The organism is Rhizobium sp. T1470 (assembly GCF_042140505.1).
Classification (GTDB): Bacteria; Pseudomonadota; Alphaproteobacteria; order Rhizobiales; family Rhizobiaceae; genus Rhizobium; species Rhizobium favelukesii.
Map to the genome: position 1 here is coordinate 3,714,500 of NZ_CP148091.1, position 230,686 is coordinate 3,945,185.

The window sequence follows — 230,686 nt, forward strand, 5'->3', positions numbered from 1 at the left end:
CGCAGCAAGCGGCTCAGGTCGCCGCGATCGATATCGAAGGTTTCCTCGAATTTCGCCAACGCCGCGTCGACATCCTCCTCGCGAAAACCGTTGCGTGTCGCGGACGGCGGATCGATCGTCTGATGCGTATTGACCGGCGCCGGAGCGGCGATATGCGGATAGTTTCGCCGCCCGAGCCTGTGAAAGACAATGCCGAGCGCCACCAGAATGCAGGAGTTCAGTGCCACCGGCACGAAGGGGAAGAGCAGCCCCCAGCTTGCCACTGCCGGGCCGCCCAGCACAGCGGTCAGCGCCGCAGCACCGCCGGGCGGGTGCAGGCAGCGGGTGAACGACATGGCACCGATCGCCAGCGAGACACCCACGCCAATTGCGATGATCGGCTCATGGATGAAGTGCGCGGCGATGATACCCATCATCGCGGAAATCGTGTTGCCGCCAATGATCGACCATGGCTGCGCCAGCGGGCTTGCCGGCACGGCGAAAAGGAGAACGGCCGAAGCGCCCATCGGCGCGACAATCAACGGCAGATGAGAGCCCTGGCCAAAGAAGTAACCGCAGACCATACCGGTCAGCGCGATCGCAATCAGTGCGCCAAGGCAGGCAAGCATGCGCTCCCGCAGCGTGGCGCCGGCCAGGATCGGCGAAAACAGGCGGAGGCGGAAGCGGTGACGAGGATCGACCTTTGGACTGCTGGGATTTGACATGACGAACCGAAGAGTGTGTGAAACGAACGCCTGATTGAGAGAAGGATGCTGGCTGACGTCAGCCGCCGGGAATTGAGGGACCGTCCCTGCCCCGCGAGGCAATGAGGACGTCGTGAAAGGCCTCGAACGAATCCGATCGCTCGCCCTTTCGGTGGACGAGAAATGTCTCCACCGCACCGATCTTACCGGTGACGATGTCGACGGGCCAGCGCAAGAGATCGAACACCGAGCGCGGCATTACGCCAAAGGCATTGCCGGCGACAATGCTCGCGAGTATCGCATGGTAGGAGGCGAGTTCCAGCGTGCGCAGCGGGGTGACGCCCTGAGCCCACTCCTCGGCCATCCGCCGATAGGTGCACCCTGGCTCCATCACGGCAAGTGTCCCAACACGCAGGTCGGCCGCGGCTTTGACGTCGGGGTGTTTCGGAGGAAGGACGAGAATGAGGTCCTCGACATAGATGCGCCGCGCATCGAACCTGCCCAGGTCGAGATCCCCGTAGCGTGTCTGGTCGAGCGACGTCTCTGGCGGCCGGGCGACCAATGCGCAGTCCAGCTCTTCGGCCAGCACGCTCTGCATGAGGTCTCGCGTTGCTCCCATTGTGAGCTGCAGGGAGACGTGGGGCCAAAGCGATCCAAACCGCCTGATCACATCCGGAAGCCGGCTTGCGGCCGTGCTCTCCATCGTTCCGACGCGAAGTGTGCCCGATACCGCCAGCGGACGCACGGCCTGCCTTGCTTCCTCCGCCAGATCGGCAAGCCGCGTCGCATAGGATAGGAAGATCAAGCCTTCGCGCGTCAGCGACATCTTCTTGCCGTCGCGGCTGAACAGCGCCACCGCGAGATCCTCTTCGAGCTGCTGGATGCGCGTCGTGACGTTCGACGGTGCGCGGCCGACTGCCGCCGCCGCCTTCGTGACGCTGCAATGAGATGCGACCGCCTTGAAAATTTCGATTGACGACAGATCCATAGCTTCACTTTGAGAGAATATCGGAGGAGCTTTATTCTCGACATGGAAATGAAAATCAACCCCGCTCTTCAGGAAGCGACGTCTCACTGCGCGACTTTCCGCCACAGTCCGCAAAACAAAAGAGCCGCCGGATCGCTCCGACGGCCCTTCCAAACTCTTCCTTGTCGCCCTTAGTTCGAGTCGAACTTCCGCACTTCCATGAAGTTGACGGCGCTGCCGCTGAAGCGGCCCGGATCGATGGAGGCCGTCTTGGTGAAGCCTTCGGCATAGACTGCAGTCGGCTGGGCACGCAGCGTCTGGCTGACGAAGCGCGGCGCCTTGACCGGCCTGGTGACCATTTCCATGCGGGCATTGGTGAGCGCCCACTGCGAGATGATCTTCTGCGTCAGCTTCGGCTCGGTGCGAACCGTCGCACGGCTGGCGTCGGCTTCTGCGGCCTCATGCTTCGTCGGGCGGCCACCCTTGGTCGGCAGGCCCTGCGACAGCCCATTGGCATCCGCCGACTTCGGTGCATCGAAGGCATCGCCGAAGCTTGCGGACTTCGTGGCAGGCGCGAGAGCGGCAAGCTGCAGTGGCGACTTTTCGCTTGGAACCTTTTGTGGCGTTGCCGCGTTGATAACCTGCTCGACGCTCGTGACCGGCGGCTGGCTGGACGCGACCTGACGGTCGTCGTCACCATTCTGCTGGTCAAGGGCATCGGCAACGGCCGGAGAAAGCGTATCCTCCTGGTCTGCCACGTCGTCTTCGGCTTCAGCATCGGCCTTCGCCGCTGCCAGAAGCTTTTCGGCAAGCGCCGGTCGTTCAGCCGGCCTCGGAACTGCTGTGAGGCTCCCCGTCCCCGCAGCCGGATCGGCCGAAGCGACTTCCGCGTCACCCGCAGAGCGGCGCGGTCCAAGCAGAGAAGGCACCGGTACGCTGTAGGCGCTGAGATCCGCGAACTGCTGCTGACCTTGCTCAGTCACAGCAGAAAGGGCCTGTTGCGCTGCGTTTCCGGATTGCGGAGCGACAAGGGCGCTAGCCACCTCGCTACCGCCTTGCTGATTGGCGAACGCCGGACGCACCTGCGGAACCGGCGCGGTTACGTTTGCGACTTCGGTAGCCTGCGCGGGCACTTGCTCGCCGGGATTGGCGGCGTTTGGCATGTCAGCCGTCGGCGGCGACGCCTTGGCGACCGCCACGGCTGCGCTGCTATCATCATCGGAACTGTCTTCAGCCTCGTCGGCGCCACCCCCAAACAGGGCGGCAAACAGCGTCTTGTGTTTGGGCTGGTCGCTCGATGACGAGCCCGAATAAGCGCCGGAGCTTGCCATCTGCACCTGCGAAGAGCTCACGCGGCGCTTGTAATCGGCCACGGCCTGCTCGTAACCCGGCAGCGGACGGCCATCCGATGGGATGTGCATCGTGTTGCCGTTCGGGAAAAGCCGGACCAGTTCTTCGCGGCTCATGCGCGGCCAGGCGCGGACGCCGCCGACATCCATGTGAACGAAGGGAGAGCCGGATTTCGGATAGAATCCAACGCCGCCGACCTGCATTTTCATGCCAATGCCGCGCAAAGTGGCGAGTTTGACATCAGGAATGAAGAAATCCATCGCCTTGCCGAGCATGTGCTGGCTCTTCTCGGCGACGCCGGAATTGCGCGAGCGGCCCTTCAGCATGGCGTTGGTGGCCGGCGAACGGAAGCCGCAGACGACGTTGATATAGTCGCGCGAGCCGCTCTGGCGGTAGACTTCCCAGATGAGGTCGAAAAGGCGGGGGTCCATTCTCGTCGGCTGGTTCTTGCGCCAGTCGCGAAGGAATCGGTTCAGCTGCTGCAGACCCTTCGGATCGTACCGGCCGTTTCGCTTGTAGGTGATGACGGCCTTTTCGCCGGTGTGAATGAAATAGAGTTTGAGACTGCGTGTTTCGCCGGCCGCCTCGGAAGGCGAGCTGACCAGAACTGGTGACGAAACGACGAGTGCGAGAAGGGCGGCCATAACCGTCCTAAACACCTTTCCGCAAAGGTCCGTGTACCTTGGGCGCCAGCTCAAGCGCGAAGGTCTCGTATTCCCATTCAGATCCGGCAAACTCAATCCCCGTCAGACAGCCGATGGTCCTCTTTGACACCGTTGGCTGTTAAATGCGGTCACACGATGGCAAAAATGCCACACGTGATCAACCTTTTCTTTACATAGTGAACAGGCCACTAACAAGTGGTTTATGATTGGTAACAAAAGATGATTGCCGGAATGTTAATTTAGAAGACCTATGCGGCGTCCTTCTGCGGATTGTCCGGATCGATGCCGTAATCCTTGAGTTTTCGGTACAATGTGGATCGCCCGATGCCCAGTTTTCGGGCCACTTGACTCATCTGCCCGCGATAGAATTTAAGGGCGAATCGGATCAGTTCCTCCTCCACATCCGCAAGCTTTCGCACGTCTCCGGCAGGATTTGTGCTTGCAATCGCGTTGTCCGGCGCCTCCGTGATTCGTGCGACCGCCTCTTCGACGCTGGCCTGATGGGCCGGATAGTCTTCGGTCGAGAAGTCGTTTTGCCGGTCGTGGCGTGTGTTGTCTGCGACCAGCGCCAAGTGATCGACGACCTCGTATTCGGGCAGCTGCGCGGCGATCTGCGGGAAGTCTGCTTCGGTCAGTTCGCCCCCCTCGGCAAGGACGACCGCGCGGAAGATGGCGTTCTCGAGCTGGCGGATGTTACCCGGCCAGTCATAGGCAGTGAGCAAGGCCAAAGCACCGGAGCTCACCGACATGCGGTGGCTGCCCTTCTGCTCGCTGGAGAAGCGCTCGGCGAAGACCCGCACGAGGTGCGGAATATCCTCCTTGCGCTTGCGCAGCGCCGGGATGGTGATCGGGAAGACGTTCAGGCGATAGTACAGGTCCTCGCGGAAGTGGCCGTTCTTGACCTCTTCGATCAGGTCCTTGTTGGTTGCCGAAATCAGGCGGACATTGACCTTGTGCGCCGTGCGCGCGCCAACGGTCTCGATTTCCCCCTGTTGCACAGCGCGCAGCAGCTTGACCTGGACCTCGAGCGGCAAGTCGCCGATCTCGTCGAGGAAGATCGTGCCGCCATCGGCCTCCATGAACTTGCCGATATGCCGATCGGTGGCGCCGGTAAAGGCACCCTTCTCGTGACCGAAGAGGATGCTTTCGACCAGATTGTGTGGAATGGCGCCGCAATTGACCGTGACGAACGGCTTGCCGGACCGGTCGCTGCCGGACTGGATGGCGCGGGCCACCAGTTCCTTGCCGACGCCGGACTCGCCTTCGAGCACGACAGGAATGTTCGACTGCGCGGCGCGTTGCGCCAGATCGATGACGCGCAGCATCGCCGGGCTGGCCGAAACGATGTCGTCGAAACCGACGGCACCGGAGCGCGACCGACGGCCGGCGCGCGCCTTGACCTCGCGCTGGTCGAGCTTCAGGGCGTTTGAGATCGAATTGGCGATCCGCTCGGGAGAAACCGGCTTGACGACGAAATCGAAGGCGCCGGCACGCATGGCCTGCACCACGGTCTCGATACCGCCTTGCCCCGTCTGGACAATCACCGGAACATGAGTGCCGAACTCGTGCAGTGCCTCGAGGAATTCGAGACCCGTCATCTCGGGCATCATCAAGTCAAGAACGATGATGTTGTAGAGGCCGCTGCCTCTCTTCACCATCTCCAGACCGATCCGGCCGTTTTCGGCCTGATGGACGACGTGGCCGTGACGCTCGATCGCATTCTTGAGCAGCCGACGCTGGATTGGGTCGTCCTCGACGACAAGAATCTGCGCTGCACCCTTGAGCTCATTGTAACCGGTCATTGCTGCCTCACTTCATGCGAAACCTGAGACGCACTCTGGCAGAAAGGCTTGAACATCCAGTTTTGAGAAACAATTGCATTTTAACGTTTGTGACGGCACTGAATCCGACCCGAAACGGAGCTTGCGAGCAACCGAAAACCCCTTGATGCCAAGCCTTTGGGCGCATAGACAGTCAAGCCTGTCGCAAAAGAGGAAGAGGACCCCGATGATGAAAAACACGCTCTCCGGCACCGCCATTAAATTTTCGGCGAGTTCGGCTGCCTCCGCGACGGATGCCGCCCTCGGCGAGTTGCCGACGTGGAAACTGCAGGACCTCTACCCTTCCGCAACCTCGACGGCCTTCACCGGCGACATGGACAAGGCCGGCAAACAGGCAATCGCCTTCGAAGAGAAGTGGAAGGGCAAGCTTGCCGACGCCGCGACCAGGACGGGCACCGAGGGCATCGGCCAGGCGCTGAAGGAATACGAGGCGCTGGACGACATCATCGGCCGCCTCGGCTCCTTTGCCGGCCTCACCTATTTCTCCGACACGTCAAACCCGGTCAACGGCAAGCTATATGGCGACGCGCAAGCGAAGATCACCGAGTTTTCCAGCCACCTTCTTTTCTTCGCACTCGAACTCAACCGCATCGACGATGCGGTCATCGATGCCTGCATGGCGAACGATCCGGATGCCGGCCACTATCGCCCTTGGCTCGTCGACCTGCGCAAGGACAAGCCCTTCCAGCTGGACGACAAGCTGGAACAGCTCTTCCTCGAAAAATCGATGACGTCGGCGGCCGCCTTCAATCGCCTGTTTGACGAGACGATGACGGAACTGCGCTTCGACATCGACGGCGAAAAGCTCCCGCTGGAAGTCACCCTGAACATGCTGCAGGAAAAGGACCCCGAGGTTCGCCACAAGGCCGCGATGGCATTGGCCAAGACCTTCAAGGAAAACCTCCGCACCTTCACGCTGATCACCAACACGCTCGCCAAGGACAAGGACATTTCCGACCGCTGGCGCGGCTTCGAGGACATTGCCGATAGCAGGCACCTTGCCAACCGCGTCGAGCGCGACGTGGTCGATGCGCTCGCTGCCGCCGTCAAGCAAGCTTACCCGCGCCTCTCGCACCGCTATTATAAGATGAAGGCAAAGTGGCTCGGCATGGACCAGATGAACTTCTGGGACCGCAACGCGCCGCTGCCGGAGACCTCCAACGCCGTCATCTCCTGGAGCGAGGCGAAGGACACCGTGCTTTCTGCCTACGGCGACTTCGCGCCGGAGATGGCTGCGATCGCCAAACGCTTCTTCGACGAACAATGGATCGACGCGCCGGTCCGCCCCGGCAAGGCGCCTGGCGCCTTCGCGCATCCGACGGTCCCATCGGCCCACCCCTATGTGCTCGTCAACTATCTCGGCAAGCCGCGCGACGTGATGACGCTTGCACATGAGCTCGGCCACGGCGTGCATCAGGTCCTCGCCAGCGCCCAGGGCGCCTTGATGTGCCAGACGCCGCTCACTCTCGCCGAAACGGCCTCGGTCTTCGGCGAAATGCTGACCTTCCGGGCACTCCTCGACAAGACGAAGGACAAGCGCGAACGCAAAGCGATGCTCGCTCAGAAGGTCGAGGACATGATCAACACGGTCGTGCGCCAGATTGCTTTCTACGAGTTCGAGCGTAAGGTCCACACGGCCCGCAAGGCGGGCGAACTGACGCCGGAGGACATCGGCGAACTCTGGCTGTCCGTGCAGTCGGAGAGCCTCGGACCGGCAATCAAGATATCAGAGGGCTACGAGACCTACTGGGCCTACATCCCGCACTTCATTCACTCGCCCTTCTACGTCTACGCCTATGCCTTCGGCGATTGCCTGGTGAACTCGCTCTATGCCGTCTATCAGAAGCCCGACAAGGGCTTCCAGGAGAAGTATTTCGAACTTCTGAAGGCCGGCGGCACCAAGCACCATTCGCAGCTGCTGAAGCCTTTCGGCCTCGATGCGACTGATCCGTCGTTCTGGAGCAAGGGCCTGTCGATGATCGAAGGGCTGATCGACGAATTGGAAGCGCTTGATAGAGGCTGAGACGCCACAGCGAGGCCGACCACAAGCTGCATCTGCTGCTCGTTGCGGCGGGCGGAGCGACCGACGGGCATTGTCTGCAACGCTCACGAGGAAGGATGAAGGTAGCCCCCTTCTCCCGCATTCCTGTGCTTGTCACAGGAATGCGGAAGTCCAGAGCAATCGATGTCAGCAGACGGGAGCGCGGATGACAATTTCAGAGCCACACATCCTCTTCCGGGACGATACGACCGGGGAAGTGATGCTCTTTTCCGATCCGTCGGAGATCATCATCGCCCGGACGCGCGCCGAGGTCTTTGCGGGACTTTCTCGCATGGAAGAGGCAAAAGCCGCAGGCAAGTGGCTGGCGGGCTACATGGCCTATGAGGCTGGTTACCTCTTCGAGGAAAAGATGGCAGCCTTCACGAGTGAAGGTCGGGAAACGCCGCTTCTCGCCTTCGGTGTCTTCGATGCCCCGCGGGCCGATACCCATCCGCTTGCCCAGCCCAAGCAGCGCAGCGAGAACGAGGAATTCCTGAGCGAACCCAAGGCCGGCTGGGATTTCACTACCTATAAGCGACGCTTTGACCGCCTGCATTGGCATCTGCGCCAGGGCGATTGCTACCAGGCGAACCTGACCATGCCGATCACCGCCCACTGGAGTGGCGATCCGCGCGCGGCATTCTGGTCACTGATCGAACGGCAGCCGGTGAAATACGGCGCGCTTGTCGATCTCGGCGGCCCGGTCCTCCTTTCACGCTCGCCCGAACTCTTCTTCCGCACGGACGAGGAAGGCTGGATCGAAACCCACCCAATGAAGGGGACGGCAAAACGCGGAGCGAGCGACGTCGAGGACGCCGCGATCATTGCCGCGATGCGCGAGGATATCAAAACCCAGGCCGAAAACCGCATGATCGTCGACCTGCTGCGCAACGACATCTCGCGCATCACAGAAGTCGGCACGCTCGACGTTCCCAAGCTGTTCGACATCGAGACCTACCCAACCGTGCACCAGATGGTCAGCCACGTGCAGGCGAGACTTCTTCCTGATCTTGAAATCCGCGATATCTTCGCCGCGCTCTTTCCCTGCGGATCGATCACCGGTGCCCCGAAACTCCGCGCCATGCAGATCCTGCACCAGTTGGAAGACGTGCCGCGCGACGCCTATTGCGGCGCGATCGGCATGATTTCGCCAAGCGGCGCCATGCGCTTCTCCGTCGCGATCCGCACCATCAGCTTGTTTGCCGGCGGCAAGGCCGTCTTCAATGTTGGCGGCGGCATCGTCTTCGATTCGACTGCCGAGGCTGAGTACGAGGAGTGCCTGCTGAAGGCGCGCTTCGCCATCGGTGATCAGGAGATCGCGTGATGAGCGACTTCTCGCTGATCGAAACGCTGCGCTGGGAACCGGAAGCCGGCTTCGTTCGGCTGCACCTGCATCTTGCCCGCCTTTCCCGCTCCGCCCGTCGCATCGGCTTTCCCGACCCCACGAATGCTGCTGCGAAATTGGAGGAGGCCGTTGCCGGCGCCACGACGGCTCTGCGCATGCGGCTGACGCTTGATCGCATGGGGCGCATCGACGTGACCTCGGGTCCCTTCGTGCCGGCGCCGGCAGGCACCGAATGGACGATTAGGATCGCCGACACCCGCGTCGATTCCACTGACAGATTGCTGCGGCTGAAGACCACGCGCCGTGGGGTCTACGAGGCCGCGCGCGCCGAATGCGCGACCGTCGAAGCCGACGAGATGTTGCTTCTCAACGAACGTGACGAAGTCTGCGAAGGCACGATCACCTCCGTCTTCCTCGACGACGGATCCGGCACGCTTGGCACGCCTCCAATTTCTTGCGGCCTGCTGGCCGGCGTGCTGCGCACAGAACTGATCTGCCAGCGCAAGGCACGCGTTGGACGCCTCTCTGTGAAAGATCTGACGGCAGGAAAACTCTATGTGGGCAATTCGCTGCGTGGACTGATCCCGGCCCGGCTTATCGGCTAGGCCACGATCTTCAGCCGATCGCGGCCGCTCTGCTTGGCGTTATACAAGGCCTCGTCGGCGCGGGCATAGACTTCGCGCGCCGTCTCGCCGGGCCGCAACTCCGCCAGGCCCGCCGAGCATGTGTAACCGAAGGAAGGTACCGTCGGTATGGGGCGGGCGCCGCGCACCATCCTGACTATGCGGTCGATGATCAGCTCAGCCTGCGCCAGAGTTGTATCCGGCAGGATCAGCATGAATTCCTCGCCACCGATCCGCCCGAAGCTGTCACGTCGGCGGATGACCGGCTGCAGGCGGCGCGAGAAATCGATCAGCACATCATCACCGAACTGGTGGCCATAGATGTCATTGATGCGCTTGAAGAAGTCGAGATCGATGATGCAGATGCAGCCGATGACGCCTGCATTGGCAAAGTCTTGACGTGCTATCAGGCTTTCCAACGCCGCCATCATGAAACGACGGTTGGAAACGCTCGTCAGTTCATCCGTCTGCGAGGCCCGCAACGCAAAATCACGGTCCTGCCGCACCTCGCGCCCGCTTTGCTTCAGATGCGTAATGTCGCTGGCGATGCAGAGCATCCAGCCGTCCTTCTGCACCGTCTCGGTCATCCAGAACCAGCGGCCGCCGACGACGTCGGTTTCGAACGCCCGGAACGGCAGCTTGCCGCGGCGCGATTGTGCGGAAACGAGCCATGTCTCGAAATCGGCTGTGCGAATGATCGTGCCCCTGCCCGCTCGCGTGTTGCGGCGCATGAGTTCCGACCACAACGGCGTCTCATCAGGTTCTAAGGCGTAAGTCGAACGAAAGGCCGCGTTTGCATAGCGCAACCGGTCTTCCTGATCGTACATGGCGATCAGGACGGCGCTGTCTTCCTGCAATTCGGCAAGCCGCTCAGATATCTGGTTCATCCAATTGTTCCGGGCGTGCTGAAATCAACGGTTCGCAGTTTGGCGCAGAACTCTAAAAAGAATATGGATGGTTGCACGCCAATTGAATATTCACATGCGTCAGAACGCAACACTGAAAGGAAATTCTGCGATGCTCATCCTCGCCCTGACCTATGTGAAGCCGAACGAGGAAGCCGACAAATACATGGAGCCGCATATGGCCTGGGTGAAGCACGGATACGCAAAGGGGTGGTTTCTTGGCTCTGGCCGCAAGGTGCCGCGCACCGGCGGTGTTATCCTTTCGGTCGGTCAGCGCGCCGAAATCGAGGCCTATGTTGCACAAGACCCCTTCACCATCCATGGCGTAGCCGAATACGATATCACCGAGGTCGCCATCACCACGACGGCGGCGGGATTGGATATTTTGAAAGGCTGAACGCACCAACGTGGCAGTGGCATGAGCGACCTCAGCGAGCATCTTCAATCTCTGGAACAACGGCTGTTCGAGCCGGAGGTGCGCAATTCGCGCCCTGCGCTCGAATCTCTTCTCTCGCCCGACTTTCGGGAGATCGGCGCTTCCGGCGGCCTGTATCTTTATGAGGAGATCATCGTCGCCCTGCTCGCCGAGCCGCCGGATGGAACAACGCGCACGTTGACCGATTTCGAGATGCAATTGCTCTCACCCGACCTGGCGCTCGTCACCTACAGGGCGGCGCGGTCCACCACGAGCGGCCCACCCATCAGATCGCTGCGCAGCTCCATCTGGCACCATGATGCCCGCGGTCAGTGGCGGATGGTCTTCCATCAGGGGACGTTGACGGCATAGAGTGCGGTCATGACGCTTCCGGCCTACACGCCCTATGACGGCTCCGCCCGCCCGTTCACCATCGGCTTGATGCCACTCGATCTTGCCCGATGGATCGAACCGGATGGCGATTGGGGCCGCTATACCGGTGAAAAGCGACGACTGATCGAGAGCCATCGCGACGAGATCTTCGTCGCCAAGAAGGAGACCGCGGAGGCGCAACAGGAGGTTTTCGATCTCCTGCAGGTTCACCTTTCAGAATGCCATCCGGAGCTCGCCCACAACATTGCCGATGCCGCCGACCGGGACGCGCCTGCCTTGCTGCGCGCCGGACTGCTGGTGCAGGACGATCTCGTCATCATGCGTCGCGAGGAGGACGGCTGGCATCTCGTCGCCGGCTTCGTTGCCTTCCCGTCTTCCTGGTCGCTTAAGGAAAAGTTCGGCCGCCCGATGCAGGCAATCCACGCCGATGTGCCGGGTTTCGGCGAAGGGACGCGCAATGCGGCGCTCATCACCCGCATCTTCGACAATCTGCAGGTCTCGCAGCCGGTCGAGCGGCTGAACTGGTCCGTCAACGTCACCGACGATCTCTTCCTGCCGCTTTCCAAGCACCGTCGCCCGCCGTCTTCCGAACCGTTCACGCTTGCCGAGCGCTTTGCGCGCGTCGAGCGTCAGACACTGCGCAGGCTGCCGGCGTCGGGCGATATCCTCTTCACCATCCGCGTCTATGTCGATCCCATCGCGGCCATCGCCCATCATCCGAATGCCGGCAAACTCGCCGCAAGTTTCGCCGCGCAACTGGATGGCCTCTATGAGCAGCAGGCGGCCTACAAGGGCCTGACCTTGCAGAAGGCAGAGCTTACCGCCAAGCTTCGGGCGCTCTTAGACGCCCTCTTTCCTGACTGATATTTGTCTTCCCGGCCCGAACGCTCTTTATTGTGACGTGGTTTTATGGTTAGAGCCGGTCACTTCGCATAATCTGCGCCATTTCAGATGAATTCTTAGGGCTCATCGCCTTCGTCGCCTTCCACAGGAGAAAAGAATGACGGAAAAGACCCACCCGGTATATGCCGAAATTACCGGCCCGATCGTGATGATCGGCTTTGGCTCCATCGGCCGCGGCACGCTGCCGCTGATCGAGCGCCACTTCAAGTTCGACAAGAGCCGGATGGTAGTCATCGACCCGCGCGACGATGCAGATCACACCGAAATCATGGCAAAGCACGGCGTCAGGCACATCAAGTCGCATGTCACCAAGGACAACTACAAGGAGCTGCTGAAGCCGCTTCTGACCGAAGGCGGCGGCCAAGGCTTCTGCGTCAATCTTTCCGTCGATACCGGGTCGGTCGACCTGATGAAGCTCTGCCGCAAGCTCGGCGCTCTCTACATCGACACCGTCGTCGAACCCTGGCTCGGCTTCTATTTCGACAAGAGCATGAAAAATGCCGACCGCACCAACTACGCGCTGCGCGAAACCCTGCGCAAGGAAAAGGCGAAGAACCCGGGCGGCGCGACCGCCGTTTCGACCTGCGGCGCCAACCCGGGCATGGTCTCGTGGTTCGTCAAGAAGGCCCTCGTCAATCTTGCAAACGATATCGGCCTGAAGTTCGAGGAGCCGGATCAGCACGACCGCGAAGGCTGGGCAAAGCTGATGAAGAAGGTCGGCGTCAAGGGCGTCCACATCGCCGAACGTGACACGCAGCGCACCAAGCACCCGAAGCCGCTCAACGTCTTCTGGAACACCTGGTCGGTCGAAGGCTTCATCTCCGAAGGCCTGCAGCCGGCCGAACTCGGCTGGGGCACTCACGAAAACTGGATGCCGAAGAACGGCAAGAAGCATAAGAAGGGTTGCAAGGCGGCAATCTACCTCGAGCAGCCGGGTGCCAATACCCGCGTTCGCACCTGGTGCCCGACGCCCGGCCCGCAGTACGGCTTCCTCGTCACCCACAACGAGTCGATCTCGATCGCGGATTACTTCACGGTTCGCGACAAGGATGGCGAAGCGACATTCCGCCCGACTTGCCACTACGCCTATCATCCGGCCAACGACGCCGTGCTGTCGCTGCACGAAATGTTCGGCAATGGCGGCACGTCGCAGCCCGTTCACCACGTTCTCGATGAGGACGAACTGGAGGACGGCATCGACGAACTCGGCGTCCTGCTCTACGGCCACGAAAAGAACGCCTACTGGTACGGCTCGCGTCTGTCGCTGGAAGAAACCCGCCGTATCGCTCCTTACCAGAACGCCACCGGCCTGCAGGTGACCTCCGCTGTTCTCGCCGGCATGGTCTGGGCGCTCGAAAACCCGGACGCCGGCATCGTTGAAGCCGACGAGATCGACTACAAGCGCTGCCTCGAGGTGCAGACGCAATACCTCGGACCCGTCGAAGGCCACTACACCGACTGGACGCCGCTGGACGGTCGCCCGGGACTCTTCCCGGAAGAGATCGACACCAAGGATCCGTGGCAGTTCAAGAACATCCTCGTTCGTTGATCTTAGCCCGCACCACATCCGAAGTTGCCCGCCGCAAGGCGGGCATTTTTGTAACGCTTGCTGTATAAATGCCGCCGCCTCTAGCTGGAGACTTGCCTTCCCGCCGAGCCCGCGCCATGTCTTTCCACAACCACACGGATAGTTTTCGTTCCGATCGCCGGGAGAAGCTCATGAAAATCAGAACCCTCGTTGCCCTCGTCGGCGCTGCCGCAGCCTTGGCTGCTTGCACCATGTCGTCGCCACGCCCGACGCCGGTCGCCGCAAATCCGGCACCAACGGGCGTTGAAGGCTCATGGGCGGATCCGAACGGCATCATCTCGACCTTCCAGTCGGGAACGTTCACCACCCGCACGACCGACAGCAACCAGCTTCTCGCTTCTGGCACCTATGTGAACACCTCTCCGTCGCTCGTCGAGATCAACATGACGTCGCTGGTGCGCAAGACGCAGTCCAAGGTCAACTGCGCGCTGGTGGCCCAGAGCCAGTTGAACTGCACCTCGGATGCCGGGGCGCAGTTCACCTTGACGCGCCGCATGTAAAGGTCCACCGACACCGAACGACGAAAGCTCCCCTTTGTGGGTAATGCAGTTCACTTAGGTTTGCTTACGGCTCTTATCGGGTATCTGGCAGGCAGTTTTTTGACGACACGGGGGCATGATCGCCCCCGTTTTTCTGTCAGCAGCAAGTCTGCCAATCTGTTTCTCAATCTGGTGAGGTGGGCGGGGATTTTGCCGGGTGCTTCGATCGCCATCCATCCCCATTCGTGACGCAGGTAATGCAGGGCTGTGATAAAGCTTAGTCGGGTTGGCTCGACTTGGGCTTCGGTCGCGACCTCTGCCATTTCGAGCCGCACCAGATTGTAGGCCAGCAACGCGCCCCAGACCTCCTGATAGACAGTCTCCGGCGTGCCGCTTCGCAGGGTCAGTTCGCTACCGAGAAGCTCCTGCTTGAGTTCGCGATAACTTGTCTCGATGCGCCATCGCTCTTCATACTGATGGACGATTTCGCTTGCCGGATAAGTTTGTCTGTCCATCAGCGATGTCAACAATATGCGCTTTTTGCCATGGCTGGTGGTCGTCTCGATGGCCCTGACCTCCCAGAAGGCCGGCAAGTCCGGTTCTGCCTGCCGCGCCTGGGGCGAGACCTTCATGCGCACCCGATAATCGGTGGGGTGCGGATCCAGTCGTTCCCATGTGCTGTTGGCTTTGGCCGGAATCAGCCAGTGACGCTCATGTCCCTTCGTCTGCAATTGCAAGAGAAGGCTGGCACTGAAGAAGCCCTTGTCGAAGACCGTCAGCGAATGGTCCGGAACCCGGTCGAGCAGGCTTTTGGCATAGAGCATCTCGTTTGTGCCATAGGCTCCGAACACCGCATCACGCACCAGATGCGTCGCCAGCGCCGTCAGCGTCAGCAGCCGCAATTGCGGATAGCTTGCGACAACACCAGACGCGTAGGCCTGCGCTCCAAAATGCGCCCGGTTCTCCGGGCTGTCGGACGTCCGCAGCGTGCTGCCGTCCACGGCATAACGACAAAGACCCCGCCAGGCACGCCCGGATTGGTGGCGTTCATCCCAGCATGATGCACTCATTGCAAACAACTGCGCCAACGGTGCCTGACCCAAGCGCTGCCGTGCCTGTGTCAACGCGCTCTTGGCAATATCCGCGTTGACCTCATCGGGCAAAACCAGATCAAGATGGGCCACCACCTCCGGGATCGACTGATGACGATAAAGGGCCAACGCAATCACCAGCCAGACGACCTGCTCGGCTGGCAGCTTGCGCTTGCGGATGCTCGCCTTGCCTGTCGTGGCGAGAGCCTGAGCGATCCAGTCCGGGTCGATCGCCTGCGAAAGAGCCGATAATTCGGCCGAATGTCCAAGGGTGCGTGACATCACAAACAAAAACAGGATGGGAAAACGAATCCCCATCCTGAACCATCAAACTTGCCCGCAGCTCACTAAGTGAACTGCATTAGGCCTTTGTGGGAGCTTTTTTGTTTGCCGCTCTTGGAAAGCGTCGAGGCTGTCACAGCTTTTTCTCTTGCCGCCGCTAGTGCTAGGTGGAAACATCGATCACGCAGGGACGGCGCAGCCGCAGGGGTCAAAGGCTTCGCCCAAAAAATCAGGAGAGCAGGATGACGAAATCATTTCAATTCGGTCTGCTGACCGCGTCGATGCTGGCGCTGTCGAGCGGCGCCGCTTTTGCCGATTACGAACTCAATATTCTTCATATCAACGATTTCCATTCGCGCATCGAGTCAATCAACAAGTTTGATTCCACCTGCTCGGCCGATGAAGAGGCCAAGAAGGAATGCTTCGGGGGGGCGGCGCGCTTGAAGACCGCGATCGACCAGCGCCGACAGGCTCTCGATGGCAAGAACGTGCTGCTGCTCAATGCCGGCGACAATTTCCAGGGCTCGCTTTTCTACACGACATACAAGGGTGCGGCCGAAGCCGAAGTGCTGAACGACATGAAGTTCGACGTGATGACCGTCGGCAACCACGAGTTCGACGACAGCGAGGATGGCCTGGCAACTTTCCTCGACAAGGTGCAATTCCCTGTCATTTCAGCCAATGTGTTGGCCGGCGACGGCTCGAAGCTCGGCGACCGCATCAAGCCTTCGCTGGTGCTCGACGTCGGCGGCCAGAAGATCGGCATCGTTGGCGCCGTGACCAACGACACGGAGGAACTCTCCTCGCCCGGTCCCAAGGTGATGATCGCCGACGACGTGCAGACCATCACGGCAGCCGTCGAAGACCTGAAGAAGCAGGGCGTCAACAAGATCATCGCTTTGACCCATGTCGGCTATCCCCGCGACCTCGCAGCCATCGCCAAGATTCCTGACGTGGATGTCGTCGTCGGCGGCCATTCGCACAGCCTGCTGTCCAACACCGACCCGAAGGCCGAGGGGCCCTACCCGACGATGGTCGACAATCCCGGCGGCTACAAGGTGCCGGTGGTCCAGGCCGCGTCCTACAGCAAGTATCTCGGCGACATCGTCGTCACCTTCGATGACAACGGCGTCGTCAAGGGAGCCAAGGGCGACCCGATCCTGATCGATTCCTCCTTCATGCCCGATCCGACGCTGACCGCCCGGATCGCCGAACTTGCCAAGCCGATCGAGGAGCTGCGCGAGAAGGTCATCGGCTCCAGCCAGGCCCCGATCCAAGGCGACCGCACCGTGTGTCGCGTCGAGGAATGCTCGATGGGCAACCTCGTGGCCGACGCCATGCTCGACCGCGGCAAAAGCCAGGGCATGAGCATCGCCATCCAGAACGGCGGTGGGCTGCGTGCCTCGATTGATGCCGGCGACGTCACGCAGGGCGAAGTCATCACCGTGCTGCCGTTCCAGAACACGCTTGCGACCTTCCAGCTGACGGGCGCCGATATCCGCAAGGCGCTCGAAAACGGCCTCGGCAAGATCGAGGAGGGCGCCGGCCGCTTCCCGCAGGTGTCGGGCCTGAAATACACGTTCGACAAAGCCAAGCCCGCTGGCAGCCGTGTCGTATCGGTCAAGGTCAAGGAAGGCGATGCCTTCGTGCCGCTCGACGACGCGAAGAGCTATGGCGTGGTCACCAACAACTTCATGCGCGCAGGTGGCGACGGCTATTCGATCTTCGAGACGGCCGGTAAGAACGCCTACGACTTCGGGCCGGACCTTGCCGACGTGACCGCCGAATACCTGGCCGCGCACTCGCCCTACAAGCCCTATACGGACGGCCGCGTGACACAAGTTGCGGCCTCCGGAACCGAAGCGCCGGCAACCACCGAGGCCGCGCCTGCTGCGCCTGCCTCCCCGGCGGCATCGCAACCCGCCACGGCTCCGGCAGCACCCACGGCCGAAGCTCCCGCTGCGCTTGCCCCGAACACGCCGACCAACCACGTCATCGCGGCTGGCGATACGCTCTGGGATCTTGCCGAGCAGTTCTACGGTGACGGTGCGCTCTGGACGAGGATTTCCGAGGCCAACGGCACGCCGGCGCCACGCCATCTGACGATCGGCAAGGAACTGCAGATTCCGTCGAAGTAAGACGATTTGTCTCGATCCTGAAAGCCGGTCCGGGGTTTCCCGGGCCGGCTTTTGTTCCTATAGGGTGACCATCGAAGCCCGGCCGCATACGAGCCGGCAGACCAGACGAGCACCGGGGTTCAAATGACTGTTGATACTGCGCACCGCCCGGCGGACCATCCGCCCGTGAAATCAGGCAAGGTGGGCGTTTTGCTCGTCAATCTGGGCACGCCCGATGGCACCGACTACGCCTCCATGCGCCGCTACCTGAAGGAGTTCCTGACCGACAAACGCGTCATCGAATGGTCGCCCTGGAAGTGGTATCCGATCCTATTCGGCATCGTTCTCAACACGCGTCCGCAGAAAGTAGGCAAAGCCTATGAGACGATCTGGAACAAGGACAAGAACGAAAGCTATCTGCGCACCTACACCCGCAACCAGTCCAATCTGATGGCCGAGCGCCTGAAGGATCTGCCCAACGTGAGAGTCGACTGGGCGATGCGCTATGGCACGCCTTCTATCGCGTCCCGCATCCAGGCGCTGAAAGACGAAGGCTGCGACCGCATTGTTCTCTTCCCGCTCTACCCGCAATATGCGGCCGCAACGACAGCGACGGTCAACGACAAGGCCTTCCAGAAGCTGCTCAAGATGCGCTGGCAGCCGGCGCTTCGCACCGTCCCCGACTACCATGACGACGAGACCTATATCGAGGCTCTGGCCAATTCGGTCATGAACCATCTGGCGGCGCTGGATTGGCAACCGGACATGGTGCTTGCCTCCTTCCACGGCATCCCGCTCTCCTATTCAGAGCAGGGCGATCCCTATTACTGGCAATGCCAGAAGACCGGCCGGCTGCTGCGCGAACGGCTGGGGCTGCCGGAAGACAAATTCATGGTGACCTTCCAGTCCCGCTTCGGGCCTGAAGAGTGGCTGCAGCCCTACACCGACAAGACGGTGGAGAAACTTGCACAGGACGGCGTCAAGAAGATCGCCGTGCTGAACCCCGGCTTCGTCTCCGACTGTCTGGAGACGTTGGAAGAAATCGCCGAACAGGCCGCCCACTCCTTCCATGCGCACGGCGGCAAGCAGTTCACCCACATTCCTTGCCTCAACGACAGCGAGGACGGCATGCGGGTGCTGGAGAAAGTCGTCCGCCGCGAACTGCTCGGCTGGGCTTGATCGTCAGACGCCGCGCTTGTTGCCCCAGAGCAGAACGTGCAGCTGGGGCAGCACCCGTGCCTCGAACCACCGGTCCTCGGTGACCTTGTCGACGAGCCACAGCATCCTGTCCATGATGCCATCGATGTCGACGCGCGCATCGTCGTCATCAGGCGGCGGTGGCGTGTGGTTCCCCGGCTGCAGATAGACGGGCAAATCGGGATAGCGGGTGGCCGCCTCGCGGGCATAGGCGTAGTCGCGATCGTCGAAAACGACGATCTTCAGGGCGATCTCAGGTCCATCGGCGGCCATCCCGAGACAGTTCTCGAAGGCATCGAAGTCAGTTGCCATGCCGCTCGAGGGCGGCTTGGGGCTCAGCACCAAGACATCGAGATCGGCAAACCATTCCTTGGCGACGCTGCCCTGCGTCTCCAGCGCGAACCTATAGCCTCGCTCATGCCCGTGCGCGATCAGACCGCCAAGCGGCTGGATCGCCGGATTGCCGCCGGAGAGCGACACCATCAGCGGCTTGCCCCCGGAGAGCCGCGTCACCTCTGCCCATATGCCATCGACCGTCATGGGCAGCCACTGTTCGCGATACGCGCTGTCGACCGCATGCAGGCTGTCGCACCACGAACAGCGATAATCGCAGCCGCCGGTGCGAACGAAGACGGTCGGCAGGCCGATCAGAATGCCTTCCCCCTGGATCGTCGGCCCGAAGATCTCGCTGACGCGGATCTGCGTCTCGCGAGCCCCGCTCATGGCCGGTATTCCGCCCAGGTCTTCGGCGTTTCACTGACGCGCACGGCCGAGGTTTCCGGTAGCCACTCTTTGCACCAGTCGTAGAAGTGCTTGGCGAGATATTCCGACGTCACGCGGTCATGGCCGAACACCTCATTCAGGTGCCGATGGTCGAAGCGCTCGTCGATGTAGCGCTTCAGCGGCGAAAGCTCGTGATAGTCGCGCACGAAGCCGTTCTCGTCGAGCTCGGCAGCCGCAAGCTCCACGACCACGATGTAGTTGTGTCCGTGCAGCCGCGCGCACTGGTGATCGGCGGGCAAATGGGTCAGCTGATGCGATGCGGAGAAGTGGAACTCCTTGGTGATGCGAAACATCACTTCACCTCCCTGGCCGAATAGCCTGATGTTGCCGCCACCCAGAAATCCGGATCCTCGTATTCCGTGGGATCGGCAACGCCAGCAAGATGAAAGGCCTCACGCCGCTCCACGCAGGTACCGCAACGCCCGCAATGGCGTGTACCGCCCTTGTAGCAGGACCACGTCTCGGCAAAGGGCGTTCCGTATTTCGCGCCATCGGCAACGATATCGGCCTTCGAGATGTTGACGTAAGGTGCATGCAGCGAGACGCTGGCGTAGCCGTCAAGCGCCTGGTTCTGCATTTCCTGGAAGGCGTCGATGAAGCCCGGACGGCAATCGGGATAGATGAAATGATCCCCGCCATGCACGGCAACGGCCACGGCATCTGCCTTTTGAGCCGCGGCAAGACCAAAGGCGATTGCCAGCATGATTGCGTTCCGGTTCGGCACCACGGTCGCCTTCATCGTCTCTTCGGCATAGTGGCCATCTGGCACGTCGACGTCGTCGGTCAGCGCCGATCCCGTCAGGTGCCGCCCGATGGTGCGGATATCGATGATCTGGTGTGGCACGCCGAGCCGCTTGGCGCAGGCTGTGGCAAAGTCCAGTTCCTTGCGGTGTCGCTGTCCGTAATCGAAGGAAAGCAGGCCGATAAGCTGATGCTCCGCCGCCACGCGATGGGCGAGCGAAATGGAGTCCAATCCGCCGGAGCAGATGACGATAGTCTTCATGATGAGGATCCCTTGTTTTGACCGGGTGGGCTGCGACCGGTATTTCCTGCTCGCCTTCTAGGCCAAAGCGACCCCGTTGTGAATAGCCAACCGACATCCCATATCGAATCCATGACCAAGCGGTCTCGCCTGTTGAAGATACTGGCGTTTCAGGTCGGCTGGTCTAAGGTTGTGTCCGTCGATTCTATCGCGGGGGAGTTTTATGGTTCTGGGCGGCTTTGATATCGTCGTTATTGCGCTGGTGGTGTTCGTCATCCTGGTCCTGTTTGCCGGGATCAAGACGGTGCCGCAGGGCTACCGCTACACGATCGAGCGCTTTGGCCGCTACACCCGCACGCTGGAACCCGGCCTCAACCTGATTACCCCCTTCATCGAGCGTGTCGGCGCCCGCATGAACGTCATGGAGCAGGTTCTCATCGTGCCGACGCAGGAGGTAATCACCAAGGATAACGCTTCCATTTCGGCCGACGCCGTCGCCTTCTTCCAGGTCCTCAATGCCGCCGAGGCCGCCTATCAGGTCGCGCAGCTCGAGAATGCCATTCTGAACCTGACGATGACGAACATCCGCACCGTGATGGGCTCCCTGGATCTCGACGAGTTGCTGTCGAACCGCGACGTGATCAACGACCGCCTTCTGCGCGTCGTCGACGATGCTGTGCAGCCCTGGGGCATCAAGGTGACGCGCGTCGAGATCAAGGACATTCAACCGCCGCGCGACCTCGTCGACGCCATGGCACGGCAGATGAAGGCCGAGCGCGAGAAGCGCGCGCAGGTGCTTGAGGCCGAGGGCGCCCGAAATGCTCAGATCCTTCGCGCCGAAGGCGCCAAGCAATCCGCCATCCTCCAGGCCGAGGGCCAACGCGAAGCGGCCTTCCGCAACGCGGAAGCTCGCGAGCGCCTCGCCGAAGCAGAAGCCAAGGCGACGAAGATGGTGTCCGAAGCGATCGCATCAGGCAATGTCCAGGCCATCAACTATTTCGTTGCGCAGAAATATACCGAAGCGCTTGCCTCGATCGGCACCGCCACCAATTCCAAGGTCGTGTTGATGCCCGTCGAGGCGTCCTCCCTCATCGGATCGCTCGGCGGCATTGGCGCGATTGCCAAGGAGGTCTTTGGCGACAATCCGACTCCGCCGGCGCCGCGCCCAACGCAGCGCACCACACCGCCCGTCAACCCTTTCAACCCGACCACGGAGCGCTGAGCCATGATTGCCAGCCTTGTCGCGGAACTCGGACCCTGGAGCTGGTGGATCGCCGGCCTGGTGCTGCTGGCGGCAGAGTTGATCGCACCGGGCTTCTTCCTCGTCTGGATCGGCCTTGCTGCCTTGGTCGTCGGCGTGCTGTCGCTGCTGTTCTGGGACAGCAGTTTCTGGTTCTGGCAGGTCCAGGCCATCCTGTTTGCGCTGCTTGCCGTCGTGGCAACGTTCATCGGCCGCAAACTGACCCTGCGGCACGGCGAAACGGATCAGCCTTTTTTGAATCAGCGGGCCGAAAGCCTCGTCGGGCGCACCGCAACGCTGGCGGAGCCCATTCGCGAAGGGCGCGGCCGCATTCGCCTCGACGATACGGTCTGGCGCGTCAGCGGCCCGGACCTGCCAATCGGCACCAAGGTAAAAGTGGTAGCAAGCAGCGGCCGCGATCTAACCGTGGAAGCGGCCTGATCAGGCCACTCCGATCCGCAGCAGATCATGGAAGTGCACGAGCCCGATCGGGCGGTTTTCGTCGTCGACGACGATCAATGCGCCGATGCTGTGCTGGTTGAGCATCGCAAGCGCGGCCGTTGCAAGCACCGTCGGCTTCACCGTCTTTGGCGTGCGCGTCATGATGTCGTCAACCAGCAGCTCGGAGAGATTGCGCGTGAGGTTGCGCGCCACGTCGCCTTCGGTAACGATACCACAGAGACGGCCGTCCCCTTCCACGATCCCGACGCAGCCGAAGTGTTTGCGCGAGAGTGTCGAGATGGCTTCCGGCACCGACGTCCCCTTCGCCACCAATGGCACGCGATCACCCGTATGCATGATGTCGGCGACGTGGCTGAGACTCGCACCGAGCTTGCCGCCTGGGTGGAAGACATGAAAATCGCGGGCAGAAAAGCCGCGCGCGTCGAGCAGGGCGATTGCCAGCGCATCGCCCATCGCCAGCTGCATCAAGGTCGACGTTGTCGGAGCAAGGCCATGCGGGCAAGCCTCCTCCTCGTTCGGCATCAGCAGGATGATGTCGGCGGCAGTCGCGAGTGACGATTTCTCGGAACAAGTGACGGCAATCAGCGGAATCGAAAAACGACGCGTATAGGCGACGATGCTGCGAAGCTCAGCGCTTTCTCCGCCCTTGGATAGGGCAAGAACGACATCCGTCGTGCCGATCATCCCGAGATCGCCATGGTTGGCCTCGGCAGCGTGGACGAAGAACGCCGGCGTTCCCGTTGAAGCCAGTGTCGCCGCGATTTTCACGCCGATATGGCCGCTCTTGCCGACACCGGTAACGATGACGCGACCGGTGATCCCGGTGATCGTCTCGACGGCGCGCATGAAAGACTCGGTAAGGCCGTCGTCAAAAGCTCGCTCCAGGGCTTCAAGCGCCCGCCTCTCGGTGCCGATCGTCCGCTTTGCAGACTCAAGAACACCGTTTTCGATGACATTTACCGCTCTTTTGATCATGGCACTGCGTTAGCGGTTTTCACCGGCCGAGTCCATCGGCTGATCCTCAAGGCATGCCGTCGCAACGAATGGTTAACCACAAGCCTTTACGTTCGGGTAACGCTTCGAAGCATGCCAGGATCGACATGGGCCATAGGAAGGATACGAGCAGTCTAACGCCGCTCCGTGCGGCGGGCTTTGCCGTATCCATGGCTCTGACGGTAGGCGTTCTCCTTGCTCCCCAAGCCGCATTTGCGCAGTCGACGCCGGCCCCAAACAGCTCGATACGCTCGTCCACTACGCTGCCTGCTGCGGCGACCGAGGATGAAGGCGATATCCCAAAACCGTCTGACGGCACCACGTCAGCGGCTGATAATGCAGCGCAAGGAACCACCGCCGCCGCCATTGCAGCGCCCGATCAGAAGCCGAGCGATGAAACCACCGGGGCGATCCTTGATGAGGACATGATACGCCTCAACACGCGCGAGGCGCCGCTCGACGAGCGGCTGCCGCCCCGCAAGCCGGAGCCGAACCCGGCAACCGAGGAAACGCCCGGCATCCGCATCGGAACCTTCGTGCTGCGCCCCACCGTCACCCAGAGCATCAACACCGAGACGCAGAAGGATGGCGGCGTCAAGCAGACGCGCGCGTTCCTCGAAACCGACATGCACACGACGCTGACGTCGGACTGGGCCTTGCACCAGCTCTTGGTGACCACCGAAGGCGCCTGGCAGAAGAACGTCAGCGGCGAAGGCGAAGAACAGCCTGATTTCAGGATCTTCGGCGATCTGCGCCTTGATCTTGCGCAGGACACGACGGCGCACATGAGCGGCGGCTACCATTTCTACCGCGAAGACACCGATGATCCCAATGCCGTGCAGAACGCGGACAAGCAATCGGACGTCCAGGAATTCAGTGCCGGCGCCTCGATCGAGCGCGACTTCGGCATCCTGCGCGGCAGTACCGGCATCGGTCTGAGCCGCGCGATCTATTCCGACGCCACGTTGTCGGACGGCACCACTATTTCACTAGGCGACCGCAACCAGACCAGCGGCACGATCCGCGGCCGTATCGGCTACGAGCTTTCTCCCGCGCTCATCCCCTTCATCGAGGCCAATGTCGGCACGACGGTCTATGACGAGAGAGTTGATTCCGCTGGCTACCGGCGGTCGGGGGATAGCTATGGCGCCAAGGTCGGCGTCGAGCTAGATATGGGCGAAAAGCTTCGCGGCGAGGTTGGCGTCGGCTACGAGACGGCCACCTTCGACGATCCGCGCCTTTCGAATATCGACACGGCCGTGGTGGACGCTCAACTCCTTTGGTCGCCGCTCAGAGGCACCGACGTTAACATCGGCCTGTTGACAAGCATCAACCCATCGACGACCGCCGGTGAATCCGGCTACGTTTCCCATGCCTTGGCGACGGGCCTCACGCATCAGCTGCGTGATAACCTGACAGGCACGGTGCTTGGCGGTATTACATTCCGCGATTACCCCGCGGATAGCTCGACCAGCGACGAAACGGTCTACACCACCAGCGCCGGTCTGATCTGGAATATCAACCGCTACCTCGATCTGACCAGCACGATCGGCTACGAACTGACGGCTCGCAAGACGAGCAGCGACTCCGAGCAGTGGCGAGCCGGTGTCGGCCTCAAACTGAAGCGCTGAAACGAAATCCGCCTCCAAGTGGGAGACTTGAAGGCGGACGCAATTCGCTTAAGCAGCGGGCCTGCTTCAGAGGCCCTTCAGCAGTTCCTTGAAACCGCCCTCGACGGTTGGGCGGATGTCGGCACGCTCCAGTGCGAACGCTACGTTCGCCAGGATGAAGCCGTCCTTGGCGCCGCAGTCATAGGTCGTCCCGCGGAAGTGATAGCCTGCAAAGGCCTGGTCCTTCAGCAGCTTCAGCATGCCGTCGGTAAGCTGGATCTCGTTGCCGGCACCGCGTTCCTGCGTCTCGAGGATCTTGAAGACCTCAGGCTGCAGGATGTAGCGGCCGTTGATGAAGTAATTCGACGGCGCTGTACCCTTGGCCGGCTTCTCGACCATGCCGGTGATGCGGAAGCCATCCCCGATCGCCTCGCCGACGCCGACGATGCCGTATTTGTGGGCCTGATCGGGCGCGCACTCTTCGACAGCGACGATGTTGCCGCCGCTCTGGGCATAAAGATCGATCATGCCCTTCATGCAGCCCTTGCCTTCGCTTTTCATGATCATGTCGGGCAGCAGCAGCGCGAAAGGCTCATTGCCAACGATCTCGCGGGCACACCAGACGGCATGGCCGAGACCGAGCGGCTCCTGCTGGCGGGTGAAGCTGACCGTACCAGCCTTGGGAAGTTGGCCGGCAAGCAGGGTCATTTCCGCCTGCTTGCTGCGCTCGCGCAGCGTCTGCTCGAGCTCGAAGTGGATATCGAAGTAGTCTTCGATAATGTGTTTGTTACGACCGGTGACGAAAACGAAATGCTCGATGCCCGCTTCCAAAGCCTCGTCGACCACATACTGAATGATCGGTTTGTCGACGACAGTCAGCATTTCCTTCGGCACGGCTTTCGTGGCCGGGAGAAAGCGAGTCCCGAGACCCGCAACCGGAAATACAGCTTTGCGAACTTTTTTATGCTCTGCCACACAATCCTCCTGCGATGATTACACCGCTTGAAATAAAAGGCATTTTTGATTGGACTAGATGAGATTTGCTACCGTTTTGCAAATGGTGACTGCGTTCCTGCGTCATGGTAAAGAATTTGTTGACTTCGTTCAGGTAGTCTCAGGCCTGAGCGGAACTTCGCGCTCTGCTGTGCCTGAAACGAAAGGACGGATGACCGCCGATGACTCAAAATCACAGAAACTCCCTTCGTGGTCTTGCTATCGTACTCATCGTGACCGCGTCCGCCGGTCTGGCTCCCCTCAACGCGAAAGCCGATCAGCGGTTCCAGAAGTGGATCGCGGACTTCTACCAAACTGCCGCTCAAAATGGCATCAGCAAGGCAACATATCGCAAAGCCTTCTCAGGCGTCAGCGATCCGGACCCGACCGTGCTCGAGAAGGCAACCTATCAGCCTGAATTTACAACGAAAATCTGGGACTACGTGGATTCCCGTGTAAATCCGTACACGGTTCAGATCGGCCGTCAGATGGCTGCCAAGCATGCCTCGACACTGAATGCGATCCAACGCCAATTCGGTGTGGACAAGACGATTCTCCTCGCCATCTGGTCGATGGAGTCCAACTATGGCGCAGTTCTCGACAAGGATGACCGCCTGCATTATGTGCCGCGCGCTTTGGCGACGCTCGCCTACGCCGACGAACGCCGCGCGAAATTCGCCAAGAAGCAGCTGATCGCCGCACTGAAGATCCTGCAGAACGGCGATATCTCCCCGGATGGCATGACCGGCTCCTGGGCGGGCGCCATGGGCCATACCCAGTTCATTCCGACAAGCTACCTGCTCTACGCGGTCGACGCCGACGGCAACGGTCATCGCGACATCTGGAACTCCGTGCCCGATGCCCTGGCGACATCGGCCAACCTGCTGATGAAGAACGGCTGGGACGCGGGCAAGACCTGGGGGTACGAGGTCGTCGTACCGCCGAACGCGCGAAAGCAGGTCGGTAAGACTCACTCGCTGGCGCAGTGGGCCTCCCTCGGCCTGACACGGCCCAACGGCAAGGGCTTCCGCGAAGGCGGCAGCAACGCCGTCCTCAAGATGCCGGCTGGCGCCGATGGCCCGGGCTTCCTGATGACCAGCAATTTCTTCACCATCAAGAACTACAACGCCTCGGACAGCTATGCGATCGCCGTCGGGCTGCTGGCGGACGAGATCGCCGGCTATGGCGGCATGAAGCAGCGCTGGCCGCGCCCGGGTGGCACGCTCGACGTCAAGGAGAAGTTCGAACTGCAGACGCGCCTGAAGACGCTCGGCTATTATGACGGCGAGGTCGACGGCAACTTCGGCAGCGGATCGAAGGCAGCCATTGCGGCGGTCCAGGCCCGTATTGGAATGCAGCAGGACGGCGAGCCATCGCTGCCGCTCTTGAACGCGCTTCGCAAATAAGAAGAATAAATCGACGACATGTATCTTGGGGTGTGGACGCGCCTTCCTGCTCCATGCGAGAATGCCGGCAGATGCGAGGCTGCTGACTATGCGTAAACGAGTAAACCGGGCAACGCGCTGCTGGGGTGCGATCGGCGCCGCGACACTGGTGCTTGTCTTCAGCGCGCTGCCGGTACACGTGGCTAATGCGCAGGAGCGCTATTACTATCGCCGCTCCATTCTCGACTTCTTCCTTGGTCGTCGCTACATCCAGGAATATCCGCGACAGGCACCGTCTCAGAACGCGCCGCAGCGACAACCTGCGCCGAAGAGGAAGGCGGCGCCGAAGGCGGCCGCAGCGCCACGCCCAGCCGCTCCCGTGGTCGTTGAAGAGAAGGTAGTCGAGAAACTTGTCAACGCTCAGAAGATCCTTGTCGTCGGCGATTTTCTCGCCGGCGGTCTTGGCGTCGGCATGGATGCGGCGTTCAAGGATTCTCCCGGCATCCTCATCGAGACGCACAGCAACGTCGCCTCCGGTCTGGTGCGAGACGACTACTATGATTGGCCGCAACAGCTGACAAAGTTCATGGACGAGGCGAAGCCCGCCATGGTCATCGTTATGCTTGGCGCGAATGACCGCCAGCAGATGGTGACGGATGTAGGCAAGGAAAAATTCAGGACCGACGGCTGGTATGTCGAATATCAGCGCCGTGTCGTAGACTTCGGCAAGCAGGTCACCAGCCGCAAGATCCCGCTCCTGTGGGTCGGCCTGCCGGCCTTCGATTCGCCTGCGATGACGGCCGATGCAGTGCAGCTCAACCAGCTGTTCCGCAAGCAGATGGAGAGCGTCGGCGGCGAGTTCGTTGACATCTGGGATGGCTTCGTCAGCGAAGGCGGTGAATTCATTGTCACTGGCTCGGATATCAACGGCCAGCAGGTGCGCCTGCGCACGTCAGACGGAATCAACTTGACCGAGGCCGGCCGGCGCAAGCTCGCCTTTTATGTCGAGAAGCCCGTGCGCCGCATCCTCGGCATTCAGGCAAGCCCCGACCTCGTCCGGCTTGACACGGGCAATGCGCCCACGCTCGACGCTCTCGCAACACCGGGCCGGACCGAACCGATCAGCCTGTCCGACCCGAACCTCGATGGCGGCGCGGAGCTTCTCGGCGGCAGAGCCCTGCCGGTCAGCGTGACCAAGTCACCGCGCGACATGCTGGTTCAGGACGGCGAGATGGCGCCTCCCCCCGCCGGCCGCGTCGATGACTACCGCATGACGCCGATGAAGCCCGCGGCGCAGGTTTCCATCAAATAGGCAACGTCAGGCGAAAGCCCGTCCTTGATCTCAGCGGCGGACTTGGCTGCTGCTCGTTTTGTGAAACTGACCACCCGTGCGGAAACCTCCGCCCTAGCGAGCACCCGACAGCGCAGACGGAGACAAACGTCATGCAATCACAAATGCCGATTGATCACGGCGCGTGGCCCGCTTGGCATCCCGCGGAACTGGCAGCCCGGCTGAGCGCTGTCTCAAGGCGGTGGTGCATTGTTGGCGGATGGGCGCTCGACCTTTGGCACGGGCATCAGACCCGCGAGCACGAGGACCTGGAATTTACCATCCTGCGGCAAGATTTCGGCATCTTTCGCGATGCTCTGAAAGGCATGGAATTCGATACCGCTGGAGATGGCGTTGTCGAGTACCTGCCAGCAGACGAGGAGCCACCGGCAGCAATCTCGCAGATATGGTGTCTGGACATGGAGGAGCGGCGCTGGCGCGTCGACATGATGATCGAGCCGGGAACGCTCGACACCTGGATCTACAAACGACAACCTGCCATTTCCCGCCCGCGCGACGAGATGGTCGATACGACGGCTGAAGGTATTCCCTATTTGAAGCCGGCTGCCGTCCTTCTGTTCAAGGCGAAATACGGACGCCCCAAGGATGAAATCGACTTCGAGAGGGCCTTGCCGAGGCTGCCGGTTTCGGAACGTCGGTGGCTGAAAACCTCGCTTGCGGCATGCCACCCCGGCCACGAATGGTTGAAGGGCCTGCAAGAGCCGCCGATGACGCTCGCGCAGTAGTGATCCGGAGTCCATGGAATGAAAAGGGCCGCACAAAGCGGCCCTAACTCCATTCATCAAACGGCATTGCTTACCGCGGTAGAACCGTCGAGCCCATCAGGGCTTCATCGATGGCGCGGGCGGCCTGGCGGCCTTCGCGGATCGCCCAGACGACCAGCGACTGGCCGCGGCGAACGTCGCCTGCCGTCCAGAACTTGTCGACCGAGGTCTTGTAGTCGCGGTCATTGGCAACGACGTTGGTCGAGCCGCGGCGGTCGGTATTGAGCGTCAGCTTACCGTCGAGCTCCTTCAGCACACTGTCCTTGAACGGACCACTGAAGCCGATCGCGATAAAGGCGAGGTCGGCCTTGATGATGAATTCCGTGCCCGCGATCGGCTTGCGACGCTCGTCGACTTCGCAGCACTTCACGCCGGTCAGCACGCCATCTTCGCCGACGAACTCGAGCGTTGCAACCTGGAACTCGCGAATGGCGCCTTCCGCCTGTGAAGACGAGGTGCGCATCTTCGTCGCCCAGAACGGCCAGACGGCGAGCTTGTCTTCCTTCTCCGGCGGCTGCGGGCGAATGTCGAGCTGGGTAACCTTCACGGCACCCTGACGGAACGCCGTGCCGACGCAGTCGGACGCGGTATCGCCACCGCCGACGACGACGACATGCTTGGCGCCTGCAAGGATCGGGTCAGACGCCCAGCCGACGCTGTCGATGTTTTCGCGGCCGACGCGCTTGTTCTGCTGCACAAGGTACGGCATCGCATCGTGGACACCGGCAAGCTCGATGCCCGGAATGCCTGCTTCGCGGGGCGTTTCCGAACCGCCGCAATAGAGCACGGCATCACAATCCGAAAGCAGCTGCTCGACCTTCACGTCGACGCCGACATTGACGCCACAATGGAAGGTGACGCCCTCGCCTTTCATCTGCTCGACGCGGCGATCGATGAAGTTCTTCTCCATCTTGAAATCAGGGATGCCGTAGCGCAGCAGGCCGCCGGGCTTCGACTCGCGCTCGTAGAGGTGAACGTCGTGGCCGGCGCGGCCGAGCTGTTGCGCAGCCGCCATGCCGGCAGGGCCGGAACCGACGATCGCCACCTTCTTGCCCGTGTGCACCGTGGCCGGCTGCGGGCGGATGAAACCGAGCTCGTAGGCCTTGTCGGCGATCGCCTGCTCGACCGTCTTGATCGCAACCGGCGTGTCTTCAAGGTTTAGCGTGCACGCTTCCTCGCAGGGGGCGGGGCAGACGCGGCCGGTGAATTCCGGGAAGTTGTTGGTCGAATGCAGGTTCTGGATCGCCGCTTCCCAGTTGTTGTTATAGACGAGGTCGTTCCAGTCAGGAATCTGGTTGTGCACCGGACAACCGGTCGGCCCATGGCAATAGGGGATGCCACAGTCCATGCAGCGCGCTGCCTGTTTCTGTACTTCCTGGTCCGACATCGGGATCGTGAATTCGCGGAAATGCCGGATGCGATCCGAGGCAGGCTGATACTTCGCCACCTGCCGGTCGATTTCCAGAAACCCTGTGACCTTACCCATATTTTCGTCCCTTACACTCATGACCGCCTCGCCTGCGGCCAGTTGTCCATCGTCAGCCTCGACAGCGGAGGCAGGTTGCTTCTTTCGACCGTCATCAAGCATATCCCTTGAGTGCCATCCACGCGTCTGCGCTGCCTTAGGCTGCTGCCGATCTGTGGGTCATTGAGATACTTCGGTCATCCGCCGCGCCGGCGTTCACCAGCGCAACGGAAGTAAGCGTAATTACTCGGCCGCAATTCCCATGCGGGCGCGTTCCATTTCTTCCAGGGCACGGCGGTACTCGACCGGCATGACCTTGCGGAACTTCGGACGGTAGTCGACCCAGTTGTCCAGGATCTGCTTGGCGCGGGTCGAACCCGTGTAGTGCAGATGGTTGGAGATCAACTGGTAGAGACGCTCTTCGTCGTGGCGCGTCATGTCACCCGAAACGTCGACGCGTCCCTTGTGCATGAGGTCGCCGCCGTGGTGATGCAGCTTCTCCAGCATGTCGTCCTCTTCCGGAACCGGCTCGAGTTCGACCATCGCCATGTTGCATCTTTTGGCAAAATCGCCGGCTTCGTCGAGCACATAAGCCACGCCGCCGGACATGCCGGCCGCAAAGTTGCGGCCCGTTGAGCCGAGTACGACGACGACACCGCCCGTCATGTATTCGCAGCCGTGGTCGCCCACGCCTTCGACGATGGCGATCGCACCGGAGTTGCGGACCGCGAAGCGCTCGCCCGCGACACCGCGGAAGTAGCACTCGCCTTCGGTCGCACCGTAGAGCACGGTGTTGCCGACGATGATGGAGTCTTCCGCGACGATCTTCGAATTCTCCGGCGGCCGGACGATGATCTTGCCGCCCGACAGGCCCTTACCGACATAGTCGTTGCCGTCACCGATCAGGTTGAAGGTGATGCCGCGCGCTAGGAAGGCGCCGAACGACTGCCCGGCAGTGCCCCTGAGCGTCACGTTGATCGTGTCGTCCTTGAGGCCGCGGTGGTTGTAGCGCTTGGCGACTTCCCCGGAGAGCATCGCACCGGCCGAACGGTCGACGTTCTTGATGTCCACTTCGAAGGCAACCGGCGTCTTCGAGGTCAGCGCCGGCTGCGCCTCCTCGATCAGCTTGCGGTCAAGAATGTCGTCGATCGGGTGCTTCTGGCGGGTCGTCCAGTAGGTTGCATCCTTCGGCGCCTCGACCTTGTGGAAGATGCGGCTGAAGTCGAGACCCTTGGACTTCCAGTGCGCCAGCATTTCGTCCTTCTCGAGCAGCTCCGAAGCGCCGATGATGTCATCGAGCTTGGTGAAGCCGAGCGAGGCGAGGATTTCGCGCACTTCGTTGGCGACGAAGAAGAAGTAGTTGACGACGTGCTCGGGCGTGCCCTTGAAGCGCTTGCGCAGAACCGGGTCCTGCGTGGCAACGCCGACAGGACAGGTGTTCAAATGGCACTTGCGCATCATGATGCAGCCGGCAGCGATCAAAGGTGCCGTCGCGAAGCCGAATTCGTCGGCGCCGAGAAGCGCTCCGATGATGACATCGCGGCCGGTCTTCAGGCCGCCGTCGACCTGCAGGGCAATGCGCGAGCGCAATCCGTTCAGCACCAGGGTCTGCTGGGTTTCGGCAAGGCCGATTTCCCACGGGCTGCCGGCATGCTTCAGCGAGGTCAGCGGCGATGCGCCGGTGCCGCCATCGAAGCCGGAGACCGTGATGTGGTCGGCGCGCGCCTTGGCAACGCCGGCCGCAACCGTGCCGACGCCGACTTCCGAGACGAGCTTGACCGACACATCCGACGTCGGGTTGACGTTCTTCAGGTCATAGATCAGCTGCGCCAGATCTTCGATCGAATAGATGTCGTGATGCGGCGGCGGCGAGATCAGGCCGACACCCGGAGTCGAGTGGCGGGTCTTGGCAACCGTCGCGTCAACCTTGTGGCCAGGAAGCTGGCCGCCTTCGCCGGGCTTGGCACCCTGCGCCACCTTGATCTGCAGCATATCGGCATTGACCAGATACTCGGTCGTGACACCGAAGCGTCCCGATGCGATCTGCTTGATCGCCGAGCGTTCCGGGTTCGACGAACCATCCGGCAGCGGCATGTAACGGTCGGATTCTTCACCGCCCTCGCCGGTGTTGGACTTGCCGCCGATCCGGTTCATGGCGATCGCCAGCGTCGTGTGTGCCTCGCGGCTGATCGAGCCGAAGGACATGGCACCCGTCGAGAAGCGCTTGACGATATCGACCGCTGGCTCGACCGCGTCGACCGAGACCGGCTTGCGACCGATCTCTTCGGCGCTCTTGATGTTGAAGAGGCCACGGATCGTGTTCATGCGCAGCGCCGAGGTGTTCACCATCTCGGCGAACTCGCGGTAGCGGTCTTCGGCATTGCCGCGAACGGCATGCTGAAGCGTGGCGACCGCATCCGGCGTCCAGGCATGGCTTTCGCCGCGCATGCGGTAGGCATACTCGCCCCCGATGTCGAGCGTCGTCGCCAGCAGCGGATCCTTGCCGAAGGCGGAGGTGTGACGCGCAACAGTCTCTTCGGCGATCGCGGCGAGATCGACGCCTTCGATCATCGTTGCCGTGCCGAAGAAGTACTTGTCGACCAGCTCCTGCTGCAGGCCGATCGCATCGAAGATCTGGCCGCCGCAATAGGACTGATAGGTCGAGATGCCCATCTTCGACATGACCTTGAGGATGCCTTTGCCGACCGCCTTGATGTAGCGGTAGACGACTTCGCTGGCGTCGACTTCCTTCGGGAACTCGCCCTTGGCATGCATGTCGAGCAACGTGTCGAAGGCAAGGTAAGGGTTGATCGCTTCGGCGCCATAGCCTGCGAGCAGGCAGAAGTGGTGCACTTCGCGCGGCTCGCCGGTTTCGACGACGAGACCGACCGAGGTGCGCAGCCCTTTACGGATCAGGTGATGGTGCACGGCAGCCGTCGCCAGCAGCGCGGGAATGGCGATGCGGTCCGGGCCGATCTGGCGGTCGGAGAGCACGATGATGTTGTAGCCGCCCTTGACCGCGGCTTCGGCGCGCTCGCAGAGACGGTCGAGCATTTCGGGCATGCCTTCGGCGCCGCGTTCGACATCATAGGTGAAGTCGAGCGTCTTGGTGTCGAAGCGGTCTTCCGTATGACCGATCGAGCGGATCTTTTCCAGATCGCCATTGGTCAGGATCGGCTGGCGCACTTCCAGGCGCTTGGCGTTCGCCATACCCGTATGGTCGAGAATGTTCGGACGCGGTCCGATGAACGAGACGAGGCTCATGACGAGCTCTTCGCGGATCGGGTCGATCGGCGGGTTCGTGACCTGCGCGAAGTTCTGCTTGAAGTAGGTATAGAGCAGCTTCGACTTTTCCGACATCGCCGAAATCGGCGTATCCGTGCCCATCGAACCCACGGCCTCCTGACCCGTGGTCGCCATCGGCGACATCAGGATCTTGGTGTCCTCGGTCGTGTAGCCGAAGGCCTGCTGGCGGTTGAGCAGTGAAACGTCGCGGCGCAGCGCACGCGGCTCGACCGGCTTCAGGTCTTCGAGGATCAGCTGCGTGCGATCCAGCCAGCTGCGATAGGGATGTTTGGTGGCAAGCTCGGACTTCACTTCCTCGTCGGAAACGATCCGGCCCTTTTCCATGTCGATCAGCAGCATCTTGCCCGGCTGCAGGCGCCACTTCTGGACAATGTCCTCCTCCGGCACCGGCAGCGTGCCGGCTTCAGATGCAAGGATGACGCGGTCGTCATTCGTGACAAGATAGCGAGCCGGACGCAGGCCGTTGCGGTCGAGCGTCGCGCCGATCTGCTTGCCGTCGGTGAAGGCGACAGCCGCCGGTCCGTCCCACGGCTCCATTAGCGCAGCGTGATATTCGTAGAATGCCTTGCGCTCGGCCGCCATCGACTGGTTGCCCGCCCAGGCTTCCGGGATCAGCATCATCACGGCATGCGCCATGGAGTAGCCGCCGCGCACGAGGAACTCGAGGGCGTTGTCAAAACAGGCCGTATCGGACTGGCCTTCATAGGAGATTGGCCAGAGCTTGGAGATGTCGTCACCGAAGAGCGGCGAAGAAACCGAGGCCTGACGTGCCGCCATCCAATTGACGTTGGAGCGCAGCGTGTTGATTTCACCGTTGTGGGCAACCATGCGGTAGGGGTGCGCCAGCTTCCACGACGGGAAAGTGTTGGTGGAGAAGCGCTGGTGCACGAGGGCAACCGCGGACTCGAAACGCGGATCCGACAGGTCCTTATAGTAAGCCCCCACCTGGTAGGCCAGGAACATGCCCTTGTAGACAACGGTCGCCGACGACAGCGACACCGGATAGAAGTTGCTCTCCTCGCCATCAAACTCGTCGTAGATGCGGTTGGAGATCACCTTGCGCAGCGTGAACAGGCGACGCTCGAACTCGTCGTTGGTCGCAGCATCCTTGCCCGCACCAATGAAGACCTGCACATGATGCGGCTCGGTCGCGGCAATCTCGGGCGCCTTGGAAAGCGAGGAGTTGTCGACGGGCACATCGCGGAAGCCGAGGAAGACCTGACCTTCCTCGACGATGACGTCCTGGATCACCTTCTTGAAGTGCGCGATCTGCTTTTCGTCGCGCGGCATGAAGATGTGACCCATGCCGTATTCGCCGACCTTCGGCAGCGTGATACCCTGCCTGGCCATTTCCTCGCGGAAGAAGCGGTCCGGGATCTGCACGAGGATGCCAGCACCGTCGCCCATCAGCGGATCGGCGCCGACGGCACCGCGGTGCGTCAGGTTCTCGAGAATAAAAAGACCGTCCTTGACGATCTGGTGCGATTTCTGACCCTTCATATGGGCGACGAAGCCGACACCGCAGGCATCATGCTCGTTGCGCGGGTCGTAAAGTCCCTGTTTTCGCGGCAGGCCGGAGGCGAATTTACGCGTATTGGCCGTCGCACGCGTCGTTGCCGCTGCGAACTGGTCAAAACCCGTGGATGGCGTCTTCGTCATCATTCCCTCCTGTCAGAGCCCGCGAGCTGCGGGCGGCTTCTTGTCCCGCGTCGCCCCTGATCCTAGGTTCGGCGCGTGACAGCTCTGTTGCATTATCGAAGATCCGGTCGCCGGCGGCAGGCTCTCCAGGGAAAGCAACCGTTGCGCTCCCGCGCCTGCCATCCGCCTCCGCACGCGGGCTTCTGCCCGCATTTGAAGAACTATAGCGTGAAACCCCACGAGTGTAAGGTTTTTTGGCGCCTCTTCGGCCATCGCGGCCAAAATAGGACAGCAACCCTGTCCTAATTCACTCGATCTATGCCAGAAACATCCCGCCCGCGCAAGAGCGTTGAATCAAAAAATCGTCGATTGGCGACAGAATATTACCACATAGGTAGACATCGAGACATAAAATTACGCAACTCCGCATTATTTTGTTTATTGATTGCTTAGGTAAATTTTTGTGATGGATTCCACGCCGCCCCTTTGACCCGCCCAGGCGATAGCGTAATGTCGCCGCCCGAACCTGATCCCCACCACGTCCCAAGCGGTCTCCTTTCATGTATTTTGCATCCGACAACTGGGCAGGCGCCCATCGATCCATCGCCGAACGTCTGCTCCGGGAATCCGACGGCTTTGCCGCGGCCTATGGCGCAAGCGATCTCGATCGGCGCGTCGAGCGACGCTTTGCCGAAGTCTTCGAGCGCGAGGTCGCGGTGCTGTTCGTCGGCACAGGCACGGCGGCGAACTCGTTGTCGCTTGCCAGCGTCCAGCGCCCCGGCGGAATCACGTTTTGCCATTCCGAAGCGCATGTGATCGCCGACGAATGCGGCGCACCCGACTTCTTCAGCGGCGCCCGCCTGCTCGGCGTTCCCGGTGCAGAAGGAAAGATCGATCCGGCAAAACTCAAGGAGAAGATTGCAGCCTTCCCGCAGACCGCCGTACAACACGGGCGGGCAACGGCTGTGACGATCACCCAGGCAACGGAGGCCGGTACGGTCTACACGCTGTCGGAAATCGACGAAATCGCCGCAATCGCCCGGAGAGATAAGCTACCCCTCCACATGGACGGTGCACGCTTTGCCAACGCCCTCGTCTCCCTCGGTGCAAGCCCCGCTGAGATGACCTGGAAGCGCGGCGTAGACATGCTGTCCTTCGGCGGCACGAAGAACGGTTGCTGGTGCGCGGAGGCAATCGTCTTGTTCAATCCGGAACAGGCCAAGGAGATGCCGTTCATCCGCAAGCGTGCGGCCCAGCTTTTCTCCAAGTCACGCTTCATCGCCGCCCAGTTCGATGCCTATTTCGAGAACGATCTCTGGCTCGACCTTGCTCGCCATGCAAACGGCATGTCCGACCGCCTGCGCGCCGGCATTGACGCAAGCAACTCGGCTCGCCTCGCGTGGCCGACCTCGGCCAACGAAGTCTTTGCAGTCATCCCGAAGAGCGCGGCCAAAACCGCCGAGGAGAAGGGTGCGAAATTCTACGAGTGGCCAGTGCCGCCGGCAACGCCCGAGCTCGTCGGCCCAGGTGAGACGCTGGTCCGACTGGTTACCAGCTTTGCGACGACAAAGGCAGACGTCGATGGCTTCCTGGGCTGCCTCGCGGACTGAGTTGTCGGGCTCAATTCTGATGCCCCGTGACGGCGGATTGCGGCTTGCCGCTGTCCGTCGTTTTCGCGTCGTGTCCGGCCACGACAATCAGCATCACACAGGCAACCAGCCCGGATACGAAGAGTATGCCATACGTCATCGGTCCGTTCTCCTTGCCCCGAAGATCGACCATCAAGCCGGGGAGCCTAGACGCCGAACCTAACCAGATGCCTAAGCTACAGGGTTGAGAGCGTCTTAAGATGGTAGGCGGCCCGTTAACTTTTGCGGCAAAAGCCGAACGAAAATTGCGCCCGCGTGAAGCGTTGTTGCGGGATGGGCGTGGTTGAGATCCGATGCCCTCGCCACCCCGCCGCAGCCGCGCTATCACGGGGGCACCGGTCTGAAATCGGAAAACAGCGAAGGAAACCCGAATGGAAATCCGTCCTGAACAGCCAAGCGACATCGCGGCGATCCGTCAGATAACAAAGGCGGCATTCGCGTCGATGGAATATAGCAGTCAAACAGAAGCAGAGATTGTTGACGCTCTCCGCGAAGCGGGCGCATTGACGGTCTCGCTCGTCGCGGTCCAGGATGGTGCCGTTCTAGGGCATATCGCGTTTTCGCCGTTGCGATCGATGGCCAAGACAAGGGCTGGTTTGGACTTGGACCGGTCTCGGTCAGGCCGGACCGTCAAAAAGAGGGCATTGGCGGCAAGCTCATTCGCGACGGCTTATCGCGGCTTACCAATGTCGGAGCCAGAGGCTGCGTCGTTCTCGGCGATCCTGGCTACTATAGGCGCTTCGGCTTCCAGAATGACACCAATCTGATCTTTGAGGCGGCGCCTGCGGAATATTTCATGCACTTGGCGTTCGACGGCCACACGCCTGCGGGCAAAGTCAGCTATCACGACGGCTTCAGTGCCACTTGATAGGGAAGCCGAGGTCTTGAAGACAAGATCGCCCTCTCCATAGCGCATGTTGGGAAACTGGCTTCGCGACTGTTCGTCCGGCGGCTGACAGCCGTGTCATGTGTTGGCGCGAAGGCTACGCACCTTACCAAGAATATCATCCGATAGGGCTGAAACCAGTGCTTGGTCCGCCCCTTTTCGCGGCACCAGCACAAACTCGACATCCTCGAGCACCGGCAGCTTGCCTTTGCCAATCTCCTTCAACCCTGATGGCGCCATGCTGCGTGGCTGCACCAGAACACCCATCCCCGCCCGCGCTGCCGCCGTCAGTCCGCTGAGGCTGCCGCAGGTGCAGACGATCCGCCAGGCGACCTGGCTGCGCCCCAACGCTTCGAGTGCAATGCTGCGCGTCACGCTCGGCGGCGGGAAGGCGATCAATGACAGGGGCCCACCGCTCAACACCTGCTCGGGATCGCGCGCCAGCCAGACGAGTGGCTCGCGATAGACCAGCCGCCCGCGGGCATCGCCGAGCCGGCGCTTCGCCAGCACGAGGTCGATCTCGCCATTGTCCTGCATCTCGTAGAGCGTCCCGGAGAGCGCAACCGTCAATTCGAGATCGACCGATGGGTGCGAGCGGACGAAATCCTCGAGCACTGCCGGTAGCTGGCTGGTCACGAAGTCTTCCGACACGCCGAGCCGGAGATTGCCGCGCAGCTTCTGTCCCCTGAATTGCGATTGAACCTGTGCCTCGATCGTCAGCATCGCCCGCGCATGGCTGAGCAGCGCCTCGCCGTCGGTCGTCAGCAGCACCTTGTGGGTGTCGCGCGCCAGCAACCGCCGTCCGACAGCGCTTTCGAGCCGCTGGATGTGCTGGCTGACGGTCGATTGGCCGAGCCCGAGCCTTTCGGCGGCAAGCGTGAAGCTTCCCATCTGTTCGACGGCAACAAAACTGCGCAGTTGCGTAAGATCAAGCATGGCAATCCAGAAATGCGATAACTGTTATTCCTTGCATCCTGTATCATAATGGAAGAAACACAAATGATCTACTGATCTCCATGAGTGTCCGCCATGCGCCGTTTTCTACCCGATAACTTTACGATGCTACTCGTCTGCACCGTCATCCTCGCCGCGCTGCTGCCGGCCAAAGGCGCTTTTGCCGGCTATTTCGGGATCGCGACGAACCTGGCGGTGGCCCTTCTCTTCTTTCTGCACGGCGCACGCCTGTCGCGCGACGTCGTGATCGCCGGCCTGCTGCACTGGCGGCTTCATCTCGTCATCCTGCTGACGACGTTCGGACTTTTCCCGATCCTCGGCCTCGGCCTCGGCTTCGTGCCTGAATGGATACTGCCGAAGCCGCTCTATCTCGGGATCCTCTATCTGAGCGTTCTGCCATCGACGGTGCAGTCGTCAATCGCCTTCACCTCGATGGCGGGTGGCAACGTCCCGGCAGCCATCTGCTCGGCATCGGCGTCGAACATCTTGGGCATGTTCCTGACACCGCTGCTGGTCGGGCTGCTGTTTTCCGTCGGCGGTCATGGCGGCTTTTCGTGGAACGCGCTGCAGCAGATCCTTCTCCAGCTGCTGCTGCCCTTCGTCGTCGGCCAGTTGCTTGAGCCGTGGATCGGCGGCTGGATCCGCGCGAAGAAGAGGCTTCTGATGCCTGTCGACCGCGGCTCGATCCTGATGGTGGTCTATCTCGCCTTCAGCACGGCGGTCGTCGAGGGTCTGTGGCACACCTTCTCGATCGGCGACATCGCCGCAGTCATTGTCGCCGACACAGCACTGCTCGCCTTCGTGCTGTGCTTCACCATGTTTGGCAGCCGCCTCCTCGGCTTCAGCAAGGCCGACGAGATCACCATCACCTTCTGCGGCTCGAAGAAGAGCCTCGCCAGCGGCGCGCCGATGGCGAGCGTCATCTTTGCCGGGCAATCGGTCGGGGCGATCGTGCTTCCATTGATGCTGTTCCACCAGATCCAGCTAATGGTCTGTGCCGTGATCGCGCAGAAATATGCGGCCAGAGCAGCGCACCACATTACCGAAGAGGAAGCCGAGGAAGCGGCAAGCCCGGCCTGACATTGGACGACAAAAAGGCGGCGCTCACACGAGCGCCGCCTGCATGATTGGCCTGGGAGGACCGATTTAGTTGGCGACCTGCGCCTCGATGGCCTTCGGCGCGCTGACCGGCTCAGCCGCAATCGCGATCTTGCGCGGCTTCATGGCTTCCGGAATGCTGCGAAGCAGGTCGATGTGGAGCAGACCGTTCTTCAACGAAGCGGCGGTGACCTCGACGTGATCGGCAAGCTGGAAGCGGCGCTCGAAGGCGCGCTTGGCAATGCCGCGATAGAGGAACTCGCTGCCTTCCACATTGTCTTCGCTCTTTTCACCCTTGACGGTCAGAGCGTGGGCCTGTGCCTCGATGAAGATTTCGGTCTCATCAAAACCAGCAACGGCCATGGTGATGCGATAGGTGCTCTCGCCGGTACGCTCGATATTGTAGGGCGGATAGGTCTGGCCCTGGTCAGGCTGACCGAGACTGTCGAGCATGGTAAAAAGACGGTCGAAACCGACGGTCGAACGATAAAGGGGAGAGAAGTCTACGTGACGCATGATGTCCTCCTGAGGAAGCGACGTGTTGCGATAGTTGCCCCTGAAACCCCTTGATCGGCAGCTTCGGGACGGGTGGACAGGCCCGTTTGGCGCCTGCAGGAATGAGATGGGGATGGCTTTTGCGCAGTTCAAGACCCCGGCGCAGGACCGCCCTCACGTTGCGTGAACCGCATATGAATAGCCGGTTCGGAAGCCATTCATGAGTGGAGGATTAGGAATCATGCCCATCGGGTGACACTGGCCCGACGGCTGGAGTGTATCGTCCCTTCGTCTTCAGCCCGATCTCCAGCCGGCATCGCGGAACCTCACGTTCCGCATGCCGGTCTTTTTTTGAACGGTTGAGTTCGAAGACGACGACAGCCCGTCGCGTGTCAGACCGACAGCTCCTTGGCACGCGCGTTGATCTTTTCGCAGGCATCCTCGAATGGGTGGCGCGTCGGCACCCAATGCGAAGCGCCAAGCAGGAGAAGCGCCTTCAAATGCGTCCAGCCGCCTTCCTCGCCGACAACCGGCGCATAAGACGTCATCGGACCGCGCTCCTCACCGGCATAAAGGCGTTCGTACTCCGCGAAATTGGAGAAGTTTTCGTGACTGTTGTCCGAGGGATGGAAAGTCTCGGCCGCAGCGCCTTCAGCAAGGATGACTTCATGCGTATCGAGCAGGACGGCATAGTACTCGATCGACCTGTCGTTGGCAGGAACGACTGGCGCGATCGTCGTGCCGTTCACGAGGTCCTTGACGCGGATCAGAACACCGTTCAGGAGCAGCGCATGGCCAGGCGACAGGTAGAGATCGGAATGTGGCGTATGCTCATCCAGCGCATGGCGCGAGACTCGGACCGGCACGACGCCGTCATGCCAGCGCGCGCCACTCCTCTTGAAGACTTGGCGACCGACCCACTTGATCCGCCGTATATCCCCATCCGGAAGCGCAACGCGATCGCCGATCCGAAGATCCTCGACACGTTTTTCACCGCAATCCGTGAGGATCGATGTCCCACGCAAGAAGCAATGCGCACCACCGCCGCCACCAGAGTTGCCATTCCCGCTGCCACCAGAATTGCCATGCCCGCGTCCACCAGAACCACCGCGCCCCCAACGCCTGCCCATCGCGTGCGCAGGGGAAGAGGAAACTGCCATGGCGATGGCCGCAACGCTTGCGAAACGAGCACCGGCGGCGGCGGCCACACCCAGAAAATGCCTGCGCGCGGTATTGCCTGGCAGCTTTGGATCTTCCGTCGACAACATGCTGGCTTCCTTTGAAAAGAGTAATACTGCTCCATGGTACAATAAGTTGCATTGCATTGAACTTCGCAGAATAGCGCTAATGCCTACTCAAAAGGGAGTATACGAAGGCTGCCACGAGCCACACCAGCTCAAGACGTTTGCACAGTGGTGACAGGATTCAACGTTTTGCTCTACCGCAGGTTGGCACCGCATCTTTCTTTCATTTGACATGGCGATCGCCTATCCGCTTTACTCGACAGGCGAATCCGGAAGGACACGATCGATCAGCCATGGAACCAGTCCTTTTCTCGACCCCCAACAATCCGATACCGGAGAACCGCACGGAAGGCTTCTTCGAGACCCATGATGGCCATCGGCTGCGCTATGCCGTCTTCCGCTCTGATGCGCCGGTAGCGAAGGGCACCGTCGTCCTCCTCCAGGGCCGCAACGAATATATCGAGAAGTATTTCGAGACGATCCGCGACCTGACGGCCAGTGGCCTCTGGGTTGCAACATTCGATCTGCGCGCCCAGGGTGGCTCCGACCGGCTTCTGAAGAATCGCCACTACGGTCATGTCCGCCGCTTCATCGATTACGAGCACGACCTCGACACGTTTCTCGAGAAGATCGTGCTGCCGGATACCCGCCTGCCCTTCTTCATCCTCGCGCATTCGACCGGAGCGTTGATCGCGATGTCCGCCGCCCCCTACCTCTCGACGCGCATCGAGCGCATGGTGCTGACAGCCCCGTTTATCGGCCTCTCGGGCCAGGCAGCGTCGGAAGGTACGATCCGCGCGCTCGCTGGGGTCGCCTGTTCGCTCGGTCTCGGCTCGTTTCCGCTGACGCGCAAGCTCAAGGAACAGCCGTTCCGCGATAACCCTCTGACATCGGACCAGACGCGGTTCGAGCGCAACGCTGGTGTTGCCGCGGCCCATCCGGAATTGACGCTCGGGCCCCCGACGGCACGCTGGCTGCACGATTCGTTCCTAACGATCGACCGCGTGACGTCACCGAACCATCTGTTCTCGATCACCATTCCGACGGTCGTCATCGCGCCGACGCGCGACGAGATCGTGCCCTATATCGCGCAGGAGCGTATCTCGCGCTATTTCCGCGCCGCCCAGTTCGTCCCGATCAACGGCGCGCGGCATGAGGTGCTGCAGGAACGCGATGTCTACCGCAAGGCAGCGCTTGCAGCCTTTCACGCCTTCGTTCCCGGTAGCGATGCCGAGGCCGTCGAGGAAGTCGAAGGTTTTGGCACCTAGCCCGGCCGCTATCTGACGACCTCGGCAAGTGCCGATGGCTGCTATCGATTGAGGACAGCCATCGCCTGCTCGTAGACGGCGCGGCTTCCAGCGGCAATGATCGAGCCGCCGTTTTCCGGGCGCCCGCCATCCCAGGTCGTGATGATCCCGCCGGCGTTCTCGATGATGGGAATGATGCCGCCGACATCGTAGGGCTTCAGACTGTTTTCGATAACCAGGTCGACGTGGCCGGCAGCGAGCAACGCGTAGGCGTAGCAATCCGTGCCGTAACGGAAGAGCCGCACCTGGCTCTCGATCTCTCTGTACTTGTCCATCTCCGCGCCCGTGAAGAGATGCGGTGAGGTGGTGAAGAGAATGGCGTGCGCCAGTGCACCGCAATCGCGAACCTGCAGCCGGCGCTCTCCCTCCGGACCGTTGTAGATAGAACCATTTTCATCCGCGAAGTAGCGTTCGCCGGTAAAGGGCTGCTCGATCATCCCCATAATGGCCCGGCCATATTGCTGCAGGCCGATCAGCGTTCCCCAGACGGGCACGCCGGAAATAAAGGCACGCGTGCCGTCGATCGGGTCGATAACCCACACGTATTCGCGGTCCAGGCCGATGCTGCCGTGCTCTTCACCAAGGATGCCGTGATCCGGGAAATGCTCCTCGATCAGCGCGCGAATGGCGACCTCAGCCGCCCTGTCGCCCTCGGTGACAGGGTCAAAGCCGCCCGACAGCTTGTTGGTCACGTCGAGCCCGGAACGGAAACGCGGCAGTGTCTCGGCCTTGGCGGCCTCCGCCAGGCGGTTGAAGAACGAGCGATCAGGCAACATGGTGAAATCCATCGGTGGCGCGCGAGTGGCGCTTTTCATAGCGGAATTGCGGCCGGTTGCAAACGAGAGCGGCAGCTTTTAGCCGGCTGCACATTTTTTTTGCACCGCAAAATTCTGATTGACAATTGTGCATCGCAATAGTAGCGTTTGCTCACAGTCTTCTGACTGTAAATACCCTCCTTGGGTGTTTCCTCCCTAGACTTGGACCGCCGCAAGGCGGTCTTTTTTTGGCAGCCTAGAAGGCTTACTCGGCAGCCAGGGCAGAATCTGTCGCGAACTGCGCCACATAGACCGCCAACTGGCGCATGAAGGCGGTGATCGCTCCGACAACCAAGGCGAAGTCGGCACGCTTCTCCAGCGTAATTTCGTCGACATAGATCGACCGGTTCACTTCGATTTGCAGCGCATGCAGCCCGCGTGACGGGCGGCCGTAATGCTCGGTGATGAACCCGCCGGCATAGGGCTTGTTGCGGATCGCGGTGAAGCCCATTTCCTCGAAAATGGCGACGGCGGCGCGCGACAGCTCTGCCGAGGCACTGGTGCCATATCGGTCGCCGATGATGAAATCGGGCCGCGCATTGCTGCCGGCCACCCGAACATTGCCCGGCATGGAGTGGCAGTCGATCAGCACGCCGAAGCCGAACTGCACATGCGTGCGGGCAATCAGCCGCCGCAGCGCCGCATGATACGGCTTGTAGACGCTCTCGATACGATCCAGCCCCTCCTGCACCGACAGCCGCCGGGTGTAGATCTCCATGTTCTCCGCAACGATGCGCGGAATAGTGCCAAGCCCGCCCGCCACGCGCAGCGAATTGATGTTCGCGTAAGGCGGCAGCAGACCGTCGAACATGCGCGGATCGAGCTCGTAAGGTTCGCGGTTCACATCCAGATAGGCGCGCGGAAAGTTTGCAAGCAGGAGCGGCGCCCCAAGCGCGCTCGCATCGGCGAACAGCTCATCGACATAGTGGTCTTCGGAGCGGCGTATGGAAACGCCTTCGAGACGCGACTGGGCGATGAACTCAGGAGGATAGATGCGCCCGCTGTGCGGCGAGTTGTAGACGAATGGAATGGTGTGCGACAAAGGCTCCCGGACCTCGAAAAGTGCGTATTCGGGGATTTCGTGCACCCTTGTTCCCTCTTTACCATGCCAGGAGGCTACTGCTTCGCCCATGTTGCCAGTTGCCGCACGGCAAGTCCATACTATCTCATGGGGATGACGGCCCGGACGGCCTCTTCACCGGTTGTTTACTGGGCGAACTCTAGTGTAAATGGCTGGAGCCCCACGCATAAATTACGGATCAGCGGTCTGGATAATGACTCAGAAGATACTTCTTGCAGAAGACGACAACGACATGCGCCGCTTCCTTGTGAAGGCGCTTGAAAAGGCAGGCTACAAAGTCCTCTCTTACGACAACGGCGCCAGCGCCTATGACAGGCTTCGCGAAGAACCCTTCTCGCTGCTCCTGACCGATATTGTCATGCCCGAAATGGATGGCATCGAACTGGCGCGCCGCGCGACCGAACTCGATCCGGACCTCAAAGTGATGTTCATCACCGGATTCGCGGCGGTCGCGCTGAACCCCGATTCGAAGGCACCGAAGGACGCCAAGGTTCTTTCCAAGCCTTTCCACCTGCGCGACCTCGTCGAGGAAGTGAACAAAATGCTTGCCGCATAAGGCTTCCGGCAGCGCATGTCACAAAACCGAAAAAAGCCTATTGACGGCAAAAAAGGTTTGTGGTCTATGCGCCGCCATCGGATGGGCGTGTAGCTCAGCGGGAGAGCACTACGTTGACATCGTAGGGGTCACAGGTTCAATCCCTGTCACGCCCACCATTCGAATTCAAGGGCTTAGCGGAAAACCGCTAAGCCCTTTTCCGTTTCGGGATGCTGGATGAAGCACCGCTTGCGCGCAGTTCCACGAGCGCCGCTGCCACGGCAAGAAACGGGTGGGCGGCTTTCGGTCTTTGCGCATTTAATGCTCCGACCCCAAGAGCATCGCAGGCACGCCATGTCGCCATTTCTAGCGCTGCACGCTGTTGTCGCTTAACGCGGCGAAGGTCTTCTGCCGGAGCTGCCGGCAATTCTGCGCCATCACGAAGAAAATCGGGTGGAAAAGACGCCGCGGGTAGCAAACTCTGACGGCCGGGCCTTCCGACATCATTCGCGGCCTCTCGTTGAGGCGTCGCCTCGATATCAGCTGGGAGAGGCGCGCCTCCCATTGAGACGCTACGGATTATTGTAAAAGGATCCGCTGTCGTAAACGCAGGCGTAGTCGAGCACGCACTGCTTGCCCCTCGCATCTCGGACATTGGCGGTGGAGCGCCCATAGCCCAACCCACACTTGGCGGGTGGATAGCGAAAGCTGCTGCCGCCGAAGCCGGAGCGGACGAACACCTTCTTGTTTTGGCGGATAATCTGCGAGATTTGGCTGCAGGTGTGAGCGCGAGCATCGACGTTCAGTGCCCCAGCAGAAAAAGCTGTCGATGGCGCCACGAGCGTGGCGGCCAGGATCGCAGCATTGAAGGCAGCACCAGATGCAGCGCCCATTTCGCCCTCCCCCTGGATGAGCATGGCCGGAATCCGACTATACTCGTTTTTGGCGAACCGACAAATCGGCTGCCACCGCACCCCAGGCTCCCCGCTTGCGCGATAGACAGCCAACCCGTAGACGATGCGCGCTGGTCTTGGCAGAACGCCCGCCAATCAGCGGGCGCTTCGTCCGATTTTCGTGCGCAAACAGCAGCCCATGCTACATGCACGCAGCCGCCGATTTCATTGCCGCCTCGGCGAGCGCCTTCGTTTTGTGCGAGCTTCCGACGGCCATAGCGGCCTTGCCGTCAGGGCGCTTCGGCACGACGCTGCATTTGTTGCTGTTCGGAGCATGTTCCACATAATAGTGGCTACTTGCGGCGAGCGCCGGAGCGACGCCGAAGGCCAGGATAGCAACACTCAGAGCGATTTTCCTGATCATCGCATTTCCTCCATCTTAGCTTAACCGGCAGTCTCGCTGCCAGGCCAAGAGGTAGCTATCGCGCCCGATGGGTTTCGACCAAGCGTCATTTCACCGCACGTCCCCGTCTGCTCGGCCCGAATGACCGCACGGCAAACGCGGTCGATTGCCAAGATTGAAAGTCGAGCCTATCGACCAATTTCGAACACAGAAGAATGGCAAGTCGCTGCCCATACAACAGCACTGCCGAGATACGACGAGGTAAAGACATGAAACTGGCAACTTTGGCCGCTGCTTCACTGCTCGCCGCAACACTGACGACAGCAGCCGACGCAGCCCCGCAAAACTTCCCCGGCGCCCCCGGAGCGCTAACGCTTTCCGGCAAATGCGCCAATCTCGTCGTTGGCAAGGTCGACGCGACGAAGGGTTGCGAAGGCGAACTCGCAAGCGTGACGCTTGTGAATGGCCAGGTCACCTTCATCTTCACCTCAGGCGGCAAGATGCTGGGCTTTCAAGGCGATGGCACGGCCATCAAGCCCGCCTCCAACGGCAATGCTCGCATGCCACTCAACCTAGTCGTGACGGGCGTCGGCCAGAAGATGACCGGTCAAGTGAAAGTTGCCGGCACCTGCACGATGGGCAACCCGTATGGCGGCAAGCCGGTTGCCATCGAATGCACCGCCGAAAGCAAGGACACGGCGTTTGCGGGCAGCTTCCGCACCAATGGCAAGGCGCCGAAGCAGAAGTAGCCCACCGTTTTGCAGGTACAGGCCAGGCTCAGGCACACCAGGCGCCATTCGCGCCGGGTTTGCGTGCCAAGCCCTCGTTGATCATCTGCATGCCGATCGACAGGCCATCGCGCGACACGACGTTCGGCACGCCGGCCTTGCCAGGCTGCCCGGCCGGGTTCATTGAGAAGGATCCGGAGTTCAGGATGTTCAGGAGCCGCAGCTTGGCAGCAAAGCCAAGCCGCTTCTCGTTGTCGCAACGAGCCGTCTCGATGCCGGGGCTCACGACGTCGGCAATGGCGATCTTCTCGCCCTTGTACCAGAACGTGCCTCCATCGGCGACGCAGTTGATGTGCTCTCCCTGCCCGCAATAACCGAACGCGGCCTTGCCGGTCTGCGCTTGCGCGGGTGAGATGGAGACCGGGATCGCTTTTTCGGGGACGACAGGCGCCTTGGCCGGAATCGGCACGGCGGCAGGCGGTACCACGCGCGGCGGCGCGGTGATCGAGGCGGTCTGCCTCGGGCTGGAATCGCGTGCAGGTTCGCTTCGCACGACCGAGGCCGGCCGGGAAACGATGGACGCCGGCGCGTGCGCGGCCAGCATCGGCTTCACGCTCTTCCAGTTGTCGTAAATCGCAATGCCACCAACGGCGATGACGCCGATGATTGTCCAGGGAAGAGCGCTTCCACCTCCCCTTCCCTTCGATCGTGCCGATGATTTGCGGCGGCGGGTCGCAGTCTTTGCCATCTATCCGATTCCCGTGAACGGACGGATTATCGCCGGGCAATCCTTTCCGAAAGGTTGGCAGCTGCTTGATTTTCGCATGGAAGACGAGGGGCGCAGCGGATGTTGCTGATATTTTCCCTGAGCTGGGATTGCGCCGTCCGGGCCAGCAGGTGGTTTTCCGGCGCAAGCGACGCTCCGCCATTGACCGGTTGCGTTCTTGGCCACGTTGCTACGACTTACGAGCAGTTCATCTTGCAGGAGGTGGAAGCGCGGTTCGAGCGATCCTGATCATCAGAGTGACGATCCATGATGCTGCGAAGCGCCTGACGAAGCGGCGACTACAATCGCCGCACCGCCGGGGACGCCATGTCCAGCCTCAAGCGCGTCGGCGGGTCCCAACGAGAGCCCAGCGAATTCGTGATCTCGATGTTTTCCAGATCGATCTGAATATCAGCGGCCGCGCGAAGCGCTTGCCATTCGATCTCGTGCTTCATGTAAATGTCGTGCGGCACCAAAGTTGCTTTCATCTTTCTCACCGGTTGTCGCGAGTAAAAACTCAGGGCTGCAAACACCGATGCATCAACGGGTCGGCTTTGCGATCGTGGAATCGTGCTCCACGGCCGGTTTCGGCCCACTCTTCGAAAGATCACGGCCGGTGACGTGGGCGGGAACGTGGACGTCATCGAAAACGCCGTGCGGCAGGGTCAGATCGACCTGATGTGGTGGCAGCACTTGCGCCTTCTGCATTCGGTTGGGGCGCGCTCGCTTCATTCGGTCGGATTTTTCAGTGCGTTTGTCGGGAGTGTGGGTCGAGGGGTGCATCGTCGGCCTCCTTTTTATTGCGCATAACACTGGTGAACTAGGGGCTAACGACGGCGAGGCCGGATGGTTCCAAAGAAAAGACAAAGCGTATCGCGCCGATCTTGACTGGCGCGGGAAGTTCACTACCTTCGCCTTATCCCGCGGCCTCGGACATCGGCCGACGGGTGAACCTGGTGCCGGGCCCCTCTGGCGAGAGTTATTACGGCGCTCTCGTGATGTCGGTACCGCCTGCAGCTTAAGCCGGCGGATTTTCATTGATGAAAAAGCTCACCATGCCTCACGCGCATGCCCTTTGTGGTATGTCGCGTTTTTCACGCACATATTCCCTGTTCGACAAGGCTCGTGGCTGCGAGGTGCGGCCATGACCAACAATTCCTCGCAGAAATCGACGCTCGGCTATTTCCGCTGGGCCTTCATCGTCACCTTCCTCGGCCTCATCTTGGGCGCAGCCCTTGGCTGGCAGACCACCGGCACCATCGGCGGCATGGCGACCGTCTTCTTCGTCTGCACGGTGCTCGCCGTGCTGGAGATCTCGCTCTCCTTCGACAACGCCATCGTCAATGCCAACAAGCTGAAGGAGATGACGCCGGCCTGGCAGCATCGCTTCCTCACCTGGGGTATCGTCATCGCCGTCTTCGGCATGCGGATCGTTTTCCCGCTCGCGATCGTCGCGATCGCCGCCAACATCGGCCCCTGGGAAGCCTTGGTGCTCGCAGCGCGCGAGCCGGCCGAGTATGCGCGCATCATGAACGACGCGCACCTGCCGATCGCCGCCTTCGGTGGCACCTTCCTGATGATGGTCGGCCTCAACTACTTCTTCAACCATGAGAAAGACGTCCACTGGATCGCCGGGCTTGAAAAGCTCATGGCCCGTTCCGCCACGATCAAAGGCATCGAGATCGCCTTCGTTCTGGCGCTGGTCCTGATCTTCTCGTCCTTCCTTGGCGAGGAAGAAGCCAGCACCTTCGTCCATTGCGCCATCTACGGCCTGCTGACCTTTCTCGCGGTCGAGGTCATCGGCGGCCTGCTCGATGCCTCGCAGCAGACGATGAGCGCCGCCGCCAAAGGCGGTCTCGGCGCCTTCATCTATCTCGAAGTGCTGGATGCCAGCTTCTCCTTCGACGGCGTCATCGGCGCCTTCGCGCTGACGCAGAACCTCTTCGTCATCGCCATCGGCCTCGGCATCGGCGCCATGTACGTGCGGTCAATGACGATCATGCTTGTCGAAAAGGGAACGCTTGCCGAATACCGCTATCTCGAGCACGGCGCCTTCTACGCGATCCTGATCCTCTCCGTGATCATGTACGTGCAGACCATGTTCCATATCCCCGAGGTCATCACCGGCCTTGGCGGCGCGGCCCTGATCGGCATCTCGCTGTGGTCTTCCATCCGCTACAACAAGAAGGAGCAGGCGGCAGAGAGCGCGCAGGCGCACAAGGAACTGCACGCCTGAACCTGATGAGCCACACCCGACGGTGCGGCTTCAGCAGGACAAAAATAAAGCCCGCGACCATCCGGTTGCGGGCTGTTTCGTATCTGGCGATCGGCCGACCGCCAAATCCGCGCCGAAGGGCGCAGATGAGTTTAGTGGTTGATTCTGCCAAACATGCTCGGGTCGATGCCGAGCTCGCGCAGATCGCGGGCCTTCGGGCGACGGCCAGCTTCGATGGTGGCGCTCACAGCATTTGCAGCACCGATCACCGCAAAGGCGCGGCCAAGGAAACCATCGCGAATGGACTTACGGAAGGACATTTTCTTTCTCGCTTTGCTTTATGATTGACCGCTCACATATGTGGCCGCGCGCGTCTCGCCACAAGCAACGGAAATTCAGCCCTGCTATGCAAGAACATACGGTCAGCGGCTTCGCTGGCCCGAAGAAGGAGCTGCTCCTCAAACCAGGCAGGAGCTGTCTTCCCTGTAACACGAAAAGGCCGGCGGATGTTTCCATCGCCGGCCGCAAGGGAGGGGTTCGGGCAGTCTTTTTCTTTAGTCCTCGTTCGCAGCAAGCTGCGACAGAACCTCGCCGCGTCCGCGCAACCGCAGAATCAGCGGAATGATGAAGGCCGCTGCGGCAACGATCAGCAGGCCCGCGGCGATCGGCGACATCACCAGCGTCGTCACGTCGCCCTGGCTGATCGCCAACGCGCGGCGCAATTGCTGCTCGGCCAGCGGACCAAGGATGAGGCCGACGACCGCCGGCGCGATCGGGTAGCCGAAGAGCCGCATGATGTAGCCGAGCACGCCGAAGGCGAGCAGCATGCCGAGCTCGAACACCGAGGGGTTGGCGCCGATCGTGCCGAGCGTCGCAAACAGCAGGATACCGGCATAAAGCCATGGCTTCGGGATCGTCAGCAGACGCACCCACAAGCCGATCAGCGGCAGGTTGAGCACCAGCAGCATCGCATTGGCGATCAGCAGGCTGGCGATCAGGCCCCAGACGATCTGCGGGTTGTTCGCAAACAACAGCGGACCGGGCTGCAGACCATATTGCTGGAAGCCGGCGAGCATAATCGCTGCCGTCGCCGTCGTCGGCAGGCCAAGCGTCAAGAGCGGCACCAGCGTGCCGGCCGCAGACGCATTGTTCGCAGCCTCCGGACCGGCAACGCCTTCGATCGCACCGTGGCCGAATTCCTCCGGGTTCTTCGCAAGACGCTTTTCGGTGGCGTAGGAGAGGAACGTGCCGATCTCGGCACCGCCGGCCGGCATAGCTCCGATCGGGAAGCCGATCAGCGTGCCGCGCAGCCAAGCCTTCCACGAGCGTGACCAATCCTGCGCCGTCATCCACAGCGAGCCCCTGACGGCCTCGACCTTCTCTTCGCCACGATTGCCCTGAGCGGCGATATAGAGCGTTTCGCCGATCGCAAACATCGCGACCGCAAGCGTCGTTACCTCGACGCCATCGAGCAGATCCGGAACGCCGAAGGAAAGGCGTGCCTGTCCTGTCTGCTGGTCGATGCCGACCATGGCAAGGGCAAAGCCGATGAAGAGCGAGGTCAAGCCGCGCAAGGCGGAGTCTCCGAAGGCCGAGGAGACGGTCACGAAGGCGAGGACCATGAGGGCGAAATATTCGCGCGGTCCAAAAATCAGCGCAAGCTTGACGACATAGGGCGCGATGAAAGCAAGGCCGAGCGTTGCGATCAGTCCCGCGACGAACGAACCGATCGCCGCCGTCGCCAGCGCTGGCCCGCCGCGGCCGGCCCGCGCCATCTTGTTGCCTTCCAGTGCGGTGACGATCGAGGCGCTTTCACCGGGCGTGTTGAGAAGAATAGAGGTCGTGGAGCCGCCATACATGCCGCCGTAATAGATGCCCGCGAACATGATCAGCGAACCGGCAGGGTCCAGCTTGTAGGTGACGGGAAGCAGAAGCGCCACGGTCAGCGCCGGGCCGATGCCCGGCAGCACACCGACCGCAGTGCCGAGCGTAACGCCGACGAACGCATAGAGCAGGTTCATCGGCTGCATGGCGACCAGGATACCCTGGAAGAGGAATTCGAAGGTGCTCATCGCATCCAATCCTAGAAGAAGATTCGTTCGAACGGCCCGGCAGGCAGGGTCAGCTGCAAAAGCTTCGCGAAGATCACCCAGACGACGAAGCTGAAGGCGATGCCCGCGGGGATCGAGATCCAGAGTTTGCGACGTCCGAAGCCGGCCGCCGTGAACGCAAAGAGAATGCCGGTTGCGATCGAAAAGCCTGCCGTTTTGAGAAGCAGCATCTGCGCGGCAAGGCCGGCGACAATCCAGATGACGGGAGCAACTTCCTGATGTTCCCGCTCCGGAAACTCGTTGCGCCAGGCTTCGAAGATCGTCCAGATGCCGAGACCGATCAGCCCGAAGGCCACGACCTTGGGTGCGGTTGCCGGGCCGATGCGGTCATACTGGGCGATAGCGCGCATGTGCGACGCGTCCCAGAGCATGACGGCGGCGACGGCGAAAAGACAGATGGCGATGACCAGCGCCGCCCAGTCGGGGCGACGCTTCGTTGCCAAGGGTTCGTTGCCCCTGCTCATTGAACAAGTCCGATCTCTTTGAGGATGGTTTCGGTTGCCGAAACGTCCTTGTCGAGCTGCGCCTTGAAGGCGTCGCCGGCGAGGTAGGTGTTGGCCCAGCCCTTGGTCTTCAGGATTTCCTGCCAGCCGGCGGATTTCGAAAGCTTGTCGAAATCGGCGGTGATTGCGGCCGTCTGCTCGGCCGAAAGACCGGGCGCTGCGGCAACCATGCGCCAGTTCTCGACAGCCACATCGAGACCCGATTCCTTGAGCGTCGGCGCGTCGACGCCCTCGATGCGCTTGTCGCTGGAAACGGCCAGAAGCCGGAGCTGCCCAGCCTTCACCTGCGATTCAAATTCGCCGTAGCCGGAAATGCCTGCGGTCACCTGCCCGCCGAGAATAGCGGCCAGCGCTTCGCCGCCGCCGGAGAAGGCGACATAGTTGATCTTCGTCGGGTCGACGCCGGCAGCCTTGGCGATCAGGCCGACAGCGATATGGTCGGTGCCGCCTGCCGAACCGCCGCCCCAGGAAACGGAGCCCGGATCCTGCTTCAGCTTGGCAACGAGATCGGCCATCGTCTTAATGTCGGATGCGGTCGGAACGACGATCGCCTCATATTCGCCGGTGAGGCGGGCAATCGGCGTGACGTCCTTGAGGGTGACCGGCGACTTGTTGGTCAGGATCGCGCCGACCATGACGTAGCCGCCGACGATCAGTGCGTTCGGGTTGCCGCTGTTCTGGCCGGTGAACTGGGCGAGACCGATGGTGCCGCCAGCGCCCGGAACGTTTTGAACCTGCACGTTGCCAGAAATGCCTTCCTTCTGCATAACGGTCTGCAGCGAACGAGCCGTCTGGTCCCAACCGCCGCCGGGAGCGGCCGGCGCCATGATGGTGTAGTCGGCGGCATAGGCCGGCAGCGCGACCGCGGCTGCGAAAATGGTTGCAAGAAGAGTATGCTTCACGAGTGTGCCCTCCGTGGGCGCGGCTGAGAAACCGCGCATTGTTCTCGATGGAATCGGGAAGGACACTGCAGACGGACGTAGGGTCCGTTATGGCTGGCAAGCTCCTCCCGAAACTTCATCTCTCCGCCTCCACGGAGCTGAAGTTCTGCAAAGCGGACCACAACAAGCTGTCATTTAGCTGACATCGGCTAAGTATCCACCCCATAGTGACACTTTTTTGCCGTAATTGGCACTGGCCGGGGGACATCGCAGAATTTCGACCTCGATGGAACTTGTCCGCCGCCCGGGCGTTAAGGACGGCTAGGAGGATTGGGCCATGAGTTCTCACATCGATACCAAGCAAATCGAACATGAGGGCTTACGACAGGTGTGGAGCGTGCGCGACTTCGCGCGCCGTCACCGGTTGGACAAGGAAGAGGAGAAGCGTCTCCTCGCGCTTTTCGGATCCTTCGCGACCAAGCAGGAATTGCTGGCTAACGCCCAGCGGCCCTGCCTGTTCCGGTAGCTTCCGCGACGAACTCCCTATTGCGTGCGCAGCACTTCGTTCCAGTGCGCGATCAGTCTCGCGCGCTTGACCTGATCCAGATAGACCATCAATCCCGGGCTGACAGGCACGGGCCGCAACTGCGCACCCAGAAGCTCCTGCATCGTGTTGGCCGTATTTTCGCCGGCAACTTCGGGGCTGACGGCGGGAATCTGCAGCTCGCGCGCCATGATCGTCTGCCCCTCCTTGGACATGAAGAAGGTGAGGTAACGTCGCCCGAGTTCCGGGTCGGCCGCCGCCTGCGGCACGAGGCCGATGCGCGACATGACCACCGTATAGTCCTTCGGCAGCACGATCCCGACATCGGGATGGCGCCTCGCCCAATCGGCGGCGTAGGAGCCGAGGATGTTGTAGCCGAGCACAAAGCGTCCGTCGGAAACACGCTCCAGAATGGCAGAGCTCGTGGAATAGAGCTTGACGCCGGCCGCCCCCATGGCGCCGACGACCGACCAGATATCGCCGAACTGCTCCTGGTCGCGCGCCATGAACAGGAAACCGACGCCGGAGCGCTCGATGTCATAGGTTCCGATCCGGCCGTGGATAATATCGCCTTTGCGCTTGAGGTAATCGACGAATTCGGCCCGCGAACTCGGGGGCGGCTCACTGGTGAAGCTCGGCTTGTGGTAAACGAAGACCGCCGGCTCGAAAGTCAGCGCGTAGGCGGTATTGCGCCAGTTGGCCCATTTCGGCCAGCGAGCGCTCATCGGCAGGTTGCTCACCTGCGCGTAGCCGTCGTTGGAAAGCTTCACCTGCAGGTCCATTGCCGACGAGAAGGCGAAATCGGCCGTCTGCTTGCCGGCATCCGTCTCGCGCACGATGCGATCGTAGATTTCGCCGGTCAGCATGTCCTCATACTTGACCGCCACATCGGGGTTGGCCGCCTGAAACCCGTGGATCATCGGCTGCGCCAAGGGCTCGTCAAGCGAGGAATAAACGACCAGCGTCGGAGCCTGCGCATTGCCGGAACGCGCGGGATAGAACACCTCGTCCGCAGTCGCCAGACCGGGACAGAGCAGCAGGCATGCAAGTAAATATAGTCTCCTCATCCCCCTAAGATGCATGAGGGTGGAGGGCGACACAAGGCACCGAAGCGATCTAGGGCAGCGGGCGGATCCACGCGCCGCTGAACCGTCCATCCTCGGCGAGAGTGAAGCGCCATTCCATCAGTTCGTTTTCGAAGACCACCTCGTAGACGTCCCATCCTTCCGGCGATACACCCTTGAAAACATGGCCTTTCACGGGACCCGCCTTTTCGAGATCGGCCTTGATCTTCTGCGCCTGCTCGCGCGTCGCGGCGGCGAGCGGCTCGGTCATCCGGCCGAGATCGTATTCGCCGCGTGCAGCCTCGTCGATGAGGCTAAGCAACCGGGCCTCGCTGCCGGCGACCGGTCGCTTGTCCCTGATCCTACTTTCAAGTTCAGCGGCGATCTCCTGCGCCAGACCCTCGTCGATGCGCCGTGCTATCTGCTCGTAGCCGTTCTGGTGGAGTATGAGGCCTTCCGCTGGAGCCCCATTCTCGTGGGCGAAGCTTAGCTGCGCCGGCACGACTCGATAGAAAAAGACATCCTCCTTTTCAGGATAGATATCCAACCGGTCCTGACCGGTGAGCTGAGCCGCCAGCCCTCCCTCACACATTGAGATCGTCATGACGCCGCCGTTCGGAAAGCGGTAGGCGCCGACGCAGCGGCTGTAAAGGGCCGGATCGATCGACACTTCGGTGCGCGGGCGGGCCTGCTCGTAGCGCCGCCATGCCACGGCATCAGCGGTATCGTCGCTCATGTCTGTTTCCCTTGCTATCTTGATGAGGTCGTGAATGGCGATCGGCTCGCCGCCTGCAATGCGCTGCCGCGATGCCCGAATGAGGGCGAGCCCCTCCTCGGCCCTCTCGCGCAAAGCGACGAGGGCGGCCTGCTGCATGGCGAGCGTCCGGTCGAGATCGATCGCACGTCCCGCCAGCAATTGGGTGATGTGGGCGAGACTTAGCCCCATGCGCTTCAGCGCCAAGATTTCATGCAACCGCGCTATGTCAGAAAGACCGTATAACCGCCAGTTCTTGCCGGTCCGGCGCGGGTTGATCAAACCGCGCGCCTCATAGAGCCGCAGCGCCCGCACCGTAAGACCCATCCGCTCGGCGCATTGGGCAGCCGTCAGCCAGAGATTTTCGTTGATTCGTCCGGTCATCGCACCTCCATTGCCCCCTTATAGGCTATGACCCAAGGGGCGGCTCAAGCACGTTTTTCCTCCATCACTAGACGCGCCCGTCCTCGTGACATCGGCCGCACCAGCCTGTATCCTCTTCAAAAACCAAGGGAACATCCGTGCGCATTCTACTGGTGGAGGACAATATCGCGCTGGCCGACGGGCTTTCGGCCATCCTGCGCGGCACCGGTCATGCCGTCGATGTCGTGCATGACGGCGCCTCTGCCAATGCCGTGACGGCAGCCGAGAACTTCGATCTCGTCGTGCTCGACCTGAACCTGCCGGAGATGGACGGCCTCGATGTTCTGCGCGCCATGCGCGCCCGGCAGAACAAGTCGGCGGTCCTCATCCTGACGGCGCGCGGCGCGCCAGAAGAGCGCGTCAAGGGTCTCGATCTCGGCGCCGACGACTACCTCATCAAGCCCTTCGATGTTTCGGAATTCGAAGCGCGCGTGCGGGTTCTGCTACGCCGGCAGGCCGGTCTGCATTCGGCGACGGTCAGCTTCGGCGGCGTGTCGCTTGATCTCAACTCCCGCGCCTTCTCCGCCGGCTCGACGCCATTGGACATTCCCGCCCGCGAGCTCGGCCTTCTCGAGATCCTCTTCATGCGCGCCGGCAAGGTCGTCGCCAAGGAAGCGATCATTCAGTCGCTGACCGCTTTCGACGACGACATTTCCGCCAATGCCATCGAGCAGTATGTCAGCCGTCTGAGGAAGCGCCTGTCGCCCTACGGCCTCACGGTGAAGACCGCGCGTGGCATCGGCTACTATCTCGACAAGCTGCCCGAGGCCTCATGACAACGGTCTATTCGCTCCGACGAAGGCTCTTGTTCTGGCTGCTGATCTCGACCGCCATCATCGGCATGGTCGCGCTGGTCGACACCTACCGCGAAGCCGTGCAGACCTCCAACATCGTATCGGATCGCGTGCTGGCCGGTTCCGCGCTTGCCATTGCAGAACGCGTCGTCGTTGCGGAAGACGGCACGCTCGAGGTCGATATCCCCTATGTGGCGCTGGAGATGTTGACCTCGGCCGCGCAGGACCGCGTCTTCTACCGCGTCGACGGCCCGCCCGGGAAATTCATCACCGGCTATCAGGCGCTTCCCGTCCTTGCCGAAACCGTGGGCGACAATGCTGCCTTCGCTGACGACACATTCCGCGGCGAGCCGATCCGCGTCGCAACGCTCAAGCGTTCGGCCTCGACAGGCATCCGCTCGGTGCCCTTCGCCGTTACCGTTGCCGAAACCACGATTGCCCGCCGCCAGCTTGCCCGCGCCATCCTCTTCCGCTCCGCGCTCCGCCTCTCGTTGATGATCGCAGGAGCCGCCGTCATCGTCTGGATCTCCGTCACCGTCGCGCTGCGCCCGCTCTACAAGCTGCGCGACGCGATCGGTGAGCGCAGTCCCGACGACCTCCACCCGATCGAACAGTCGGTACCGAGTGAGGTGCAGCCGCTGGTCGACACGGTAAACGGTTTCATGGTGCGTCTGGAGTCGGCGCTCGATGCGCTTCGCAACTTCACCGGCAACGCCAGCCACCAGCTGCGCACCCCGCTTGCGATCATCCGCACGCAGCTCGCGCTATCGGCCCGTGCCGGCACCTTGGCCGAAGCGCAAGGCTCCGCCCTGAAAGGCGACCAGGCCGTCGCCCACGCCGAGCGCATCCTCGCCCAATTGTTGCTGATGGCAAAGATCGATGCGGCGACGGCCAAGGAGGCGCTGACGGTCTCCTCCATCGACCTGACGGCCATCGCGCAGGAGATCACCGGCGAGCTCATCCCGGCCGCCGCTGAGGCAGGCATCGATCTCGGATTCGACGGTGACCGCCCTGCGTTCGTCCGCGCCGAGCCGCTTCTGATCGGCGAACTGCTGCGCAACCTCGCCGGAAACGCCATCGCCTATGCCGGCAAGGGCGCAGAGGTGACGGTTCGGATATCGGAGACGGATGATACTGTCCGCCTCGACGTCGAAGACAACGGACCAGGCATCCCGTCCGACAAGCTGGCCGCCGTCCGCCAGCGCTTTTCGCGTGGCAGCGATTCGGGTACGCCGGGCGCCGGGCTCGGCCTGCCGATCGTCGAGGAGATTGCCGGCCTCTTCAATGCGGCGCTGGCGCTGGAGCCTGGCGCGAACCGCAAGGGCCTCAAAGTCTCCGTGACCTTTGCGAAGGCTGCCTAAAGGCTTAGCCGGCTCGGCCTTACCTTCTTGCATTCTTTCGCTGCATTGCACACACTGACGTCCGGGAACAGGAAATGCCGCACGAAGATGTGGCGCCAGATAAGGCAAGATATGTCGATCAAAGCCAGCATCTATCACCTACGCACTACAAATACGACAAGCCGGTCCGCCTCGGACCCCAGATCATCCGCCTGAAACCGGCCTCGCATTCGAAGACGCGGGTGATCAGCCACGCGCTGAAGGTCTCGCCGTCCAACCATTTCGTGAACCTGCAGCAGGATCCCTACGGCAATTATCTCGCCCGCTACGTCTTTCCGGACCCGGTCACCGAATTCAAGATCGAGGTCGATCTCGTCGCCGACATGACGGTCTACAATCCCTTCGATTTCTTCATCGAAGAGAGCGCCGAGACGTGGCCCTTCTCCTATCCCGAAGACATCAGGGACGATCTGAAGATTTACATGCAGCCGCAGCCGATGGAACCGGCGCTGGCAGCTTACGTCTCCGGCATCGACCGCACGCCGGTGCGCACCATCGATTTCATCGTCGGCCTCAACGCCCGCCTGAAGGAAGACATCGAATACGTCATCCGCATGGAGCCCGGCGTCCAGACGCCGGAGGAAACGCTGAAGCTCGCCCTCGGCTCCTGTCGCGATTCGAGCTGGCTGCTGGTCGAGATCCTGCGCAATCTTGGGCTCGCCGCCCGCTTCGTCTCCGGCTATCTCATCCAGCTGACACCCGACCTGAAGGCGCTCGACGGCCCCTCGGGGACTGAGGTCGATTTCACCGACCTGCACGCCTGGTGCGAAGTCTATCTTCCCGGCGCCGGCTGGGTCGGCCTCGACCCGACCTCCGGGCTGCTGACCGGGGAGAGCCACATCCCGCTCGCCGCCACCCCGCACTATCGCAACGCCGCCCCGATCTCCGGTGCGCTCTTTGGCGAGGCCAACACCGAGTTCGCCTTCGACATGAAGGTGTCGCGCGTTGCCGAGCATCCGCGTATCACCAAGCCTTTCTCCGACGACAGCTGGGACGAACTCAACGCACTTGGCGCAAAGGTCGATAGCATTCTTCAAGCCGAGGACGTTCGCCTGACCATGGGCGGCGAACCGACCTTCGTCTCGATCGACGACTTCGAATCCGAGGAATGGAACACCGCCGCCGTCGGCCCGACCAAGCGCGAGAAGGCAGACGAGCTGATCCGCAAGCTGCGCGAACGCTTCGCCCCCGGCGGCTTTCTGCATTACGGCCAGGGCAAGTGGTATCCGGGCGAAAGCCTGCCACGCTGGACCTTCTCGCTCTACTGGCGCAAGGACGGCAAGCCGATCTGGCGAAACCCGGAGCTGATCGCCGGCGAAGGCAAGGACACCGGCGTCAAAGCCGAGGACGCCTCCAACCTGCTGAATGCGATCGCCCGCGAGTTGGCGATCGAGCCCGACATGGTACTTCCCGCCTACGAGGATCCGGCCGAATGGATCATCAAGGAAGGCAGCCTGCCGGAAAATGTCGATCCGTCCAATTCCAAGCTGAAGGACCCGGAAGAGCGCAGCCGCATCGCCCGTGTCTTCGAGCGCGGCCTGACGACGCCGACCGGCTACATTCTGCCGGTTCAGGCCTGGAACGCCAGGGCATCGGGCCAGCGCTGGGTCAGCGAAAAATGGAAGACCCGCCGCGGCAAGATCTTCCTCGTGCCCGGCGACAGCCCCGTCGGCTATCGCCTGCCGCTCGGCACGCTGCCCTATGTGCCTCCGGCTCGCTTTCCCTATATCCACCCAGCCGATCCCTCGATCCCTCGCCAGCCGCTGCCAGAGGTCTTCGTTCCCGCCGGCCGCGCCATGCCCGAAGCGTCCCGCCACAGCGACGACAGCAGCCAGAGCCGCGTCGAGCAAACGATCGGCGAAATCGGCGGCGCGGTGCGTACCGCCATTTCGGTCGAGCCGCGCGACGGAAGGCTCTGCGTCTTCATGCCGCCGGTCGAGCGCATTGAGGATTATCTCGAACTGATCGCCGCCGCCGAAAATGCCGCGGCCGAGCTCGGCCTGCCCGTCCATATCGAAGGCTATTTGCCGCCGCAGGACGAGCGCATCAACGTCATCCGCGTCGCCCCCGACCCCGGTGTCATCGAGGTCAACGTCCATCCCGCGTCCAACTGGCAGGACTGCGTCGACATCACCACGACGGTCTATGAGGAGGCGCGCCAGACCCGGCTTGGCGCCGACAAATTCATGATCGACGGTCGCCACACCGGCACCGGCGGCGGCAACCACGTGGTCGTCGGCGGCGCCAATCCAGGCGACAGCCCGTTCCTGCGCCGTCCCGACCTGTTGAAGAGCCTGGTGCTGCACTGGCAGCGCCATCCCTCGCTCTCCTACCTGTTCTCAGGCATGTTCATCGGCCCGACCAGCCAGGCGCCGCGCATCGACGAGGCCCGCCACGACAGCCTCTACGAGCTGGAGACGGCGCTTGCCCAGATCCCGGCGCCCGGCCACGGGGCGGCGCCGCTCCCATGGATCACTGACCGCCTGTTTCGCAACACGCTGATCGATGTGACGGGCAACACCCACCGCGCCGAAATCTGCATCGACAAGCTGTTCTCCCCGGATGGCCCGACCGGCCGTCTCGGCCTCGTCGAGTTCCGCGGTTTCGAAATGCCGCCGAACGCCCGCATGTCACTGGCCCAGCAATTGATGGTGCGCGCGCTGATCGCCCGTTTCTGGCAGAACCCGGCCGATGGCAGGTTCGTGCGCTGGGGAACGACGCTGCACGACCGCTTCATGCTGCCGCACTTCGTCTGGGCCGATTTCCTCGATGTGCTCGGCGATCTCAGGCAGAACGGCTTCGACGTCAGTCCCGAATGGTTCAAGGCGCAGCTCGAATTCCGCTTCCCCTTCTGCGGCGAGGTCGAATACGAGGGCTCGAAGCTGGAACTGCGCCAGGCGCTGGAACCTTGGAACGTCATGGGCGAGGAAGGGGCGATCGGCGGCACCGTGCGCTATGTCGACAGCTCCGTCGAGCGCCTGCAGGTTCGCCTCGAGACCAGCAATGCCTCGCGCTACACCGTCACCTGCAACGGCCGCACGGTGCCGCTGACGCCGACCGGCACGGCGGGCGTCTCCGTCGCCGGCGTCCGCTTCAAGGCCTGGCAGCCGGCGTCGGGATTGCACCCGCTTTTGCCGGTCAGCACGCCGCTGACCTTCGACATTTATGATACGTGGTCGAAGCGTTCGATCGGCGGCTGCATCTATCATGTTGCCCATCCCGGCGGGCGTAGCTATGACACCTTCCCTGTCAATGGTAACGAAGCGGAAGCAAGGCGTCTGGCGCGATTCGAGCCGTGGGGGCATACGGCAGGCGGTTATATCCCGCGCGCTGAAACAGCGTCGCCGGAATTCCCGCTAACGCTGGATCTTCGACGACCGGTGGGAATTTAAACGTTAGGGTGAAATGGGCAAAAAACCGACGGCAGAACTGAGGGAAGAGCCACGGGAGCGCACCGGCAACGATGCGGTACTCGGCTATGCTCCCCTGCCTGGCGTCGCCGACGAAATGGTCGACACCAACGGCGCGATCCGCCCGGTCTGGCAGCGCTTCTTCGCGCATCTCAGCAGCATGCCCGATAAGGATCTGACCGAGCGCTTCACCCGCGCCGATCGTTATCTGCGCGATGCCGGCGTTTTCTATCGCGCCTATGGCAGCACTGGCAGCGCCGAGCGTTCCTGGCCGCTTTCGCATGTGCCTGTCTTGATCGATGCGCGCGAATGGGAAGTGGTCGCGGCTGGCCTGGTGCAGCGCGCCGACCTGCTGGAGGCGATCGTGGCCGACATCTACGGCCAGAACCGGCTCGTCGCGCAAGGCGTGCTGCCACCCGCGCTGATTGCCGCCAATCCGGAGTATCAGCGTCCGCTCGTCGGCGTCACCCCGGCTGGCGGCCACTACCTGCATTTTTGCGCTTTCGAGATCGGCCGCGGGCCCGACGGCAATTGGTGGGTGCTGGCCGACCGCACCCAGGCGCCATCAGGCGCCGGTTTTGCGCTCGAAAACCGCGTCGCGACAACCCGCGCTTTCTCCGACATTTACGCCGAAACGCCGGTGCATCGGCTGGCCTCTTTCTTCGGCGCATTCCGCGATTCGCTGCAAGGCATGAAGCACAGCGGCGACGACCGCATCGCCGTGCTGACGCCAGGTCCCGCCAACGAAACCTATTACGAACACGCCTATATCGCTCGCTATCTCGGCTTCATGCTGCTCGAAGGCGAGGACCTGACCGTCGTCAACGGCAAGGTCATGGTCCGCACCGTTTCCGGCTTGAAGCCGATCACCGTGCTCTGGCGCCGCCTCGATTCAGCCTATGCCGACCCGCTGGAACTGAACCAGAACTCGCATATCGGCACGCCCGGCCTCGTCGAGGCCCTCCGGGCGGAAAGCGTGACGATCGTCAACGCGCTCGGCAGCGGCATCATCGAAACACGCGCGCTGCTTGCCTTCATGCCGACGATCTGTCGCCGGCTGTTCGGCGAAGAACTGAAGCTCCCGTCGATCGCGACCTGGTGGTGCGGTCAGAAGGATGAGCGCGGGCATGTGGCTGAGAACATCGAGAAGATGGTGATCGGCCCGGCCTATTCGCGCGCACCCTTCTTCGACGACAGCGGCGAATCCGTGCTCGGCTCGACCTTGCGTGCCGCCGCCAAGGACTCGATCGGCGATTGGCTGGATTCCGACGGCGCAAAACTCGTCGGCCAAGAAGTCGTGACGCTGTCGACGACGCCGGCCTGGATTGACGGCAGGCTCACGCCGCGGCCGATGTCCTTGCGCGTCTTTGCCGCCCGCACGGCCAATGGCTGGCAGATCATGCCGGGCGGCTTTGCCCGCATCGGCGGCAGCGATGACGTTTCGGCCATCGCCATGCAATCGGGCGGTGCGGCCGCCGACGTATGGATCGTCAGCGACAAGCCGGTGGAACGCCACACGTTGCTGCCGGCGGAAGGCAGCTTTACCCGCAACATGCCGGGCAGCCTGCCGAGCCGCGCGGCCGACAACCTCTTCTGGCTTGGCCGCTACATCGAACGCGCGGAAGGCGCGCTGCGCATCCTGCGCGCCTGGCACGCCCGCTTTGCCGAGGCCGCCGACCCGGGCCAGCCGTTGCTGGCCGACGTGACGGCCTATCTGGCCGCCGTCGACATCGACACCGAAGATGCGGTGCCAAACACACTGCTGCGCAACATCGACAGCGCCGTCTATTCCGCCAGCAACATCCGCGACCGCTTCTCGCCGGACGGCTGGTTGGCGCTGACCGATCTCGCCAAGACCGCGCGCCGCTTCCACGACACGATCTCGCCCGGCGACGATGCCAGCCATGCCATGACGATCCTGCTGCGCAAACTCGCGGGCTTCGCCGGTCTGGTGCACGAGAACATGTATCGCTTCACCGGCTGGCGCTTCCTCTCGCTCGGTCGCCATATCGAGCGCGGCCTGCACATGACGCGTCTGCTCGGCCACATGTCGGGTACGGACGCCCCGGACGGCGCGCTCGACATGCTGCTCGAAATCGGCGACAGCGTGATGACCCATCGCCGTCGCTACAACGTCAACACCGCCCGCCTGACGGTGACCGATCTTCTGGCGCTCGATCCGCTCAACCCGCGCTCGATTCTCTTCCAGATGAATGAGATCCACCGCGAGGTCGAACAACTGCCGAATGCGCTCGTCAACGGCCAGATGTCGCCGTTCTACCGCGAAGCGATGCGGCTGCACTCCGGCCTTGCGGTGATGACGCCGGAGACGATGAGCGTCGACGACTATCGTCGCCTCGAACGCGAGCTGGAACTGCTGTCCGACCTTCTTGCCCGCACATATCTCGGGTGACGCGCATGCTCTACGACCTCTCGCTGCACATGGGCTACATCTACGACACGCCGGCCTCCGGCGCGCGCCACATCATGCGGCTGATGCCATTGTCGCTGCCGAACCGCCAGCGGCTGATTGCCGGCTCGATCAAGGTCTTGCCGACGCCCGACGAGCAGGCGCACTTCATCGATTTCTTCGAACATCCGGCAACCTCCTTCATGCTGCGAGCGCCGCATGAGAAGCTGGACATTCGGATGCAGGCCCGCGTCCAGGTGGAGAGCCATTCGATCGCGGCGGATTTCTCCCCCGTGCTGGCGAAGCTTCCGGACGAGGTCGCGGGTGTCTGGTCGCTGAAGCCTGACGCTCCGCACCACTTTCTCGGCAATAGTCCCCGCCTGCTGGAAACGCGCGCGATCTCGGAATATGCGAGAGCCTGCGCCGAACCGTCATTGACCGTGCTGCAGATCGCGACTGCACTCTGCGCCAAAATCCATCAGGATTTCACCTACGACGCCGATGCGACGACTGTGGACACCACCCCGCTCGAAGCCTTCCAGTTGAGGAGCGGCGTCTGCCAGGACTTCGTCCATGTCATGATCCTTGCGCTGCGCAGCCTCGGCATTCCGGCAGGCTATGTCTCCGGCTTCCTGCGCACCATTCCACCGCCCGGCAAGGAACGGCTGGAGGGTGCCGACGCCATGCACGCCTGGGTCAGGGTCTGGTGCGGCGAAACGATCGGCTGGGTCGAACTCGATCCGACAAACAATATCCCGGCCGGCACGGACCATATCGTCGTTGCCTATGGCCGCGACTACGCCGACGTCGCACCAGTCATCGGCGTACTGAAAAGCTACGGCGGCCAACGCGCCGTCCAGGCGGTGGATGTCATCCCGCTGGGATGATTGACCCGGTAGGCGTATTGGCGCAGCACGTCCCTCAGGGAAGGCGTTTTCACCGAGGCTGCGCACAAGAAAGTGACATTCCGTTAGAATCTTAACGACTTGATAAAGGTGAACTCAAGAATTGCGGCGCATGAGTTAAGCGTTATTGGGGCACTAACTCAGGTGAACATGATGAGCACCTTGCGTTCGCTGAAGTCGAGCCTGTCTCGGCTGCGGAACGACCGGCATGGCAATTTCGGGATCATAAGCGCAATTCTGCTGCCGGTTACGATTGGAGCGGGCGCGCTTGCGGTCGACATCACGAACGCTGCGATGGCGAAGCATCAGTTGCAGGAAGCGTCCGATGCAGCGGCGCTTGCCACCGCCGCCGCCCTTGCTGACGGGAAGATCAACACAACGACCGCCGCCGCCTTCGCCAAGGATTTCGTTGCCGGTCAGATGGCAAACTTCATTCGCGACACGACCGCGCTGAGGGATGCTACGACCGCCACGGCGACCAAGACGACCTCCAACGGTGGCACAAGCTACAGCGTCAGCGTCTCATCGTCCTACAGCATGGACCTGAGCGGCCTGGCGCAGGTCATCGGCTTCAAGACCACCAATATCGGCGCGGGAAGCCAGACGTCGAGCGGTTACTCCGAGAAGCAGGGTTCCGTCTCGATCTTTCTCGCACTCGACAAATCGGGCTCGATGGGCGACGACACGACAACCACCGACGCAGATACCCCAACTGAATCATATACGTATAATTGCGACTACCACTGGAACGACAAGGGCAAATGGACGAACAAGTGCACCGGCACGCGCACAAACTACTACACTAAAATCGAAGCCCTGAAGCTCGCGGTCGGCAACTTGACGACCGAGCTCGACAAGGCTGACCCAACACACATCTACTCCCGCACTGGTGCGGTCTCCTACGATCTCATTACCTATCCGGAAACCAAGCTCGCCTGGGGAACCAGTGCCGTGACGACCTATGTCAACGCGCTCTCGGCGGCCAATGGCACGAATTCCAGCGGCGCGGTGAGCATGGCCTATGGCTCGCTGATGGCGAAGAACAATGCCGGCAACGACAACGAAAACGCTCTGCACCAGGCGAAAACCGGCCAGACGCCCAAGAAATATATTGTCTTCATGACGGACGGCGACAACAACAATGATACGTCAGGCGGCCGCTCATATGACACGTTGACGAAGGCCACGTGCGATAAAGCGAAGGGCGATGGCATTGAGATCTACACGGTCGCCTTCATGGCGCCTACGAATGGCCAGGCGCTGTTGAAGTATTGCGCGACAGACGACAATCACTACTTCAAGGCAGAAAGCATGTCCGATCTTCTCGCCGCCTTCCAGGAGATCGGCGCAAAGACCTCCGACCAGAAGACACGCTTGATCAACTGATCTCTTGGCGCAGTTTCCCAAAAAATAAGCCGCTCCGGGAACCAACCGGAGCGGCTTTTCGTTTCAAAAACGCGCCTATCAAAATCGGAAAACCGATTGAAATCAAGTTCTTTCCGCGGCCGGATACCGAGCTCTGTCAATTTTCTCGTTTGGGTAATTCCCTTGTTGCAAGTGCGTTGTAACGATGCATAAACTGCGTCTTTAGTGCGTGGTAAACCGATTGAAATTGGCATAACGTACTGAAACCAAACAGAATTGGCGAGGACTGACGATGAACACCGTTTCGAAGCCGACCATCCCTTCCCCCGCCCCCCGCAGTTCCAAGCCTGAAATTCTCGCCGAAGAAATCATCGAGCGCCTGACCTATCGCATCGGCAAGGATGCGAAGGTCGCCAAGCCCCATGACTGGCTGACTGCGACGATCCTCGTTTTGCGCGACCGCATCATCGACAAGTGGATGGAATCGACCCGCAGGGTCTATGCGACCGGCGACAAGCGCGTTTACTACCTCTCGCTCGAATTCCTCATTGGACGCCTGATGCGCGATGCTGTCTCGAACCTCGGCCTCATGGAACAGGTTCGCGACGCGCTCGCCTCGCTCGGCGTCGATGTTTCGGTCATCGCCGGCCTCGAGCCCGACGCCGCGCTCGGCAACGGCGGCCTCGGTCGTCTCGCCGCCTGTTTCATGGAAAGCATGGCGACCGTCGAGGTGCCTGCCTATGGCTACGGCATCCGCTATGTGCACGGCCTCTTCCGCCAGCAGCTTGCCGACGGCTGGCAGGTGGAGCTGCCCGAGAGCTGGCTGGCACACGGCAACCCCTGGGAGTTCGAGCGCCGCGAAAGCGCTTACGAAATCGGCTTCGGCGGCACGGTGGATGTCGTCAACAACCCCGAGGGCGAGCCCCGCTACGTGTGGAAACCGGCCGAACGTGTCATTGCCGCAGCCTTCGACACGCCTGTGGTCGGCTGGCGGGGCAAGCGCGTCAACACGCTGCGTCTCTGGTCGGCGCAGCCGATCGACCCGATCCTGCTCGATGCCTTCAACGCCGGGGATCACATCGGCGCGCTGCGCGAAAGCAACAAGGCGGAAAGCCTGACGCGTGTCCTCTATCCGGCCGATGCGACAGCTGCCGGCCAGGAGCTGCGCCTGCGCCAGGAGTTCTTCTTCTCCTCCGCATCCCTGCAGGACATCCTGCGCCGTCATCTGCAGCAGTATGACGACTTCACCTCGCTGCCCGACAAGGTTGCGATCCAGCTGAATGATACGCACCCGGCCGTCTCCGTCGCCGAGCTCATGCGGCTGCTGTGCGATGTTCACGGCATGGAGTTCGACCTGGCCTGGGATATCACCCGTGGCACGATCGGCTACACCAATCACACGCTCCTGCCTGAAGCGCTCGAAACCTGGCCGATCCCGCTTTTCGAGCGTCTGCTGCCGCGCCACATGCAGATCATCTACGCAATCAACGCCAAGGTGCTGCTTGAGGCGCGCCGGAACAAGAGTTTCTCGGAGACGGAAATCCGCTCGATTTCGCTGATCGAGGAAAGCGGCGAGCGCCGTGTGCGCATGGGCAACCTCGCCTTCGTCGGCGCCCATTCGATCAACGGCGTCTCGGCGCTGCACACCGACCTGATGAAGGTTACGGTCTTTGCCGACCTGCACAAGCTTTATCCCGACCGCATCAACAACAAGACGAACGGCATCACGCCACGCCGCTGGCTGCAGCAGTGCAATCCCGGCCTGACCTCACTGATCCGCGAGGCGATCGGCGACGATTTCCTGGACGATGCCGAGAAACTGAAGCCGCTTGACAAGTTCGCGAGCGATGCAAGCTTCCAGGAGAAGTTCGCTGCGGTGAAGCGTGCCAACAAGGTGGCATTATCTAACCTTGTCGCCAGCCGCATGGGCATCAAGCTCGATCCGTCGGCTATGTTCGATATCCAGATCAAACGCATCCACGAATACAAGCGCCAGCTGCTCAACGTCATCGAGGCCGTCGCCCTCTATGACCAAATCCGCTCGCATCCTGAGTTGGACTGGGTACCGCGCGTCAAGCTGTTCGCCGGCAAGGCGGCGCCGAGCTATCACAATGCTAAGCTGATCATCAAACTGATCAACGATGTCGCCCGCACGATCAACAACGACCCGGCCGTCCGCGGCCTGCTGAAGGTCGTGTTCGTACCGAACTACAACGTCTCGCTGGCCGAGGTCATGGTGCCGGCTGCCGATCTTTCCGAGCAGATCTCGACGGCCGGGATGGAGGCATCGGGTACCGGTAACATGAAGTTTGCCCTCAACGGCGCGCTGACAATCGGCACGCTTGATGGCGCCAATGTCGAGATGCGCGATCATGTCGGTGAGGACAACATCATCATCTTCGGCCTGCGCGCCGATGAAGTCGCTGCCGCCCGTGCCGACGGCCACAATCCCCGCGCCATCATCGAAGCCTCTCGCGAACTGTCCCAGGCCCTGCAGGCCATCAGTTCCGGCGTCTTCTCGCACGACGACCGAAACCGATACTCGGCGTTGATCGAGGGCATCTATGCCCATGACTGGTTCATGGTGGCGGCCGATTTCGATGCCTACGCCCAGGCCCAGCGCGATGTCGACCAGCTCTGGACCGATCCATCCACCTGGAATTCGAAGGCGATCTGCAACACGGCGCGGATGGGCTGGTTTTCGTCCGACCGCACGATACGCCAATATGCCAAGGAAATCTGGAGAGCCGGATGAAAACGCCGAAAGCCACCCTTGAAGTCAGACTTCCCTGGGAGATTTCGGCAGACGAGATAGCGGCAATCCTCGCAGGGTCGCATTCCAACCCTTTCGCCGTTCTCGGCGTTCACAAATCGGGCGATGCCTATGTCGCCCGCTGCTTCATTGCCGGTGCCGAAGAGGCAACAGCAATGGCGCTCGACGGCAGCGTCATTGGGGAATTGAGCCTGCAGCATCCGGACGGCTTTTTCGCCGGACAGGTTTCGCTGACGAAGCTGCAGCCGGTGCGCTACCGCGCGCGGCGCGGCGACGCCGAATGGGCTGTGACCGACCCCTATAGCTTCGGGCCGGTCCTCGGACCGATGGATGACTATTACGTGCGCGAGGGTTCCCACCTGCGCCTCTTCGACAAGATGGGCGCGCACTGGATCAAGCACGAGGGCGCACAGGGCATCCATTTCGCGGTCTGGGCACCAAATGCCCAGCGTGTCTCCGTCGTCGGTGATTTCAACGGCTGGGACGGCCGCCGCCATGTGATGCGTTTCCGCTCCGGCTCCGGTATCTGGGAGATCTTCGCCCCGGATGTTCCGACGGACGTCGCCTACAAATTCGAAATTCGCGGCCACGACGGAGTGCTTCTACCGTTGAAGGCCGATCCGTTTGCCCGTCGCAGCGAGTTGCGCCCGAAGACGGCCTCGGTCGCGGCGTCCGAACTGCTGCAGGATTGGGACGACGAAGCGCATCTGAAGCACTGGAGTGAGACCGACAAGCGTCGTCAGCCGATTTCAATCTACGAGGTTCATGCCGGTTCGTGGCAGCGGCGTGATGACAGCACGTTTCTCTCCTGGGACGAGTTGGCATCCCGGCTGATCCCCTACTGCGTCGACATGGGCTTCACTCACATAGAGTTCCTGCCGATTACCGAGCACCCCTATGATCCGTCCTGGGGATACCAGACGACCGGGCTCTATGCCCCCACCGCCCGCTTCGGCGAGCCTGAGGGTTTCGCCCGCTTCGTCAACGGCTGCCACAAGGTCGGCCTTGGCGTCATCCTCGATTGGGTGCCCGCGCATTTCCCGACCGACGAACACGGTCTCGGCTGGTTCGACGGCACGGCGCTCTACGAGCACGAAGACCCGCGTAAGGGCTTCCATCCCGATTGGAACACCGCGATCTACAATTTCGGTCGCACCGAAGTCATTTCCTACCTCGTCAACAACGCGCTCTATTGGGCCGAGAAGTTCCATCTCGACGGCCTGCGCGTCGATGCCGTCGCCTCGATGCTCTATCTCGACTATTCCCGCAAGCACGGCGAATGGATTCCGAACGAGTACGGCGGCAACGAGAATCTGGAAGCCGTTCGCTTCCTGCAGAACATGAACACGCGCATCTACGCCGAGCATCCCGGCGTGATGACCATCGCCGAGGAGTCGACGTCCTGGCCGAAGGTGTCGCAGCCGGTTCACGAAGGCGGCCTCGGCTTCGGCTTCAAGTGGAACATGGGCTTCATGCACGACACGCTGAGCTACATGAGCCGCGAGCCGATCTACCGCAAACATCATCACAACGAGCTGACCTTCGGCCTGCTCTACGCCTATTCGGAGAACTTCGTGCTGCCGCTCTCCCATGATGAGGTGGTGCATGGAAAGGGCTCGCTGATCGCCAAGATGCCTGGCGACGATTGGCAAAAGTTCGCCAACCTGCGTGCCTACTACGCCTTCATGTGGGGCTATCCGGGCAAGAAGCTGCTGTTCATGGGTCAGGAATTTGCACAGTGGAGCGAGTGGAACGAGGCGACATCGCTCGACTGGAACCTGCTGCAGTATCGGATGCACGAGGGCATGCGTCGGCTGGTGCGCGACCTCAACTTCACCTACCGCAGCAAGCCGGCGCTGCATGCCCGCGATTGCGAGGGCGACGGCTTCGAATGGCTGATCGCCGACGACCACGAGAATTCCGTCTTCGCCTGGCTACGCAAGGCGCCGGGCGAAAAGCCGGTTGCCGTGATCTGCAATCTGACACCGGTTTATCGCGAGAACTACACAGTGCGCCTACCGATCGAGGGGCGGTGGCGCGAGATTCTGAATACCGATGCCGACATCTACGGCGGCAGCGGCAAGGGCAATGGCGGTCGCGTTCAGGCCGTTAATGCCGGCGGCAACATCGCCGCATCGATCACCTTGCCGCCTCTGGCGACGATCATGCTTGAACCTGAGAACTGAAGACTGGTGGGAGGATAAAAATGGTAGAAAAACGTGTTCAGCCACTTGCCCGCGACGCAATGGCCTATGTTCTCGCAGGCGGTCGGGGAAGCCGCCTCAAGGAGCTCACCGATCGCCGCGCCAAGCCGGCGGTCTACTTCGGCGGCAAGACCCGCATCATCGACTTCGCGTTGTCGAATGCCCTGAACTCGGGCATCCGCCGCATCGGCGTCGCCACCCAGTACAAGGCGCACTCACTGATCCGCCACATGCAGCGCGGCTGGAACTTCTTCCGCCCCGAGCGAAACGAGAGTTTCGACATTCTGCCGGCCTCCCAGCGCGTCTCCGAGACGCAGTGGTACGAAGGCACGGCCGACGCCGTCTACCAGAACATCGACATCATCGAGGATTATGGCGTCGAATACATGGTCATCCTTGCCGGCGACCATGTCTACAAGATGGACTACGAATACATGCTGCAGCAGCATGTCGATTCCGGCGCCGACGTCACGATCGGCTGCCTGGAAGTGCCGCGCATGGAGGCCGTCGGTTTCGGCGTCATGCGTGTCGACCAGAACGATAGGATCATCGACTTCATCGAGAAGCCTGCCGACCCGCCGGGCATTCCCGACAAGCTGGATTTTGCACTGGCCTCCATGGGCATTTACGTGTTCCACACGAAGTTCCTGATCGATGCGTTGCGCCGCGACGCCGCCGACCCGAACTCCAGCAAGGACTTCGGCAAGGACATCATCCCCTACATCGTCAAGAACGGTAAGGCCGTCGCTCACCGCTTCGCGCAATCCTGCGTCCGCTCCGATTTCGAGCACGAGCCCTATTGGCGCGACGTTGGGACGATCGATGCCTATTGGCAGGCCAACATCGACCTCACCGCGATCGTTCCGGAACTGGATATCTACGACAAGTCCTGGCCGATCTGGACCTACGCAGAAATCTCGCCGCCGGCAAAATTCGTCCATGACGACGAGGACCGCCGTGGCTCGGCGACCTCGTCCGTCGTGGCGGGCGACTGCATCATATCGGGCGCGACGCTCAACAGGAGCCTTCTGTTCACCGGTGTGCGCGCCAACTCCTATTCCAAGCTGGAGGGAGCGGTCGTCCTGCCGAGCGTGAAGGTCGGCCGGCACGCACAGCTCAGGGACGTCGTGATCGATCACGGCGTCGTCATCCCGGAAGGCCTTGTCGTCGGCGAGGACCCGGAACTCGATGCCAAGCGGTTCCGGCGCACCGAGAGCGGAATTTGCCTCATCACGCAGCCGATGATCGACAAGCTGGATCTTTGACAAATGAAAGTTCTTTCGGTTTCGTCCGAGGTCTTCCCGCTCGTCAAGACAGGGGGCCTTGCCGACGTGGCGGGTGCCCTGCCGATCGCCCTCAAGCGTTTCGGCGTCGAAACCAAGACCCTCATGCCCGGCTATCCAGCCGTCATGAAGGCGATCCGCAAGCCCGTCGCCCGGCTTCAGTTCGATGATCTGCTCGGCGAGCCTGCGACGGTCCTGGAAGTGGAGCACGAGGGGATTGATATCCTCGTGCTCGATGCACCCGCCTACTACGACCGCGCGGGCGGTCCCTATCTCGATGCAACCGGCAGGGACTATCCCGACAACTGGCGTCGCTTTGCAGCATTGTCTCTGGCCGGCGCCGAGATTGCCGCAGGATTGATGCCGGGCTGGCGGCCCGACCTCGTGCATACGCATGATTGGCAGTCGGCGATGACCTCGGTCTACATGCGCTACTACCCAACGCCGGAATTGCCGAGCGTGTTGACAATCCACAACATCGCTTTCCAGGGCCAGTTCGGCGCCGATGTCTTCCCCGGCCTTCGCTTGCCGCCGCATGCCTTCGCAACGGAAAGCATCGAATATTACGGCAATGTCGGCTTTCTGAAGGGTGGCCTGCAGACCGCCCACGCCATCACCACCGTTAGCCCTTCCTATGCCGGCGAAATCCTGACCCCCGAGTTCGGCATGGGCCTCCAGGGCGTCATCACAAGCCGAATCGATTCGCTCCACGGCATCGTCAATGGCATCGATACCGACGTCTGGAATCCGTCGACCGATCCCGTTGTCCACACGCATTACAACGGCACCACGCTGAAGAGCCGCGTCGAAAACCGCACCTCGATCGCCGAGTTCTTCGGGCTTCACAACGACAACGCGCCGATCTTCTCAATCATCAGCCGCCTCACCTGGCAGAAGGGCATGGACGTCATCGCCGCCACCGCCGATCAGATCGTCGACATGGGCGGCAAGCTTGCCATTCTTGGTTCGGGAGACGCGGCGCTCGAAGGTTCGCTGCTCGCCGCCGCCGCCCGCCACCCCGGGCGGATCGGCGTCTCCATCGGCTACAACGAGCCGATGTCGCACCTCATGCAGGCCGGCTCCGACGCCATCATCATCCCCTCGCGCTTCGAGCCCTGCGGCCTGACGCAGCTTTACGGCCTGCGCTACGGATGCGTGCCGATCGTCGCCCGCACCGGCGGGTTGAACGACACCGTCATCGACGCCAATCATGCCGCTCTTGCAGCGAAAGTGGCAACCGGGATACAATTCTCGCCTGTGACGGCATCGGGTCTGTTGCAAGCCATCCGCCGAGCGCTACTTCTTTACGCCGATCAAAAAGTCTGGACCCAATTGCAAAAGCAGGGCATGAAATCGGATGTCTCGTGGGAAAAGAGCGCCGAGCGCTACGCTGCCCTCTATTCAAGCCTCGCCCCCAAAGGCAAGTGAGAGAAAATGATAAAATCCGTATCCACTACGCCCTATCAGGATCAGAAGCCGGGCACGTCGGGCCTGCGAAAGAAGGTCCCCGTATTCCAGCAGCCGAACTATGCCGAGAACTTCATCCAGTCGATCTTCGATTCGCTGGAAGGGTTCCAGGGCAAGTGCCTCGTCATCGGCGGCGACGGACGCTACTACAACCGGGAAGTCATCCAGAAGGCGATCAAGATGGCCGCCGCCAATGGCTTCGGCAAGGTGATCGTCGGCAAGGGCGGCATCCTGTCGACCCCGGCAGCCTCCCACATTATCCGCAAATACAAGGCCTTCGGCGGCATCATTCTGTCGGCCAGCCACAATCCCGGCGGTCCGACCGAAGATTTCGGCATCAAGTACAATATCAACAACGGCGGGCCGGCGCCGGAGAAAATCACCGACGCGATCTATGCGCGCACGAAGGTGATCGACACCTACAAGATCGCCGATTTCCCTGATGTGAACCTCGACCGCATCGGCAAGGACGAATTGCCCGGCGGCATGATTCTCTCGGTGCTCGATTCGGTCGAAGACTATACGGCTCTGATGGAAGAGCTCTTCGATTTCGGCGCCATCCGCAACCTCATCAGCCTTGGCTTCCGCATCGCCTTCGATGCGATGAGCGCGGTCACCGGCCCTTATGCCAAGGAAATCTTCGAAAACCGCCTTGGCGCCCCGTCCGGCTCGGTTCGCAATTTCATGCCGTTGCCCGATTTCGGTGGCCACCATCCCGACCCGAACCCGGTTCACTGCAAGGAACTCTACGACGAGATGATGGGCGACGATGCGCCCGATTTCGGCGCAGCATCCGATGGCGACGGCGACCGCAACCTCATCATCGGCCGCGGCATCTTCGTGACGCCGTCCGATAGCCTTGCGATCCTGGCGGCCAACGCCAATCTCGCGCCCGGGTATTCGGGCGGTCTCGCCGGCATCGCCCGCTCCATGCCGACATCAGGTGCGGCTGACCGCGTCGCCGAGCGCCGTGGCATCGGCATGTACGAGACGCCGACCGGCTGGAAGTTCTTCGGTAACCTGCTCGATGCCGGGATGGCGACGATCTGCGGCGAGGAAAGCGCCGGTACCGGCTCCAACCACGTGCGCGAGAAGGACGGCCTATGGGCGGTTCTGCTCTGGCTAAACATTCTGGCCGTCCGCGGCGAAAGCGTTCAGGACATCGTCACCCAGCACTGGCAGACCTATGGCCGCAACTACTATTCGCGCCACGACTACGAAGGCGTGGACACCGACGCAGCAAATGGCCTGATGGCAAACCTGCGCAGCCAGCTTGGTTCGCTACCGGGCAAGAGCTTCGGCCCGCTGAAGGTCGAGAAGGCCGACGACTTTGCCTATCACGACCCGGTCGACAAGTCGGTCAGCGAGCATCAAGGCATTCGTATCCTGTTCGAAGGCGGCTCGCGCGTGGTCTTCCGTCTCTCTGGTACGGGAACATCGGGGGCAACTCTGCGCGTCTACGTCGAGCGGTACGAGCCGGATTCGAGCCGTCACAACATCGAGACGCAGCAGGCGCTCGCCGATCTTATCGTTGCCGCCGAGACGATCACCGATATTCGCAGCCGCACGGGCCGCGACGCTCCCTCCGTGATTACCTGACCGGGGCAGCATGGCGGCGAACAAATCCGGGCAAGGCGGGGCGACCATCTTTGAGACCGGCGTTGATTTCGCCGTCTGGTCGCACAATGCCGGACAGATCGAGTTGTGTCTGTTCGGCGACGACGACAAGGAACTAACCCGCCTGCCGATGGAACGCGGCGATGACCATGTTCATCGTCTCTTCGTCGACGGATTGAAGGAAGGCGCGCGCTACGGCTACCGCGCCGACGGCGTCTATGCACCCGACAGTGGCCTTTGGTTCGACCCGTCGAAGCTGCTGGTTGATCCCTACGCAAAGGAACTCGATCGCCCCTTCCACCATGATTCTCTGCTCGGCACCTTCGGCGCCGAGACGCAGCATCTCGTGCCGAAGGCGATCGTCACCCGCGACATCAGCGGGAAGCCGGCAAAGTCCCTCTTCAGGCCGGGCGGCTTCATCTACGAGGTCGCGGTGCGGCCCTTCACGATGCTGCATCCGGATATTCCCGAAGCCGAGCGCGGCACGGTCGCAGCTTTGGCGCATCCCTCGGTGATCGCGCATCTGAAGCGTATCGGCGTCGATGCCATCGAGCTCATGCCGATCACCGCCTGGATCGACGAGCGTCACCTGCCGCCGCTCGGGCTGAGAAACGGCTGGGGCTACAACCCCGTTGCCTTCATGGCGCTGGATCCGCGGCTTGTCCCTGGCGGCATGGCGCAACTACGCGATACCGTTGCGAAGCTCCATGCGGAAGGCATCGCCGTCATCCTCGATCTCGTCTTCAATCATACCGGCGAGAGCGACCGCTTCGGCACAACGCTGTCGCTGCGTGGCCTCGACAATCTCTCCTTCTATCGCCATCTGCCCGGCCGGCCAGGCGAATTGGTCAACGATACCGGAACGGGCAACACCGTCGCTTGCGATCATCCCTATATCAGGCAGCTGATCATCGACAGCCTGCGCCACTTTGTGCTCGGCGCCGGGATCGACGGTTTCCGCTTCGACCTCGCCCCCGTCCTTGGCCGTTCCTCAAACGGCTTCGAGGCACACGGCAAAACGTTGACGGCGATGCTCGCCGATGATGTGCTGGCGGACCGCGTGATGATCGCCGAACCCTGGGACATCGGCCCCGGCGGCTATCAGCTTGGCAACTTCCCGGCGCCGTTTCTCGAATGGAACGACCGTGTGCGCGACGATGTCAGGTGCTACTGGCGCGGCGACGACTACAAGACCGGCCCGCTCGCGACTGCCCTTGCCGGCTGCTCCGATATCTTCTCGCGAAACGCAGGGACAGGGACGCGCAGTGTCAATTTCCTCGCCGCCCATGACGGCTTTACGCTGAGGGATGTCGTGTCCTACAGCGGCAAGCACAACGGGGCGAACGGCGAGCAAAACCGCGACGGCCACAACGAGAACCACACCTGGAACAACGGCGTCGAGGGCGAAACCCGCTACCCCGATATCATTCGCAAGCGCCGTGACGACCTGAAGGCGCTGCTCGCCACGCTCTTTGCCACCCGTGGCAGCATCATGCTAACGGCGGGCGACGAAACCGGCCGCACCCAGCGCGGCAACAACAATGCCTATTGCCAGGACAATGAGATCACCTGGGTCGACTGGGCAGCGCTCGACGACGATCTTATCGCCCATACCGCATTCATCTCCGGCCTGCGCAAGCGCTTCTCCGCCTTCGCGGAGATGGGCTTCCTCAACGGCAACGGCGATGTCGAATGGATATCGCCCTCCGGCCAGCCGATGAGCGTGCAGGAGTGGGAGACGCCGAACTTTTCCACGCTCGGAATGGTGCTTTCGACGCGCGACGCTGAAAGCAGCAAGGCGACACGGCTGGCCGTGCTTTTCAATCGCTCGGGCGGCGAGGAAATCTTTGCGTTGCCCGGTTCGTCCCCATGGCGACTTCTTGCCCCCGATGCGTCGAGGAAATCCGCGACTTCGGCGATCGTGCCGCGCCGCTCGGTCGCTTTCTATCTCGAAAGTTGATCTGCCGGGCTCCTGCCTGCAATTCCTTGTCGCAATCGTCACAATCCCATTGTAAGGCTTGCGCTGCGCTTTCTCATGAGGAATCAATGGTCAAGGAAATTTCGCTCGCGGATGTGCCTGGGCTGGTCGGTACTGAAACCGGCCTCTCGGACTGGATTGTCGTCGATCAGGCCATGATCGATGCGTTTGCGCATGCGACCAACGACCATCAGTTCATCCATGTCGACCCGGAGCGCGCCGCATCGAGTCCCTTCGGCGGCACCATCGCTCACGGCTTTCTTACCCTCTCGCTGCTCTCGGCAATGAACTACAACAGCCTGCCGAAGGTCCGCGAGCAGACCATGGGCATCAATTACGGCTTCGAGAACGTCCGTTTCCTCTCGCCGGTCAAAACGGGCGCGCGCATCCGCGGCCACTTTGTCCTCGCCGAAGCCCGCTTCCGCGGCGCCGGCATGCTGATGACGAGCTATGACGTCTCGATCGAGATCGAGAACGAGAAGAAGCCGGCGCTGACCGCCAAATGGATCACGATCATCCAATTCGACCCCAAGGACCGGCCGGAAAACGTCTAGGCGCCTTCGAAATCGATGACGTGCCGGATAATCTGGCCGGCATGGAGCCGATCGAATGCCTCGTTGATCCCCTCCAGCGGACCGGTCGACGACAGCAAACGATCAACCGGCAGCCGCCCGCGGCTCACAGAGTCGGTGTCGCTTTCTCGTCCACGATATCCCTATGGAGCACCGTTGATTTCGATGATGTTGCGATCGGGATCGAGGAGGTAAGCTTGTGGAAAGCCTGCCGGCCCATTGCGCCTAAGTCGCAACCGCCACGGATCGCCATCAGGCGCGTCCTCCCGAAAACCCTTTGCGATCAGCCCTCGAATACATCCCTCGAAATCATCGGTGCGGAACGCGAAATGCCCGTCGGCCGTGTCTATGGTCGCCGCACGCCGGAAGGTCCCGGCCGGATTGATGATGATGTGGACCTGCAGCGCCCCGCAGGCAAACCACGCTCCGTCCGTGCTGAAGGGCGGCCTCTCGATCTGCTCCAGACCGAAGACATTGCGATAGAAGGCGACCGATCGGGCCAGATCCGTGGCAACGATAGAAACGTGATGCAGCATCATCGAAGACACCCCCGCAACCGTTGCGACTACGCTCCAACACGGGCCGCACGCGATGGTGGATGATGACACGAATGACAGCGGCCTTGCAACTCGAAGCCACGTGAGGACGGCACACTAGCACCGTCCCCGATCGGGAGTTTCAAATTGGTGGCGCTTAGTGCGCTGCGTCTTCCGCCCCCTCGGCCAGCAGGCCGAATACGAAATCCGCAAACGAACGCCAGCACTCCACCCGGAATGTATCGTCCTCGGTGCGGAAGAGAACGATCTCGGCCTTTCCGAACAGCGTGCGCGAGCAGGCGCCTACGGGGAAGATCTCGAGCGACAGATCCTGGGGGCAGCCCGCCGAGATCGTCGCCTCCGCCCCGGGGCCGGAAACGATGATCGCAACGTTGCGATGCGAGACGTCAGTGACCGAATGCAGCGCGCCCGACTTGGCGAGCGCACCCATCAGGTCGGCGCCGGACTCGTCGATAACAAGCCATTCGTCCGGGCCGAGCCAAAGGGCGGCACGACCCCCCTTGCGGCCAGAGGTCTTCGGCGCAGCCGGGACCGTGACGCCAAGAGCGGAGGAAAGTGCTTTGAGCGATTCCGCCGGGGCGCGAAGCGCCACGCGGCTTGCCGCCGGCGCCGGCGTCAGCCGTACTGTGGCCGAGCCCCCATGACGACCAGAAAGCACCGACTTGCGAACTGCCGTATCAGCCATTGATGCGGCCTCCTTCCTTGTCAAAGAACACCAAATCAGTCACCTCGACGGCGATCGTCTTGTCAGGCATCGGCACGTAGAGCGTCTCGCCCATCCGTGCGCGGCCACCCGCGACCAGCGCGAAAGCGATCGACTTGCCGAGATTTTCGGACCAATAGGACGAGGTGACGTGGCCGAGCATCGTCATCGGTTTTGGCTCGTTCGGATTGGCGACGATCTGCGCGCCCTCTTCGAGCACGAGCTTCGGATCCTTGGTGACGAGACCGACCAGCTGCTTGCGGCCTTCCTTCACCAGATCCGGCCGCTTCAGCCCGCGAATGCCGACGAAATCCGTCTTCTTTTTGGAGACGGCCCAGGAAAGACCGGCATCGTCGGGCGTCACGGTTCCGTCCGTGTCCTGGCCGACGATGATGTAGCCCTTCTCGGCGCGAAGAACGTGCATCGTCTCGGTGCCGTAGACGCAGGCGCCGAGCGGCTCGGCATTGGCCCAGACCGCTTCCAGCACCGACTGGCCGTAATCGGCCGGCACGTTGATCTCGAAGCCGACTTCACCGGTGAACGACACGCGGAAGAGACGCGCCGGCACACCCATGACCGTGCACTCGGCAACGCTCATATGCGGGAAGGCTTCGTTCGATATATCGACGCCTTCCACCAGTGGCGCGATGATCTCACGGGCCTTCGGCCCCTGCACGGCGATGACGGCCCACTGTTCCGTCACCGAGGTCAGCCACACCTTAAGGTGCGGGAATTCCGTCTGCAGATAGTCTTCCATGTGGTGGAGGACGCGCGGCGCACCGCCCGTCGTCGTCGTTACGTGAAAACGATCGTCGGCCAGACGCCCGACGACGCCGTCGTCATAAACGAAGCCGTCTTCGCGGGTCATGATGCCATAGCGGCACTTGCCGGGCTTCAGCGTATCCCAGGCGTTGGTGTACATCAGGTTCATGAACGCGGCGGCGTCAGGGCCGACGATCTCGATCTTGCCGAGCGTCGAGGCATCGAACACGCCGGCGACATCGCGCGCCGTCTTGCATTCGCGGGCAACCGCCTGATGCATCGTCTCGCCGGCACGCGGATAAAACCACGCACGCTTCCAGTTGCCGACATCCTCGAACACCGCGCCATGGGCTTCTTCCCACTCGTGCAGTGGCGTCTTGCGCGTCGGGTCGAACAGCTCGCCGCGCGAATGGGCGATCAGCGTACCATAGGTGACAGGCGTATACGGCGCGCGGAACGTCGTGAGACCGACCTGCGGGATCTCCTTGCCGAGCATTTCGGCAGCGATCGCCAGGCCGTGCATGTTGGAGAGCTTGCCTTGATCCGACGCCATGCCGTTCGTGGTGAAGCGCTTGATATGCTCGATCGAGTGCATGCCCTCTCGCACAGCAAGGCGGATATCCTTGGCGCAGACGTCGTGCTGGAAATCGATGAACGCCTTGGCGCTGGTCTCCGGGCCCGCACCTTCGGCAGCGCCGATCATGCCGCCGGTCCACTGATGCGCCTGCTGCGACGACAGGCTGATCTTGCCGCCCGAGGACTTGCCTGCGGCCTGCGCCATCAGCTCGCCGGCGGCAAGCGACTCTTCGATCGTCTGCTGCAAATCGTCGGTGCCGTTGCAGGCGCCGACGGAGAGGCAATCCTGTGCATAGGTGCCGGGCAGGAAACGCTGGGTTTCCGGTTCGAAGGCCACCTTGCCGCGCGACTGCGAGAACAGATGCACCGATGGCGTCCAGCCGGCAGACACCAAGAGCGCATCGACCGCGATTTTGCGCGGCGAGCCGCCGCCGTTGCGGGCAACGGTCATCGAGGAGATGCGCAGCTTGCCCGAGGTGTTGACCACGGACTGGCCGGCGAGAACGTCGATGCCGAGCGAACGGGCTTGGGCAAGAACCTCGCCACCCGGCGCCTGCCTGACATCGACGATCGCGGCGATCTCGACACCGGCGCGCTTCAAGTCGAACGCAGCCTCGTAGGCAGAGTCGTGCGCGGTGTAGACGCCGACCTTCTGGCCGACGGCAACGCCGTACTGATTGAGATACATGCGCGCGGCCGAGGCCAGCATGATGCCCGGACGATCGTTGTTCGGGAATACCATGTGGCGCTCGATCGCGCCGTTGGCGAGGATGACACGCTTGGCGCGCAGCTGCCACAGACGCTCGCGCGGCAGGTGGCGGCCCGGGTTTGCGACATGGTCGGTGACGCGTTCGGCGAGACCGACGAAGTTGTGGTTGTAGTAGCCGAAGGCGGTGGTGCGGGTGAGAACCTGCACATTGTCCATCGCCTTCAGGCTGGCAACCGTCTTCTGCGCCCACTCATAGCCGTCGAGACCGTCGATCTTGACACCGCTGTCGTAACGCAGCGCACCGCCGGCCTCCGCCTGCTCGTCGCACAGAATGACCTTGGCACCGGCATGAGCCGCAGCAAGGGCGGCTGAAAGACCGGCAACGCCGGCACCCACCACCAGCACGTCGCAATGCGCATAGCGGCTGGCATAGTGATCAGGATCCGCTTCCTTCGGGGCGACGCCGAGACCGGCGGCACGGCGGATCATCGGTTCGTAGACATGCTTCCATGCCGCCTTCGGCCACATGAAGGTCTTGTAGTAGAAGCCGGCCGCGAAGAAGGGTGACATCAGGTTGCTGATGCCGCCGATATCGAAGGAAAGCGACGGGAAGCGGTTCTGCGATTCGACGATCATGCCGTCGAAGACTTCCTGCACCGTGGCACGCACGTTCGGCTGCTTGCGGGCGCTGTCGCGCGCAACGTCGATCAGCGCGTTCGGCTCTTCGGCACCGGCAGACAGGATGCCGCGTGGGCGATGATACTTGAATGAGCGGCCGACAAGATGGATGTTGTTGGCGATCAGCGCCGAGGCGACGGTATCGCCTTCCAGCGCCGTGTAGCTCTTGCCGTCGAAGGTGAAGCGGGCGGTTCTGGCAGGCGTCAGGCGACCCTTGCCTGCAATACGGTTCGTGCCGCTCATTGTGCCTCTCCTTCGAGCGCTTCGTAGGTCTCGACGGGAGCATGCGGAACGGCGGCCGCGCCGATCTCCGGCTTCGGCTCGCCTGCCTTGTACGTCCTGATGAACTTGTCGCTGACCGTATCACGCGCCGCGTTGAAGAAACGGCCGCATCCATGCTGGTGACGCCAGCGTTCGAAGATCAGGCCCTTCGGGTTGTCGCGCAGGAAGAAATACGCCTCGAACGCCTCGTCGGAGATCGAGGCGATGTCGGCCGGGCGGGCGATGTGCGCATCGCCGGCGCCGCGAAATTCGAGCTCGGAGCGCTCTTCCTGACAGTATGGGCAGTAGATAAGAAGCATGATGTCCTCGTGTCAGTGCGCGACGGCAGCAGCGGCGGCTTCGTCGATCAGACGGCCGGTGCGGAAACGGTCCAGCGTCAAGCCGGCATTGAACTTGTGCACCTCGTCGCGAGCGATCAGATGCGCGAAGAGATTGGCCGAGCCTGGGGTCGCCTTGAAGCCGCCGGTTCCCCAGCCGCAGTTGACGTAGAGCCCCGGAACCGGCGTCTTTGACTGGATCGCCGAACGGTCCGGCGTGTTGTCAACGATACCACCCCACTGGCGCATCATCTTGACACGGCGGAACATCGGGAACAGCTCGCAGATGGCATCGAGCGTATGCGTGATGATCTGCAACCCGCCGGTCTGGCTGTAGGAATTGTACTGGTCGGTGCCGGCGCCGATGACGAGCTCGCCCTTGTCGGACTGCGAGATATAGGCATGTACCGTGTTCGACATGACCACGCAGGGGAAGATCGGCTTCAGCGGTTCGGAGACCAGCGCCTGCAGCGGGCTCGATTGCAGTGGCACGCGCACGTCTGCCATCTTCATGACCGTCGTGGTGTGGCCGGCCGCCGAAACGCCGACCTTCTTGGCGCCGATGAAGCCGCGGCTCGTCTCGACGCCGGTGACGCGCCCGTCCGGGCTGCGGCGGATGCCGGTCACTTCGCAGTTCTGGATGATGTGGACGCCGCGATCAGAGGCGGCACGGGCATAGCCCCAGGCAACCGCATCATGACGCGCCGTGCCGCCGCGGCGCTGCAGCGCAGCGCCGTTGATCGGATAGCGGGCGCTGGCGGAGATATCGAGCGGCGGACAGTAGGCCTTGGCCTGCTCCGGCGTCAGCCACTCGTTGTCGATGCCGTAGAGGCGGTTGGCATGGATATGCCGCTTGAAGGATTGCTGGTCGTGCACATTGTGCGACAGCATCATCACGCCGCGCGGCGAATACATCACATTGTAGTTGAGATCCTGCGACAGGTTCTCCCAGAGCTTCATCGAATGCTCGTAGATGTGCATGCTCTCTTCATAGAGATAGTTCGAGCGGATGATGGTCGTGTTGCGACCCGTGTTACCGCCGCCGAGCCAGCCCTTTTCGAGCACCGCGACATTGGTGATGCCGTGCTCCTTGGCGAGATAATAAGCCGCACCCAGGCCATGTCCGCCACCGCCGATGATGATGACGTCGTATTCGGCGCGCGGCTCGGGCGAAGCCCATTGCTTGTCCCAGCCCTTGTGGCCTCTCAGGGCCTCCCGTGCCACGGCAAAAACCGAGTATCTGCGCATCCGCCTTCATCTCCTTCGGGGAAAGGTCCCTTCTCGTCGGCCATACAAATCGCAAATCCAAAAGCGGCACAACGTTTCTTTTGCGACGCGAAGCGGCTTTTGTTTTGACACACAGCAAGAATGAATGAGATCGGGTGTTCTCTTCGAAGCAGAGCAAACACCGCGAAAAAAGTCGGACCGGCCTGTCGCGGCTTCCGGCCTCGCCATCCCTCGAATTTTAGCATATTTGCACTTACAATTTTTGAGCGCATAGTTCACGCGCTGCGCGAGCGCTCTTTGCGCGCTGAGGGTCAAGCGTGCGCAGCAGTGGCAACATCATAAGCCAGACGTCGGCACGCATATAGGAAGATTTAACGTCCGGTTTGGCATCGATTGGAACAGACCGACACGGCATGCGGAGCCTGCTGTGGGGTCATTGGGAGGATTCGTCATGAAATCGCATTTCATCACCCTCACGGTTGGTCTGCTTTTGTCCGGAGCATGTCTTAATAGTCCGGTCGCTGCCGCCGAGGACGCTCTAACAAAGGAGGAAGCGGCAGCGATTGGCGTCGATGCCTATCTCTACCTCTATCCATTGGTCACCATGAACCTGACCCGCGAGCAAGCAACCAACGTTGAGGCTGGCAAGACGATGGGACGAGGGCCGGCCAACATGTTCACCAACGTCCCGCAGTTTCCGACCGCGGAATTCAGGGATGTCGTTCGGCCCAATTTCGACACGCTCTACTCGATCGCCTGGCTGGACATGACAAAGGAACCGATGATTATCTCGGCCCCCGATACAAACGGGCGCTATTATCTGTTGCCCATGCTGGATATGTGGACTGACGTATTCGCCTCGCCGGGCTGGCGTACGACGGGAACCGCGAAAGCCGAATTCGCCGTTGTTCCCCCTGGCTGGACAGGCAAGGAGCTTCCCGCCGGAACACAACGGATCGATGCGCCGACACCACATGTTTGGGTCATCGGACGCACAAAAACGGATGGGCCTGCCGACTACGACGCCGTTCACAAGATCCAGGCTGGCTACACGGTCACCCCGTTATCGCAATGGGGCAAGACGGCCGTGCCGGTCAAAGTGACGATCAATCCGAAGATTGATATGAAAACGCCGCCAAAAACGACAGTGGACGGGATGGCGGCAGAGGACTTCTTCGCCTACGCAACGGAGCTGCTGAAGGTCAATCCGCCGCACGCCACCGACCAGCCGATCATAAGCCAGATGAAGCGGATCGGGATAGAGCCGGGCAAGAGCTTCGATAAAAGCAAGGTCGCGCCCGATATCGCCGAGGCTTTGAAAGACGTCCCGGCCGAAGCTCAAAAACTGATGGGATGGAAAATCGCAACACTTGCTCGCGTGGCCAACAACTGGTCGATGAACACCGACACCATGGGCGTCTATGGCAACTACTACCAGAAGCGGGCGATCGTCGCGCAGCTCGGGCTTGGCGCGAACCTGCCGGAGGACGCGATCTACCCGCTCAACCTTGGCGACGCGAAGGCAAGCCCGCTAAACGGAGTGAACAGCTATAAGATTCACTTCGACAAGGAGAACCTGCCACCGGTCAAAGCGTTCTGGTCTGTCACGCTTTACGATCCGGAGGGATTTCAAGTCGCCAACAGCATGAACCGGTTTGCCGTGAGCAGTTGGATGCCGTTTGTTTACAATGCGGACGGGTCGCTTGATCTCTACTTCCAGAGCAAGAGCCCGGGCGAGGCAAAGGAAGCGAACTGGCTACCCGCACCAGCGGGGCCGTTCAACCTGACCATGCGTCTTTACGGGCCGAAAGCAGAAGCCCTGACAGGGAAATGGAACCCGCCCGCCGTAGAAATGGTGCTCGGGCTCCAACAGATCACGGCGCAGTGATGCTTCCACGGGCCTGCCTCGACCAGTCCGGTCAAACATGGCCACTGAAAGCCTAGGCAGGCTCTATTCCATCAAACAAATAAAAAGCCCTCGCGCACTAGGCGCGGGGGCTGTTCAGGAGGACGAAGCCGACTTGCGCGCAGTCCGTCGCTTCTTGACAGGGGCGGCGGCCGGTGGTGCATCGGCTTCCTGCTGCAAGCGCAGCGCCCTCAGCTTTTCCGTCTTCTTTTCGCGAGCGGCGGCTTCTGCCGTAACGATTGCCCTCGCCGTCGTGTCGGTGACGGTCGCCTTGTCGCGCGGTGAGAGCTTAGCCGGATTGAAGAGTTCGTCTTTTGAAGTCATCTGCTCTCTCTCTATCTAGAAGGAGTCTGCCAGATGGCAGTTCAGCGGGCCGGACGGACTGCCTTCTTCGGAGCCGGAAGGAGACCTTCACGCTGAAGCTTCTTGCGGGCAAGCTTGCGCTGACGGCGAACCGCCTCGGCCTTTTCGCGGACACGCTTCTCGGACGGCTTTTCATAAGCGCTGCGCGCCTTGAACTCGCGGAACAGACCTTCGCGCTGCATCTTCTTCTTCAGGACGCGGAGCGCCTGGTCGACATTGTTGTCTCGAACGAGAACCTGCAAAATCTTTCCTTTCATGCGGCAAACTCGTTTGCCGGTTGGTCAGAGTGGAAACTACTTCCGCACCCTGATGCTTGAAGTTTTCAACCAGGATCCGCCCCGGATATCCGCAGCGGCGTCAACTCTCGGCGTCGGGGATGCCGACTGGTTCACGTCGATATCGCTCTCAAGAATCCGCCGATCGAAGTTTTCGGTGTCGAATCGAACCCGATACTGCGGGCGACTCCCGTCAGACGGAAGAATCGCCGCGATTATACAAGTCCTGCTCGCCTCTTCGGTACGGACGAAACCGTCTTTCAGAACGATACTGTCGCCGACAGCGTATCTTGGCATTCGTGCCATTTGGTTCACCGAACTGTCTTGATCGTCAAAAGCATAAAAGGCCGGGTTTAACCCCGACCTTCGCCATCAGCTCTCAGCTGCCAGTACATCCGTGGTCAGCCGGGCCGAATGAGAATTAAGCCACGCGCAGGTTGTCAGCAGAATTCTTGCCGGACTTCTTGTCGCGAACGAGATCATAGCTGATCTTCTGGCCGTCGGACAGATTGCCCAAACCAGCGCGTTCAACGGCAGAAATGTGAACGAAAACGTCCGTGCTGCCGTCGTCCGGCTGAATGAAGCCGAAGCCCTTGGTGCTGTTGAACCACTTAACGGTACCTGAATTCATAACGATCTCCTTTCAATAGTCGTTACTGCCATGCGTTTATTCACAAGGCTAAGATCGATTTTGAGAGGAAATCTGACGGAGCTTCGCGCTCTTTGACAAAGGTCACAACCAACAGTCGATGGGCTACATATATCGCAAATGGCGGAATAAACAAGGGAAAGAAGCAGGCTATTTGGGTTCGGGCGGATCGCGCAACGCTGATCGGCGGTGCGTCAGGGATACCCAGCCATGCTGAATGGCAGCCTTTTGAGGGCTCAACAAACCGGCGCCGATAGGGACAAGACACGGTTTTTTACGGCAAGAACCGCGAGAGCATATGGACTTCCACCCGCCATTCTGCTATCCGCAACCTCAATCGCAAGGCTCCGGCCGCGCGAACCGTATATTTTTTGCCTCTGGCGCCTTGCCGACGCCGGGACCAACCAAACCAAAGGAACGTGATTCTCGTGCAGGTACTTGTCCGCGATAACAATGTCGATCAGGCCCTCCGCGCTCTCAAGAAGAAGATGCAGCGCGAAGGTATTTTCCGCGAAATGAAGATGCGTGACTACTACGAAAAGCCGTCGCAGAAGCGCGCTCGCGAAAAGGCCGAAGCCGTTCGTCGTGTTCGCAAGCTGGCTCGCAAGCGGGCCCAGCGCGAAGGTCTCGTCGCGCGTTAAGCGTAGCTGTCGTTATTTCGACGTTTTCAGATGCATGTTGGCGGGGGCGATCTATTCGCCACCGCCTTTTTAATTTGCTGCTAAAGCTTGCCCGTCCTTGAAACGGACCGGCTGCACTGGGGGAAAACGAGCCCGCATGGCTGACATCACCAAGACCCGCTCTTTGCGTTCGCCGAAAATCGCTGTTCTACCGGTTTTCGCAATCGTCACCGCGCTAGGCCTTGCTGGCTGCACGACAAGCAACACGTCCGATGCTGTCATTCGCATCGACAAAGCGCAGGGTTCACAGGAAAACATCGCCTCGCTGACATCGGTCATCAATGCCAATCCGAAGGATCCGGAAGGCTACAACGTCCGTGGCTCCGCCTATGGCCGTGGCGGCGATTTCCGCCAGGGGTTGAACGACTTCAATACGGCGCTGCAGCTCAACCCGCGTTTCTATCAGGCCTACGCCAACCGCGCGCTGGTCTACCGCAACATGGGCCAGCAACAGCAGGCGATTCAGGACTACCACACCGCCCTGCAGATCAATCCGAACTACGACGTGGCGCTGATCGGCCGCGGCAACGTCTACCGCGCCGCCGGTCAGGACGATGCCGCCTTCAACGATTTCGACAAGGCGATCCAGAACGGCACGACCGATGGCCGCGCCTATCACAATCGCGGTCTGATCTATCAGAAGCGCAATCAGCAGGACAAGGCGATCGACGACTTCTCGAAGGCGATCTCGCTTTCGCCGAACGCGCCGGAACCCTATAACGGCCGCGGCATCTCCTACATCGCGCTGAACGACGACGATAACGCGTTTGCCGACTTCAACCACGCGATCGAGCTCAACGGCAACATTGCCGAATCCTGGGCCAACCAGGCGCTGGTCTATGAGCGCCGCGGCGAAAAGGACAAGGCTGCGCGCTCCTACCGTCACGCGATCGGCCTGGATGCGAAGTACCAGCCGGCAAAGGACGGTCTTGCTCGCGTGGGCGCAGCGACAACCGGCTAAGGCATTACAGGCAGGAGATCGACGATGGCAGCGAAACAGCATGTGGTCGTCGTCGGCTCCGGCATTGTCGGTGCCTCGATCGCCTGGCACCTGACGCGTGACGGCGCCGCCGTTACCGTCGTAGCCGAGGACATCGGCGGAGTGGCGACCCCCAATTCTTTTGCCTGGATCAATGCGAGCTGGGGCAACCCGGAATTCTATTTTCACTTTCGCCGCCGTTCCATGGCCGAATGGAAGCGCTTGGCCCGCGAGCTCCCCGGACTGCCGCTTTCCTGGTGTGGTGGCATCTGCTGGGATCTGCCGCCCGATCAGCTTGAGGCGTTTGCCGTCGAGCACCGTTCGTGGGGCTATGACATTGAACGGCTCGACAGCGCAGCAATTGCAGCGCGCGAGCCTTGCCTGGCACATGTTCCCGATTTCGCGCTGTCGGTCTTGGAAGAAGGTGCGGTCGAGCCGGCCGCAGCCGCGCGGCTGCTGCTTGCCGACGCGGAAACCAGGGGCGCCAAGTTCGTCAACGCCGCTGTCGACGGCCTTATCCGCAGCGGCGAGCGCATTGCCGGCATCGTCTCATCGGCAGGCATTATCGAGGCCGATCACATTGTCCTGGCTGCCGGCGCCGGCAGCACGCCACTTGCCGCCGCTGTCGGCGTCACACTCCCCTTGCAAGCGCCCCCCGGGCTGATCGTTCACTCGCGTCCTTTCGAAAGGCGGCTGAACGGCCTGGTCATGGCAGCCGATCTGCATATGCGCCAAACGGCCGACGGCCGCATCATCGCGGGCTCGGATTTCGGCGGCACCGATCCCGGCGCCGACCAGCACGCCACTGCCGCGCTACTCTTTGCGAAGATGAAGGAAAGCCTGACGGAGAGCGACCGGCTGAGCATGGAGTTCTTCACCGTCGGCTACCGTCCGACACCCAAGGACGGCTTCCCGATCATTGGCAATTGCGGCCAGAACGGCCTTTATATTGCCGTGATGCACTCCGGGGTGACGCTCGCGCCGCTTGTCGGTCTACTCGCGTCTAACGAGATTCTTTCGGGCGATGCAGATTCATCTCTCGCTTCCTTCCGCCTCGGAAGATTCGGCTGACACCACAGTCGAACAAAAATTTGCGAATTGCCGGACGACATGTTTTAGTGTGTTGCAAGCAGCAACACCTGTCCCTAACATGCAGTGGTTTCGATAGCAGGCTATCAGGAGAGCCGGGGGCGCGTTGAAGGCAATTGCAGTGGTCCAGTTTTTTGCTTTCATGCCTGTAGGCGGCGGGCGCACCGGCGGTTTCGGCTGCGTAACTCAGCGAAGTACAGGCTCATGAGAGGCCGCTTCCGCTTCTTTCCGAAGGCGTCGATCGGGACTTACTTGATCGCGATGGCAGTTGCGACGGCCTTGCCGATTTTCACCCTCGTGGCACTTCTGCTGGCGCAACTCGAAGACAACCAGCGCTCGATTCTGAAGCGGGAAACAGCCCAGGATGCCACCGCACTCGCCCGGTCTATCGATCGCCAGCTTCAGGACATGGCTACAACTTTAAGGCTGCTCTCGAACTCGCCGGAATTGGAGAGCAACGACTTCGCGTCGTTCCACGCCCGCACTGAAACATCTCTGCGGGCAGACACCCTTTATGTCATTGCCGTCGACGAGAGCGGCCAGCAGCTCCTGAACACCCGCCGGAACTACGGCGAGCTCCTCGGGAAGGCGGGGAACCTGCCGGCTGTCGAAGCGGCCATCAAGTCGGGCCGAATCGAAGCCTCGGATGTGTTCATGGGGCGAACGAGCGGTGAATTCGTTTACAACGTTACCATGCCGCTGCAGGCGGGCAAGGTCAGGGCGCTCATCATAACGCAGAACGCCAGGGACCTTGCGAAGCTTGTCACGACTGAAGGCCTGCCGAACGATTGGTCTGCAGCTGTCATCGATCAGAGCGGCCACGTGGTCGCCTCTGCCGGCGCCACGAATATCGGTTTCGGCCAACCTTTCAATCCGAGCATTCTACCCTCACTGGTCGATTCCAGCGGGGTCTATGAGGATAGACAGGTCCTGCCGAAGGCAATGCTGGGCTATGCGCAGATTCCGGGCTGGTCCTGGAAGGCTGTGATATGGGGGCCAGTCGCCACGGCGCAGGCTTCCATCCTGACGACATGGCGCTTTCTGGTCATCGGTGGTTTGGCGCTGATGCTTCTCGCAATTCTGGCTGCCTATGTGGTGGCGCGCCAGGTCCGCACGACAATCCGCTCGATCGCCGACATGGCGATTCGCATGGGCGAAGGCCACATCGTGGCGCCGATCGAGACCAGCGTCATCGAAGCGAACCAGGTTGCGGTCGCGCTCTCCAACGCATCTTTCGACCGGAGCCAGACCGAAGATCGCCTGCACTTCGTGATGAACGAGCTGGTGCACCGCACCAAGAACCTTTTGACCCTGGTACAGGCGATGATGCGCCAGGTCGCCAAGCGCGCCGACAGCGTCGAGGCATACCAGGCAGCGGTTGCCGATCGCCTCGAGGGCCTCTCCCGCTCGATCGATCTGCTCACCAGCGAGCAATGGGCGGGCGCATCGCTGCGGCGGGTGATCGACATCCACTTCAAGAGCTTTCCACAAGCTGCCGAGCAGGCCGATATATCGGGCAAGGATTTCACGCTGAGGCCCGAGGTGGTGCAAAACCTCGGCCTCGTTCTGCATGAGCTGGCAACGAACTCGGTGAAATACGGTGCCCTTTCCGTGCCGCACGGCCGTGTTCTGCTGAGCTGGCAGGACGTGCGAGACGAAGAGCGGAGCGAACCCATGCTTCGTTTCACCTGGGAGGAGCGTGACGGTCCGCCCGCCCACCCGCCAGAGAACTCAGGCTTTGGTACGACCATCATCAAGAACCACGCCGCCGCCGCTTTTGGTAGCACCGTCGAAATCGACTTCCGGCCGGAAGGCTTTTATTGGTCGTTGACGGCCCCTCGCCGCACCTTGGAGCGCGCATAGGTCACGGAACAATCCCGCTGAACGTTCGTTTCGGACAGGCTACTCGAAAAGGAGAAGACCATGTTCAGGGAAACGATGATTGCCGCGGCGGCGGCCGCGGTAGCCGCCATCGCAAACCCGGCAAGTGCCGCAAATTACATCACGCTCGGTCAGCTCGTCTGCGGATCACAGGGCGGTCAGGGACTGATCGTCACCTCGCAGAAGAACCTACTCTGCACCTACACGCCGGCGCAAGGAGGCCCGAAGGTCGTCTATGCCGGAACAATCCAGAAATTCGGACTGGATGTCGGCCAGACGGGCAAGACTGTCATGATATGGCAGGTCCTGGCCAAGACCGGAACCGATATTCCAGAATATGCGCTGGCCGGTGAGTATTACGGCATAGGGGCCGATGCGAGCTTCGGCGCGGGTGCGGGAGCCAAGGTTATCGCCGGTGGTACAAACCAATCGTTCATGCTCCAGCCACTGAACGTGCAGGCTCAGGAAGGCCTGAACCTCGCGCTCGGCGTGGAGAAACTGACGCTGGCGCCGGCTGCCACCTGATCGCAGGTCGCGCCGAGGAGGAGAGGGGCGAGCGGCCTCTCTCCTTTCCATATCAGGCGGAATGATCCGCCAGGCCGAAAATCATCATCAACGTACCAATGATGCGATTGACCCATCGAACAGCCCGGGAAGATCAAGCAACCTGGAAACGCCTCAGTGATTTATCGCCTTGTTGATTTCTTCGGTGACCTTCTTGGCATCGCCGAGCAGCATCATCGTGCCGTCCTTGTAAAACAGCGTGTTGTCGATGCCGGCATAGCCGGAGCCGAGCGAACGCTTCACGAAGAGGCAGGTCTTCGCCTTGTCGACGTCGAGGATTGGCATGCCGTAGATCGGCGAGGTCTTGTCGTCGCGCGCCGCCGGATTGGTGACGTCATTGGCGCCGATGACATAGGCGACATCCGCCTGCGCGAATTCCGAATTGATGTCCTCGAGCTCGAAAACCTCATCGTAGGGCACGTTCGCTTCGGCAAGCAGCACGTTCATGTGACCCGGCATGCGGCCGGCGACCGGATGGATCGCGTATTTTACCTCGACACCGTTCTTCTTCAGATTGTCGGCCATTTCGCGAAGTGCATGCTGCGCCTGCGCCACCGCCATGCCGTAGCCTGGCACGATAATGACCTTCGAGGCGTTCGCCATCAGATACGCTGCATCCTCTGCCGAACCGAGCTTGACGGTCTTGTCCGAATTGTCCGCGCCACCCGCCACCGTCTCGCCGCCGAAGCCGCCGAGAATGACCGAGATGAACGAGCGGTTCATGCCCTTGCACATGATGTAGGACAGGATCGCACCGGATGAGCCGACGAGCGCACCGGTGATGATCAGCGCCAGGTTGCCGAGCGTGAAGCCGATGCCGGCCGCCGCCCATCCCGAATAGGAATTCAGCATCGACACGACAACCGGCATGTCGGCGCCGCCGATCGGCACGATCAGCAGTACGCCGAGCGCCAGCGACAGGGCGACGACAGCCCAGAAATCGAAATGGCTTTCCGTTACGGCGAGGCCGACGATGAACAGCACGATCAACACCAGCAGGGCAATGTTGATCAGATGCCGGAAGGGCAGCATGATCGGCTTGCCCGACATGCGCCCGTCAAGCTTCAGGAAGGCGATGATCGAGCCGGTGAAGGTCAGCGCACCGATGGCGACGCCAAGCGCCATTTCGATCCGCGCCTCGGTGTGGATTTCGCCGATATTGCCGATGCCGAAGGAGGACGGCGTGTAGAGCGCCGAGGCCGCCACCAGCACGGCCGCAAGGCCGACCAGAGAGTGGAAACCGGCAACAAGTTGCGGCATCGAGGTCATCGGGATCACGCGGGCGATATAGGCGCCCGCACCGCCGCCGATGGCAAGACCGAGGATGATCAGCACCAGGCCACCGAACGAGGGCGTTGCCAGCGTCAGCGTGGTGAGGATGGCGATTCCCATACCGATCATGCCGTAGAGATTGCCCTTGCGGCTGCTGGCCGGGTGGGAAAGGCCGCGCAATGCCAGGATGAAGAGCACGCCGGAGACGAGGTAGAGGAAGGCTGCAATACTGGTCATGCGGTCCTCACTTGTCCTTCTTCTTGTACATCGCCAGCATGCGCTGGGTGACAAGGAAGCCGCCAAAGATGTTCACGGAGACGAGGACCAGAGCGATGAAGCCGAAGCCTGTCGCAAGCCCGCTGGTCGAGATGCCGACCGCCAGAAGCGCGCCGACGACGATGACCGAGGAGATCGCGTTGGTGACGGCCATCAGCGGCGTGTGCAACGCCGGCGTTACCGACCAGACGACGTAGTAACCGACAAAGATCGCCAGCACGAAGATCGCGAACTGGAACACGAAGGGATCGATCGCCCCGCCGGTTGCAGCACTTGCCGCCTCGGGCGCATGCGCGGCAGCGGCGGCCACCGCATTCACGGCCTGGTTCAGCTGTTCCAGCGCCTTGTCCATTGCTTCACCAGCCATCAGTTGTCCCCTTCTTCGCACCGCCAAATGCCGGATGCACGACATTGCCCGCATGCGTCAGCATCGTCGCCTTGATCAGTTCGTCCTCGAGATTGAGGGCGATCGTCTTCGTTTCCTTGTTGACCATGGTCTCAAGGAAGGTGACGAGGTTCTTGGCGTAGAGCTGGGAGGCACTGGCAGCGATCCTGCCGGCCATATTCGGGAAGCCGATGACGCGCACGCCGTCGACGTCGGCCACCTTGCCGGGCTTGACGCCCTCGATATTGCCGCCGCGCTCGACCGCAAGGTCGACGGCAACCGCTCCCGGCTTCATCGACTTCAGCATTTCGCGCGAGACGAGCTTCGGTGCCGGGCGCCCGGGGATCAGGGCGGTGGTGATGACGATGTCCTGCTTGGCGATATGCTCAGCCACGAGGGCTGCCTGCTTTGCCTGATACTCCCTGGACATTTCCTTGGCGTAGCCGCCGGCGGTCTCCGCCGCCTTGAACTCTTCATCCTCGACGGCGATGAACTTCGCGCCCAAGGACGCGACCTGCTCCTTGGCCGCCGGACGAACGTCGGTCGCCGAAACGGCAGCGCCGAGACGACGGGCCGTGGCGATCGCCTGCAACCCGGCAACACCTGCGCCCATGACGAAGACCTTGGCTGCGGGAACGGTGCCGGCTGCCGTCATCATCATCGGCATGGCACGGTCATAAACCGCAGCTGCTTCGATGACGGCCTGGTAGCCTGCGAGGTTTGCCTGCGAGGAAAGAACGTCCATCGACTGCGCGCGGGTGATGCGCGGCATCAGCTCCATGGCGAAGCTGGAGAGCCCGGCCTTGGCCATGGCGGCGACCGCCTCGTCATTGCCGTAGGGATCCATGACCGCAATGACGATCGCACCGCTCTTGTAGCCGCCGATATCTTCTTCCGTTGGGCGGCGGACTTTTAGCACGACATCGGCTGTCGCCGCAGCGCCGACCGAACCGATCCGCGCGCCGACCGCTTCGAACTCCGCATCCGGAATTTTCGACTTGGCCCCCGCTCCCGCCTCGACGACGACGTCGAGGCCAAGCCCTATCATCTTCTTTACGGTTTCGACGGACGCAGCGACACGCGTCTCATCCCCCGTGATTTCCTTTGCCACAAAAACAACGTTGCCCAACCGCCCCCTCCTCCGGGTCAGCCAGCCTGCCGCAGGTCCTCCCTGCTCAGCCCGAACATTCAGTCAAAGCTTTGGAAAGCCGCGCCGCGCTTAGCGCAGCAGGACGAGGCCAGCGATAAAGACGATCAACAGGACGACGAGGCCGCCAAGGAAACCGGCACCAGTGAAGAAGCCAGCGGCCATGCCAAGCAGGAGAGCGACAAGGAACAGGGTACCGTACTTCGCCGCGGCGAGGAACATGCTGTAGGTCTGCTCATGCTCCTTATAGTCCATCGGCGCGCCAACTTCGGCAGGTCCGGTGTGATGCTCAGCCATGAATATCGTCTCCCTCAAACTTCCCGGCCGGTAAAGCAATGCGGCCGTTCGACTGCCGTGATTTCCTCGATCCCGCGAGGAAATTTCCCTGCAGAGGGATTACACAAAGCTTTGATAAAGCGCAATGCAAGAGAATGCCGCAGGCAGGCGGCATTCTCAGTCAAATTCAAGCGGATGGGCTCACAGCGGAAGATCGGTTCCGAGATCGCCTTCAGCCATGAAACGTGCCGTCGGTATGATGGTGAGCGGCGGCAGCGTGTCATTGGGAGTGCGCGAGAACATCATGCGCTGTTCGCTGGCGCTGGAGATGAAGAAGGGATAGCGCGTCAGGAGCTTTCGGCCGACCTCGATGACATTGGTCGCCATCAGCGTCAGATCGAAGCCGTAGGTCTCCGTCATGCGGCTTGCGACGACGGTGTCGGCGTAGAAGACCCGCTTGTAGAAGGCTGCATGCGCCGGGCGCACGTGCTGCATCACACGGTCGGCGCGAAAATGCGCGGCGGCGACGATGTTCGGACGCAGCGTCAGATAGGGGATCCACGGCATTTCCGTGCTGAGTTCGGGATCCGCGGCAAAGCGCGCCGGATCGATCAGGCTGAGCCCGGCATCCAGAAACGCGTCCATTTCCGCCGGAAAGATACCGCCCGATTGTGAGACACGATGGTCCGGCGTCACGTGATGGATGCGAATCGTGCTGACGAGCTGTTCATAATAGTACAGTCCGAAAACATACGCCTGACTGTCGAAATCGGCCTCGTCGATCATGCTTTTGGCGGCAACCGGAAGCACTTCACGGGCCTTGTAGGCCTTGTAGCGCAGGCGCTCCACCTCTTCCATATCCTCGCCACCTTCGACGCGGCAGTATTCGACGTGGTCCATTATTTCGAGAAGTTTGCTGCTGAAATCACTCGTCTTTAAAGGGTTGTCTACCATAGTTACCCGGTCCGCCTGTTAACGAAGCATTAATCATATGGAACCGGCGGAAGGGCAAGAATGATACGAGAACTTGCGTTATATTTGAATTGTTAAGGTTAACGGCGCGGCGTTTGCGTGAAGAACCCTCAGCCAAGAAAACGGTCGAGCTTATGCAACTTTCGGGCGACGACGCGGTGCGGTACGACGTCTGAGGCTTTGGGAAAGGATGGCGATGTTCTGCGCCGGAACTGCCGGCGAGAAAACGTAGCCCTGCACGAGATCGGTGGCGCGATACTTGTTGAGCAAGGCCAGTTGCTCGGTGGTCTCAACACCTTCGGTGACGATCTTCAGACCGAGTTCGCGCGCCAGGTTGACGGTGCCGCGCAGTAGCTTGAGCCGACGCCCGTCCTCGACGATGTTGCGCAGGAACGAGCGGTCGATCTTCACGATGTCGAGCGGCAGCGTGTCGAGATAGCTGAGGCTGGAGAAGCCGGTGCCGAAGTCGTCGATGGCGATCGTGATCCCGCGTGCCCTAAGTTCGGCGAGGATCGCGCGCACCGCGGCCGGCTCATCGATCAGGCAGCTTTCCGTAATTTCGAGATGCAGCCGCGCGGGTTCGAGACGCGACGCCTCGAGCGCCTCGGAAACGACGGCAAGAATATCCGCGTCGCGCAGATCGCGCGCCGACAGGTTGACCGAGACGGCGATATGATCCGGCCAGCTCATGCAGTCCTTGCATGCCTTCATGAGGATGAAGCGCGTGATCTCGGAGATGATGCCCATCTCTTCGGCAATGCGAATGAAGACGTCCGGCGGGATCGCGCCCTTCTCTGGATGGACCCAACGCGCCAGCGCCTCGGCGCATTCGATGCGCGTTCCGTCCGCCTTGAACATCGGCTGGTAGGCGACGCTGAGACCCTGGTTGCCGATCGCTTCGCGCAGATCCGCCTTGAGCTTTTGCTGCTCGATATAGCGCCCGTCCATCTCGCGTTCGAAGCCGGCAATTCCGCCGCGCTGCTTCGACTTGCTTTCGAAGAGCGCGAGATCGGCCTTGATGCTCCACTCCTCCATCGCGAAGGCATCGCTTTCGAGGATCGCAAAGCCGGCGCTCAGCGAAACGAGGAAGGTGACGTCGTCGGCGTCGTAGTTGCCCTGAATGCTCTCATGGAAGCGATGGATCTCCGCGTCGAGCGCGGCCATGTCCTTCGCGTGCGGGAAGAAGAGAATGAACTGGTCGCCCATCAAGCGGCCGACGATGGCCTTGCCCGCCTGCTTGGCGATGCGGCTTGCGATGGCGCAGAGCAAGCGGTCGCCGGTAATGTGGCCGCGCATGTCGTTGACATGCTTGAACTCATCGATATCGAGAACCATGAAGGCGACAGGGCCGCGCTTCTTCTGGTACTTGGTCAGGTAGTCCTGCACGAGGTGGCTGAAGTATTCGCGGTTCGGCAGACCGGTCAGCGCATCGAAGCGAACCATGTGCAGGATCTTCTGCTCGGCCTTCACGCGGCTCGACACGTCTTCGAAAATCAAGACGGCGCCGCCATCGGCGCGGCGGCTTGCCGAAAACTCCAGGGACAGATCTTCTGGAAAGTGAATCAGCGTGCGCGAAAGCTTGCCCTCGGCGACATGCGTCATCTGCCGCAGGATCAGCTCCGGCTGGGTTGAATCCATGAAGCTGTAGCGGGCACCGTAGCGCAACACCGCGCCGAGGTCGCGTTCCTTCAGCCGCTCCGGATCGCCAATCTTCAGAAGATCGCAGGCCTTGCGGTTGATGACCTGGATGCGGTTTTCCGGATCGACCATCACCAGACCGTGCGGCATGTTGTTGAGTGCCGTGTCGAAGCGGTCGGCGATCATTGAGATCTGGCGACGCGCAATGACGTTCTCATACAGGAACTCGCGCACGCCATTCGCCATTGCCCGCGTCGTCAGGCCAAACGGAATGAGGAAGGCCGACAGGATCGCGCGATAGAAGTCGAGCGCCATCAGGCTGCAGATGATCATCGGCAGACAGCAGGCCAGTGTCTGCAGGTCGATTGCCTTTTGCGATCCGTAATTTCGGCCGACGACGGAGACCATCGACGCCATGGTGACCGCGATGCAGGCGAGCTCGGCGAACGGATCCTGGAGGATGAAGATCGCATAGCCGCTGCCGATGCCGAGGATCGCGGCCGTGGAGGCAGCACCGATGACATAGACGGTTTCCCAATGTTCGATCTGCTCGCGCGATAGCGTCCGCTTGTCGACCTTGTCGAACATGCGGAAGGTAACCATCCGGCCGGCGAAAACGGCAAGGAAACCTACCGAAAGGGCGACATAGAACGGAGAACTGGTTTTCAGGGCTACGGCGAGGAAGGCAACCACATGCACGATGACACCCGCGACGAGTGTCATGCGATTCCCGAAGAGGGAACTGACAAACGACAGATAAACGTCGGTAGGGACCCTGTTCGGGTTATGTGGCTTCATCCATACTTTCCCTGTGCGGCGAAACCTTAACCGCAACCCTTTAAAAATTGATTTCGGGTAATCGATACATTTTGTCGAATTTTCCAAAACCCTGGGATGAATTTTAGCATTTGCAATAACTTATACATCCATTCGGTGAAGTTTTCGCGGCATCCCGCCTATCCTGAGGTTGTCTGTGCGCACCGCTATTGACGCCAAGCGTGTCGCATGCGGTTTATACGACTATATTCCAACACGCCCCCTTTGATCTTTCAATTTGAAAAACCGTGGTCTAAACCGGTGGAAAGATAAAAGGCGCAAAAAACGCGCGACATAACGGGGGGGGAGGCATGCCGGCTTTGTTGACCGTTAGCCGGCTGATCGACGCGGTCAGCCAATTCATGGGCAAACTGTCCGAATACATGGTGCTGTTGTGCTGTCTGATCAGCGCCGCCAATGCACTGATCCGCTATTCTTTCAATTACAGTTCAAATGGCTGGCTCGAGATCCAATGGTATCTCTTCGCCTTCATCGTCGTGCTGGGGGCAGCGCATACGCTGCGCATGAACGAGCACGTGCGGGTAGACCTGATCTATGGCGCGGTCTCCGACAAGGCGAGGATCTGGATCGACGTCATCGGCCTTGTCGTTTTCCTGATCCCGGCCTGCCTCTTCCTGAGCTGGCTCTGCTGGCCCTTCTTCCTGTCCTCCTACCTCCAGCATGAGGTCTCGGCCAATGCCGGCGGCCTGATCCGCTGGCCGGTCAAGCTCGTTCTCTTCCTCGGCTTCGGGCTGCTGACCCTTCAAGGTCTCTCGGAGTTGATCAAGAGGATTGCTGCCCTCACCGGCTACATCCTGATCGATACGAAATACGAAAAGCCGCTGCAGTAGGCCAGGCCCGGAGGAACACCATTGTTTGATTTCGGCATCATTCCGCCGGCCATGTTCGTGGGTATGATTCTCTTCATGCTCTACGGCTTTCCGGTCGCCTTTTCGCTGGCCGCCGTCGGCCTGTTCTTCGGCATTATTGGCATCGCCACGGGCCATTTCAGCGAAGCGTTCCTGCAGGCCCTGCCGCTGCGCTTCTTCGGGATCGTCTCCAACGACCTGCTGCTTGCCATCCCCTTCTTCACCTTCATGGGTGCTATTCTGGAGCGCTGCGGCCTGGCCGAAGATCTGCTGGAGGGAACGGGCAAGCTGTTCGGCCGAATTCCGGGCGGCCTTGCCTATGCAGTGATCCTGGTCGGCGCCGTGCTCGGCGCCATCACCGGCACGGTGGCCGCCTCCGTCATCACCATGGGCGTCATCTCGCTGCCCATCATGCTGCGTTACGGCTACAGCCCGAGGCTCGCCACCGGCGTCATCGCCGCCTCCGGCACCATAACCCAGGTCATTCCACCATCGCTCGTGCTGGTCGTGCTTGCCGACCAGCTCGGCAAATCGGTCGGCGACATGTATCTCGGCGCCATCGGCCCCTCGATCCTGCAGGTGGCGATCTTCATGGGCTACATCCTGATCCTGTCGTTCTTGAAGCCGGCCGCCATGCCGCCGCTGCCGAAGGAAGTCCGCGGCGATTTCAACTGGGCGCTGCTCATGAGGGTGCTGTCAGGGATGGTGCCGTCGATCGTGCTGATCTTCCTTGTCCTCGGCACGATCTTCATGGGGCTCGCGACGCCTACCGAGGCCGGCGCGCTTGGCGTCGTCGGCGCCATGGTGCTTGCCGCCATGCATCGCCGTCTCACCTGGCCGCTGATGCAGGAAGCGATGCGTTCCACCATGCACATCACCTCGATGGTGGTGATGATCCTGATCGGCTCGACCTGCTTCAGCCTTGTCTTCCAGGGCATGGACGGCTCACGCTGGATCGAGCACATGCTGTCGGGCATCCCCGGGGGCCCGGTCGGCTTCCTGATCTTCGCCAACATCTTCATCTTCGTGCTGGCCTTCTTCCTCGATTTCTTCGAGATCGCCTTCATCGTCATTCCGATGCTGGCGCCGGTGGCTTCGGCACTCGGCATCGACCTGATCTGGTTCGGCGTGCTGATCTGCGTGAACATGCAGACGAGCTTCATGCATCCTCCCTTCGGCTTCGCGCTCTTCTACCTGCGTTCGATTGCCGATCGCAGCGTCAAGACGTCGGATATCTACATGGGCGCCGTGCCCTGGGTCTTTATGCAGCTGATCCTCGTCGCGATCGTGATCTTCTGGCCGCAATCGGTGACCTACTGGCTGGACAAGGGACCGAAGGTCGATCCGAATTCGATCAAGATCGAAGTGCCGGGCTTCGGCGGCAATGGCTTCTCGCTGCCACCATTGGGCGCGCCGGGCGGTGGCTCACCGCAAATGCCCGGACTGACCTTGCCACCGATGAATGGCCTGCCCGGCCAGCCGCCCGCACCCGCAACGCCTGCGCCGCCGGCAACGGATCTCAGCCAGCCACCGAAGATCAACTGACAAAATAGCCCCGGATCGAAATCCGGGGCTTCTTCTTATCGGGGTTGGTAGCGATCAGATTTTGCCGGCGCGCTGCTGGATCATCATGAACGTATCGAACGTGTATTCCGATAGCTGCGCCCAGAGGTAGGCATCGCGCTTGAACGCGGTCTGATCCTCATAGATCCTCTTGAAATACGGGTTCGATGCGGAAATCTCGGCATAGATGCCGAGGGCCGCCTGGAAGCAGGCTTCCAAGATGTCCTGGCTGAAGGGACGCAGCGTCGCGCCCTCCGATACCAGCTGCTTCAGCGCCGGCGGGTTCTTCACGTCGTATTTTGCCATCATGTTGGTGTTGGCAAAGGCGCAGGCATCGGTCAGCGCCGCCTGATAGTGCTTCGGCAGGCTGTTCCACTTTTCCAGGTTGAAGAAGGCGTGAACCGTCGGACCGCCTTCCCACCAGCCGGGATAGTAGTAGTACTTCGCAACCTTGTGCAGGCCGAGCTTCAGGTCGTCATAGGGGCCGACGAACTCAGAGGCATCGATCGTGCCCTTTTCGAGGGCCGGATAGATGTCGCCGCCGGCAATCTGCTGCGGAATAACACCGACCTTGCTGATGACCTGGCCGGCAAGACCGGCAATACGCATCTTGACGCCCTTCAGGTCATCAAGCGTATTGATTTCCTTGCGGAACCAGCCGCCCATCTGGGCACCCGTATTACCCGCCGGCAGGCCGTAAATGCCCTGCGTGGCGTAGAACTCGTTCATCAGCTTGTTGCCATTGCCTTCGTAGAACCAGGCATTGGTGAGGCGTCCGTTGAGACCGAACGGGATTGCCGTACCGATCGCGTAGGTCGGATCCTTGCCGACGAAATAATAGGAGCAGGTGTGCGCTGCCTCGACCGTGCCGGCACTGACGGCATCCGCGGCCTGCAGGCCCGGAATGATTTCGCCTGCCGCAAACGGCTGGATGATGAAATTGCCGTCGGTCGCCGCGGCAAGGTGCTTGGAGATATCGTCTGCCGCGCCATAGATCGTATCGAGGCTCTTCGGGAATGACGACGTCATGCGCCAGGAAATCTTAGGGTTCTCTTGTGCAATGGCGGGCGCCGCCAGCGCACCGGCAGCAGCGACCGCACCGGCGCCGGCGGTTCCTGCCTTCTTCATGAATGAACGACGATCCATCAAAAACCTCCCGTATAGATGGCGCTGCGAGGCGAACCCTCATCTCTGCTCGCAGCAATAGCTGGAAGCTAAGCACGGTGGCAACCGTGTTTCAAGCACCGTGCCATTAGTCTTTGGCATCACGACGGCAATATGGCGCTAAGCGCGCATTTGCATCAAAATCAGCGAGTTAGGCAAGACAGGCCGGAGCCACCGGCCGACAATGCCGCAATTCCGCCCGTGATTGCGCCGAGACGTTGACTTCCAAGCCGTTCTCGGCTCTCACAATAATGAACTGCATCTTCCGACCGGGGTGAAAATGACGAAGCCGATCGTCGCCGTTCCTGCCGATATCCGCACCTTCGACGGCGCCAGCTGGCACGCCGTCCAGCATCAATATGTGCGCGCTGCGTTGAACGCGGCCGGGGTCATGGCCTTCATCATTCCGGCCTTCGAGGAAGGCTACGGCACGGACGCGATTCTGGACCGCGTCGACGGCGTTCTCGTCTCGGGCTCGGCCAGCAACGTCCATCCGTCTTACTACGGCGCAACGGCGACCGACGCCGACGGGCCCTTCGATATCGCGCGTGACGCCACGAGCCTGCCGCTGATCCGCCGCGCCATCGACCGCGCCATTCCGCTGCTGGCAATCTGCCGCGGCATCCAGGAACTCAACGTCGCACTGGGCGGCACACTCGCGAGCGAGATCCAGGACCAGCCGGGCATATGGGACCACCGCAAGCCGGCGGATGTCGACCGCGACGGTATGTACGCGATCCGCCAGAGCGTCTTCGTCAAAGAAGGCTCCTGCATTGCCGGCATCGTCGGCCCTGGCGAGATCAAGGTGAACTCTTTGCATCGCCAGGCCATCGCCGAGACGGCTCCGCGCCTAAAGGTGGAGGCGGTCGCCGAGGATGGCACGATCGAGGCAGTCTCGGTGATCGATGCTCCAGCCTTTGCGGTTGGCGTCCAATGGCACCCGGAATACTGGGCCGAGACCGACAAGCCTTCGAACCAGATCTTCAGGGCCTTCGGCGATGCGGTGAGAGCCTACGCGGCCGGCAAGCTGTCAAATGCCGAGAATGAGGCGCTTGCCTGAATGGCAGTCCTGAGCGTATGTCGCTTGGCCCGAACGGGCGACTGCTGTCGGCCGATATTGTTCTCTAATGGGTCAAGGAGCGGCGACCGAGGACGCAGGCGCCAACTGTCGTTGGCTGCGTCGTAGAGATGCAATGGTACCAGCGACTTCGTCCACAGTCATATCACCTTCAACTATCCAAAGGCCGATCCGCTCCGAACGGCACATTGCGGTTTTGACTGACAAGACTATTGTGCGTGCCGCAGCTTGGCGGCATCGCGAAACGAGATCAGGCGTCGGCTTTGCTCATCCCACAGAACCAGTTTTACACAGCGCAGGCTCTCCATCATGGTGATGCGGCCAATACCGGCCAATGCTGGGTGGTCTCTCAACACTTCCGGAAGCCTGTAATAGGGTACCCTGCTCGACAGGTGGTGAACGTGATGGATACCGATGTTGCCAGTGATCCAGCGAAGCGCCAGCGGCAGGTCGTAATGCGATGCACCATGAAGGGCCGCATGTGGAAATTGCCATTCCGGTTCTCTTGACCAATGGGTTTCCTCAAACTGATGTTGCACGTAGAAGAGCCAGATGCCCGCGGTTGCCGCAAGTAGGGCGATGGGCAGATGCACCAGCAGGAAGGGCAGGATTCCGATTGCCCACATCAATGTCGCGGAGATAATCGCGATCGCCAGATTTGTCGCCATGGTGGATATCCAGGGCAAGGAACCGGATCGCATCATGCCAAAAGGTAGCCGCTGCTTGAATAGGAACAGCCATGCCGGGCCGATGCCGAACATGACTGCCGGATGCCTGTACAGGCGGTAGTTAAGCCGACCGGGCCAGGAGCGGCCGTTATACTCCGACACCGTCAGCGTTGTTATATCGCCAACGCCGCGACCCTCGAGATTTCCCGCCAAGGCATGATGCTCCGCATGCGCCCGGCGCCAATAGTCATAGGGCGTAAGTGTGAGGACACCGATCACGCGGCCCGTCCAATCGTCGACGCGCCGACGCGCAAAGAAAGAGCCGTGGCCGCAATCGTGCTGGATCATAAACAAGCGAAGCAGAAAAGCGGCTGCGGGAACAATCAGTATCAGCCCGGCCCAGAAGCCGTAGTGAACCGCTGCCAAGGCACCAGCCCAGCAAAACGCAAATGGAATGGCCGTTACCGCAAGTTCGAAAATGCTGCGTCTGAGATGCGGCTGGCGATATTTGGCGAGGATCTTGAGCCAAGCCTTTTCGTCGGAAAGGGGTGGGCTTAGGTCGCGCTGAAGGGACTCAATCAAAGAACAATTCCGCAAATAGCAATGAATTCCGAAAAGGCGAGGGCTATTGCGACGGCGGAAATCCCGCCCTTGTACTGGGTGTCATTTTCGACGCATCGGATGACGACGCGGTCGCGAAGCGGGGGGTATGCCATGAGGATCTTTCTGCGGCGCAGCGCGTAATGCGGCCTAGATAGCAGCGATTGCCCTCGGTTGATAGAAGCGCCCAGAAATATAATCTGGACATAAAAATCACAGAAATAACAATTTCCATCTACGACACTCGGGAGAATGCGATCGAAAAAGATGGAATTCTAGTTGGTGGATGAACTGCGAGATATATTCCAGCCGCCGCTATTGCCACTCAAAGCGCCCGTCGCCGGTGCTAGCTGCGCATTGCCCATCGAATACCGGCCGCAACAGCGATGCCGAGAAGCGGCCATATCGCCCAGAATGTTCCATGCCACGACAGAAGGTTGATGGCGACAATGCCCAGCCCGACAACGGCAAGAGCGGCGATGCGTCGGTCGATGCGGTTCTGGCTGCGAACCCAGGTCATCGCCGCTAGAAAGGCAAAAGCAAGAATCGGCCAGGGCGCCCAGAAATCGCCCTGCCATGATAGAAGGTTGATCACCACCAATGCGGCCGAAGCCACTGCGTAAAGAGCGCCCATCTTTTGGGCTTTCGTGCTCCGCGGGCCTGCGTCTGGCGTCGAGACGGCCCCCGCCGGCACGGCGCTCACGGGCCGCTGCGATGAACCATCCACGCCTTCGCCGATCCTGACCGCGTAGCTCGGCACAGCCTCGGCGACGTTCTTGACCGCGAGCGGTCCCAGGAAATCGAAGCCGACGGCGACCTTGTTGCGGACCTGGTCGTAGACCGTATTGGAAATTACGATGCCGCCGGCGACAGCCGAGGCCTGAAGCCTGGCGGCGATGTTGACGCCATCGCCATAGATGTCATCGCCTTCGGCGAGCACATCGCCGAGATTAATGCCGATCCGAAACAGCATCCGCCCGTCCGCGGGCCGGGCTGTATTCATCCCTGCAAGTTCGTTCTGAACATCGACGGCAGCCCGCACCGCCTCGACCACGCTCGGGAATTCGGCAATCAGACCGTCGCCCCAGGTATTGATCACCCGGCCGCCATGCGCGACGATCAGGCCCGACATCGCCTCCCGCGAGCGTTTCAGCATCGCAAGCGTGCCTTCCTCGTCGGCCCCCATCAGCCGCGTGTAGTCCTGCACGTCAGCGGAGAAGATGGTCGTCAGCTTGCGCCGAGTTTCGTTCATGACGTCTCGCTTTTACCCAATCAACGTAAGGCCGTTCGAGAAGCGAAATGAATATGCGCGATTGTGATTGATGTAAATTGACGCGAACAAACGTTGCCGAAAAACCTCCCGCTCACCTCCCTTCATCGGTGTCGCCCACCGGTCGCGACATTCTGCCGCGGCTGGAGGACCGCGGAACAGCTTTGCCGATAGAACGTTTCCATGAGGCATATCGGGCACTACCGGCATTTCGCCGGCACTCTCGAGTGGGAGGAAAATCATGAAAACGCTGCTGGTCTCATTAGGCGTGCTGGCCGCGACCGCGCTTTCGGCATTTGCAGCCGAGCCGGCCAAAATGGTCGATACGAAGATGGGCAAGATCCTGGCAACTGATAAGGGCATGACCCTTTATACCTTCGACAAGGATGCCAAGGACAAATCGAACTGCGACAAGGCCTGCCTGAAGAAATGGCCAGCCTTCCATGCCGCCGCCAAGGCCAAGGCGGAAGGCGAGTGGACGCTGGTCAAGGCTGCGGACGGCAAGGAAATGTGGGCCTATGAGGGCAAGCCGCTCTACATGTTTGTCGACGACAAGATGGCAGGCGACATGAAAGGCGATGGCGTGGGTGGCGTGTGGCATGTCGCCAAATAGCTGAGCGGCCAATTTGGACGGGCGCGCATTCGCAATCGTGCCCGCTCCAGCGCAGTTACGCCTTGACCGGCGTTTCCGGCACCGGTGTCAGCGGCTTGCCATTTTGGAACCACCCGATCAGGTTGTCGACCACCAGGTCCGCCATCGCGTTGCGTGTCGGCACCGAGCCCGATGCAAGGTGCGGCAGAAGCACTGCGTTCGGCAGATCGAGCAGGGAGGCCGGCACATCAGGCTCGTCGTAGAAGACGTCGAGGCCGGCAGCGCCGATTGTTCCAGACTTCAGGGCCGCCGCAAGCGCATCCTCGTCGACCGTCCAGCCGCGTCCGACATTGATGAAGACCCCGTCCGGTCCCAACGCCGACAGGATTTCCGCATTGATCGTCCTGTGCGTTTGCGGCGTTTTCGGAACAATGGAAATCAGCGTATCGACCGCCTCGGCAAGGTCCTTCAACGACGGGTAGTAGCCATATGGCGCATCGGCATGGCGCGTGCGGGTGTGGTAGCTGATCTTCACCTTGAACGGCTCCAGGCGCCTGGCGATCTCCTGGCCGATGCGGCCAAGACCATAGATGCCGACATGCCGGCCCTTCAGGGAAAAGCGCGACAGCGGATAGTTCTGTCCGGGTTTCCAGTTGCCGGCACGCAGCCAGTTCTCGGCACGCGGAAGTTCGCGAATCGTGTTGAGCAGCAGTCCGATCGCCGTATCAGCGACTTCGTCATTCAGCACGTCGGGCGTGTTCGTGACGATGACGCCCTTGGTGGCCGCGTGCTTGGCATTGACGCCGTCATAGCCGACGCCGAAGCTGGCGATGAGCTCGACATTCGGAAGGCTGTCGATCGCGGGGGCGTTGAACGTGCCCGAGACGGCGACGCCGCGAATTCTGCCTGCAGCCTCCGCATCGAGCGCCACCGGATCGGTTTGGATAACATCGAAGCTCTCCCGCAGGCGCGTCAGGACGCGTTCGTGTATCTTCCCGGGAACGAGAACAGCGATGCGGGACATGGCATTTCCTCTTGGCTTGCTTACGGGCGCGCTCGGTAGGGGCTTGTCGACTGGCGGATACGCATCTCGGGCTTGATCAGATGGAGCCCGTCAGGCTCGTGGCTGCCGGCCAGGCGATCGAGAAGCGCGCGGGCGGCAAGGCGTCCGACTTCCGCCTGGCCATTCCAGACAGTCGTCAGCGCCGGCATCGATATCGACGCTTCCTCGAGATCGTCGTAGCCGGTGACGGAGATATCCTTGCCCGGGACGAGACCCGCGCGGGCGATGCCGTTCATCAGGCCGATCGCGACGAGGTCGTTCCAGCAGACGGCAGCCGTCGGCTTTTGCGGCAGCGACAGGAAATGCACCGCCGCTTCGAAGCCGCCCTGCATCGAGCGCGGGCCGGGAATGCGCAGGCCCGGATCGACATCGATGCCGGCCTTGCGCAGCGCGTTGACGTAACCCTGGTAGCGATCGCGTCCCGTCGAGGTCTGGTCGGTGCCGCCGATCATGGCGATCGAGCGATGGCCAAGCCCGATCAGGTGGTTGGTGGCAAGCGAAATGCCGTAGCTGTCGTCGCCGCGATAGGTCGGAAGGTCCAATCCGTCCAGCGAGCGGGCAACCAGGATCGCCGGCATACCATTGTCTTCGGCAAGCTGCATGTCCTCTTGCGGTGTGCCGATCGCCGGCGACATGATGACGCCGTCGCCGCCAAGCTGCAGCAGCGTTTCGATGAAGGTGCGCTGCTTTTCGACCGAATCGTAATGATTCGACAGAATGAAAGTGTGCCGGCTGCGATCGAGCTCGCTTTCGATTGCCTTCAGGATTTCACCGTAGAACGGGTTCATGATGTCGTGCACGACGACACCGATGATGCCGGAGCGAGACGTGCGCAGGCTGGCGGCACGGCGGTTGTAGATATAGCCGAGCGCGCGCGCCTGTTCCTTGATTTTGTCGCGGGTGGCGCCAGCCACCAGCGGGCTGTCGCGTAGGGCAAGAGATACGGTTGCTGTTGAAATGCCGAGCGTTTCGGCGATTGTCGAAAGCTTGATCTTCTGAGCCACGTGTCCTCCCCAGCAACGCGCGGTTTTCTACGCGCCCGACAATTAGAAGAGTCGAGCGTTATTAAAATGTTTAATTAAAAGATTAAACGCAGCGAGGCAATTCGTAATTTCACAAATCTGTCAGATTTCCTCAGGCTCATCGAGAGGAATGGCAGCGGACTGCAAGTTGCCGTCGATTGCCTTCAACAGACGGACAAGATTGCGAATTTCCTTCTCGGAAAACGCCTGGGTTGCCATCCGGTCGCAGGCCGAAGAGGCCATCTCAATTGCCTTGACGCTGCCGCGGCCGAGTTCGGTCAGATAGACTTTCGTCAGGCGTGCATCTTCGGCGTCGGCCTTGCGCTCGAGGAAGCCTTGCGCCTCCATGCGCCCGATCGTGCGCGTCATGGTCGGCGCCTTGACCCCGAGCTTCTGCGCCAGCCCGCCGGCGGTCATGCCGTCACTTTCCGCAAGCAAGACGATCACGCCGTCTTGGCCGGCATAGAGGCCGCTTTCGAGGAGGTTGCGCGACAAGACGGTGCGCATCGACCGGGCCGCCTGCGTCAAAGCCGGCGAAAGATCGACGACCGTATATTCGGTCTGGTCCTTCTTTTTGGATTTCTGCCTCTTTCCATCCTTGTGCTTCTTCCCCATCGCCATCCCTTTGACTTTTGCTGTGTTGCGCATCTCTCGCCCTGCAAGCGAGCCGGAACATTTTGTATCATCTCCCCTAAATCGATTTCGGTTTAAGGGCTTATGCGCTAAGCATTGAGAACGCTGCGTTATGACATTGCGCATCATTTCGTCATAAACAAGAGGTCTTAGCCGGATGACGGAGCCTTCTCGCGACTTCGAGGATAACGATGCGAACCTGACGCCCAAAGACCGCCGCCAGTGGATCGCTGTTCTGCCACTTGGCGCGCATGAGCAGCACGGCCCTCACCTGCCCTTCGAGACCGACACGCTGATCGCCAAGGGTATCGTTGCCCGGCTTAAGGCCACCCTTCCCGCTGCCCTGCCGGTGACCTTCCTGCCGACGGAGGAGATCGGCTACTCGATCGAGCACATGGACGCCAGCGGTACGCAAACGCTGACATACGGCGAAGCCATCGAGCACTGGCTGGGCATTGCCCGAAAGCTCTCCGACCTGGGCATTCGCAAGCTGGTGATGCTGAACGCGCACGGCGGCAACTCGCCGCTGATGACGATCGTTGCAACGGAGGCCCGCGTCCGTTTCAACATGCTTGCCGTCGCGACCAGCTGGACACGCTTCGGTGTTCCGCCGGACACCATTTCGCCCGAGGCGAAGGCGATCGACGTCCACGGCGGCGACATCGAGACCTCCGTCATGCTGGCGCTTCACCCCAATAAGGTCGATATGAGCAAGGCCGCTGACTTCGCTTCCCGCCAGTCTGACTTTGCTGCCCGCTTCAAACATCTGCGCGCCTACGGCCCACACGCGTTCGGATGGAAGATGCCCGACCTGAGCCCGTCAGGCGTCGCGGGCAACGCAGCACTTGCAACGGCGCAGAAAGGCGAGGCACTGATCCAACATTCCGTAAAAGGCCTGGTGGAACTGCTCGAGGACGTCGACGCGTTCGATGCAACACAGCTTGGCTGAAACCATCGCCCTTGCGATGTGATCTTATAACATACAAAACCCTTTGAACTGCCGCTCGCAACTCCTTATATGAGACCGACGAATTTTTAGCCCCGCCCCCGGGCGCCATCTCTCGAGGTTCTCATGACCGACGCGATCTCCACCCAGCAGAAACCAATCCCCGTTACCGTTCTCACCGGCTACCTCGGCGCCGGCAAGACGACCTTGCTCAACCGTATCCTGTCGGAGAACCACGGCAAGAAATATGCGGTCATCGTCAACGAATTCGGCGAGATCGGCATCGACAACGACCTCATCGTCGAATCCGACGAAGAGATCTATGAAATGAACAATGGCTGCGTCTGCTGCACGGTGCGCGGCGACCTGATACGCGTCGTCGAAGGCCTGATGCGCCGCCCCGGCCGCTTCGACGGCATCATCGTCGAAACGACGGGCCTTGCGGATCCGGTGCCGGTCGCCCAGACCTTCTTCATGGATGACGACGTGCGCGCAAAGACGGAACTCGACGCCGTCGTCGCCCTCGTCGACGCCAAGCACCTACCGCTGCGCCTGAAGGATAGCCGCGAGGCGGAAGACCAGATCGCCTTTGCCGACGTCGTCCTGATCAACAAGACCGACCTGGTGACGCCCGAAGAACTGGCACAGATCGAAGACATCGTGCACGCCATCAACCCATCGGCTCGCGTCTACAAGACCAGCCGTTCCGGCGTCGATCTCGCCCACGTTCTCGATCAGGGTGCCTTCAATCTGGAGCGCGCGTTGGAGAACGATCCGCACTTCCTCGATCATGACCACGACGACCACGTCTGTGGTCCGGATTGCGATCACGACCACCATCACCACGCGCATGATCACGACCACGATCATGACCATCACCATGATCATGACCATGGACATGATCACCATCATCATGGCGCCATGTCGCCGATCCATGACGTGACGGTGCAGTCGGTCTCGCTGCGCGGCGGCGAAATGAACCCCGAGCGCTTCTTCCCCTGGATCCAGAAGGTCACGCAGACGCAGGGGCCGAACATCCTGCGCCTCAAGGGCATCATCGCCTTCAAGGACGATGCAGAACGCTATGTCGTGCAGGGCGTCCACATGATCGTCGAAGGCGATCACCAGCGTCCGTGGAGGGACGGCGAGAAGCATGAGACCCGTCTCGTCTTCATCGGCCGCGAACTCGACCACGAAAAGCTCGAAGCCTCCTTTAAGGCGTGCGAGGCGGCAGCCTGATGCCGACAGTTGCCCCGTTTGACCTCGACGGCCATATCCTGGCCGTCGAATTTTTAGGTGACACCCCTTTCTTCGCCAATGCCGCCGGCACCTTCCACCGCCTCGATGGTGGAGAGAAGGTCACGGAAGCCCATCAGGGCATGCTGAGCTGCATCAGAGATCCCTACAGCGAGAGCCTGATATCCGGTGGCGAGGACGGCAAGGTACTGCGCATGGCGGCTGACGCCGGTGTGACGGAGCTTGCCAGCGCGCCGCGCAAGTGGATATCGCAGCTTGCCGCCGGTCCTCAGGGTGCCGTCGCCTATTCCTACGGCAAGAGTGCGTTCGTCCGTCTCGCAGACGGCATGACCAAGGAATTTACCGAAGAGCGCACCGTCGAAGGCCTCGCTTTTGCCCCGAAGGGCATGCGCATTGCCGCTGCGCGCTATAATGGCGTGTCGCTGCATTGGGTCGGCACAGCTGCCAAACCGGTCGATCTCGAATGGAAGGGCGCCCACACCGGCGTGACTTTCTCGCCGGATGGCAACTTCCTCGTCACCATGATGCAGGAGAATGCGCTGCACGGCTGGAAGCTCGACAGCAAGGCCGGCGCCGAGGCCCGGCACATGCGCATGACCGGCTATCCTGCAAAGGTGAAATCGCTCTCCTGGTCGGCGAAGGGCAAGTGGCTTGCCTCCTCAGGTGCGCCGGCCGCGATCGTCTGGCCGTTCCAGGGCAAGGACGGCCCGATGGGCAAGGCGCCGCTCGAACTCGGTACCCGCGCCAACATCATGGCGACGTCAGTGAAGTTCCACCCCGTCGAAGACATTCTCGCCATCGGCTTCATCGACGGCATGATCCTCGCCGTCCGCGTCGCCGACAGCAAGGAAGCGCTGCTGCGCCGTCCCGGCAAAGGCGCGATCACCTCAATGAGCTGGAGCAAGAACGGCAAGCTTTTGGCCTTCGCGTCCGAAGCCGGCGATTGCGGCGTGGTCGACATCGCGGCTTAGGCAGCAAGAGCGCGCCGCCCAAAATACCGCGCTTGAGATTAGGGGTAAGCGAGGCACCGCAAGGCAGTGGTGCCTCGTCCCCTTTTGCGAAGAGGCCCTCGCCGCCGCACGCTGGTCATGCGGCCTGCTCGCCCTTTGCCGACGCTTCGACGCGATTCCGACCCCGGCGTTTGGAGGCATATAGCGCCTCATCTGCCTTTCGCAGCAGTTGCTCGAAATCGACACCTGTCTCGCCGGAGGCGGCAACGCCGATACTGAGGGTCGGAAAGACTGCCAACCCCGGCACCTGCATGACGGCAGCTGAAAACGCCAGCCTTATGCTTTCGGCGGTCTGCACCGCCTCGGCATCGGGCATGTCCTTCAGAACGGCCAAGAACTCGTCGCCGCCTTGACGGGACAGCAGATCGCCGGGCCGCAGCACCGCCTGCGCCACTCGGGCAAAGAGCCGCAATATATCGTCGCCCAGCACATGGCCGTGTTGGTCGTTCAACTGCTTGAAATTGTCGATATCGATGGCGAGCAGCGCAAACGACTGCGCTCGCCTGAATAGCAGGCGTTGCGCCAGACCGCCGCGATTAAGCGCGCCGGTCAGCGGATCACGATGCGCCAGATCGATGAGCTTGTTCCTGCTGCGCTCGGCGGCCATCAGGACGATGACCATGCTGCGCAGGACGAGGAACACCAATGCGGTGGCCGCCATCCAGCTATGAACGGGATTGTCGCCGAAGACGCCTGGTCCGGAGATCCGGCCCGATGCCGCAAGCAGACTGCGAACCAGGAAGATCGCTGCCGTCGGCATATAAAGCCAAGCGAGCAGCCCGGCCGAGAACAGCTTCTCGCGCCGGTGAATGGTGAGGCCTTCCCGCAGGATTGCGAGATCACAGAGGCAGCACACGGTTGAAACATAGAGGATGCGGGCCGATACCGCGGCGGGATCTCCCGTGAACATCAGTACGGGCAAGCTGATGCAGGCGATGGCAAGCACACAGTAGCGCTCGCCGACCGGCCGCTCGGCGAAGACACGAACGGCAAAGAACGTCAGGAGGTAGCCTGCGATCGTCAAGACGTTGCCGGCGTCGAGGGAGACGAACGAAGGAACGAAATCGCGCAGGGAGACGCAGAAGGAGCCGATACCGATGAGGAGATTACTGACACCCCACCAGGCCGGCCAGCGTCCAAAGCGGCCGCTCCGATGCGCCGCGAGATGCACGCTGCCCAGGACCAGACATGTCATGGCCGAAACGACGTAGATCGTTCTCAGGTCCAGCATCATGTCCGGGCACTCTCCAACCTATGGCTGGCGCACCTTATAACCGCGCTATTGAATTTTAATTTTACAGTTCGCTTGTTTTTTAATGATGTGCCGAAATCGCTCATCAGGTTGCGCGACTGGCTGCAATAATCTCGGCCAGAAGCCGATGCAGCGCATCGCGATAGCCGGTGCGCGCGGATGGGCCGCTCTCGTCCGATGTCATCACGACCGTCATGCCAAAAGAGGGCACGATGTAGAGCATCTGGCCGCCGTAACCCCAGGCGAAGTGGACCTCTTCGCCGCCGATTTGCCGCGAGAACCAGCCGTAGCCATAGTCGTCGCCGGAGAAGCGGGAATTGGTGCGGTGCTGCCACGACTGCGCGATCCAGTCCGCCGGTACCACCTGCGTGCCGTCAGCGGTCCTGCCGCCGTTGCGGTAGAGTTCGCCGAAAGCCAGCAGCGAGCGAGCCGTCATCGCCATCTGGTTGCCGCCGAGATAAATGCCCTGCGGGTCGCGCTCCCAGGCGCCGATTCGGAAACCGTCGACAGGCCCGAGCCATTCGCGAGCCAGAGCCAACGTCGATTTCCCGCCGACCTTTGTCAGGATCGCCGAGAGAAGGTGAGTGGAAGCGGTCGAGTAAAGCATCTGACCGCCCGGCTCGTCGGCGAAGGGCTGAGCAAGCGCGAAACGCACCCAGTTGCGGGAGGAGATCCAGCGACCGTAGTTGGGACCAGACAGCCGACCAAGTCCTGCCTGCATGGAGAGCAGGTCGCCGATGGTGACTTCGTTGAGCCGCGCATCGGGATGGGCGGGCAGATCGTTTCTCAGGATGGGAGCGATCTTCTGCTCCGGCCCTTCGAGCAATTTCCTTTCGATGGCAATACCGACGAGGCTCGAGATGATCGATTTGGACGCGGACTTGATGTTGACGGATTCGGTCGCTGTGTGGCCGCGATAGCCTTGCTCCGCCACAGTCCGCCCATTCCTGGCGACGATCACCGTCTTAAGCGGTTTTAGATCCTCGCGTGAAGACAAGCTCGCTGTCGTCCGCCCGTTTTCCTGCTCGGCGGTGGCAGCGAATGGGGACAGCAGAAGAACGACGAAGAAAGCGAGGCGCGTGATCATCCCGCTGAGCTAGCGTCGGCGCACCGCGAAGTCATCGCCCGCCCGGCGCGGCTCACGCGGACGTGAAAGTTTATGATCGCCATGCCGTCACTGATGAACGCAGCTACGTTTCATCGAGGGTCGCTTCTGCGCCTTGGTGAACTTGGCGATCATACCGCTCGGGCACCTCTTGTCGTCAAAGAGTACTGATTGGCCGGGCGCTAGCGACTCCACGGTTGGCTTGGATGTGACGGTCTGGATCTCGGCGCTTGCCGGTGCAACACTGGAAATCGCGAAAAGCAATGAAATGGATACTAGGATCAAACTTGAACGTGTCATTTGCGCACCTTCATATATCGCATTGCTAATTTACAATCTTACAGAATGAAGGTCGACGCAACGAATCCGAAAGGCGTAAGCGGGCATCGCGCAGGCACCCCACGCGCCGCCCGAAGCTTTGCTTCGTAGCGGTTTGCCTGATGGGAATGGGCAGGCGATTGGGTATTGGAGTCGGATGTCAGGCTGCATCGCCTGCCCGATCGCACCGGCTTTCCGGGTTTTCACGATCGGCAGGAGCGTCTCCCGACCCCGGTTCCCCGATGGATCATCAACTCTGACGGCATCCGACCCAGCCTTGGCAACCATCATTGAGCGCCGAAATATGAACGGAAGGCGGACCGGTTCATGAACCTGGCTCCCTGCCCGATGACCAGGCAATCGAATAAAACCTGCGTCAGGAGCGGAAAACGTCTGCCCAAAATTTCATCTATATGATTGAGATAATTGCATATTTACGAGAACAAACAGGGAATTCCATCCACCCCAGGGCGAAACTCAGGTGTTGCTAAAATATCATTAATTTTTGCTCTCACAGTTTTTTGTTCATCTGGCGTTCAGAAAACTCTTTGGAAAGCCACTTTTTGAGCCCACATTGGACTCCTGAGAATAGGAGTGCATGAATGATTCTAAGGGCCACTGCCGCAGCGACTATATTCGCGGTTTATGCTTTCACGATGTTCTTCATCGCCGCTATACCTGAAAATGTCGTTCAGACTGCCGGAACTCAATTCATCGACGCAAGCGTCGTCAAATGATTGAAGCCTAAGGGGGCAAGCAGTCGTAAAAGTTTAGGCTACGCGTTCGCCGGGTCTTCCGGCGCTCCTAAACTTGATTTCCGGAAAAACGGGACAACAAAAAAGCCCCTCCCCTTTCGGGGAGAGGCCGTGCCGATTACGCCGCCCTGCGGACCGGTGCGGTGGCCAGCATGCGTCCCGAGGGGACGATCATGCCGGCCGCGCCATCAAGCCAGCCCTCGATCAACGCCAGCGCCAGGAAGCGCGAGCGCTCGAAGGGGCCCGGCATGACGAGATGTTGAGCCTTCTCTGCAAAGAAGCCGAAACGCTCATAGTAGGGGGCGTCGCCGACAAGCAGGATCGCCCCGTGTCCGCGATTCTTGGCTTCCAGAACCGCAGCCCGCATCAATGCCGAGCCGACGCCCTTGCCTTCGAAGCTGGAATCGACCGCCAGCGGTCCGAGCAACAGCGCATTGATCGGCGTGCCCTCAGCATTGACGCCTGCCTCGACATTCCACAGGCGCACGGTGCCGATCACATGGCCATCGCGATCGCGCGCAACCAGCGCCAGACCGTCTGCCGGAACGCGGCCGCGGCGGATCTTCTCCGACGACTTCTTGCGGCGGTTCGGACCCATGGCGCGATCGAGCAAATTCTCGCGAGCGACGACATCGCCGGGATTTTCGGCGTCGATGGTGAAGACAGACGGCGCAAAGTATGCGCGGACAGATTCAAGAACAGCGGCCATCGTGGCCTCCCGTACCCAAAACCGTTATGAGCGGCGATTGATATGAATTGTGAGGGTGCCGCCCCGGCTGGCTACGGGGCAGGCAAAGTCGAACCTTGGCCCATGAGCCTTTCCTCGGATCAGAAGATCTGAGGGGTCATGTGCTAGATAACGTAGGCTTTCAGCGGCTCGAAGCCATTGAACGCGACCGCCGAATAGGTGGTCGTGTAGGCGCCGGTGCCTTCGATCAGGATCTCGTCGCCGATCGATAGGGAGATCGGCAGCGGATAGAGATTCTTTTCGTACAGCACGTCGGCCGAGTCGCAGGTCGGGCCGGCAATCACGCAAGGCTCCATTTCGTCGCCGTCACGTTCGGTGCGGATCGGGTAACGAATGGCTTCGTCCATCGTTTCGGCGAGCCCGCCGAACTTGCCGATGTCGAGGAACACCCAGCGGGCAGCGTCGTTGTCCGACTTCTTCGAGATCAGCACGACCTCCGTCTTGATGACACCGGCATTGCCGACCATGCCGCGGCCCGGTTCGATGATCGTCTTCGGAAGCTGGTTGCCGAAGTGATTGCGCAGGCTCTGGTAGATCGCACGACCGTAAGCTTCCGCCGATGGAACATCGCGCAGATACTTGGTCGGGAAGCCGCCGCCCATGTTGACCATCTGCAGGTGGATGCCCTGCTTGGCCAGCTGGACGAAGACGCGTTTGGCATCGGCCAGGGCCGAATCCCAGGCATCGACCTTGGTCATCTGCGAACCAACGTGGAACGACACGCCGTAGGACTCGAGACCGAGCTGATGAGCGTAGACGAGAACGTCGACAGCCATCTGCGGCACGCAGCCGAACTTGCGCGACAGCGGCCACTCAGCGCCTTCGCCATCCGTCAGGACGCGGCAGAACACGCGGGCGCCGGGAGCGGCACGCGAGATCTTCTCGACTTCCTCGTGGCTGTCGACCGCAAAGAGGCTGACGCCGAGCGCATGCGCGCGGGCAACGTCGCGTTCCTTCTTGATCGTGTTGCCGTAGGAAATGCGGGCAGCCGTCGCACCGGCGTTGAGCGCCATTTCGATTTCAGCGACAGACGCGCAATCGAAGTTGGAACCCATGTTGGCGAGCAGCTTCAGGACTTCAGGAGCCGGGTTCGCCTTGACGGCGTAGTAGATCGCGCTGTCCGGCATCGCATGACGGAAAGCAGAGAAGTTGTCGCGCACGACGTCGAGGTCGACCACCAGGCAGGGACCATCGGGACGTCGGGTTGCGAGAAAGTCGCGGATGCGCTGAGTGGTCATATCAATCCCTCTTCCAATTCCAGAGCTCCGGGAAAACCCGGAGGACAAAGGGCAACCAATCACTCGCATAGGAACCAGCCGGTGGAGACCCCGGAACCTTAGCAAGCGCTTGGATCGCGCAAATGATGAATCAACGCCGCTTAAGCGACATGGATCCGGCTTTGTCTGCCATGGATTGGAGGGAGAATCCCAACCGCACTTCCGGCAATGAAGGTGTGCCTCTTCAGTAACCCCCGCTGATGGAAAGCAGGGAGAGAACAAAAAGGCCCGCACCGTCGTTGCTTCAGGCGTCCTCGCATTTTCCGGTTGGCCGGAATAGCGACTGGAGGGGTTAATTCCAGGTACCTTACCGATTTCCTCACCAATTCGAGGGTTCGGCGGACACCCATGGGCACGTGCGACTTTGGGCTGAACACGAGATAGGAATATTCGCCGTCATAATCAAGCGGTTTTTTCGCATCTCCCGGCAGAAAATATTTGAACAATACACCGCAATTTGTTCAACGTGGTGAAACGGCAGGCAAGCGATTGATTTGACTTCCGGTTCGACGCGCTCGGAGACGACAGCCATGGACACCCTCACCCGCATCCGCGCCTTCATCGATGTCGTTGAAGCAGAAGGCTTTTCGGCCGCGGCGCGGCGCACCGGCCGTTCCAAGGCGCTGCTGTCCAAATACGTGCGTGAATTGGAGGACGAACTCGGCGCCCTGCTATTGAACCGCACGACCCGACAGTTCTCGATGACCGAAGCCGGGCACACCTATTATCGTACCGCTTCCGACATCCTCAAAGAAATCGACAACCTTGCCGATCTCGTGCGCGAGAACAACGCGCAGCTGAAGGGCCGGCTGAAGGTCTCGGTGCCGCGCACCTTCGTCGATGCCGATGTCGGGCAGTCGCTGATCGATTTCGCCAAGGAAAACCCCGATCTCACCCTCGATATCGCGGCCGACGACAGGTTCGTCGACCTCATCGAGGAAGGCTTCGACGTCGCGATCCGCGTGACCAAGCTCGAGGACTCCGGCATGATCGCCCGCAAGATTTCGGATTTCCGCGTCCATCTTTGCGCAACGCCCGACTTCGTCGAACGCCATCCCGAGCTCGCCCACCCCTCTGATCTCGCGAACGTCCCCTTCATCATCGACACCAACGCGCGCAGCCAGGGCAGCATCCGCTTCTACAATCCGGACAACAGCTCCTTCGCGGTTGCCGTTACCGGCCCCATGGAAGTCAACAGCCCCCATGCGACGCTGCGTGCCGCCCTTGCCGGCATCGGCGTTGCGCTGATCCCCGATTTCATTGCCCGCAAGCCGATCGAAGACGGAGAGCTGGTGACGCTCTTCAACGATTACATTCCGACCGATCGCGGCATCTATGCCGTCTACCCGCACCGCCGCTATCTGCCGGCCAAGGTGCGAATCTTCGTCGACTATCTTCACAATTGGTTCAGGAAGCACCCCTGACCGCCTTGTCGACGCAGCCGGTCCCAATTCCGTCCCATTTACTGGCAAGGACTCAAATGAACAACGGGATCCCGCAGAGCACCCATGAAGAAATCGACATTCCTGATGGCGTCGCTCCTGTCGCTCCTGCCAGCCGCCGCCCTTGCGCACCCGCACGTGTTCGTCGAGGCACGGCTGGAGGTCGTCGCCGACGATGACGGCAATGTTGCCGAACTGCGCAACGTCTGGCGCTTCGACGAGGTCTTCTCTTCATCCGTCGTGTTGGATTTCGACAAGAACACCGACCTGAAGCTCGATCCGAACGAGCTGGCCGAGGTCGGTAAGACGGTGCGGGATTCGCTGGTCGACTACGACTACTACATGAACCTCACGATGAACGGTAAGAACATCAAGGTCGAGAAGCCCGATCTGATCCATGTGGACTACAAGCAGGGCCAGCTCCTGATGTTCTTCGCGGTCAAGCCGGCGGAAAAAATGCCGCTCAAGGGCCGTCTGACTTTCGGCGTCTACGACCCGACGCTCTACACGTCGATCGACTTTCCGAGCGATAACGAGCTGGTCCTGGTCGGAGACAGCTTCAAAAGCTGCAAGCACCAGGTCGTCCGCCCCGATGCGGACCAGGTGATCGCCGAGAACAAGCAGTCCTTGACCGACGCCTTCTTCAACGACCCGACGGGGACGAACATGTCGAAGCTTTTTGCGACGCGGCTGGACGTGACATGCTGAGGCACCGGCTTCGACCGCTTGCCCTCGGTGTAGCACTCGCGCTCGTCGCGGGCATAGCGGTCGCGCATGCGCAATCGCCGCTCGGCATCGGCACGTCGGAGCCGAGCTTCCAGCCGACCGGCGGTCCGCTCGCGCCCATTCTCCTTTACGTCAATGCGCAACAGCAAGCCTTCTATCGCGCGCTGACCGGCGCGCTCAAAGCCATGCGGGATGACTCCTGGGACCTGTGGACACTGATTGGCCTCTCCTTCGCCTATGGCGTCTTCCATGCCGCCGGTCCCGGACACGGCAAGGCTGTCATTTCCTCCTACATGATCGCGAACGAAATCGAGTTGAAACGCGGCGTGTCGATCTCCTTCGTGTCCGCCTTCTTACAAGGGCTTGTGGCGATCGCGCTCGTCGGCGGGGCATGGTTGGTGTTGCGCGGCACCGGCATTACCCTGACCGCAGCGACACAGGCGATGGAGATCGCGAGCTTCATCATGGTCGTCCTCTTCGGTTGCTGGCTGCTGTTTCGCAAGCTGCGCGCGATCGTCGCCGGCATGCCGCGCCGCGAAGTCATGGCAACATCCTCCGGGCCCGTCAGCATGATGCTGGACTGGAGGGACAACGAGGCACAGAAGCAGGGGGCCAGCTACGCCTTCGGCGAGGCGCAAGCGCTCAAAGCCGGGCACAGGTTCATTGCGGGCATGGCCTGCGAGACCTGCGGGCAGTCGCACATGCCCGACCCGTCCCTGCTCGGCGCGGCGAACTTCAACATCCGGGAAGCCTGGTCGGCCATCATCGCGGTCGGCCTGCGCCCCTGCTCCGGCGCGCTGCTGGTCATGACCTTCTCGCTGCTGAACGGCCTCTATCTCGGCGGCGTGCTGTCGGTGATCGCCATGTCGTTTGGCACCGCCATAACAGTCGCGATCCTGGCGACGCTTGCCGTCACCGCCAAGAGCACCGCGATGCGGCTTGCCGGCCGCGGCTCTGCCGCTTCGATCTGGATCGGGAATACGATCGAAATTCTCGGCGCCCTGCTTGTGATTGCCATGGGAGCGCTGCTGCTCGGCGCCTCGCTGCAGGGTTAGGGAAGCGTTACTTGCCGCGGCCGCGCTGGTATCGCGCCCTTAGCCAGAAGACAACAAAGAAAGCGAAAACCAGGCAGGCGCCGACGGCAGCCGCCAGATAAGGCGAGTAGCTGCCGAGTTTGAGAACGATGGTCGGCATGAAATAGAGCACGAGGCCTGCCGCCGCGAGGATGACGGCCGCGGCAATCGCCTGCGACCGGCTTTCCGATTTCGGAGCCGTCATACCGCCTGCTCCTTGCTGATCTCGGCGCGGATATCCTCCAGTCGGCGCTTCTGTTTGCCGTCCGCATCGAAATTGTCAGGCGACAGCCAGGCCTCGAACGCGGCGTTCAAGACGGGCCACTCGGAATCGATCATCGAAAACCACGCGGTATCGCGATTGCGGCCCTTGGAGATCATATGCTGTCGGAACACGCCTTCGAAGGTGAAGCCGTAGCGGGCCGCGGTCGTTTTGCTTGCCTCGTTCAGATTGTCGCATCTCCACTCGTAGCGCCGGTAGCCGAGCGCCTCGAAGATATGCTTGGCCATGAGGTAATGGACTTCCGTGGAGAGCGGCGAGCGCTTCATGTCGGGACCGTGCGCAACGCCGCCGACCTCGATCACGCCATTGGCCGGATCTGCCCGCATGTAGTTCGCCACGCCGACGATCTTGCCGGAGCTGTTGTCACGGAAGATGTGCGTCAGCCAGCCCGATTTGGCGACCGAATGAAGCCAGTTGGAGAAATCCTCCATGCCGGTGAAGTCGGGCTGGGCGAAATAGCGCAGCAGCGGGTTGATAGCCATGCCACCCAGTCCATCCCACAAGGCCTGCAGATGCTGCTCGCGGACATAGGGTTCAACGGTGACGAAACGGCCCTTAAGGGTTACCGGCTGTGGTGCCGGGCAACCCTTGAAATTCGATAGATCGCGCATGCGCTCCTCCAGATAAGGAGACATGGCTTAGGCCAGCCGCCCGGGAAAGGCAACTGGCCGGAGGATGCCCTTTACAAACTGACCTTGGCGGAGGAAACCGTCGCCTCGATGTGATCGACCAGCGCATCGGGAAGGCCGAGGCGGCCGGCCAGCAGATCGAGGTAGCCGCGTTCGGCGCGCGAATCCGGCTCGATGGTCAGGCGCGAGGCGGTGTAGAGTTCCACCCGCTGCTCCTCGGTGACCGCGGCTGCGACCAGCGCATCGATATCCGTCGGCTGCGACAGCTCCCGTTCGATGAAGGCGGCTGCCTCGCCGCTCACATCGGCGGCCTTGACCTTGTCGACAATGAGCGCGCGTTCGCCATCATCGATGTGACCATCGGCCTTCGCCGCCGCGATCATGGCGCGGATGAGAACGAGCACGAATTCGTTGCTCTGAGCGGGCGAAGCGGCGCCGAACCCGGACTCGGCGGGCGGTGGCAGCACGGCCGTCTTCGGCGGCGGCGCGTCGGACGGCGTCGCGGGCGCCTGCCCTGCCTGGTAATTCCTGTAGGCCTGATAGCCGAGGCCGGCGATCGCGGCGAGACCGCCGATGGTCAGTGCATTGCCGGCAATGCTGCGGCCGGTCTTGGTTCCGAGAAGCGCGGTTGCCAGCGCGCCGGCCTTCCACGGATTGTCCTTGGCCATCTGGACCGCGTCACCCGCCCGGTCACGGACAGAACCGCCGACACCCGGCACCTGCGAACCCAAGAACTGCTCAAGAAGCTTCTTCGCGTCGAACATTCCTCATCATCTCCCTGTCTAGAGGCCAGATGGGAGATAGGTATTGGCGACGGAAATACAAATGCAGGCGGGAAATCCACCTGCATCGAATGATGGGTCTGTCCCGAAATCAGCCCTTCAACGCTGCCGCTTCCGACGCGAGCTTGGTGATGCCGGCCCAATCACCAGCGGCGATCAGTTCCTTCGGCGCAACCCAGGAGCCGCCAACGCAGATGACGTTCGGCAGCGACAGGTAGTCCATCGCATTCTTCAGCGAAATGCCGCCGGTCGGGCAGAAAACGGTGCCGGCGAGCGGCGAGGACAGCGCCTTGAGATAGGCAGCGCCGCCGGCCTGCTCTGCCGGGAAGAACTTCAGCACCTGATAGCCTTCTTCGCGCAGCGCCATGACTTCGCTTGCGGTCGCAGCACCCGGCAGCAGGGGAACGGACGAACTGCGCGCGGCATCGAGCAGTTCCTGCGTCGCGCCCGGGCTGACGATGAACCTCGAGCCGGCAGCAACCGCGGCGTCCCAATGAGCGGCATTGAGGATGGTTCCGGCACCGACCTCGGCGCCTTCGACCTCGTCGGCAACGGCGCGGACAGCATCGAGTGCGGCCGACGTGCGCATGGTAATCTCGATTGCCTTCAGCCCGCCTGCGACAAGAGCGCGCGCCAGCGAAACGGCAGACTTGACGTCATCGACGATCAGGACCGGGACAACTGGCTGGAGTTTCAGGATGGAAAGGAGCTTTTCTGTCTTCTCGCCCATCGCCGCGTGATCCTTTTGAACCGATTGAATTCGGGACCCGAAATAACCCCAAGGGTAGGCTTTGTCGAGCCGAAACCGATCTTTGGAATAGAATGGGTACCCATGGCGATGAAATTAGGCTAGCGTAATTAAATCGTCACACAAGGTTCACCGGGAATGGCGAAAGAAATCGAGCGGAAGTTTCTGGTGCACAGCGATGCCTGGCGCTCCGGAGCGGAGACGAAATCCGTTTTAAAACAAGGCTATATCGCCTCGATGGATGATCGCTCCGTGCGCGTGCGCGTGCTCGACAATATGAAGGCACGGCTGACGGTCAAGATCGGCCGCAGCACGATGACCCGCGAGGAATTCGAATACGATATTCCCGTCGCCGACGCCGAACAACTGCTCGATGACGCGATCGGCATTATCATCGAGAAGACTCGTTATCGCGTCCCCCACGGCGGTTTCGTCTGGGAGGTCGACGTGTTTGCCGGACAGCATCGTGGCTTGGTGATCGCCGAAGTGGAGATGCGCTCGGAGAGCGACAACCCCGCGCTGCCTTCATGGATCGGCCGCGAGGTGACAGGCGATTTCCGCTATTCAAACCAGGCGCTTGCCACTGAATACGAGCGCGACCGGCATGCCCTTTCGCATACGGCCTGACCACAGTTTCACTGCAGAGTTCAGGAAGGCCGCTGGCGGCCAGCTCTCTCATGCGATCCACACGCTTGCAGAGAGGCCTGACGGCAAGCACGAGGCGATCCACGCCTTTCGCAAGAACCTGAAGCGCCTGCGCTCCCTTTACCGCCTCGTGGCCAGCGAAGTGCCGGAGTTTTGCGAGCGCGAGAACGCTCGGCTTCGTGATGTGGCGAAGTCCCTGTCGGCGATCCGAGACGCGACAGCGCTGATCGAGACCGCCGCCTACCTCAGGGAAAACGCCCGCGACGCCAAAGAGGCAAAAGCACTTGGCCACATTGTCGCGGCACTGGAAAGCCGGCGCGACCACATGGCCGATGCCGAGGCGGATATCGACAGGAAGCTCACCGAAACGCCGGAGGTGCTGAGGGACGCCATTGCAGCGGTGGGGGAGGTCCACTTCAACGGCGGCCCGCGTCGGACTGCACGGCTTGTCGCCAAGGGCTGGCGCAAGACGACGTTGAAGGCGAGGAAAGCCATCGAGCATTGCCAGGCCGAAGCCTCGGCGGAAACCTTTCACACATTGCGCAAACGGGCACAGGACTACCGGGCATACCAACGGCTGCTTCGACCGCTCTGGCCAACGGCGATGAAGGCGAAATACGAGGTGACGAGCAGCCTGATCGATCTGCTCGGCCATATTCACGACCTCGACGTGCTCTGCGCACTGGTGGAGGCCGAGCCGCAACATTTTTCAAATGCCGACGACCTCGCACATCTGCTGGATGCGATCATCTTCCGCCAGCAGGAGGACCGACATGCGGCGTTGGAACGGGCAGAGGACGTCTTCGCCGATGGTGCGCAAGAGGAAGCGGATCGGATCGAGTTGCTGTGGCGGGCTCAGGTGAGCTGAAACGCCCCAATTGCGCAGAAGACCCGAAAGCTGTATTTGCAGCCGCATGACAGACACGCTCACACAACCGACGTCTGCGACGAGCCCCTTCCTCGTTGCGGCTCTCTACCATTTCGTTTCGGTGCCGCGCTTCGACAGCCTGCGCGAGCCGCTGCAGGCGCTTTGCGAAGAAAATGGCGTGAAGGGTACGCTGCTTCTGGCGCATGAGGGGATCAACGGTACGCTCGCCGGCCCGGATGCGGGCATTCAGACGGTGCTTGCCTATCTGCGTGCCCAGCCGGAATTTTCCGCGCTCGAGCACAAGGAAAGCCGCGCATCGAAGATGCCCTTCGTTCGCATGAAGGTGAAGCTCAAGAAAGAGATCGTCACCATGGGCGTCGAAAACATCGACCCCAACAAGGTGGTCGGCACCTATGTGGCACCGCAGGACTGGAATGCTCTGATCTCCGATCCGGACACGATCGTCATCGATACGCGCAACGACTACGAGACGGCGATCGGTATCTTCCGTGGCGCTGTTGACCCGAAGACGAAGACCTTCCGTGAATTTCCCGACTGGGTGCGCGACAATACCGGCCTGCACAACAAGCCCAAAATCGCCATGTATTGCACCGGCGGCATCCGCTGCGAGAAGGCAACCGCCTTCATGAAGGAGCAGGGTTTCGACGAGGTCTACCATCTCAAGGGCGGCATTCTGAAATATCTCGAGGAAATCCCGCAGGAAGAAAGCCTCTGGGACGGCGCCTGCTTCGTCTTCGACGAACGCGTGTCGGTCGAGCACGGCCTGAAGGAAGGCGAACATAGGCTCTGCCACGCCTGCCGCAATCCGATCACGGCCGAGGAGATCACCTCACCTTACCATGAGGAAGGCGTCTCCTGCAGCAACTGCTACCACACGCGCAGCGAAGACGACCGCCTGCGCTACCGCCAGCGGCAGCACCAGATTGCGCTCGCCAAGAAGCGCGGGCAGAAGCACATCGGAGGCTAAAGCGCGACTTCGGCCGACCTGTTTTCAGGCGGCATTGGGGCGGCGGGTGGTGACCTTCGCCGCGCGCGCCTGCATCAGCCGCTCGGTGATCTGATCGGCCGGCATCGGCCGACCAAAGAAGTAACCCTGTAGCGTATCGCAGCCGAAGAGCCGCACCGCAATGGCCTGCTCCTCGGTCTCGATGCCCTCGGCGGTGACCGGAATGTCGAGCGAGCGGGCAAGCGCCACTGTCGCCTGCAGCATTTCGCGCTGACTATCGCTTTCGAGGATATCCATGACCAACGAGCGGTCGATCTTGATGCGATCGAAGCCGAACTGGCGCAAATAGCCGATGGAGGAAAAGCCCGAGCCGAAATCATCGAGCGCAACCTTGACGCCCAGCGCCTTCAACCGCTCGATCGCCTGCCGGGTTCGCTGTGGGTTCTGGATCATATAGCCTTCGGTGACTTCAAGCGTCACACGTTTGGCCTCGATCTCAGTCTGCTTCAGCACGTAACGGACATAGTCGGCAAAGGCCGGGTTGCGGAACTGCCCGGGAGAAACATTCACCGAGATACGCAGTTCCGGCCATTGCTTGGCGGTTTCGCAGGCCTTGCGCAGAACGAAAAGCCCCAGCGCCTCGATAAGCCCGCTGGTTTCCGCGATGGGAATAAATGTTTCGGGCGAGACCGGGCCGTGTCCCGGGCGGTTCCATCGCACCAATGCTTCGACACCGGTCATTTGATGGGTCGGCGCATCGATCAGCGGCTGATAGGCAATCTGCAGGTCGCCGCCTTCGATCGCCATCCGCAAATCGAGTTCCAGCGCATTGCGCTCTCCGCGGTCTGCGTCCATCGCCGGATCGTAAAGCGTCATGCGTGCACGGCCAGCTTCCTTGGCCTTGTACATGGCAAGATCGGCCCGACGCACCAGCTCTTCGCGATCGATCGTGCCGCCTTCCGACATGGCAATACCGATGCTCGCGCCAATGACGACGACGCGTCGGCCAATCTCCAGCGGCTCTGCCAGGAAGTCCAGTATCTGCTCGGATAGCTGCAGGGCAACGGCGTGCTCGCTTTCGGAGACAAAGGCGATGGCGAATTCATCGCCGCCGATACGTGCGAGAACGGCGCCCTCCGGAATAAGCACGTTGAGACCGGCGGCGACCGCGCGGATCAGCTGGTCGCCGGTGCCATGGCCATAAGCGTCATTGACTTCCTTGAAGCCGTCGAGATCGAGATAAAGGATGAGCACGTTGCGGCGTGTTTGCGCCGCTTCGGCAACGAAGACGTCGATGGCGGATCCAAGCCCATCGCGGTTCAGCAGGCCGCTCAGCCGATCGCGGTTTGCTTCCTCCCGGGCGTTGATTTCTTCTGCCTTGAGGCGCCGCAGCGCCAACCAGCCAATGATGAGCAGAACGACGAAGAACAGGCCAACAAGTCCAAGCGCCTTGACGACCATCGGGCGAACTTCGCCGTAGCCGATATCGCCGGGCGCCCGCGACACCCAGACGAGCTTGCCGAGAGTGACCGCTTGCGCGTCCGCGATCGCCACCGAATAGGGAGCTTGGAAATCCGGAGCGACCAGCTTCAACCCGTCGATAACATAGGTCGCGCCAAGCTCGGCAACTTTGTCGGCGCTGAGATGTCGCGCAAAGATGAGATAGCGATGCTTTCCTGCCGAGACGTCGAGCGCACCGGATTTCTCGCGTATCAGCGCCACACCGACGACTGCTATACCGGCCTTCGTGCCAACGAAGCCCGTCGCCTCGGGATTATCCTGCGGCCCCGCCGCCTTCACTTTGTCGAAGAGCGTCCAGAGCGACGGGGAGAAGAAATCATCCAGCGCGCCGTCCATCGGTTTGCCTTCCCGATAAACCATGATCGGCTTCTTCTCGTCATCGATCACGATCGCCATGTCGAAGAGAGAACTGTTGACCGACATCTCGCCGTAGTTGCTGATCGTCCAGGCCATGCCATCGGCCGCATAGACGTTCGCTGCGGCATCATCCCAGGCTGCGTAGTCGTTGAGCGTCGCGCTCAATTGCATTTCGAAGGTCTTGAGCGCGCCGGACATGGTTTCCCGCGAGCGCTCGTCGTCCAGCACATTCGATCGGTCTGCAACGCGTTCGAGCGCACTCAGCACCATGACGGTGACGATCGCGACGACAATTGCAAAGGAAAAAAGCACGCCAGCGACGGTCGCATGACGACCGAAGCCCGAAACTTTTTTGCTGCCCCCGAAAATTGCCTGCATTCACTGCTCCCCGATCACGGAAGTCTGCCAGCCAAGGGCTCAAAAAACGGTTAAAGATCGATGTAACGATTAATCATCGCGATTTTGCAAGAGCGCTGGAAGCAGCGCAGATTCGTGCAGATTTGATCAATATTACCAATGACTTGAGCGATCCGGCCAGATCCTGGTTCGATTGATTGCAGCGCAGAATTTTGCAAGCGCTGATAAGAGCCGGCGGTTTTCCACGCTCTCTGCGAGGACAGATGCCTGCGCGTCCTCCGATTTGCCGAGCAACGAAATCCGCAAAACGGCGTCATTGACCACGTCGAAGGACATCGTCTTCAGGACCTCAGTCAGCTGTTCCAGCGCGAAATCACCGCGATGCGAGGCATGCGCGATCATCACGGGCTTGAAGGGCACCTCGTCGCGGGAGACCAGCCAATCCAACGCGTTCTTCAACCCGCCCGGGAGGCCATGGGCGTATTCCGGACAGGCGACGATGATGCCGTCGCACGCTCGGACTTTAGCCGCAAACTCTTCGACGAGCGCAGGCGTATTCTCGCCCTCACGATCCGGGTTGAAGATCGGCAGTTCGCCAATCATCTCGCAGATCTCGACGCAGACGGCCACGGGCGCATTGTCCCGCAGCGCTTCGAGCAGCCGGCGATTGGTCGAAGCCTTTCGCTGGCTGCCGCAGAGCGCATAAAGGACAAGCGGCTTTTCCATGCGCCCGCTTTAAGACATGACGCCGATTCGCGCCATGTGTCAGCTGACCTTGTGGTTGCCCTTGGGAAACTGCGCCGCAAGTTCGCTGTACCACTCGCCGCTCTTCTTCACCGTGCGGACCTGCGTGTGATAGTCGACATGCACGAGCCCGAAGCGCATGCGATAACCCTCGGCCCACTCGAAATTGTCCATCAGGCTCCAAGCGAAATAACCGCGCATCGGATAGCCGTCCTTGATCAGGTCGGCGACGACATCAAGATGATCGCTGTAGTAGTCGAGGCGCGGCTGGTCATCGACCTCACCGTTGACGACGTCCATGTTGTAGCAGGCGCCGTTCTCGGTGATGTAGCACTCCGGCAGCTCGTAGCGACGGTAGAGGTCCTCGACGACGTTCTTCAGGCCCGGCGCATAGACCTCCCAGCCGATATCGGTCTTCACGTCGCTGACGCGTGGCGCTTCGATTGTCCAGGGGAAGTCGCCGTTCTTCGCCGGATCATCGGCAACCCGCAGCGGCGTGTAGTAGTTGAGGCCCCACCAGTCGAGCTTCTGGTTGATGATCCTGAGGTCAGCGTCTTCCACAACAGGCATGCGGTCGCCAAGCGCCTCCAGGAATTCCTTCGGATATCCGCCCTTGAAGACCGGATCGAAGAAAGCGCCGTTGTGGAACTGGTGCGCGCGTTCGCCCGCGGCCTTGTCGGCTGCGCTCTCGGAACCCGGAATGACCGACGAAGCATTGAGCACGAGGCCGACGGGAACATTCGGCGCTACCGCGCGAATGGCCTCGACGCCGAGGCCGTGGGCAAGGTTCATGTGGTGCATGGCGTGGAGTGCCGCCTGCATGTTGCGCTCACCCGGCGCATGAATGCCGTAGAGGTGGCTGAGCCAGACGATGCACCACGGCTCATTGAAGGTCGCGACGCTGTCGAGACGGTCGCCGAGGCGGGCCATCACGGTCTTGGCGTAGCGCTGGTAGGCATAGGCCGTCGAGCGCGCCGTCCAGCCGCCATCGCCGGCCAGAAGCAGCGGCAGATCCCAGTGATAGAGCGTTGCGAAAGTCTTGATGCCCCGGGCTTTGCAGCCATCGACGAGGCGATCGTAGAAATCCAGGCCAGCCTCGTTCACCGGGCCGCTACCATCCGGGATGATGCGCGGCCAGGCGATCGAGAAGCGATAGGCTTCGACGCCGATGGACTTGATGAGATCGAGATCCTGATCGAGGCGATTGTAGTGATCGCAGGCAACGTCGCCATTGTCGCGATTGTAGACGCGGCCCGGCATGTTGCAGAAGGCATCCCAGATGGAGGGCTTGCGGCCATCCGTCTTCGAAGCACCTTCAATTTGGAACGCCGCCGTCGCGACGCCAAAGGTGAAATCGCCAGGCAAGCGGGCAGCAAGGGTCTTCGGATCGATCATGGAAATCCCGTTCTTTTGGTTTCGAAGGCGGTTTAGCCAAGCGGACCGATGTTGTACAGAGTCGAAATGACAGCGCTGTAACGTTTCAGTCGCGCCTTCCGCGCCGTTCCGCGCGCTGCCAAAGTCATTGCCTTGCATTGCGCGTCTTTTCGCGAAACAACCCTTGCATGAGCATTCCCGTGACACACCCATTTGCCTTCGACCCGACCTACGGCATGAAGCTCCCCGACCTTCAGGCGATCGTGCCACCGGAGGCGCCGCCCGGCTTCGACCCGTTTTGGCAGACCCGATACAAAAGGGCGATCGCGACGGACCCGCAGCCGGTGCTCCGGATCAGCGCGCTGACGCATCCCATTTGGCAGGTTCTCGACATCGTCTACACCTCGACCGGCGGGATCAGGATCGGCGGCTGGCTGCTTTTGCCGCGCGACCGGCCGGTGCGCCGCGGACTGGTGGTGGGTCATGGCTATGGTGGTCGCGACGCACCGGATTTCGATCTGCCCGTCGAAGACGCCGCGGTCCTCTTCCTCTGCTTTCGCGGCCTGTCGCTCAGCCCCCATCCGCCAATCCCGCCGGATGCATCGGGGCATGTTCTCCAGGAGATCGACAAGCCCGACGACTACATCATCGGCGGCTGCGTCGATGACCTCTGGCTTGCCGTTTCGACGCTTCTGTCGCTCTATCCATGGCTTGCCGGTCACATCGGCTATAGCGGCGTCAGTTTCGGGGGCGGCATCGGCGCCTTGGCGATACCATTCGATCTCCGCATCAATCGCGGCCACCTCGTCGTTCCAACCTTTGGCGACCGAGAGCGATGGCTGACACTGCCGACCGTCGGCAGCGCCGATTCCGTCCAGACCTACCAGAAGACTCATGGAAGCGTGCTCGAGGCCCTGCGCATGTTCGATGCGGCGAGTGCCGCAACCCGGATCAAGGTGCCGATGCTTGCTGCTGTCGCGCTGTTCGACCCTGCCGTCGCACCACCCTGCCAGTTTGCGGTGGCGAATGCTTTGTCGACATCAAAATATAATGAAATCTTCATCCTCGATGCCGGGCACTTCGACTATCCTGGTAGCACAGAACAGAATGCGCTTCTCCGTGAAAAGGTCCGGCATTTTTTCAAGGTGTTATGAACCGAGAATATTTGCGCTGGCATAGTCCGCGCTTGCATCGCGACATGGAACTGCTGGTGTTCGGCCATGCCGGCGCCAAGGTGTTGATGTTTCCCACGCGCGAGGGACGCTTCTGGGAATATGAAAGGCTCGGCCTTGTTGAAAGCCTTGCCGGCAAGCTGGAGGCTGGCCAGCTCCAGCTCTATTGCATCGAGGGGCTGGCCGCCGAGACCTTCTACGGCTTCGATCGGCATCCAGCTGAGCGCATTCACCGCCATGCAGCCTTCGAAGACTATATCCTGAATGAAGTCCTGCCGCTGATGGCTTCGAGGAATGCGCATGATTGCACCATCGTGCATGGCTGCAGCCTCGGCGCCTTCCAGGCCGCCAGTCTGGTCTTTCACCATCCGCATTTGTTTCGCAAACTCGTCGCCTTTTCCGGTCGCTACGATCTGACAATCAAGGTCGAATCCTTCGGCGATCTGTTCGACGGCTACTACGACAGTTCAGTCTATTTTCACACTCCGACGCACTTTCTGCCGGGGCTTGATGGCGGCTGGCAGCTGGAGAAGTTGCGCCAGATCGAGATCGTTCTGACGATCGGCGACGCCGATCCCTTCCTCGACAACAATCACTACCTCAGCCGTCTGCTTTCCGAAAAGCAGGTCGGCCACCATCTACACGTCTGGGAAGGGCGAGCCCATCGTGCCGGCGCCTGGCGGAAGATGGCAGCGCTTTATATCTGATCCTCAGGGAGGGCGGCTGAAAGCAACGGTTTGCCAAGGTCGAGCAGCCCTCCATGGCCACAGACGCTGGCACGAATAGAGCGGGACGGGCGGGTGCGGCGCACGCCCGATCCTAGCGACGGCCGCAGCAGCCTCTCGTTGACAGACAACGCGCTCGCGAAAGCGCCCCGCGGTGCGCGAGGTGCTGCGCCAAGGCAGCGTGGACGCTCTGGCGGGCTTCGTCGAAGACGCCTCCAAGCCCTCTCAGACCGTCTCCTCTGCCGTTTACAGAATGATCTCTTCGCCAAGAGGTAGCTGAAGCCGTCTCGCAACGCCGATATTCTCCAGAAACACCTCGTCATGACTGACGACAAGCAGCGCGCCGTCGTAGGCCTGCAAGCCGGCCTCCACGGCAGCGATGGAATCGATGTCGAGATGGTTGGTCGGCTCGTCGAGGATCAGGAGCGGCGGCGGCTTTGCGCCGCCGAGCACGCAGGCAAGGCCGGCACGCAACAGCTGCCCGCCGGAGAGCGTCGAGACCTGCTGCAGAGCGGCATCTGCCCGGAACATGAAACGCGCCAGCGCCGCACGGCAGGCATTTTCGTTCGCTCGCGGATTGAGATTGCGGAAATTCTCGCGGATCGACAGCGCTCGATCGAGCAGGCTGACGCTCTGATCGAACAGCGAAAAGCCGGTCATGACGGATACCGTACCGGACCATGGCTGCAGTGTGCCTGAAATCAACGCGAGCAGCGTCGTCTTGCCCGAGCCATTTGGCCCGGCGATCGCCACGCGATCAGGACCGGTGATGCCGAAAGAGAGGTTTCGGACGATGGGCTCACCTGGCTGATAGCCGGCGGTGACGCCATTCAGCCTCAGGACGTCCCGGCCCGACGGCAGTCCCGTCGACGCAAGCTGGGCCGAGAAGAGCTGAAGGATCTCGATCCGCTCCCGCGCCGCTGACGCCTCCTGCATCGCTTCCTCGCGGCGCTTTTCGCCGCGGCGAACCTTGTTGCCGCTGGTATTTTCCGCCCGCCGCTGGAGGCCGCCGGCGACGATGCGGGGCATATCCCCCCTTGCCGCCTTCTTGCGCCCGGCGCGATCGCTGCGTGCCTGCCGCTGCGCCGTGACCTGGGCGCTGCCGACGACATCGGCGAGGCGCCTTTCGGCGTCTGCGAGATCGTGCTCGGCGGCAGCCAGTTCAATGGCCTTGCGCTCCCGGAACGCGCTCCAGTTTCCGCCGTATCGCCGTGCGCCGAGCGCGGTGATCTCGATGATCGCATCCATGGTCTCCAGCAGTTCGCGATCGTGGCTGACGACCACAGCACCGGCACGCCAGCTGGCCAGCAATGCGATGACAGCGTCGCGCCCGTCGCGATCGAGATTATTGGTCGGCTCGTCGAGGATGAGGAAATCGGGCTCGGAGAAGATAAGCGCAGCGAGACTGACGCGCGTCCGCTGCCCGCCGGATAGCGAGGCAAGCAGGGTTTCCGGCTGGGCGTCGAGCCCGATACGCTCCAGTGCCGTGGCTATGCGTGCCTCGATGGTCCAATCCGCCAAGGCGATCTCCTCGGTAGTCGCCTCGCCGACCTCGGCACGGCGCAGAATGGCCAGCGCATCGCTGGCCCCGAAGAAATCGGCAACCGTCGCACTCTCCTCCACCTGCACCGCCTGGCGCAGGAAGCCGAGCCGCCCGCCGAAGGCAATGCTGCCGGATTGCGTCGGCAACTCACCGGCGACGAGCTTCAGAAGCGTTGTCTTTCCGACGCCATTGCGGCCGACGAGGCCAGTTCGTTCGGCGCCGAAACTTAGGTCGAGATTGGAAAGAAGCGCGCGCCCGTCAGGCGTGGACCACGAAAGATTGGACAGGGTAATGGATGCAGGCATGGATAAAGGACTCCCGAATGGCAAGGCGAACTGGCGTTGCGATCGGGGTGAAATCCATTACTGCACACATCCTGTTGGTGTTGGAGACGACCGCAATCTAGGCAGGCAGGACACTGAAATCAAGGGCAGGCCTTGCCACGGCAACTGCCCTTGCCGATCCAATCCGTTCTATCGAACCGGAGAATCGTCGCTATATGTGTGGATCGACGCGGCGACCGCGCAGCAGAATGCGAGGACGTTTGCCGCCGCATTGCGTGCGCGTACTGCCATCAGGTGCGCAGCGCTTGCCCATTGTCAGGCTGAACGGTCCAATCCTGCGTGGCGGCGTTTGCTGGCTGCGTGAAAGGCCAAACGATCGTGAGGTTGAGCGCCAATAGCACCGCCGCCGCGATCGAAAGCACCATCGCCGTCCTGTCGTCTCGCACCGCTATGGCGTTCCCGAGATGGCGAGCCACGCCAACGGCAGGAAAGGGCCGACGATCCACCAATCGCGATAGATCTGCTGCGCCACAAAGTCATCCGCTTTCGGCAGTCCGATTTTGTTCCGGAGCACAAAGAGGTGCGCGGCAGGGGCGATCAGCGCAAGTCCGGTTGTGACGACGGTCAGGAATCGCATGTGAAGCAACCGACCCTGAATGGCTCGTTTCACGACACAGACCCGCCGGCGGCCGTTTGAGCATCGATGCGCTGACCAAGCGCCAGCAGGCCGCTGCCTAATATGCGGTCGGCTCAAGGCGGCAAATCTGCCGCTTCGACCACAATGCCGAGGAGCGGTTACGGCTTCTCTTGGCTATCCTTGAGCTTCACCGCCATCGTCACGGTGCCCCGCACGACGATGTCGTTTCGCGAACCGCGATTGAGATCCGCGCTGCTCGTGAGATTGGTGATCTGGCAGCTCTGCGCCAGCGTCTGCAAAATGAGATCGCACTGCCCGCCCGCCATCAGATAGAACCCTTTCTGGGCGGCCTTGATCTGCTCGCCAGTTTCCTGCCCGGCCTCGACCGGCACCGACAGGGAGACCGTCGTCTGCACGTTCACCGTGCCGGGGACACGCTGGCCGGCATAGAAGTTCGGCATGCGATTGGGGACTTCCTGCGACAACGCCGGAAAGGCGGCGAGCGCGAATGCGCAGGTGAGACCTCTAGCAGAAGATTTCATCGGACGCCTCGCCATCTGGTTGCGCTTATTTCTGCCAGCATTGTTAAACGACAATGAGCGCACTTCCTAATATTGTAAGAGGCGCGCTCAATAGCTGTATCATTCAGTCTGGCGGATTGCGGGTCAGACCTTGACCCAGCCACCGTTCTTCTTCGAGGACGCCACGCAGGCCTCAACGAAGGCAACGCCCTTCACGCCGTCATCGACGGTCGGGTAAATGACGGCCTTGTCCACGGCCTTGCCTTTCTTGTGGGCGTTGATGGCATGGGCGGCTTCCGTGTAGATCGTCGCAAAGGCTTCAAGGTAACCTTCCGGATGACCGGAGGGAATGCGTGAAACGCGGGCAGCGGCCGGGCCGGAACCGGCACCGTTGCGGGTGATCAAACGCTTTTGCTCACCGAACGGCGTGAACCAGAGATAGTTCGGATCCGCCTGTACCCACTCCAAGCCACCCTTGGTGCCGTAGACGCGGACCTTCAGGCCGTTTTCATGACCGGGCGCCACTTGGCTGCACCAGAGCATGCCCTTGGCCGCCTTTTCGTTGCCCTTCGCCTTGAAGCGCAGCATCACATGGGCGTTGTCGTCGAGGCGACGACCTTCGACGAAGCTGTCGAGATCGGCGGCGAGGCTGTCGAGTTCGAGGCCGGAAACGAAGGATGCGAGGTTATAGGCATGCGTGCCGATGTCACCGGTCGAGCCGCCCGCTCCCGACTGTGCCGGGTCGGTGCGCCAGACGGCCTGCTTGGCGCCAGTCTGCTCCACGGCTTCCGTCAGCCAGTCCTGCGGATATTCGGCCTGGACGATGCGGATATCGCCGAGCTCGCCGTTGGCGATCATCTCGCGGGCCTGACGGACCATCGGGTAGCCGGTATAGTTATGGGTCAGGATGAAGAGCGCACCGCTCTCGTCGGCGACCTTCTTCAGCTTCTTCGCGTCGGCAAGGTTCGATGTCAGCGGCTTGTCGCAGATGACGTGGATGCCACGACGCAGGAATTCCTTGGCGGCATCGTAGTGCACGTGGTTCGGCGTGACGATCGAGACGGCCTCAATGCCGTTCTTCAGCTTCGCTTCGCGGATCGCCATCTCGCGGTAGCTCGAATAGGTGCGCGACGGATCGAGGCCGAGGTCGCGGCCCGACGCCATCGCCTTTTCCGGCGTCGACGACAGCGCGCCGGCGATCAGATCGTACTGGTCGTCGATGCGGGCAGCGATGCGATGGACCGCTCCAATGAATGCGCCCGCGCCGCCGCCGACCATGCCGAGGCGGATACGCGGTTCGCGCGCCGGTTCTGTAGATGCTTCAATTGCCATTGGTTCCTCCTGAAATGCGTGGGGGGCGGGGCTGGGAAGGGATGACCCCTTCCTGCTGCGTTCCAATCAGCCCTTCCCGTTAACAAGGGCGGGTGTCTCAGAGACCGAGCATGCGGCGGTTGGCCGCCTGGTCCGTACCGCCCGATGCAAAATCGTCAAACGCCTTTTCCGTAACGCGGATGATGTGCGCCTTGACGAACTCGGCGCCTTCGCGCGCGCCGTCCTCAGGATGCTTCAGCGCGCATTCCCACTCGACCACGGCCCAGCCGTCGAAGTTGTTGGCCGTCATCTTCGAGAAGACCGCGCCGAAATCGACCTGACCGTCGCCGAGCGAACGGAAGCGACCGGCACGTTCGACCCAGCCCTGGTAACCGCCATAAACGCCCTGCCGGCCGGTCGGGTTGAACTCCGCGTCCTTGACGTGGAACATCTTGATGCGGTCTTTGTAGATGTCGATGTTGTCGAGATAGTCGAGGCACTGCAGGACGTAGTGCGACGGATCGTAGAGCATGTTGGCGCGCGGATGGTTGCCGACGCGCTCCAGGAACATCTCGTAGGTGATGCCGTCGTGCAGGTCTTCCCCGGGATGGATTTCGTAGCAGACGTCGACGCCGTTCTCGTCGGCATGGTCGAGGATCGGCTTCCAGCGGCGGGCAAGCTCGTCGAACGCGGTTTCGACGAGGCCGGCAGGGCGCTGCGGCCACGGATAGACGAACGGCCAGGCAAGCGCGCCGGAGAAGGTCGCGTGCGCCTTGATGCCGAGATGCTTCGAGGCCGTCAGCGCCATCTTCACCTGTTCGACAGCCCATTCCTGGCGCGCCTTCGGATTGCCGCGCACCTCAGGTGCGGCAAAGCCGTCGAAGGCTTCGTCATAGGCCGGATGAACGGCCACGAGCTGGCCCTGAAGGTGGGTGGAAAGCTCGGTAACTTCGACGCCGTTTTCGCGCGCCTTGCCAGCGAACTCGTCGCAATAATCCTTCGAGGAAGCCGCCTTCTTGAGGTCGATCAACTGGCCCGCCCAGGTCGGAACCTGCACGCCCTTGTAGCCGATGTCGGCCGCCCATTTGGTGATCGAATCCCACGAGTTGAACGGCGCGGCATCGCCCGCGAACTGTCCAAGGAAAAGGCCCGGACCCTTGATCGTTTTCATGTCAATTCCTCCCTAAAAGATGACCGTAAACGTTTCTGGCAGTGTTCTAGCACGCGATTTGCAGTCTGCAAGCCGATTTCGGCGAAACTGCAAATTTGCCCCAACGGGCGTAAATCAAAGGCGGTGACTTAATCACGGCCTGTCTCCGGCAGCAAGATGTACGTACCGCATTTCTCCTGTCCACCACGTCACGACTGTACCACCTGGCTGCGATCCGAGCACCTGCCGCGTCTTGCGGCGGTAGACATCGCGCCGTGCCGTGCTACTGTCTTTGGACCAGGAGGTTGGCGCATGACGCGGCGTCTGGCAGCAATCTTGGATGCGGATGTTGTCGGCTTTTCCCGGCTGATGGGCCTTGACGAAACCGGCACGTTCGCGAACCTGAAAGCGCACAACAGCGAAGTCATCGTGCCAAGCATCGGCAGGCATCACGGACGGGTCGTCAAGTTTGTCGGCGACGGCACACTGGCGGAATTTGCAAGTGTCGTCGATGCTATCGGCTGCGCCATGGAAATTCAAACAGCATTGCTTCAGCGCAACGAGGCCATCGAGCCGGATCGACGCATGGTGTGGCGGATCGGCATCCATGTCGACGACGTGCTCGTCGAGGACGACGACATCTTCGGCGACGGCGTGAACGTCGCCGCAAGCCTGCAGGCTCTGGCGCCTCCAGGTGGAATCTGCGTCTCCCAGCAGGTCAATGACCAGATCCGGCCGAAGGTTGACTTCAGGGCAATCGATTTCGGCAACCGCAGGCTCAAGAACATCGAGCGACCGATCCGTGTCTGGCGTTGGATGCCGGAGGATGATGAACAGCGGCCACCGCCGTCCGACTGGAAGGAAGAAGCCGCGTGGCCCGTGCGCAATCGCCCCTCGATTGCCGTGCTGCCCTTCAGCAACATGTCGAGCATCGAGGAACAGGAGCATTTCTCGGACGGCTTCACGGACGAGCTGATCGCCACGCTGGCGCGCTGTCGCTGGCTGCTGGTCGCAGCCCGCAATTCGTCCTTCAGCTACAAGGGTCGGAAGGCCAATGCACAACAGGTTGCCGAGGATCTTGGTGTCAAGTACGTGCTCGAAGGCAGCGTGCGCCGCGCCGCCAATCGCGTTCGCATCACCGCGCAATTGCTGAGCGGCACGGATGGCACGCTGCTCTGGGCGGAACGCTACGACCGGACGCTGGCGGATATCTTCGAGGTTCAGGACCAGCTCGCCTCCGAAATCACCGGAACGATCGAGCCGGAACTGGGCTCCATCGAGTTCGCCGCTCTTCGCGGCCGCGCCGTGCTCGACATGGATGCCTGGGAGATTTACCTGAAGGGTCTCTGGCATCTCTACCGATTCACGCTTGACGAACTGAAGACCGCGAAGGCGCTTTTCGAACAGGCGATCAGTATTGATCCGACGTTCGCGCAGGCAAAGGCCCGCCTGGCCTACGTTCACATTCAGCTCGGCTGGTACGGCCCGCTTGACGAGCGGGGTGAGCGCATCTGCGAGGCGATCGAGCTTGCCGAACGGGCGATCGGACTGGACCAGAAGGAACCCGCCGCGCACCTCGCCTTGGGCAGAGCGCTTGCGCTTGATGGGGCGACGGAGGCGGGAATTGCGCATCTGCATAACGCCTTGCAACTGGATCAGAGTTTCGCGCAAGCTCACTTCGCGCTCGGCCAAGTCCTTTGCTACGTCGAGCGGCCCGCCGAAGGCATTGCCGAGATCAAGGAAGCGTTCCGGCTCAGTCCTCGCGATCCGCATCTTTGGACCTTCCATAACGTTCTCGCCATCGCGAACTATCAATTGGGCGACATGGCGGAAGCGGCCAAGGCAGCGCGCGCATCGCTCCGCTCACCGAATGCCACCTTCTGGCCGGCGATCGTTCTGGTTGCGATCCTCGGAAGGCAAGGCGAAACGGACGAGGCTCGAGAAGCGATTTTCAGGCTTCATCGTTTCCGGCCGGGAATGAACTGCGCCGACGCCCGGCGGGAATTCTATTTCGGCGACAATCCGGTGATGACCGAAACCTTCATCGACCGCTTCATCGCCGATCTCGCCAGCGCCGGCCTACCCGGCTAGCAAGCGACACCATCAAAGAAAGGCGCCCGTCCTGTCGAACGGGCGCCGCACTAGGCTTTTCAGATCAGAACGGAGAATCCGGGAAGTAGAAGTCCTTGGCGTTGTCCTTCGTGACGAGCGTCGCGTCGAGGACGAAGGTGCCGCGAACCGGCACCTGGTCGTAGAGACCAGCGGCCGTCAGTTCCATTGCCGTGCCGACCATTGCCGGTGGGTAGAGAACGTCGACCGGGATCATCTTGTCACCGTCCATGACCTTCTTGACCATGTCCTTGGAGCCGGCGCCGGCGACGACATACTTGATGTCGGTACGCTTGGCCTGCTCGATCGCCTGCAGCACGCCGACAGCCATGTCGTCATCCTGGCACCAGACCACGTCGATCTTCGGATACTTCGTCAGGTAGTCCTGCATGACCTTGAAGGCATCGTCGCGGTTCCAGTTGCCGTACTGGCGGTCGAGAACCTTGACCTTGGAGCCGGCAATGCCCTTGTCGAAGCCGTCCTGGCGCTGCTGATCGATCGGGATCGGCAGACCGCGGATGATGACCACTTCGGCGTCCGGCGTCTGAGAAGCGATGTACTTGCCGGCGACTTCACCGAGCGCCGGATTGTTGCCAGCAACGTAAAGGTCGCGGACGGAGTCATCGTTGGTCGATGGCGCGCGGTCGACAAGCGCGACGTACTTGCCCTTGGCCTTGACTTCCTTGATGGCGTTGACGAGCGGATCGGGATCCGACGGCAGGATGACGAGTGCATCGATGCCCTGCGTGTCAAGATCTTGTACGGCGTTGGCCTGGCTGGCAGCGTCCGGCGAGGTCTTAACGATGACATTCAGACCCGGATGCTCTTCCATCAGCTTCTTGGCGATGCGTTCGGCATGGAACACGACGCCTGAGGTCCAGCCATGGTCGGCGGCCGGAATGGACACGCCGATGGTGAACTTCTTGTCCTGTGCGTATGCGGTACCCGCCAGCGTGACGGCCGCAACCGCAAGACCCAACATGAGTTTGCGCATTCTATTTCCTCCCAATAAACGTCAGGGACTTTTCCTACCCGTCAACCGGACGCCCTGTGATCCCGGCCAATTCCTGGAGCCGATCCGCTATGATTTGCGGACCAGCGAGCGCTGTACCAGCATGGCGATGATGATGATCGCACCCTGGATCGCACCGATGAGATATTCGCTGACGAAGTTCGACAGCAGCATGATGTTGCCGACGAGCTCGAGAATGAAGGCGCCGCAGATCGTACCCCAGACACGGCCGGCACCACCCTTGAGCGCCGTGCCGCCGACGACGACGGCGGTGATCGCCTGTAGCTCCCACAGAATACCTGTCGTTGCCGAGGTTGAGCCGAGGCGCGGCACGTAGAGCAGCACGGCGATGGCCACGCAGAGCCCCTGGATGACGAAGGCGATGGTGCGCACGCGATTGACTGCAATGCCGGAATAGCGCGCGACATCGCTGTTCGAGCCGACGGCGACGACGTGCCGACCGTAACGTGTGCGGTAGAGGATGAAGGCTGCAACGGCCGTCACGGCCAGGATCACGACAATCGGCACCGGCACGCCGAGAATGCTGCCGAAATAGGCCGGACGGTAGAGCGTCTGAATGTCGGGCGAGCGTAGCGTAATCGCCCCGCCCTGCGACAACCAAGTCGTCAGGCCGCGATAGATACCCATGGTGCCGAGCGTGGCGATAAACGGCTCGATCCTGCCGACGGTGGTAATCAGACCATTGGCAAGCCCGCAGAGCGCGCCGGCAACCAGCGTAAACAGGACGGCGGCGACCAGCATCAACGTCGGATCGGCAATCACGCCGGAATTCATCAACAGGATCATCAGGCTGGCGACGAAAGCCACCATCGAACCAACGGAAAGATCGAGATCCCCCGCCGAGATCACGAAGGTGGCGCCGACAGCGATGATGGCGATGAAGGCACAGCGCGTCGCGACATTTGCAAGGTTCGTGATGCCGATGAAGTTCGGGTTGACCATCGCCCCCACGATCAAGAGCAATATCAGGGCTGCAAAGGGCGCAACCGCGCGCAGATCGATATCCCGCCAGGGGCGACGCCTAATTTCCCTGGTCTCCTCGTTCACACTCATCTCCAAACCGACCTCCCGCCCCAAATTAGATGGGCATCATACCTGCGCGGCCTGCTGAGCGCAGCCGCCTCTCCGCCAGCATCAGGCGGCTTTCTTCTTCAATCCGGCTGCATAGCGCATGATCTCCTGCTCAGAGATCTCTTCGCCCTCGAGCACGCCGACAATGCGCCCCTCGCGCATCACGGCGACCCGGGTGCAGAGGCCGATCACCTCAGGCATCTCCGAAGAGACGACGATGATGGATCGACCGTCGCGCGCCAGCGCCGAGATGAAATGATAGATCTGCTGCTTGGTGCCGACATCGATGCCGCGTGTCGGCTCGTCGATGATGATGATCTCAGGCTCCGTCTCCATGACCTTGGCAAGCAGCAGCTTCTGCTGATTGCCACCCGACATGCGACCGGCGACGATATTGGTGTCGCGCACGCGGATATCGAAACGTCGCCGCGCCGTGGCAAGCGCCTTCGCCTCGCTGCTCGGGCTGAGATAGCCGTGCAGCGAATGCTGGCCGAGCGACTGAAGCGTCAGATTGGTCATCATGCCGGAACGCAGGAGCAGACCCTTCGACTTGCGATCCTTCGTCATGTAGGCAAGCCCGGCGCGGTTGGCGGCATGCACATCGCCCGAAAGCACGGTCTCGCCGCGAATGACGACCTCGCCGGATGCGCGGACGCGCAACCCTGCGATCGCCTCCATCAGCTCCGTGCGACCGGAGCCGATCATGCCGGAAAATCCGATAATCTCACCCTTGCGGACCTCGAAGCTCGCATCCTGCACGTATCCCGTCGAAACCCCTTCGACCCGGAGGACGATTTCCTCGTCGACGTTGGGCTCGACCTTGGTCGGATAGAGGCTTGAAAGCTCGCGCCCGACCATCAGCTGGGCGATGGATTCGCCGTCGAGCATCGCGGTCGGCGCCGTCTTGACCCACTGCCCATCGCGCAACACGGTCACCCGGTCGGTGATCTCCATCACCTCGTCGAGCTTATGCGATACGAAGATGAAGCTCGTCCCCTTGTCGCGCAGCTTGCGCACCTGCCGGAACAGGAAGTTCGTCTCTTCGCGCGACAGCACGGCCGTCGGCTCGTCCATGATGACGACGCGTGCATCGCGACTGATTGCCTTGGCGATTTCAACCATCTGCTTGTCAGCGATCGACAATGTGCCGATTATGGCATTCTCGTCGACATGCGAACCGAGAAGATCGAGCGCCTTGCGGGTCTCGGCGCGCATGTGTTTGCGGTCAAGGATGCCGAAACGCGTGACTTCGCGACCGAGGTAGAGACTCTCGGTGACGGTCAGATGTTCGGCGAGATTGAATTCCTGGTGGATGAGAACGATGCCGAGCGCTTCCGCCGCACCGTTGGCCGGCAGCACGACCGGCTCCCCGTCGAGCAATATCTCCCCCGAACTCGGCTGCTCGAAGCCGGACATGACCTTGACCAAAGTCGATTTGCCGGCGCCGTTTTCGCCCATGAGAGCATGGATTTCGCCGGCGCGCAGATCGAAGTTGACACTGAAGAGAACTTGCACGCCGCTGAACGACTTGCAGATGCGCCGCGCGGACAACACCACAGGCGCGGCGTCGACAGAATCCACACTCATTGACTGGCTTCCTCCCTGCGGCTCCCATCCGCTGGACGCCGTATGTAAACCTTTACACGGCGCATGTAAAGGTTTACATCATCGTTACACACAGATCTGCCGGCTCCGGCGTTTGACCTCTCGGCAAGTCTGTGTAGTGTCGCGGCGAAGGCATCCCAAGGCAGGACGCAGTGTCGAATTCCACGCCCGCAACCATAGAAGACGTCGCTCGGATCGCCGAGGTTTCGATCGCGACGGTGTCGCGTGCGATCCACATGCCGGAGAAGGTCGCCAACTCGACGCGGCTGAAGGTCAACCAGGCGATCGCCATCACCGGTTACACCACCAACGCCATGGCGCGGAGCCTGCGGCTTGGCCGGTCGAACATGATTCTCGTGGTGGCCCCAGACATCGGCGACCCGAATTTTTCCAACATTCTCGTCGGCCTCGAGAACGAAGCGCGCGCCCATGGCTACGGTGTTCTGATCGGCCATACGCAGAATGATGCGCAGCGCGGCCTTGAATATCTGAAGTTCCTGAATTCCAACCAGGCCGCCGGTCTGATTCTCTTTACCGGCATTCTGCCCTTCGGCCATCAGACAATGACGGCCCGCCTGCCGCCAAGCGTCGGCGTCTTCGAGCCGGTCTTCAACGGCGGCATCCCCTATGTCGGCGTCGATGATGTGGAGGGGGCCAGAAAGGCGGTCGACCTGCTGCTTGCCGAGGGTCATCGCAAGATCGCCTTCATCGGCGATTCGCGCACCCGTTTGGCCTACGCCAGACGTCGCGAGGGTTATGACGCGGGGCTCGATGCGGCAGGCGTTGCGCCCGACAAGCGCATCGTGCTCGAAGGCGACGGAACGCTTGAAAGCGGCCGCCACGCCGTCGAGCAACTGTTCATGCGCGACACGCTGCCGACGGCCTTCATGTGTGTGAACGACCAGACGGCGATCGGCGTGATGATCGGTCTCGGCGCCCGCGGCTACGATATTCCGAAGGACTTCTCCGTGACCGGCTTCGACGACGTGCCACAGGCCGTCTTCATGTCGCCGCCGCTCACCACCATCCGCCAGCCGCGAACCGCAATCGGCAAGCAGGCCATGGCGCTTCTCTTGGAGTTCCTGTCCGACGGCCAGCCGGCGGAGACCGAAATCCTGCTGCGCCCGGACCTTGTGGTGCGCAACTCAGTGGGCGCACCGTCGCGGCGATGGACGAAGCGCTGACACCGGTAGCAGATGTTTTAGCCACCCGACACCGACATGGACGTCCCGCCGCGCTTGGGGGCGGCGGGAGCGGTTGGCCTTCGTGCCGCACGGCTATTGGCTATTGCGACTTTTGAGGATCGTCCGCCGGGTTGACGTACTTAATGCTCCACGGGCCGTTGGTGTTGATTTGGACGACAGTCTCATCGTCGAAGTAAACAAAATGCGCCGTACCCGGCGGCAAGGCAAAGAAACTGCCCGCGGGCAGTGCCTTCGTGGCGCTCCGATCGGCGGTTTTGCCCATGCCAATTTTGGCAGCCCCGGATATGACCGTGACCACTTCATAGCCAGGATGCGTGTGCGGTGGGATCGCATACCCCGGCGGCAATTTGAGCCGAAGGGCAAACAAGCCTTTCTTGGTGGGATTGCCGAACAAGACCGCCGCTTGGGCTCCGGCAGGAAGCGTTTTGGGAGCCCCGACCCACTTGACATCACCGGGAGCGAATATTGCGTGCGCATCCTGTGCCAAGGCAAAGGCTGCGGTCCCGCAGAATCCAATCCAACCGACTGCGAATATCGATGCGATTTTCATGATATCCTCCCTCTCGCCGGGCCTTTCACCTCGGCTGCACGCTGGAGCAGGCTCGCGAATGCTAAGAATACGTCCGCGGACCATCTCTAGGCAAGCGCTCCTCGGTCATCCGATCGAATGTCGGCAAGTCATTTCACCCGCTTGAACATCCATTTCACGACGTATTCGCCGCTTCGCTTCATCTTCGTTTTCGTCTTGACCTGGACCGGCCCGCCAAGAGCCGCCTCGGCTACATCAAACGCCTGCCGCGCCTCGGCCATTGCTTTGTGATAGGCGCTGTTGTCGCGCTTGGGGCTGTCGGCGACTGCCTGCACGAGGGCAGTCCAATCTCGTTCGCTGTCGCCCATGTATCGGCCCTCCCGTTAGCAGGAAACCGGTCTACGCTCGTCAGCGCGTGCTGCGCAAGCCATGATGATCGGCCGATTTCTGTAACGACCGCTGCGGGTGCTCGCAAACGAGATTGGCGCCCCAGTCAGACTCACCCATCGCGGTCGGCATAAGTGGCCAACCATCATCGGCTGCCTTTAAACGCCTCCTATCGCTCTCCCGCTTCCGGCCGCTTCGGTAACCTGCGGGCGGTGGCGCGAGAGTCTTGACCACGCGTGCTCGTCTGCGCCTTTGCGCGCCATGTCGCGGGCGGCGTGCCGAAGCCACGCGAGAAGGCTCGATTGAAGGCCGCCTCCGTCGCATATCCACGATATCGTGAAGCTCCATGCGATCGAGTTCATCTCGCGATAGCCCGACAACCCGATCCACCTGCCCCCCGATCCACCTGCCCCCCGATCCACCTGCCATTGTCGTGCACATCAGGATGAACAACTGCCCCAGCCTCGACCAGTCTTGCTTGTTCAGGCAGGCAATGTGGTCCCGGTAGATGGCGCAAAGGTCGGCCTTCGTCATGACATTGCCTCCTCTTTCCACGGTCCCGCAGCCAGGTAGGGCAGGTCGAACCTCGCCCGACACCAGACCAAGTAAAAAAGCCGGGAAGCTTTCGCTCCCCGGCCCTCTCCTCCACAATCAACCGCCGATCACACGTAACGGTTGACGATGTTTTCGAGCAGTTCCTGCTTGCCGGACTTCGGCTGCGGGTTGACGTCCTTGCTTTCGACCCACTCGGCGATCTGCTCCAGCGAGTATTCGCCGCGCATGAGCTTCTGGCCTTCCGCCGTGCCCCAGCCGGCGTAGCGGTCTTCCAACGGCTGGGAGAGCGCCTTGTCCTCGATCATCTTGGCGGCGGCCTTCAGGCCGCGGGCGCAGCAATCCATGCCGCCGACGTGGCCGATCAGGAGATCTGCCGGGTCCAGCGACTGGCGACGCAGCTTGGCATCGAAGTTCGTACCACCGGTCTTGAAGCCGCCGCCGGCCAGAACGTGATAGTAGGCCAGTGCCATTTCCGGAACATTGTTCGGGAACTGGTCGGTATCCCAGCCGGACTGATAGTCGTTGCGGTTCATGTCGATCGAGCCGAAGATGCCGAGCGCGTTGGCAAGCGCCAGCTCGTGCTCGAAGGAATGGCCGGCGAGGATCGCGTGGCCCTGCTCGATATTGACCTTCACTTCGTTCTCGAGGCCGTTCCTCTTCAGGAAGCCGTAGACGGTCGCGACGTCGTAGTCGTACTGGTGCTTGGTCGGCTCCTGCGGCTTAGGCTCGATCAGGATCGTGCCCTTGTAGCCGATCTTGTGCTTGTATTCGACGACGAGGTTGAGGAAGCGGCCGAGTTGGTCGAGTTCGCGCTTCAGGTCGGTGTTGAGCAGCGTCTCGTAACCTTCGCGGCCGCCCCACAGCACGTAGTTTTCGCCGCCGAGCTTCTGCGTGGCGTCCATGCAGGTCTTCACCGTCGCTGCGGAGAAGGCGAAAACGTCCGGATCTGGATTGGTCGCGGCACCCGACATGAAGCGACGGTTGGAGAAGAGGTTCGCCGTGCCCCAGAGCAGCTTGGTGCCGGTCGCGGCCTGCTTCTCGGCGAAGTAGTCGACGATCTCGTTTAGGTTCTTGGTGTTCTCGGCGAAGTTCTTGCCTTCCGGACGCACGTCGGCATCGTGGAAGCAGTAGTACGGAGCGCCAAGCAGCGAGAAGAACTCAAACGCGACGTCGGCCTTCAGCTTCGCAGCCTGCATCGTGTCTTCGAACCATGGGCGCAGGAAGGTCTGGCCGCCGAAGGGGTCGCCGCCCGGCCAGGTGAAGGTGTGCCAGTAGGCAACGGCAAAGCGCAGATGGTCTTCCATGCGTTTGCCGAGGACGACTTCGTCCTTGTCGTAATGGCGGAAAGCCAGCGGATTGGTGCTGTCCGGGCCTTCATACTTGATCTTCTGGATGTCGCCGAAAAATCCGGTGCTCATCTCGTGTCTCCTCGGGTTTGAGATTGTTGTTCTGGGTTCAGTGCTGCAGCGACTTGATCGCCGGGTAGAGAGCGCGGTAACGCTTGTAGGCATCCTCGTAGGCGCCGCTGAGAGCCGCGACGGGCTCAATCGTGCCGGCCGTCTTCGGCGGTGTGCAGACGGCAACCGGATCGGCGCCGGTCGCGGCGATCAGGCCGAGACGCGCGGCGCCGAAAGCGGCGCCGAAGTCGCCGTCCGCCGGCAGGTCGACCGGCACGCCGAGCGTCGTGGCGATCGAGGCCAGCCAGTAGCGCGAGCGCGAGCCGCCGCCGATTGCGGTGACGCGGGAAATATCCGTGCCAGCCGAGCGCAGTGCTTCGAGATTGTCGCGGATGGCGAAGGATGCGCCTTCCAGCACGGCTTGGGTCAGCACCACGCGGCTGCTCTCGCGCTCGAGGCCGATGAAGGCCCCGCGAATGACGGCGTCGTTGTGCGGCGTGCGCTCGCCCGAGAGATAGGGAAGGAAGGTAGCACCCGATGGCGCCTTCAGCGTTTCGCCAAGTTCGGTGGTCAGGTCCGCCGCCGACTTGCCGGTGACACCGGAATGCCAGTTCAGCGCATCCGTCGCCGACAGGATGACGCCCATCTGGTGCCAGGTATCAGGGAGCGCGTGGCAGAAGGCATGCACGGCGCTTTCCGGCTTCGGCAGATAGGCGGCATTGGCGGCAAAAAGAACGCCCGAGGTCCCGAGCGACACGAAGGCAGCGCCATCGCTGACCGTACCCATGCCGCAGGCCGAAGCTGCGTTATCACCTGCGCCGCCGGCAACGACGACGCTTTCCGACATACCCCACTTGCCGGCCAGCTCGCTGCGAAGCGTGCCACCCTGCTCCGTGCCTTCGATCAGATGAGGCATCTGCTTTTCATCGAGGCCGGTGACTGCAAGAAGCTCCGATGACCATTTGCGCTTGCCGGTATCGAGCCAGGCGGTGCCTGCCGAATCCGACATTTCGGAGATGTGCTCGCCGGTCAGCCAGAGACGCAGGTAGTCCTTCGGCAGCAGGACCTTGCCGACCTTGGCGAAGATTTCGGGCTCATGCTTGGCGACCCAGGCAAGCTTCGGCGCGGTAAAGCCGGGGAAAACGATGTTGCCGGTCAGCTTGCGGAACCGCGGATCGGAATCGAGCGCGGCGGCTTCGACGTAGGAGCGGGTATCGTTCCAGAGAATGCAGGGGCGCAGCACCTTGTCGTTTGCATCGAGCAGCGTCGCGCCGTGCATCTGGCCGGAGAGGCCGATGCCCTTCACGGCGGCGAGTTCCTTCGGATGCTTTGCCTTCAGGCCGGCAACGGCCTCTTCGGTGGCACGGATCCAGTGCGACGGCTCCTGCTCCGACCAGCCGGAACGCGGACGCGAGACATCGAGCGCGCCGTTGGCCGAACCGATGATCTTCTGATCGCCGTCGATCAGCATGGCTTTGACGCCGGAGGTTCCGAGATCGAGACCCAGATACATGTGTTTCTCCCCTTGCCGTTACGGCAGATTGTCTTTCAGGAATATGTCGAGGCGGATGCGCTCCTGCGCGTCGATCACGGAAAGTCCGTCCGCCTTCGCCTTGAGGACGCGGATGGCGCTGCGAACCTCATGACCCGCATCCTGGTTCAGAATTGCGTCAATCGTTCCGTCAAGGAGCGCGGCGCGCGTGTGCGCCGTCAGCTCGTGGGCGATGACTGTCAGCGACCGATCGACCGCCTTTTCCTTCAGCGCCTTGATCAGGCCGCGATTGCCGGCACCGAGGCTGTAGATGCCGATGATGCCGCTGTTCTTCGACAGCGCATCTGCCACCAGCATATGGGCCATCTCCGGATCGTCGCGGCCCTCGATGACAGGCAGGATCGAGAGCGACGGAAACTCCGCCGCGATAACGGCGGCGAAACCCTCGAGGCGTTCGCGATGGTCACGCACCAACATCGAGCCGGCGAGCACCGCGATCTCGCCCCTGGCGCCGCCGAGGAAACGCCCAAGCAGCCGCGCGGCCGTGCGACCGGCGGCAATATTGTCGACACCGGCGTAATGATGGCGCTGCGAGCCGGTGAGATCCGAAACCAGCGTCACGACGGGAATGCCGTCCTTCACCAGCCGGTCGACGGCATCGCGCACTTCAGGCGCATCGGTGGCTACAAGCGCGATTCCCGAAGGCCGCTCCTGGCTAAGCTCATCCAGAACCTTAACGAGCGCGCCCGGATCGAAGGCTGGCACCTCGAGGGTGCGAATATTCGTTCGCTCCACGGACGAACGCGCGGCGGCCGCACGGACCTCGGCGTTCAGCCCGTGCATGAAGGAATTGTCGCTGGCCGGCAGGATGAAGACGAGCGGATAAGTGCGGCCCTTGGCGAGGTTGGCAGCAGCGACATCCCTGATGTAACCGATCTCGCGAATGGCATTCTCGACCCTCTCGCGCGTCACGTGGCGCACGCCCGGTCGCTGGTTCAAAACCCGGTCGACGGTTGCCAGACTGACGCCTGCCGCAGCAGCGATATCGTGAACTGTAGGTCTCATCTCTCCTCCTGACGAGACCTTTAACTCCAAATTTGATGTACGTAAATCAAAATCTGTAAACACATCTTTCTATCGAAGATCGGCCGGTAATTTTTCACGGCTTGAAGCGTGATGGGCGATGGCGTGGAAGGAAAAAAGCAACAACGCCGGCTTGGTTTCCAGGCCGGCGTCACAATGCATTCATCGGAGAAATCAGTGGCCGCCGCCACCGCCGCCGCCCTGCGGAGCGGGTTTGTCGATCAGCACAATACCGACGATCATGGCGAGGAACAGCACGGTCAGCAACATAAAGATATCGGCGAAGGACATCACCATCGCCTGCTTCGTTACCAGACCGACCATCTGCTTGATCGCGACCACCGCCCCATCCATGCCATAGGCATCGTAGTTCGACGTCATGTTCTTGATCTGATCGAGCGCCATCGGATTGCCCCAGTCGAGACCCTCGCGGATCCGCTGATAGTGCACGTCCTGCCGGTTCGTCAGCACGGTGTTGATCACGGCAAGACCCACGGCGCCGCCGAGGTTGCGCGTCAGGTTGAAGAGACCGGATGCGCCGCGCATACGCGCCGGCGGCATCGTGCCGAGAGCGATATTGTTGATCGGCACCATGCACATCATCAGCCCGAAACCGCGCAGGATTTGCGGAATGAACAGCTCGTAGAAATCCCAGTCCGTGGTCATGCCCGTCATGATGTAGGTGCCGGCAGCAAAGCTTATGAAGCCCAGCACCATCATCAGCCTGAGGTCCATCTTGGTCGACAGCTTGCCGGCGATCGGCGCGGTGAAAAACATCGCGAGACCCGACACGAACATCGTCTCGCCGATCATCAGCGAATCGTAGCCTCGGATGCGCCCGAGATAGAGCGGATAGATATAGGTCAGTCCGTAGAGGCCTATACCCATGACGAAGGAGAACAGCGAGCCGACGGCAAAGTTTCGGTTGCTGAAGGCCCTGAGATCGACGACCGGGAAGTCCACTTTGAACGCCCGGTAGAAGAACACGACGCAACCGATCGCCGAGGCGACGGCACCCATGGTGATGTGGCTGTCGTTGAACCAGTCGTTCGAATTGCCTTCTTCCAGTACATATTCCAGCGCGCCGAGGAACATGCCCATGGAGAGCAATCCCCACCAATCGAACTTCTTGATCAGCGAGAATTCCGGCTTGTCGAAATCGATGAAGTTCCAGGTGACGATCGTCACGATGATACCGGGCACGATATTGACCAAAAACAGCCAGTGCCAGGAGAAGGCATGGCTGAGATAGCCGCCGACGGTCGGGCCGATCGTCGGTGCAAGCGTGGCGATCAGGCCTATGATCGGCGACACGATGCTACGCTTGGAGGGCGGGAAGATCGTGAATGCGGCCGCAAAAACCGACGGGATCATGCCGCCGCCGATGAAGCCCTGAATGGCGCGGTAGACGATCATCTGGTCGATGTTGGTCGCCGTCGCACAAAGCGCACTCGCCATGGTGAACCCCGCAGCCGAGGCCGCAAACAGATATCGCGTCGAGACGATGCGTGCGAGCGTGCCCGACAGCGGAATCATGATGACTTCAGCGATCAGGTAAGATGTCTGCACCCAGCCGATCTCGTCCGAACCGGCGCTGAGGCCCGCCTGGATTTCGGCAAGCGACGCCGACACGATCTGAATGTCGAGGATCGACATGAACATGCCGAGCACCATCGCGAAGAACGCGATGAGCTTGCGGGGATCCATATGATCCGTGGCAGCCGGAGTGGCCGGAACGGTTCCAATTGTTGCGCTCACGGCCATGGGGCTACCTCGTCAGACGATATTACTTGGCGGCGTCCGGCGCTGTGCGCGTGTCGACATCAACGACAACGCTGAGGCCAGCACGCAGGCGGCCGCTATCGAGGGCGTCCTGTGGCAGCGAGATGCGAACCGGCACGCGCTGGATAATCTTCGTGAAGTTGCCCGTCGCATTTTCCGGGGGCAGCAGCGAGAAGACGGAGCCGGATGCCGGCGAGATCGATTCGACCGTCCCGACGATCGGGCGATCGTCATAGGCATCCACGTGGACGTTAACCTTCGAGCCCGGAACCAAATGCTGGATCTGCGTTTCCTTGAAATTCGCATCGATGAAGAGCTGGCGGACCGGGACGAGCGCCATCAGACGCTGGCCGGGCGACACAAGATCGCCTTCCTGGACGGAACGGTTGCCGACAACGCCGTCATAAGGCGCCTTCAAAACCGTGAAGGAGAGGTCACGGGCAGCCTTGTCGCGCGAAAGCTCGAGCTGGCGGATCGTGCCCTCAGCTTCGCGGCGCTGCGCCTGCAGGAGCGTGATGTTTGCCTCCGCGGACGCGATCGCGGCATCGCCACCGATGAGGTTCGCCTTTGCCTGATCGAGCGCGATGTTCGCAGCGTCGAGGTTGGCGGTGGTGCCGACAGACTTGGATTGCAGTTCTGCGGCACGGGTCTGCGTGATCTGTGCACCGCGAACAGTGGCTTCCAAGGCAGTCTTCTGGGCTTTGGCCTGATCAAGGCTTGCCTGTCCACCGGCGATCTGCGCGTCGATGCGCTGCAGCGAGAGCTTTTCGGTATCAAGGGAAGCCATCGCCTGATCGAGGGCGAGCTTGTAGTCGCCGTCGTCGAGCGATGCCAAGAGGTCACCTGCCTTGATTTTCTGGTTGGCAACGACATTCACCTTGGCGACGTAGCCTGTGACCTTCGGCGAGATCGTCGCGATGTCGCCTCCGATATAGGCGTCATCGGTCGAGACCAGGAAACGGCCCGTCGTCCACCAATCGTAGCCGTACCAGCCAGCGCCTGCGAGCAGCGCAAGGCCAATGATCGGCAGAGCGAGACTGCGCTTTTTCTTCTTCTCCGCGGGAGCGGCCTGCGTCTCAGCAGGAGCTTGCGGCGCGCGCGGTGCTTCCGCGGTGGGGACTGCTGCTTCCTGAGCCTTGCCCTCGGTATCAGCAGGCTCGCTGACGATGCGGGCAACATTGGCTTTTGGATTGGACGACATGGGCGGCTACCGGTAAATCGAGTGAATTTAATCGAACTGAACGGTTCGGTTCGGTTCGGTTGACATAGAACCTTTTTCCATTCATATCAAGATATATCGAACCGGTTGGTTCGGTTTTATTAACGAAAAATTCGCTGATGCGGATATGGTTAAGGAGCGATGACAGAGCTTTCCGATACGCGCGTGGACGACTCTCCGGCGACTGGCGGCCGATGGGCCGCAGGCGAGGACCCTGCCAAGCGCAAACAAATTCTCGACGGCGCCCGACGCGTTTTCATGAAACTTGGCTTCGATGCCGCGAGCATGAACGATGTAACGCGCGAGGCCGGAGTTTCAAAGGGAACGCTCTACGTCTACTTCGCCAACAAGGAAGAGCTCTTCACCGCGATGATGGAGAGCGAGCGAGCGGCTTTTGTCGCCAGCGTGCGCAATACTCTCAAGGAATCCAATGATCCCGACGTCGCGTTGCACGACTTCGGCATGACCTTTGTCAGCCACCTGACCGAGGATAAGGTCATCAATGCAATGCGCACGGTCATCGGTGTACGCGACCGCATGCCGCACCTCTGTCAGCGCTTTTTCACCGGCCCGGAGAACATCCGGACGGTGTTGAAGGATTTCCTGACGAGCCAGGTCGAGGCGGGCCGTTTCGAGATCGACGACATCGAGCTTGCCACCCGGCAGTTCCTGGAACTCTGCGGTGGAAGTTTCTTCAAGCTGCGCCTGTTCGGCGACATGGACGCCCCTCCTCCGCGCGAGGAGATGGATCGCGTGGTCAATGGCGCCATCCGCGTCTTCACGGCAGCCTACGGCGCCAAGAAGCAGTCCTGAACCCGCCCTTTGATTTCTTCCTCCGTCCGCGCCAGAATTCCGCAACCGGGATCAAACGCGACCTGCTGCCCTTCGCTATGAAAGGCGTGCAGCCAAGGGAGAAGGAATGAGCGCCATCGGACGAGCGATCTGGTTTATCGAAAGTCATTTCGGCAACGACATCACTCTGCAAGAGATTTCGGACGTTGCCGGGCTTTCGCGCTACCACCTTTCGCGCGTCTTCGGGCTCGTCACCGGGCATTCGATCAGCAGCTATATTCGCGCCCGCCGCCTGAGCGGTGCGGCACGGACGCTGCTCGATCAACCGGCCAACATTCTCGAGGTTGCTCTCGACGCGGGTTACGGCTCGCACGAGGCATTCACCCGTGCCTTTCGCGATCAGTTCGGTTTAACCCCTGAGGCCGTCCGCAAGCAGGGGCACACGCGCAACCTCGCAGTTCTGGAGCCGATCCGCATGGACCCCGCCCGCCTTCCCGAACTCGAACCGCCGCGCTTCGAAACCCTGCCGCCGATGCTCTTCGCCGGTTTGCAGGAGACATATCCCTACGGTGGCAACGCCGCGATCCCCTCACTATGGCAAAAATTCAATGTTCATTTCGGCAACATTCCCGGCCAGATCGGCAATGTCGCCTATGGCGTCTGCACGCATATCGAGGGCGAGGCAGAGACGTTCCGCTACATGGCGGCAGTGGCAATCGGTGACAGCAGCGACCTGCCGGACGGCTTTACCACGCTAAAGATACCCGGCCAGCGCTACGCGGTCTTTGCTCATCGCGGCCATGTCTCTGGCATTCCCGCAACGATGCATCAGATTTTCGGGAACTGGATGCCGAACTCCGGCATTCAATTCGGCAACATGCCCGACATGTTCGAGCGCTATGACGAGCGCTTCGACCCCTATACCGGCATGGGCCTGACGGAAATCTGGATTCCCATCAAGGAATAAAAGTCGTCTGGCTTTCGTATATCCCTTGCGCGCTTGCCAAGGCAGGCTGCGTCCGTACATTGCGAGCGTCAAACTATGTGGCGCAAGGGGATATCCGCCAATGCAAGACATCATGATGCTCGTTCAGGACCCGGCCGCCTGGGTGGCCCTCGTCACCCTCGTGGTGATGGAAGTGGTCCTCGGGATCGACAACCTCATCTTCATTTCTATTCTCACCAACAAGCTGCCGCCCGAGCATCGCGAGAAAGCACGCAAGGTGGGCATTGGCCTCGCCCTCGTGATGCGACTTGCCCTCCTTGGCACCATTGCCTGGATCGTGAAGCTGACGACACCGATCTTCGAACTGTTCGGCCACGGCTTCTCCTGGAAGGACATCATCCTCATCGCCGGCGGTCTCTTCCTGCTGTGGAAGGCGACGAAGGAAATTCACCACAACGTCGATCCGATCGATCACAACGAGGATTTCATTGGCACGGCGGCGACGGCCGGCTTTGCTGCCGCCATTGGTCAGATCCTGCTGCTGGACCTCGTCTTCTCGGTCGACAGCATCATCACCGCCGTCGGCATGACACCGCATTTGCCGATCATGGTCGTCGCCGTGATTGCGGCAGTGACCGTGATGCTGGTCGCCGCCACGCCGCTTGCGAATTTCATCGAGAAGAACCCAACCATCGTCATGCTGGCCCTTGCGTTCCTGATGATGATCGGCACGACGCTGATCGCCGAGGGCATGGGCTTCCACGTGCCGAAGGGCTACGTCTACGCCGCGATGGCCTTCTCGGCGTTGGTGGAGGTGCTCAACATGGTCGCCCGCAATGCTCGCCAGCGGAAAAAGCAAGGCGCCCACTGAACCACCAAAAGGCGCGGCTCCGGGCCGCGCCCTAAAGCATGTCCCCCAGGCTCCAATGATTGCCCCACCGCGCGTCGATCTCGTCATCGACGTTCTGATAGCGGATGTCCGTCGATAGCCTGATCCGGTTCGAGGCGCTTTGGTTCGTGGTCGAGGCGTGGATCATATAAGGACTGTGCAACACGACGTCGCCGGCCTCGTAGTCGGCGACCAGCCAGCGCGTATTGAAGCGCTCCGCCATCTCGGGGAGGTCCTTCGAAACCCAGCCGCCCTCGGTCATGTTGCGGTTGAATGCACTGATCCTTTCCTCTGCAGACAGGTCGAGGCTCTTCCTGTAAAGCTCCTCTTCCATACGCATGCCGAGGGCATGCGATCCCTCAAGATAGACGAGCCCGCCCATGTCGACCGGTGTATCGCCGATTGGAATCCAGGCGGTCACCAGCCGGTTGGTGCCGCCCCGCAGATAGACGAGATCGTAATGCGCGGGGGTTGCCGTCGCCGTGCCGGGCTGGGTGAAACGCATGATCTTGCGCTTGTGCAGGTAGGAGATCCCGGAAAGGAACTCGTCCATGAACCCCGCAAGCCGCGCCTGCGCGCAAAAACCCTCAAAGGCGACCGAGCGGACAAGCGACATCAGAATGCGATCGACCTGGCCTTTGTCTATGCCCGTGCCGGCGGATAGCCCGAGCATCGGATCGGAGCCGGGTGCGACGAGCCCGCCGCGTGCCAGATGCGAGAAAACCCAGCCGCGAAACGCATTGACCGCATCGGGATCGAGAAAGCGCTTCAACCAGACATAGCCGTTCTCGTGATAGAGCCTGCGGATCGCCTCCACGCCGATCGATGGATCCGTCGGCACGACCCCACCCAACCGGTTCGCCGCAGTCGAAAGGACCTTCCCGTTGGCGTCCAGGTCGGTCGCCGGCTGACCGGGCTTGCGATCCAGAGCAAGACTTGACATTTCGATCACTCCCAAAGCGAAATAGATGCTGGAAAACCTGGAGGTAAGAAAGCAGACTTGCCATGGATTATAGCGCGACGATCAGGATGAGACGCCGCATTGCCTCGCCAAAAATGCTCCTTGATTATTGGCCGTTGCCTCATCTGATTTGCTCCCAGCATTTGTGGGTGCGGAGCAAATCAGATGAGGCACATCAGCGTGACGACCAAGAAAGAATTGATTGCAGCTTTAGCAAAGCGCTACCTCCAAGGCAGCCGAGAGGAAAAATCGCGCATTCTCGATCAGTTCGTTGCGATCAGCGGCATGCACCGGAAACATGCGATGCGGTTACTCCGCGGCACACATAATCAAGTCGCGTCTCGACCACGTCCTCGGATCTATGACGAAGCCGCCCGCCAAGCGCTTATCGTGTTGTGGGAGTCGTCCGACCGTGTTTGTGGAAAGCGGCTAAAGGCGCTGCTCCCGACGCTGGTCATCTCCATGGAGCGGCACGGACACCTCAACCTGGATGACCGGGTTCGGGCTCTGTTATTGCAGATGAGCGCCGCGACGATTGATCGCGCTCTGAAAGACATTCGCGAAACAGCGGGCGGCCGGCGACGCCGGCATTCGGTGGCTTCGTCTGCGTTAAGGCGTAGCGTCCCCGTCCGGACATTCTCTGACTGGGATGATCCCGCGCCTGGGTTTGTTGAAGCAGATCTTGTCTCCCACTCCGGCCCCGTTGCGCGGGGCAGCTTCGTCCAAACGCTAGTCCTCACCGATATTGCCAGTGGCTGGACGGAATGTGCGCCTCTGCTTGTGCGTGAGCAGAAGCTTCTGACGGAAGTGTTGAGTGAGTTGCGGCGTCTGATGCCGTTTCCGCTGCTCGGCTTCGATACGGACAATGACAGCGTGTTCATCAACGAAACGATCAGGGATTACTGCCTTGATTCCAATATCGAGTTCACGCGTTGCCGTCCCTACCGCAAGAATGATCAGGCTTTCGTCGAGCAGAAGAATGGGTCGATCGTTCGCCGCATTGTTGGTTATCATCGCTATGAGGGGGTCGAGGCCGCTGCGACCCTGGCCGATCTATACCGATCGGTGCGCTTGTTCATAAACTTCTTTCAGCCATCCTTTAAGCTGCGGGAGAAGCGTCGCGATGGCGCGGTGGTCAAAAAGATCTATCATCCTCCTGCGACACCCTATCAGAGGCTCTTGGCAGATCCGAGAACACCGACCGAAGTCCGAAATCGGCTATCGCACATCGGCGATCAGTTGGATCCTGTGAAACTATTGCGCGATATTCGAACAGCGCAGCAGCGTCTTGTCGAGGTTGCCAGCAATGCCTCGCTGTCAACAGCCACGCCGGATATCGAAACGTTCTTGCAGAACCTGCGCCACGCCTGGACGGAAGGCGAAGTCCGTCCGACGGCCAAAGCGAAACCAAAACTGCGCCGAGAGCGACGTAGACCAGACCCGCTCATCCGCGTGACCGACGATCTCCGCTCTTGGTTTGAGGAGGAACCTTGGCGGACAGGCCGCGAGTTGCTCGAGCGGCTTCAAGAGCGTTATCCGAATGAGTACCCCGACGGACTCCTGCGAACAGTGCAACGGCGCGTCAAAGAGTGGCGTCGAAATAAAGCCCATGCCATGATCTTCGGCGCAAATTCCGAAACAGCTCAACTCTCCGCGACTTGAACGCTCGCAGCAGAAAGGAGCAATCTTGTGAGGCAATGATCAAGTGCATCAGGAACATTCACAGGCGAGGCAATACGGGTCTCACCTTGTTTGTCGCCGCGCACCATGGATGGAAAGAATGACTGGATTTTTCGCTCATGATGAAACACCGATCGCCCTCTATCGCTCACCCTCTGCCGGCGGCACGGCGCTCGCCGTCACGGGGTTCGGCCGGCAACGCATTGGAACACGCATCGCCAACCGCCGCCTGCCGATGCACGCCGTCGTCCTCGTCGAAGCCGGGCATGGCACGTTGCAGACGGTGAAGGCGGGTGTTCAGGAGATCCGCGGGCCATCGCTCTTCTGGCTGCCCGCCGGCACATTGCATTCCTATGGCCCGACGAACGGAGAGAGTTGGGAGGAACGATGGGCTCTCTTCGAGGGAACGCTGACGGCAGACCTGATCCGTCAGCGCCTGATATCCGCGGCAGCTCCGCTGGTGCGGCTGCACAATCTTCGCGAGATCCAGCATCTCTTCAGCGCGCTTCATTCGGACTTTGCAGCAGGCGATCCGCTCAGCCTTGCATCGGCAGCAGCGACGCTTCACCGCATCGCCGTCCAATGCGCCCGCCAGGCAACCACGCGCAGAAACGATGCTGGCGACGTAAAGGTCGAGTTGGTGATCGAGACCCTGCAGCGTCGCGCATTCGAGCCAACGGACATGCAGTCCCTCGCGCAGGAATTCGCCATGTCCCCGGCAACGTTGCGGCGGCGTTTCCAGGCAGCCATCGGCCTGTCACCGAAGGCCTTCCAGCAGCGCCTTCGCATCGATCGGGCCAAGCAGTTGCTGGCGACATCCGATCTCTCGATCGAGGCGATTTCGAATGCCGTCGGCATCGAGGACGCATTCTACTTTTCCCGAATGTTTCACGATCGCGAACACTGTTCGCCAAGCGAGTTTCGCCGCCAGCACTGCAGATTGTGAGCGCAGCCGGATCAACCGCTCTTCGCAATTTGACGAATGGCGGGCTCAGTGCGCACCACCACCACCTGCCTGCGACTTCCGGGTGAGCAACAGAGCGAACGCGGCGATGGCAAGCACCACCCCGATGACGGCGAAAGTGTCGCTGAAGCCAAGAATGAGCGCTTGGCGCTTGACGATTTGGCCCAGGACGACGATGGCTTTCTTGCTGGCGACCGCCGGGTCTGAGACCCCGTGCGCCAGGAAATAATTCGTCGTTTGGCTGAGGCGGTCGCGAACCTCGTCGCGGGCAAGCGTCACAGACTGACCGATGATATTCGAATGGAACTGCTCGCGCTTCGTCAGGATCGTACCAAGCGATGCCGTGCCAACGGCGCCGCCGAGGTTGCGCAGCATGTTCGTCAAGCCCGAGGCAGCCGCAGCATCCGACGCAGCGATGCCGGCAGTCGTGATGGCGGTGATCGGGGTCAGGACAAGGGCCTGGCCTATGGCGCGCACGATATTCGGAATCCAGAACTGATCACCGGCGTTGTCTGCCGACAGCGTGATGTTCATGAAACAGCTGATCGCGAAGATCGAAATGCCGAGGAAGCCGATATAGCGGGCGTCGAAGCGCTTCATCAGCAGTGGGACCAGCGGGATGAGGAGCAGTTGCGGCAATCCGGTCCAGGCCAGCACATTGCCGATCTGCTCGGCGTTGTACCTCTGCACCTGACCCAGATACTGCGGGAGGATGTAGACGGTGCCGAACAGGGCGACGCCGACGAGCACATTGACAGCAACGCCGATACCGAAATTGCGCTGTTTCAAAAGACGCAGCTTCACCAGGGGTTTTTCAACCGTCAGTTCGATCCAGATGAAAGTGACGAGGAAGACAACGGCCACGATGCTGAGCTTGACGATGAAAGGCGAGGAGAACCAATCCTCCTTGTTGCCCTCCTCAAGCACGGTTTGCAGGGCAGAAAGGCCGATCGCCATGGTAAAAATGCCAGCCCAGTCGCCCTCCTTCAGCAGGTGGAGCTGCATCGGCTGCTTCTCGAGCGTCAGGGCAAGCGCGATCGCCATGACGGCGCTCGGAACAGCGTTGATGAAGAAGATGGTCTGCCAGCCGTAATTTTCGGTGAGAAAGCCGCCGATCGTGGGGCCGATGGCCGGAGCGAAGGTAACGGACAGGGCAAAGAGCGCCAGGCCGCGCGGTTGCTGTACCTTCGGCAGCTTGGTCAAGACCATGGTGAAAGCCATCGGGATCAGCACACCGCCGGCAAATCCCTGCAGCCCGCGCAACAGGATCATCGTCCCGAGATCATGGGCGAACGCACAGGCAATCGAGAAGATCGGGAAGAGAACCGAATTGACGAGAATGTAGCGGCGGAAGGAAAAGACGCTGCTGAAATACGCCGTCAGCGGAATGACGACGATCTCGCCGATCAGATACGAGGTGGAAATCCAGGCACCATTGTCGACGCCTGTGCCGATGCCGCCCTCGATCTCGAGGAGGGAAGCATTGGTGATCTGGATGTTGAGGATTGCCATGAATGCGCCGATCATGCCGGCAAGTACGGCAATCCAATCCTTCATGCTGGCACGCGGCTGGGAGACAGCAATTGTGGTAGACATGACAAGATCCTCATCTTCTGCCCATCAGGCCCCATGAGTCGCGTTGGCGGCCTTGGTGTTGATGCTCGGTTGCACCGACATGCCAGGACGAAGGTCGCCGCTGGCGGCGCCATTGCCATCGAGCACGATCTTGACCGGGATACGCTGCACGACCTTGGTGAAATTGCCGGTCGCGTTATCAGGTGGCAGTAGCGCAAACTCCTGGCCGCTGGCCGGCGCTATGCTGTCGACATGACCGTGATATGTGCGGCCGGGGAACGTATCGACTTCGATGTCAACCGGCTGGCCGGCATGCACGTGGGTCAGCTGCGTTTCCTTATAGTTCGCAATCACATAGGCCGCATTCGTCGGGACGACTGACATCAACTGCGTACCCGCTTGGACGTACTGACCCACGCGCAGCGTGCGGTTGCCGACGGTGCCGTCAACCGGTGCCACGATCGTGGCGTAGGAGAGATTGAGCTCGGCCTGACGCTCGAGGGCCCGGCTGCGGGCCAGAGCAGCTTGTGCCTGAGCAAGCTGGACCGGGGCGTAGCCGTTGGTGGCAAGGCTCGAATAGCGTTTGTTGTTCTGCTCGGCGAACGTCTCGTTGGCCTCGTCAACCGCGACGGTGGCGCGGGCGGCAGCGATCGTCGATTGCTGGATAGCGAGGGCCGCCTGCTTGGCATTCAGCGTGGCCGCAGCGGCGGAAACGTCGGCTTTTGCCTGGTCGAGCGCGGTCTGGAAATCGCGATCATCGATGCGCGCAAGCGGCTGGCCCGCCTTCACCGGCTGGTTGTCATTGACAAGCACCTCGGCCAGATAGCCCGAGACCTTGGGGGCGATCGTGCCGTTATCCGCCTTTACATAGGCGTCATCGGTCGACACGTGGAAGCGACCGACCGTCCAGTAATCGTGCCCGTAATAGGCGCCCGCGGCCACGATCGCGAGGGCCGCCGCGCCAAGCAGCAGCGACCGGCCCGGTCGCCTGCGGGATTGCGGCGCCTTGGCGGCAGCGCGTGGCGCCTCCGCTTGCAGCGGCCTGCCGGCCTCAAGCGTTTCCTCGGCCGCCTCTACCACCTGTTCAGTGGTCGGGGCGCTGTTGTTGTTCAGAGCATGCAGCTTCTGGGCGGTCATGGTTTTCTCCGGATCATGGCCGCCGTCGGGAGGGCTGCGGCTCCTGATGCATAAAAAGGAAAATTGACATTTTCCAATGTGTGCTCTATAAAATCGATGTCAACATGAATTTGGAAAATCGTGATGGTCCCAAATCACAAGATCGAGAGAAGGCCCCGTGGCAGACCGCAGGCGCGGTGCGACGAGGACACCAGAAGCGTCATCATCGAGGCTGCGAACAAGCAGTTTCACGAGAATGGATATGCGACGGCGAGCATCGCGGCGATCGCGCAGGAAGCCGGCGTCTCGACGAAGACGCTCTACCGACTCTTTCCAACAAAAGCCGACCTTTTCTCGGATCTGATTTCCGATCGCATCGGCCGCTTTCTGTTGGCGCTCGACCCGACCACGCTGGCGGCAGCTGATCTGCGCCAGGGGCTGGAGCGGATGCTGATGGCCTACGGCATGCTGACGCTCTCAGAAGACACCATCACGATGATGCGCCTTGTGATCGGCGAGTCCGACCGCTTCCCCGAGATCGCGGCTTCGTTCTATGAAAACGCCATCGTCAGAACGAATGCGCTGATGGAGGGATGGCTGCGCAAGCAGGTCGATCGCGGCGTCATCGCCCTCGCCGACCCGCATGCCGCCTGCGGGATGCTGCGCGGCATGATGGCCATGGAGCCCCAGCGCGCCGCAATGTTGCGCCAGCAGCCGGCCCCCGGGATCGAGGAGATCGCCGCGCGGGCAAAAATGTGCGCCGATCTGTTTATGAACGGTGCGGCAGTCGTTCCGGCATAGAGGCCGTGCTTGAGCGCGAAGACCGGCGTCAGGCGGTCCTTGCAAGCTCCTTGTCGATCGCCGAGACCAGCCGCTGATCCTCGGCGGTGACATCCGGCGCAAACCGCGCAGCCACCTTGCCGTCGCGACCGACCAGAAACTTTTCGAAATTCCAGAGGATTTCACTGTTGTCGCCGCTCGCCAGGCCGTTGTTGCGCAGCCGCTCCCGCATCGGACCCTCGCCAATGGCAGTACCGGCAGCGGCTGTCAGCAGTTGGTAAAGCGGGTGCTTGTCCTCGCCCTTTACCGAGATCTTCGAGAAGATCGGGAATTTCACGTCGTAGGTCAGGGTGCAGAATTCGACGATCTCGGCATCCGTGGCAGGCTCCTGCCCCTTGAAATTGTTTGCCGGAAAGGCGGCAATCACGAAGCCGCGCTCGCGCTTGTCCTCATAGAGCTTCTCAAGCCCTTCGTACTGGACGGTCAGACCACATTTGGAGGCGACATTGACGACCAGCATCACCTTGCCACGGTGATCGTTCAAAGTCGTCTCGCGACCATCAGCCAGCTTCACGGGTACATTCAAAATATCAGTCATCGCAATCTCCAGCATGAATTTCGCTGCGGAAGCTATACCCACCCATACGTTTGTCCAGCGGGCAAACGCAGTCCACTGGCAAAATCAATGAAAACAGCTAGTTTGCCCCGAGAGCACGGGAGGTGCGACGTAAGATGGTGCTGGAATTGCTGGTGGCGGTCGTTGTCTTCGCCTTGCTCATGACAGCCTCGATCGGAACGATGCTGACTTATTCGAAGCTGCCGGTCCATCACCGCCAGGACGAAACGAACACCGTCGTCCGGCTGGTCGCCAACATCTTCGTCGTCATGACCTCGCTCGTCTTCGGCCTGATGATCAATTCCTCAAAGAACACCTTCGCCGAGATTGACAAGAACGTTCACGCCTTCGCAACGCAGATCATCCTTCTTGACCGGACATTGCGCACCTACGGCCTCGAGGCCAACGAAACCCGTAAGCGCCTGGAAAACTACGTCGAAAACGCCCTTAGCAATCCAGTTCGGGCGCCGGATCCGCTGGTAAAAAGCGACCGCACGAGCGAGCTTGCTCTCAACGCGGTCGGCGACAGTCTTGCGCTGATCACACCAACCAACCCGGGGCATGTTGTGCTGTGGAACGACGCCCGCCAGCAATATCAAAGGATCGTCGAGCAGCGCTGGATCATCGTCGAACAGTCGGAGGGCGTCATCCCCCGGCCGCTCATCACGATGTTGACGGCGTGGCTGACACTGATTTTTGCCAGCTTCGGCTATCGCGCGCCCAGGAACGTCATCGTTGTCCTGATGTTCTTCATATCTGCGCTGCTGATATCCTTATCGATCTTCGTCGTGCTCGACATGGATGTTCCGTTCGCGGGCTGGATCGAGATTTCCGACACGCCTCTCCGCCGGGCGCTGGCTGAGCTTCAACGGTAGCAGCGCCCGATTGCCGCGCCATCGAGAACCGACAGCACGGCGCGACGCCTCATCAGGCTCAGCGAACCGCCACCGCTGGCCAGTCGATGAGATCGGCGTTGGCGCCGGCGAGCGTATCGCGGCTTGGGGCCACGACATCATGGGGAAAGCCAAGCGGAATGCTTGTCGGAAAGCTGAGCAGGTGTGCGGGGGCCGATGATCGGCAGCGTGCCCTTGTGCAGCAGCCATGCAATGGCGATCTGGCCGGCGGAAATTCCGGTTTCCTCTGCGATGGCAATCAGAGTGTCGACGGCTGCGGTCTTGCGCGGCATCGCTCTCCCCGTGAATGACGACGCCGAGGCCCTGCTGCCGGCCGGTCTCTCCCTCGAGAAGTGCCGATTATGTTAACATATGATTATTTAACTCGAGATGACCTCTATCGATGGGACATTCGCGTCTTGACGGCCATCGTCCCGCGTCCTGGACGACGGACCACGGCGCCCACTTGCACGCAGAGAGTTTTGCTGGCGCAGCGGGATTGAATAGCCGCCGGCGCGGCACAGTTATCCTTCAGGAGTCTTCTGCCGCCCAGTCTCAGTTTCCGGAAGAGCATGACAACGCATCAGATCCTCGCCTTTGGCGTCATCGGCCTGATGATGGCAGTCTTCATCTGGGATCGGTTCCGCTATGACGTGGTCGCCTGTTGTTCTCTCGTCCTGGCGGTGGCGGTCGGCATCGTCCCTTTCGACAAGGCATTTTCGGGTTTCAGCGATGACATCGTCATCATCGTCGGCAGTGCGCTTATCGTCAGCGCCGGCGTCGCGCGCTCGGGAATCGTCGACACGACGATCAAGCGCTTCTTCCCCAACCTGAACAAGCTGCATGCGCAGCTTGCCCTGCTGCTCATTGTCGTCGCGGTTCTTTCCGCCTTCATCAAGAACATCGGCGCGCTTGCGATCATGATCCCGGTCGCTTTCCAGTTTGCCCGCAAAACCGGGAGATCGCCATCGCTCTACCTGATGCCCATGAGCTTTGCTGCCCTTCTCGGCGGGCTAATGACCCAGATCGGCACCTCGCCGAACATCGTGGTCTCGCGCCTTCGCGGCGAAATTACCGGGGCGCCGTTCACTATGTTCGACTTTACGCCCGTCGGCGCGACGCTCACTCTGGTCGGAATCGTCTTCCTGATTTTCTTCCACTGGCTCGTTCCCGAGCGGCAGAACGAGAATCCGTCGCTGGAGGAAGCGCTGGATCTCAAGAACTACTTCTCCGAAGCAACCGTGGTGGAGGGCTCGAGCTTTGAAGGCAAGGAGCTGAACGGGATCCTGCAGCTCGGCGATGGGGAAGTGGTCGCAACTGCGATCCTGCGCGGACATTCGCGCCTCTCGCCATTCCCTGACGTCCTTCTAAAGGCAGGAGATACAATCCTGCTGCAGGGGCGCCCGGAAGCGCTGGACCGCGTCGTTTCCAATGCCAAGCTCAAGCTTTCCGGCAAGCCGATTCCCGAAGCAAAAGCCGAAGGAGACGTGACCTCAATCGAAGCGGTCGTCTCATCGGAATCGATGTTGATCGGCTGGTCTGCACGCCAGCTCTCACTGTGGAACCGCCGTCGGATCAACCTGCTTGCCGTCAGCCGCCATGGCCACCGGCTGACGGAGCGGCTGAGCGAAGTGACACTGCGCGCCGGCGATGTTCTTGTGTTGCAGGGCAGCCGCCGAAACTTGCCGGCGTTCCTGCAGGAATTCTCCTGCCTTCCTTTGGCGCAGCGCGACATCATGCTTGGCAGGCCGCGCAGGGCCTATGTGCCGCTGCTGATCCTCGCGGCCGCGATGGCCGTGACGGCAGCCGGAATGGTCCCGGTTTCGGTCGCCTTCTTCTGCGCCGCACTGGCGATGGTCGTCTTCCGGGCGATTCCGCTTGCCGAGGTCTACAAGGCCGTGGACGGACCGATCCTGATCATGCTTGCAGCTTTGATCCCTGTCTCCGACACACTGCGAACGTCCGGTGGCAGCGATCTGATCGCCGGATGGCTCGGGCACTTTGCGGCCCAGATGCCGCCCTTTGGCGCATTGGCGCTGATCCTCATCACCGCCATGGCGGTGACACCGTTTCTCAACAATGCGGCGACGGTCCTGGTCATGGCGCCGATTGCGGCGAGCTTTGCCCAAGCGCTCGGCTATAGACCCGAGGCCTTCCTGATGGCGGTCGCCATCGGCGCCGGTTGCGATTTCCTGACGCCGATCGGCCATCAGTGCAACACGCTGGTTTTCGGCCCCGGCGGTTATCGCTTCAGCGATTACCCCCGCCTCGGCCTGCCGTTGTCCTTCATCATCGTCCTCGTCAGCGTGCCCGCACTGCTCCATGTCTGGCCAGTTCACTGACGCTATTGCCCATTTTCCTTGACGCGCGCGGTCGAATATGGCCTTAAGGCCAGCCAAATGGGCAATCGGCGACGACCAGGGGCAGTGCCCTTTTCCGGCCGGTTTCCTGATCCAGTTATCTGCATTCTTTCCGGCCGAACGTCGCTTTCTCAGGAAAGCCGTCCGGCATCATTTGACGGGCACATAAAATGACAGCTTCCGGCGTCCGCGTCCGCATTGCTCCCTCGCCGACCGGCGAGCCGCATGTCGGCACAGCTTACATCGCTCTCTTCAACTATCTTTTCGCTAAGAAGAACGGCGGCGAGTTCATCCTGCGCATCGAAGACACCGATGCGACGCGCTCGACCCCGGAATTCGAAAAGAAGGTGCTGGACGCGCTGAAATGGTGCGGGCTCGAGTGGAAGGAAGGCCCGGACATCGGCGGTCCCTATGGTCCCTACCGCCAATCGGACCGCAAGGAAATCTACACGCCCTACGGCCAGGAGCTGTTGGACAAGGGCCATGCCTTCCGCTGTTTCTGCACGCCCGAGCGTCTGGAAAAGATGCGCGAAGAGCAGCGCGCCGCCGGCAAGGCGCCGAAATATGATGGTCTCTGCCTGAAGCTCACCGCCGAGGAAGTCACCTCCAAGATGGCAGCTGGCGAAAGCTCGGTCATCCGCATGAAGATCCCGGCCGAAGGTTCCTGCGACTTCACCGACGGCGTCTACGGCGATGTCAGCATTCCGTGGGACTCGGTCGACATGCAGGTGCTGATCAAGGGCGACGGCATGCCCACCTATCACATGGCGAACGTCATCGACGACCACCTGATGAAGATCACTCACGTCGCTCGCGGCGAAGAGTGGCTGGCCTCGGTGCCGAAACACATCCTGCTTTATCGCTACTTCGACTGGGAAGCACCGGTCTTCATGCACCTGTCGCTGATGCGCAATGCCGACAAGTCGAAGCTGTCAAAGCGCAAGAACCCGACCTCGATCTCCTACTACTCCGCTCTCGGCTACATCCCGGAAGCGCTGATGAACTTCCTCGGTCTGTTCTTCGTACAGATCGCCGAAGGCGAAGAGCTGCTGACGATGGACGAGCTCTCCGAGAAGTTCGATCCGGACAACCTTTCCAAGGCCGGCGCGATCTTCGACATCCAGAAGCTCGATTGGCTGAACGGTCGCTGGATCCGTGAGAAGCTGTCGGAAGAAGAATTCCAGACCCGCGTGCTTGATTGGGCGATGGAAAACGATCGGCTGAAGGCCGGCCTGCGCCTGTCGCAGTCGCGTATCTCCAAGCTCGGCGAACTTCCGGATCTCGCGGGCTTCCTGCTGAAGTCCGATCTCGGCCTCGACCTGTCGGCCTTCGCCAAGATCAAGTCGCCGCCGGAAGAGATCCTCGAGATCCTCAACACCGTCCAGCCGGATCTCGAAAAGATCCTCGAATGGAATGTCGAGACCATCGAGGCCGAACTGCGCGCTATTGCCGATCGCATGGGCAAGAAGCTGAAGGTCGTCGTGGCGCCGCTCTTCGTCGCCGTCTCCGGGTCGTCGCGCTCGCTGCCGCTATTTGACTCGATGGCGATCCTCGGCCGCTCGGTCGTGCGCCAGCGGTTGAAACTGGCGTCGCAGGCCGTGGCGTCGCTCGTCGGCCCGAAGAACTGAAGGCTAGAAACATGACTGATAAAAACGAAAAGCGCACAGCAACGGCAAACATCATCGAACAAGATGATACGCTCAAATCCACTGGCTTGTCTTCAGACGCCACTCAAGTGCGCGCCCAGAAGCTCGAGCTGCTGCGCGAGCAGATCGGCGACGTCTATCCGGCGCATTTCCACCGCACCATCACCAATGCGGAGCTGGTCGAGAAGTACAAGGACCTCGAAGCCGACGTCGAGACGCAGGACATCGTGACCGTTGCCGGCCGCGTCTACTCCTCGCGCAACTCCGGGATGTTCATGGATATCCATGATGCCGGCGGCAAGATTCAGATCTTCAGCCACAAGGACACCACGCCGGAAGACGCCCGCGCCCTGCTGCCGATGATCGACATCGGCGACATCATCGGCGTCACCGGCGTCGTGCGTCGCACCAAGCGCGGCGAACTCACGATCAACGCCCAGAAGATCGAAATGCTGACCAAGTCGCTGCTGCCGATGCCTGAAAAGTGGCATGGCCTCACCAACATCGAGGCGCGCTATCGCAAGCGCCACCTCGACATCATGACCAACGATGAGTCGAAACTGCGCTTTCAGCAGCGTTCGAAGATTGTCTCCGGCATCCGTCGCTTCATGGAAAACGACGGCTTCATGGAAGTCGAAACACCCATGCTGCACTCCGTCTATGGCGGTGCCACGGCCGAGCCGTTCAAGACGCATCACAACACGCTGAAGCTCGACATGTACCTGCGCATCGCGCCGGAGCTGTTCCTGAAGCGCACGCTGGTTTCGGGCCTTACCGACAAGGTGTTCGAGATCAACCGCAACTTCCGCAATGAAGGCGTCTCGACCCGGCACAATCCTGAATTCACCATGATGGAGTGCTACTGGGCCTATGCCGACTACGAGGACATCATGGACCTCGTCGAGCGGCTGTTCGAAAGCCTGGCGCTGTCGATCCACGGGACGACGGAGTTCCCCTTCGGCGACAAGACGATCTCGTTCAAGGGCCCGTTCAAGCGCGTACCGATGCCCGACGCCGTCAAGCAAGTGACCGGCATCGACTTCCTCAGCCTCAAGACCGACGAGGAAGCTCGCGCTGCCGCCAAGGCTGCCGGCTTCGCGGTCGAGAAGGACTGGACCTGGGGCGAATGCCTTGCCTTCATCTTCGAGGAGAAGGTCGAGGCGACGCTCATTCAGCCATCGCATGTCACGCATTTCCCGAAGGACATCTCGCCCTTTGCCAAGGAAGTGCCGGGCGAGCCGCGCCTCGTCGAGCGCTTCGAGACCTACTGCAACGCCTGGGAACTCGGCAACGCCTTCTCGGAGCTCAACGATCCGGAAGAGCAGCGCCGCCGCATGGTCGAGCAGCTGGAGCAGGCACATGCCCGCGGTGAAAAGGAAAAGCAGCTGGACGACGAATTCCTCGATGCGATCGACCAGGGCATGCCGCCGGCCGGCGGCCTCGGTATCGGCGTCGACCGCCTGATCATGCTCTTGACCAACGCCCCATCGATCCGCGACGTCATCCTTTTTCCGGCTCGCCGTAGCAAGGCTGACTGAAACAGGCACACTTGAATAGAGAAAAGGCGGCGGCCCGATGGGCTCGCCGCCTTTTTCTTTTCGAACCGTCAGTGACCGGCAGCCGGTGCCGCTTCTTCCGCCGCAGGTTGCTCAGCAGGCGTAGCACTGTGCCCGCCGCCCTCGGCCGGCTTTTCTTCCTTCGCCTCTTCCGCCTTCTCGCCCTTGCTCTTGCCTTCGCCACCCTTCGTGGCAGCGACAGCGATCGGATCGATACAGTCGGAGTATTCGTTAAAGGATGCGTTCAGGGCCGTAATTTCGTCTTCGGGCAAATCGACGCGTTCGCCGAAGAACAGCCCGTTGGCGGCAGCCGACCCGTCGTAATAGCGGGCGGTATAGGCCTTGGCCTGCGCGCTTTCGAGAACGGCATCGGGATGCGGTATGTAGACGACGTCGGCGCCGATCGCCCGGCCGCGAATGTCGGATCGCAGCGTCGGCCCATTGGTATCGAGGACGACGACCTGCACCAGATCAGGCTTCTGCGCATCGTAGACCGCCTTGGCCACCCGAAGCGCGGTCTTGACCCGCGTCATGCCATCTGTCGGCTCGGTCTTGATATACTTGCGGATCCAGACCCGGTTCTGCTTCTTGATGGTGACGAGATTGACGTCGGTGCAGGAGAGACCGTTCATTGTTTCCGCGGAAAGGCCCAGGATCCTGTCTTTGCCGATAAAAAGCGCGGCACCGCCGGAGACGCCCCCGAGAAGGGCGACGCCAGCGATGATAAACACCAATTTCCGGGAAGGCCGGAAGATGCGCAGTAGGGCCTTCACGCCAACTGCTCCGCCATTGACAAGCTCCAACGCAATACGAGTGGTTTCAACGCTAGAGAAATGACGTTTCTGAATACTTAAACGAGCCCTCCAAGTTTGCGCCAGTATGGGATTAGCACCAAAAAAGGTCCAAGCTTTCCCGATGCTTGCCAATGTCCTTATGGCCATGCTCTAACGGCGCATGGCCTTCACCCTTCGCCAGATTCAGTATTTCGTTGCCGTCGCCGAACAGGGCTCCGTGACGCGCGCCGCGCAGAACCTTTCGATCTCGCAATCCTCGGTTACGGAAGCCCTGAAGGAGCTGGAAACCGACCTCGGCGTCGAGCTTTTCGAGCGCCATCCACGCGGCCTGACGATCACCCACAACGGCCACCAGTTCCTGCGCCACGCGACGAAGATCCTGGCGAGCGTCACTGATGCTCGCACCAGCTTTTCCGGCAAGCAGAACGAGATTTCCGGAACGCTCAACATCGGCGTCACCTCGCTCGTCGCCGGCTATGTCCTCTCCGATCTCCTGGCGCGCTATCGCCGCGCCTGTCCGGGCGTCGAAGTCAGTGCCATCGAGGACAATGGCGGCTATCTTGAACACCTGCTGGTCGGCGGCGAGTTGGATGTGGCGGTCATGGTCATCTCCAACCTGCGCGACCGCATGGCCCTGCAGGCGGAAATCCTGGAAACCTCGCCCTACCGGCTGTGGCTGCCCATGGGCCATCCGCTCGTCTCTGCCGACATCATTTCCGTCGCCGACATCGCCCGTGAACCGCTGATTATGCTGACCGTCGACGAAATCGAGGAAAACACCGGCAAGCTGCTGTCGGCGCTCGGCGCGCGTCCGCATGTTGCCTTCCGCACCCGCTCCGTGGAAGCGGTCCGCAGTCTGGTCGCCACCGGCGCCGGCGTGGCGCTGCTACCCGATCTCGTCTATCGCCCTTGGTCGCTGGAAGGCGATCGCATTGAGAGCCGCGACGTGTCCGGCTCGCTGCCGGTCGTCCAGGTCGGCATGGTCTGGCGCAAGGGCTCCAGTCTGCCGCAAGCCGCGCGCGACTTCGTCGGCATCGCCGAAGCGCTTCGATCCGGCCGGCCTCGCTGACGATTCTGGTACAATATCGGAAATTCCGATATCGGCTTTCTGATAAATGAATTTGCGAAACCGGAAAATTCGTCGCACCTTTTCAACCGGGAACATAACGCCACGAAAAGTGGCACAACCGGGAGACGGACGATGAAATATCTTCTGAAATCGTGCACCGCGGCCCTCGCGAGCCTGAGCTTCGTGACGCAGGTTGCCGCCGCGGAGCCGCTGAAGGCGCTGGGCAACGGTGAAGGTGCGGTCAGCATTGTAGCCTGGGCGGGCTACATCGAGCGTGGCGAAAGCGACAAGAGCTACGACTGGGTCACCGCCTTCGAAAAGGAAACCGGCTGCAAGGTTTCCGTCAAGACGGCGGCGACGTCTGACGAAATGGTCTCGCTGATGAACGAAGGCGGCTTCGATCTCGTCACCGCCTCCGGTGACGCATCGCTTCGCCTGATCGCCGGCAAGCGTGTGCAGCCGATCAATACCGACCTCATCCCGAGCTTCAAGAACGTCGATCCGCGCCTGCAGAAGGGCCCGTGGTACACGGTCAACGACGTCCACTACGGCGTTCCCTACCTTTGGGGACCGAACGTGCTGATGTATAATACCGATGCCTTCAAGGGGAAGGCACCGAGCAGCTGGAAGGTCGTTTTCGAGGAAGAGACCCTTCCGGACGGCAAGTCCAACAAGGGTCGCGTCCAAGCCTATGACGGTCCGATCTACGTTGCCGATGCCGCGCTCTACCTGATGGCGCACAAGCCGGAACTCGGCATCAAGGATCCCTATGAGCTGAACGAAGATCAGTACAAGGCGGCCCTCGACCTACTGCGCGGCCAGCGCAAGCTCGTTTCGCGCTACTGGCACGACGCGATGATCCAGATCGACGACTTCAAGAACGAGGGCGTCGTGGCCTCCGGCTCCTGGCCCTTCCAGGTCAACCTGATGCAGGCTGACAAGCAGAAGATCGCCTCAACCTTCCCGGAAGAAGGGGCGACCGGCTGGGCCGATACGACCATGCTGCATGTCGACAGCGAGCATCCGAACTGCGCCTACATGTGGATGGAACATTCGCTGCAGGCCAAGGTCCAGGGCGATGCCGCTGCCTGGTTCGGCGCCGTACCTTCGGTTCCCGCAGCCTGCAAGGGCAACGAACTGCTGACCGATGAAGGTTGCGCAACGAACGGCTATGATCATTTCGACAAGATCAAGTTCTGGAGAACGCCGACGGCCAAGTGCACGACGCAGGGCGAGTGCGTGCCGTATCACCGTTGGGTCTCCGACTATATCGGCGTGATCGGCGGACGATAATCTCGCCCGCAACCTCACCGTCTCCGTCAGCGGAGAAGACGCCCTTTGAGGGGCAGACGAGGGGACAACCGAAGACAAGAGCGGACGTCCGAGCGCTGCGCGGCGACGGAAAGCCGACTTGTCCCCTCGTCGAAGCCTTTGGGCCACCGCCTTCCTGCGGGGAGGACGAGACATCAGACACAATCCCGGAGTTTACAATGACCCCCGCCGTCCGTTTCCAAAAGGTCTCACGCCATTTCGGGCAGGTTCGCGCCGTCGATGGCGTCAATCTCGAAATCGCGCCGGGCGAATTCTTCGCCATGCTTGGCCCTTCCGGATCCGGCAAGACGACCTGCCTGCGCCTGATCGCAGGCTTCGAGCAGCCGACGGGCGGCCACATCGAAATCTTCGGCGAGACAGCCGAGGGCATTCCGCCTTATCGCCGCAACGTCAACACCGTCTTCCAGGACTACGCGCTCTTCCCGCATCTCAACATTCTCGACAACGTCGCCTACGGGCTGATGGTCAAGGGCATCGGTAAGGCGGAGCGCACCAAGGCTGCCGAGCAGGCGCTGGAGATGGTGAAGCTTCCCGGCTATGGCGCGCGCAGGCCCGGACAGCTTTCCGGCGGCCAGCGGCAGCGCGTGGCGCTCGCCCGCGCCCTCGTCAACAAGCCGAAGATCCTTCTCCTCGACGAACCGCTCGGCGCCCTCGATCTGAAGCTGCGCGAGCAGATGCAAGAAGAGTTGAAGAGCCTGCAGCGCGCGCTCGGCATCACCTTCGTCTTCGTCACCCATGACCAGGGCGAGGCCCTGTCGATGGCAGACCGCGTCGCCGTCTTCAACAATGGCGGCATCGTCCAGGAGGGCACGCCGCACGACATCTATAGCCGCCCGAAGACCCGCTTCGTCGCCGATTTCGTTGGCTCCTCGAATGTCATCGCGCCCGAGGTGATGACTTCGCTCGGCGGCGAGACGCGTTGGGCGAGCCTGCGCCCGGAAGCGATCCATCTCGCTGGCGACGGCGTCGAGGCGCGCGTCCAGGCCGCAAGCTTCCTTGGCGCGGCAACCCGCCTCTCGGTCGATATCCGCGGCACCCGCCTGCATGTCATGCTGCCGGCCGGCACCAACGTGCCGGATGTCGGCACGAGCGTCCGTCTCGTCTGGCAGCCCGTCGACGTGCACTACATGGATGACGCAGCATGACAGCGCTTGCCCTCACCAAGCCGGCCGAGCTGCGGGAAACGTCGATCCTGCCCGGTCGCGGCGGTTTTTTCGGACAGCTCTCCGATGCCTTCTGGCGGCATCCGAAGCTGCTGCTCTTCCTGATGCTGACGCCGCCACTTTTGTGGCTCGGCATCATCTACATCGGCTCGCTGATCGCACTTCTACTGCAGAGCTTCTTCTCGATCGACGATTTCTCGGGCCTGGTGAACTACGAGTTCACGCTCGCGACCTATGCGCAGCTCCTCAGCCCGACGAACTTCGACATCATCATCCGCACCATCGTCATGGCGGCTTTGGTGACGCTGGCCTCCGCCGTCGTCGCCTTCCCCATTGCCTACTATGCCGCCCGCTACGCGCAGGGCAAATGGAAGGCGCTCTTCTATCTCGGCATCATGCTGCCGCTTTGGTCGAGCTACCTCGTGAAAATCTATGCCTGGAAACTCATCCTCGCCAAGGAAGGCATTCTCACCTGGATCTTCGCCAAGCTGCACCTTTCCTGGCTGCTCGACGGTGTCCTCAACCTGCCCGTCATCGGCGGCAATTCGCTCTCGGTCAGCTATCTCGGCACCTTCCTCGTCTTCGTCTATGTCTGGCTGCCCTACATGATCCTGCCGACTCAGGCCGCACTGGAGCGTGTCCAGGCCAACCTCATCGAAGCCTCCGCCGATCTCGGTGCAACCCCGAGCCAGACCTTCCGCACGGTGCTCTTCCCGCTGGCGCTGCCCGGCATCGTTGCCGGCTCGATCTTCACCTTCTCGCTGACCTTGGGCGATTACATCATTCCGCAAATCATCGGCTCGTCGCGCCTTTTCATCGGCCAGGCGGTCTATGCCCAGCAGGGTACCGCCGGCAACGTCCCGCTCGCGGCAGCCTTCTCCGTCGTCCCGATCGTCATCATGGCCATCTATCTTTGGCTTGCCAAGAAACAGGGGGCCTTCGATGCGCTCTGACCGTTCACAGCGTTCACCGCTGCTTCTGAAGATCGCCGCCGCGGGTGGCCTGCTCTTCCTGCATCTGCCGATCCTCTTGATCTTCGTCTACGCCTTCACCACCGAGGAGAGGAGTTATCAGTGGCCACCGCCGGGTCTGACGACGCAATGGTTCGCCGTTGCGTGGAACCGTCCCGATGTCTGGTCCGCGCTCGGCCTCTCCGTGCAGGTGGCCTGTGTTGCCACCGCCATCGCTCTGATACTCGGAACGCTTTGCGCAGCCGCGATCAGCCAGACGAAGTTCTTCGGTCGTGAAGCGATCTCACTCCTCGTCATCCTGCCGATCGCGCTGCCCGGCATCATCACCGGCATTGCGCTGCGTTCGGCCTTTAGCCTGTTCGACATCCCTTTCTCGGTCTGGACGATCGTGCTCGGCCACGCGACCTTCTGCGTCGTTGTCGTCTACAACAACGCCGTCGCCCGCTTCCGCCGCACCTCCGGCTCGCTGATCGAGGCGTCGATGGACCTTGGCGCCGACGGCTTCCAGACCTTCCGCCATGTCATCCTGCCCAATATCGGCACGGCGCTGCTCGCCGGCGGCATGCTTGCCTTCGCGCTGTCGTTCGACGAGGTCATCGTGACCACCTTCACCGGCGGCCAGCAATCGACGCTGCCGATCTGGATGCTCGAAGAACTCATCCGTCCGCGCCAGCGCCCGGTCACGAACGTGGTCGCAATGGTCGTCGTGCTCGTCACTTTCCTGCCGATCCTGGCAGCCTACTACCTCACCCGCGACGGCGATCAGGTCGCCGGAGCCGGCAAATAACCCAGAGTGGGATGCGGAAAAGTGTGAAGCGGTTTTCCGCCCACATCCCACTCGACCAACGACAAGGGAGAACATCATGGACACCGCGATGCTGATTGGATCCCGCTTCGAAGCGGGCACGGAAACGGAAGAGCACATCCTGAACCCGAAGACGGGCGAGACAGTGCTTGACCTGCCGGAAGCCTCGCTTGGCCAGATCGACGCCGCCGTCGATGCCGCCGACAGCGCGTTCAGGAGCTGGTCGCAGACGACACCGGGGGAACGCTCCGGCTACCTCCTGAAGATCGCCGATGCGATCGAGAAGGCGGCGCAGGGCTTTGCAACGCTGGAAGCGCTGAACTGCGGCAAGCCGATCAACGCCGTGCTCAATGACGAAATCCCGGCGATCGTCGATTGTTATCGCTTCTTCGCCGGCGCCGTGCGCAACCTGCATGGACCGGTCGCTGGAGAGTATCTGCCGAACCACACCTCGATGATCCGCCGTGACCCGGTCGGCATTGTCGGCTCGATCGCGCCGTGGAACTACCCGCTGATGATGATGGCCTGGAAGCTCGCTCCGGCCATCGCCGGCGGCAACACCGTCGTCTTCAAACCCTCCGAGCAGACGCCGCTGACGGCGCTGAAGATGGCGAAGCTCCTCGCCGATATCCTGCCGGAGGGCGTCGTCAACGTCATCCTCGGCCGCGGCGAGAGCGTCGGCAATGCCCTGATCAACCATCCGAAGATCGGCATGGTCTCGATCACTGGCGATGTCGCCACCGGCAAGAAGGTGTTGCAGGCTGCTGCCAAGACCGTCAAGCGCACGCATCTGGAGCTGGGCGGCAAGGCGCCGGTCATCGTCTTCGACGACGCCGATATCGATGCCGTCGTCGCAGGCATCCGCACCTTCGGCTACTACAACGCCGGCCAGGACTGCACCGCCGCCTGCCGCATCTATGCCGACGCCAAGGTCTACGACAAGTTCGTCGCCGACCTCTCCTCGGCCGTCTCCTCGATCAGGTTCAATCAGGCCGACGACACCGAAAACGAGATCGGCCCGCTGATCTCCAAGCGCCAGCGCGACCGTGTCGAAAGTTTCGTCACCCGGGCTGCCGAGCACAAGCACATGGAGGTCACGACGGGCGGCAAGTCATCGGGCGAGAAGGGCTTTTTCTTCGCGCCGACCGTCATCGCCGGCGCCACGCAGGATGACGAAATCGTTCGCCGCGAGGTCTTCGGTCCGGTTGTCTCGGTCACCCGCTTCAGCGATGTCGAGGATGCTGTCACCTGGGCGAACGATAGCGATTACGGCCTCGCCTCGTCGGTCTGGACCAAAGACATCAGTCGCGGCATGAAGACGGCCGCCCGCCTGCAATATGGCTGCACCTGGATCAACACCCACTTCATGCTCACCAACGAGATGCCGCATGGCGGCTTGAAGCAGTCCGGCTACGGCAAGGACATGTCGGTCTACGCGCTGGAAGACTACACCGCCGTCCGGCACGTGATGATCAATCACGGCTGACCTGCGCCGGGCCGAATGGCCCGGCCGCCACACAAACAAACATGCAAAGGGGAGCCTACATGAAACGCCGTACCATTCTTGCCGCCCTCGGCGGCATCTGTCTCGCCTCGACCCTTGCCGGAATGCCGGCTTATGCTGCCGACCAGACGCCGCTGGCGGTCGTGGAACAGTATCTGGCTGCATGGAACGCCCATGACGCCGCCAAGGCCGCCTCCTATTTCGATGAGAAGGTGAGTTATTACGACGCATCCGTCGGCAAGCCGACAGTCGGCAAGGCCGAAGCCAAGGCTGCCGTGATTGACAACTTCATGACCGCCGTGCCCGACTTGAAATGGATGATGCGCGGCGATCCGATCGTCAGCGGAAACAAGGTCTCGTTCGAGTGGACCTTCACAGGAACGAACAGCGGTGCCTGGGCGGATGGGACGGCCGCCACCAACAAGTCCTTCTCGTTCGACGGCGCCTCGGTCTTCGTCATCGAGAAGGGAGCGATCAAGCAGCAGTCCGACTATTACGACGCCCTTGGCTTCTACAAGCAACTGGGCCTGATGTAGCAGACTGCCTCGCCGCGTGCCTGCCGACGTGGCAAACTTGCCTGCGCGAAGCACTGGCGCCTGACGGCCATACCAATTGTGGGCCATCGGACATGGAACCATTCTCTTTGTCCCGCGTCATCGTGACGTGGAACACGGAGGAAATCATCCATGCTCAAATGGGCTCTCATATTTTTCGTTGTGTCTCTGGTCGCCGGCTTCCTCGGTTTTTCCGGCGTCTCAGCGGCAACGGCAACGATCGCGCGGGTTCTGTTCGGCATTGCGCTGGTAATCTTCCTGATCTTCCTCGTCCTCGCGCTGTTGGCTGGCAGTGCGGTGTTTTAGCCCGCTGCCAGGCGTTGAGCGGCGAAAAGAGGCACCGGTTCCTTGAAGCCTTTCAGGGACACAGCTCCCAGCCCCTGGAAGGCAAGACCACGTGCTGCCGCTTCGGCGGCAGCACGTGTGTTGGGGCAGACGAGAGTCTGCGAAGGCCCTGCGACGGAAGAAACACGCGCCGCGAGATTAACCGTCCTTCCGAAGATATCGCCGTCACGCGGCACCACCTGTCCGGTAGCCACGCCGACTCGCACAGGCGGCAACTCATCCAAACGGCTTTTCTCCACCAGCGACAACGATGCTTGCACCGCAGAAGCCGCGTCCGGGAACAGCATCATCACCCCATCCCCCAGCGGCTTGACGATCCGTCCGTCGAACGCGCACGAAAGACGTTGCGCGATTGCTTCAAAGCGGGCGGCCTTCTCGGCGGCGGAAACGTCACCGATCTCATGCGTCAGCCCGGTGAAACCGGAGAGATCGGCGAAGGCCGCGGCCGGCAAGCTCTCCTCGTCACCAGGTTCCAGGCCGTGCTCGCGCAGCGCATCCTGCAGCCTCCCGACGATGTTGTCGAAAACCGCCTCCTCCAGCATCCGCCGCTGCAACAGGAAGAGCATTCGGAAACCGATCCGCTGCAGCGACAGCCGCTTTGCGGCGGAAATCTCCAGAAGATGGCGATAGCTCAGGCCCGCATTCAGCATCGGCTCCTCGACCTCGCCGCGGAAGAGGTCGCGCATCGTGTCGACGCAGCGGCGAACCGCATGACCGAAGACGCGCAACACCCGCTCCATGCAACCGAGGCACCAAGCTGTGTGCACTCCCTCAAAAGCCGGATGAATTCTACATCGTCCTCGCGAAGCGGCTGATCCACCGAAAGCGGCGGCAGACTGGCGCATGTCCTCACGCCATTGAGCATGTCGAGATCGATTTGGCCTGCCGTCATCTCAGCCAAAACCAATGTCTCGGTCATCATCACCGGCTCGAACATCAGCTGATTGGCGAACTCCAGAGAAAAGATCTGCCGCTTCAAACCTCCGCCAGCACATCAAGGCCGATGCCGGCATCCTGCAGGGCAAGGATCAATCGGAGCTGGCTGACATCGCTTGCGGCATAACCGGCATGTCCGGGGCCGATGATCTGTAAGCGCTCGAGATTGCTGAGGCGGACATCGTCGCAGCCAGCAAGTGCCAACAATCTCTCACGCCGCAACGCTTCCATCACGGCAACCTCTGGAGAAGGAGATTGCTTCATACATCCGTGCGCCCCTCCACGCAGCCAAAGGGGTTAGAGGAGGCTCGCACCGACATTGATGGCAAGCGCCAGGATCGTCGTATTAAACAGGAACGACAGGATGGAATGCAGGAGCGTCAGCTTGCGCATGGTCACCGATGTCGTCGCGACGTCGGCCGTCTGCGATGCCACGCCGATTGTGAACGAGTAATAGAGGAAGTCCCAATAGACCGGCTCGTCATTGCCTTCCGGAAACTTCAGCCCTTCCCCCTTGTCCTCTCCGCCATAGAAGCGATGTGCATAGTGTACCGTGAACAAGGTATGCAGGAATGCCCAGGAGATTAGAATCGTGGCGATTGCACCAAGCGCTCGTACGAGTGCTTCGCCTGCCACAGCCTCCTTGGCTGTATGAAGCTCCAGTGCGATGCCGGCGATGCTGGCGAGCGCCGCCAGGATCGACAGCGCCAGCAGGAAGACGTCTGAAAAGTCAAGATCCTCCGCCCGCTTGCGGATGCTCGCAACGCTCGCTCGCAACATCCGGCGCCAGGTGAGCGCCGTAAACACGATTGCGCCGACGTTCCAGCCGAAGATCAGGTTCTGCGGGTTGACCTGGCGGCTCGTCAAAAGCAGGAACGTCGCCAGCCCGGCGGCCACGGCGACGACGAACACCAGATGCCTTCGCACTTGCCCCATGACCCAGCTTTCCAGATCCTTCGCGGATTCCGCCATTGAACGCTCCGCCCGTGCGAGATCGTCCTTGATATCAGCTTGATGGCAGCGGGAGCAATACGATCTCAGCCGGTCCAGCCACCGTCGACGACATGGATCTGACCTGTCGTGAAGCCGGATTCGTCGCCGGCGAGATAGGTCACGAGAGCAGCAATCTCCTCTGGCGTTGCAATCCGCCCCATCGGCTGGCGGGCGATGAAATCCTTGAGCGCCTTCTCGTAGTCGCCCGTCGCACGCAAACGATCGTGCAACGACGGACTGTCCACGGTGCCGGGGCAGATCGCATTGGCGCGGATGCCTTTGGCAACAAAGTCAGAGGCGATCGACTTGGTGAGCCCGATCACGGCCGCCTTCGACGCGCCGTAGGCGAAGCGGTTGGGCACGCCTTTCACACTGGAGGCGACCGACGCCATGTTGACGATTGACCCCTTACCCTTCTCCAGCATGCCGGGAAGAAAGGTGCGGCAGGTCGTATACATCGCCCTTGCGTTCAGGTTGAAGGAGAAGTCCCAGTCCTTCTCCTCGCATTCCAATATCGAGCCAGCATGAACGAAGCCGGCGCAATTGAAGAGAACGTCGATCGGACCGATCTCCGTCGCGAAGGAGCGAACGGCGTCGCTATCGAGCACATTGAGGGTATGCCTTTCTGCGCCCTCAAGCGTGGAAAGCGTCTTCTCATTGATATCGGTCGCATAGACATGCGCGCCGAGCGAAAGGAAGCGCTCCGCACTCGCTCGACCGATACCCTGACCTGCCGCCGTAATGACGACTTTCTTGCCTTCCAGACCGTGACTCATGCATCCTCCCAAAATCCCAGCGCTTGCGGCGCACTCATTCATATGCAAACAATATATTCAAATTGGCGTCAACCTGTATAACGCGCGCTTCGCTCGCTGGAGAAACCCTAGTCAATTTAGGGCCGACGGGCACGGGAAATCTCTGATCCCGCGGCGCCAGCCGACGAGATGCCGCAGCTCGGCGGCAGACAGCATGGCATGAATGGGAGGAACCGCATGCTTTTCGATACTCACCTGCACATCGTCGATCGGCAGGCGCTCGACTATCCCTGGCTCTCCGGCGCGGGTGATCTCAATCAGGACAACCTCTACGACGATTATGCGCGGGATGCGCTGCGCTGCGGGATCTCCAATGTCCTGCACATGGAGGTGGACGTCGCGCCCGCGCGCATCGACGACGAGACCAATTATGTCAGGGAAATCAGCCGCCGCCCGGGCAGCCTCGTGCGCGGTGTCATTGCCGCCTGTCGACCGGAGGAGAACGGGTTTGCGGACTATCTCGAACGGTCGCTCGCCGATCCCTTCGTCAAGGGTTTCCGCCGCGTGCTGCATGTGGCTGCCGACGATACGGCAGCACGGCCGCTGTTTCGCGAGAACATCAGGCGGCTATCGGCCACCCGCATGAGTTTCGACCTCTGCGTCTTTCCCTACCAATTCGAAACGGTTCTCGCACTCGTCGATCATTGCCCGGATGTTTGCTTCATTCTTGACCATTGCGCCAATCCGCCGATCAAGGACGGAATGGACGACGTCTGGCGCAACGGCATCGTCGAGTTTTCCCGACGCCCGAATGTGACCGCCAAGATCTCTGGCGTCATCGCCTATGGCGATCTCGAAAACTGGTCGGTCGACAGTCTGCGTCCCTATGTCGAGCATACGATCGAGAGCTTCGGCTGGGATCGCGTCGTCTGGGGTAGCGACTGGCCGGTCTGCACGCTCGGCGGCGGTCTCACCCCTTGGGTCGCCGCCACGCACGCGTTGACATCGGGCTGCAGCGCGGAGGAGCGCGACAAGCTCTACCAGGCAAACGCGAAACGCATCTGGCCGATGTGAAAACCAAAGAGGGCGGTGCCACTTCAAATCGCTGACAAGTCAGCCTCCCTCATCCTCGACCTTGTGGCGGCGATCCAGCGCGTTCAAGTCCTTGAACAGAAAAGACCGTTTTCACGACGCAGACGCGCCGCGGCTGGATTCCTGTGACAAGCACAGGAATGAAGGTGACGGGAGGATCCGCGCCAAACTTGCAGCGACCTCTATCAACAAAGAAAAAGAGGGCAGCGCCATCGGCACTGCCCTTCTCAAAATCCAATGCACGAAAGCCTCAGGCGGCTGCGAGCTGCAGTTCCTTCTGGACCATGGCGCGCAGCGTGCCGAGATCCTTAGCGAAAGCGCGGATGCCCTCGGCGAGCTTTTCGGTCGCCATGGCGTCTTCGTTCATCATCCAGCGGAAGGTCTTCTCGTCGATCGCGATCTTCGGGGCCGGCTTCGTCACGTCTGGCGACAGCTTGCGCTCGAGCTTGCCCTGATCGTTGGAGAGTTCGTCAAGCAGGTTCGGGGCGATCGTCAGGCGATCGCAACCGGCCAGCGCCTCGATTTCACCAGCGCTGCGGAACGATGCACCCATGACGATCGTCTTGATGTCGTTGGCCTTGTAATAATTGTAGATGTCACGGACGGAGATGACGCCCGGATCTTCCTCAGGCGTAAATTCCCTGCCCATCGACTTCTTGTACCAGTCGAGAATGCGGCCGACGAAGGGCGAGATCAGGAACACCTTGGCGTCGGCGCAAGCAACGGCCTGGGCCTTCGAGAAGAGAAGCGTCAGGTTGCAGTCGATGCCTTCCTTCTGCAGGATTTCGGCAGCGCGGATGCCTTCCCAGGTGGAAGCCAGCTTGATGAGGATGCGGTCGCGTTCGATGCCGCGTTCCTTGTAGGCCGCGATGATGGAACGTGCCTTGGCAAGCGACGCTTCGGTATCGAAGGAGAGGTCCGCATCGACTTCGGTCGACACGCGGCCCGGAACGAGCTTCACAAGTGCAGCGCCGACGGAAATCGCCAGACGATCGGCAACGGCCACGGAAACGGCCTCTGGATTGCCGCCCTGCTTTTTGCCCCAGGCAACGGCTTCCTTGACCGTGTCTGCAAACATCGGCGTACCGAGTGCCTTCAGCACGATACTTGGGTTCGTCGTGCAATCGACGGGCTTCAGACGGGCAACGGCTTCGATGTCACCGGTATCGGCAACGACCGTGGTAATCTCGCGGAGTTGGTCGAGCTTGGATGTCATGGTCACTGGTCCTTTTGACTTGAGCTGCGAGCCGATGCGAATCTCGCCCGGCAAAAATGATCTACGAATTGGCAGCCTGCATGCTACGCATCAGATTGCGCCCGTCGTTTCCAAACGAGCCGCAAAGCTAGGCGGCAACTGCGTCGTCCCTGCGAAAAACCGCCCCGACCGCCAAAGGCCGATGGGGATTTCCCGCTTGCCTGCACATTACCTCCTCGGACGCACAGAAGCGACTTCTTCGCGGCGACTATCGCCATTCCTCCCTAGATATGTCAAGGACATTTGCGCATTTCAATTGACATAAGTGTCACACTCGTCATTATCGGGCAAAATACGAATCCGTCCTGGCTTGATCGTAAAACTAGGGCGCAATTCGCTCCGGAGGAGATGTGGTCAAGCTCAAACGCGGCACGCACACGGCTTATTCTGAGGCATCCTCGCTCAGGCTGCGTGCCGCCTGGCTCTATTACAATCAGGGCCTGACCCAGAAGCACGTCGCAGAACAGCTCGGCATCAGCCGCACGACTGTTATTCGCCTGCTCGACGAGGCGATGAAGCGCAGCGAAGTGCAGATCTGGATCAACGACTCGATTGGCGACTGCGTCGAACTATCGGTCAAACTCGAGCGCGCTTACGGCCTCGACGAGGCGATCGTCGTCCCCGCACCCGCACACCCCGACGCCAACTCGCTAGCCAAGAGCGTCGGGCTTGCGCTTGGACAGTTTCTCTCCGAGGCCATTCCCGACGATTACACCATCGGCGTCGGCTGGGGCCGCACCATGACCGCATCGCTGTCCAGTTTTCGGCCGCCTCGGCGCGACAATTGCAAGGTCGTCTCCCTGCTCGGCGGCGTCGTCGCCGTCCACCAGACGAACCCGATCGACTACACCTGGCGTCTGGCGAGCCAGCTCGGTGCGGAGTGCTACATGTTCCTCGCGCCGCTGCTTGTGGATTCGACCGAGACGAAGCGAAACCTTGTCGAAAAATGCGGGCTGGACACGATTTATCGCCTGGCGGAAACGCTGGATCTCGCGATCGTCAGCTGCGGCGACATCGGGCCGCATTCCACGTCCTTGTCGGAAGGCTGGATCTCGAAGGCCGAGTTGCAGCAGCTGATCGACGCCGGCTGCGTCTGCGACACCATGTTCAACTTCCTCGACAAGGACGGCAATACGATCGATCACTCGATCAACAGCCGCGTCATGTCGGTGGACCTCGACACGCTGAAAAAAGCAAAGCACATCGTGCTGTCATCGGGCGGCGCCCATCGCGCCGTGGCAATTCGGGCCACGATCAAGCGGATCGGCTGCAATACGCTGATTACCGACGAAAGTGCCGCCAAGGTGCTGCTGGACCTAGCGGCACAATAAAAGCCGAAGCCAGCCTCAGGCGTGGGCGGCTTCCCAGCCCAGTATGGCCCGCTTGCGGGTGAGGCCCCAGTGATAGCCGGTCAAGGCGCCGCCCTTGCCGACCGCCCGATGGCAGGGGACCACAAAGGAAATCGGGTTGGCACCGACCGCCGCACCAACCGCGCGCATCGCCTTTGGCCGGCCGATGTCATTGGCGATATCGCTATAGGTGACGGCCCTGCCGAAGGGAATCTTCAACAGACTTTCCCATACCTCCACCTGGAAATCGGTGCCGATCAGCACGACGCGCAGCGGCTGCTCCGACGTCCAGCGGCCGGGCTCGAATATGCGCTCGGCATAGGGCGCTGTTGCTTCGGCATCCTCGACGTAACTCGCATTCGGCCAGCGGCATGTCATGTCATCAAGACAAGCCGCCTCGTCCCCGAGATCGCTGAAAGCAAGCCCCGCCAGGCCACGGTCCGTCGCCATGACGAGCGCAACGCCGAACGGCGAAGGATGGAAGCCGTAGCGGATCGTCAGCCCGCCGCCCTTGGCCTTCCATTCGCCAGGTGACATGGCCTCATGCGTGACGAACAGATCGTGCAGACGGCTGGGGCCGGAAAGCCCGACCTCGATCGACGTCTCCAGCAATGGCATCGCTTCTTCGCGCAGAAGCCGCTTTGCATGGTCGAGCGTGACGGCCTGCAGGAAAGCCTTCGGAGACAGGCCGGCCCACCGCGTAAACGTCTTCTGCAACTGCGTCGGCGATTGGCTCAGCCGCGCTGCAATCGTTTCGAGAGACGGCTGATCGCGATAGTCCTCGGTGATGAGTTCGATCACCTGGCGTACGGTCTCATAATCAGAGCCATCGGGCGTGATGTCGTTGTTCAGCTTGGCTACCATATTCATGATCTTTCTCCTTGTACCAAGGAGATAGTCAAGTGGCCCTCGCAAACCACCCGATTCTTGCGTGCCGATCAAATCCGCTGCTTGACGGTGGCAAGCGCCCGCTTGAAGGCCCTGGCAAAGCTTTCGCGGTCATCGGGATTGAGGAAGGAACCGATATCCGTGCCCCGCCCCTCCCCGGAAATATACATGGAAAGGATGCCGATTTCCTGATGCCGGCGGACGAAGAAGCGCGTCCAGAAGGGATTGAAATGATGTTCGACCATCCGCCCGGAAGGCGCGAACTTGCGCACCAAAATATCACTACGCGACACGGTCACTTCCTCCCGCACCCGGCCGGAACGGTAGTTCAACCAGAAGGCGCCGTAGAGCAACAGAAAATCCAACCCGAAAAAGAAGCCGATCGGCCAGGCGCCCGTCGCCACAAAGAACATGCCATACATGCAACACACCGCACCGGTCACAAGCAGCAAGACCTTGAAACCCTTGCGGCCAAGCGACCGATAAGGAAAAAGCTCGGCGGCAAAAACAGGTTGTTCGTTGGCTCTATCAGCGTTGCTTTCCATCATGGCTGCCAAGTATAGGTTTTCCATGCCAACTCCGAAACTCAAATCCGCCGCCACATCGCCGCAGACCTCAAAAGTGATCCTTCACCGCAAGAAGCCGGCAACGATCCGTTCCGCCTATTCCGAAGCCGAGCGCGAGGAGATATTCCGCCGCTTCTCCGTCCAGCGCCCGGAGCCCAGTGGCGAACTTGAGCATACAAACCCGTTCACACTTGTCGTCGCCGTGGCCCTGTCCGCCCAGGCGACGGATGCCGGCGTCAACAAGGCAACGCGCGCGCTCTTCAAGATCGCCGACACGCCCGAAAAGATGCTGGCGCTCGGTGAGGAACGGGTGCGGGATTACATCAAGACGATCGGCCTTTATCGCAACAAGGCGAAGAACGTCATCGCTCTCTCGCAGATCCTGGTCGAGAAATTCGGCGGCGTCGTGCCGCAAACGCGCGACGAGCTGGTGACGCTTCCCGGTGTTGGCCGCAAAACCGCCAACGTCGTGCTCTCCATGGCCTTCGGTCAGGCGACAATGGCGGTGGATACCCACATTTTCCGCATCGCCAACCGCATCAGGCTGGCGCCGGGTAAGACGCCGGATGAGGTCGAGGAACGGCTGATGAAGGTCGTCCCGAAGCGCTACCTCTATCACGCGCACCACTGGCTCATCCTGCATGGCCGCTACACCTGCAAGGCCCGCAAGCCGGAATGTGAGCGTTGCGTCATCGCCGACATCTGCAAATCGCCCGAGAAGACCTGCGACGTGCCGGCGCCGCTGGTCGAGCTACCGCGCCAAGTGATTGGAGAGGCCGTCGAGTAAGCCTGGAGGCAGATTTCGGCACGCTCCACCTGACCCTTAGCCGCGAAGTCCCATGTCCTCGCGGGAAATCAGTTTGTGCAGGTGCACCATCAGCCCGGCGGCGAAGAGCGGCGTCAGCAGATTGACGATCGGGATGGCCAGGAAGGCAGCAATGACAAGCCCCGCGAGAAAGACCGTCGCCGCATGCTTGGCGCGGAACGACCGTGCCTCCTGCGGCGAACGGAACCGCATCGCGGCAAACTCGAAGAATTCCCGGCCAAGCAGGTAGCCGTTGACGAGGAAGAACGCGATCAGGTTGATGCCCGGCACGAAGAGCAGGAAGAGCGCGATGATATTGCCAAGGATGACGACGCCGAGAAACTTGATAGAGCTTGCGAGCGCCGGACCGAGCGGCATTGCTGTGCCAGGCAGATCCGAGGGATAGTCCCGCTTTTCCACCACCTCGGCCACATCGTCGAGAAACAGGCCGGCGATCAGCGCTGTTACCGGTGACAGCAACAGCGCCAACCCGAGCGCAAGCCCGATGGCGGCAGCGATCGCAAACACGAAGCCGAGCCACCCCGCCCAATCCGGCATCGCGGGAAAAAAGCTGGCAATCCACGGAAAAACGAACGACATAAAGGCACTGCGCAACGCCAGCCAAAGCCCGGCAAGCACCAGAAGAGTCAATCCCAGGACCTTCCAGAAGACTGAGCGTGTTTCCGCAGCAAAAAGATTGATGAGGGATAGGCGTGACGCCTGAAAGATCATCCTGAGGTCTCCGGTTGCAATAACCATGTAGGAATCTGCACTTTGAACGGCAAGGCTGAAATAAATTCCGTCGATCGACCCAAAACTTGTCGGAAAATCTATGTTAATATATAGTAATTTATCATCTATGAGTGTTTGATCCTGAGACGCAGCTTCCGGAATAGTTGCAAACGACAAGGGTGGGCCCTGCATATCCGAGAAATGCTTCCGGGAAGATCAGGACGGCTGACGTGGAAGATTTTGTCCAGAAGCTCCGCCAATATGCCAAGTCCGGCACCCCGGCCGAACGACGGATCGCGAAATATTTCTCCGAGCATCTGAACGACCTGCCGTTCGAAACAGCCGCCTCCGTTGCCGATCGGCTGGATCTGAGCCCAATGACGGTGGGCCGTTTTTTGCGTGCGCTCGGCTATCAGGGGCTCGACAGCGTCAAGGTCCACATTCGCGAGACAAGCGCCATCTCGCCGACGCAGATGCAGGCGTCGCTCACCGAGCTGCAGACCGACGCTTCCGCCGGTAAGCCGCTCGCGGTACTTGTCTCCGAACAGATCCAGGCGCTGCACCATATCTACCATCTGACGGGCCAGCCACAGTGGAACGAGGCAGTGTCGATGATATCGGCCGCTCATGAGGTTTTTGTCGCCTCGCATGCGCGCCTGTCCGGTTTCGCGTCCCACTTTGCACAGCGATTGACCTATGCCCGCGACGGCATTCATGCGCTTGATGGAACGGGCAGCCGTTTCGCCGAGCTTTTCGCACGGCTCGATGGCAATGACGCGTTGCTCGTCGTGATCGACAGTCGTCGTTTCGGCAAAGCCCGCTTGCTGGCCCGGACGGCACGGCGCTACGGATACAAGGTCATCCTGATCACCGCACAAGGCGCCAACTGGATTCCCGATCAGGCCAATCTTGTGCTCGCCCTTCCGTCTGCCCGCTCCGATGGCGACGACAACCTGCCACCGCTGATGGCCCTGCTCGACTGTCTGTCAGAAGCCGTGATCGCCGCCGCCGGCGAAGAAGCGAGTGCCCGCACCCGTCGTATGACCGAATTTGGTAGCATGCTCGGGGAGGGCGGAAACCGCTAGGCGTCTACTCCATCGCCTCCAGTTCGGCGCGATGACGATACATGCCAAGCAGCCTGCGATAATCGCGGTCATAAAGGGCCCGTTTGGCCGCATTCGGCAGTCGCTCTTCGCCGCCGGGATACATGGCCGATCCGGCTTCTGCGAGATCTCCATAGAGACCGCAGGCTACGGAAGCGGCCATCGCCGTGCCAAGGAGTACGGCCTCGTTCATCTTCGGCACCACAACCTTGCAGCCGGTTGCATCCGAATAGAGCTCCATCAGCACCGGGTTCTTCACGTGGCCGCCAGCGACATGCAACGTGTCCGGCACATAGCCATATTCCTTCATCCGCTCGAGGATGTGGCGGATCCCGAGCGCAATCGCCACTGCTGTGCGCCAATAGAGCGCGCAGAGCCCATCGAAGGACGTGTCGAGGGTCAGACCGCTGATACCGCCGACGGCATGCGGGTCGGCGAGCGGCGAGCGGTTGCCGTGAAAATCAGGCAGGACGAAGATCCGGGCGCCGAATTCGTCCCCCTCCTCGGAGCGAAGCTGCGCAATGCGGAAGACGATCTTCTGATGCAGCGCCGCAGTCGGTTCGCCGCCAGCCGCGTGCATCCGCACGATATGATCGAGCAACGCACCCGTCGCCGATTGCCCTGCCTCAACCAGCCAGGACTTTGGAAAGACAGCTTCGTAGTATGGACCCCACATGCCGTGACTCGGCTTGCGCTCGCGCGAGAAGGACACGATACAGCTCGACGTGCCGGCAATGAGCGCAAGTTGGCGTTCCAGCCGGCGGGCATCTTGTGCCTCACCGCCAAGCGCGCCCAGCGCCCCTGCATAGGCATCGATCATGCCTGCGGAGACATGGCACGCCGTCGTCAATCCGAGCGCCGAGGCGGCTTCCTGCGTCAGCGTCCCGACACTCTCGCCGACCGGCACTGTTTCCTCCGGCAGCCGTCCACGTTCGAGGAGGTCATCAAGCCCGATCTGCTCGAGAAAATCCTTCTGCCACCCCTTGTTGAGATGCGCGAGATAGTTCCACTTGGCCGTCAGCGTGCAGCGCGAGCGGGCAAGCGCGCCGGTCGCCTTCCAGGTCATGAAATCGGCGAGGTCGAACAGATAGCCGGTGTTCATCCAGGTGCCAGGCAGCTTTTTCTTCAGCCACATCAGCTTTGGCATTTCCATTTCCGGCGACATGAAATGCCCGGAATGCTCCAGCACGGGATGCTCCGTGGCCGTGCAGAAATCGGCTTCTCTCAGCGCCCGATGGTCGAGCCAGACGATCGTGTCGAAGCGCCGTTCTCCGCCGGTGGAAACGCTGATCTGGCCGCCATCGACATCGCGCACGACGAGCGAACAGGTGGCGTCGAAGCCGATCGCGCCCACCGATGCAGGCGCCGCACCCGATTGCTCCATCGCCTTGCGTACGGCAATGCAGACCGCCGACCAGATGTCTTCGGAATCGTGTTCTGCGTGGTTCTCACGCGGCCTGTTCATGATGATCGGGTGTTCGGCCTTGCCCAGCAGCGCGCCGCGAGCGTCGAAGACGCCGGCGCGCGCACTGCCCGTGCCGATATCGACCGCAACCACATGCTGAGGCATTAAAGGTGCATCCCATCCTGCTTATGTTTGCGGATAAGGTGTATCAAATCCGGCATCGCGTCAAACACGGCTTCAGGCGAAAGCCGGTCAAGTTCAGCGCGATAGCCGGAAAAATTGGCGTGCGAACCACCGGTGAAGGCAAATACCGTCATGCCTGCGGCCTTCGCCGCCTCGATCCCAGCCGGGCTGTCTTCGACGACGACGCAATTTGCCGGATCGACGTTCATTTCGCGCGCTGCATGCAGGAAGAGGTCGGGCGCCGGCTTGCCATGCTTGACCATCGTCGCGCTGAAAATATCAGGCAGCCGGTCGATCAGGCCGGTGACCGTCAACGACAGGCGAATGCGTTCGACCTGACTTGAGGAGGCGACGCAACAGGGAATGCCGAGGGTGTCGATCGTCTCGGCGATCCCGTCCATCGGCTTCAACTCCTTGCGAAACCGGGCGTAGAGGTCTGTACGGATCTGCTCGAGGAATTCCTGGCCCGGGTGGACGTTGTATTCGGACTTCATCGTCTCGATCACCGTTGCGAGACTTCGCCCGAGGAAACGCCCGTAGACCTCCTCCTCGGTAATCGGAACGTTGAGATCGTTCATCGCCTTGACCAAGACGCTCACCGATATCGGTTCGCTATCGACAAGAACGCCGTCGCAATCGAAAATGACCAGCCGTGTTTCAGCCTCAGCCATGGTAGACCCAATCGCAATTGGTGCAGGAAGAACCCCTCCGCCGGACGGGGCGGAGGCGGCGGCAGGAATGCCGCCACTGATCCTTACACAGCAAGCTTATTGTCGAGATAAAGCTGTAGGGTTTCACGCGTGCCCTTTTCCCACAAGGTTTTCAATGCGTGGGCGAAGCGCTTGCGGAACAGCTCGGATTTCGACACCTCGCCGAAGATGTCGTCGAAGGCGAGGAAGGCCATCGGATCATCCTTGGCCTTCAAAGCCGCCGCATGCAGCCGGTCGGCGCTGGCGTCGTTGAAGGCAATGTCCTTGCCACTATCCGTTTTTCCAGCGAAGTAGCGGCACCACAGTGCCGAAACCAACGCCAGGCCGACGACATCGCGGCCCTGGCTCAGATTGTCTTGCGTCGACGGCAGTATGAATTTCGGCTGCCGGTTCGATCCGTCCTGCGCCAGACGCGGGATCGTATCGGCAATTTTCGGATTGAGCAGTCGGTGCTCGATCAGCGCGAAGTAGTCCGTCAGCGAGGTATCGGGAACCGGCGGAACGATCGGGATGATCTCTTCTTTTTCCAGCTTCGCCAAGAAGGCCCGGATCAACGGATCTTCCATCGAGTCGTGTACGAAGTGGATGTCCATCAGCGCTGCGGGATAGGCGATCGCCGCGTGGCCGCCGTTGAGAATGCGGATCTTCATGTGCTCGTAGGGCGTCACATCCGGCACGAAGGTGACCCCGACCTTCTCCAGCGCCGGGCGTCCGGCGGTGAACTTGTCTTCCAGCACCCACTGCTTGAACTCTTCGCAATAGACCGGCCAGTTGTCTTCGATGCCGAAGGCATTCTTCAAGAGATCGATTTCGCGCTGTCCGGTGGCCGGCGTGATGCGGTCGACCATGGCATTCGGGAACGCGACGTTCGCCTTGACCCAGTCGGCAAAGGCAGGATCCGAAAGCCGTGCTGTGCCGATAACGGCATTCGCGGTGACGACGCCGTTATGGGGGATGTTGTCGCAGGACATGACGGTGAAAGGCACGATGCCCTTTTCCTTGCGCGCCTTGAGGCCGGCGACAACAAGGCCGAAGACCGTCTTCGGCTCGGCAGGGTTCTGGCCATCCGCAGCGATCGCCGGATGGTCGGGATTGAACTTACCAGATGCGTCGATGAAATAGCCGCCCTCGGTGATCGTCATCGAAACGATACGGATCGTGGGATCCGCGAGCTTGGCGATGATCGTCCTGACATCGCCCACCGGCAGGATGTCGACCATCGGCGCGGTGATCCGCGCGGCGGTTTTGTTGTTGTCCTGCTCGACGACGGTCGTCAGGAAGTCTTGGGCGGCGAGCTTTTCGCGCATCGCTGCATCGGACGGCAGGATACCAGCGCCGACAAGCGCCCAGTCATGATCCTGGCCCAGATTGAAAAGGTCGTCGAGATAGATGGCCTGATGGGCACGGTGGAAATTGCCCACGCCGAAGTGCACGATGCCCGCTTTCAGCGACGCCCGCTCATAGGTCGGTACGGCGGCCGTCTTTGCCGCCTCGGAAAGCGTTGCCAGCGATAGTTTGCACGTCATGTTTCAGTCCTCTTGAAGGTCTTCGGGCTCGGCTGCGACCCCGGTATCGGCACGCCGGGCACCTTGTCCGGCGTTGCGCTTTCGTCCCCAACCCGGCAACAATGCGCTCAGATGGCGAGGCCGCCTTCGTTGAATTTGTGGATCCGCGTCTTGTCGGGCGTCAGATAGACGAGGTCGCCGGCCTTGGCCGGGAAATCGCCGCCGCCCCGCGCGGTAACATGGCCGATACCCTCGACATCGACATGCAGGAAGGTGTCGGCGCCGAGGTGCTCGGCGACCATCACCTTGCCCTTCCAGTCGCCGCTTTCGGTCGAAAGCAACATGTGCTCGGGCCTAACCCCGATCGTGTGCGCACCAAACTGCGCAGCATATTGGCCTTTCACGAGATTCATCTTCGGTGAGCCGATGAAGCCGGCGACGAAGAGATTGCGCGGCTTGTGATAGAGCTCGAGCGGCGAACCCACCTGCTCGATATTTCCACGGTTCAGTACGACGATCTTGTCGGCCATGGTCATGGCTTCCACCTGGTCATGGGTGACGTAGATCATCGTCGTCTTCAGCTGCTGGTGCAGCTCGCTGATCTCCAGGCGCATGTTGACGCGCAGAGCAGCATCGAGGTTCGACAACGGCTCGTCGAAGAGGAAGGCCGAAGGCTGGCGCACGATCGCACGGCCGATCGCCACGCGCTGGCGCTGGCCGCCCGAAAGCTGTCGCGGCTTCCGCTCGAGGTAGTCAGTCAAGTTCAGAACCCGGGCGGCATCGGCAACCTTCCTGTCGATCTCCGCCTTGTCCATGTTTGCCATCTTCAGCGGAAAGGCGATGTTGTTGCGCACACTCATATGCGGGTAGAGCGCATAGGATTGGAACACCATCGCTAGACCACGTTCCGACGGAGCCTTTTCCGTTGCATCCCTGCCGTCGATGACGATGTTGCCGCCACTGACATCCTCAAGACCGGCAATCAGTCGGAGCAGGGTGGACTTGCCGCAGCCGGACGGGCCGACGAAGACGACGAACTCGCCGTCCTTGATCTCGAGGTCGATCGAAGGGATGACCTTGGCTTCACCGAAGACCTTCGAAACTTTCTGAAGGGTAATGCTTCCCATGTTTGTCTCCCTGATGTCTTATTTCACCGCGCCGAAGGTCAGGCCGCGGACGAGTTGTTTCTGCGAGAACCAGCCGAGGATCAGGATCGGCGCGATCGCCATGGTGGAGGCTGCCGAAAGCTTGGCGTAGAACAAGCCTTCGGGGCTGGAATAGGAAGCGATGAACGCCGTCAGCGGCGCCGCTTTCGACGCGGTGAGGTTGAGCGTCCAGAAGGCTTCGTTCCAAGCCAGGATGATGTTGAGAAGCAGCGTCGAGGCGATGCCCGGGACCGCCATCGGCGTCAGCACGTAGATGATTTCCTTGGCAAGCGAGGCGCCGTCCATGCGCGCGGCTTCCAGGATCTCGCCGGGAATTTCCTTGAAGTAGGTGTAAAGCATCCACACGATGATCGGCAGGTTGATCAGCGTCAGGATGATCACCAGGCCGAGGCGACTGTCGAGCAGGCCGGAGTTGCGGAACATCAGGTAGATCGGGATCAGCGCGCCGACCGGCGGCATCATCTTGGTCGACAGCATCCACATCAGCACGTCCTTCGTCCGCTTGGTCGGCGAAAACGCCATCGCCCAGGCGGCTGGAATGGCGATGATCAGGCCGATCAGCGTCGAGCCGAAGGAAATGATCACCGAGTTCATGAAGTGGCTGAGATAGTTTGAGCGGCTCTGCACTTCCGTATAGCTCTCCGTCGTCCAGTGGAAGAACAGAAACTGCGGCGGCGAGGCGATGGCATCCGCTTCCGTCTTGAAGCTCGTCAGGAAGGTCCAGAGGATCGGGAAGAAGATCAGGATGCCGAGCGTCCAGGCGATGGCGGTCATGACCACCTTGCGCTGAGTTGTGACTTTTCTAGCCATCTCAAGCCTCCAGATTCTTGCCGACAAGGCGCACGAGGAAGATCGCAACGATGTTGGCGAGGATGACCGCGACGATACCGCCTGCCGAAGCGCCGCCGATATCGAACTGCAGAAGCGCCTGCACATAGACGAGATAGGTGAGGTTCGTGCTCTGCGTGCCGGGGCCGCCGTTGGTGGTGACCAGGATTTCGGCAAAGACCGAGAGCAGGAAGATTGTCTGGATGAGGATCACCACCGTGATGGCGCGGGCCATATGCGGCAGGATGATGTAGATGAACTTCGAAACAACACCGGCGCCATCCGTCTCGGCGGCCTCCTGCTGCTCTTCGTCCAGCGACTGCAGGGCGGTCAGCAGGATCAGTGTCGCAAAGGGCAGCCACTGCCAGGCGACGATCAGAATGATCGAGAAGAGCGGCGCATTGGCAAGCCAGTCATAGGGCTGCAATCCAAGCGCCTTGGCGAGATGTGCAAAGAGCCCGTTGACCGGGTTCATGAACATGTTCTTCCACACCAAAGCCGCAACCGTCGGCATGACGAAGAAGGGGGCAATCACCAGGATGCGAACGATGCCCTGTCCGTAGATATCCTGGTTCAGGAGCAGCGCAAACGCGATGCCGCCCACGACAGTGATCAGGAGCACGCCGAGCACCAGCAGCAACGTATTGATCAACGCGGAGAAAAAGGCCGGATCGGTGAGGAAATATTTATAGTTCAGGAAGCCGACGAAGGTTTCCATGCCCGGGCTGAGCAAATTGTAGTTCAGCGTCGAAAAATAGATCGTCATCGCGAGCGGGACGATCATCCACAGGAAGAGCAGCACAACGGACGGTGCGATCATCATTCGCGCTGCGGAGCGGGTGTGTAACGTTGCCATGGCGATGACCGATCCTGTTCAAAGAGGCAGACGACTGCAGGACAGCTGAGACAAAGGGGGTCGCCGACGCAGTTTGGGCATTCGGCGACCCAGATGGGCGGGGAGGTCAAACGCCCCGCCTTCTCAGGAGGTTATCTATTTGATGTAACCAGCCTTGGTCATTTCACGGGTCGTCAGCTGCTGCGCGCTCTGCAGCGCCTGATCGACCGAGACCTGTCCTGCAAGAGCTGCTGAGAACTGCTGGCCGACGGCCGTGCCGATGCCCTGGAATTCAGGGATAGCGACGAACTGGACACCGACGTAGGGGACCGGCTTGACGGTCGGCTTGGTCGGGTCAGCCGCGTTGATGCTGTCGATCGTCATCTTGGCGAAAGGCGCGGCTTTCTGGTAGTCGGCGTTCGCATAGAGCGAAGAGCGCGTGCCGGGAGGTGCATTCAGCCAGCCGTCCTTCTCGGCGACGAGCTTGGTGTAATCCTTGCTCGTTGCCCAAGCGACGAATTTCTCGGCTGCTTCGACCTTCTGCGAGCTCGCCGGAATTGCAAGGCTCCAGGCCCAGAGCCAGTTGCCGCGCTTGCCGAGGCCCTTATCCGGAGCCAGAGCGAAGCCGACCTTGTCGGCGACGGTGGATTCCTTCGGGTTGCTGACGAAGGAGGCAGCAACGGTCGCGTCGATCCACATGCCGCATTTGCCGGTCTGGAAGAGCGCCAGGTTTTCATTGAAGCCGTTCGAGGATGCACCGGGAGGTCCAGCTTCCTTCATCAGGTTGACGTAGAAGTTCAACGTGTCCTTCCACTCCGGCTGATCGAACTGCGGCTTCCACTGCTCATCGAACCAGCGGGCTCCGAAAGAGTTCGACATAGCCGTCAGGAAGGCCATGTTTTCACCCCAGCCAGCCTTGCCGCGCAAGCAGATGCCGTAGATTTCCTTGTCCTTGTTGGTGATCTTCTTCGCGGCTTCCGCGATGAAGTCCCAGGTCGGCGCGTCAGGCATCTTCAGGCCGGCGGCTTCGAACAGGTCCTTGCGGTACATGACCATCGAGCTTTCGCCGTAGAACGGCGCTGCATAGAGCTTGCCGTCTGCGGTCAGGCCGCTGCGGATTGCCGGCAACAGGTCGTCGGCATCGTAATCTGCGCCGAGGTTGTCGAGCGGCAGAAGCCAGCCCTGCTTGGCCCAGATCGGAACTTCGTACGTACCGATCGTCATAACGTCGTATTGGCCACCCTTGGTCGCGATGTCGGTCGTAACCTTCTGGCGCAGGACGTTTTCTTCGAGTGTCACCCACTCGAGATCAATGTCGGGGTTCTTCTTCTTGAAGTCATCCGTCAGCTTCTGCATCCGGATCATATCGCCGTTATTGACGGTCGCGATTGTCAGCGTTTCGGCCGAAGCCATGCCGGCAAACGCCAGTGCTGAGCAGGCGCCCAGCAGGAGAGTTCTCAATGTCATATCTTCCTCCCAGAAGATGAGTGCGAGCATTCGCTTTGCTCATGAGCAATTACTCGCCTATGGGAGAAAAATGTCAATCACCATTCGTTGCTGCACCAGCGAAGATGTAGGTTATCCATTTGAATTTAATGGAATATATATTTGCTCACGGCCTGAGCAGATACTCAGCGGTGTCCTCATCGGTGATAAGCGCATTGATCTGATGGCCTGTTACAGCAGCCTTGATCGCCTTGAATTTGCGCTTGCCCTTGCCGATTCCAATGACGGTCGACGACTCGCGCGAGGGGATCGACGCAGAGGCCACCCGCTCGTTGATCGGGTTGTCGAGAAGCTTGCCCTCGCCGTCGAATACCCAGCCGCAGATCTCGCCGACAGCGCCGTTGCGCATCAGCTCCATCATCTCGTCCTTCTCCAGGAAGCCGTCGACGCAAAGCGGTCCGTCGATGCCGAGCTCGCCGATTCCGACGAACGTCACGTCCGCCTGCGCGCTGATCTCCAGCGTCGAGCGGACGAGCTGCTGGCCGTGTAATGTTTCCCGCTCCTCCGCCGACGTCACCAGGACTGGCAGTGGCATCGGGAAGTGCCGCGCCTTCACCGCGTCGGCCATGCTGAAGATGACGTTGTAATAGGCGGCCGAACCGTCGGGCGCGATGTTGCCAGTCAGCGACACAATACGATGGTTGGGACATTCGATGGCTGGCAGCTGATCGACCGCGGCCTTCAACGTTCGCCCTGTCCCGACCGCCAGCACGATCGGATCCGCCCGCTTCAGCCAGCGCTCGATTTCGGCCGCAGTTGCCTCCGCGATGCCGACGGTCGTCGAACTGGAGCCTGGGTCGCTTGGCACAACCTCGACATGCTTGAGGTTGAACTTCTTGCGCACAGCATTGGCGAGTTCGAGGCAGGCGGCGATCGGATGGTCGAGCCGCACCTTGATCAGCCGTTCGGCAACGGCGAGCGACACCAGACGCTGTGCCGATTGCCGCGAAATCCCCATGGAAGAGGCAATCTCATCCTGTGTTCGCCCCGCCACGTAGTAGAGCCATCCTGCACGCGCCGCGTCATCCAGCCGTCCCGAAGTCTCGGATTTTCTTACCATCAAGTCTCTACCATGCTGAAAGGACCGGCCGTAGCCGACGCGAAGATGCCTATTGCGGCAGATCAAACCAGAATTCGGGCAAATGTCGAGTGCATTGAGAAATTGCACATCCTATTTTGACTTGCGGCGCGGTCGCTGGATGCCATCTGCTTGTCATCTTTGTCGATCAAGGCTTGCTTGACCGAGGGTTGAACTGCGGGCTAACTGGCACCGAGGAAAAAACTGTGCGAATTCTGCTGGTTGAAGATGACAGAATGATTGGTGGAGCAGTGCGGGATCACGTCATCGCGGCCAATCATGCCGTCGACTGGGTGCAAAATCTCGCCGATGCTGACGCCGCGGCTCGACCTGTCGAGTACGGGGTGATCCTTCTCGATCTTCAGCTCCCGGACGGCAGCGGCGTAGAGTTTCTTCGCCGCTTTCGCGAAAGAGGCCTGAAGACGCCCGTTATCATCTTGACGGCGCGAGACCAGATCTCGGATCGCATCGACGGGCTGAACGCCGGCGCCGACGACTACCTCGTGAAACCGTTCAATCTGGACGAGTTGGAAGCGCGCATCATGGCGGTGGCGCGCCGCTATGACGCCAATCCGCATCCCGTGCTCCGCATTTCCGATATCGAGATCAACCGGCCCCTGCATCAGCTCTCCGTGGCCGGCGAAACGATCATCCTGACGAGCCGCGAATGGGCGGTGCTAGACCTCTTGACGGCGCGCCCAGGCGCGATCGTTCCGAAGGACCGGATCGAGGAAGCGCTCTATGCGTTCGGCTCGGAGATCGAAAGCAACACGGTCGAGGTCTATGTGAGCCGCTTGCGCAAGAAGATCGGCAAGGACAGGATCCGCACGGCACGCGGCATCGGCTACACAATCGGATGAAGATGAAACGCGAACGCAGCATCACCGGCCCGCTCATTCTTGCCCTGACGACCGTCATGGTCGTCTTCTGGCTTGCTGCGATCGGCCTCAGCTTTCGGGTGATGCAGCATGAATTCGATGAGATTTTCGACGGCGCCCAGCAGGAGACAACCGAGCGCCTGCTGGCTCTGATCCTCGACGATCTGAACCAGAGTACGAAGATCGATCCGCACAGCATGGCCATGTTCGACGCTGCGGCCAGACGCGAGTATTTGACCTATCAGGTGCGCGACGCCAGCGGCAAGGTAGCGTTGCGCTCGAATGATGCCCCGGCCGAGCCCTTCGACGCGCCGCTTCGCATGGGGTTTCACGACACGCCGACGGCTCGAATCTATACCGAGATGACGGCCGACGGTTCTCTGTTCCTGCAAGTGGCCGATCGGTTCAAGAACCGGCGCGAGGCGGTGCGCGAAAGCACCGTGACACTGCTCATCCCTTTGGTGGCGCTCGTTCCCGCCAGCATTTTCGCGATCTGGTTCATCGTCGGGCGCGCGCTGCGACCGATCGAGACGCTTCGGCGAGATATCGGGACGAAGGACAGTGGCAACTTGGCCGAGGTCGACGGCCAGAAGCTGCCGGTCGAACTACGGCCAATTGCGCGATCGGTCAACCTGCTCCTCGGGCGCCTGCGCGCTGCCCTCGAAGCGGAGCGCGAATTCACCGCCAACAGCGCGCACGAACTGAGAACGCCGATCGCCGGCGCGCTTGCACAGGCTCAGCGCCTCATCGAGGAACTGCCGCCCGGTGCAACGCAGGATCGCGTCCAACAGGTCGAGGCTTCGCTGGTCAATCTCGGCCGTTTGGCAGAGAAGCTTTTGCAGTTGTCACGCGCGGAAGCCGGCATCGGTGGGAGCTCAACCACGGTCGACCTGCGCCCGGTCCTGGACATGGTCGTCACCGACTTCCAGCGCGACAGCCGCACGAATCGTAGGCTTCGATATTCCGCGGCGCCGGACGCAAAGCTCGTCCGCAACGCGGACATGGACGCTTTCGGCATCGTCACGCGAAACCTGATCGAGAATGCCTTGCTGCACGGCGATCCGGATCTGCCGGTCAATGTCAGCCTTGAAAGCGGCGGCATCATCCGCGTCATCAACGGCGGACCGCTGGTTCGCGAGGCCGACATGGCGAGTCTGAAAAAGCGCTTCAGTCGCGGCAAGACGACAGCGTCCGGTTCCGGGCTCGGACTGGCTATCGCCGACCGTATCGTCTCCCAGATGGGCGGCACGCTGGAGTTGTTGTCGCCGGCGACCGGCGCAAAAACCGGGTTCGAAGCGAAGATGACGCTTCCAGCCTAGCCCGGATTTTGGCTTGCAAAACCGGCGGAAGGGTGCGAGCAGACGCAGAAGCCATCCAAACCAGCAGAACCCGAATGATCATCTCTTTCGACATCGGCGGCTCCGCCATCAAGGGCGGCGTGGCACACTCCGAAGCCGACATCAGGCCACTCGGCCGTCGTCCGACCCCCAAGGACGATTTTGCTGCTTTCGTCGACACGCTGCGCGCCATCATAGCAGAAACCGGCGAGCAGCCGAGGCGCCTGGCCTTCTCGATCGCCGGCGTGGTCGATCCTGACACGCAGCGGCTCACCTGCGCCAACATCCCCTGCATCCACGGCCGCAATCTCGCCGCCGACCTGGAAGCCGAACTCGGATTGCCGGTATTGATCGCAAATGACGCCGACTGCTTCGCCATGGCGGAAGCCGATCTCGGTGCCGGACGCGGCCATCGTATCGTTTTGGGTGCCATTCTTGGAACGGGCGTCGGTGGCGGTGTCGTTGCGGATGGCCGCCTGATCAATGCCGCTGGCGGTTTTGCCGGCGAATGGGGCCACGGCCCGGCGCTCGCATCACAGGCAGGCAATCCGCCAGTTGCGATTCCGGCCTATCCCTGCGGCTGCGGCCAGAAGGGTTGCGTCGATACGGTTGGCGGCGCGCGTGGTCTCGAACGCCTGCACAAGACGCTGCATGAAATTGACCTCTCCAGCCAGGAGATCATCGATGATTGGCTGAAGGGCGAGGCCAAGTCGGCGCGCACCATCGACGTCTTCGTCGATCTCGTCGCCTCACCGCTCGCGCTGACGATCAACATCACGGGCGCGACCATCGTCCCCGTCGGCGGCGGGCTTTCCAACGTCGAACCGCTGCTTGCAGAGCTGGACAAGGCCGTTCGGCAGCGCATCCTGCGCAAATTCGATCGCCCGCTGGTGGTGCGCAGCGAATACCGCGTCGAGCCCGGCCTGATCGGCGCCGCTCTGCTCGGCCTCAAAGCGGAAGCCGATTTCGTGGCTAGCTGAAAAGGTGCCGCGCCATGTAGTCGACGAAGACCTGTATCTTCGGGGCCGGGTAGCGATTGGCAGGCCATAGGATGCGAAAAGCGCCGACGTCTGCCAGCTCATCTTCCATCACGGATATGAGCCGACCCGAACGGAGTTGTTCGCGCACGGTAAAGAGCGGCAGGCAAGCAAGCCCGATCCCGCGCTCAGCCATATAGATCAACGGCTCCAAGGTGCTCGCGATCGAGGACACGGGCAGATCCAACGGGCCATCGGTCCGGAACGGCCATCGCTCCAGTTTGCCGCTCGAGGGGTACTTGTGATGCAGGCAAAAGTGACGTCGCAAGTCCTGCGATGTCGTCGGCACGCCCATACGGGCGAGGTATTCGCTCGAGCCCACGATGCGGTGAGAGAACTTGCCGAGCGTGCGCGTCATCAGGCGTGAATCGCTGATCTCGCCGGTTCTAACGACGGCATCGAACCCCTCTTCGATCACATCGACAAGGCGATCGGTAAAATCCAGGTCCAGCTCGATCTCGGGATAGGATTGCATGAAGGCGGTAATCGTCGGCATGAACAACATGCCTGCCAATGGCAGACTGACACGAAGCTTTCCACGCGGCGCCGCCTTCGTCCTCGCCAGCTCGAGCTCTGCGGCTTCGATCTCGCCGGCGATCCGCCGACAGCGCTCAAGGAACATCGCTCCTTCGGGCGTCAGCGTGATACTGCGCGTGCTGCGATGAAAGAGCCGCACTCCCAACCGATCCTCAAGCCGCGCAATTGTTTTCCCGACAGCCGAGGATGAAATACCGAATTGCTGCCCTGTCCTGGCGAACCTGCGGAATTCGGCCGCCTGTATGAATATTCCGAGCGCGCCAAAATTATCCAAGTACCCCTCCCATTGCGGACAAAATAGTCCGATCTTTTCGGAACATCGTCCCATTTTTCCGTACTAGGGACAAGGCTACCACTCTCCCGTTGGCCGAAAACTCGGCCTTGCAACCACGGAGACCCGCATGCCCAAAGAATACGCCGCCGGCTTCAACATCGCGCCCGCCCCCACGACCTTCATCGTCAACGTCATTCACGCCCATCCGGGAAAACAGGACGAGGCTTTCCGCATCATCCAGGACGTCGTTCACTATGTCGCGGAGCGCAAGGAAGGCTTCCTCTGGAGCAACCTTTCAAAAAGCACGGACGGCACGACCGTCGTCAACATCGAAGCGATCCAGGACGAAGGCAATGTCGGCGAGTTTTTCGCCGATCCGGCTTTTCTTGAGAAGTTCCGCATGCTCGACAGCGTCTCGACGAGCGAATTCCACACCTACACCGTGGATGATCTCGTGCTGCCAAAGCGCGCGAACGCGGAAGGCTGAGCTCTCAAAGCAGAAAGGCGCGGCTTTCACCGCGCCTTTTGACTTCACTCGGCAGCGACAGCCGGGGGATGGCGATCATCCACCGCGTCGTCATTGGCGTTCGACCGATCGCTTTCGGCGCCAGCCGCCTTCGGCTCCTTGCCGAAGAACAGCGCGTACGCAGCCGGCAGCACCAGGATCGTCAGCACCGTCGCGACCAGAATGCCGCCCATCATGGCGTAAGCCAGCGGGCCCCAGAAGACACCACGCGAGATCGGGATCAGCGCCAGGACAGCCGTCAGCGCCGTCAGCATGATCGGGCGGAAGCGCCGGACTGCTGCACCGACGATTGCTTCCTGCCGATGCATCCCCGCCTTGATGTCCTGGTCGATCTGGTCGACGAGGATGATCGAGTTGCGGATGATGATGCCGAGCAGTGCGATCACTCCGAGGATGGCGACGAAGCCGAAGGGTGCGCCTGATATCAGCAAGGCCGCAGCCGCACCAATGATCCCAAGCGGGCCGGTCGCCAGCACGAGCATCGCCTTGCCGAAGTGCTGCAACTGCGCCATCAGCAAGAGCACGATGACCACGAGCATGATCGGCGCCTTGGCCGCGATCGACGCCTGGCTTTCGGCGGAGTCTTCTGCACCGCCCTGGATCTCGATGTTGTAGCCGGCCGGCAGACTGTCGCGCAGGGACTGCATGTCGGCATACATCTTCATGACGACGTCATTGGACTGCACGCCATCGGGCAGCGTTGCGCGCACGGTGATCGTTGGCAGACGGTCACGCCGCCACTCGATCCCCTGCTCCAAGACAGGCACGACCTTGGCAACCTGCGACACTGGGACGAACCCGCCGAAATCCGTCGGTACATAAACCGAGTTGACGGCAGACAGCAGGGCGCGGTTCGCTTCCGGCTCCCGGGCGACGATCGACACCGTCTCCTCGCCATCGCGGAAGTCGTCGAGCGGTGCACCGGACACGGCCGTCTGGAGCATCTGGCGAACGCGCTGCGAGGAGACGCCGAGAGCGCGGGCACGATCCTGATCGATCACCAGCTTCATTGCCGCTACCGGCTCCAGCCAGTCGTCGTGGATCGCGCCAAGCAGCGGATTGGCCTGGAACTTTGCCTTCACCTCGTCCGCGATCTTGCGCACGTCCTGGCGATCAGGCCCCATGATGCGCATCTGCACCGGCCAACCCGTCGGCGGGCCGAGGAACAGACGATCCACCTTGCCGCGGATATCAGGGAAGTCTTGCGCCAGGATGGTCCGCAGTTTCACGATCAGCCGTTCGCGCGCCGGCTCGTCGTTTGCCATAACCAGAAGCTGCGCGAAGTTCGGATTGCGAAGCTGCTGATCGAGCGGCAGGAAGAAGCGCGGGGCGCCCTCGCCGATATACGTGGCGACGAATTTCTTGTCCTTGTCGTCCATGATCTTGGCTTCGAGCGCCTTTGCCTGCGTCTCGACTTCCTTGATGCTGGTGCCTTCGGGCAGCCAGAGGTCGACGAGGATTTCCGGGCGCGACGACTGCGGGAAGAAGTTTTGCGGGATGAACTGGAATGCCCACAGGCTGGTGACGAAGGTCACGAGTGTCATCGCGATGACGATGATGCGATGGCGCACGGCCCAGCTCACCGTCGCTCTGAGGCGGTGGTAGAAGCGCGTATCGAAGGCATCGTGATGCTCGCCCGCATGATGGCGCTGTTTCAGGATCATGTAGCCGAGCCAGGGCGTGAAATAGACCGCGACGAACCATGAGACGACAAGCGCGATGCCGACGACATAGAAGAGCGTGCGAACATATTCGCCGGCTGTCGATGCAGCAAAGCCGACGGGAATAAAGCCAGCGGTGGTGATCAGCGTGCCGGTCAGCATCGGGAAGGCGGTCGAGGAATAGGCGAAGCTCGCCGCCTCGATCTTCACAAGACCTTCCTCGAGTTTTCGCTCCATCAACTCGACGACGATCATGGCGTCATCCACGAGCAGGCCGAGCGCGATAATCAGGGCGCCGAGCGAGATGCGCTGCAGGTCGATCCCGAGCTCGTACATGATGGCGAAGGTCGCGGCCAGCACAAGCGGGATAGCGATCGCGATAACGAGACCTGAGCGCCAGCCAATGGACAGGAAGGACACGATGAGCACGATGATCAGCGCTTCGCCGAGCGCATGCATGAACTCGCTGATGGCATCGGTGACGACGTCGGGCTGGTTGGAAATCTGGTCGACTGCCACGCCGTAGGGCAGCGATTCCTCGAAGCGCTGATAGGTCGCTTCGACATCCTTGCCGACATCGGTCACCTTGAAGCCCTTGGCCATCACGACACCGACCTGGACGCTCTCGTGACCATTGAAGCGATACTTGCGCTGATAGGGATCTTCGAGGCCGGAATAGACGGTGGCGATATCGCCGAGGCGCGTGACCTGGTTGCCGGCCTTTAGCCGCAGCTCGCGGATGTCCTCCGCCTTCGTGACATCACCTTCGACGGAGATGCGCACCGAACGCGTGCCGGTATCGACCGATCCAGCCGGATCGACGCTGTTCTGCCCCTTGATTGCATTCTGCAGGTCGAGCACGGTCAGGCCGCGTTCAGCCAGCGCCTTCGAGGAAACGTCGATGTAGATCTTCTCGGGTTGGTCGCCGATGATCACCGCCTTCTCGACGCCGGGCGTCGTCAGCAGCATGTCGCGCGCCTGGATGGCGAACTTCTTCAACTCGGGATAGCTGTATCCATCGCCGCTGATCGAATGCAGCGTGATGTAAGTATCGCCGAACTCGTCGTTGAAATAGGGCCCGAGCAGCCCTTCCGGCAGCTCATTGGAGATGTCGCCGACCTTCTTGCGCACTTGGTAGAAGGCGTCGGCCACCTGCGCACTGTTGGTATCGCCTTTGACCTGCAGGGTGATGATGGCGCTGCCAGCCCGCGTATAGGATTTAACCCAGTCGAGATGCGGCGTTTCCTGCAGCTTGCGCTCGATCTTGTTGACGACCTGGTCTTCCATTTCCTGGATGGAGGCGCCCGGCCATATGGCCTGCACGACCATAACGCGGAAAGTGAAATCCGGATCTTCCTTCTGACCCATGCGCATCAAGCCGAGGACGCCGGTGATGAGGATCAGCCCAAACAGGAAGCGCGCAATGCTCGGGTGGCCGATGGCCCAGCGCGACAGGTTGAAGGGACGCTTCTGGGCGGTGGAGTTGTCCATGATCGTATCCTCTCCTGGCCGGGCTCTAGCGAATGATGTCGCCGGTTTCGGCTTGCGCCGACTGCTGTTCCGGCAGCTTGATCTTGAGGTTTTCGGTCATGAACTGCGTGCCGGCCGAGACGACGAGATCGCCAGTTTTCAGGCCGTCGGCGACATGGACGCCGCCGCCGGTGAAGTCCGCGACCTTGATTTCACGGGCATGGACGGTTGACGCATTGCGATCGACGACCCAGACAATCTTTTTGCCGTTCCTCTCGGCAAGTGCACTCAGCGGAATGGCGACGTTGGTCTCGGCATTGCCAATGGCGGCCTCGATCGTCGCCGTCATGCCGAGCAGCACGCGATCGTCGGTCGGAAGGCTGACGCGAACCGAGAACGTCCGCGACTGCGCATCGGCACTGCCGGAAACCTCACGCACCTTGCCGTCGAGCACCAGCTTGTTGTCTGACCAGAAGCTGGCCTTGACCGTCTTGCCGGGCTTGAACTGCGCAATGTCGTTTTCCGGCACGGCGATCTGCACTTCCTTTTCGCCGTCGAGCGCGACGGTGACGACAGGCGTGCCTGCCGCGACAACAGCGCCAGTGTCGGCGCTGATCGACGTTACGATACCATTCCGGTCAGCCTTGAGCTTTGTATAGGTGACCTGGTTCTTGGCCTGATCGAGTGACGACGCTGCGGCATCCCGTGTCGAAACCGCTTGATCGTAGCTGAGCGCGGCCTGCTCCATCTGTGACTTTGCCGTGACGCTCTTGTCATAGAGCTGTTGGGCGCGCTTGTTGGCAAGGTCGGCGGTCGCCACACCCTTTTCGGCAGCGGCAAGATTTGCCTCGGCGGTCTTAACCGCCAATTCGTAATCGGTCGGATCGATTTCAGCGAGCAGATCGCCTGGCTTGACGCGATCGCCGATGTTGACGCGACGGTCGATGATCTTGCCTGCGACGCGGAAGCCAAGGTTCATCTCGACGCGGGCCTTCACCGCACCGGAATAATCCAGCGCACGCGTATCGCCAGCCGCGGCAATTTCCACCACCTTGACCGGCCGGATGATCTCTTCACTCTCGGCCTTCTTCTCCTCGCTGCAGCCGGATACGGCGAGCGCAACGGCGCCAAGGAGCGCAAGACTGACAAAGGACGGCAACTGGACTGTCTTCAGCGAAATCATCTTTCGCACTCCTGAAATCGGTTATCGGTTGATCTGCGGCCCTTGCCGCGCGTTATTTTTTCAGTGCCCTGATCGTGAATTCGACCAGTTCATCGACGGTGGCGCGGTTGGTCTTGGCGAGACATTGCGCCACCATCTGCGGATGGCAGAGGCTGATGGTTGCAGCCCCGAAACAACGGGAGGCGACATCCGCGTCCTGCTCGGCAAACTCGCCAGCTGCGATCCCTTCACGGATCACATCAGCCAGCAATTCATGAATGCTGTCGACGTGCTTCTCGATGACGTGCCAGTCGCGCTCGATGGCGACGATGACCATCTCATGCACCTTCTCCTGGTCGAGCATGGTCTCGACCGTCATCTGGTATTGACCCTGCACGAAGCGGCGCAGCCGATCCGAGGCGCTGATCGGCAAGTGGCAGGTGTCGCAGGCCATCTGATAGCTCAAGGCGAGCATGCGGCCGCAGATCGCCTGGTGGATCTCCACCTTCGAGGCAAAGAAACGGTAGACGTTGGCCGGCGACATGCCGAGATCGCGAGCGATATCGGCAACCGTCGTCTTTGAATATCCGTAATGACGGAAAAGCCGCTCGGCAGCGTCGAGAATGCGCGTCACATTCTCCTGACGTGCTAGTTCGATCGTGTTCTCCGCAGCATCGTTGATCAATTTTCACGCACCTTGCTTACGACTGACGATTTTTGAATTTCGTCAGTCGTAAAATATCAATCGTAATATGTCAAGGTTTTCGTGCGTTGAGGATCCGAACGATCAAACGCCAATGCGATCCCACCACCGCCTAACTCCAGCGATGGCGTTTGGGTTGCCAGATTGTGCATTGGAATGCTCGACGCGGCAGGGCAGGCGATACCGCCCCGCCGCCCTAGGCCGCGGCGCAAGTGCTTTGAGATAAGGCGGGACTTGAGAAACCAGGCAGACGACAAAGTGCCGACGCCTGTGCGCAACACTCCGTCTTATCCGTCGGGCTCAGGCGAGCTTGACGTCCAGCGAGATCGGAACCGCCGAGAGCGCCTTCGAGACCGGGCACCCGGCCTTGGCCTTGTTGGCGAGTTCGACGAACGTCCTTTCGTCCGTATTGGGAACCGTGCCTGTCAGCGTAAGATGAATCGCGGTGATCGCGAAGCCGCCTTCCACGCTCTCGAGCGTCACCTTTGCCGTCGTCTCCATATCGGTCGCCTTGAGGCCTGCTTCCTCCAGAATGAGCGACAGGGCCATCGTGAAGCAGCCGGCATGGGCCGCTCCGATCAGTTCCTCCGGATTGGTGCCGGGAATACCTTCGAAGCGGCTCGAAAAACCGTAGGGATAGTGCTTGAGCGCGCCGCTTTGGGTGGAAATCTGTCCCTTGCCGTCCTTCAGTCCGCCGGACCACTGCGCTGAACCTGTACGATTGATCTGCATGCCGTTCTCCTATTTGGATTAGAGGAAGCTGAAAGAAGCAATCCGCCTCTTTAGCGCGATATAATCCTCTATCGGCAGAAGGCGACAACGCCGTGAAATTTCTTCCGGGCAGCGACAGGCAAGAGGCGATCAGATCTCGATGCGCGCCGTGTCGAGCGTGTAGAGCTCTTGCGCGCGCTTGACACCGCGGAGTGCATAACGACCGATGCAGGCCAGCGCGCCGCGCTCGCCTTCCGGGATCGTCGCCGCAAACTCCGACGACATCAGTACGTTGAGATCGACCGATCGGCACATCGAGGCGATCCGGCTAACCTCGTTCACAGCAGGCCCGATGACGGTAAAGTCCAGCCGCTCGCGGCTGCCGATATTGCCGTAGAAGACATCGCCGATGTGCAGGCCGATATAGACCTCCGTCGTTGGGCGCCCCTCGAGAGCGCGTTCGTCGTTCAACGCCTTCAGCTTCTGCCGCAGCAATCGCTCGGCCCGCAACGACGCGCAGCAGGCATCTGCCGGTTCGTCCCCCTTGAAGATTGCCAGGACCCCGTCGCCGATCAACTTCAACACGTCGCCGCCGGCCTCGTGGATCGCCGAAATGACGACATCGCTGTAGGCATTCAGCATCGGCAGGATTTCTTCCGGCGGCGCGCTGTCGGATATCTTGGTGTAATTCAGGAGATCCGAGAACCAGAGAGCCGCCGAGATCCGCTCCGACTTCCCACGCGTGATTTTGCCTTCCAGTACCTGCCGCGCGGCATCATCGCCAAGATAAACCTCTGCAATCGTCCTCGCGATACGCGCCAGCGCAATGCACTTGATCGCAAGTGCCAGTACCGGCACCAGCTTTCGCAGGATAATGAGATCCTGATCCGAGAACCCTTCGGGATGGCGCGTCGCGAAGTGAGAGAAGAAGCAATCCATCTCGCCGATCGTGCCTGCCTTGGCGAACCGGTGGACCATCGCGACAAAATCGGTATGGCCCTGCTCGAGCATTGTGTCGAGCATGACGAAATCGGTCGGATCGCCAAAGCCGATGCGCCGTCTGACCTCGTTCTCTTCTCCGGCCCAAAGATAGTAGAAGGCGGAGCGCTGCCAGCTGTCGAGCGCAGCTCCATCGCTCGAGGGTCCATACTCGAATTCGGTCTCGATCTCCTCCCGGCTATCCCAGCGAAACGCCCGACCCTCGTGGACGGGATGCAGCGTATCCATCAGCGCCATGCCGCGATCGAGCGGAAGACCGCGCTCGCGGCACGCGTTGCAGAAGCCGGTCAGCAGCTCTGCCTCGGAGGCGCCTTTCAGCCCCTGCTCCGTCAGCCAGGCCGCAATTATCCCTATATCGCTGTATTCCATGCCGTTTCCCTCGCTGGTGCGAAAGCTGTATCGCGATTTTGCCGGCAAGGGAAAGACAAAGCTCAGCCCGTCGCAGGCATGTTGTAAGGTGTGACAATTTCCACCGACGACAATGCCGAAGGCGCACTTCCGCCTCTGACCGAGCGACCCATCACGGCGCGGAAGGCCGAACGGGCGTCCGTGCGCAGATCGTGATGCAGCACGAAGCCGATCTTGCGGGCGGCAAGCAGCGCGCGATTGTCTGCATCAAGGTCATGCGCCACGAAGACTCGGACCGGCCGTTGCGCGGCTTCGAAGGCAGCAAGCACCGCCCGGTTTCCGCCTCCGATCGAGTAGACCGCGTCGATTGCCGGATCGGCCGCAATCGCCTGTACGGCCAGCGTTCCCGTCGCCGCGTCCGTACCGTGCCCTTCACTGATCTCGGTCACGCCGATCAGCGGATAGCGTTCACGCAGCACGCGGCGAAAGCCGATCTCCCGCTCTTCTTCGCCGCGAAAGCGAGCGCTGGAAAGTGTCACGAGGACGCGCCCCGGCGCTCCGCCGAAATGCGCACCGATGAGATAGGCCGCCGTCTCGCCGGCCGCCCGGTTGTCCGCACCTGCGTAAGCGCTGCGTGACGAATTGGGCAAGTCCGTCACGAGCGTAACCACGGGAAGCCCCGCTTCGGTTGCGCGTGCCACGGCCGCGACCACCTCTGGAACATCAGGTGCCTTCAACACGATGCCGTTCGTGCCGCGCAGGCGGATCCGGTCAATCAGTTGCACCAGCTCGGCCTGCTTCATGACCTCGGCGAAATGGAAACGGCACCGAAACACTGTCGGCAGGAACGTCGCAACCTCCGCTTCGAAGGCGTCGCGAACCGCGGTGCTGAACCGTTCCGGCGTTTCCATGACGACATCGATTGCGAGTTTTCGTCCGCTCACCTCTCCGCCGATCTGCTGCTTCTCCAGCTCGGCAATCGCTGCCTGAACCCTTGAAATCGTCTGGTGCCGAACCCCGCTCCTATCGTTGAGGACGCGATCCACCGTCGCCGTGCTCAAGCCGGCCTGAAAGGCGATATCCTTGACGAGAAACCGATGCGCCACGCTATCCGTCTTTGATGGTTTTTTGATGGATTCCTGATCTATAACACACCGGTCGGCGGCGTATAGTACCCTCATCGGAAAGGGAGGAGTACCTGATGAAATCCGACAACCTACAAAAACTGCGCGCCGATCGCGTCTGGCTGACCGAAGACGCCTGCGATCTCGGCGATTTCCGCAAGCTTGCCGAGAAGACAACGGCGCTCGCCGACTATCCGACGGCAGAGGCCGTGGAAAAGAACATTCTGATTTACGACAGTGACAAGGTCTTAGCAGCGATCGCCAGCCCCGAAGGCCGCAGAGCGGTCCTCGCCGAGATATGCGAAGCCTTCGGTGAGGGCCCCGGCGTCGTCGTCTTCAAGCACGCCTACAGGGATACCAGCGTCATCGACCGGGCCAGCGCAATATTCGACGAGATCATCGAGGAGCAGCATCGCACCGCCACTGGAGGCGGCGATCACTTTGCCAAGGCGGGCGCCAATGACCGCATCTGGAACTCGCTGGAAAAGCACTGCCTCGCCGATCCCGAAAACTTCGCCGAATACTATGCAAACGCCATCGTCGCGATCGCGAGCGAAGCCTGGCTCGGCCCGAGCTATCAGATGACCGCACAGGTCAACCGGGTTAATCCGGGCGGCGCGGCACAGTCCGCTCATCGCGACTACCATCTGGGCTTCCAGTCTTCCAAGGTGATCGAGCAGTTCCCGGCGCATGTGCACAGGCTCTCGCCAGTGCTGACACTGCAGGGCGCGGTCGCCCACTGCGACATGCCGCTTGAAAGTGGCCCCACGCTCTTCCTGCCGCATAGCCAGACCTACGAGCCGGGTTACCTCGCCCTCAAGCGCCAGGAATTCAAGGACTATTTCGAAACGCATCATGTCCAGTTGCCGCTCGAAAAGGGCGACGTGGTATTCTTCAATCCGGCCCTCTTCCACGCAGCCGGTACCAACCGCTCGACCAACATCAAGCGCGTCGCCAATCTGCTGCAGGTCTCCTCCGCATTTGGCCGCGCCATGGAGACGGTCAACCGCGAGCGCATGAGCGCCAGGCTATTCCCGGCATTGAAGACGATGAAGGGCAATCTGTCTGAAGGCGAGATCGGTAACGCCGTCGCCGCCTGCGCAGAGGGCTATTCCTTCCCGACCAACCTCGACCGCGACCCACCTGTCGGTGGCCTTGCCCCGAAGACGCAGGCGCAGTTGATGCATGAGGCGCTGCAGGAAGATTGGGACGATGCGCGGTTCACATCGGTACTCGCGCAACAAAGCGAGCGGCGGCGAAGCTGACGCATAAGCATCGACGAATTTTGCTCCCGGGGCCTCTCGCGTCGGGAGCTTTTGGCATATGGCCCATCATTCATTGGAGGAAAGCATGACAACAGACCATAGCCGCCTCGACGGCAAGATCGCAATCGTGACCGGCGGTACCCAGGGGCTCGGGGCAACAATCGCCCGCCTCTTTGCCGAGCGCGGCGTCAAGGGCCTCGTCATTTGTGGCCGCAACGAGCAGAAGGGCAAGGCGAAGGCCGACGAGATCGCCGCCGCCACCGGCATCAAGGTCGTCTATGTCCAAGCGGATCTCGGGCAGGTCGATGATGCCAGAAACGTCGTTCATGTCTGCGACCAGACCTTCGGCCGCGTCGATGCGCTCGTGAATGCGGCCGCCATCACCGACCGCGGAACCATCCTGGATACCAGTCCAGACCTCTTTGACGCCATGTTCGCCGTCAACGTCCGCGCCCCTTTCTTCCTGATGCAGGAAACGGTGAAGGTGATGCGTCGTGAGAAGATCGAAGGCACGATCGTCAATATTGGCTCCATGTCGGCCAAGGCAGGGCAACCCTTCATTGCCGCCTATTGCGCCTCGAAGGGTGCCTTGGAAACTTTGACGAAGAACACGGCATACGCACTGCTGCGCAATCGCATCCGTGTCAACGGCCTCAACATCGGCTGGATGGCGTCCGAGGGGGAGGATCGCATTCAGCGCGAATTTCATGGCGCACCTGCCGACTGGCTGGAAAAGGCGGCTGCCGGCCAGCCTTTCGGCCGCCTCGTGGATCCCGAGGAAGTAGCCCGCGCATGCGCCTATCTCTCCTCGGCGGAATCCGGCCTCATGACCGGATCCATGATCTGCTTCGACCAGTCGATCTGGGGGGCCTATGACGGCTCGCCGCACCCGGACACAGCCCTTTGAAAAAATGCAGAGTCCGACGCTTTTGCAGGCGCCGGGCTCTGGAACACATTGCCGTTTACGTTTACGAAGAGCGTCACATCGCTTTGGGAGGAGCTGACCCGTGTCAGAAGATGCGCTCTATGACATCCGTGACGACCGTTTCCGCGGCTTGATCGCCGGCAGCGCCCGGCTGGAGGAACTCTATACCGGCTGCCGTTGGTCCGAAGGTCCCGTCTGGTTCTCAGACCTGAATTGCCTGATCTGGAGCGATATCCCCAATGAGCGGATGATGCGTTGGATGCCCGATGGCAACGTCTCGGTTTTCCGCTCGCCATCCAACTACGTCAACGGCAACACCCGCGACCGCCAGGGCCGATTGATTTCCTGCGAGCACGGCGGCCGGCGCGTCACCCGCACCGAGTTCGACGGCCGCATCACTGTGCTGGCCGAAAGCTATAACGGCAAGCGTCTGAACTCGCCAAACGATGTCGTCGTCAAATCGGACGGCTCGATCTGGTTCACCGATCCGAGCTACGGCATCATGTCCGACTACGAAGGTCACAAGGCTGAACCGGAGCAGGAAACGCGTAATGTCTACCGCATTGATGCCCCCACCGGGGAGATCGAAGCGGTCGTCACCGATTTCATCCAGCCCAATGGCCTTGCTTTCTCGCCCGATGAAAAGCAGCTCTACATCGCCGATTCCGGCTCTTCCAATCATGAAGTCCCGCGTCACATCCGCGTTTTCGACGTCGTCGACGGCAAAAAGCTGACGAACAGCCGGTATTTTTGCTCGATCGACAGCGGCGTGCCGGATGGTTTCCGTTTCGATGTCAGCGGCAATCTCTGGACTAGTGCTGCCGACGGCGTTCACTGCTTCGCGCCCGACGGCACGCTGCTCGGCAAGATCAAGGTGCCGCAAACGGTATCGAACATAGCCTTTGGCGGCGTGAAAAAGAACCGGCTGTTCATCACGGCCACCCAATCGCTGTATTCGATCTACACCACGACCAACGGCGCACAATATCCATAGGATCAGTATCGCGCGCCATCGAACCAGGACGTCAGCGCGCCTGCGGAGCGAGGCATTCCATCCAGAACGAACCATCGATGTCCGAGTTTTCACGCGCCCGCAACCGGCGCCAATCCATCCGCAACGCCTTTTTCATGGGAGCCTGAGATGCGTTCCGTCGTCTCTTTCAACGAAAGCTGGAGTTTTCACGAGGGTTTCGGCCAGCGTCTGCTTGAGGACTTCGATGGCACGGCGACCGTCAGGCTGCCTCATACGGCGGTTGAGCTGCCGTTTAACTACTTCGATGAGAAAAGCTACCAGCGGGCATTTACCTATCAGAAGATCCTGCGCTGGATGCCGGAGTTTGAGGGCCGCGAGGTGTCGCTCGTCTTCGACGCCGCCATGGCCGATGCCGTCGTCTACCTGAACGGCGAAGAGATCATCGCTCACAAGGATGGCTACACGCCGTTCGAAGCACGCTTCACCGGCAGATTGGTGATGGGCGACAATCTGATCACCGTGAAAATCGACGGCAGCGAAAATCCTGAGATTCCTCCCTTCGGCGGCCGCATCGACTACCTGACATATGCCGGGATCTACCGTGACGTCTGGCTGAAGGTCACCGACCCGATCTCGTTCGGCAACCTCAAGATTGAAACCCACAACGTGCTGGCAGAGAAAAAGTCGGCAAGCGTGCGCGTCGATCTTGCCAATCCACAGCAGCTTGCGTTCCTGGGCTCGGTATCGGCGTCGCTGAAGGACACTGACGGACGGCTGCTTGCCACGGCTTCCGCAGAAACCACCGGTCAAGACCTGACGCTCTCCTTCGATGGCCTGACCGGCATATCGCTCTGGGACATCGCCGATCCTGCGCTCTACGAAGTCACCGTCGAATTGAAGACAAGCCATGGTTCCGACCGCGTCTCGTCGCATTTCGGCTTCCGTACCGCGGAATTCACGCCCGAAGGCTTCCTGCTCAACGGCCGGCCGCTGAAGCTGCGCGGCCTCAATCGCCATCAGGCTTTTCCCTATGTCGGCTATGCCGCGGGCAGATCGGCCCAGGAGCGCGATGCGGACATCATGAAGTCAGTGCTGAAGTGCAATATCGTCCGCACGTCGCACTATCCGCAATCGAAGTGGTTCCTCGACCGGTGCGATCGCATCGGCCTCCTGGTTTTCGAAGAGATTCCAGGCTGGCAGCATATTGGCGACGAGGAGTGGCAGCAGGAATCGATCCGCAACGTCCGGCGCATGATCGAACGCGACTGGAACCACCCTTCGATCATCATCTGGGGCGTGCGCATCAATGAGTCGCAGGACAGCCACGACTTCTACGTCGAGACGAACCGGCTTGCCCGTGAACTCGACCCGACACGACAGACCGGCGGCGTCCGCTACATAACAGACAGTGAACTGCTCGAAGACGTCTACACGATGAACGACTTCATCCTCGGCAACGAGGAACTGCCCGGCAACAACCGCCCGCGCACGGCGCTTCGCCCGCAGCAGGAAGCCACCGGCCTGTCCCGCAAGGTGCCTTACATGATCACCGAGTTCGGTGGTCACATGCATCCCACCAAGATCTACGACCAGGAAGCCCGGCAGGCCGAGCATGTCCGCCGCCACCTCGAAGTGCTGAACGCCGCCTATGGCGATCCGGATATCGCAGGCGCGATCGGTTGGTGCATGTTCGACTACAACACCCACAAGGACTTCGGCTCCGGTGACCGCATTTGCTATCATGGCGTCATGGACATGTTCCGCGAACCGAAGTTTGCGGCCTATGTCTATGCCAGCCAGTGCGATCCTTCCGAAGAGATCGTCATGCAGCCGGTCACCTTCTGGGCGCGCGGCGAACGCAACATCGGCGGCGTGCTGCCACTGATCATCCTGACCAACTGCGACGAGGTCGAACTGCGCTACGGCTCAGTGACGAAGCGAATCGGGCCCGACCACGAGAATTATCCGCACCTGCCGCACCCGCCTGTGGTTCTCGACCACCGTCATTTCACGCCTGATGAGCTTGGCACATGGGGCCTCGAGTGGATCGACGGCGAATTCACCGGCTACATTGACGGCGAACCGGTCGCCAGATTGACGCTTGCTTCCGACCCGCTGCCGACGACGCTGCAGATCGTTGCCGACAGCACGACGCTGAAGGCCCGCGAGCGCGACACGACCCGTGTCATCATCCGCGCGCTTGATCAGCAGGGTCAACGCCTGCCCTTCATGAATGAGAATGTCACCCTGCAGGTCGACGGGCCCGCAAAGATTGTCGGTCCGGCATCGGTTCCGCTACAGGGCGGCACGGCCGGCTTCTGGCTGGAGGCGACCGGGCTGACGGGTGCGATAAGCGTTCATGCAAGCTGCGGTCGCTTCCCAGAGGTCAAGCTGGAGCTGACGGCCGTCTAAGGTCACGGCGGGTTCGCCAAACCGTCGGGCGGCGGTGCGTGCCGCGAGCCGACTATGCCGGCTGCACCGACCGGACCGTGCCGTTGTTATCGACGATGCACGAGAATTTCTTGCCGCCGGCATCGAGGTCGACGCCAAAGGTGCCATCGGGCAACTGGCGAGAGGCCGTGGGCAACACCTTGGCGTTCGCACCGGCAACTCCAGCCGCCGAATTGGCGCACAGCAGCTGCAGATCCGCCGGCGCGGTCTGCAACGTTGTGCGCGCCATGCTTTCAGGCGCCGGTGGCGTCGGCGTGCAGGCACCAAGCAGGGCCGCACTTGTCATTGCCGCCATCATTCGGCCGATCGAAATCGTCTTCGCGGTGTGTTTCCACAAAATCCTGTCCCCCGACTAGCGTGATCGTTCGCTCTCCGGCGCTGAGCCGGCCCATTTTCAAACGCCCTTGTAGAGTGCAGCCCCCTGCATCAGCACAATGACCTTGGCGCCGATCCTGATCCGTGACGCAAGGTCTACGATGTCGTTGTTGTTCATGCGGATGCAGCCGGAAGACACATCGAGCCCGATCGTCCAAGGCTCCGCTGTCCCATGGATACGATAGATGGTGTCCTGGTCGCCTTCGTAGAGGTAGAGCGCCCTGGCACCCAGCGGGTTTTCCGGTCCACCCGGCATCCCGGCCGCCCACTTCGCCGCATTCGGGTCGCGCGCCACCATCTCGGCCGGCGGCGTCCAGGTCGGCCATTCCGCAGTCCGGCCGACACGCACGATCCCGGCCCATCCGAAGCCTTCGCGGCCAACGCCGATGCCATAGCGGATGGCTTGACCGCCAGGCTGGGTGAGGTAGAGGAAATGCTGGTTGCCATCGATGATGATCGTTCCCGGCGGCTCGGCGGTCCTGAAGGGAACCGTCTGCATTCGGAATGCTTCCGGCGGCTGATTGTTGCGCGCGTAGTACTGGCGGGCCTTCCTCTTGTCGTAATCAACCCAGGTGTGCGTCTTGGAATCATAGATCTGCGTCTGTGCCCACGCGGCAAGAGGGCAAAGGCACGCTGCGGCCGCAAGCAGGGCCAAGGTCAGCTTGCGCACCCGTGCGGCCTCTTTCGCCTTCACTCGAAATCTGGGCTTTGCTGTCATTTTTTCGCCCACCCATCTACGCGCTTTGCGTTGTCGGCGACCCATTTTGTGGCGTAGTCGAGTGGCGGTATACGCTCGACTTCGAGCGCATAGCCCATCGCCGTCGCTTCCTCTGGCGACAGATCGACCTTTTCCAGGAACGCGGCGATATCGGGGTGCTTCTTCTCGAAAGCCGCTGCGTATCCGATGCGGAAATTGGCCGTGTCCCAGGCCGTCGATGCCGAGGACTTGGTGATCCAGAGTGGATCGTTAGGACCGACGAGCTTCCACTTGCTGGCATCATGCGGAGGCTCGGCAAGGCGGACGATCTTATGAAGGTCAAAGATGAAATGCGGCGCGTAACACGCAAAGACCAGCGGCTGGTTCGTCGCGATCGCGATATCCAGCCCCGCCATGGCAACTTCCTCTTCAGACTCGACCAGCGTCAGGTTTTTCGCATAGCCGTAGGTATTTGCCCGGATCCGCTCGATCCCGGTCGAAGACCATGTCGGTGCGCCGAGCCACATCTCGCCTTTACCGTCGCCGTCCGTGTCGAGAATCTTCGTCTTTTCCGGGTCGCTGAGATCAGCGATCGTCTTCAGGCCCTTTTCCGCGGCAGCCGGTGTTGCGCAGATGCCCTGCCAGGCCGGCACACCACGCTTGGCGAGAACCACGACGCCCTTTTCCGTCACGAACCGCTTGATGACGTCTTCGAGATTAGGTTGCCAGACCTCTGGGTGGATATCCACCGTGCCCTTCTCGAGTCCGTTGAACGCAAGTAGCGTGCCCATCTCCTGCACATCGGCATTGAGCCCGAACTCCTTGCCGATGCTGACCTTGAGGATATTGGCTGTCGCCTGTCCCGAAGGCCAATTTGGCATCGCGATCACGAGGTCGGCGGAAAAGGCGGCGCTGCTCATCGCAAGCGTTGCGGCGAGAACGGATGTAAAGAGCCCTGAACATGCTACGCGCTTCGCCATGCCTGTCCCCCAAACATGCGAGAAAGGATCGTAGATATGCACGTCACACTTTGCACGCGAAGATGCATAAAGCTTTCACATCCGTCAAGTCGAGTTGACGTTCCCGCCTGCCGCTAGCGGAGGCAGCTGTCGTGCGCCCAAGCCTTCACGCGCGCAGCCGTCGTGGCGAGGTGATCGCCGACTGAGAAGCCGGAAATCTTCTTGCGCGGCGCAAGATCGTGGTCGCCGTCCTCGAGCCAAAAGACTGATATTGCAGCGGAAAGCGGATAAGTCGCCACCTCTTCGCGCGTGCCGAACTCGTCGCGCGTCCCCTGGCAGACAAGCGTCGGCGTGCGCAGGTTCTTCAGATGCGCCGTGCGCAACTGTTGCGGCTTGCCGGGTGGATGGAAAGGGTAGCCAAGGCACAACAATCCACGGATCGTCCCTTGCTCGTAGAGGTCGTCGGCCACCATGCTCGCCACTCGTCCACCCATGGATTTGCCGCCGATAATCAGCGGCCCGTTGCTCGCGAGCGCCTTTACCGCCTCCAGATATTCGGGGATCAGAGTCTCGGCCTTCGGCGGTGGCTTTCGCGCATCGGACGTCCGGCGGGCAGCCATGTAAGCGAACTCAAAGCGTGCAACGCAGAACCCGACCGCAGCAAGCGCGTCTGCGGCCGCTGTCATGGACTTTGAGTCCATCGGCGCGCCGGTACCGTGGGCAAGCATGATGGTGGCTGGTGGATTGTCCGGGCCGGTGATCAGGAACTTCTCGCTCATTGCGATGTCATAGCGCAATGAGCGAATTTCCACCATATCGGACAGAAAGGGTAGATGCGATCAGTGGAATCTCGGCATGTCTGGAAGAGCCGAGAATTCTTCGCTGATCATTTCGCTCAGGGCGACCAATATTTCTTTGCGGGAGAAGCCCGAACGCTCGAGCTCGTCGATCATTTGCCCGAGATCCAACTCGAGTTGACCACGACAGCACGCCACCCGATCAGCAGAAACGAGGAGAATTTCTTCAAGAATCAGCATCGCTTCGCTCCTATTTACAGAAGCAACCTGCGACCACGCTAAATGTTCCAACGACGCTCCGCCATTTCCCGCTTCGCCAATCGCGGGATTTATGACCGGTACATAGATATTGGCCGCAACGCGTGCAGCAGAGCCTCACCACGGCCGGCCCTTATCCTTGGGAAGCCAGATCTGTACATCGCAAACGGATGATCCTCTCCGTCCGGGGTGACAAACCGGCAGCTAGTGCTGCTCTTCCTCGACCACCTGTGGTTTCGCCTCGCGTTTGACGCCTTTCGCCTTTTCCCGCAGCCACTGGAAAATCACATAGAGAACGGGGATCAGAAAGATGCCGACGAGTGCCGAGGCCAGCATGCCGCCGAAGACGGCGGTGCCGACACCGCGGCGGCTGAGCATGCCAGCCCCCTCGGCAATGACCAAGGGAATGAGGCCGGCAATGAAGGCAAAGCTCGTCATCATCACGGCGCGGAAACGTTCCCGCGCCCCTTCGATCGCCGCTTCCGAAATACCAAGCCCGTGCCTACGCCGCTCCATGGCGAACTCGACGATCAGGATGCCGTTCTTTGCCGCCAACGCGATCAGGACGACGAGGCCAATCTGGGCATAGAGGTTGTTGTCGAGGCCGGCGATCTTGAGGGCAAGCATCGACCCGGCAACGCCTGCGGATACAGAAAGCAACACCGCGATCGGAATGGTCCAGCTCTCATAAAGTCCGACCAGGAATAGATAGGCGAAGAGCACGGCAAGCCCCAGGATGATCGCCGTCTTGCCGCTCGCCTCGATTTCCTGCAGCGCGGTTCCCGTCCATTCGTAACTGTAGCCGGGCGGAAGCGTCTTGGCCGAGACCTCGTCCATGGCCGCAATTGCCTCGCCGGAACTGCGACCTGGTGCCGGTCCGCCGTTGATCGTGGCGCTGGAATAGTTGTTGTAGCGGACGATGAGCTGTGGCCCAAGGATCACCCGCGCCTGCGCAAAGGCCTTGATCGGCACCATCTGGCCTTTGCTGTTGCGCACGTTGATACGGTAGATGTCATCGATCTTCGATCGGTCGGAAGCCTCACCCTGCACCGTCACCTGCCAGGTTCGACCAAACAGGTTGAAGTCGTTCACGTAGGAACTGCCGAGGACCGATTGAAGCACGTTGAAGACGTCGGAGACCTGGATCCCCAGCGTCTGAACCTTCTCGCGATCGATGTCGAGATAGAGCTGCGGTGTATTGGCCGTGTAGGTGGTGTAGACCCTGCTCAGGGCCGGATTCTCGTTCGCCGCAAAAACGAGACCGCGCGCAGCCTGCGCGATTTCCGTCGACGAGCCGCCGCTGAGGCTGAGGAGCTGGTATTCAAAGCCGCTCCCTGTTCCAAGACCGATGATCGGCGGCAGATTGTAGACGATAACGTTGGCTTCCGGGATCGCCTGAAGCTCGGCGCTGAGCTTCGCGATCAGGCCGTTTACCGAAAGCTCAGGCGTGGTGCGCTCCGCAAAGGGCTTCAATGTCATCACCAGCAGGGCGGCGTTCGACTTCACCTGGCCGTCAAGCAAGCTGTAGCCGACGACCGACATAACGCCCTGAATGCCTTCGGTCTTGCGGATCATCTCCTCGACCCGTTTCGCGACGGCATCCGATCGGTTGACCGAAGCGCCATCAGGCAAAACGATTTCGCCGAAGATCGCACCTTGGTCCTCGGAGGGGAGGAAGCCCGTGGGCGTCGTTTTGAACAGCCAGCCGGTGCCGAGGATAAGCACCGCAAGCAGGACCAGCCCAAAAGCCGCCAGACGAACAAAGCGCCGCACGATCGCGGCGTAACCGTCGCGAGCGAGATCGATCCCCTTCAGGACGTAGCGGATCGGACCACGCTTCGGACCGTGGTGGGGCTTCAGGAGAACTGCGCAGAGCGCCGGAGAGAGGCTGAGTGCGTTGATGGCCGAGATGACCATCGACACGGAGACGGCAACAGCGAATTGCCGGAACAGCTCGCCGGAAATGCCGGGGATGAAGGCCACCGGCACGAAGACCGAAAGAAGCACCAGTGTAATGGCGACGATCGGCGCCGTGATGTCGCGCATGGCACGACGGGCCGCCTCTGCGGGCGTAATGCTCGGATCCTTTTCCAGATTCGCTTCAACGGCTTCGACCACGACGATGGCGTCATCGACGACGATGCCGATGGCAAGAACCAGCGCGAGCAACGACACGGTATTGGCGGAAAAGCCCAGCCCCATCATCACTGCAAATGTGCCGATCAACGACACGGGCACGGCAATCAGGGGAATAAGGGTTGCCCGCACGCTCCCCAGGAACAGGTAGACCACGATAACGACGAGGACGAAGGCCTCGATCAGCGTCTTGACGACCTCGTGGATGCTCTCCTCGACAAACTTCGTCGTATCGTAAGTGACCTTGTATTGGACGCCTTCGGGGAAAGACGGCTTGAGCTTCTCGAGGAGCTGATTGATCGCTTCGGCCGTCGCGATGGCGTTGCCACCTGGCGACTGATAGATGCCAAGCACTGCGGCCGGCGTGCCGTCCTGACGACCGAGCTGCTCCGCCGATTTCGAGGTCAGCTCGACGCGGGCCACATCGCGGATGCGGACGAAGGAGCCGTCCAGCTCGGCCCTCAGCACGACGTTTCCGAATTCCTCGGTGGTGGTCAGGCGACCCTTGGTCTGAATGGTGAGTTGGAATTGCTGGTCGGGCAATGCCGGCTGTGCGCCGATGCGGCCGACTGCGGCCTGAATATTCTGGCGCTTCAATGCGTCGACGATATCGTTCGGCGTCATCGAAAAATTCGTCAGGCGATCGGGAGAAACCCAGATGCGCATGCTGTAGTCCGATGGCGTCAGCAGCGAGACATCACCGACGCCCGGAATCCGTTTCAGACCGTCGATGATATTGATCGTCGCATAATTGGAAAGGAAGAGCTGGTCATGGTCACCGCTCGTCGAGGTGAGCGCGATCAACTGCATCAGCGCCGAGGATTTCTTCTTGACGCTGATGCCTTGTGCACGTGCCTCTTGCGGCAGTTGCGCCTCGGCCAGGTTGACGCGGTTCTGCACGTTGACGGTGTTGATGTCGGGATCAGTACCCACCGCGAAACTGACCGTCAGCGTATAGCTTCCGTCATTGCCGCTGGTCGACTTCATGTAGATCATGTTGTCGACGCCAACGACGCGCGATTCGATGGGTTGGGCCACCGATTGCTGCACGGTCTCGGCACTTGCACCCGGATAAGTCACCGTTACCGACACCTGCGGCGGCACGATATCCGGAAACTGTGCGATGGGGATAACCGTCAGCGCCACGAAGCCGGCGATGGTGATGACGAGTGAAATGACGACCGCAAGCCGCGGCCGATCGATAAAAATCGCGGACAACATGGCTTACGACCCCGACTTTGTTTCGACTGGTGCCACAAGCTGGCCCGCACGAACCTTCTGAATTCCTTCAGTAATGACGAGGTCTTCCGCCGTCAGGCCCTTCAAGACCGGGAGCTCGCTCCCTTCGGGTGGGCCTGCTTCGATCCGGCGCGTCTCAACCTTCTTGTCGCTGTTGACGACGAGTACATAGGGGCCCGACTGGTCGAGCTGCACCGCCGCTTGCGGGATGACCAGCATGTTCTGTGGGCTGCCCCCCTCAACTGTCACATTCACCAACTGCCCGTCTATCAGAATGCGGTCGGGATTGGGAAAGGTTGCCCGCACCGGCACCGTGTCGGTTCCCTGATTCACCGTCACATCGACAAAATTGACCTTGCCGGGTTGGTCATACTGCTTGCCGTTGGCAAGCTGCACATGCACGTTGGCAGCGCTCACCTGCTCGCCCAACTTGCCCGAGGTGCCCAATTTTTCGCGCACCTCCAGGATCTCGCGCTGCGAAACTGAAAAGGTGACGTAGATCGGATCCTGGCTGACGATTGTCGCAAGGACGCCGCTGGATGGGCCGACAAAATTTCCGACGGAATACTGCGAGCGACCGATCCGTCCGGTGATTGGCGCGCGAATATCGGTATAGCTGAGGTCCAGATTTGCCTTGTCGAGCGAAGCGTTCAGCTGGACAAGGCTCCCCGTCGCTTCCCGCTGCTTTGCCGTCGCCAGATCCAACTGCGACTTGGGTGCCGCACTCTTCGCAACAAGCGCTGTCTGTCGATCAACCTCGATGTTGGTCAGCGCCAACGCTGATTCCGCCGACTCGATTGCTCCTTTTGCCTGGCCAACGGCGGCCTCATACTGGCCTTTCTCCATGACGAAGAGCAGGTCCCCGGCCTTGACGTCTTGACCCTCCGTAAAGAGACGCTTCTCGAGGAAGCCGTCGACTCGGGCTCGTAGCTCGACCTTGTCGATGGCTTCCACGCGGGCGCTGAACGAAATAGACGGTCGAATGTCCTTGGTGAGCGCCCGCGCAACGGTCACCGCCGGCAAAGGCGCGGCCGGCTTGGCACCTTCCTGGCCGAGTGCGTCCACGCTCGTCGCGAGAGTGAAAACAGCAGTCGCAAGCACGGCGGAGAATTGACTGCCGCAACGTTTCATTGAGCCCCCTCAAACTGCGTCTAACGACCAGCTTAACTTGTCGCACGACCGACAACTGTCAATCAGCGGAGGCGCAGAAATTCTACACCTGGTAGAATTTCTGCGGCATTCTCAATAACATGCGCATGATACCCCGGTGTGCGTCGGTTTGCTATGCCTGCTATCCGTCAGTTCAGCCGCATTCCCTCGGACGAGAAAAGATGCGTCTTGGATAAGTCAGGAACGACTTTTATCGCCTCACCCGGAGCAGGGTGACCCGATCATGCAGCACCATCGCTGCGGTCTGTGATCCGATCGACATGAGGGCATGCGTCTCGGCGCCCGTCGGCTCCACTACCAGAACCGTCGCAGGAATGCCGCCTCTGAAATCGTCAGTGCTCCGGACGGATGCCGTAGGTATGGACATCGACCGGCGTCTCGCATCGCGGCAGTGGCAATGACGCCCTGGTCCAGATGAAACCGCCCATCCCGGAGCCCTTCAAAGAGGTTCATGCCGGCGAGCCGACGAATCTCACGACGAATCTCACGACGAAGGTATTGATTGGCCGATCGTAGAGTTCAAGCGGTCGGCCGATCTGCTCGATCTGCCCAGCATGCATGACGACAATCTTGTCAGCCATCGTCATCGCTTCGAGCTGATCCTGGGTCACATAGACGGTTGTCGTTTTCAGTCGCTGGTGCAGGTCTTTGATCTCTGCACGCATCGTCACCCGCAACTTGGCGTCCAGGTTCGAAAGCGGCTCGTCGAGCAGGAAGACCTTTTGGTGGCGCACGATTGCGCGCCCCATCGCCACGCGTTGCCGTTGCCCCCGGAGAGCAGTTTCGGCAGGCGATCAAGCAGGGGCTGCAGCGCCAGAATGTCCGCAGCCTCTTGGACGCGCCTGCCGCTCGCCACCTTGTCCTGCCCCTGCAGCTTCAAAGCAAAGCCCCTGTATTCGGCAACCGTCAGGGTAGAGCGCGTAGCTCTGGAAACCCATCGCGATATCGCACTCCTTGGAGGTGACGACACGTCCCCTTTCTCCGCCACTGATATCCTCCAGTCCGGCGAGCATGCGCAGCAAGGCCGACTTACCACAGCCGGACGGCCCGACCAATGTGACGAACTCGCCGTCCTCTATATCCACGGAGACGCCGTGGAAACCGGCACGGCGCCCTATTGCTTGCGAAGCCTGTTCAATCGCGACGGATGCCATGTCTTCTCTTCGATCAGAGCTTGAGTTGCCAGACGCGAGCAGCCGCGACGCTGCCTTCGGATGCGTTAAGTGTTGCCGATCGGATAGCGGCAAAGCCTGGGATGCGCTTCGTGCCGCACCAGCGGCCGTTGTCCGCGAACACTTCAATCGAGCCCGCGTCGAGAAAGATGCGAACCTGCTCAGGCTTGGCGCCGGCAGCCAGGTAGCGCGGCGACGGCTTTCCCGTTCCGGTGTCGAAAAGGACCGCCAGCCCATCTTCGTCCTGCCGGACACCAAGACTGATCTCGGGATGGTCGAAACTGAGTTCGAAGGATGCTCCGGCTTGCTTGAGGTCAAGCTGAATCTCGACCGCCCCATCGACCAACTCGACGCTCTTGCCGGTCCGCAACCCGTCGTCATCGAGAAGCTTGTGGCGCAGGCCCTCGACTGCCTCGAGGGGCGGCGTCAGAACCGCGCTTCCATCGAGAAGAATGCGCCGCGGCAGTGTCATGGCCGTTGGAAAATCGACGCTCTTTGAAACGTCCGTCCAATTCGCCAGCCAAGCCAGACCGACAGGTCCGTCATGATCGACAAAGGCCTGAAAGGCATAGGCGTCAGATCCGAAGTCGAGTTCCTGCTCGAACTCCGGTTGGAAATGGCGACCATCGAACCGACCAACGGTGACGGACGACATGTTGCGGCGTCCGGTCGCTGGATCGCGGCTGGTCAGGAGGCCGAAAATGAGAGCCCAGCGCGTCTCGTCGCTTGCGACATCGCCCAGAGGGATCATGCAGGGGCATTCTGCGGCCGTCATGCCAAAGCGATCCTCGCGATGCAGGACGCCGACAAGGTTCCAGCTGCCCGCTGCATCGCGATCACACGTCTCATAAAGGAGGATCACGCCGCCGGATTTGTCGCGGCTGCCGAGCAACATCTTCCAGAGGCCATCCGGCCCCTTGAATACATTGGGATCGCGGAAATCCGGAGTGAGCCCCAGTCCTTCCGGTCGCACCGGCAGAACAACGGAGGGGTTGCCAACAAAAATCCCGTCTGCGCAGATCGCAGAAAGCTGTATCTGCTCCTCCGGCTTCCGATCCCGCACCTGCTCGGTGAAGAAGATGCGGATCTGCTCGCCGTCCTCTGTCGCAACCGGGATGGCCGACCCGGAAAAAGCCCCTCCGCGGCCGTCGTCACGCATCGAGAGTTCGGCTCCAGGAAACAGGAAGACCGGAAGATGCGTCCAGTGAAGGTAGTCATGCGAGACCGCATGCCCCCAATGCATCGTGTTCCAGCGCAGGCTATGCGGGTAATGCTGGTAGAAAAGGTGCGCTTTCCCCTCGAATCGGCCGAAACCATTGGGGTCGTTCATCCAGCCGAAGGGCGGGCGGAAATGATACCCCGAATGGAGTTGCGGCGGCGCATTTGCTGCCGCGTAGTGAAGCACGCGAATGCCCTCCTCAAGCACGCTTACCGGATCGAAGCTGTAGATCACCGAGACGGCCGTGGCCGATGGCTCATAGCTCAGCACGCATTCTCCACCTGCCGACAGAACAACGTGGTGGAATTCGAACTCTTCGGTCTTGGTGGAAACCGCCGCGGCGATCTCGACACCCGCGACGGTCACGGCGACAGTAGCCGTAACGCCCGTGATCCGCGCCTTCAGCCAAACGTGGATCACGTCCCCGGCTTGAAGATCGGCACTCACGTTCTCCCGAGACCCCGAGAAACGTCCTCTTTGAATTGTCATCAATCAACCTTTCACGGCAGAGCCGACGAACGAGCTCACAAACCAGCGCTGGAAAGCGAGGTAGAGAGCGAGAATGGGGATCATCATCAGGACGGAGGCGGCCATGGCGCGGTCCCAATAGATGCTGTCCTGGCCAAAGAAGGTGGCGATGGCGACGGAGATCGGACGCGCATAGTCTGTCTGCGTCACGAGGGTCGGCCAGAGATACTGGTTCCAGCTTTCGATCCCCATGAGGATCGAGACGGTGGCAAGCGCAGGCAGGCTGAGCGGCATATAGATCGAGCGATAGATACGGAAGACTGAAGCCCCATCGATCTCCGCCGCCTCGTAGAGCTCCTTGGGAAGCTGTGCGAAGAACTGGTAGAACAGAAAGATGTAGAGGGGGCTCGCGACCCAGGGAAGAATCTGCACGGCGAAGGTGTCGGTCATGCCGGCGCGCGACACCATCACCACCAGCGGCATGATGATGCTTTCCTGCGGAATTACGTAGAGAGCGACGACCAGCGCAAGCAAGACGGCTTTGCCGCGCAGCGAGCCCCAGGCCAGCACGAAGCCGGCCATGGAATTGACGACGAGGCCGCCGCCGACTGTGACCGCCAGGATCAGCAGCGAGTTGAGAAGGTAGCGGCCGAATGCCAGTTCGCCTGAGAAGTGCGCGACTTCCTTGAAGTTGGCGAGCGTCGGATCAGACACCCAGAAGGCGCGGAAGCTGCCCATATCCGCCAGAATCTGGAAACGATCGTCTTTCAGGCTCGCGATGAGGAGCATGAACAGCGGTGAGATCACCACCAGGGCAATGATAAAGATGCAGACGGCCTGGACGAGGTGGAATGACGCCTTGCTGGAAGCCCAGGGCTTCACGACGGGCGTCGCTTGGCTCATGACGAGATCAGACATCAAAGCGCCTCAAGAGTTTGCGCTGGATCAGCGCGATTACGAGTACGATGACGAACAGGATGACGGAGACGGCGGAAGCATAGCCGAGCTTCTGCTCCTCGAATCCGGCCCGCACCATGTAGTGCACGACGGTTTCGGTGCTTCCTTTTGGTCCACCCTGGGTGAGGATGGCGACCTGCGTATAGAGCTTGAACGCCTGGATGGTCGTAATGACAAGCACGAAGACGTGAGTAGGCCGCAGACCGGGCATCGTGACATGCCAGAAGCGGCGCAGTGCGTTGGCGCCATCGATCTTGGCAGCGTCATAGAGTTCGTCCGGGATCCCCTGGAGACCGGCGAGGTAGACGATCATCTGGAAGCCATAGGCCTGCCACGCGGAAAGCAGCACGATCGAGAACATCGCCCAGTTGGGATCGCCCAGCCAGTCGATCGGCTGGATCCGGCCGCCGGACAGGAAGCCGACGATCTGGTTGAACGGCCCGCTGGGATATTGGAACAAAGTGCCCCAGATGACGCAGACGACAACCATGGAGGTGATCGCAGGCAGGAAGAACATGCCGCGCAGGAGATTGCGACCGGGTATCTTCTGGTGCAGCAGCAGCGCCGTCGCAAATGCGAGGCCGCACTGAACCGGCAGAACCCAGAATGTAAAGCGCGACACGTTCCACAAGGCCGTCCAGAACAGCGGATCGTTGAAGATGCGCTGGAAGTTCAACAACCCGACGAAGCGCACCGGCGTCGGCCGCGGCACCAGCGGCTGGTTCGTCATGGACGTCCAGAATGACAGAAGGAACGGCGCGATCAGGAAGAAGGCGAGAAGTAGGACGGCGGGGGCGATCATCAGGGCCTCCTGCGCCAGCCGACGCCGATCGCGTCGGCTGGCCGAGCGCAGTCGCCCGGCAGCGGGCGATTGTTGCAAAGTCATGATCTCCTCCTCCTGAAGATTGGGGGCATCCAACGGGGTTGCCGCCAGGCTGCCTTACTGGCACGGCCTGGCGGCAAAAGTCTCACTGCTGC

At 61.1% G+C, this 230,686-nt stretch carries 204 protein-coding genes, 1 tRNA gene and 6 pseudogenes (2 of these 211 cut by a window edge); 91 read left to right on the forward strand and 120 right to left on the reverse strand.

Annotated elements, in window-relative coordinates; genetic code table 11:
• The 5 genes and pseudogenes from WGT02_RS18735 to WGT02_RS18755 form a co-directional block, all read right to left on the reverse strand.
• Positions 1-704, reverse strand: the 5' portion of a protein-coding gene (locus WGT02_RS18735; protein WP_024318265.1) for an HPP family protein. The gene continues 418 nt to the left of window position 1, outside the view; 704 of the gene's 1,122 nt are visible here — the first part of the coding sequence; the start codon lies at positions 702-704; the stop codon falls past the left edge of the window.
• Between the two features lie 58 nt (positions 705-762).
• Positions 763-1,671, reverse strand: coding sequence for a LysR substrate-binding domain-containing protein (locus WGT02_RS18740; protein WP_024318266.1), 909 nt, complete (start codon positions 1,669-1,671; stop codon positions 763-765).
• Between the two features lie 170 nt (positions 1,672-1,841).
• Positions 1,842-3,734: a DUF882 domain-containing protein gene (locus tag WGT02_RS18745; protein WP_024318267.1), complete on the reverse strand. Its 1,893-nt coding sequence runs from the start codon at positions 3,732-3,734 to the stop codon at positions 1,842-1,844.
• 179 nt (positions 3,735-3,913) lie between these two features.
• Positions 3,914-4,138: pseudogene (locus WGT02_RS18750) on the reverse strand (helix-turn-helix domain-containing protein); the annotation flags it as partial.
• A gap of 65 nt (positions 4,139-4,203) precedes the next feature.
• Positions 4,204-5,467 (reverse strand): annotated as a pseudogene (locus WGT02_RS18755) (sigma-54-dependent transcriptional regulator); the annotation flags it as partial.
• Between the two features lie 208 nt (positions 5,468-5,675).
• On the opposite strand from WGT02_RS18755, the gene WGT02_RS18760 reads away from it, so the two are divergent.
• The 3 genes from WGT02_RS18760 to WGT02_RS18770 all read left to right on the forward strand — a co-directional run bounded on the left by WGT02_RS18760 (position 5,676) and on the right by WGT02_RS18770 (position 9,497).
• A complete protein-coding gene (locus WGT02_RS18760) occupies positions 5,676-7,529 on the forward strand; it encodes a M3 family oligoendopeptidase (RefSeq protein WP_208250556.1) in 1,854 nt (617 codons plus the stop codon).
• Between the two features lie 184 nt (positions 7,530-7,713).
• Positions 7,714-8,871, forward strand: coding sequence for an aminodeoxychorismate synthase component I (locus WGT02_RS18765; protein ID WP_208249701.1), 1,158 nt, complete (start codon positions 7,714-7,716; stop codon positions 8,869-8,871).
• Entirely contained in the window at positions 8,871-9,497 is a 627-nt protein-coding gene (locus WGT02_RS18770) for an aminotransferase class IV family protein (RefSeq protein ID WP_024318271.1), read from the forward strand. The genes WGT02_RS18765 and WGT02_RS18770 overlap by 1 nt, the downstream gene beginning before the upstream one ends.
• Here WGT02_RS18770 and WGT02_RS18775 read toward each other — a convergent pair.
• A complete protein-coding gene (locus WGT02_RS18775) occupies positions 9,494-10,402 on the reverse strand; it encodes a GGDEF domain-containing protein (protein WP_024318272.1) in 909 nt (302 codons plus the stop codon). The genes WGT02_RS18770 and WGT02_RS18775 overlap by 4 nt on opposite strands.
• Positions 10,403-10,532: 130 nt before the next feature.
• Here WGT02_RS18775 and WGT02_RS18780 point away from each other — a divergent pair, with 130 nt between their 5' ends.
• The 5 genes from WGT02_RS18780 to omp10 all read left to right on the forward strand — a co-directional run bounded on the left by WGT02_RS18780 (position 10,533) and on the right by omp10 (position 14,219).
• Complete coding sequence (locus tag WGT02_RS18780; RefSeq protein ID WP_024318273.1) at positions 10,533-10,817, forward strand: YciI family protein; 285 nt, start codon at positions 10,533-10,535, stop codon at positions 10,815-10,817.
• Positions 10,818-10,838: 21 nt separating this feature from the next.
• Positions 10,839-11,207: a DUF4440 domain-containing protein gene (locus WGT02_RS18785; protein ID WP_024318274.1), complete on the forward strand. Its 369-nt coding sequence runs from the start codon at positions 10,839-10,841 to the stop codon at positions 11,205-11,207.
• A gap of 9 nt (positions 11,208-11,216) precedes the next feature.
• On the forward strand, positions 11,217-12,092 hold the full coding sequence (locus WGT02_RS18790) for a DUF3445 domain-containing protein (RefSeq protein ID WP_208249699.1): 876 nt from the start codon (positions 11,217-11,219) through the stop codon (positions 12,090-12,092).
• Positions 12,093-12,228: 136 nt separating this feature from the next.
• Positions 12,229-13,680 carry a homospermidine synthase gene (locus tag WGT02_RS18795; RefSeq protein WP_208249697.1) on the forward strand — a complete coding sequence of 484 codons (1,452 nt, stop codon included), beginning with the start codon at positions 12,229-12,231 and terminating at the stop codon, positions 13,678-13,680.
• Positions 13,681-13,850: 170 nt separating this feature from the next.
• Positions 13,851-14,219: an outer membrane lipoprotein Omp10 gene (gene omp10, locus WGT02_RS18800; protein ID WP_024318277.1), complete on the forward strand. Its 369-nt coding sequence runs from the start codon at positions 13,851-13,853 to the stop codon at positions 14,217-14,219.
• Between the two features lie 50 nt (positions 14,220-14,269).
• Here omp10 and WGT02_RS18805 read toward each other — a convergent pair whose 3' ends face one another.
• A complete protein-coding gene (locus WGT02_RS18805; RefSeq protein WP_197901934.1) occupies positions 14,270-15,607 on the reverse strand; it encodes an IS4 family transposase in 1,338 nt (445 codons plus the stop codon).
• Positions 15,608-15,813: 206 nt separating this feature from the next.
• On the opposite strand from WGT02_RS18805, the gene WGT02_RS18810 reads away from it, so the two are divergent.
• Entirely contained in the window at positions 15,814-17,709 is a 1,896-nt protein-coding gene (locus WGT02_RS18810) for a bifunctional UDP-sugar hydrolase/5'-nucleotidase (protein WP_024318204.1), read from the forward strand.
• A 123-nt stretch (positions 17,710-17,832) separates the two neighbouring features.
• Entirely contained in the window at positions 17,833-18,867 is a 1,035-nt protein-coding gene (hemH, locus tag WGT02_RS18815; protein WP_208249696.1) for a ferrochelatase, read from the forward strand.
• Positions 18,868-18,870: 3 nt separating this feature from the next.
• Here the strand turns inward: hemH and queE are convergent, their stop codons facing one another.
• The 3 genes from queE to queC are packed head-to-tail and all read right to left on the reverse strand — an operon-like array spanning position 18,871 to position 20,671.
• Positions 18,871-19,608 (reverse strand): 7-carboxy-7-deazaguanine synthase QueE, encoded by a 738-nt coding sequence (gene queE / locus WGT02_RS18820; protein ID WP_024318206.1) that lies wholly within the window; start codon positions 19,606-19,608, stop codon positions 18,871-18,873.
• Positions 19,605-19,961: a 6-carboxytetrahydropterin synthase QueD gene (gene queD / locus WGT02_RS18825; protein WP_024318207.1), complete on the reverse strand. Its 357-nt coding sequence runs from the start codon at positions 19,959-19,961 to the stop codon at positions 19,605-19,607. Before queD ends, queE begins: the two co-directional genes overlap by 4 nt.
• Complete coding sequence (gene queC, locus WGT02_RS18830; RefSeq protein WP_024318208.1) at positions 19,961-20,671, reverse strand: 7-cyano-7-deazaguanine synthase QueC; 711 nt, start codon at positions 20,669-20,671, stop codon at positions 19,961-19,963. Before queC ends, queD begins: the two co-directional genes overlap by 1 nt.
• A gap of 202 nt (positions 20,672-20,873) precedes the next feature.
• On the opposite strand from queC, the gene WGT02_RS18835 reads away from it, so the two are divergent.
• Together WGT02_RS18835 and WGT02_RS18840 are read left to right on the forward strand one after the other, a co-directional pair.
• On the forward strand, positions 20,874-21,872 hold the full coding sequence (locus tag WGT02_RS18835) for an SPFH domain-containing protein (protein ID WP_024318209.1): 999 nt from the start codon (positions 20,874-20,876) through the stop codon (positions 21,870-21,872).
• Positions 21,873-21,875: 3 nt separating this feature from the next.
• Positions 21,876-22,331: an NfeD family protein gene (locus tag WGT02_RS18840; RefSeq protein WP_024318210.1), complete on the forward strand. Its 456-nt coding sequence runs from the start codon at positions 21,876-21,878 to the stop codon at positions 22,329-22,331.
• Here WGT02_RS18840 and WGT02_RS18845 read toward each other — a convergent pair whose 3' ends face one another.
• Positions 22,332-23,327 (reverse strand): SIS domain-containing protein, encoded by a 996-nt coding sequence (locus WGT02_RS18845; RefSeq protein ID WP_208249695.1) that lies wholly within the window; start codon positions 23,325-23,327, stop codon positions 22,332-22,334.
• Between the two features lie 125 nt (positions 23,328-23,452).
• On the opposite strand from WGT02_RS18845, the gene WGT02_RS18850 reads away from it, so the two are divergent.
• Positions 23,453-24,976, forward strand: a complete 1,524-nt coding sequence (locus WGT02_RS18850; RefSeq protein ID WP_024318212.1) for an outer membrane beta-barrel protein — start codon at positions 23,453-23,455, stop codon at positions 24,974-24,976.
• Between the two features lie 66 nt (positions 24,977-25,042).
• Here WGT02_RS18850 and galU read toward each other — a convergent pair whose 3' ends face one another.
• On the reverse strand, positions 25,043-25,930 hold the full coding sequence (gene galU / locus WGT02_RS18855) for a UTP--glucose-1-phosphate uridylyltransferase GalU (RefSeq protein ID WP_024318213.1): 888 nt from the start codon (positions 25,928-25,930) through the stop codon (positions 25,043-25,045).
• A gap of 200 nt (positions 25,931-26,130) precedes the next feature.
• Between galU and WGT02_RS18860 the strand changes: the two genes are divergently transcribed.
• The 3 genes from WGT02_RS18860 to WGT02_RS18870 all read left to right on the forward strand — a co-directional run bounded on the left by WGT02_RS18860 (position 26,131) and on the right by WGT02_RS18870 (position 29,409).
• The gene (locus tag WGT02_RS18860) at positions 26,131-27,354 is read left to right on the forward strand and encodes a lytic murein transglycosylase (protein WP_024318214.1); all 1,224 of its coding nucleotides are present in this window, start codon (positions 26,131-26,133) and stop codon (positions 27,352-27,354) included.
• A gap of 61 nt (positions 27,355-27,415) precedes the next feature.
• The gene (locus tag WGT02_RS18865; RefSeq protein WP_208249694.1) at positions 27,416-28,645 is read left to right on the forward strand and encodes an SGNH family hydrolase; all 1,230 of its coding nucleotides are present in this window, start codon (positions 27,416-27,418) and stop codon (positions 28,643-28,645) included.
• Between the two features lie 131 nt (positions 28,646-28,776).
• Positions 28,777-29,409 (forward strand): nucleotidyltransferase domain-containing protein, encoded by a 633-nt coding sequence (locus WGT02_RS18870; protein WP_208249693.1) that lies wholly within the window; start codon positions 28,777-28,779, stop codon positions 29,407-29,409.
• 70 nt (positions 29,410-29,479) lie between these two features.
• On the opposite strand, the gene WGT02_RS18875 is transcribed toward WGT02_RS18870, so the two are convergent.
• A complete protein-coding gene (locus WGT02_RS18875) occupies positions 29,480-30,934 on the reverse strand; it encodes a glutamate synthase subunit beta (protein WP_024318216.1) in 1,455 nt (484 codons plus the stop codon).
• A gap of 222 nt (positions 30,935-31,156) precedes the next feature.
• Positions 31,157-35,881 carry a glutamate synthase large subunit gene (gene gltB / locus WGT02_RS18880; RefSeq protein ID WP_208249692.1) on the reverse strand — a complete coding sequence of 1,575 codons (4,725 nt, stop codon included), beginning with the start codon at positions 35,879-35,881 and terminating at the stop codon, positions 31,157-31,159.
• A 536-nt stretch (positions 35,882-36,417) separates the two neighbouring features.
• On the opposite strand from gltB, the gene WGT02_RS18885 reads away from it, so the two are divergent.
• Positions 36,418-37,467 (forward strand): low specificity L-threonine aldolase, encoded by a 1,050-nt coding sequence (locus WGT02_RS18885; protein WP_024318218.1) that lies wholly within the window; start codon positions 36,418-36,420, stop codon positions 37,465-37,467.
• 10 nt (positions 37,468-37,477) lie between these two features.
• Here the strand turns inward: WGT02_RS18885 and WGT02_RS18890 are convergent, their stop codons facing one another.
• Positions 37,478-37,606, reverse strand: coding sequence for a hypothetical protein (locus tag WGT02_RS18890; RefSeq protein WP_258579757.1), 129 nt, complete (start codon positions 37,604-37,606; stop codon positions 37,478-37,480).
• A gap of 271 nt (positions 37,607-37,877) precedes the next feature.
• Between WGT02_RS18890 and WGT02_RS18895 the strand changes: the two are divergent.
• Positions 37,878-38,374 (forward strand): annotated as a pseudogene (locus tag WGT02_RS18895) (GNAT family N-acetyltransferase).
• A gap of 96 nt (positions 38,375-38,470) precedes the next feature.
• Here the strand turns inward: WGT02_RS18895 and WGT02_RS18900 are convergent.
• Positions 38,471-39,328, reverse strand: coding sequence for a LysR substrate-binding domain-containing protein (locus tag WGT02_RS18900; protein ID WP_208249691.1), 858 nt, complete (start codon positions 39,326-39,328; stop codon positions 38,471-38,473).
• A 93-nt stretch (positions 39,329-39,421) separates the two neighbouring features.
• Here WGT02_RS18900 and WGT02_RS18905 point away from each other — a divergent pair, with 93 nt between their 5' ends.
• A complete protein-coding gene (locus WGT02_RS18905; protein WP_208249690.1) occupies positions 39,422-40,426 on the forward strand; it encodes a bile acid:sodium symporter family protein in 1,005 nt (334 codons plus the stop codon).
• A 66-nt stretch (positions 40,427-40,492) separates the two neighbouring features.
• On the opposite strand, the gene WGT02_RS18910 is transcribed toward WGT02_RS18905, so the two are convergent.
• Together WGT02_RS18910 and WGT02_RS18915 are read right to left on the reverse strand one after the other, a co-directional pair.
• Positions 40,493-40,960, reverse strand: a complete 468-nt coding sequence (locus tag WGT02_RS18910; RefSeq protein ID WP_024318222.1) for an Hsp20 family protein — start codon at positions 40,958-40,960, stop codon at positions 40,493-40,495.
• A 371-nt stretch (positions 40,961-41,331) separates the two neighbouring features.
• Positions 41,332-42,207 carry a Hint domain-containing protein gene (locus tag WGT02_RS18915; protein WP_037070053.1) on the reverse strand — a complete coding sequence of 292 codons (876 nt, stop codon included), beginning with the start codon at positions 42,205-42,207 and terminating at the stop codon, positions 41,332-41,334.
• 269 nt (positions 42,208-42,476) lie between these two features.
• Between WGT02_RS18915 and WGT02_RS18920 the strand changes: the two genes are divergently transcribed.
• Positions 42,477-43,451, forward strand: coding sequence for an alpha/beta fold hydrolase (locus tag WGT02_RS18920; protein ID WP_024315904.1), 975 nt, complete (start codon positions 42,477-42,479; stop codon positions 43,449-43,451).
• A 41-nt stretch (positions 43,452-43,492) separates the two neighbouring features.
• On the opposite strand, the gene hisN is transcribed toward WGT02_RS18920, so the two are convergent.
• Both hisN and WGT02_RS18930 read right to left on the reverse strand, forming a co-directional pair.
• Positions 43,493-44,266, reverse strand: a complete 774-nt coding sequence (hisN, locus tag WGT02_RS18925) for a histidinol-phosphatase (RefSeq protein ID WP_208249687.1) — start codon at positions 44,264-44,266, stop codon at positions 43,493-43,495.
• 244 nt (positions 44,267-44,510) lie between these two features.
• Positions 44,511-45,392, reverse strand: coding sequence for an N-formylglutamate amidohydrolase (locus WGT02_RS18930; protein ID WP_024315902.1), 882 nt, complete (start codon positions 45,390-45,392; stop codon positions 44,511-44,513).
• 187 nt (positions 45,393-45,579) lie between these two features.
• Between WGT02_RS18930 and cpdR1 the strand changes: the two genes are divergently transcribed.
• Positions 45,580-45,942, forward strand: a complete 363-nt coding sequence (gene cpdR1 / locus WGT02_RS18935; RefSeq protein ID WP_007527565.1) for a response regulator CpdR1 — start codon at positions 45,580-45,582, stop codon at positions 45,940-45,942.
• Between the two features lie 83 nt (positions 45,943-46,025).
• Positions 46,026-46,100, forward strand: a tRNA-Val gene (locus WGT02_RS18940).
• Between the two features lie 393 nt (positions 46,101-46,493).
• Here the strand turns inward: WGT02_RS18940 and WGT02_RS18945 are convergent.
• The gene (locus WGT02_RS18945; RefSeq protein ID WP_225039740.1) at positions 46,494-46,814 is read right to left on the reverse strand and encodes a hypothetical protein; all 321 of its coding nucleotides are present in this window, start codon (positions 46,812-46,814) and stop codon (positions 46,494-46,496) included.
• Between the two features lie 202 nt (positions 46,815-47,016).
• Positions 47,017-47,238 (reverse strand): hypothetical protein, encoded by a 222-nt coding sequence (locus WGT02_RS18950; protein WP_024315900.1) that lies wholly within the window; start codon positions 47,236-47,238, stop codon positions 47,017-47,019.
• A 248-nt stretch (positions 47,239-47,486) separates the two neighbouring features.
• Between WGT02_RS18950 and WGT02_RS18955 the strand changes: the two genes are divergently transcribed.
• Positions 47,487-47,966, forward strand: a complete 480-nt coding sequence (locus tag WGT02_RS18955; protein WP_208249685.1) for a hypothetical protein — start codon at positions 47,487-47,489, stop codon at positions 47,964-47,966.
• 28 nt (positions 47,967-47,994) lie between these two features.
• Here the strand turns inward: WGT02_RS18955 and WGT02_RS18960 are convergent, their stop codons facing one another.
• The 3 genes from WGT02_RS18960 to WGT02_RS18970 all read right to left on the reverse strand — a co-directional run bounded on the left by WGT02_RS18960 (position 47,995) and on the right by WGT02_RS18970 (position 49,494).
• Entirely contained in the window at positions 47,995-48,693 is a 699-nt protein-coding gene (locus WGT02_RS18960) for a hypothetical protein (RefSeq protein ID WP_024315898.1), read from the reverse strand.
• A gap of 317 nt (positions 48,694-49,010) precedes the next feature.
• Positions 49,011-49,166 carry a hypothetical protein gene (locus tag WGT02_RS18965; protein WP_339151140.1) on the reverse strand — a complete coding sequence of 52 codons (156 nt, stop codon included), beginning with the start codon at positions 49,164-49,166 and terminating at the stop codon, positions 49,011-49,013.
• Between the two features lie 85 nt (positions 49,167-49,251).
• Positions 49,252-49,494 carry a hypothetical protein gene (locus WGT02_RS18970; RefSeq protein WP_024315896.1) on the reverse strand — a complete coding sequence of 81 codons (243 nt, stop codon included), beginning with the start codon at positions 49,492-49,494 and terminating at the stop codon, positions 49,252-49,254.
• Positions 49,495-49,855: 361 nt separating this feature from the next.
• On the opposite strand from WGT02_RS18970, the gene WGT02_RS18975 reads away from it, so the two are divergent.
• Positions 49,856-50,947, forward strand: coding sequence for a DUF475 domain-containing protein (locus WGT02_RS18975; protein ID WP_024315895.1), 1,092 nt, complete (start codon positions 49,856-49,858; stop codon positions 50,945-50,947).
• A 131-nt stretch (positions 50,948-51,078) separates the two neighbouring features.
• Here WGT02_RS18975 and WGT02_RS18980 read toward each other — a convergent pair whose 3' ends face one another.
• The 4 genes from WGT02_RS18980 to WGT02_RS18995 all read right to left on the reverse strand — a co-directional run bounded on the left by WGT02_RS18980 (position 51,079) and on the right by WGT02_RS18995 (position 54,442).
• Positions 51,079-51,246 carry a hypothetical protein gene (locus tag WGT02_RS18980; protein WP_093041484.1) on the reverse strand — a complete coding sequence of 56 codons (168 nt, stop codon included), beginning with the start codon at positions 51,244-51,246 and terminating at the stop codon, positions 51,079-51,081.
• Between the two features lie 234 nt (positions 51,247-51,480).
• Entirely contained in the window at positions 51,481-52,998 is a 1,518-nt protein-coding gene (locus tag WGT02_RS18985; protein ID WP_208249683.1) for a tripartite tricarboxylate transporter permease, read from the reverse strand.
• Positions 52,999-53,009: 11 nt separating this feature from the next.
• Positions 53,010-53,501 carry a tripartite tricarboxylate transporter TctB family protein gene (locus tag WGT02_RS18990; RefSeq protein WP_024315893.1) on the reverse strand — a complete coding sequence of 164 codons (492 nt, stop codon included), beginning with the start codon at positions 53,499-53,501 and terminating at the stop codon, positions 53,010-53,012.
• Positions 53,498-54,442: a tripartite tricarboxylate transporter substrate binding protein gene (locus WGT02_RS18995; RefSeq protein WP_024315892.1), complete on the reverse strand. Its 945-nt coding sequence runs from the start codon at positions 54,440-54,442 to the stop codon at positions 53,498-53,500. The genes WGT02_RS18990 and WGT02_RS18995 overlap by 4 nt, the downstream gene beginning before the upstream one ends.
• Before the next feature lie 316 nt (positions 54,443-54,758).
• On the opposite strand from WGT02_RS18995, the gene WGT02_RS19000 reads away from it, so the two are divergent.
• The gene (locus tag WGT02_RS19000) at positions 54,759-54,947 is read left to right on the forward strand and encodes a hypothetical protein (RefSeq protein ID WP_024315891.1); all 189 of its coding nucleotides are present in this window, start codon (positions 54,759-54,761) and stop codon (positions 54,945-54,947) included.
• A gap of 17 nt (positions 54,948-54,964) precedes the next feature.
• Here WGT02_RS19000 and WGT02_RS19005 read toward each other — a convergent pair whose 3' ends face one another.
• Together WGT02_RS19005 and WGT02_RS19010 are read right to left on the reverse strand one after the other, a co-directional pair.
• Complete coding sequence (locus WGT02_RS19005) at positions 54,965-56,032, reverse strand: ABC transporter substrate-binding protein (RefSeq protein ID WP_051166689.1); 1,068 nt, start codon at positions 56,030-56,032, stop codon at positions 54,965-54,967.
• A gap of 49 nt (positions 56,033-56,081) precedes the next feature.
• Entirely contained in the window at positions 56,082-57,167 is a 1,086-nt protein-coding gene (locus WGT02_RS19010; protein ID WP_024315889.1) for a MerR family transcriptional regulator, read from the reverse strand.
• Between the two features lie 137 nt (positions 57,168-57,304).
• Here WGT02_RS19010 and WGT02_RS19015 point away from each other — a divergent pair, with 137 nt between their 5' ends.
• The 13 genes and pseudogenes from WGT02_RS19015 (at position 57,305) to WGT02_RS19075 (ending at position 79,366) form a co-directional block, all read left to right on the forward strand.
• Positions 57,305-57,982 (forward strand): response regulator transcription factor, encoded by a 678-nt coding sequence (locus tag WGT02_RS19015; RefSeq protein WP_024315888.1) that lies wholly within the window; start codon positions 57,305-57,307, stop codon positions 57,980-57,982.
• Positions 57,979-59,361 (forward strand): sensor histidine kinase, encoded by a 1,383-nt coding sequence (locus WGT02_RS19020; protein ID WP_208249681.1) that lies wholly within the window; start codon positions 57,979-57,981, stop codon positions 59,359-59,361. Before WGT02_RS19015 ends, WGT02_RS19020 begins: the two co-directional genes overlap by 4 nt.
• A 111-nt stretch (positions 59,362-59,472) precedes the next feature.
• Positions 59,473-62,792: pseudogene (locus tag WGT02_RS19025) on the forward strand (DUF2126 domain-containing protein).
• A gap of 13 nt (positions 62,793-62,805) precedes the next feature.
• On the forward strand, positions 62,806-65,223 hold the full coding sequence (locus tag WGT02_RS19030; protein WP_208249680.1) for a circularly permuted type 2 ATP-grasp protein: 2,418 nt from the start codon (positions 62,806-62,808) through the stop codon (positions 65,221-65,223).
• A 5-nt stretch (positions 65,224-65,228) separates the two neighbouring features.
• Positions 65,229-66,107, forward strand: coding sequence for a transglutaminase family protein (locus tag WGT02_RS19035; RefSeq protein WP_208249679.1), 879 nt, complete (start codon positions 65,229-65,231; stop codon positions 66,105-66,107).
• A gap of 171 nt (positions 66,108-66,278) precedes the next feature.
• Positions 66,279-67,511: a TadE/TadG family type IV pilus assembly protein gene (locus WGT02_RS19040; RefSeq protein ID WP_208249678.1), complete on the forward strand. Its 1,233-nt coding sequence runs from the start codon at positions 66,279-66,281 to the stop codon at positions 67,509-67,511.
• 271 nt (positions 67,512-67,782) lie between these two features.
• Complete coding sequence (locus WGT02_RS19045) at positions 67,783-70,245, forward strand: glycogen/starch/alpha-glucan phosphorylase (protein WP_024315882.1); 2,463 nt, start codon at positions 67,783-67,785, stop codon at positions 70,243-70,245.
• A complete protein-coding gene (glgB, locus tag WGT02_RS19050; protein WP_024315881.1) occupies positions 70,242-72,449 on the forward strand; it encodes a 1,4-alpha-glucan branching protein GlgB in 2,208 nt (735 codons plus the stop codon). The genes WGT02_RS19045 and glgB overlap by 4 nt, the downstream gene beginning before the upstream one ends.
• A 20-nt stretch (positions 72,450-72,469) precedes the next feature.
• A complete protein-coding gene (gene glgC, locus WGT02_RS19055) occupies positions 72,470-73,732 on the forward strand; it encodes a glucose-1-phosphate adenylyltransferase (protein WP_208249677.1) in 1,263 nt (420 codons plus the stop codon).
• Positions 73,733-73,735: 3 nt separating this feature from the next.
• Positions 73,736-75,178, forward strand: a complete 1,443-nt coding sequence (gene glgA / locus WGT02_RS19060) for a glycogen synthase GlgA (RefSeq protein WP_024315879.1) — start codon at positions 73,736-73,738, stop codon at positions 75,176-75,178.
• Between the two features lie 6 nt (positions 75,179-75,184).
• Complete coding sequence (locus WGT02_RS19065) at positions 75,185-76,816, forward strand: alpha-D-glucose phosphate-specific phosphoglucomutase (RefSeq protein ID WP_208249676.1); 1,632 nt, start codon at positions 75,185-75,187, stop codon at positions 76,814-76,816.
• A gap of 10 nt (positions 76,817-76,826) precedes the next feature.
• A complete protein-coding gene (glgX, locus tag WGT02_RS19070; RefSeq protein ID WP_208249675.1) occupies positions 76,827-78,794 on the forward strand; it encodes a glycogen debranching protein GlgX in 1,968 nt (655 codons plus the stop codon).
• Between the two features lie 86 nt (positions 78,795-78,880).
• Complete coding sequence (locus tag WGT02_RS19075; protein ID WP_024315876.1) at positions 78,881-79,366, forward strand: MaoC family dehydratase; 486 nt, start codon at positions 78,881-78,883, stop codon at positions 79,364-79,366.
• Here WGT02_RS19075 and WGT02_RS19080 read toward each other — a convergent pair.
• The 6 genes and pseudogenes from WGT02_RS19080 to WGT02_RS19105 form a co-directional block, all read right to left on the reverse strand.
• Positions 79,363-79,488, reverse strand: a pseudogene (locus tag WGT02_RS19080) (alcohol dehydrogenase); the annotation flags it as partial. The gene WGT02_RS19075 and the pseudogene WGT02_RS19080 overlap by 4 nt on opposite strands.
• Positions 79,489-79,527: 39 nt before the next feature.
• The gene (locus tag WGT02_RS19085; protein ID WP_024315875.1) at positions 79,528-79,923 is read right to left on the reverse strand and encodes a VOC family protein; all 396 of its coding nucleotides are present in this window, start codon (positions 79,921-79,923) and stop codon (positions 79,528-79,530) included.
• A 154-nt stretch (positions 79,924-80,077) separates the two neighbouring features.
• Positions 80,078-80,626, reverse strand: a complete 549-nt coding sequence (locus WGT02_RS19090) for a sarcosine oxidase subunit gamma (protein WP_024315874.1) — start codon at positions 80,624-80,626, stop codon at positions 80,078-80,080.
• A complete protein-coding gene (locus WGT02_RS19095) occupies positions 80,619-83,612 on the reverse strand; it encodes a sarcosine oxidase subunit alpha (RefSeq protein ID WP_024315873.1) in 2,994 nt (997 codons plus the stop codon). The genes WGT02_RS19090 and WGT02_RS19095 overlap by 8 nt, the downstream gene beginning before the upstream one ends.
• On the reverse strand, positions 83,609-83,950 hold the full coding sequence (locus WGT02_RS19100) for a sarcosine oxidase subunit delta (protein ID WP_024315872.1): 342 nt from the start codon (positions 83,948-83,950) through the stop codon (positions 83,609-83,611). The genes WGT02_RS19095 and WGT02_RS19100 overlap by 4 nt, the downstream gene beginning before the upstream one ends.
• Positions 83,951-83,962: 12 nt before the next feature.
• Positions 83,963-85,216: a sarcosine oxidase subunit beta family protein gene (locus WGT02_RS19105; RefSeq protein WP_024315871.1), complete on the reverse strand. Its 1,254-nt coding sequence runs from the start codon at positions 85,214-85,216 to the stop codon at positions 83,963-83,965.
• 430 nt (positions 85,217-85,646) lie between these two features.
• Here WGT02_RS19105 and WGT02_RS19110 point away from each other — a divergent pair, with 430 nt between their 5' ends.
• Positions 85,647-87,083, forward strand: coding sequence for a DUF1254 domain-containing protein (locus WGT02_RS19110; protein WP_208249674.1), 1,437 nt, complete (start codon positions 85,647-85,649; stop codon positions 87,081-87,083).
• A 114-nt stretch (positions 87,084-87,197) separates the two neighbouring features.
• Here the strand turns inward: WGT02_RS19110 and WGT02_RS19115 are convergent, their stop codons facing one another.
• The 3 genes from WGT02_RS19115 to WGT02_RS19125 all read right to left on the reverse strand — a co-directional run bounded on the left by WGT02_RS19115 (position 87,198) and on the right by WGT02_RS19125 (position 88,370).
• Positions 87,198-87,425, reverse strand: a complete 228-nt coding sequence (locus WGT02_RS19115; RefSeq protein ID WP_024315869.1) for a hypothetical protein — start codon at positions 87,423-87,425, stop codon at positions 87,198-87,200.
• Between the two features lie 41 nt (positions 87,426-87,466).
• Positions 87,467-87,706 carry a 30S ribosomal protein S21 gene (rpsU, locus tag WGT02_RS19120; protein ID WP_007527643.1) on the reverse strand — a complete coding sequence of 80 codons (240 nt, stop codon included), beginning with the start codon at positions 87,704-87,706 and terminating at the stop codon, positions 87,467-87,469.
• A 454-nt stretch (positions 87,707-88,160) separates the two neighbouring features.
• Positions 88,161-88,370 (reverse strand): cold-shock protein, encoded by a 210-nt coding sequence (locus tag WGT02_RS19125; protein ID WP_024315867.1) that lies wholly within the window; start codon positions 88,368-88,370, stop codon positions 88,161-88,163.
• A 446-nt stretch (positions 88,371-88,816) separates the two neighbouring features.
• On the opposite strand from WGT02_RS19125, the gene rpsU (WGT02_RS19130) reads away from it, so the two are divergent.
• The 5 genes from rpsU (WGT02_RS19130) to WGT02_RS19150 all read left to right on the forward strand — a co-directional run bounded on the left by rpsU (WGT02_RS19130) (position 88,817) and on the right by WGT02_RS19150 (position 93,542).
• Positions 88,817-89,029, forward strand: a complete 213-nt coding sequence (gene rpsU, locus WGT02_RS19130; RefSeq protein WP_003585885.1) for a 30S ribosomal protein S21 — start codon at positions 88,817-88,819, stop codon at positions 89,027-89,029.
• 136 nt (positions 89,030-89,165) lie between these two features.
• Positions 89,166-90,029 (forward strand): tetratricopeptide repeat protein, encoded by an 864-nt coding sequence (locus tag WGT02_RS19135; RefSeq protein ID WP_208249672.1) that lies wholly within the window; start codon positions 89,166-89,168, stop codon positions 90,027-90,029.
• 24 nt (positions 90,030-90,053) lie between these two features.
• The gene (locus WGT02_RS19140; RefSeq protein ID WP_037070060.1) at positions 90,054-91,118 is read left to right on the forward strand and encodes an FAD-binding oxidoreductase; all 1,065 of its coding nucleotides are present in this window, start codon (positions 90,054-90,056) and stop codon (positions 91,116-91,118) included.
• Positions 91,119-91,340: 222 nt separating this feature from the next.
• Positions 91,341-92,999, forward strand: a complete 1,659-nt coding sequence (locus WGT02_RS19145) for a sensor histidine kinase (RefSeq protein WP_208249670.1) — start codon at positions 91,341-91,343, stop codon at positions 92,997-92,999.
• Positions 93,000-93,059: 60 nt separating this feature from the next.
• On the forward strand, positions 93,060-93,542 hold the full coding sequence (locus tag WGT02_RS19150; RefSeq protein ID WP_024315864.1) for a DUF992 domain-containing protein: 483 nt from the start codon (positions 93,060-93,062) through the stop codon (positions 93,540-93,542).
• A 153-nt stretch (positions 93,543-93,695) separates the two neighbouring features.
• Here WGT02_RS19150 and WGT02_RS19155 read toward each other — a convergent pair whose 3' ends face one another.
• The 6 genes from WGT02_RS19155 to WGT02_RS19180 form a co-directional block, all read right to left on the reverse strand.
• Positions 93,696-95,090 (reverse strand): NAD(P)(+) transhydrogenase (Re/Si-specific) subunit beta, encoded by a 1,395-nt coding sequence (locus tag WGT02_RS19155; protein WP_024315863.1) that lies wholly within the window; start codon positions 95,088-95,090, stop codon positions 93,696-93,698.
• A 7-nt stretch (positions 95,091-95,097) separates the two neighbouring features.
• On the reverse strand, positions 95,098-95,496 hold the full coding sequence (locus WGT02_RS19160; RefSeq protein WP_024315862.1) for a proton-translocating transhydrogenase family protein: 399 nt from the start codon (positions 95,494-95,496) through the stop codon (positions 95,098-95,100).
• Positions 95,486-96,643, reverse strand: a complete 1,158-nt coding sequence (locus tag WGT02_RS19165; protein WP_024315861.1) for a Re/Si-specific NAD(P)(+) transhydrogenase subunit alpha — start codon at positions 96,641-96,643, stop codon at positions 95,486-95,488. Before WGT02_RS19165 ends, WGT02_RS19160 begins: the two co-directional genes overlap by 11 nt.
• Before the next feature lie 90 nt (positions 96,644-96,733).
• Positions 96,734-96,958: an aa3-type cytochrome c oxidase subunit IV gene (locus WGT02_RS19170; protein WP_024315860.1), complete on the reverse strand. Its 225-nt coding sequence runs from the start codon at positions 96,956-96,958 to the stop codon at positions 96,734-96,736.
• A 180-nt stretch (positions 96,959-97,138) separates the two neighbouring features.
• Positions 97,139-97,837 carry a hypothetical protein gene (locus WGT02_RS19175; RefSeq protein ID WP_339151141.1) on the reverse strand — a complete coding sequence of 233 codons (699 nt, stop codon included), beginning with the start codon at positions 97,835-97,837 and terminating at the stop codon, positions 97,139-97,141.
• 204 nt (positions 97,838-98,041) lie between these two features.
• Complete coding sequence (locus WGT02_RS19180; RefSeq protein ID WP_208249666.1) at positions 98,042-100,345, reverse strand: bifunctional diguanylate cyclase/phosphodiesterase; 2,304 nt, start codon at positions 100,343-100,345, stop codon at positions 98,042-98,044.
• Positions 100,346-100,674: 329 nt separating this feature from the next.
• Between WGT02_RS19180 and WGT02_RS19185 the strand changes: the two genes are divergently transcribed.
• A complete protein-coding gene (locus tag WGT02_RS19185; protein ID WP_024315857.1) occupies positions 100,675-101,214 on the forward strand; it encodes a TRAP transporter small permease subunit in 540 nt (179 codons plus the stop codon).
• Positions 101,215-101,235: 21 nt separating this feature from the next.
• Entirely contained in the window at positions 101,236-102,777 is a 1,542-nt protein-coding gene (locus WGT02_RS19190; RefSeq protein ID WP_024315856.1) for a TRAP transporter large permease subunit, read from the forward strand.
• A gap of 54 nt (positions 102,778-102,831) precedes the next feature.
• Here WGT02_RS19190 and WGT02_RS19195 read toward each other — a convergent pair whose 3' ends face one another.
• Positions 102,832-103,941 carry a TRAP transporter substrate-binding protein gene (locus WGT02_RS19195; protein WP_024315855.1) on the reverse strand — a complete coding sequence of 370 codons (1,110 nt, stop codon included), beginning with the start codon at positions 103,939-103,941 and terminating at the stop codon, positions 102,832-102,834.
• 298 nt (positions 103,942-104,239) lie between these two features.
• Here WGT02_RS19195 and WGT02_RS19200 point away from each other — a divergent pair, with 298 nt between their 5' ends.
• Positions 104,240-105,019, forward strand: coding sequence for a gamma-glutamyl-gamma-aminobutyrate hydrolase family protein (locus WGT02_RS19200; protein ID WP_024315854.1), 780 nt, complete (start codon positions 104,240-104,242; stop codon positions 105,017-105,019).
• Positions 105,020-105,246: 227 nt separating this feature from the next.
• On the opposite strand, the gene WGT02_RS19205 is transcribed toward WGT02_RS19200, so the two are convergent.
• Both WGT02_RS19205 and WGT02_RS19210 read right to left on the reverse strand, forming a co-directional pair.
• A complete protein-coding gene (locus WGT02_RS19205; RefSeq protein ID WP_024315853.1) occupies positions 105,247-106,287 on the reverse strand; it encodes a fatty acid desaturase in 1,041 nt (346 codons plus the stop codon).
• A gap of 364 nt (positions 106,288-106,651) precedes the next feature.
• Positions 106,652-107,557: an adenylate/guanylate cyclase domain-containing protein gene (locus tag WGT02_RS19210; protein ID WP_024315852.1), complete on the reverse strand. Its 906-nt coding sequence runs from the start codon at positions 107,555-107,557 to the stop codon at positions 106,652-106,654.
• A 259-nt stretch (positions 107,558-107,816) separates the two neighbouring features.
• Between WGT02_RS19210 and WGT02_RS19215 the strand changes: the two genes are divergently transcribed.
• On the forward strand, positions 107,817-108,188 hold the full coding sequence (locus WGT02_RS19215; RefSeq protein ID WP_208249664.1) for a hypothetical protein: 372 nt from the start codon (positions 107,817-107,819) through the stop codon (positions 108,186-108,188).
• Between the two features lie 55 nt (positions 108,189-108,243).
• On the opposite strand, the gene WGT02_RS19220 is transcribed toward WGT02_RS19215, so the two are convergent.
• The 3 genes from WGT02_RS19220 to WGT02_RS19230 form a co-directional block, all read right to left on the reverse strand.
• The gene (locus tag WGT02_RS19220; protein WP_208249661.1) at positions 108,244-109,191 is read right to left on the reverse strand and encodes a 2-hydroxyacid dehydrogenase; all 948 of its coding nucleotides are present in this window, start codon (positions 109,189-109,191) and stop codon (positions 108,244-108,246) included.
• A 20-nt stretch (positions 109,192-109,211) separates the two neighbouring features.
• On the reverse strand, positions 109,212-110,234 hold the full coding sequence (locus WGT02_RS19225) for a LacI family DNA-binding transcriptional regulator (protein WP_024315850.1): 1,023 nt from the start codon (positions 110,232-110,234) through the stop codon (positions 109,212-109,214).
• A 120-nt stretch (positions 110,235-110,354) separates the two neighbouring features.
• Positions 110,355-110,900 (reverse strand): MarR family winged helix-turn-helix transcriptional regulator, encoded by a 546-nt coding sequence (locus WGT02_RS19230; RefSeq protein ID WP_029710136.1) that lies wholly within the window; start codon positions 110,898-110,900, stop codon positions 110,355-110,357.
• A 142-nt stretch (positions 110,901-111,042) separates the two neighbouring features.
• On the opposite strand from WGT02_RS19230, the gene WGT02_RS19235 reads away from it, so the two are divergent.
• The 3 genes from WGT02_RS19235 to WGT02_RS19245 all read left to right on the forward strand — a co-directional run bounded on the left by WGT02_RS19235 (position 111,043) and on the right by WGT02_RS19245 (position 114,059).
• A complete protein-coding gene (locus tag WGT02_RS19235) occupies positions 111,043-111,834 on the forward strand; it encodes a creatininase family protein (protein WP_024315848.1) in 792 nt (263 codons plus the stop codon).
• Positions 111,835-111,957: 123 nt separating this feature from the next.
• Positions 111,958-113,070 (forward strand): GTP-binding protein, encoded by a 1,113-nt coding sequence (locus tag WGT02_RS19240; protein WP_024315847.1) that lies wholly within the window; start codon positions 111,958-111,960, stop codon positions 113,068-113,070.
• Positions 113,070-114,059 carry a WD40 repeat domain-containing protein gene (locus WGT02_RS19245; RefSeq protein WP_024315846.1) on the forward strand — a complete coding sequence of 330 codons (990 nt, stop codon included), beginning with the start codon at positions 113,070-113,072 and terminating at the stop codon, positions 114,057-114,059. Before WGT02_RS19240 ends, WGT02_RS19245 begins: the two co-directional genes overlap by 1 nt.
• 115 nt (positions 114,060-114,174) lie before the next feature.
• Here the strand turns inward: WGT02_RS19245 and WGT02_RS19250 are convergent, their stop codons facing one another.
• The 5 genes from WGT02_RS19250 to odc2 all read right to left on the reverse strand — a co-directional run bounded on the left by WGT02_RS19250 (position 114,175) and on the right by odc2 (position 119,514).
• A complete protein-coding gene (locus WGT02_RS19250; protein ID WP_208249659.1) occupies positions 114,175-115,332 on the reverse strand; it encodes a GGDEF domain-containing protein in 1,158 nt (385 codons plus the stop codon).
• A gap of 103 nt (positions 115,333-115,435) precedes the next feature.
• Positions 115,436-116,437: a serine hydrolase gene (locus tag WGT02_RS19255; protein ID WP_208249658.1), complete on the reverse strand. Its 1,002-nt coding sequence runs from the start codon at positions 116,435-116,437 to the stop codon at positions 115,436-115,438.
• An 87-nt stretch (positions 116,438-116,524) separates the two neighbouring features.
• Positions 116,525-116,755 (reverse strand): DUF6719 family protein, encoded by a 231-nt coding sequence (locus WGT02_RS19260; protein ID WP_037070062.1) that lies wholly within the window; start codon positions 116,753-116,755, stop codon positions 116,525-116,527.
• An 891-nt stretch (positions 116,756-117,646) separates the two neighbouring features.
• Positions 117,647-118,237 carry a GNAT family N-acetyltransferase gene (locus WGT02_RS19265; protein WP_024315843.1) on the reverse strand — a complete coding sequence of 197 codons (591 nt, stop codon included), beginning with the start codon at positions 118,235-118,237 and terminating at the stop codon, positions 117,647-117,649.
• A gap of 143 nt (positions 118,238-118,380) precedes the next feature.
• The gene (gene odc2, locus WGT02_RS19270) at positions 118,381-119,514 is read right to left on the reverse strand and encodes an ornithine/lysine decarboxylase (protein ID WP_024315842.1); all 1,134 of its coding nucleotides are present in this window, start codon (positions 119,512-119,514) and stop codon (positions 118,381-118,383) included.
• Positions 119,515-120,083: 569 nt separating this feature from the next.
• Here odc2 and WGT02_RS19275 point away from each other — a divergent pair.
• The 3 genes from WGT02_RS19275 to WGT02_RS19285 all read left to right on the forward strand — a co-directional run bounded on the left by WGT02_RS19275 (position 120,084) and on the right by WGT02_RS19285 (position 122,776).
• The gene (locus WGT02_RS19275) at positions 120,084-120,977 is read left to right on the forward strand and encodes a LysR family transcriptional regulator (protein ID WP_024315841.1); all 894 of its coding nucleotides are present in this window, start codon (positions 120,084-120,086) and stop codon (positions 120,975-120,977) included.
• Positions 120,978-121,061: 84 nt separating this feature from the next.
• Entirely contained in the window at positions 121,062-121,703 is a 642-nt protein-coding gene (locus WGT02_RS19280) for a DUF1007 family protein (RefSeq protein WP_024315840.1), read from the forward strand.
• Positions 121,697-122,776: a nickel/cobalt transporter gene (locus WGT02_RS19285; RefSeq protein ID WP_024315839.1), complete on the forward strand. Its 1,080-nt coding sequence runs from the start codon at positions 121,697-121,699 to the stop codon at positions 122,774-122,776. Before WGT02_RS19280 ends, WGT02_RS19285 begins: the two co-directional genes overlap by 7 nt.
• Positions 122,777-122,783: 7 nt before the next feature.
• Here the strand turns inward: WGT02_RS19285 and WGT02_RS19290 are convergent, their stop codons facing one another.
• The 4 genes from WGT02_RS19290 to WGT02_RS19305 all read right to left on the reverse strand — a co-directional run bounded on the left by WGT02_RS19290 (position 122,784) and on the right by WGT02_RS19305 (position 125,218).
• The gene (locus WGT02_RS19290) at positions 122,784-122,999 is read right to left on the reverse strand and encodes a hypothetical protein (RefSeq protein ID WP_024315838.1); all 216 of its coding nucleotides are present in this window, start codon (positions 122,997-122,999) and stop codon (positions 122,784-122,786) included.
• Positions 122,996-123,688, reverse strand: coding sequence for a GNAT family N-acetyltransferase (locus WGT02_RS19295; RefSeq protein ID WP_208249657.1), 693 nt, complete (start codon positions 123,686-123,688; stop codon positions 122,996-122,998). The genes WGT02_RS19290 and WGT02_RS19295 overlap by 4 nt, the downstream gene beginning before the upstream one ends.
• 71 nt (positions 123,689-123,759) lie before the next feature.
• Positions 123,760-124,470: a tellurite resistance TerB family protein gene (locus WGT02_RS19300; RefSeq protein ID WP_024315836.1), complete on the reverse strand. Its 711-nt coding sequence runs from the start codon at positions 124,468-124,470 to the stop codon at positions 123,760-123,762.
• Between the two features lie 109 nt (positions 124,471-124,579).
• Positions 124,580-125,218 (reverse strand): 2-dehydro-3-deoxy-phosphogluconate aldolase, encoded by a 639-nt coding sequence (locus tag WGT02_RS19305; RefSeq protein ID WP_024315835.1) that lies wholly within the window; start codon positions 125,216-125,218, stop codon positions 124,580-124,582.
• A gap of 156 nt (positions 125,219-125,374) precedes the next feature.
• Here WGT02_RS19305 and WGT02_RS19310 point away from each other — a divergent pair, with 156 nt between their 5' ends.
• From WGT02_RS19310 to WGT02_RS19320, 3 genes are read left to right on the forward strand one after another with little or no spacing between them, the layout of a single operon-like run.
• Complete coding sequence (locus WGT02_RS19310) at positions 125,375-125,863, forward strand: CYTH domain-containing protein (RefSeq protein WP_024315834.1); 489 nt, start codon at positions 125,375-125,377, stop codon at positions 125,861-125,863.
• Complete coding sequence (locus WGT02_RS19315; RefSeq protein WP_208249656.1) at positions 125,841-126,749, forward strand: CHAD domain-containing protein; 909 nt, start codon at positions 125,841-125,843, stop codon at positions 126,747-126,749. The genes WGT02_RS19310 and WGT02_RS19315 overlap by 23 nt, the downstream gene beginning before the upstream one ends.
• A gap of 46 nt (positions 126,750-126,795) precedes the next feature.
• Positions 126,796-127,737: a rhodanese-related sulfurtransferase gene (locus tag WGT02_RS19320; RefSeq protein WP_024315832.1), complete on the forward strand. Its 942-nt coding sequence runs from the start codon at positions 126,796-126,798 to the stop codon at positions 127,735-127,737.
• Positions 127,738-127,761: 24 nt separating this feature from the next.
• On the opposite strand, the gene WGT02_RS19325 is transcribed toward WGT02_RS19320, so the two are convergent.
• From WGT02_RS19325 to WGT02_RS19335, 3 genes are all read right to left on the reverse strand, one after another.
• The gene (locus tag WGT02_RS19325; protein ID WP_024314881.1) at positions 127,762-129,972 is read right to left on the reverse strand and encodes a bifunctional diguanylate cyclase/phosphodiesterase; all 2,211 of its coding nucleotides are present in this window, start codon (positions 129,970-129,972) and stop codon (positions 127,762-127,764) included.
• 132 nt (positions 129,973-130,104) lie between these two features.
• Positions 130,105-130,677, reverse strand: a complete 573-nt coding sequence (locus tag WGT02_RS19330) for an NADPH-dependent FMN reductase (protein ID WP_024314882.1) — start codon at positions 130,675-130,677, stop codon at positions 130,105-130,107.
• A gap of 39 nt (positions 130,678-130,716) precedes the next feature.
• Positions 130,717-132,090: a GH1 family beta-glucosidase gene (locus tag WGT02_RS19335; protein WP_024314883.1), complete on the reverse strand. Its 1,374-nt coding sequence runs from the start codon at positions 132,088-132,090 to the stop codon at positions 130,717-130,719.
• A gap of 167 nt (positions 132,091-132,257) precedes the next feature.
• Here WGT02_RS19335 and WGT02_RS19340 point away from each other — a divergent pair, with 167 nt between their 5' ends.
• Positions 132,258-133,223 carry an acetylxylan esterase gene (locus WGT02_RS19340; protein ID WP_024314884.1) on the forward strand — a complete coding sequence of 322 codons (966 nt, stop codon included), beginning with the start codon at positions 132,258-132,260 and terminating at the stop codon, positions 133,221-133,223.
• Complete coding sequence (locus WGT02_RS19345; protein ID WP_024314885.1) at positions 133,220-133,948, forward strand: esterase family protein; 729 nt, start codon at positions 133,220-133,222, stop codon at positions 133,946-133,948. Before WGT02_RS19340 ends, WGT02_RS19345 begins: the two co-directional genes overlap by 4 nt.
• A gap of 264 nt (positions 133,949-134,212) precedes the next feature.
• Here WGT02_RS19345 and WGT02_RS19350 read toward each other — a convergent pair whose 3' ends face one another.
• The 5 genes from WGT02_RS19350 to WGT02_RS19370 all read right to left on the reverse strand — a co-directional run bounded on the left by WGT02_RS19350 (position 134,213) and on the right by WGT02_RS19370 (position 139,433).
• Complete coding sequence (locus WGT02_RS19350) at positions 134,213-135,814, reverse strand: ABC-F family ATP-binding cassette domain-containing protein (protein WP_208249655.1); 1,602 nt, start codon at positions 135,812-135,814, stop codon at positions 134,213-134,215.
• Between the two features lie 427 nt (positions 135,815-136,241).
• Positions 136,242-136,430: a hypothetical protein gene (locus tag WGT02_RS19355; protein WP_225039742.1), complete on the reverse strand. Its 189-nt coding sequence runs from the start codon at positions 136,428-136,430 to the stop codon at positions 136,242-136,244.
• A 158-nt stretch (positions 136,431-136,588) separates the two neighbouring features.
• Positions 136,589-136,972, reverse strand: coding sequence for a hypothetical protein (locus WGT02_RS19360; RefSeq protein WP_024314887.1), 384 nt, complete (start codon positions 136,970-136,972; stop codon positions 136,589-136,591).
• 123 nt (positions 136,973-137,095) lie between these two features.
• Complete coding sequence (locus WGT02_RS19365; RefSeq protein ID WP_024314888.1) at positions 137,096-138,283, reverse strand: Gfo/Idh/MocA family protein; 1,188 nt, start codon at positions 138,281-138,283, stop codon at positions 137,096-137,098.
• Positions 138,284-138,380: 97 nt separating this feature from the next.
• A complete protein-coding gene (locus tag WGT02_RS19370) occupies positions 138,381-139,433 on the reverse strand; it encodes a sugar phosphate isomerase/epimerase (protein ID WP_024314889.1) in 1,053 nt (350 codons plus the stop codon).
• A gap of 291 nt (positions 139,434-139,724) precedes the next feature.
• On the opposite strand from WGT02_RS19370, the gene WGT02_RS19375 reads away from it, so the two are divergent.
• Complete coding sequence (locus WGT02_RS19375) at positions 139,725-141,503, forward strand: tetratricopeptide repeat protein (protein WP_208249654.1); 1,779 nt, start codon at positions 139,725-139,727, stop codon at positions 141,501-141,503.
• A gap of 64 nt (positions 141,504-141,567) precedes the next feature.
• Here the strand turns inward: WGT02_RS19375 and WGT02_RS19380 are convergent, their stop codons facing one another.
• The 3 genes from WGT02_RS19380 to WGT02_RS19390 all read right to left on the reverse strand — a co-directional run bounded on the left by WGT02_RS19380 (position 141,568) and on the right by WGT02_RS19390 (position 145,212).
• Entirely contained in the window at positions 141,568-142,515 is a 948-nt protein-coding gene (locus tag WGT02_RS19380) for a substrate-binding domain-containing protein (protein WP_024314891.1), read from the reverse strand.
• Positions 142,516-142,602: 87 nt separating this feature from the next.
• On the reverse strand, positions 142,603-143,607 hold the full coding sequence (locus tag WGT02_RS19385; protein WP_208249653.1) for an ABC transporter permease: 1,005 nt from the start codon (positions 143,605-143,607) through the stop codon (positions 142,603-142,605).
• 81 nt (positions 143,608-143,688) lie between these two features.
• A complete protein-coding gene (locus WGT02_RS19390) occupies positions 143,689-145,212 on the reverse strand; it encodes a sugar ABC transporter ATP-binding protein (RefSeq protein ID WP_208249652.1) in 1,524 nt (507 codons plus the stop codon).
• A gap of 170 nt (positions 145,213-145,382) precedes the next feature.
• On the opposite strand from WGT02_RS19390, the gene WGT02_RS19395 reads away from it, so the two are divergent.
• Positions 145,383-146,414, forward strand: a complete 1,032-nt coding sequence (locus WGT02_RS19395) for a LacI family DNA-binding transcriptional regulator (RefSeq protein WP_024314894.1) — start codon at positions 145,383-145,385, stop codon at positions 146,412-146,414.
• Positions 146,415-146,514: 100 nt separating this feature from the next.
• On the opposite strand, the gene WGT02_RS19400 is transcribed toward WGT02_RS19395, so the two are convergent.
• The 7 genes from WGT02_RS19400 to WGT02_RS19430 form a co-directional block, all read right to left on the reverse strand.
• On the reverse strand, positions 146,515-146,985 hold the full coding sequence (locus WGT02_RS19400) for a cupin domain-containing protein (RefSeq protein WP_024314895.1): 471 nt from the start codon (positions 146,983-146,985) through the stop codon (positions 146,515-146,517).
• Between the two features lie 128 nt (positions 146,986-147,113).
• Entirely contained in the window at positions 147,114-147,332 is a 219-nt protein-coding gene (locus tag WGT02_RS19405) for a hypothetical protein (RefSeq protein WP_024314896.1), read from the reverse strand.
• A gap of 681 nt (positions 147,333-148,013) precedes the next feature.
• Positions 148,014-149,324, reverse strand: a complete 1,311-nt coding sequence (xylA, locus tag WGT02_RS19410; protein WP_024314898.1) for a xylose isomerase — start codon at positions 149,322-149,324, stop codon at positions 148,014-148,016.
• Positions 149,325-149,361: 37 nt separating this feature from the next.
• Positions 149,362-150,816, reverse strand: a complete 1,455-nt coding sequence (gene xylB / locus WGT02_RS19415) for a xylulokinase (RefSeq protein ID WP_208249650.1) — start codon at positions 150,814-150,816, stop codon at positions 149,362-149,364.
• A gap of 18 nt (positions 150,817-150,834) precedes the next feature.
• On the reverse strand, positions 150,835-151,860 hold the full coding sequence (locus tag WGT02_RS19420; RefSeq protein ID WP_024314900.1) for a LacI family DNA-binding transcriptional regulator: 1,026 nt from the start codon (positions 151,858-151,860) through the stop codon (positions 150,835-150,837).
• Between the two features lie 192 nt (positions 151,861-152,052).
• Entirely contained in the window at positions 152,053-153,642 is a 1,590-nt protein-coding gene (locus tag WGT02_RS19425; RefSeq protein ID WP_024314901.1) for a DHA2 family efflux MFS transporter permease subunit, read from the reverse strand.
• A gap of 22 nt (positions 153,643-153,664) precedes the next feature.
• Positions 153,665-154,861, reverse strand: coding sequence for an HlyD family secretion protein (locus WGT02_RS19430; protein ID WP_024314902.1), 1,197 nt, complete (start codon positions 154,859-154,861; stop codon positions 153,665-153,667).
• Between the two features lie 159 nt (positions 154,862-155,020).
• Between WGT02_RS19430 and WGT02_RS19435 the strand changes: the two genes are divergently transcribed.
• The 3 genes from WGT02_RS19435 (at position 155,021) to WGT02_RS19445 (ending at position 157,488) form a co-directional block, all read left to right on the forward strand.
• Positions 155,021-155,692, forward strand: coding sequence for a TetR/AcrR family transcriptional regulator (locus tag WGT02_RS19435; protein ID WP_208249648.1), 672 nt, complete (start codon positions 155,021-155,023; stop codon positions 155,690-155,692).
• Between the two features lie 106 nt (positions 155,693-155,798).
• The gene (locus WGT02_RS19440) at positions 155,799-156,638 is read left to right on the forward strand and encodes an AraC family transcriptional regulator (protein ID WP_208249646.1); all 840 of its coding nucleotides are present in this window, start codon (positions 155,799-155,801) and stop codon (positions 156,636-156,638) included.
• A 100-nt stretch (positions 156,639-156,738) separates the two neighbouring features.
• Complete coding sequence (locus tag WGT02_RS19445; RefSeq protein WP_024314905.1) at positions 156,739-157,488, forward strand: TerC family protein; 750 nt, start codon at positions 156,739-156,741, stop codon at positions 157,486-157,488.
• Between the two features lie 31 nt (positions 157,489-157,519).
• On the opposite strand, the gene WGT02_RS19450 is transcribed toward WGT02_RS19445, so the two are convergent.
• Complete coding sequence (locus WGT02_RS19450; protein WP_024314906.1) at positions 157,520-158,449, reverse strand: phytanoyl-CoA dioxygenase family protein; 930 nt, start codon at positions 158,447-158,449, stop codon at positions 157,520-157,522.
• Positions 158,450-158,632: 183 nt separating this feature from the next.
• Here WGT02_RS19450 and WGT02_RS19455 point away from each other — a divergent pair, with 183 nt between their 5' ends.
• Together WGT02_RS19455 and WGT02_RS19460 are read left to right on the forward strand one after the other, a co-directional pair.
• On the forward strand, positions 158,633-160,129 hold the full coding sequence (locus tag WGT02_RS19455; RefSeq protein WP_208245018.1) for a DDE-type integrase/transposase/recombinase: 1,497 nt from the start codon (positions 158,633-158,635) through the stop codon (positions 160,127-160,129).
• 118 nt (positions 160,130-160,247) lie between these two features.
• The gene (locus WGT02_RS19460; RefSeq protein WP_024314907.1) at positions 160,248-161,093 is read left to right on the forward strand and encodes a helix-turn-helix domain-containing protein; all 846 of its coding nucleotides are present in this window, start codon (positions 160,248-160,250) and stop codon (positions 161,091-161,093) included.
• A gap of 45 nt (positions 161,094-161,138) precedes the next feature.
• Here the strand turns inward: WGT02_RS19460 and WGT02_RS19465 are convergent, their stop codons facing one another.
• A complete protein-coding gene (locus WGT02_RS19465; RefSeq protein ID WP_208249644.1) occupies positions 161,139-162,707 on the reverse strand; it encodes a DHA2 family efflux MFS transporter permease subunit in 1,569 nt (522 codons plus the stop codon).
• A 24-nt stretch (positions 162,708-162,731) separates the two neighbouring features.
• Positions 162,732-163,823, reverse strand: a complete 1,092-nt coding sequence (locus WGT02_RS19470) for an HlyD family secretion protein (protein WP_208249642.1) — start codon at positions 163,821-163,823, stop codon at positions 162,732-162,734.
• Positions 163,824-163,946: 123 nt separating this feature from the next.
• Here WGT02_RS19470 and WGT02_RS19475 point away from each other — a divergent pair, with 123 nt between their 5' ends.
• Positions 163,947-164,603, forward strand: a complete 657-nt coding sequence (locus tag WGT02_RS19475) for a TetR/AcrR family transcriptional regulator (protein ID WP_072375460.1) — start codon at positions 163,947-163,949, stop codon at positions 164,601-164,603.
• 28 nt (positions 164,604-164,631) lie between these two features.
• On the opposite strand, the gene WGT02_RS19480 is transcribed toward WGT02_RS19475, so the two are convergent.
• On the reverse strand, positions 164,632-165,180 hold the full coding sequence (locus WGT02_RS19480; RefSeq protein WP_208249640.1) for a glutathione peroxidase: 549 nt from the start codon (positions 165,178-165,180) through the stop codon (positions 164,632-164,634).
• A gap of 134 nt (positions 165,181-165,314) precedes the next feature.
• On the opposite strand from WGT02_RS19480, the gene WGT02_RS19485 reads away from it, so the two are divergent.
• Positions 165,315-166,073 (forward strand): DUF4239 domain-containing protein, encoded by a 759-nt coding sequence (locus tag WGT02_RS19485; RefSeq protein ID WP_024314912.1) that lies wholly within the window; start codon positions 165,315-165,317, stop codon positions 166,071-166,073.
• A gap of 137 nt (positions 166,074-166,210) precedes the next feature.
• On the opposite strand, the gene WGT02_RS19490 is transcribed toward WGT02_RS19485, so the two are convergent.
• Positions 166,211-166,384 carry an aldo/keto reductase gene (locus WGT02_RS19490; protein ID WP_231052208.1) on the reverse strand — a complete coding sequence of 58 codons (174 nt, stop codon included), beginning with the start codon at positions 166,382-166,384 and terminating at the stop codon, positions 166,211-166,213.
• 279 nt (positions 166,385-166,663) lie between these two features.
• Here WGT02_RS19490 and WGT02_RS19495 point away from each other — a divergent pair, with 279 nt between their 5' ends.
• From WGT02_RS19495 to lysS, 3 genes are all read left to right on the forward strand, one after another.
• Entirely contained in the window at positions 166,664-168,433 is a 1,770-nt protein-coding gene (locus tag WGT02_RS19495; RefSeq protein ID WP_024314913.1) for an SLC13 family permease, read from the forward strand.
• Positions 168,434-168,621: 188 nt separating this feature from the next.
• Positions 168,622-170,079 (forward strand): glutamate--tRNA ligase, encoded by a 1,458-nt coding sequence (gene gltX / locus WGT02_RS19500; protein WP_024314914.1) that lies wholly within the window; start codon positions 168,622-168,624, stop codon positions 170,077-170,079.
• Between the two features lie 11 nt (positions 170,080-170,090).
• A complete protein-coding gene (gene lysS, locus WGT02_RS19505; protein WP_225039744.1) occupies positions 170,091-171,635 on the forward strand; it encodes a lysine--tRNA ligase in 1,545 nt (514 codons plus the stop codon).
• A 68-nt stretch (positions 171,636-171,703) separates the two neighbouring features.
• Here the strand turns inward: lysS and WGT02_RS19510 are convergent, their stop codons facing one another.
• Positions 171,704-172,426, reverse strand: coding sequence for a hypothetical protein (locus WGT02_RS19510; protein ID WP_208249638.1), 723 nt, complete (start codon positions 172,424-172,426; stop codon positions 171,704-171,706).
• Positions 172,427-172,607: 181 nt separating this feature from the next.
• Between WGT02_RS19510 and WGT02_RS19515 the strand changes: the two genes are divergently transcribed.
• From WGT02_RS19515 to WGT02_RS19550, 8 genes are all read left to right on the forward strand, one after another.
• A complete protein-coding gene (locus WGT02_RS19515; RefSeq protein WP_024314917.1) occupies positions 172,608-173,516 on the forward strand; it encodes a LysR family transcriptional regulator in 909 nt (302 codons plus the stop codon).
• Between the two features lie 132 nt (positions 173,517-173,648).
• A complete protein-coding gene (locus WGT02_RS19520) occupies positions 173,649-174,809 on the forward strand; it encodes an ABC transporter substrate-binding protein (RefSeq protein ID WP_024314918.1) in 1,161 nt (386 codons plus the stop codon).
• Positions 174,810-175,006: 197 nt separating this feature from the next.
• Entirely contained in the window at positions 175,007-175,993 is a 987-nt protein-coding gene (locus WGT02_RS19525) for an ABC transporter ATP-binding protein (protein WP_208249636.1), read from the forward strand.
• Complete coding sequence (locus WGT02_RS19530; RefSeq protein ID WP_024314920.1) at positions 175,990-176,964, forward strand: ABC transporter permease; 975 nt, start codon at positions 175,990-175,992, stop codon at positions 176,962-176,964. Before WGT02_RS19525 ends, WGT02_RS19530 begins: the two co-directional genes overlap by 4 nt.
• On the forward strand, positions 176,954-177,769 hold the full coding sequence (locus tag WGT02_RS19535; RefSeq protein WP_024314921.1) for an ABC transporter permease: 816 nt from the start codon (positions 176,954-176,956) through the stop codon (positions 177,767-177,769). Before WGT02_RS19530 ends, WGT02_RS19535 begins: the two co-directional genes overlap by 11 nt.
• Before the next feature lie 76 nt (positions 177,770-177,845).
• A complete protein-coding gene (locus WGT02_RS19540; protein ID WP_024314922.1) occupies positions 177,846-179,273 on the forward strand; it encodes a gamma-aminobutyraldehyde dehydrogenase in 1,428 nt (475 codons plus the stop codon).
• 59 nt (positions 179,274-179,332) lie between these two features.
• Positions 179,333-179,827 carry an ester cyclase gene (locus WGT02_RS19545; RefSeq protein WP_024314923.1) on the forward strand — a complete coding sequence of 165 codons (495 nt, stop codon included), beginning with the start codon at positions 179,333-179,335 and terminating at the stop codon, positions 179,825-179,827.
• Between the two features lie 150 nt (positions 179,828-179,977).
• Positions 179,978-180,151, forward strand: coding sequence for a DUF1328 domain-containing protein (locus WGT02_RS19550; protein WP_024314924.1), 174 nt, complete (start codon positions 179,978-179,980; stop codon positions 180,149-180,151).
• Here WGT02_RS19550 and WGT02_RS19555 read toward each other — a convergent pair.
• The 4 genes from WGT02_RS19555 to WGT02_RS19570 form a co-directional block, all read right to left on the reverse strand.
• Entirely contained in the window at positions 180,148-180,876 is a 729-nt protein-coding gene (locus tag WGT02_RS19555) for an adenylate/guanylate cyclase domain-containing protein (protein WP_245272543.1), read from the reverse strand. The genes WGT02_RS19550 and WGT02_RS19555 overlap by 4 nt on opposite strands.
• 289 nt (positions 180,877-181,165) lie before the next feature.
• Positions 181,166-181,390: a hypothetical protein gene (locus WGT02_RS19560; RefSeq protein WP_141652554.1), complete on the reverse strand. Its 225-nt coding sequence runs from the start codon at positions 181,388-181,390 to the stop codon at positions 181,166-181,168.
• A gap of 33 nt (positions 181,391-181,423) precedes the next feature.
• A complete protein-coding gene (locus WGT02_RS19565) occupies positions 181,424-182,062 on the reverse strand; it encodes a DUF1345 domain-containing protein (RefSeq protein ID WP_167546220.1) in 639 nt (212 codons plus the stop codon).
• 101 nt (positions 182,063-182,163) lie between these two features.
• On the reverse strand, positions 182,164-182,895 hold the full coding sequence (locus WGT02_RS19570) for an SDR family oxidoreductase (RefSeq protein ID WP_024314926.1): 732 nt from the start codon (positions 182,893-182,895) through the stop codon (positions 182,164-182,166).
• A gap of 216 nt (positions 182,896-183,111) precedes the next feature.
• Between WGT02_RS19570 and WGT02_RS19575 the strand changes: the two genes are divergently transcribed.
• On the forward strand, positions 183,112-183,948 hold the full coding sequence (locus tag WGT02_RS19575; RefSeq protein WP_208249634.1) for an amidohydrolase: 837 nt from the start codon (positions 183,112-183,114) through the stop codon (positions 183,946-183,948).
• 268 nt (positions 183,949-184,216) lie between these two features.
• Here WGT02_RS19575 and tal read toward each other — a convergent pair whose 3' ends face one another.
• On the reverse strand, positions 184,217-185,182 hold the full coding sequence (gene tal / locus WGT02_RS19580; protein ID WP_024314928.1) for a transaldolase: 966 nt from the start codon (positions 185,180-185,182) through the stop codon (positions 184,217-184,219).
• A gap of 389 nt (positions 185,183-185,571) precedes the next feature.
• Here tal and WGT02_RS19585 point away from each other — a divergent pair, with 389 nt between their 5' ends.
• Entirely contained in the window at positions 185,572-186,552 is a 981-nt protein-coding gene (locus tag WGT02_RS19585; protein ID WP_024314929.1) for a sugar-binding transcriptional regulator, read from the forward strand.
• Between the two features lie 15 nt (positions 186,553-186,567).
• Here the strand turns inward: WGT02_RS19585 and WGT02_RS19590 are convergent, their stop codons facing one another.
• Together WGT02_RS19590 and WGT02_RS19595 are read right to left on the reverse strand one after the other, a co-directional pair.
• The gene (locus tag WGT02_RS19590) at positions 186,568-187,440 is read right to left on the reverse strand and encodes a bifunctional helix-turn-helix domain-containing protein/methylated-DNA--[protein]-cysteine S-methyltransferase (protein WP_024314930.1); all 873 of its coding nucleotides are present in this window, start codon (positions 187,438-187,440) and stop codon (positions 186,568-186,570) included.
• Positions 187,441-187,508: 68 nt separating this feature from the next.
• On the reverse strand, positions 187,509-188,006 hold the full coding sequence (locus WGT02_RS19595; protein ID WP_024314931.1) for a DUF2244 domain-containing protein: 498 nt from the start codon (positions 188,004-188,006) through the stop codon (positions 187,509-187,511).
• Here WGT02_RS19595 and nth point away from each other — a divergent pair.
• Positions 188,005-188,811, forward strand: a complete 807-nt coding sequence (nth, locus tag WGT02_RS19600; protein ID WP_029710017.1) for an endonuclease III — start codon at positions 188,005-188,007, stop codon at positions 188,809-188,811. The two genes, WGT02_RS19595 and nth, sit on opposite strands and share 2 nt — an antisense overlap.
• Positions 188,812-188,847: 36 nt before the next feature.
• Here nth and WGT02_RS19605 read toward each other — a convergent pair whose 3' ends face one another.
• The gene (locus WGT02_RS19605) at positions 188,848-189,561 is read right to left on the reverse strand and encodes a sulfate transporter family protein (RefSeq protein ID WP_024314933.1); all 714 of its coding nucleotides are present in this window, start codon (positions 189,559-189,561) and stop codon (positions 188,848-188,850) included.
• Positions 189,562-189,791: 230 nt separating this feature from the next.
• On the opposite strand from WGT02_RS19605, the gene WGT02_RS19610 reads away from it, so the two are divergent.
• Positions 189,792-190,646 (forward strand): MurR/RpiR family transcriptional regulator, encoded by an 855-nt coding sequence (locus tag WGT02_RS19610; protein ID WP_024314934.1) that lies wholly within the window; start codon positions 189,792-189,794, stop codon positions 190,644-190,646.
• 4 nt (positions 190,647-190,650) lie between these two features.
• On the opposite strand, the gene WGT02_RS19615 is transcribed toward WGT02_RS19610, so the two are convergent.
• The 8 genes from WGT02_RS19615 to WGT02_RS19650 all read right to left on the reverse strand — a co-directional run bounded on the left by WGT02_RS19615 (position 190,651) and on the right by WGT02_RS19650 (position 199,862).
• On the reverse strand, positions 190,651-192,234 hold the full coding sequence (locus WGT02_RS19615) for an FGGY-family carbohydrate kinase (RefSeq protein ID WP_024314935.1): 1,584 nt from the start codon (positions 192,232-192,234) through the stop codon (positions 190,651-190,653).
• Complete coding sequence (locus WGT02_RS19620; protein ID WP_024314936.1) at positions 192,234-192,923, reverse strand: HAD family phosphatase; 690 nt, start codon at positions 192,921-192,923, stop codon at positions 192,234-192,236. The genes WGT02_RS19615 and WGT02_RS19620 overlap by 1 nt, the downstream gene beginning before the upstream one ends.
• 83 nt (positions 192,924-193,006) lie before the next feature.
• Positions 193,007-194,488, reverse strand: a complete 1,482-nt coding sequence (locus tag WGT02_RS19625) for a mannitol dehydrogenase family protein (RefSeq protein WP_208249633.1) — start codon at positions 194,486-194,488, stop codon at positions 193,007-193,009.
• 107 nt (positions 194,489-194,595) lie between these two features.
• Positions 194,596-195,594, reverse strand: a complete 999-nt coding sequence (locus WGT02_RS19630) for an ABC transporter ATP-binding protein (RefSeq protein WP_024314938.1) — start codon at positions 195,592-195,594, stop codon at positions 194,596-194,598.
• A gap of 18 nt (positions 195,595-195,612) precedes the next feature.
• The gene (locus tag WGT02_RS19635) at positions 195,613-196,443 is read right to left on the reverse strand and encodes a carbohydrate ABC transporter permease (protein WP_208249632.1); all 831 of its coding nucleotides are present in this window, start codon (positions 196,441-196,443) and stop codon (positions 195,613-195,615) included.
• Position 196,444: 1 nt separating this feature from the next.
• Positions 196,445-197,317 carry a carbohydrate ABC transporter permease gene (locus WGT02_RS19640; RefSeq protein ID WP_208249631.1) on the reverse strand — a complete coding sequence of 291 codons (873 nt, stop codon included), beginning with the start codon at positions 197,315-197,317 and terminating at the stop codon, positions 196,445-196,447.
• 135 nt (positions 197,318-197,452) lie between these two features.
• The gene (locus WGT02_RS19645) at positions 197,453-198,763 is read right to left on the reverse strand and encodes a sugar ABC transporter substrate-binding protein (RefSeq protein ID WP_208249630.1); all 1,311 of its coding nucleotides are present in this window, start codon (positions 198,761-198,763) and stop codon (positions 197,453-197,455) included.
• 145 nt (positions 198,764-198,908) lie between these two features.
• Positions 198,909-199,862, reverse strand: coding sequence for a sugar-binding transcriptional regulator (locus WGT02_RS19650; protein WP_024314942.1), 954 nt, complete (start codon positions 199,860-199,862; stop codon positions 198,909-198,911).
• Positions 199,863-200,086: 224 nt separating this feature from the next.
• On the opposite strand from WGT02_RS19650, the gene WGT02_RS19655 reads away from it, so the two are divergent.
• The 3 genes from WGT02_RS19655 to WGT02_RS19665 all read left to right on the forward strand — a co-directional run bounded on the left by WGT02_RS19655 (position 200,087) and on the right by WGT02_RS19665 (position 203,075).
• Positions 200,087-200,740 carry a response regulator gene (locus WGT02_RS19655; RefSeq protein WP_024314943.1) on the forward strand — a complete coding sequence of 218 codons (654 nt, stop codon included), beginning with the start codon at positions 200,087-200,089 and terminating at the stop codon, positions 200,738-200,740.
• A gap of 2 nt (positions 200,741-200,742) precedes the next feature.
• Positions 200,743-202,077, forward strand: a complete 1,335-nt coding sequence (locus WGT02_RS19660) for a HAMP domain-containing sensor histidine kinase (protein ID WP_024314944.1) — start codon at positions 200,743-200,745, stop codon at positions 202,075-202,077.
• A gap of 74 nt (positions 202,078-202,151) precedes the next feature.
• Positions 202,152-203,075 (forward strand): ROK family protein, encoded by a 924-nt coding sequence (locus tag WGT02_RS19665; protein ID WP_208249629.1) that lies wholly within the window; start codon positions 202,152-202,154, stop codon positions 203,073-203,075.
• Here WGT02_RS19665 and WGT02_RS19670 read toward each other — a convergent pair.
• A complete protein-coding gene (locus WGT02_RS19670) occupies positions 203,068-203,943 on the reverse strand; it encodes a LysR family transcriptional regulator (protein WP_208249628.1) in 876 nt (291 codons plus the stop codon). The two genes, WGT02_RS19665 and WGT02_RS19670, sit on opposite strands and share 8 nt — an antisense overlap.
• A gap of 127 nt (positions 203,944-204,070) precedes the next feature.
• Here WGT02_RS19670 and WGT02_RS19675 point away from each other — a divergent pair, with 127 nt between their 5' ends.
• Positions 204,071-204,430 carry an antibiotic biosynthesis monooxygenase gene (locus WGT02_RS19675; protein ID WP_024314947.1) on the forward strand — a complete coding sequence of 120 codons (360 nt, stop codon included), beginning with the start codon at positions 204,071-204,073 and terminating at the stop codon, positions 204,428-204,430.
• Positions 204,431-204,474: 44 nt separating this feature from the next.
• Here WGT02_RS19675 and WGT02_RS19680 read toward each other — a convergent pair whose 3' ends face one another.
• From WGT02_RS19680 to WGT02_RS19705, 6 genes are all read right to left on the reverse strand, one after another.
• The gene (locus WGT02_RS19680) at positions 204,475-207,621 is read right to left on the reverse strand and encodes an efflux RND transporter permease subunit (RefSeq protein ID WP_024314948.1); all 3,147 of its coding nucleotides are present in this window, start codon (positions 207,619-207,621) and stop codon (positions 204,475-204,477) included.
• Positions 207,622-207,646: 25 nt separating this feature from the next.
• Positions 207,647-208,783 (reverse strand): efflux RND transporter periplasmic adaptor subunit, encoded by a 1,137-nt coding sequence (locus WGT02_RS19685; RefSeq protein ID WP_024314949.1) that lies wholly within the window; start codon positions 208,781-208,783, stop codon positions 207,647-207,649.
• Between the two features lie 52 nt (positions 208,784-208,835).
• A complete protein-coding gene (locus WGT02_RS19690; RefSeq protein WP_024314950.1) occupies positions 208,836-209,444 on the reverse strand; it encodes a TetR family transcriptional regulator in 609 nt (202 codons plus the stop codon).
• Between the two features lie 321 nt (positions 209,445-209,765).
• Positions 209,766-210,197: an OsmC family protein gene (locus WGT02_RS19695; protein WP_208249626.1), complete on the reverse strand. Its 432-nt coding sequence runs from the start codon at positions 210,195-210,197 to the stop codon at positions 209,766-209,768.
• Positions 210,198-210,326: 129 nt separating this feature from the next.
• Positions 210,327-211,544 (reverse strand): adenylate/guanylate cyclase domain-containing protein, encoded by a 1,218-nt coding sequence (locus WGT02_RS19700; protein ID WP_024314952.1) that lies wholly within the window; start codon positions 211,542-211,544, stop codon positions 210,327-210,329.
• A 62-nt stretch (positions 211,545-211,606) separates the two neighbouring features.
• Positions 211,607-212,629: a LacI family DNA-binding transcriptional regulator gene (locus WGT02_RS19705; protein WP_208249624.1), complete on the reverse strand. Its 1,023-nt coding sequence runs from the start codon at positions 212,627-212,629 to the stop codon at positions 211,607-211,609.
• Between the two features lie 95 nt (positions 212,630-212,724).
• Here WGT02_RS19705 and WGT02_RS19710 point away from each other — a divergent pair, with 95 nt between their 5' ends.
• The 4 genes from WGT02_RS19710 (at position 212,725) to WGT02_RS19725 (ending at position 218,222) form a co-directional block, all read left to right on the forward strand.
• Complete coding sequence (locus tag WGT02_RS19710; protein WP_024314954.1) at positions 212,725-213,912, forward strand: phytanoyl-CoA dioxygenase family protein; 1,188 nt, start codon at positions 212,725-212,727, stop codon at positions 213,910-213,912.
• A gap of 85 nt (positions 213,913-213,997) precedes the next feature.
• A complete protein-coding gene (locus tag WGT02_RS19715; RefSeq protein ID WP_024314955.1) occupies positions 213,998-214,819 on the forward strand; it encodes an SDR family oxidoreductase in 822 nt (273 codons plus the stop codon).
• Between the two features lie 100 nt (positions 214,820-214,919).
• On the forward strand, positions 214,920-215,831 hold the full coding sequence (locus WGT02_RS19720) for an SMP-30/gluconolactonase/LRE family protein (protein ID WP_208249623.1): 912 nt from the start codon (positions 214,920-214,922) through the stop codon (positions 215,829-215,831).
• A 147-nt stretch (positions 215,832-215,978) separates the two neighbouring features.
• Positions 215,979-218,222, forward strand: a complete 2,244-nt coding sequence (locus WGT02_RS19725) for a glycoside hydrolase family 2 protein (RefSeq protein WP_208249622.1) — start codon at positions 215,979-215,981, stop codon at positions 218,220-218,222.
• 52 nt (positions 218,223-218,274) lie between these two features.
• Here WGT02_RS19725 and WGT02_RS19730 read toward each other — a convergent pair whose 3' ends face one another.
• The 12 genes and pseudogenes from WGT02_RS19730 to WGT02_RS19785 all read right to left on the reverse strand — a co-directional run.
• A complete protein-coding gene (locus WGT02_RS19730; RefSeq protein WP_051166658.1) occupies positions 218,275-218,556 on the reverse strand; it encodes a hypothetical protein in 282 nt (93 codons plus the stop codon).
• Between the two features lie 99 nt (positions 218,557-218,655).
• Positions 218,656-219,354 carry a L,D-transpeptidase gene (locus tag WGT02_RS19735; protein WP_024314959.1) on the reverse strand — a complete coding sequence of 233 codons (699 nt, stop codon included), beginning with the start codon at positions 219,352-219,354 and terminating at the stop codon, positions 218,656-218,658.
• Positions 219,351-220,253, reverse strand: a complete 903-nt coding sequence (locus WGT02_RS19740) for a glycine betaine ABC transporter substrate-binding protein (protein WP_375679394.1) — start codon at positions 220,251-220,253, stop codon at positions 219,351-219,353. The genes WGT02_RS19735 and WGT02_RS19740 overlap by 4 nt, the downstream gene beginning before the upstream one ends.
• 173 nt (positions 220,254-220,426) lie before the next feature.
• Positions 220,427-221,071, reverse strand: a complete 645-nt coding sequence (locus WGT02_RS19745) for an alpha/beta family hydrolase (RefSeq protein WP_208249620.1) — start codon at positions 221,069-221,071, stop codon at positions 220,427-220,429.
• Positions 221,072-221,131: 60 nt separating this feature from the next.
• Positions 221,132-221,329 (reverse strand): hypothetical protein, encoded by a 198-nt coding sequence (locus tag WGT02_RS19750; RefSeq protein WP_007794020.1) that lies wholly within the window; start codon positions 221,327-221,329, stop codon positions 221,132-221,134.
• A gap of 222 nt (positions 221,330-221,551) precedes the next feature.
• Complete coding sequence (locus WGT02_RS19755) at positions 221,552-224,704, reverse strand: efflux RND transporter permease subunit (protein ID WP_208249619.1); 3,153 nt, start codon at positions 224,702-224,704, stop codon at positions 221,552-221,554.
• A gap of 3 nt (positions 224,705-224,707) precedes the next feature.
• Entirely contained in the window at positions 224,708-225,853 is a 1,146-nt protein-coding gene (locus tag WGT02_RS19760; RefSeq protein ID WP_024314962.1) for an efflux RND transporter periplasmic adaptor subunit, read from the reverse strand.
• 167 nt (positions 225,854-226,020) lie between these two features.
• A pseudogene (locus WGT02_RS19765) lies at positions 226,021-227,046 on the reverse strand (ABC transporter ATP-binding protein).
• Between the two features lie 13 nt (positions 227,047-227,059).
• Complete coding sequence (locus tag WGT02_RS19770) at positions 227,060-228,772, reverse strand: GH32 C-terminal domain-containing protein (protein ID WP_208249618.1); 1,713 nt, start codon at positions 228,770-228,772, stop codon at positions 227,060-227,062.
• 3 nt (positions 228,773-228,775) lie between these two features.
• Positions 228,776-229,669: a carbohydrate ABC transporter permease gene (locus WGT02_RS19775; protein WP_024314966.1), complete on the reverse strand. Its 894-nt coding sequence runs from the start codon at positions 229,667-229,669 to the stop codon at positions 228,776-228,778.
• Positions 229,662-230,594, reverse strand: coding sequence for a carbohydrate ABC transporter permease (locus WGT02_RS19780; protein ID WP_024314967.1), 933 nt, complete (start codon positions 230,592-230,594; stop codon positions 229,662-229,664). Before WGT02_RS19780 ends, WGT02_RS19775 begins: the two co-directional genes overlap by 8 nt.
• Positions 230,595-230,676: 82 nt before the next feature.
• Positions 230,677-230,686 carry the end of a sugar ABC transporter substrate-binding protein gene (locus tag WGT02_RS19785; protein ID WP_208249616.1) on the reverse strand. 1,283 nt of this gene lie beyond the right edge of the window, so 10 of the gene's 1,293 nt are visible here — the last part of the coding sequence; the start codon falls outside the window, past its right edge — the gene reads right to left on this strand; the stop codon is at positions 230,677-230,679.

Bases quoted from the DNA above. Each gene is read 5' to 3' on its own strand.
- WGT02_RS18740 (WP_024318266.1), bottom strand. From the start codon at position 1,671: ATGGATCTGTCGTCAATCGAAATTTTCAAGGCGGTCGCATCTCATTGC.
- WGT02_RS18760 (WP_208250556.1), top strand. From the start codon at position 5,676: ATGAAAAACACGCTCTCCGGCACCGCCATTAAATTTTCGGCGAGTTCG.
- WGT02_RS18765 (WP_208249701.1), top strand. From the start codon at position 7,714: ATGACAATTTCAGAGCCACACATCCTCTTCCGGGACGATACGACCGGG.
- WGT02_RS18770 (WP_024318271.1), top strand. From the start codon at position 8,871: ATGAGCGACTTCTCGCTGATCGAAACGCTGCGCTGGGAACCGGAAGCC.
- WGT02_RS18775 (WP_024318272.1), bottom strand. From the start codon at position 10,402: ATGAACCAGATATCTGAGCGGCTTGCCGAATTGCAGGAAGACAGCGCC.
- WGT02_RS18780 (WP_024318273.1), top strand. From the start codon at position 10,533: ATGCTCATCCTCGCCCTGACCTATGTGAAGCCGAACGAGGAAGCCGAC.
- WGT02_RS18785 (WP_024318274.1), top strand. From the start codon at position 10,839: ATGAGCGACCTCAGCGAGCATCTTCAATCTCTGGAACAACGGCTGTTC.
- WGT02_RS18790 (WP_208249699.1), top strand. From the start codon at position 11,217: ATGACGCTTCCGGCCTACACGCCCTATGACGGCTCCGCCCGCCCGTTC.
- WGT02_RS18795 (WP_208249697.1), top strand. From the start codon at position 12,229: ATGACGGAAAAGACCCACCCGGTATATGCCGAAATTACCGGCCCGATC.
- omp10 (WP_024318277.1), top strand. From the start codon at position 13,851: ATGAAAATCAGAACCCTCGTTGCCCTCGTCGGCGCTGCCGCAGCCTTG.
- WGT02_RS18805 (WP_197901934.1), bottom strand. From the start codon at position 15,607: ATGGGGATTCGTTTTCCCATCCTGTTTTTGTTTGTGATGTCACGCACC.
- WGT02_RS18810 (WP_024318204.1), top strand. From the start codon at position 15,814: ATGACGAAATCATTTCAATTCGGTCTGCTGACCGCGTCGATGCTGGCG.
- hemH (WP_208249696.1), top strand. From the start codon at position 17,833: ATGACTGTTGATACTGCGCACCGCCCGGCGGACCATCCGCCCGTGAAA.
- queE (WP_024318206.1), bottom strand. From the start codon at position 19,608: ATGAGCGGGGCTCGCGAGACGCAGATCCGCGTCAGCGAGATCTTCGGG.
- queD (WP_024318207.1), bottom strand. From the start codon at position 19,961: ATGTTTCGCATCACCAAGGAGTTCCACTTCTCCGCATCGCATCAGCTG.
- queC (WP_024318208.1), bottom strand. From the start codon at position 20,671: ATGAAGACTATCGTCATCTGCTCCGGCGGATTGGACTCCATTTCGCTC.
- WGT02_RS18835 (WP_024318209.1), top strand. From the start codon at position 20,874: ATGGTTCTGGGCGGCTTTGATATCGTCGTTATTGCGCTGGTGGTGTTC.
- WGT02_RS18840 (WP_024318210.1), top strand. From the start codon at position 21,876: ATGATTGCCAGCCTTGTCGCGGAACTCGGACCCTGGAGCTGGTGGATC.
- WGT02_RS18845 (WP_208249695.1), bottom strand. From the start codon at position 23,327: ATGATCAAAAGAGCGGTAAATGTCATCGAAAACGGTGTTCTTGAGTCT.
- WGT02_RS18850 (WP_024318212.1), top strand. From the start codon at position 23,453: ATGGGCCATAGGAAGGATACGAGCAGTCTAACGCCGCTCCGTGCGGCG.
- WGT02_RS18860 (WP_024318214.1), top strand. From the start codon at position 26,131: ATGACTCAAAATCACAGAAACTCCCTTCGTGGTCTTGCTATCGTACTC.
- WGT02_RS18865 (WP_208249694.1), top strand. From the start codon at position 27,416: ATGCCGGCAGATGCGAGGCTGCTGACTATGCGTAAACGAGTAAACCGG.
- WGT02_RS18870 (WP_208249693.1), top strand. From the start codon at position 28,777: ATGCAATCACAAATGCCGATTGATCACGGCGCGTGGCCCGCTTGGCAT.
- WGT02_RS18875 (WP_024318216.1), bottom strand. From the start codon at position 30,934: ATGGGTAAGGTCACAGGGTTTCTGGAAATCGACCGGCAGGTGGCGAAG.
- gltB (WP_208249692.1), bottom strand. From the start codon at position 35,881: ATGATGACGAAGACGCCATCCACGGGTTTTGACCAGTTCGCAGCGGCA.
- WGT02_RS18885 (WP_024318218.1), top strand. From the start codon at position 36,418: ATGTATTTTGCATCCGACAACTGGGCAGGCGCCCATCGATCCATCGCC.
- WGT02_RS18890 (WP_258579757.1), bottom strand. From the start codon at position 37,606: ATGACGTATGGCATACTCTTCGTATCCGGGCTGGTTGCCTGTGTGATG.
- WGT02_RS18900 (WP_208249691.1), bottom strand. From the start codon at position 39,328: ATGCTTGATCTTACGCAACTGCGCAGTTTTGTTGCCGTCGAACAGATG.
- WGT02_RS18905 (WP_208249690.1), top strand. From the start codon at position 39,422: ATGCGCCGTTTTCTACCCGATAACTTTACGATGCTACTCGTCTGCACC.
- WGT02_RS18910 (WP_024318222.1), bottom strand. From the start codon at position 40,960: ATGCGTCACGTAGACTTCTCTCCCCTTTATCGTTCGACCGTCGGTTTC.
- WGT02_RS18915 (WP_037070053.1), bottom strand. From the start codon at position 42,207: ATGTTGTCGACGGAAGATCCAAAGCTGCCAGGCAATACCGCGCGCAGG.
- WGT02_RS18920 (WP_024315904.1), top strand. From the start codon at position 42,477: ATGGAACCAGTCCTTTTCTCGACCCCCAACAATCCGATACCGGAGAAC.
- hisN (WP_208249687.1), bottom strand. From the start codon at position 44,266: ATGTTGCCTGATCGCTCGTTCTTCAACCGCCTGGCGGAGGCCGCCAAG.
- cpdR1 (WP_007527565.1), top strand. From the start codon at position 45,580: ATGACTCAGAAGATACTTCTTGCAGAAGACGACAACGACATGCGCCGC.
- WGT02_RS18945 (WP_225039740.1), bottom strand. From the start codon at position 46,814: ATGGGCGCTGCATCTGGTGCTGCCTTCAATGCTGCGATCCTGGCCGCC.
- WGT02_RS18950 (WP_024315900.1), bottom strand. From the start codon at position 47,238: ATGATCAGGAAAATCGCTCTGAGTGTTGCTATCCTGGCCTTCGGCGTC.
- WGT02_RS18955 (WP_208249685.1), top strand. From the start codon at position 47,487: ATGAAACTGGCAACTTTGGCCGCTGCTTCACTGCTCGCCGCAACACTG.
- WGT02_RS18960 (WP_024315898.1), bottom strand. From the start codon at position 48,693: ATGGCAAAGACTGCGACCCGCCGCCGCAAATCATCGGCACGATCGAAG.
- WGT02_RS18965 (WP_339151140.1), bottom strand. From the start codon at position 49,166: ATGAAGCACGAGATCGAATGGCAAGCGCTTCGCGCGGCCGCTGATATT.
- WGT02_RS18970 (WP_024315896.1), bottom strand. From the start codon at position 49,494: ATGCACCCCTCGACCCACACTCCCGACAAACGCACTGAAAAATCCGAC.
- WGT02_RS18975 (WP_024315895.1), top strand. From the start codon at position 49,856: ATGACCAACAATTCCTCGCAGAAATCGACGCTCGGCTATTTCCGCTGG.
- WGT02_RS18980 (WP_093041484.1), bottom strand. From the start codon at position 51,246: ATGTCCTTCCGTAAGTCCATTCGCGATGGTTTCCTTGGCCGCGCCTTT.
- WGT02_RS18985 (WP_208249683.1), bottom strand. From the start codon at position 52,998: ATGAGCACCTTCGAATTCCTCTTCCAGGGTATCCTGGTCGCCATGCAG.
- WGT02_RS18990 (WP_024315893.1), bottom strand. From the start codon at position 53,501: ATGAGCAGGGGCAACGAACCCTTGGCAACGAAGCGTCGCCCCGACTGG.
- WGT02_RS19000 (WP_024315891.1), top strand. From the start codon at position 54,759: ATGAGTTCTCACATCGATACCAAGCAAATCGAACATGAGGGCTTACGA.
- WGT02_RS19005 (WP_051166689.1), bottom strand. From the start codon at position 56,032: ATGAGGAGACTATATTTACTTGCATGCCTGCTGCTCTGTCCCGGTCTG.
- WGT02_RS19010 (WP_024315889.1), bottom strand. From the start codon at position 57,167: ATGACCGGACGAATCAACGAAAATCTCTGGCTGACGGCTGCCCAATGC.
- WGT02_RS19020 (WP_208249681.1), top strand. From the start codon at position 57,979: ATGACAACGGTCTATTCGCTCCGACGAAGGCTCTTGTTCTGGCTGCTG.
- WGT02_RS19030 (WP_208249680.1), top strand. From the start codon at position 62,806: ATGGGCAAAAAACCGACGGCAGAACTGAGGGAAGAGCCACGGGAGCGC.
- WGT02_RS19035 (WP_208249679.1), top strand. From the start codon at position 65,229: ATGCTCTACGACCTCTCGCTGCACATGGGCTACATCTACGACACGCCG.
- WGT02_RS19040 (WP_208249678.1), top strand. From the start codon at position 66,279: ATGAGCACCTTGCGTTCGCTGAAGTCGAGCCTGTCTCGGCTGCGGAAC.
- WGT02_RS19045 (WP_024315882.1), top strand. From the start codon at position 67,783: ATGAACACCGTTTCGAAGCCGACCATCCCTTCCCCCGCCCCCCGCAGT.
- glgB (WP_024315881.1), top strand. From the start codon at position 70,242: ATGAAAACGCCGAAAGCCACCCTTGAAGTCAGACTTCCCTGGGAGATT.
- glgC (WP_208249677.1), top strand. From the start codon at position 72,470: ATGGTAGAAAAACGTGTTCAGCCACTTGCCCGCGACGCAATGGCCTAT.
- glgA (WP_024315879.1), top strand. From the start codon at position 73,736: ATGAAAGTTCTTTCGGTTTCGTCCGAGGTCTTCCCGCTCGTCAAGACA.
- WGT02_RS19065 (WP_208249676.1), top strand. From the start codon at position 75,185: ATGATAAAATCCGTATCCACTACGCCCTATCAGGATCAGAAGCCGGGC.
- glgX (WP_208249675.1), top strand. From the start codon at position 76,827: ATGGCGGCGAACAAATCCGGGCAAGGCGGGGCGACCATCTTTGAGACC.
- WGT02_RS19075 (WP_024315876.1), top strand. From the start codon at position 78,881: ATGGTCAAGGAAATTTCGCTCGCGGATGTGCCTGGGCTGGTCGGTACT.
- WGT02_RS19085 (WP_024315875.1), bottom strand. From the start codon at position 79,923: ATGATGCTGCATCACGTTTCTATCGTTGCCACGGATCTGGCCCGATCG.
- WGT02_RS19090 (WP_024315874.1), bottom strand. From the start codon at position 80,626: ATGGCTGATACGGCAGTTCGCAAGTCGGTGCTTTCTGGTCGTCATGGG.
- WGT02_RS19095 (WP_024315873.1), bottom strand. From the start codon at position 83,612: ATGAGCGGCACGAACCGTATTGCAGGCAAGGGTCGCCTGACGCCTGCC.
- WGT02_RS19100 (WP_024315872.1), bottom strand. From the start codon at position 83,950: ATGCTTCTTATCTACTGCCCATACTGTCAGGAAGAGCGCTCCGAGCTC.
- WGT02_RS19105 (WP_024315871.1), bottom strand. From the start codon at position 85,216: ATGCGCAGATACTCGGTTTTTGCCGTGGCACGGGAGGCCCTGAGAGGC.
- WGT02_RS19110 (WP_208249674.1), top strand. From the start codon at position 85,647: ATGAAATCGCATTTCATCACCCTCACGGTTGGTCTGCTTTTGTCCGGA.
- WGT02_RS19115 (WP_024315869.1), bottom strand. From the start codon at position 87,425: ATGACTTCAAAAGACGAACTCTTCAATCCGGCTAAGCTCTCACCGCGC.
- WGT02_RS19125 (WP_024315867.1), bottom strand. From the start codon at position 88,370: ATGAATTCAGGTACCGTTAAGTGGTTCAACAGCACCAAGGGCTTCGGC.
- WGT02_RS19135 (WP_208249672.1), top strand. From the start codon at position 89,166: ATGGCTGACATCACCAAGACCCGCTCTTTGCGTTCGCCGAAAATCGCT.
- WGT02_RS19140 (WP_037070060.1), top strand. From the start codon at position 90,054: ATGGCAGCGAAACAGCATGTGGTCGTCGTCGGCTCCGGCATTGTCGGT.
- WGT02_RS19145 (WP_208249670.1), top strand. From the start codon at position 91,341: ATGAGAGGCCGCTTCCGCTTCTTTCCGAAGGCGTCGATCGGGACTTAC.
- WGT02_RS19150 (WP_024315864.1), top strand. From the start codon at position 93,060: ATGTTCAGGGAAACGATGATTGCCGCGGCGGCGGCCGCGGTAGCCGCC.
- WGT02_RS19155 (WP_024315863.1), bottom strand. From the start codon at position 95,090: ATGACCAGTATTGCAGCCTTCCTCTACCTCGTCTCCGGCGTGCTCTTC.
- WGT02_RS19160 (WP_024315862.1), bottom strand. From the start codon at position 95,496: ATGGCTGGTGAAGCAATGGACAAGGCGCTGGAACAGCTGAACCAGGCC.
- WGT02_RS19170 (WP_024315860.1), bottom strand. From the start codon at position 96,958: ATGGCTGAGCATCACACCGGACCTGCCGAAGTTGGCGCGCCGATGGAC.
- WGT02_RS19175 (WP_339151141.1), bottom strand. From the start codon at position 97,837: ATGGACCACGTCGAATACTGCCGCGTCGAAGGTGGCGAGGATATGGAA.
- WGT02_RS19180 (WP_208249666.1), bottom strand. From the start codon at position 100,345: ATGAAGCCACATAACCCGAACAGGGTCCCTACCGACGTTTATCTGTCG.
- WGT02_RS19185 (WP_024315857.1), top strand. From the start codon at position 100,675: ATGCCGGCTTTGTTGACCGTTAGCCGGCTGATCGACGCGGTCAGCCAA.
- WGT02_RS19195 (WP_024315855.1), bottom strand. From the start codon at position 103,941: ATGGATCGTCGTTCATTCATGAAGAAGGCAGGAACCGCCGGCGCCGGT.
- WGT02_RS19200 (WP_024315854.1), top strand. From the start codon at position 104,240: ATGACGAAGCCGATCGTCGCCGTTCCTGCCGATATCCGCACCTTCGAC.
- WGT02_RS19210 (WP_024315852.1), bottom strand. From the start codon at position 107,557: ATGAACGAAACTCGGCGCAAGCTGACGACCATCTTCTCCGCTGACGTG.
- WGT02_RS19215 (WP_208249664.1), top strand. From the start codon at position 107,817: ATGAAAACGCTGCTGGTCTCATTAGGCGTGCTGGCCGCGACCGCGCTT.
- WGT02_RS19220 (WP_208249661.1), bottom strand. From the start codon at position 109,191: ATGTCCCGCATCGCTGTTCTCGTTCCCGGGAAGATACACGAACGCGTC.
- WGT02_RS19230 (WP_029710136.1), bottom strand. From the start codon at position 110,900: ATGCGCAACACAGCAAAAGTCAAAGGGATGGCGATGGGGAAGAAGCAC.
- WGT02_RS19235 (WP_024315848.1), top strand. From the start codon at position 111,043: ATGACGGAGCCTTCTCGCGACTTCGAGGATAACGATGCGAACCTGACG.
- WGT02_RS19240 (WP_024315847.1), top strand. From the start codon at position 111,958: ATGACCGACGCGATCTCCACCCAGCAGAAACCAATCCCCGTTACCGTT.
- WGT02_RS19245 (WP_024315846.1), top strand. From the start codon at position 113,070: ATGCCGACAGTTGCCCCGTTTGACCTCGACGGCCATATCCTGGCCGTC.
- WGT02_RS19250 (WP_208249659.1), bottom strand. From the start codon at position 115,332: ATGATGCTGGACCTGAGAACGATCTACGTCGTTTCGGCCATGACATGT.
- WGT02_RS19255 (WP_208249658.1), bottom strand. From the start codon at position 116,437: ATGATCACGCGCCTCGCTTTCTTCGTCGTTCTTCTGCTGTCCCCATTC.
- WGT02_RS19260 (WP_037070062.1), bottom strand. From the start codon at position 116,755: ATGACACGTTCAAGTTTGATCCTAGTATCCATTTCATTGCTTTTCGCG.
- WGT02_RS19265 (WP_024315843.1), bottom strand. From the start codon at position 118,237: ATGGCCGCTGTTCTTGAATCTGTCCGCGCATACTTTGCGCCGTCTGTC.
- odc2 (WP_024315842.1), bottom strand. From the start codon at position 119,514: ATGACCACTCAGCGCATCCGCGACTTTCTCGCAACCCGACGTCCCGAT.
- WGT02_RS19275 (WP_024315841.1), top strand. From the start codon at position 120,084: ATGGACACCCTCACCCGCATCCGCGCCTTCATCGATGTCGTTGAAGCA.
- WGT02_RS19280 (WP_024315840.1), top strand. From the start codon at position 121,062: ATGAAGAAATCGACATTCCTGATGGCGTCGCTCCTGTCGCTCCTGCCA.
- WGT02_RS19285 (WP_024315839.1), top strand. From the start codon at position 121,697: ATGCTGAGGCACCGGCTTCGACCGCTTGCCCTCGGTGTAGCACTCGCG.
- WGT02_RS19290 (WP_024315838.1), bottom strand. From the start codon at position 122,999: ATGACGGCTCCGAAATCGGAAAGCCGGTCGCAGGCGATTGCCGCGGCC.
- WGT02_RS19295 (WP_208249657.1), bottom strand. From the start codon at position 123,688: ATGCGCGATCTATCGAATTTCAAGGGTTGCCCGGCACCACAGCCGGTA.
- WGT02_RS19300 (WP_024315836.1), bottom strand. From the start codon at position 124,470: ATGTTCGACGCGAAGAAGCTTCTTGAGCAGTTCTTGGGTTCGCAGGTG.
- WGT02_RS19305 (WP_024315835.1), bottom strand. From the start codon at position 125,218: ATGGGCGAGAAGACAGAAAAGCTCCTTTCCATCCTGAAACTCCAGCCA.
- WGT02_RS19310 (WP_024315834.1), top strand. From the start codon at position 125,375: ATGGCGAAAGAAATCGAGCGGAAGTTTCTGGTGCACAGCGATGCCTGG.
- WGT02_RS19315 (WP_208249656.1), top strand. From the start codon at position 125,841: ATGCCCTTTCGCATACGGCCTGACCACAGTTTCACTGCAGAGTTCAGG.
- WGT02_RS19320 (WP_024315832.1), top strand. From the start codon at position 126,796: ATGACAGACACGCTCACACAACCGACGTCTGCGACGAGCCCCTTCCTC.
- WGT02_RS19325 (WP_024314881.1), bottom strand. From the start codon at position 129,972: ATGCAGGCAATTTTCGGGGGCAGCAAAAAAGTTTCGGGCTTCGGTCGT.
- WGT02_RS19330 (WP_024314882.1), bottom strand. From the start codon at position 130,677: ATGGAAAAGCCGCTTGTCCTTTATGCGCTCTGCGGCAGCCAGCGAAAG.
- WGT02_RS19335 (WP_024314883.1), bottom strand. From the start codon at position 132,090: ATGATCGATCCGAAGACCCTTGCTGCCCGCTTGCCTGGCGATTTCACC.
- WGT02_RS19340 (WP_024314884.1), top strand. From the start codon at position 132,258: ATGAGCATTCCCGTGACACACCCATTTGCCTTCGACCCGACCTACGGC.
- WGT02_RS19345 (WP_024314885.1), top strand. From the start codon at position 133,220: ATGAACCGAGAATATTTGCGCTGGCATAGTCCGCGCTTGCATCGCGAC.
- WGT02_RS19350 (WP_208249655.1), bottom strand. From the start codon at position 135,814: ATGCCTGCATCCATTACCCTGTCCAATCTTTCGTGGTCCACGCCTGAC.
- WGT02_RS19355 (WP_225039742.1), bottom strand. From the start codon at position 136,430: ATGCGATTCCTGACCGTCGTCACAACCGGACTTGCGCTGATCGCCCCT.
- WGT02_RS19360 (WP_024314887.1), bottom strand. From the start codon at position 136,972: ATGAAATCTTCTGCTAGAGGTCTCACCTGCGCATTCGCGCTCGCCGCC.
- WGT02_RS19365 (WP_024314888.1), bottom strand. From the start codon at position 138,283: ATGGCAATTGAAGCATCTACAGAACCGGCGCGCGAACCGCGTATCCGC.
- WGT02_RS19370 (WP_024314889.1), bottom strand. From the start codon at position 139,433: ATGAAAACGATCAAGGGTCCGGGCCTTTTCCTTGGACAGTTCGCGGGC.
- WGT02_RS19375 (WP_208249654.1), top strand. From the start codon at position 139,725: ATGACGCGGCGTCTGGCAGCAATCTTGGATGCGGATGTTGTCGGCTTT.
- WGT02_RS19380 (WP_024314891.1), bottom strand. From the start codon at position 142,515: ATGCGCAAACTCATGTTGGGTCTTGCGGTTGCGGCCGTCACGCTGGCG.
- WGT02_RS19385 (WP_208249653.1), bottom strand. From the start codon at position 143,607: ATGAGTGTGAACGAGGAGACCAGGGAAATTAGGCGTCGCCCCTGGCGG.
- WGT02_RS19390 (WP_208249652.1), bottom strand. From the start codon at position 145,212: ATGAGTGTGGATTCTGTCGACGCCGCGCCTGTGGTGTTGTCCGCGCGG.
- WGT02_RS19400 (WP_024314895.1), bottom strand. From the start codon at position 146,985: ATGAAAATCGCATCGATATTCGCAGTCGGTTGGATTGGATTCTGCGGG.
- WGT02_RS19405 (WP_024314896.1), bottom strand. From the start codon at position 147,332: ATGGGCGACAGCGAACGAGATTGGACTGCCCTCGTGCAGGCAGTCGCC.
- xylA (WP_024314898.1), bottom strand. From the start codon at position 149,324: ATGAGCACCGGATTTTTCGGCGACATCCAGAAGATCAAGTATGAAGGC.
- xylB (WP_208249650.1), bottom strand. From the start codon at position 150,816: ATGTATCTGGGTCTCGATCTCGGAACCTCCGGCGTCAAAGCCATGCTG.
- WGT02_RS19420 (WP_024314900.1), bottom strand. From the start codon at position 151,860: ATGAGACCTACAGTTCACGATATCGCTGCTGCGGCAGGCGTCAGTCTG.
- WGT02_RS19425 (WP_024314901.1), bottom strand. From the start codon at position 153,642: ATGGCCGTGAGCGCAACAATTGGAACCGTTCCGGCCACTCCGGCTGCC.
- WGT02_RS19430 (WP_024314902.1), bottom strand. From the start codon at position 154,861: ATGTCGTCCAATCCAAAAGCCAATGTTGCCCGCATCGTCAGCGAGCCT.
- WGT02_RS19435 (WP_208249648.1), top strand. From the start codon at position 155,021: ATGACAGAGCTTTCCGATACGCGCGTGGACGACTCTCCGGCGACTGGC.
- WGT02_RS19440 (WP_208249646.1), top strand. From the start codon at position 155,799: ATGAGCGCCATCGGACGAGCGATCTGGTTTATCGAAAGTCATTTCGGC.
- WGT02_RS19445 (WP_024314905.1), top strand. From the start codon at position 156,739: ATGCAAGACATCATGATGCTCGTTCAGGACCCGGCCGCCTGGGTGGCC.
- WGT02_RS19450 (WP_024314906.1), bottom strand. From the start codon at position 158,449: ATGTCAAGTCTTGCTCTGGATCGCAAGCCCGGTCAGCCGGCGACCGAC.
- WGT02_RS19455 (WP_208245018.1), top strand. From the start codon at position 158,633: ATGAGGCACATCAGCGTGACGACCAAGAAAGAATTGATTGCAGCTTTA.
- WGT02_RS19460 (WP_024314907.1), top strand. From the start codon at position 160,248: ATGACTGGATTTTTCGCTCATGATGAAACACCGATCGCCCTCTATCGC.
- WGT02_RS19465 (WP_208249644.1), bottom strand. From the start codon at position 162,707: ATGTCTACCACAATTGCTGTCTCCCAGCCGCGTGCCAGCATGAAGGAT.
- WGT02_RS19470 (WP_208249642.1), bottom strand. From the start codon at position 163,823: ATGACCGCCCAGAAGCTGCATGCTCTGAACAACAACAGCGCCCCGACC.
- WGT02_RS19475 (WP_072375460.1), top strand. From the start codon at position 163,947: ATGGTCCCAAATCACAAGATCGAGAGAAGGCCCCGTGGCAGACCGCAG.
- WGT02_RS19480 (WP_208249640.1), bottom strand. From the start codon at position 165,180: ATGACTGATATTTTGAATGTACCCGTGAAGCTGGCTGATGGTCGCGAG.
- WGT02_RS19485 (WP_024314912.1), top strand. From the start codon at position 165,315: ATGGTGCTGGAATTGCTGGTGGCGGTCGTTGTCTTCGCCTTGCTCATG.
- WGT02_RS19490 (WP_231052208.1), bottom strand. From the start codon at position 166,384: ATGCCGCGCAAGACCGCAGCCGTCGACACTCTGATTGCCATCGCAGAG.
- WGT02_RS19495 (WP_024314913.1), top strand. From the start codon at position 166,664: ATGACAACGCATCAGATCCTCGCCTTTGGCGTCATCGGCCTGATGATG.
- gltX (WP_024314914.1), top strand. From the start codon at position 168,622: ATGACAGCTTCCGGCGTCCGCGTCCGCATTGCTCCCTCGCCGACCGGC.
- lysS (WP_225039744.1), top strand. From the start codon at position 170,091: ATGACTGATAAAAACGAAAAGCGCACAGCAACGGCAAACATCATCGAA.
- WGT02_RS19515 (WP_024314917.1), top strand. From the start codon at position 172,608: ATGGCCTTCACCCTTCGCCAGATTCAGTATTTCGTTGCCGTCGCCGAA.
- WGT02_RS19520 (WP_024314918.1), top strand. From the start codon at position 173,649: ATGAAATATCTTCTGAAATCGTGCACCGCGGCCCTCGCGAGCCTGAGC.
- WGT02_RS19525 (WP_208249636.1), top strand. From the start codon at position 175,007: ATGACCCCCGCCGTCCGTTTCCAAAAGGTCTCACGCCATTTCGGGCAG.
- WGT02_RS19530 (WP_024314920.1), top strand. From the start codon at position 175,990: ATGACAGCGCTTGCCCTCACCAAGCCGGCCGAGCTGCGGGAAACGTCG.
- WGT02_RS19535 (WP_024314921.1), top strand. From the start codon at position 176,954: ATGCGCTCTGACCGTTCACAGCGTTCACCGCTGCTTCTGAAGATCGCC.
- WGT02_RS19540 (WP_024314922.1), top strand. From the start codon at position 177,846: ATGGACACCGCGATGCTGATTGGATCCCGCTTCGAAGCGGGCACGGAA.
- WGT02_RS19545 (WP_024314923.1), top strand. From the start codon at position 179,333: ATGAAACGCCGTACCATTCTTGCCGCCCTCGGCGGCATCTGTCTCGCC.
- WGT02_RS19550 (WP_024314924.1), top strand. From the start codon at position 179,978: ATGCTCAAATGGGCTCTCATATTTTTCGTTGTGTCTCTGGTCGCCGGC.
- WGT02_RS19555 (WP_245272543.1), bottom strand. From the start codon at position 180,876: ATGCGCGACCTCTTCCGCGGCGAGGTCGAGGAGCCGATGCTGAATGCG.
- WGT02_RS19560 (WP_141652554.1), bottom strand. From the start codon at position 181,390: ATGAAGCAATCTCCTTCTCCAGAGGTTGCCGTGATGGAAGCGTTGCGG.
- WGT02_RS19565 (WP_167546220.1), bottom strand. From the start codon at position 182,062: ATGGGGCAAGTGCGAAGGCATCTGGTGTTCGTCGTCGCCGTGGCCGCC.
- WGT02_RS19570 (WP_024314926.1), bottom strand. From the start codon at position 182,895: ATGAGTCACGGTCTGGAAGGCAAGAAAGTCGTCATTACGGCGGCAGGT.
- WGT02_RS19575 (WP_208249634.1), top strand. From the start codon at position 183,112: ATGCTTTTCGATACTCACCTGCACATCGTCGATCGGCAGGCGCTCGAC.
- tal (WP_024314928.1), bottom strand. From the start codon at position 185,182: ATGACATCCAAGCTCGACCAACTCCGCGAGATTACCACGGTCGTTGCC.
- WGT02_RS19590 (WP_024314930.1), bottom strand. From the start codon at position 187,440: ATGAATATGGTAGCCAAGCTGAACAACGACATCACGCCCGATGGCTCT.
- nth (WP_029710017.1), top strand. From the start codon at position 188,005: ATGGCTGCCAAGTATAGGTTTTCCATGCCAACTCCGAAACTCAAATCC.
- WGT02_RS19595 (WP_024314931.1), bottom strand. From the start codon at position 188,006: ATGATGGAAAGCAACGCTGATAGAGCCAACGAACAACCTGTTTTTGCC.
- WGT02_RS19605 (WP_024314933.1), bottom strand. From the start codon at position 189,561: ATGATCTTTCAGGCGTCACGCCTATCCCTCATCAATCTTTTTGCTGCG.
- WGT02_RS19615 (WP_024314935.1), bottom strand. From the start codon at position 192,234: ATGCCTCAGCATGTGGTTGCGGTCGATATCGGCACGGGCAGTGCGCGC.
- WGT02_RS19620 (WP_024314936.1), bottom strand. From the start codon at position 192,923: ATGGCTGAGGCTGAAACACGGCTGGTCATTTTCGATTGCGACGGCGTT.
- WGT02_RS19625 (WP_208249633.1), bottom strand. From the start codon at position 194,488: ATGACGTGCAAACTATCGCTGGCAACGCTTTCCGAGGCGGCAAAGACG.
- WGT02_RS19630 (WP_024314938.1), bottom strand. From the start codon at position 195,594: ATGGGAAGCATTACCCTTCAGAAAGTTTCGAAGGTCTTCGGTGAAGCC.
- WGT02_RS19635 (WP_208249632.1), bottom strand. From the start codon at position 196,443: ATGGCTAGAAAAGTCACAACTCAGCGCAAGGTGGTCATGACCGCCATC.
- WGT02_RS19640 (WP_208249631.1), bottom strand. From the start codon at position 197,317: ATGGCAACGTTACACACCCGCTCCGCAGCGCGAATGATGATCGCACCG.
- WGT02_RS19645 (WP_208249630.1), bottom strand. From the start codon at position 198,763: ATGACATTGAGAACTCTCCTGCTGGGCGCCTGCTCAGCACTGGCGTTT.
- WGT02_RS19650 (WP_024314942.1), bottom strand. From the start codon at position 199,862: ATGGTAAGAAAATCCGAGACTTCGGGACGGCTGGATGACGCGGCGCGT.
- WGT02_RS19660 (WP_024314944.1), top strand. From the start codon at position 200,743: ATGAAACGCGAACGCAGCATCACCGGCCCGCTCATTCTTGCCCTGACG.
- WGT02_RS19665 (WP_208249629.1), top strand. From the start codon at position 202,152: ATGATCATCTCTTTCGACATCGGCGGCTCCGCCATCAAGGGCGGCGTG.
- WGT02_RS19675 (WP_024314947.1), top strand. From the start codon at position 204,071: ATGCCCAAAGAATACGCCGCCGGCTTCAACATCGCGCCCGCCCCCACG.
- WGT02_RS19680 (WP_024314948.1), bottom strand. From the start codon at position 207,621: ATGGACAACTCCACCGCCCAGAAGCGTCCCTTCAACCTGTCGCGCTGG.
- WGT02_RS19685 (WP_024314949.1), bottom strand. From the start codon at position 208,783: ATGATTTCGCTGAAGACAGTCCAGTTGCCGTCCTTTGTCAGTCTTGCG.
- WGT02_RS19695 (WP_208249626.1), bottom strand. From the start codon at position 210,197: ATGCAGATCAATCGTACAGGTTCAGCGCAGTGGTCCGGCGGACTGAAG.
- WGT02_RS19700 (WP_024314952.1), bottom strand. From the start codon at position 211,544: ATGGAATACAGCGATATAGGGATAATTGCGGCCTGGCTGACGGAGCAG.
- WGT02_RS19710 (WP_024314954.1), top strand. From the start codon at position 212,725: ATGAAATCCGACAACCTACAAAAACTGCGCGCCGATCGCGTCTGGCTG.
- WGT02_RS19715 (WP_024314955.1), top strand. From the start codon at position 213,998: ATGACAACAGACCATAGCCGCCTCGACGGCAAGATCGCAATCGTGACC.
- WGT02_RS19725 (WP_208249622.1), top strand. From the start codon at position 215,979: ATGCGTTCCGTCGTCTCTTTCAACGAAAGCTGGAGTTTTCACGAGGGT.
- WGT02_RS19730 (WP_051166658.1), bottom strand. From the start codon at position 218,556: ATGGCGGCAATGACAAGTGCGGCCCTGCTTGGTGCCTGCACGCCGACG.
- WGT02_RS19735 (WP_024314959.1), bottom strand. From the start codon at position 219,354: ATGACAGCAAAGCCCAGATTTCGAGTGAAGGCGAAAGAGGCCGCACGG.
- WGT02_RS19740 (WP_375679394.1), bottom strand. From the start codon at position 220,253: ATGAGCAGCGCCGCCTTTTCCGCCGACCTCGTGATCGCGATGCCAAAT.
- WGT02_RS19745 (WP_208249620.1), bottom strand. From the start codon at position 221,071: ATGAGCGAGAAGTTCCTGATCACCGGCCCGGACAATCCACCAGCCACC.
- WGT02_RS19750 (WP_007794020.1), bottom strand. From the start codon at position 221,329: ATGCTGATTCTTGAAGAAATTCTCCTCGTTTCTGCTGATCGGGTGGCG.
- WGT02_RS19755 (WP_208249619.1), bottom strand. From the start codon at position 224,704: ATGTTGTCCGCGATTTTTATCGATCGGCCGCGGCTTGCGGTCGTCATT.
- WGT02_RS19760 (WP_024314962.1), bottom strand. From the start codon at position 225,853: ATGAAACGTTGCGGCAGTCAATTCTCCGCCGTGCTTGCGACTGCTGTT.
- WGT02_RS19770 (WP_208249618.1), bottom strand. From the start codon at position 228,772: ATGACAATTCAAAGAGGACGTTTCTCGGGGTCTCGGGAGAACGTGAGT.
- WGT02_RS19775 (WP_024314966.1), bottom strand. From the start codon at position 229,669: ATGTCTGATCTCGTCATGAGCCAAGCGACGCCCGTCGTGAAGCCCTGG.
- WGT02_RS19780 (WP_024314967.1), bottom strand. From the start codon at position 230,594: ATGACTTTGCAACAATCGCCCGCTGCCGGGCGACTGCGCTCGGCCAGC.